Origin of the sequence: Brevundimonas sp. PWP3-1b1 (genome assembly GCF_049896065.1) — a bacterium.
Classification (GTDB): Bacteria; Pseudomonadota; Alphaproteobacteria; order Caulobacterales; family Caulobacteraceae; genus Brevundimonas; species Brevundimonas intermedia_B.
Window position 1 is genome coordinate 1,342,312 of the sequence record NZ_JAFCTO010000001.1, and the last position, 223,147, is coordinate 1,565,458.

The 223,147-nt window shown below is 65.8% G+C and carries 227 protein-coding genes, 8 tRNA genes and 1 other RNA gene (2 of these 236 running past the window's edge); 128 read left to right on the forward strand and 108 right to left on the reverse strand.

Going from position 1 to position 223,147, the window contains the following annotated elements:
* A protein-coding gene (locus ACP69V_RS06540) for an acyl-CoA dehydrogenase family protein (RefSeq protein WP_426023161.1) crosses the window boundary here: on the forward strand, positions 1 to 373 show its final stretch. It extends 746 nt beyond the left edge of the window; only the last 373 of its 1,119 coding nucleotides appear in the window; its start codon lies off the left edge, out of view; the stop codon is at positions 371 to 373.
* Positions 374 to 381: 8 nt separating this feature from the next.
* Here ACP69V_RS06540 and ACP69V_RS06545 read toward each other — a convergent pair whose 3' ends face one another.
* On the reverse strand, positions 382 to 1,701 hold the full coding sequence (locus ACP69V_RS06545) for an Hsp70 family protein (protein ID WP_426023162.1): 1,320 nt from the start codon (positions 1,699 to 1,701) through the stop codon (positions 382 to 384).
* A 96-nt stretch (positions 1,702 to 1,797) separates the two neighbouring features.
* Positions 1,798 to 1,873: transfer RNA gene (locus tag ACP69V_RS06550), tRNA-Lys, on the reverse strand.
* Between the two features lie 156 nt (positions 1,874 to 2,029).
* Here ACP69V_RS06550 and ACP69V_RS06555 point away from each other — a divergent pair.
* Together ACP69V_RS06555 and ACP69V_RS06560 are read left to right on the forward strand one after the other, a co-directional pair.
* Positions 2,030 to 3,442: an amino acid permease gene (locus ACP69V_RS06555; protein WP_426023163.1), complete on the forward strand. Its 1,413-nt coding sequence runs from the start codon at positions 2,030 to 2,032 to the stop codon at positions 3,440 to 3,442.
* Positions 3,442 to 3,795, forward strand: coding sequence for an Hpt domain-containing protein (locus tag ACP69V_RS06560; RefSeq protein ID WP_426023164.1), 354 nt, complete (start codon positions 3,442 to 3,444; stop codon positions 3,793 to 3,795). The genes ACP69V_RS06555 and ACP69V_RS06560 overlap by 1 nt, the downstream gene beginning before the upstream one ends.
* 275 nt (positions 3,796 to 4,070) lie before the next feature.
* On the opposite strand, the gene ACP69V_RS06565 is transcribed toward ACP69V_RS06560, so the two are convergent.
* Both ACP69V_RS06565 and ACP69V_RS06570 read right to left on the reverse strand, forming a co-directional pair.
* A complete protein-coding gene (locus ACP69V_RS06565; protein WP_426023165.1) occupies positions 4,071 to 4,403 on the reverse strand; it encodes a chorismate mutase in 333 nt (110 codons plus the stop codon).
* A 41-nt stretch (positions 4,404 to 4,444) separates the two neighbouring features.
* Positions 4,445 to 5,287, reverse strand: a complete 843-nt coding sequence (locus ACP69V_RS06570) for a ferredoxin--NADP reductase (RefSeq protein WP_426023166.1) — start codon at positions 5,285 to 5,287, stop codon at positions 4,445 to 4,447.
* A 109-nt stretch (positions 5,288 to 5,396) separates the two neighbouring features.
* Between ACP69V_RS06570 and ACP69V_RS06575 the strand changes: the two genes are divergently transcribed.
* The 6 genes from ACP69V_RS06575 (at position 5,397) to egtB (ending at position 13,585) form a co-directional block, all read left to right on the forward strand.
* Positions 5,397 to 7,646, forward strand: a complete 2,250-nt coding sequence (locus ACP69V_RS06575) for a DPP IV N-terminal domain-containing protein (RefSeq protein ID WP_426023167.1) — start codon at positions 5,397 to 5,399, stop codon at positions 7,644 to 7,646.
* Positions 7,580 to 9,088, forward strand: coding sequence for an amidase (locus ACP69V_RS06580; protein WP_426023168.1), 1,509 nt, complete (start codon positions 7,580 to 7,582; stop codon positions 9,086 to 9,088). The genes ACP69V_RS06575 and ACP69V_RS06580 overlap by 67 nt, the downstream gene beginning before the upstream one ends.
* Before the next feature lie 31 nt (positions 9,089 to 9,119).
* Complete coding sequence (locus ACP69V_RS06585) at positions 9,120 to 9,398, forward strand: SemiSWEET family sugar transporter (RefSeq protein WP_426023169.1); 279 nt, start codon at positions 9,120 to 9,122, stop codon at positions 9,396 to 9,398.
* A 274-nt stretch (positions 9,399 to 9,672) separates the two neighbouring features.
* Complete coding sequence (locus ACP69V_RS06590; RefSeq protein ID WP_135195860.1) at positions 9,673 to 9,978, forward strand: SCP2 sterol-binding domain-containing protein; 306 nt, start codon at positions 9,673 to 9,675, stop codon at positions 9,976 to 9,978.
* A gap of 104 nt (positions 9,979 to 10,082) precedes the next feature.
* Positions 10,083 to 11,294 (forward strand): acyl-CoA dehydrogenase family protein, encoded by a 1,212-nt coding sequence (locus ACP69V_RS06595; RefSeq protein WP_426023170.1) that lies wholly within the window; start codon positions 10,083 to 10,085, stop codon positions 11,292 to 11,294.
* 131 nt (positions 11,295 to 11,425) lie between these two features.
* Entirely contained in the window at positions 11,426 to 13,585 is a 2,160-nt protein-coding gene (egtB, locus tag ACP69V_RS06600; RefSeq protein ID WP_426023171.1) for an ergothioneine biosynthesis protein EgtB, read from the forward strand.
* Positions 13,586 to 13,685: 100 nt separating this feature from the next.
* Here egtB and ACP69V_RS06605 read toward each other — a convergent pair whose 3' ends face one another.
* Together ACP69V_RS06605 and ACP69V_RS06610 are read right to left on the reverse strand one after the other, a co-directional pair.
* Positions 13,686 to 13,907, reverse strand: coding sequence for a general stress protein (locus tag ACP69V_RS06605; RefSeq protein WP_426023172.1), 222 nt, complete (start codon positions 13,905 to 13,907; stop codon positions 13,686 to 13,688).
* Between the two features lie 116 nt (positions 13,908 to 14,023).
* Positions 14,024 to 14,185 carry a hypothetical protein gene (locus ACP69V_RS06610; RefSeq protein WP_426023173.1) on the reverse strand — a complete coding sequence of 54 codons (162 nt, stop codon included), beginning with the start codon at positions 14,183 to 14,185 and terminating at the stop codon, positions 14,024 to 14,026.
* A 101-nt stretch (positions 14,186 to 14,286) separates the two neighbouring features.
* Between ACP69V_RS06610 and ACP69V_RS06615 the strand changes: the two genes are divergently transcribed.
* Positions 14,287 to 14,580 (forward strand): hypothetical protein, encoded by a 294-nt coding sequence (locus ACP69V_RS06615; protein ID WP_346495334.1) that lies wholly within the window; start codon positions 14,287 to 14,289, stop codon positions 14,578 to 14,580.
* A 14-nt stretch (positions 14,581 to 14,594) separates the two neighbouring features.
* On the opposite strand, the gene ACP69V_RS06620 is transcribed toward ACP69V_RS06615, so the two are convergent.
* Positions 14,595 to 15,296, reverse strand: a complete 702-nt coding sequence (locus tag ACP69V_RS06620; RefSeq protein ID WP_426023174.1) for an MBL fold metallo-hydrolase — start codon at positions 15,294 to 15,296, stop codon at positions 14,595 to 14,597.
* Between the two features lie 204 nt (positions 15,297 to 15,500).
* On the opposite strand from ACP69V_RS06620, the gene tig reads away from it, so the two are divergent.
* From tig to ACP69V_RS06635, 3 genes are all read left to right on the forward strand, one after another.
* Positions 15,501 to 16,844 carry a trigger factor gene (gene tig, locus ACP69V_RS06625; RefSeq protein WP_426023175.1) on the forward strand — a complete coding sequence of 448 codons (1,344 nt, stop codon included), beginning with the start codon at positions 15,501 to 15,503 and terminating at the stop codon, positions 16,842 to 16,844.
* Between the two features lie 160 nt (positions 16,845 to 17,004).
* Entirely contained in the window at positions 17,005 to 17,652 is a 648-nt protein-coding gene (locus tag ACP69V_RS06630) for an ATP-dependent Clp protease proteolytic subunit (RefSeq protein ID WP_135195868.1), read from the forward strand.
* A 71-nt stretch (positions 17,653 to 17,723) separates the two neighbouring features.
* Positions 17,724 to 18,044, forward strand: a complete 321-nt coding sequence (locus tag ACP69V_RS06635; RefSeq protein ID WP_426023176.1) for a hypothetical protein — start codon at positions 17,724 to 17,726, stop codon at positions 18,042 to 18,044.
* A gap of 6 nt (positions 18,045 to 18,050) precedes the next feature.
* Here the strand turns inward: ACP69V_RS06635 and ACP69V_RS06640 are convergent, their stop codons facing one another.
* A complete protein-coding gene (locus ACP69V_RS06640) occupies positions 18,051 to 18,698 on the reverse strand; it encodes an HAD-IB family hydrolase (protein WP_426023177.1) in 648 nt (215 codons plus the stop codon).
* Between the two features lie 194 nt (positions 18,699 to 18,892).
* On the opposite strand from ACP69V_RS06640, the gene clpX reads away from it, so the two are divergent.
* Positions 18,893 to 20,161: an ATP-dependent Clp protease ATP-binding subunit ClpX gene (gene clpX, locus ACP69V_RS06645; protein ID WP_135195870.1), complete on the forward strand. Its 1,269-nt coding sequence runs from the start codon at positions 18,893 to 18,895 to the stop codon at positions 20,159 to 20,161.
* Between the two features lie 77 nt (positions 20,162 to 20,238).
* Here clpX and ACP69V_RS06650 read toward each other — a convergent pair whose 3' ends face one another.
* From ACP69V_RS06650 to ACP69V_RS06660, 3 genes are read right to left on the reverse strand one after another with little or no spacing between them, the layout of a single operon-like run.
* Positions 20,239 to 20,445: a hypothetical protein gene (locus ACP69V_RS06650; RefSeq protein ID WP_426023178.1), complete on the reverse strand. Its 207-nt coding sequence runs from the start codon at positions 20,443 to 20,445 to the stop codon at positions 20,239 to 20,241.
* A complete protein-coding gene (locus ACP69V_RS06655) occupies positions 20,442 to 20,588 on the reverse strand; it encodes a hypothetical protein (RefSeq protein ID WP_426023179.1) in 147 nt (48 codons plus the stop codon). The genes ACP69V_RS06650 and ACP69V_RS06655 overlap by 4 nt, the downstream gene beginning before the upstream one ends.
* Before the next feature lie 59 nt (positions 20,589 to 20,647).
* A complete protein-coding gene (locus tag ACP69V_RS06660; protein WP_255451491.1) occupies positions 20,648 to 20,776 on the reverse strand; it encodes a hypothetical protein in 129 nt (42 codons plus the stop codon).
* 281 nt (positions 20,777 to 21,057) lie between these two features.
* Here ACP69V_RS06660 and lon point away from each other — a divergent pair, with 281 nt between their 5' ends.
* The 3 genes from lon (at position 21,058) to ACP69V_RS06675 (ending at position 23,941) form a co-directional block, all read left to right on the forward strand.
* Positions 21,058 to 23,454, forward strand: a complete 2,397-nt coding sequence (gene lon / locus ACP69V_RS06665; protein ID WP_426023180.1) for an endopeptidase La — start codon at positions 21,058 to 21,060, stop codon at positions 23,452 to 23,454.
* Positions 23,455 to 23,555: 101 nt separating this feature from the next.
* A complete protein-coding gene (locus ACP69V_RS06670; RefSeq protein WP_426023181.1) occupies positions 23,556 to 23,831 on the forward strand; it encodes an HU family DNA-binding protein in 276 nt (91 codons plus the stop codon).
* Between the two features lie 33 nt (positions 23,832 to 23,864).
* Positions 23,865 to 23,941 (forward strand) — tRNA-Val (locus ACP69V_RS06675).
* Between the two features lie 59 nt (positions 23,942 to 24,000).
* On the opposite strand, the gene ACP69V_RS06680 is transcribed toward ACP69V_RS06675, so the two are convergent.
* On the reverse strand, positions 24,001 to 27,294 hold the full coding sequence (locus ACP69V_RS06680; RefSeq protein WP_426023182.1) for an autotransporter outer membrane beta-barrel domain-containing protein: 3,294 nt from the start codon (positions 27,292 to 27,294) through the stop codon (positions 24,001 to 24,003).
* Between the two features lie 311 nt (positions 27,295 to 27,605).
* Between ACP69V_RS06680 and ACP69V_RS06685 the strand changes: the two genes are divergently transcribed.
* Positions 27,606 to 28,856 (forward strand): glycosyltransferase, encoded by a 1,251-nt coding sequence (locus ACP69V_RS06685; protein WP_426023183.1) that lies wholly within the window; start codon positions 27,606 to 27,608, stop codon positions 28,854 to 28,856.
* A 96-nt stretch (positions 28,857 to 28,952) separates the two neighbouring features.
* On the opposite strand, the gene ACP69V_RS06690 is transcribed toward ACP69V_RS06685, so the two are convergent.
* The 3 genes from ACP69V_RS06690 to ACP69V_RS06700 form a co-directional block, all read right to left on the reverse strand.
* Positions 28,953 to 29,029 (reverse strand) — tRNA-Asp (locus tag ACP69V_RS06690).
* Between the two features lie 81 nt (positions 29,030 to 29,110).
* Positions 29,111 to 29,187 (reverse strand) — tRNA-Asp (locus ACP69V_RS06695).
* Positions 29,188 to 29,283: 96 nt separating this feature from the next.
* Positions 29,284 to 30,915, reverse strand: a complete 1,632-nt coding sequence (locus ACP69V_RS06700) for an AbgT family transporter (RefSeq protein WP_426023184.1) — start codon at positions 30,913 to 30,915, stop codon at positions 29,284 to 29,286.
* 205 nt (positions 30,916 to 31,120) lie between these two features.
* On the opposite strand from ACP69V_RS06700, the gene ACP69V_RS06705 reads away from it, so the two are divergent.
* The 26 genes from ACP69V_RS06705 (at position 31,121) to ACP69V_RS06830 (ending at position 54,803) form a co-directional block, all read left to right on the forward strand.
* On the forward strand, positions 31,121 to 31,498 hold the full coding sequence (locus tag ACP69V_RS06705; RefSeq protein ID WP_409715304.1) for an NADH-quinone oxidoreductase subunit A: 378 nt from the start codon (positions 31,121 to 31,123) through the stop codon (positions 31,496 to 31,498).
* Positions 31,468 to 32,097 (forward strand): NuoB/complex I 20 kDa subunit family protein, encoded by a 630-nt coding sequence (locus ACP69V_RS06710; protein WP_159851101.1) that lies wholly within the window; start codon positions 31,468 to 31,470, stop codon positions 32,095 to 32,097. The genes ACP69V_RS06705 and ACP69V_RS06710 overlap by 31 nt, the downstream gene beginning before the upstream one ends.
* Positions 32,094 to 32,723 carry an NADH-quinone oxidoreductase subunit C gene (locus ACP69V_RS06715; RefSeq protein ID WP_426023185.1) on the forward strand — a complete coding sequence of 210 codons (630 nt, stop codon included), beginning with the start codon at positions 32,094 to 32,096 and terminating at the stop codon, positions 32,721 to 32,723. The genes ACP69V_RS06710 and ACP69V_RS06715 overlap by 4 nt, the downstream gene beginning before the upstream one ends.
* An 83-nt stretch (positions 32,724 to 32,806) precedes the next feature.
* Entirely contained in the window at positions 32,807 to 33,985 is a 1,179-nt protein-coding gene (locus ACP69V_RS06720) for an NADH-quinone oxidoreductase subunit D (RefSeq protein WP_426024039.1), read from the forward strand.
* On the forward strand, positions 33,982 to 34,659 hold the full coding sequence (nuoE, locus tag ACP69V_RS06725; protein WP_426023186.1) for an NADH-quinone oxidoreductase subunit NuoE: 678 nt from the start codon (positions 33,982 to 33,984) through the stop codon (positions 34,657 to 34,659). Before ACP69V_RS06720 ends, nuoE begins: the two co-directional genes overlap by 4 nt.
* On the forward strand, positions 34,659 to 34,922 hold the full coding sequence (locus ACP69V_RS06730; RefSeq protein ID WP_426016662.1) for a hypothetical protein: 264 nt from the start codon (positions 34,659 to 34,661) through the stop codon (positions 34,920 to 34,922). Before nuoE ends, ACP69V_RS06730 begins: the two co-directional genes overlap by 1 nt.
* Before the next feature lie 5 nt (positions 34,923 to 34,927).
* Positions 34,928 to 36,241 carry an NADH-quinone oxidoreductase subunit NuoF gene (gene nuoF / locus ACP69V_RS06735; RefSeq protein ID WP_426023187.1) on the forward strand — a complete coding sequence of 438 codons (1,314 nt, stop codon included), beginning with the start codon at positions 34,928 to 34,930 and terminating at the stop codon, positions 36,239 to 36,241.
* A gap of 2 nt (positions 36,242 to 36,243) precedes the next feature.
* Positions 36,244 to 36,735 carry a hypothetical protein gene (locus ACP69V_RS06740; RefSeq protein WP_426023188.1) on the forward strand — a complete coding sequence of 164 codons (492 nt, stop codon included), beginning with the start codon at positions 36,244 to 36,246 and terminating at the stop codon, positions 36,733 to 36,735.
* On the forward strand, positions 36,735 to 38,780 hold the full coding sequence (gene nuoG, locus ACP69V_RS06745) for an NADH-quinone oxidoreductase subunit NuoG (protein WP_426023189.1): 2,046 nt from the start codon (positions 36,735 to 36,737) through the stop codon (positions 38,778 to 38,780). Before ACP69V_RS06740 ends, nuoG begins: the two co-directional genes overlap by 1 nt.
* Before the next feature lie 3 nt (positions 38,781 to 38,783).
* The gene (gene nuoH / locus ACP69V_RS06750; RefSeq protein ID WP_314121506.1) at positions 38,784 to 39,857 is read left to right on the forward strand and encodes an NADH-quinone oxidoreductase subunit NuoH; all 1,074 of its coding nucleotides are present in this window, start codon (positions 38,784 to 38,786) and stop codon (positions 39,855 to 39,857) included.
* On the forward strand, positions 39,857 to 40,048 hold the full coding sequence (locus tag ACP69V_RS06755; RefSeq protein WP_426023190.1) for a hypothetical protein: 192 nt from the start codon (positions 39,857 to 39,859) through the stop codon (positions 40,046 to 40,048). The genes nuoH and ACP69V_RS06755 overlap by 1 nt, the downstream gene beginning before the upstream one ends.
* Positions 40,048 to 40,539: an NADH-quinone oxidoreductase subunit NuoI gene (nuoI, locus tag ACP69V_RS06760; RefSeq protein ID WP_159851118.1), complete on the forward strand. Its 492-nt coding sequence runs from the start codon at positions 40,048 to 40,050 to the stop codon at positions 40,537 to 40,539. Before ACP69V_RS06755 ends, nuoI begins: the two co-directional genes overlap by 1 nt.
* A 74-nt stretch (positions 40,540 to 40,613) precedes the next feature.
* Positions 40,614 to 41,240, forward strand: coding sequence for an NADH-quinone oxidoreductase subunit J (locus ACP69V_RS06765; protein WP_135195886.1), 627 nt, complete (start codon positions 40,614 to 40,616; stop codon positions 41,238 to 41,240).
* Positions 41,240 to 41,548 carry an NADH-quinone oxidoreductase subunit NuoK gene (gene nuoK / locus ACP69V_RS06770; RefSeq protein WP_135195887.1) on the forward strand — a complete coding sequence of 103 codons (309 nt, stop codon included), beginning with the start codon at positions 41,240 to 41,242 and terminating at the stop codon, positions 41,546 to 41,548. The genes ACP69V_RS06765 and nuoK overlap by 1 nt, the downstream gene beginning before the upstream one ends.
* A gap of 2 nt (positions 41,549 to 41,550) precedes the next feature.
* Positions 41,551 to 43,668: an NADH-quinone oxidoreductase subunit L gene (nuoL, locus tag ACP69V_RS06775; RefSeq protein WP_426023191.1), complete on the forward strand. Its 2,118-nt coding sequence runs from the start codon at positions 41,551 to 41,553 to the stop codon at positions 43,666 to 43,668.
* Between the two features lie 4 nt (positions 43,669 to 43,672).
* Complete coding sequence (locus ACP69V_RS06780; protein WP_426023192.1) at positions 43,673 to 45,157, forward strand: NADH-quinone oxidoreductase subunit M; 1,485 nt, start codon at positions 43,673 to 43,675, stop codon at positions 45,155 to 45,157.
* A 7-nt stretch (positions 45,158 to 45,164) separates the two neighbouring features.
* Positions 45,165 to 46,607, forward strand: a complete 1,443-nt coding sequence (gene nuoN / locus ACP69V_RS06785) for an NADH-quinone oxidoreductase subunit NuoN (protein ID WP_426023193.1) — start codon at positions 45,165 to 45,167, stop codon at positions 46,605 to 46,607.
* Positions 46,608 to 46,611: 4 nt separating this feature from the next.
* Positions 46,612 to 47,361, forward strand: a complete 750-nt coding sequence (locus ACP69V_RS06790; RefSeq protein WP_426023194.1) for a biotin--[acetyl-CoA-carboxylase] ligase — start codon at positions 46,612 to 46,614, stop codon at positions 47,359 to 47,361.
* Positions 47,358 to 48,137, forward strand: coding sequence for a type III pantothenate kinase (locus ACP69V_RS06795; RefSeq protein ID WP_426019566.1), 780 nt, complete (start codon positions 47,358 to 47,360; stop codon positions 48,135 to 48,137). Before ACP69V_RS06790 ends, ACP69V_RS06795 begins: the two co-directional genes overlap by 4 nt.
* Positions 48,138 to 49,811, forward strand: coding sequence for a ribonuclease J (locus ACP69V_RS06800; protein WP_426023195.1), 1,674 nt, complete (start codon positions 48,138 to 48,140; stop codon positions 49,809 to 49,811).
* 54 nt (positions 49,812 to 49,865) lie between these two features.
* Entirely contained in the window at positions 49,866 to 50,774 is a 909-nt protein-coding gene (locus tag ACP69V_RS06805) for a hypothetical protein (RefSeq protein ID WP_426023196.1), read from the forward strand.
* A gap of 40 nt (positions 50,775 to 50,814) precedes the next feature.
* Complete coding sequence (locus tag ACP69V_RS06810) at positions 50,815 to 51,153, forward strand: DUF3088 family protein (RefSeq protein WP_426023197.1); 339 nt, start codon at positions 50,815 to 50,817, stop codon at positions 51,151 to 51,153.
* A gap of 9 nt (positions 51,154 to 51,162) precedes the next feature.
* Positions 51,163 to 51,429, forward strand: coding sequence for a DUF1467 family protein (locus ACP69V_RS06815; protein ID WP_426016683.1), 267 nt, complete (start codon positions 51,163 to 51,165; stop codon positions 51,427 to 51,429).
* Between the two features lie 77 nt (positions 51,430 to 51,506).
* The gene (gene proS / locus ACP69V_RS06820) at positions 51,507 to 52,823 is read left to right on the forward strand and encodes a proline--tRNA ligase (RefSeq protein WP_426023198.1); all 1,317 of its coding nucleotides are present in this window, start codon (positions 51,507 to 51,509) and stop codon (positions 52,821 to 52,823) included.
* Positions 52,820 to 54,106 (forward strand): lipoprotein-releasing ABC transporter permease subunit, encoded by a 1,287-nt coding sequence (locus ACP69V_RS06825; protein WP_426023199.1) that lies wholly within the window; start codon positions 52,820 to 52,822, stop codon positions 54,104 to 54,106. Before proS ends, ACP69V_RS06825 begins: the two co-directional genes overlap by 4 nt.
* Positions 54,099 to 54,803, forward strand: coding sequence for an ABC transporter ATP-binding protein (locus tag ACP69V_RS06830; protein WP_426023200.1), 705 nt, complete (start codon positions 54,099 to 54,101; stop codon positions 54,801 to 54,803). Before ACP69V_RS06825 ends, ACP69V_RS06830 begins: the two co-directional genes overlap by 8 nt.
* A gap of 2 nt (positions 54,804 to 54,805) precedes the next feature.
* Here ACP69V_RS06830 and msrA read toward each other — a convergent pair whose 3' ends face one another.
* Positions 54,806 to 55,432: a peptide-methionine (S)-S-oxide reductase MsrA gene (msrA, locus tag ACP69V_RS06835; RefSeq protein WP_426023201.1), complete on the reverse strand. Its 627-nt coding sequence runs from the start codon at positions 55,430 to 55,432 to the stop codon at positions 54,806 to 54,808.
* 392 nt (positions 55,433 to 55,824) lie between these two features.
* Between msrA and dnaE the strand changes: the two genes are divergently transcribed.
* The 18 genes from dnaE to ACP69V_RS06925 all read left to right on the forward strand — a co-directional run bounded on the left by dnaE (position 55,825) and on the right by ACP69V_RS06925 (position 76,093).
* Entirely contained in the window at positions 55,825 to 59,286 is a 3,462-nt protein-coding gene (dnaE, locus tag ACP69V_RS06840) for a DNA polymerase III subunit alpha (protein ID WP_426023202.1), read from the forward strand.
* 93 nt (positions 59,287 to 59,379) lie between these two features.
* Positions 59,380 to 59,976, forward strand: a complete 597-nt coding sequence (locus ACP69V_RS06845) for a DUF4142 domain-containing protein (RefSeq protein ID WP_426016694.1) — start codon at positions 59,380 to 59,382, stop codon at positions 59,974 to 59,976.
* 226 nt (positions 59,977 to 60,202) lie between these two features.
* Positions 60,203 to 61,111 carry a 30S ribosomal protein S2 gene (gene rpsB / locus ACP69V_RS06850; RefSeq protein WP_346495296.1) on the forward strand — a complete coding sequence of 303 codons (909 nt, stop codon included), beginning with the start codon at positions 60,203 to 60,205 and terminating at the stop codon, positions 61,109 to 61,111.
* A 112-nt stretch (positions 61,112 to 61,223) separates the two neighbouring features.
* Positions 61,224 to 62,165, forward strand: coding sequence for a translation elongation factor Ts (tsf, locus tag ACP69V_RS06855; protein ID WP_135195904.1), 942 nt, complete (start codon positions 61,224 to 61,226; stop codon positions 62,163 to 62,165).
* Positions 62,166 to 62,292: 127 nt separating this feature from the next.
* The gene (gene pyrH, locus ACP69V_RS06860) at positions 62,293 to 63,027 is read left to right on the forward strand and encodes a UMP kinase (RefSeq protein ID WP_135195905.1); all 735 of its coding nucleotides are present in this window, start codon (positions 62,293 to 62,295) and stop codon (positions 63,025 to 63,027) included.
* 39 nt (positions 63,028 to 63,066) lie between these two features.
* Positions 63,067 to 63,624: a ribosome recycling factor gene (gene frr / locus ACP69V_RS06865; protein WP_135195906.1), complete on the forward strand. Its 558-nt coding sequence runs from the start codon at positions 63,067 to 63,069 to the stop codon at positions 63,622 to 63,624.
* Between the two features lie 36 nt (positions 63,625 to 63,660).
* Positions 63,661 to 64,434, forward strand: a complete 774-nt coding sequence (gene uppS, locus ACP69V_RS06870) for a polyprenyl diphosphate synthase (protein WP_426023203.1) — start codon at positions 63,661 to 63,663, stop codon at positions 64,432 to 64,434.
* Positions 64,434 to 65,252 carry a phosphatidate cytidylyltransferase gene (locus tag ACP69V_RS06875; protein WP_135195908.1) on the forward strand — a complete coding sequence of 273 codons (819 nt, stop codon included), beginning with the start codon at positions 64,434 to 64,436 and terminating at the stop codon, positions 65,250 to 65,252. Before uppS ends, ACP69V_RS06875 begins: the two co-directional genes overlap by 1 nt.
* Positions 65,249 to 66,445: a 1-deoxy-D-xylulose-5-phosphate reductoisomerase gene (dxr, locus tag ACP69V_RS06880; RefSeq protein ID WP_426023204.1), complete on the forward strand. Its 1,197-nt coding sequence runs from the start codon at positions 65,249 to 65,251 to the stop codon at positions 66,443 to 66,445. The genes ACP69V_RS06875 and dxr overlap by 4 nt, the downstream gene beginning before the upstream one ends.
* A 27-nt stretch (positions 66,446 to 66,472) precedes the next feature.
* Positions 66,473 to 67,690: a M50 family metallopeptidase gene (locus ACP69V_RS06885; RefSeq protein WP_426023205.1), complete on the forward strand. Its 1,218-nt coding sequence runs from the start codon at positions 66,473 to 66,475 to the stop codon at positions 67,688 to 67,690.
* Positions 67,691 to 67,719: 29 nt separating this feature from the next.
* The gene (gene bamA / locus ACP69V_RS06890; protein WP_426023206.1) at positions 67,720 to 70,173 is read left to right on the forward strand and encodes an outer membrane protein assembly factor BamA; all 2,454 of its coding nucleotides are present in this window, start codon (positions 67,720 to 67,722) and stop codon (positions 70,171 to 70,173) included.
* 32 nt (positions 70,174 to 70,205) lie between these two features.
* Positions 70,206 to 70,808, forward strand: coding sequence for an OmpH family outer membrane protein (locus ACP69V_RS06895; RefSeq protein ID WP_346495289.1), 603 nt, complete (start codon positions 70,206 to 70,208; stop codon positions 70,806 to 70,808).
* A gap of 7 nt (positions 70,809 to 70,815) precedes the next feature.
* Positions 70,816 to 71,829, forward strand: a complete 1,014-nt coding sequence (lpxD, locus tag ACP69V_RS06900) for a UDP-3-O-(3-hydroxymyristoyl)glucosamine N-acyltransferase (protein ID WP_426023207.1) — start codon at positions 70,816 to 70,818, stop codon at positions 71,827 to 71,829.
* 2 nt (positions 71,830 to 71,831) lie between these two features.
* Positions 71,832 to 72,308 (forward strand): 3-hydroxyacyl-ACP dehydratase FabZ, encoded by a 477-nt coding sequence (fabZ, locus tag ACP69V_RS06905; RefSeq protein WP_292148992.1) that lies wholly within the window; start codon positions 71,832 to 71,834, stop codon positions 72,306 to 72,308.
* The gene (gene lpxA / locus ACP69V_RS06910; RefSeq protein ID WP_426023208.1) at positions 72,308 to 73,096 is read left to right on the forward strand and encodes an acyl-ACP--UDP-N-acetylglucosamine O-acyltransferase; all 789 of its coding nucleotides are present in this window, start codon (positions 72,308 to 72,310) and stop codon (positions 73,094 to 73,096) included. Before fabZ ends, lpxA begins: the two co-directional genes overlap by 1 nt.
* Entirely contained in the window at positions 73,093 to 73,932 is an 840-nt protein-coding gene (lpxI, locus tag ACP69V_RS06915; RefSeq protein WP_426023209.1) for a UDP-2,3-diacylglucosamine diphosphatase, read from the forward strand. Before lpxA ends, lpxI begins: the two co-directional genes overlap by 4 nt.
* Positions 73,929 to 75,098, forward strand: coding sequence for a lipid-A-disaccharide synthase (gene lpxB / locus ACP69V_RS06920; protein ID WP_426023210.1), 1,170 nt, complete (start codon positions 73,929 to 73,931; stop codon positions 75,096 to 75,098). The genes lpxI and lpxB overlap by 4 nt, the downstream gene beginning before the upstream one ends.
* Positions 75,099 to 75,100: 2 nt before the next feature.
* Positions 75,101 to 76,093 carry an FUSC family protein gene (locus ACP69V_RS06925; RefSeq protein WP_426023211.1) on the forward strand — a complete coding sequence of 331 codons (993 nt, stop codon included), beginning with the start codon at positions 75,101 to 75,103 and terminating at the stop codon, positions 76,091 to 76,093.
* Positions 76,094 to 76,158: 65 nt separating this feature from the next.
* Here ACP69V_RS06925 and gltA read toward each other — a convergent pair whose 3' ends face one another.
* On the reverse strand, positions 76,159 to 77,460 hold the full coding sequence (gene gltA / locus ACP69V_RS06930) for a citrate synthase (RefSeq protein WP_426023212.1): 1,302 nt from the start codon (positions 77,458 to 77,460) through the stop codon (positions 76,159 to 76,161).
* A gap of 66 nt (positions 77,461 to 77,526) precedes the next feature.
* Complete coding sequence (gene gltX, locus ACP69V_RS06935; protein WP_426023213.1) at positions 77,527 to 78,942, reverse strand: glutamate--tRNA ligase; 1,416 nt, start codon at positions 78,940 to 78,942, stop codon at positions 77,527 to 77,529.
* Positions 78,943 to 79,021: 79 nt separating this feature from the next.
* Here gltX and ACP69V_RS06940 point away from each other — a divergent pair, with 79 nt between their 5' ends.
* Positions 79,022 to 81,127 carry a ComEC/Rec2 family competence protein gene (locus ACP69V_RS06940; RefSeq protein WP_426023214.1) on the forward strand — a complete coding sequence of 702 codons (2,106 nt, stop codon included), beginning with the start codon at positions 79,022 to 79,024 and terminating at the stop codon, positions 81,125 to 81,127.
* On the opposite strand, the gene lexA is transcribed toward ACP69V_RS06940, so the two are convergent.
* From lexA to ACP69V_RS06960, 4 genes are all read right to left on the reverse strand, one after another.
* Complete coding sequence (gene lexA, locus ACP69V_RS06945) at positions 81,108 to 81,803, reverse strand: transcriptional repressor LexA (RefSeq protein WP_159851186.1); 696 nt, start codon at positions 81,801 to 81,803, stop codon at positions 81,108 to 81,110. The two genes, ACP69V_RS06940 and lexA, sit on opposite strands and share 20 nt — an antisense overlap.
* A 129-nt stretch (positions 81,804 to 81,932) precedes the next feature.
* Positions 81,933 to 82,727 (reverse strand): indole-3-glycerol phosphate synthase TrpC, encoded by a 795-nt coding sequence (trpC, locus tag ACP69V_RS06950; protein WP_426023215.1) that lies wholly within the window; start codon positions 82,725 to 82,727, stop codon positions 81,933 to 81,935.
* Positions 82,724 to 83,761: an anthranilate phosphoribosyltransferase gene (gene trpD, locus ACP69V_RS06955; RefSeq protein WP_426023216.1), complete on the reverse strand. Its 1,038-nt coding sequence runs from the start codon at positions 83,759 to 83,761 to the stop codon at positions 82,724 to 82,726. Before trpD ends, trpC begins: the two co-directional genes overlap by 4 nt.
* A gap of 2 nt (positions 83,762 to 83,763) precedes the next feature.
* Entirely contained in the window at positions 83,764 to 84,354 is a 591-nt protein-coding gene (locus ACP69V_RS06960; RefSeq protein ID WP_426023217.1) for an anthranilate synthase component II, read from the reverse strand.
* Between the two features lie 88 nt (positions 84,355 to 84,442).
* Between ACP69V_RS06960 and ACP69V_RS06965 the strand changes: the two genes are divergently transcribed.
* Positions 84,443 to 84,646: a peptidoglycan-binding protein gene (locus ACP69V_RS06965; protein WP_425983967.1), complete on the forward strand. Its 204-nt coding sequence runs from the start codon at positions 84,443 to 84,445 to the stop codon at positions 84,644 to 84,646.
* Here ACP69V_RS06965 and trpE read toward each other — a convergent pair.
* Entirely contained in the window at positions 84,643 to 86,160 is a 1,518-nt protein-coding gene (gene trpE / locus ACP69V_RS06970; RefSeq protein ID WP_426023218.1) for an anthranilate synthase component I, read from the reverse strand. The genes ACP69V_RS06965 and trpE overlap by 4 nt on opposite strands.
* Positions 86,157 to 88,064: a SurA N-terminal domain-containing protein gene (locus tag ACP69V_RS06975; RefSeq protein ID WP_426023219.1), complete on the reverse strand. Its 1,908-nt coding sequence runs from the start codon at positions 88,062 to 88,064 to the stop codon at positions 86,157 to 86,159. The genes trpE and ACP69V_RS06975 overlap by 4 nt, the downstream gene beginning before the upstream one ends.
* A 152-nt stretch (positions 88,065 to 88,216) precedes the next feature.
* Between ACP69V_RS06975 and tpiA the strand changes: the two genes are divergently transcribed.
* From tpiA to ACP69V_RS06995, 4 genes are all read left to right on the forward strand, one after another.
* Complete coding sequence (gene tpiA / locus ACP69V_RS06980) at positions 88,217 to 88,969, forward strand: triose-phosphate isomerase (RefSeq protein ID WP_426023220.1); 753 nt, start codon at positions 88,217 to 88,219, stop codon at positions 88,967 to 88,969.
* A 64-nt stretch (positions 88,970 to 89,033) separates the two neighbouring features.
* Complete coding sequence (gene secG / locus ACP69V_RS06985) at positions 89,034 to 89,462, forward strand: preprotein translocase subunit SecG (protein ID WP_426023221.1); 429 nt, start codon at positions 89,034 to 89,036, stop codon at positions 89,460 to 89,462.
* Positions 89,463 to 89,586: 124 nt separating this feature from the next.
* A complete protein-coding gene (locus tag ACP69V_RS06990) occupies positions 89,587 to 91,239 on the forward strand; it encodes a CTP synthase (RefSeq protein ID WP_426023222.1) in 1,653 nt (550 codons plus the stop codon).
* A gap of 96 nt (positions 91,240 to 91,335) precedes the next feature.
* Complete coding sequence (locus tag ACP69V_RS06995; protein WP_426023223.1) at positions 91,336 to 91,494, forward strand: hypothetical protein; 159 nt, start codon at positions 91,336 to 91,338, stop codon at positions 91,492 to 91,494.
* A 4-nt stretch (positions 91,495 to 91,498) separates the two neighbouring features.
* Here the strand turns inward: ACP69V_RS06995 and ACP69V_RS07000 are convergent, their stop codons facing one another.
* The 5 genes from ACP69V_RS07000 to ACP69V_RS07020 all read right to left on the reverse strand — a co-directional run bounded on the left by ACP69V_RS07000 (position 91,499) and on the right by ACP69V_RS07020 (position 97,932).
* Positions 91,499 to 92,863: a hypothetical protein gene (locus ACP69V_RS07000; protein ID WP_426023224.1), complete on the reverse strand. Its 1,365-nt coding sequence runs from the start codon at positions 92,861 to 92,863 to the stop codon at positions 91,499 to 91,501.
* Positions 92,864 to 92,919: 56 nt separating this feature from the next.
* The gene (locus ACP69V_RS07005) at positions 92,920 to 93,246 is read right to left on the reverse strand and encodes a hypothetical protein (protein ID WP_426023225.1); all 327 of its coding nucleotides are present in this window, start codon (positions 93,244 to 93,246) and stop codon (positions 92,920 to 92,922) included.
* A 39-nt stretch (positions 93,247 to 93,285) separates the two neighbouring features.
* Positions 93,286 to 93,852, reverse strand: a complete 567-nt coding sequence (locus ACP69V_RS07010) for a GNAT family N-acetyltransferase (RefSeq protein ID WP_426023226.1) — start codon at positions 93,850 to 93,852, stop codon at positions 93,286 to 93,288.
* The gene (locus ACP69V_RS07015) at positions 93,849 to 96,068 is read right to left on the reverse strand and encodes a S9 family peptidase (protein WP_426023227.1); all 2,220 of its coding nucleotides are present in this window, start codon (positions 96,066 to 96,068) and stop codon (positions 93,849 to 93,851) included. The genes ACP69V_RS07010 and ACP69V_RS07015 overlap by 4 nt, the downstream gene beginning before the upstream one ends.
* 79 nt (positions 96,069 to 96,147) lie before the next feature.
* Positions 96,148 to 97,932: an acyl-CoA dehydrogenase gene (locus ACP69V_RS07020; protein WP_426023228.1), complete on the reverse strand. Its 1,785-nt coding sequence runs from the start codon at positions 97,930 to 97,932 to the stop codon at positions 96,148 to 96,150.
* Positions 97,933 to 98,051: 119 nt separating this feature from the next.
* Here ACP69V_RS07020 and ACP69V_RS07025 point away from each other — a divergent pair, with 119 nt between their 5' ends.
* Together ACP69V_RS07025 and ACP69V_RS07030 are read left to right on the forward strand one after the other, a co-directional pair.
* Positions 98,052 to 98,603, forward strand: coding sequence for a cytochrome b (locus tag ACP69V_RS07025; RefSeq protein ID WP_346495265.1), 552 nt, complete (start codon positions 98,052 to 98,054; stop codon positions 98,601 to 98,603).
* Positions 98,600 to 99,517 carry an L-threonylcarbamoyladenylate synthase gene (locus ACP69V_RS07030; protein ID WP_426023229.1) on the forward strand — a complete coding sequence of 306 codons (918 nt, stop codon included), beginning with the start codon at positions 98,600 to 98,602 and terminating at the stop codon, positions 99,515 to 99,517. The genes ACP69V_RS07025 and ACP69V_RS07030 overlap by 4 nt, the downstream gene beginning before the upstream one ends.
* Here ACP69V_RS07030 and ACP69V_RS07035 read toward each other — a convergent pair.
* From ACP69V_RS07035 to metC, 7 genes are all read right to left on the reverse strand, one after another.
* On the reverse strand, positions 99,514 to 100,581 hold the full coding sequence (locus tag ACP69V_RS07035) for a patatin-like phospholipase family protein (RefSeq protein ID WP_426023230.1): 1,068 nt from the start codon (positions 100,579 to 100,581) through the stop codon (positions 99,514 to 99,516). The two genes, ACP69V_RS07030 and ACP69V_RS07035, sit on opposite strands and share 4 nt — an antisense overlap.
* A gap of 18 nt (positions 100,582 to 100,599) precedes the next feature.
* Positions 100,600 to 101,391: a 3-hydroxybutyrate dehydrogenase gene (locus tag ACP69V_RS07040; RefSeq protein WP_409718055.1), complete on the reverse strand. Its 792-nt coding sequence runs from the start codon at positions 101,389 to 101,391 to the stop codon at positions 100,600 to 100,602.
* Positions 101,392 to 101,500: 109 nt separating this feature from the next.
* Positions 101,501 to 102,271, reverse strand: coding sequence for a peroxide stress protein YaaA (yaaA, locus tag ACP69V_RS07045; protein ID WP_426023231.1), 771 nt, complete (start codon positions 102,269 to 102,271; stop codon positions 101,501 to 101,503).
* 112 nt (positions 102,272 to 102,383) lie between these two features.
* Positions 102,384 to 103,796 carry an FAD-binding oxidoreductase gene (locus ACP69V_RS07050; RefSeq protein WP_426023232.1) on the reverse strand — a complete coding sequence of 471 codons (1,413 nt, stop codon included), beginning with the start codon at positions 103,794 to 103,796 and terminating at the stop codon, positions 102,384 to 102,386.
* A gap of 48 nt (positions 103,797 to 103,844) precedes the next feature.
* On the reverse strand, positions 103,845 to 105,926 hold the full coding sequence (locus ACP69V_RS07055; protein ID WP_426023233.1) for a DNA topoisomerase IV subunit B: 2,082 nt from the start codon (positions 105,924 to 105,926) through the stop codon (positions 103,845 to 103,847).
* Positions 105,901 to 107,247: an O-antigen ligase family protein gene (locus ACP69V_RS07060; protein ID WP_426023234.1), complete on the reverse strand. Its 1,347-nt coding sequence runs from the start codon at positions 107,245 to 107,247 to the stop codon at positions 105,901 to 105,903. Before ACP69V_RS07060 ends, ACP69V_RS07055 begins: the two co-directional genes overlap by 26 nt.
* A gap of 23 nt (positions 107,248 to 107,270) precedes the next feature.
* Positions 107,271 to 108,449, reverse strand: a complete 1,179-nt coding sequence (gene metC, locus ACP69V_RS07065; protein ID WP_426023235.1) for a cystathionine beta-lyase — start codon at positions 108,447 to 108,449, stop codon at positions 107,271 to 107,273.
* Positions 108,450 to 108,529: 80 nt separating this feature from the next.
* Here metC and ACP69V_RS07070 point away from each other — a divergent pair, with 80 nt between their 5' ends.
* Entirely contained in the window at positions 108,530 to 109,621 is a 1,092-nt protein-coding gene (locus ACP69V_RS07070) for an amino acid ABC transporter substrate-binding protein (protein WP_426023236.1), read from the forward strand.
* 33 nt (positions 109,622 to 109,654) lie between these two features.
* Entirely contained in the window at positions 109,655 to 110,977 is a 1,323-nt protein-coding gene (locus tag ACP69V_RS07075; RefSeq protein WP_426023237.1) for a dicarboxylate/amino acid:cation symporter, read from the forward strand.
* Between the two features lie 3 nt (positions 110,978 to 110,980).
* On the opposite strand, the gene sseA is transcribed toward ACP69V_RS07075, so the two are convergent.
* Genes sseA through ACP69V_RS07090 form a run of 3 tightly spaced genes read right to left on the reverse strand, consistent with a single transcriptional unit; the run spans position 110,981 to position 114,495 of the window.
* Entirely contained in the window at positions 110,981 to 111,805 is an 825-nt protein-coding gene (gene sseA / locus ACP69V_RS07080; RefSeq protein ID WP_426023238.1) for a 3-mercaptopyruvate sulfurtransferase, read from the reverse strand.
* On the reverse strand, positions 111,802 to 113,022 hold the full coding sequence (locus ACP69V_RS07085; protein ID WP_426023239.1) for a class I SAM-dependent methyltransferase: 1,221 nt from the start codon (positions 113,020 to 113,022) through the stop codon (positions 111,802 to 111,804). Before ACP69V_RS07085 ends, sseA begins: the two co-directional genes overlap by 4 nt.
* An 18-nt stretch (positions 113,023 to 113,040) precedes the next feature.
* Positions 113,041 to 114,495, reverse strand: a complete 1,455-nt coding sequence (locus ACP69V_RS07090; protein WP_426023240.1) for a cryptochrome/photolyase family protein — start codon at positions 114,493 to 114,495, stop codon at positions 113,041 to 113,043.
* 112 nt (positions 114,496 to 114,607) lie between these two features.
* On the opposite strand from ACP69V_RS07090, the gene kdsA reads away from it, so the two are divergent.
* The 7 genes from kdsA (at position 114,608) to ACP69V_RS07125 (ending at position 122,028) form a co-directional block, all read left to right on the forward strand.
* Entirely contained in the window at positions 114,608 to 115,486 is an 879-nt protein-coding gene (kdsA, locus tag ACP69V_RS07095) for a 3-deoxy-8-phosphooctulonate synthase (protein WP_426023241.1), read from the forward strand.
* 18 nt (positions 115,487 to 115,504) lie between these two features.
* Positions 115,505 to 116,962, forward strand: a complete 1,458-nt coding sequence (rfaE2, locus tag ACP69V_RS07100) for a D-glycero-beta-D-manno-heptose 1-phosphate adenylyltransferase (RefSeq protein WP_426023242.1) — start codon at positions 115,505 to 115,507, stop codon at positions 116,960 to 116,962.
* Entirely contained in the window at positions 116,959 to 117,960 is a 1,002-nt protein-coding gene (rfaD, locus tag ACP69V_RS07105) for an ADP-glyceromanno-heptose 6-epimerase (protein ID WP_426023243.1), read from the forward strand. The genes rfaE2 and rfaD overlap by 4 nt, the downstream gene beginning before the upstream one ends.
* The gene (locus tag ACP69V_RS07110) at positions 117,960 to 119,051 is read left to right on the forward strand and encodes a DUF3089 domain-containing protein (protein WP_426023244.1); all 1,092 of its coding nucleotides are present in this window, start codon (positions 117,960 to 117,962) and stop codon (positions 119,049 to 119,051) included. The genes rfaD and ACP69V_RS07110 overlap by 1 nt, the downstream gene beginning before the upstream one ends.
* 76 nt (positions 119,052 to 119,127) lie before the next feature.
* Positions 119,128 to 120,123, forward strand: coding sequence for an SPFH domain-containing protein (locus ACP69V_RS07115; RefSeq protein WP_426023245.1), 996 nt, complete (start codon positions 119,128 to 119,130; stop codon positions 120,121 to 120,123).
* Between the two features lie 17 nt (positions 120,124 to 120,140).
* Positions 120,141 to 120,599, forward strand: coding sequence for an NfeD family protein (locus tag ACP69V_RS07120; RefSeq protein WP_135195951.1), 459 nt, complete (start codon positions 120,141 to 120,143; stop codon positions 120,597 to 120,599).
* A gap of 31 nt (positions 120,600 to 120,630) precedes the next feature.
* Complete coding sequence (locus tag ACP69V_RS07125; protein ID WP_426023246.1) at positions 120,631 to 122,028, forward strand: MFS transporter; 1,398 nt, start codon at positions 120,631 to 120,633, stop codon at positions 122,026 to 122,028.
* Here the strand turns inward: ACP69V_RS07125 and rnhA are convergent.
* A complete protein-coding gene (gene rnhA / locus ACP69V_RS07130; RefSeq protein ID WP_135195953.1) occupies positions 122,025 to 122,477 on the reverse strand; it encodes a ribonuclease HI in 453 nt (150 codons plus the stop codon). The genes ACP69V_RS07125 and rnhA overlap by 4 nt on opposite strands.
* A 393-nt stretch (positions 122,478 to 122,870) precedes the next feature.
* Between rnhA and tatA the strand changes: the two genes are divergently transcribed.
* The 4 genes from tatA to ACP69V_RS07150 all read left to right on the forward strand — a co-directional run bounded on the left by tatA (position 122,871) and on the right by ACP69V_RS07150 (position 125,691).
* Positions 122,871 to 123,089 (forward strand): twin-arginine translocase TatA/TatE family subunit, encoded by a 219-nt coding sequence (gene tatA, locus ACP69V_RS07135; RefSeq protein WP_426023247.1) that lies wholly within the window; start codon positions 122,871 to 122,873, stop codon positions 123,087 to 123,089.
* Between the two features lie 23 nt (positions 123,090 to 123,112).
* The gene (gene tatB, locus ACP69V_RS07140) at positions 123,113 to 123,688 is read left to right on the forward strand and encodes a Sec-independent protein translocase protein TatB (protein ID WP_426023248.1); all 576 of its coding nucleotides are present in this window, start codon (positions 123,113 to 123,115) and stop codon (positions 123,686 to 123,688) included.
* The gene (tatC, locus tag ACP69V_RS07145; RefSeq protein WP_426023249.1) at positions 123,685 to 124,575 is read left to right on the forward strand and encodes a twin-arginine translocase subunit TatC; all 891 of its coding nucleotides are present in this window, start codon (positions 123,685 to 123,687) and stop codon (positions 124,573 to 124,575) included. Before tatB ends, tatC begins: the two co-directional genes overlap by 4 nt.
* 66 nt (positions 124,576 to 124,641) lie before the next feature.
* The gene (locus ACP69V_RS07150) at positions 124,642 to 125,691 is read left to right on the forward strand and encodes a serine hydrolase domain-containing protein (RefSeq protein ID WP_426023250.1); all 1,050 of its coding nucleotides are present in this window, start codon (positions 124,642 to 124,644) and stop codon (positions 125,689 to 125,691) included.
* Positions 125,692 to 125,749: 58 nt separating this feature from the next.
* On the opposite strand, the gene glnA is transcribed toward ACP69V_RS07150, so the two are convergent.
* Together glnA and ACP69V_RS07160 are read right to left on the reverse strand one after the other, a co-directional pair.
* Positions 125,750 to 127,156, reverse strand: coding sequence for a type I glutamate--ammonia ligase (gene glnA, locus ACP69V_RS07155; protein WP_425983859.1), 1,407 nt, complete (start codon positions 127,154 to 127,156; stop codon positions 125,750 to 125,752).
* Positions 127,157 to 127,238: 82 nt separating this feature from the next.
* On the reverse strand, positions 127,239 to 127,577 hold the full coding sequence (locus ACP69V_RS07160) for a P-II family nitrogen regulator (protein ID WP_008261682.1): 339 nt from the start codon (positions 127,575 to 127,577) through the stop codon (positions 127,239 to 127,241).
* A 114-nt stretch (positions 127,578 to 127,691) separates the two neighbouring features.
* On the opposite strand from ACP69V_RS07160, the gene ACP69V_RS07165 reads away from it, so the two are divergent.
* The 11 genes from ACP69V_RS07165 (at position 127,692) to ACP69V_RS07215 (ending at position 139,096) form a co-directional block, all read left to right on the forward strand.
* Positions 127,692 to 128,513: an NAD(P)H-hydrate dehydratase gene (locus tag ACP69V_RS07165; RefSeq protein WP_426023251.1), complete on the forward strand. Its 822-nt coding sequence runs from the start codon at positions 127,692 to 127,694 to the stop codon at positions 128,511 to 128,513.
* A 49-nt stretch (positions 128,514 to 128,562) separates the two neighbouring features.
* Positions 128,563 to 129,636 carry a ribosome small subunit-dependent GTPase A gene (gene rsgA, locus ACP69V_RS07170; protein ID WP_426023252.1) on the forward strand — a complete coding sequence of 358 codons (1,074 nt, stop codon included), beginning with the start codon at positions 128,563 to 128,565 and terminating at the stop codon, positions 129,634 to 129,636.
* A gap of 111 nt (positions 129,637 to 129,747) precedes the next feature.
* Positions 129,748 to 130,089, forward strand: coding sequence for a hypothetical protein (locus ACP69V_RS07175; RefSeq protein ID WP_426023253.1), 342 nt, complete (start codon positions 129,748 to 129,750; stop codon positions 130,087 to 130,089).
* A 274-nt stretch (positions 130,090 to 130,363) separates the two neighbouring features.
* Positions 130,364 to 130,453, forward strand: a complete 90-nt coding sequence (locus tag ACP69V_RS07180; protein ID WP_105625212.1) for a potassium-transporting ATPase subunit F — start codon at positions 130,364 to 130,366, stop codon at positions 130,451 to 130,453.
* 18 nt (positions 130,454 to 130,471) lie between these two features.
* Positions 130,472 to 132,181: a potassium-transporting ATPase subunit KdpA gene (gene kdpA, locus ACP69V_RS07185; protein ID WP_426023254.1), complete on the forward strand. Its 1,710-nt coding sequence runs from the start codon at positions 130,472 to 130,474 to the stop codon at positions 132,179 to 132,181.
* Between the two features lie 18 nt (positions 132,182 to 132,199).
* Positions 132,200 to 134,266 carry a potassium-transporting ATPase subunit KdpB gene (gene kdpB / locus ACP69V_RS07190; RefSeq protein ID WP_426023255.1) on the forward strand — a complete coding sequence of 689 codons (2,067 nt, stop codon included), beginning with the start codon at positions 132,200 to 132,202 and terminating at the stop codon, positions 134,264 to 134,266.
* The gene (locus ACP69V_RS07195; RefSeq protein WP_426023256.1) at positions 134,266 to 134,421 is read left to right on the forward strand and encodes a hypothetical protein; all 156 of its coding nucleotides are present in this window, start codon (positions 134,266 to 134,268) and stop codon (positions 134,419 to 134,421) included. Before kdpB ends, ACP69V_RS07195 begins: the two co-directional genes overlap by 1 nt.
* Positions 134,414 to 135,130, forward strand: a complete 717-nt coding sequence (locus ACP69V_RS07200; RefSeq protein WP_426023257.1) for a TorF family putative porin — start codon at positions 134,414 to 134,416, stop codon at positions 135,128 to 135,130. The genes ACP69V_RS07195 and ACP69V_RS07200 overlap by 8 nt, the downstream gene beginning before the upstream one ends.
* A 10-nt stretch (positions 135,131 to 135,140) precedes the next feature.
* Positions 135,141 to 135,719: a K(+)-transporting ATPase subunit C gene (kdpC, locus tag ACP69V_RS07205; RefSeq protein WP_426023258.1), complete on the forward strand. Its 579-nt coding sequence runs from the start codon at positions 135,141 to 135,143 to the stop codon at positions 135,717 to 135,719.
* On the forward strand, positions 135,720 to 138,407 hold the full coding sequence (locus tag ACP69V_RS07210; protein ID WP_426023259.1) for a DUF4118 domain-containing protein: 2,688 nt from the start codon (positions 135,720 to 135,722) through the stop codon (positions 138,405 to 138,407).
* Complete coding sequence (locus ACP69V_RS07215; RefSeq protein WP_426023260.1) at positions 138,407 to 139,096, forward strand: response regulator; 690 nt, start codon at positions 138,407 to 138,409, stop codon at positions 139,094 to 139,096. The genes ACP69V_RS07210 and ACP69V_RS07215 overlap by 1 nt, the downstream gene beginning before the upstream one ends.
* Before the next feature lie 623 nt (positions 139,097 to 139,719).
* Here the strand turns inward: ACP69V_RS07215 and ACP69V_RS07220 are convergent.
* Positions 139,720 to 141,786 (reverse strand): TonB-dependent receptor plug domain-containing protein, encoded by a 2,067-nt coding sequence (locus tag ACP69V_RS07220; protein WP_426023261.1) that lies wholly within the window; start codon positions 141,784 to 141,786, stop codon positions 139,720 to 139,722.
* 178 nt (positions 141,787 to 141,964) lie between these two features.
* Here ACP69V_RS07220 and ACP69V_RS07225 point away from each other — a divergent pair, with 178 nt between their 5' ends.
* Positions 141,965 to 143,986 carry a winged helix-turn-helix domain-containing protein gene (locus ACP69V_RS07225; protein ID WP_426024040.1) on the forward strand — a complete coding sequence of 674 codons (2,022 nt, stop codon included), beginning with the start codon at positions 141,965 to 141,967 and terminating at the stop codon, positions 143,984 to 143,986.
* 105 nt (positions 143,987 to 144,091) lie between these two features.
* Here ACP69V_RS07225 and ACP69V_RS07230 read toward each other — a convergent pair whose 3' ends face one another.
* Positions 144,092 to 144,892: a DUF1365 domain-containing protein gene (locus ACP69V_RS07230; protein WP_426023262.1), complete on the reverse strand. Its 801-nt coding sequence runs from the start codon at positions 144,890 to 144,892 to the stop codon at positions 144,092 to 144,094.
* The gene (locus ACP69V_RS07235; protein WP_426023263.1) at positions 144,889 to 146,226 is read right to left on the reverse strand and encodes an NAD(P)/FAD-dependent oxidoreductase; all 1,338 of its coding nucleotides are present in this window, start codon (positions 146,224 to 146,226) and stop codon (positions 144,889 to 144,891) included. The genes ACP69V_RS07230 and ACP69V_RS07235 overlap by 4 nt, the downstream gene beginning before the upstream one ends.
* Positions 146,227 to 146,391: 165 nt before the next feature.
* On the opposite strand from ACP69V_RS07235, the gene ACP69V_RS07240 reads away from it, so the two are divergent.
* From ACP69V_RS07240 to ACP69V_RS07250, 3 genes are read left to right on the forward strand one after another with little or no spacing between them, the layout of a single operon-like run.
* The gene (locus tag ACP69V_RS07240) at positions 146,392 to 146,970 is read left to right on the forward strand and encodes a sigma-70 family RNA polymerase sigma factor (protein WP_135195963.1); all 579 of its coding nucleotides are present in this window, start codon (positions 146,392 to 146,394) and stop codon (positions 146,968 to 146,970) included.
* The gene (locus ACP69V_RS07245; protein ID WP_426023264.1) at positions 146,967 to 147,605 is read left to right on the forward strand and encodes a ChrR family anti-sigma-E factor; all 639 of its coding nucleotides are present in this window, start codon (positions 146,967 to 146,969) and stop codon (positions 147,603 to 147,605) included. Before ACP69V_RS07240 ends, ACP69V_RS07245 begins: the two co-directional genes overlap by 4 nt.
* Positions 147,602 to 148,405, forward strand: a complete 804-nt coding sequence (locus ACP69V_RS07250) for a DUF1295 domain-containing protein (RefSeq protein WP_426023265.1) — start codon at positions 147,602 to 147,604, stop codon at positions 148,403 to 148,405. Before ACP69V_RS07245 ends, ACP69V_RS07250 begins: the two co-directional genes overlap by 4 nt.
* Positions 148,406 to 148,412: 7 nt before the next feature.
* Here ACP69V_RS07250 and ACP69V_RS07255 read toward each other — a convergent pair whose 3' ends face one another.
* The 9 genes from ACP69V_RS07255 to ACP69V_RS07295 form a co-directional block, all read right to left on the reverse strand.
* A complete protein-coding gene (locus ACP69V_RS07255; RefSeq protein WP_426023266.1) occupies positions 148,413 to 149,369 on the reverse strand; it encodes a rhodanese-related sulfurtransferase in 957 nt (318 codons plus the stop codon).
* Between the two features lie 28 nt (positions 149,370 to 149,397).
* A tRNA-Arg gene (locus ACP69V_RS07260) sits at positions 149,398 to 149,474 on the reverse strand.
* A 19-nt stretch (positions 149,475 to 149,493) separates the two neighbouring features.
* Complete coding sequence (locus ACP69V_RS07265; protein WP_135195966.1) at positions 149,494 to 149,799, reverse strand: ETC complex I subunit; 306 nt, start codon at positions 149,797 to 149,799, stop codon at positions 149,494 to 149,496.
* Between the two features lie 77 nt (positions 149,800 to 149,876).
* Positions 149,877 to 149,953 (reverse strand) — tRNA-Pro (locus ACP69V_RS07270).
* 45 nt (positions 149,954 to 149,998) lie between these two features.
* A complete protein-coding gene (locus tag ACP69V_RS07275; RefSeq protein WP_426023267.1) occupies positions 149,999 to 150,478 on the reverse strand; it encodes a DUF192 domain-containing protein in 480 nt (159 codons plus the stop codon).
* Between the two features lie 21 nt (positions 150,479 to 150,499).
* Entirely contained in the window at positions 150,500 to 151,039 is a 540-nt protein-coding gene (locus ACP69V_RS07280) for a cold-shock protein (RefSeq protein WP_426023268.1), read from the reverse strand.
* A 222-nt stretch (positions 151,040 to 151,261) separates the two neighbouring features.
* Positions 151,262 to 151,336, reverse strand: a tRNA-Glu gene (locus ACP69V_RS07285).
* A gap of 77 nt (positions 151,337 to 151,413) precedes the next feature.
* The gene (gene recJ / locus ACP69V_RS07290; protein WP_426023269.1) at positions 151,414 to 153,225 is read right to left on the reverse strand and encodes a single-stranded-DNA-specific exonuclease RecJ; all 1,812 of its coding nucleotides are present in this window, start codon (positions 153,223 to 153,225) and stop codon (positions 151,414 to 151,416) included.
* 39 nt (positions 153,226 to 153,264) lie between these two features.
* Positions 153,265 to 153,714 (reverse strand): hypothetical protein, encoded by a 450-nt coding sequence (locus ACP69V_RS07295; protein WP_426023270.1) that lies wholly within the window; start codon positions 153,712 to 153,714, stop codon positions 153,265 to 153,267.
* A gap of 84 nt (positions 153,715 to 153,798) precedes the next feature.
* Between ACP69V_RS07295 and phaC the strand changes: the two genes are divergently transcribed.
* Positions 153,799 to 155,739: a class I poly(R)-hydroxyalkanoic acid synthase gene (gene phaC, locus ACP69V_RS07300; protein ID WP_426023271.1), complete on the forward strand. Its 1,941-nt coding sequence runs from the start codon at positions 153,799 to 153,801 to the stop codon at positions 155,737 to 155,739.
* Positions 155,736 to 156,113, forward strand: coding sequence for a hypothetical protein (locus tag ACP69V_RS07305; protein WP_135195970.1), 378 nt, complete (start codon positions 155,736 to 155,738; stop codon positions 156,111 to 156,113). The genes phaC and ACP69V_RS07305 overlap by 4 nt, the downstream gene beginning before the upstream one ends.
* Here ACP69V_RS07305 and msrB read toward each other — a convergent pair.
* The 4 genes from msrB to rplM all read right to left on the reverse strand — a co-directional run bounded on the left by msrB (position 156,110) and on the right by rplM (position 158,661).
* Positions 156,110 to 156,613 (reverse strand): peptide-methionine (R)-S-oxide reductase MsrB, encoded by a 504-nt coding sequence (gene msrB / locus ACP69V_RS07310; RefSeq protein WP_426023272.1) that lies wholly within the window; start codon positions 156,611 to 156,613, stop codon positions 156,110 to 156,112. The two genes, ACP69V_RS07305 and msrB, sit on opposite strands and share 4 nt — an antisense overlap.
* Positions 156,614 to 156,653: 40 nt before the next feature.
* The gene (gene argC / locus ACP69V_RS07315) at positions 156,654 to 157,589 is read right to left on the reverse strand and encodes an N-acetyl-gamma-glutamyl-phosphate reductase (RefSeq protein WP_426023273.1); all 936 of its coding nucleotides are present in this window, start codon (positions 157,587 to 157,589) and stop codon (positions 156,654 to 156,656) included.
* 101 nt (positions 157,590 to 157,690) lie between these two features.
* Positions 157,691 to 158,185 (reverse strand): 30S ribosomal protein S9, encoded by a 495-nt coding sequence (gene rpsI / locus ACP69V_RS07320; RefSeq protein WP_135195973.1) that lies wholly within the window; start codon positions 158,183 to 158,185, stop codon positions 157,691 to 157,693.
* Positions 158,186 to 158,187: 2 nt separating this feature from the next.
* The gene (gene rplM, locus ACP69V_RS07325; protein WP_135196089.1) at positions 158,188 to 158,661 is read right to left on the reverse strand and encodes a 50S ribosomal protein L13; all 474 of its coding nucleotides are present in this window, start codon (positions 158,659 to 158,661) and stop codon (positions 158,188 to 158,190) included.
* Positions 158,662 to 158,926: 265 nt separating this feature from the next.
* Between rplM and ACP69V_RS07330 the strand changes: the two genes are divergently transcribed.
* Complete coding sequence (locus tag ACP69V_RS07330) at positions 158,927 to 160,312, forward strand: alkaline phosphatase PhoX (RefSeq protein ID WP_426023274.1); 1,386 nt, start codon at positions 158,927 to 158,929, stop codon at positions 160,310 to 160,312.
* Here ACP69V_RS07330 and ACP69V_RS07335 read toward each other — a convergent pair.
* Positions 160,281 to 161,381 (reverse strand): COX15/CtaA family protein, encoded by a 1,101-nt coding sequence (locus ACP69V_RS07335; RefSeq protein ID WP_426023275.1) that lies wholly within the window; start codon positions 161,379 to 161,381, stop codon positions 160,281 to 160,283. The two genes, ACP69V_RS07330 and ACP69V_RS07335, sit on opposite strands and share 32 nt — an antisense overlap.
* A gap of 135 nt (positions 161,382 to 161,516) precedes the next feature.
* Here ACP69V_RS07335 and ACP69V_RS07340 point away from each other — a divergent pair, with 135 nt between their 5' ends.
* On the forward strand, positions 161,517 to 161,768 hold the full coding sequence (locus ACP69V_RS07340; RefSeq protein ID WP_426023276.1) for a transglycosylase: 252 nt from the start codon (positions 161,517 to 161,519) through the stop codon (positions 161,766 to 161,768).
* Positions 161,768 to 161,962, forward strand: a complete 195-nt coding sequence (locus tag ACP69V_RS07345) for a DUF2842 domain-containing protein (RefSeq protein WP_135195977.1) — start codon at positions 161,768 to 161,770, stop codon at positions 161,960 to 161,962. The genes ACP69V_RS07340 and ACP69V_RS07345 overlap by 1 nt, the downstream gene beginning before the upstream one ends.
* Positions 161,963 to 162,038: 76 nt before the next feature.
* Here the strand turns inward: ACP69V_RS07345 and ACP69V_RS07350 are convergent.
* The 7 genes from ACP69V_RS07350 to ACP69V_RS07380 all read right to left on the reverse strand — a co-directional run bounded on the left by ACP69V_RS07350 (position 162,039) and on the right by ACP69V_RS07380 (position 166,191).
* Positions 162,039 to 162,115, reverse strand: a tRNA-Pro gene (locus ACP69V_RS07350).
* A gap of 59 nt (positions 162,116 to 162,174) precedes the next feature.
* Positions 162,175 to 162,582, reverse strand: a complete 408-nt coding sequence (locus ACP69V_RS07355) for a MerR family transcriptional regulator (RefSeq protein WP_426023277.1) — start codon at positions 162,580 to 162,582, stop codon at positions 162,175 to 162,177.
* Between the two features lie 5 nt (positions 162,583 to 162,587).
* Positions 162,588 to 162,896 (reverse strand): integration host factor subunit alpha, encoded by a 309-nt coding sequence (locus ACP69V_RS07360; RefSeq protein ID WP_135196090.1) that lies wholly within the window; start codon positions 162,894 to 162,896, stop codon positions 162,588 to 162,590.
* 89 nt (positions 162,897 to 162,985) lie between these two features.
* Positions 162,986 to 163,963: a beta-ketoacyl-ACP synthase III gene (locus ACP69V_RS07365; protein ID WP_426023278.1), complete on the reverse strand. Its 978-nt coding sequence runs from the start codon at positions 163,961 to 163,963 to the stop codon at positions 162,986 to 162,988.
* Complete coding sequence (plsX, locus tag ACP69V_RS07370; RefSeq protein WP_426023279.1) at positions 163,960 to 165,036, reverse strand: phosphate acyltransferase PlsX; 1,077 nt, start codon at positions 165,034 to 165,036, stop codon at positions 163,960 to 163,962. Before plsX ends, ACP69V_RS07365 begins: the two co-directional genes overlap by 4 nt.
* A gap of 106 nt (positions 165,037 to 165,142) precedes the next feature.
* Positions 165,143 to 165,661 carry a YceD family protein gene (locus tag ACP69V_RS07375; RefSeq protein WP_426023280.1) on the reverse strand — a complete coding sequence of 173 codons (519 nt, stop codon included), beginning with the start codon at positions 165,659 to 165,661 and terminating at the stop codon, positions 165,143 to 165,145.
* Positions 165,662 to 165,666: 5 nt separating this feature from the next.
* Positions 165,667 to 166,191, reverse strand: a complete 525-nt coding sequence (locus ACP69V_RS07380; protein ID WP_426023281.1) for a ubiquinol-cytochrome C chaperone family protein — start codon at positions 166,189 to 166,191, stop codon at positions 165,667 to 165,669.
* A gap of 91 nt (positions 166,192 to 166,282) precedes the next feature.
* Between ACP69V_RS07380 and ACP69V_RS07385 the strand changes: the two genes are divergently transcribed.
* Positions 166,283 to 166,762, forward strand: coding sequence for an outer membrane protein assembly factor BamE (locus ACP69V_RS07385; RefSeq protein ID WP_409717904.1), 480 nt, complete (start codon positions 166,283 to 166,285; stop codon positions 166,760 to 166,762).
* Positions 166,763 to 166,835: 73 nt separating this feature from the next.
* Here ACP69V_RS07385 and ACP69V_RS07390 read toward each other — a convergent pair whose 3' ends face one another.
* From ACP69V_RS07390 to ACP69V_RS07450, 13 genes are all read right to left on the reverse strand, one after another.
* Positions 166,836 to 168,983 (reverse strand): sodium-translocating pyrophosphatase, encoded by a 2,148-nt coding sequence (locus ACP69V_RS07390; protein ID WP_426023282.1) that lies wholly within the window; start codon positions 168,981 to 168,983, stop codon positions 166,836 to 166,838.
* Between the two features lie 191 nt (positions 168,984 to 169,174).
* Complete coding sequence (locus ACP69V_RS07395) at positions 169,175 to 169,603, reverse strand: hypothetical protein (RefSeq protein ID WP_426023283.1); 429 nt, start codon at positions 169,601 to 169,603, stop codon at positions 169,175 to 169,177.
* 43 nt (positions 169,604 to 169,646) lie between these two features.
* The gene (gene thiL, locus ACP69V_RS07400; protein ID WP_426023284.1) at positions 169,647 to 170,636 is read right to left on the reverse strand and encodes a thiamine-phosphate kinase; all 990 of its coding nucleotides are present in this window, start codon (positions 170,634 to 170,636) and stop codon (positions 169,647 to 169,649) included.
* On the reverse strand, positions 170,636 to 171,160 hold the full coding sequence (nusB, locus tag ACP69V_RS07405; RefSeq protein ID WP_409717916.1) for a transcription antitermination factor NusB: 525 nt from the start codon (positions 171,158 to 171,160) through the stop codon (positions 170,636 to 170,638). The genes thiL and nusB overlap by 1 nt, the downstream gene beginning before the upstream one ends.
* Complete coding sequence (gene ribH / locus ACP69V_RS07410) at positions 171,157 to 171,618, reverse strand: 6,7-dimethyl-8-ribityllumazine synthase (protein WP_426023285.1); 462 nt, start codon at positions 171,616 to 171,618, stop codon at positions 171,157 to 171,159. The genes nusB and ribH overlap by 4 nt, the downstream gene beginning before the upstream one ends.
* Positions 171,615 to 172,748: a 3,4-dihydroxy-2-butanone-4-phosphate synthase gene (gene ribB / locus ACP69V_RS07415; RefSeq protein ID WP_426023286.1), complete on the reverse strand. Its 1,134-nt coding sequence runs from the start codon at positions 172,746 to 172,748 to the stop codon at positions 171,615 to 171,617. The genes ribH and ribB overlap by 4 nt, the downstream gene beginning before the upstream one ends.
* On the reverse strand, positions 172,749 to 173,339 hold the full coding sequence (locus ACP69V_RS07420) for a riboflavin synthase (RefSeq protein ID WP_426023287.1): 591 nt from the start codon (positions 173,337 to 173,339) through the stop codon (positions 172,749 to 172,751).
* Positions 173,340 to 173,407: 68 nt separating this feature from the next.
* Positions 173,408 to 174,028 (reverse strand): RibD family protein, encoded by a 621-nt coding sequence (locus ACP69V_RS07425; protein ID WP_426023288.1) that lies wholly within the window; start codon positions 174,026 to 174,028, stop codon positions 173,408 to 173,410.
* The gene (gene nrdR, locus ACP69V_RS07430) at positions 174,028 to 174,498 is read right to left on the reverse strand and encodes a transcriptional regulator NrdR (protein ID WP_426023289.1); all 471 of its coding nucleotides are present in this window, start codon (positions 174,496 to 174,498) and stop codon (positions 174,028 to 174,030) included. The genes ACP69V_RS07425 and nrdR overlap by 1 nt, the downstream gene beginning before the upstream one ends.
* Before the next feature lie 7 nt (positions 174,499 to 174,505).
* A complete protein-coding gene (gene glyA / locus ACP69V_RS07435) occupies positions 174,506 to 175,789 on the reverse strand; it encodes a serine hydroxymethyltransferase (RefSeq protein ID WP_426023290.1) in 1,284 nt (427 codons plus the stop codon).
* Between the two features lie 69 nt (positions 175,790 to 175,858).
* A complete protein-coding gene (locus ACP69V_RS07440) occupies positions 175,859 to 176,041 on the reverse strand; it encodes a DUF6898 family protein (protein ID WP_426023291.1) in 183 nt (60 codons plus the stop codon).
* A gap of 9 nt (positions 176,042 to 176,050) precedes the next feature.
* Positions 176,051 to 177,277 (reverse strand): 5-aminolevulinate synthase, encoded by a 1,227-nt coding sequence (hemA, locus tag ACP69V_RS07445; RefSeq protein ID WP_425983924.1) that lies wholly within the window; start codon positions 177,275 to 177,277, stop codon positions 176,051 to 176,053.
* A 131-nt stretch (positions 177,278 to 177,408) separates the two neighbouring features.
* Positions 177,409 to 178,212: a class I SAM-dependent methyltransferase gene (locus tag ACP69V_RS07450; RefSeq protein ID WP_426023292.1), complete on the reverse strand. Its 804-nt coding sequence runs from the start codon at positions 178,210 to 178,212 to the stop codon at positions 177,409 to 177,411.
* A 147-nt stretch (positions 178,213 to 178,359) separates the two neighbouring features.
* Between ACP69V_RS07450 and hemB the strand changes: the two genes are divergently transcribed.
* Positions 178,360 to 179,358: a porphobilinogen synthase gene (gene hemB, locus ACP69V_RS07455; RefSeq protein WP_426023293.1), complete on the forward strand. Its 999-nt coding sequence runs from the start codon at positions 178,360 to 178,362 to the stop codon at positions 179,356 to 179,358.
* Complete coding sequence (locus ACP69V_RS07460; RefSeq protein WP_426023294.1) at positions 179,358 to 179,849, forward strand: GNAT family N-acetyltransferase; 492 nt, start codon at positions 179,358 to 179,360, stop codon at positions 179,847 to 179,849. The genes hemB and ACP69V_RS07460 overlap by 1 nt, the downstream gene beginning before the upstream one ends.
* 3 nt (positions 179,850 to 179,852) lie before the next feature.
* Here ACP69V_RS07460 and ACP69V_RS07465 read toward each other — a convergent pair whose 3' ends face one another.
* A complete protein-coding gene (locus tag ACP69V_RS07465) occupies positions 179,853 to 180,713 on the reverse strand; it encodes an NAD(P)-dependent oxidoreductase (protein ID WP_426023295.1) in 861 nt (286 codons plus the stop codon).
* 115 nt (positions 180,714 to 180,828) lie between these two features.
* On the opposite strand from ACP69V_RS07465, the gene ACP69V_RS07470 reads away from it, so the two are divergent.
* From ACP69V_RS07470 to ACP69V_RS07495, 6 genes are all read left to right on the forward strand, one after another.
* Complete coding sequence (locus tag ACP69V_RS07470) at positions 180,829 to 181,728, forward strand: flagellar motor protein MotB (RefSeq protein WP_426023296.1); 900 nt, start codon at positions 180,829 to 180,831, stop codon at positions 181,726 to 181,728.
* A 114-nt stretch (positions 181,729 to 181,842) separates the two neighbouring features.
* Positions 181,843 to 182,580 carry an arginyltransferase gene (locus ACP69V_RS07475; RefSeq protein ID WP_426023297.1) on the forward strand — a complete coding sequence of 246 codons (738 nt, stop codon included), beginning with the start codon at positions 181,843 to 181,845 and terminating at the stop codon, positions 182,578 to 182,580.
* Positions 182,581 to 182,823: 243 nt separating this feature from the next.
* Entirely contained in the window at positions 182,824 to 183,681 is an 858-nt protein-coding gene (locus ACP69V_RS07480) for a thymidylate synthase (protein ID WP_426023298.1), read from the forward strand.
* Positions 183,682 to 183,695: 14 nt separating this feature from the next.
* Positions 183,696 to 183,980 (forward strand): phosphoribosyl-ATP pyrophosphohydrolase, encoded by a 285-nt coding sequence (locus ACP69V_RS07485; protein WP_426023299.1) that lies wholly within the window; start codon positions 183,696 to 183,698, stop codon positions 183,978 to 183,980.
* On the forward strand, positions 183,977 to 184,504 hold the full coding sequence (locus ACP69V_RS07490) for a dihydrofolate reductase (protein WP_426023300.1): 528 nt from the start codon (positions 183,977 to 183,979) through the stop codon (positions 184,502 to 184,504). Before ACP69V_RS07485 ends, ACP69V_RS07490 begins: the two co-directional genes overlap by 4 nt.
* A 9-nt stretch (positions 184,505 to 184,513) precedes the next feature.
* Positions 184,514 to 184,834 carry a YbjQ family protein gene (locus tag ACP69V_RS07495; RefSeq protein ID WP_159851431.1) on the forward strand — a complete coding sequence of 107 codons (321 nt, stop codon included), beginning with the start codon at positions 184,514 to 184,516 and terminating at the stop codon, positions 184,832 to 184,834.
* A 19-nt stretch (positions 184,835 to 184,853) separates the two neighbouring features.
* On the opposite strand, the gene ACP69V_RS07500 is transcribed toward ACP69V_RS07495, so the two are convergent.
* Entirely contained in the window at positions 184,854 to 185,951 is a 1,098-nt protein-coding gene (locus ACP69V_RS07500) for an NADH:flavin oxidoreductase (RefSeq protein ID WP_426023301.1), read from the reverse strand.
* Positions 185,952 to 186,025: 74 nt separating this feature from the next.
* Positions 186,026 to 187,093 carry an Mrp/NBP35 family ATP-binding protein gene (locus tag ACP69V_RS07505; RefSeq protein WP_426023302.1) on the reverse strand — a complete coding sequence of 356 codons (1,068 nt, stop codon included), beginning with the start codon at positions 187,091 to 187,093 and terminating at the stop codon, positions 186,026 to 186,028.
* A gap of 29 nt (positions 187,094 to 187,122) precedes the next feature.
* On the opposite strand from ACP69V_RS07505, the gene miaA reads away from it, so the two are divergent.
* The 3 genes from miaA to ACP69V_RS07520 all read left to right on the forward strand — a co-directional run bounded on the left by miaA (position 187,123) and on the right by ACP69V_RS07520 (position 188,997).
* On the forward strand, positions 187,123 to 188,040 hold the full coding sequence (gene miaA, locus ACP69V_RS07510; RefSeq protein ID WP_426024041.1) for a tRNA (adenosine(37)-N6)-dimethylallyltransferase MiaA: 918 nt from the start codon (positions 187,123 to 187,125) through the stop codon (positions 188,038 to 188,040).
* A 10-nt stretch (positions 188,041 to 188,050) separates the two neighbouring features.
* Positions 188,051 to 188,418: a transfer-messenger RNA gene (gene ssrA, locus ACP69V_RS07515) on the forward strand.
* A gap of 105 nt (positions 188,419 to 188,523) precedes the next feature.
* The gene (locus ACP69V_RS07520) at positions 188,524 to 188,997 is read left to right on the forward strand and encodes an SspB family protein (RefSeq protein ID WP_425983737.1); all 474 of its coding nucleotides are present in this window, start codon (positions 188,524 to 188,526) and stop codon (positions 188,995 to 188,997) included.
* Positions 188,998 to 189,003: 6 nt separating this feature from the next.
* Here ACP69V_RS07520 and ACP69V_RS07525 read toward each other — a convergent pair whose 3' ends face one another.
* Entirely contained in the window at positions 189,004 to 189,363 is a 360-nt protein-coding gene (locus ACP69V_RS07525) for a RusA family crossover junction endodeoxyribonuclease (RefSeq protein ID WP_346496818.1), read from the reverse strand.
* Between the two features lie 107 nt (positions 189,364 to 189,470).
* Between ACP69V_RS07525 and fumC the strand changes: the two genes are divergently transcribed.
* Positions 189,471 to 190,862, forward strand: a complete 1,392-nt coding sequence (fumC, locus tag ACP69V_RS07530) for a class II fumarate hydratase (RefSeq protein ID WP_426023303.1) — start codon at positions 189,471 to 189,473, stop codon at positions 190,860 to 190,862.
* 61 nt (positions 190,863 to 190,923) lie between these two features.
* Here the strand turns inward: fumC and ACP69V_RS07535 are convergent, their stop codons facing one another.
* Complete coding sequence (locus ACP69V_RS07535; protein ID WP_426023304.1) at positions 190,924 to 191,310, reverse strand: YccF domain-containing protein; 387 nt, start codon at positions 191,308 to 191,310, stop codon at positions 190,924 to 190,926.
* A gap of 101 nt (positions 191,311 to 191,411) precedes the next feature.
* Complete coding sequence (locus ACP69V_RS07540) at positions 191,412 to 191,651, reverse strand: DUF2171 domain-containing protein (RefSeq protein WP_425983728.1); 240 nt, start codon at positions 191,649 to 191,651, stop codon at positions 191,412 to 191,414.
* A 151-nt stretch (positions 191,652 to 191,802) separates the two neighbouring features.
* Between ACP69V_RS07540 and ACP69V_RS07545 the strand changes: the two genes are divergently transcribed.
* Together ACP69V_RS07545 and ACP69V_RS07550 are read left to right on the forward strand one after the other, a co-directional pair.
* Positions 191,803 to 193,050, forward strand: a complete 1,248-nt coding sequence (locus tag ACP69V_RS07545) for a patatin-like phospholipase family protein (RefSeq protein WP_426023305.1) — start codon at positions 191,803 to 191,805, stop codon at positions 193,048 to 193,050.
* 2 nt (positions 193,051 to 193,052) lie between these two features.
* The gene (locus tag ACP69V_RS07550) at positions 193,053 to 193,241 is read left to right on the forward strand and encodes a DUF4169 family protein (RefSeq protein ID WP_426023306.1); all 189 of its coding nucleotides are present in this window, start codon (positions 193,053 to 193,055) and stop codon (positions 193,239 to 193,241) included.
* Between the two features lie 4 nt (positions 193,242 to 193,245).
* On the opposite strand, the gene ACP69V_RS07555 is transcribed toward ACP69V_RS07550, so the two are convergent.
* On the reverse strand, positions 193,246 to 194,130 hold the full coding sequence (locus tag ACP69V_RS07555; protein ID WP_426023307.1) for a DMT family transporter: 885 nt from the start codon (positions 194,128 to 194,130) through the stop codon (positions 193,246 to 193,248).
* Between the two features lie 106 nt (positions 194,131 to 194,236).
* On the opposite strand from ACP69V_RS07555, the gene ACP69V_RS07560 reads away from it, so the two are divergent.
* The 6 genes from ACP69V_RS07560 (at position 194,237) to ACP69V_RS07585 (ending at position 198,512) form a co-directional block, all read left to right on the forward strand.
* A complete protein-coding gene (locus tag ACP69V_RS07560; protein ID WP_426023308.1) occupies positions 194,237 to 194,644 on the forward strand; it encodes a YbaY family lipoprotein in 408 nt (135 codons plus the stop codon).
* Positions 194,641 to 194,865 carry a ribbon-helix-helix domain-containing protein gene (locus ACP69V_RS07565; protein WP_135195521.1) on the forward strand — a complete coding sequence of 75 codons (225 nt, stop codon included), beginning with the start codon at positions 194,641 to 194,643 and terminating at the stop codon, positions 194,863 to 194,865. Before ACP69V_RS07560 ends, ACP69V_RS07565 begins: the two co-directional genes overlap by 4 nt.
* A gap of 24 nt (positions 194,866 to 194,889) precedes the next feature.
* Positions 194,890 to 195,609: an SIMPL domain-containing protein gene (locus tag ACP69V_RS07570; RefSeq protein WP_426023309.1), complete on the forward strand. Its 720-nt coding sequence runs from the start codon at positions 194,890 to 194,892 to the stop codon at positions 195,607 to 195,609.
* 31 nt (positions 195,610 to 195,640) lie between these two features.
* Positions 195,641 to 195,784 (forward strand): hypothetical protein, encoded by a 144-nt coding sequence (locus ACP69V_RS07575; RefSeq protein ID WP_426023310.1) that lies wholly within the window; start codon positions 195,641 to 195,643, stop codon positions 195,782 to 195,784.
* Between the two features lie 157 nt (positions 195,785 to 195,941).
* Entirely contained in the window at positions 195,942 to 198,296 is a 2,355-nt protein-coding gene (locus tag ACP69V_RS07580; RefSeq protein WP_426023311.1) for an ATP-dependent helicase, read from the forward strand.
* Between the two features lie 33 nt (positions 198,297 to 198,329).
* Positions 198,330 to 198,512, forward strand: a complete 183-nt coding sequence (locus ACP69V_RS07585; RefSeq protein WP_008259491.1) for a DUF3606 domain-containing protein — start codon at positions 198,330 to 198,332, stop codon at positions 198,510 to 198,512.
* A 61-nt stretch (positions 198,513 to 198,573) separates the two neighbouring features.
* Here ACP69V_RS07585 and lpdA read toward each other — a convergent pair whose 3' ends face one another.
* From lpdA to lipA, 13 genes are all read right to left on the reverse strand, one after another.
* Positions 198,574 to 199,980, reverse strand: a complete 1,407-nt coding sequence (gene lpdA, locus ACP69V_RS07590; protein ID WP_426023312.1) for a dihydrolipoyl dehydrogenase — start codon at positions 199,978 to 199,980, stop codon at positions 198,574 to 198,576.
* 2 nt (positions 199,981 to 199,982) lie between these two features.
* Positions 199,983 to 200,462 carry a glutathione peroxidase gene (locus ACP69V_RS07595; RefSeq protein WP_426023313.1) on the reverse strand — a complete coding sequence of 160 codons (480 nt, stop codon included), beginning with the start codon at positions 200,460 to 200,462 and terminating at the stop codon, positions 199,983 to 199,985.
* A gap of 15 nt (positions 200,463 to 200,477) precedes the next feature.
* A complete protein-coding gene (locus ACP69V_RS07600; RefSeq protein WP_426023314.1) occupies positions 200,478 to 201,776 on the reverse strand; it encodes a pyruvate dehydrogenase complex dihydrolipoamide acetyltransferase in 1,299 nt (432 codons plus the stop codon).
* Complete coding sequence (locus tag ACP69V_RS07605) at positions 201,773 to 203,152, reverse strand: pyruvate dehydrogenase complex E1 component subunit beta (RefSeq protein ID WP_426023315.1); 1,380 nt, start codon at positions 203,150 to 203,152, stop codon at positions 201,773 to 201,775. Before ACP69V_RS07605 ends, ACP69V_RS07600 begins: the two co-directional genes overlap by 4 nt.
* A gap of 3 nt (positions 203,153 to 203,155) precedes the next feature.
* Complete coding sequence (pdhA, locus tag ACP69V_RS07610) at positions 203,156 to 204,184, reverse strand: pyruvate dehydrogenase (acetyl-transferring) E1 component subunit alpha (protein ID WP_135195511.1); 1,029 nt, start codon at positions 204,182 to 204,184, stop codon at positions 203,156 to 203,158.
* A gap of 133 nt (positions 204,185 to 204,317) precedes the next feature.
* Positions 204,318 to 204,617 carry an FtsB family cell division protein gene (locus ACP69V_RS07615; protein WP_409716355.1) on the reverse strand — a complete coding sequence of 100 codons (300 nt, stop codon included), beginning with the start codon at positions 204,615 to 204,617 and terminating at the stop codon, positions 204,318 to 204,320.
* A gap of 137 nt (positions 204,618 to 204,754) precedes the next feature.
* Positions 204,755 to 206,032, reverse strand: a complete 1,278-nt coding sequence (gene eno / locus ACP69V_RS07620) for a phosphopyruvate hydratase (protein WP_426016937.1) — start codon at positions 206,030 to 206,032, stop codon at positions 204,755 to 204,757.
* An 89-nt stretch (positions 206,033 to 206,121) separates the two neighbouring features.
* Entirely contained in the window at positions 206,122 to 206,739 is a 618-nt protein-coding gene (locus ACP69V_RS07625; RefSeq protein WP_426023316.1) for a hypothetical protein, read from the reverse strand.
* Between the two features lie 109 nt (positions 206,740 to 206,848).
* Positions 206,849 to 207,031: a 50S ribosomal protein L32 gene (gene rpmF, locus ACP69V_RS07630; RefSeq protein WP_026108365.1), complete on the reverse strand. Its 183-nt coding sequence runs from the start codon at positions 207,029 to 207,031 to the stop codon at positions 206,849 to 206,851.
* 155 nt (positions 207,032 to 207,186) lie between these two features.
* Positions 207,187 to 207,738, reverse strand: coding sequence for a sugar O-acetyltransferase (locus tag ACP69V_RS07635; RefSeq protein WP_426023317.1), 552 nt, complete (start codon positions 207,736 to 207,738; stop codon positions 207,187 to 207,189).
* Entirely contained in the window at positions 207,735 to 208,850 is a 1,116-nt protein-coding gene (locus ACP69V_RS07640) for an NAD(P)/FAD-dependent oxidoreductase (RefSeq protein WP_426023318.1), read from the reverse strand. Before ACP69V_RS07640 ends, ACP69V_RS07635 begins: the two co-directional genes overlap by 4 nt.
* Positions 208,847 to 209,299 carry a type II toxin-antitoxin system RatA family toxin gene (locus ACP69V_RS07645; RefSeq protein WP_426023319.1) on the reverse strand — a complete coding sequence of 151 codons (453 nt, stop codon included), beginning with the start codon at positions 209,297 to 209,299 and terminating at the stop codon, positions 208,847 to 208,849. Before ACP69V_RS07645 ends, ACP69V_RS07640 begins: the two co-directional genes overlap by 4 nt.
* Positions 209,300 to 209,306: 7 nt before the next feature.
* Complete coding sequence (gene lipA / locus ACP69V_RS07650; RefSeq protein ID WP_346496864.1) at positions 209,307 to 210,269, reverse strand: lipoyl synthase; 963 nt, start codon at positions 210,267 to 210,269, stop codon at positions 209,307 to 209,309.
* 183 nt (positions 210,270 to 210,452) lie between these two features.
* Here lipA and ACP69V_RS07655 point away from each other — a divergent pair, with 183 nt between their 5' ends.
* Complete coding sequence (locus ACP69V_RS07655; RefSeq protein ID WP_426023320.1) at positions 210,453 to 212,006, forward strand: AMP-binding protein; 1,554 nt, start codon at positions 210,453 to 210,455, stop codon at positions 212,004 to 212,006.
* On the opposite strand, the gene ygiD is transcribed toward ACP69V_RS07655, so the two are convergent.
* From ygiD to ACP69V_RS07675, 4 genes are all read right to left on the reverse strand, one after another.
* Positions 212,007 to 212,765: a 4,5-DOPA dioxygenase extradiol gene (ygiD, locus tag ACP69V_RS07660; RefSeq protein WP_426023321.1), complete on the reverse strand. Its 759-nt coding sequence runs from the start codon at positions 212,763 to 212,765 to the stop codon at positions 212,007 to 212,009. It abuts the gene before it with no gap.
* Between the two features lie 4 nt (positions 212,766 to 212,769).
* On the reverse strand, positions 212,770 to 213,372 hold the full coding sequence (gene wrbA, locus ACP69V_RS07665) for an NAD(P)H:quinone oxidoreductase (RefSeq protein ID WP_426023322.1): 603 nt from the start codon (positions 213,370 to 213,372) through the stop codon (positions 212,770 to 212,772).
* A gap of 96 nt (positions 213,373 to 213,468) precedes the next feature.
* Positions 213,469 to 213,927: a hypothetical protein gene (locus tag ACP69V_RS07670; protein ID WP_426023323.1), complete on the reverse strand. Its 459-nt coding sequence runs from the start codon at positions 213,925 to 213,927 to the stop codon at positions 213,469 to 213,471.
* The gene (locus ACP69V_RS07675) at positions 213,903 to 214,718 is read right to left on the reverse strand and encodes a D-alanyl-D-alanine carboxypeptidase family protein (RefSeq protein ID WP_426023324.1); all 816 of its coding nucleotides are present in this window, start codon (positions 214,716 to 214,718) and stop codon (positions 213,903 to 213,905) included. The genes ACP69V_RS07670 and ACP69V_RS07675 overlap by 25 nt, the downstream gene beginning before the upstream one ends.
* 147 nt (positions 214,719 to 214,865) lie before the next feature.
* On the opposite strand from ACP69V_RS07675, the gene ACP69V_RS07680 reads away from it, so the two are divergent.
* Genes ACP69V_RS07680 through ACP69V_RS07690 form a run of 3 tightly spaced genes read left to right on the forward strand, consistent with a single transcriptional unit; the run spans position 214,866 to position 217,682 of the window.
* Entirely contained in the window at positions 214,866 to 216,227 is a 1,362-nt protein-coding gene (locus ACP69V_RS07680) for an MFS transporter (protein WP_426023325.1), read from the forward strand.
* Positions 216,224 to 217,018 carry a nucleoside triphosphate pyrophosphohydrolase gene (gene mazG / locus ACP69V_RS07685; RefSeq protein WP_426023326.1) on the forward strand — a complete coding sequence of 265 codons (795 nt, stop codon included), beginning with the start codon at positions 216,224 to 216,226 and terminating at the stop codon, positions 217,016 to 217,018. The genes ACP69V_RS07680 and mazG overlap by 4 nt, the downstream gene beginning before the upstream one ends.
* 7 nt (positions 217,019 to 217,025) lie before the next feature.
* Entirely contained in the window at positions 217,026 to 217,682 is a 657-nt protein-coding gene (locus tag ACP69V_RS07690; protein WP_426023327.1) for an HAD family hydrolase, read from the forward strand.
* A gap of 3 nt (positions 217,683 to 217,685) precedes the next feature.
* Here the strand turns inward: ACP69V_RS07690 and ACP69V_RS07695 are convergent, their stop codons facing one another.
* The 5 genes from ACP69V_RS07695 to ACP69V_RS07715 form a co-directional block, all read right to left on the reverse strand.
* Positions 217,686 to 219,323, reverse strand: a complete 1,638-nt coding sequence (locus ACP69V_RS07695; RefSeq protein ID WP_426023328.1) for a Na+/H+ antiporter — start codon at positions 219,321 to 219,323, stop codon at positions 217,686 to 217,688.
* Between the two features lie 6 nt (positions 219,324 to 219,329).
* On the reverse strand, positions 219,330 to 220,643 hold the full coding sequence (gene hflX, locus ACP69V_RS07700) for a GTPase HflX (protein WP_426023329.1): 1,314 nt from the start codon (positions 220,641 to 220,643) through the stop codon (positions 219,330 to 219,332).
* Positions 220,644 to 220,889 carry an RNA chaperone Hfq gene (hfq, locus tag ACP69V_RS07705; protein WP_003164861.1) on the reverse strand — a complete coding sequence of 82 codons (246 nt, stop codon included), beginning with the start codon at positions 220,887 to 220,889 and terminating at the stop codon, positions 220,644 to 220,646.
* A 101-nt stretch (positions 220,890 to 220,990) separates the two neighbouring features.
* A complete protein-coding gene (locus ACP69V_RS07710; RefSeq protein ID WP_426023330.1) occupies positions 220,991 to 221,851 on the reverse strand; it encodes a D-amino-acid transaminase in 861 nt (286 codons plus the stop codon).
* Positions 221,851 to 223,147, reverse strand: the 3' portion of a protein-coding gene (locus ACP69V_RS07715; RefSeq protein ID WP_426023331.1) for a sigma-54-dependent transcriptional regulator. It continues 110 nt past the right edge of the window; 1,297 of the gene's 1,407 nt are visible here — the last part of the coding sequence; its start codon lies beyond the right edge, outside the window; its stop codon occupies positions 221,851 to 221,853. The genes ACP69V_RS07710 and ACP69V_RS07715 overlap by 1 nt, the downstream gene beginning before the upstream one ends.

A 223,147-nucleotide genomic window follows, 5' to 3' on the forward strand; every position in this document is an offset into this window, starting at 1 on the left:
GTTCAAGACGACGCTGGACTACCTGCGGACCCGCAAACAGTTCGGCAAGCTGATCGGCGAGTTCCAGGCGCTGCAGCACCGGGCCGCGCACCTCTTCTCCGAGCTGGAGCTGGCGCGGGCGGCGACGATCGGCGCCCAGATCGCCATCGATGAGGGGCGCGAGGGGGCGTCTCTGGCGGCCTCCATCGCCAAGGCCAAGGCGGGCCGCGTCGCGGAGCTGGCGGTACAGGAGGCAGTCCAGATGCACGGCGGCGTCGGCATGACCGACGAATACGACGTGGGTCTGTTCATGAAGCGGGTGCGGGTGCTGAACGAACTGCTGGGCGACGCCGGTTTCCACGCCGAACGGGTGGCGCGGGCCCAAGGGTTCTAGGTTCGGTTCTAGGCTGCCTTCTCGCTCCACAAATCCAGATCCAGCTCGCGGCCGATCAGGGCCAGCCCGGCGGCGATGGATTCGAACTCGCCGCCGGTCTCGATCCGCTCGGAGCCGAAACGGCTCTGGAAGATGGCGCGCACGGCCGGCACGAAGGAGGTGCCGCCGGTCAGGAAGACCCGGTCGATGGCGTCGGGGCCCAGGCCGCTGCGGGCCATGGCCTCGTCCACGGCGCCTTCGATGGCGGCCAGTTCCGGCGCGATCCAGTGTTCGAAATCCGCGCGGGCGACCGGCTTTTCGATATGGACGCCGCCGGCCTGGAACAGGAAGGTGGCGGTCTCGTCGGCCGACAGGGCCATCTTCAGCGTGGAGACGGCGCGGTAGAGGTCATGGCCGTGGTTGTCGTCCAACACCTCGATCAGGCGTTCAATCTTCTCCGGCTCCAGCGCGGTGCGGGCCAGGGATCGGATGTCGCGCATGTCCCGCGACGCGCGCAGCAGGGCCAACTGGTCCCAGCGCGCGAAGGCGGAATAATACCGTTGGGGGATCGGCAGTTGCTTGCCGACCGAGCTGTAGAGGCCGCCCTTGCCCAGTTCGGGCGAAACCAGCTGGTCGATGATCCGATAGTCGAAGGCGTCGCCCGCCACACCCACGCCGGAACGCGCCAGAGGCGTCGAACGCAGGCCGTCATCCGTCCGCTCGAACCGGATGATGGAGAAGTCGCTGGTGCCGCCGCCGAAGTCGGCGACCAGAACCGTGGCGTCCTGCTTCAGCGTGCGCGCGAAATAGAAGGCCGCGCCCACCGGCTCGTGCGCATAGCGGATGTCGGTGAAGCCCAGCCGCTCGAACGCCGTCTGATAGCGCGACAGGGCCAGGGTCTCATCGGGATTACCGCCCGCGAAGGTGACGGGGCGGCCGACGATGACGGCGGGCGGGGTGTTCGCCAGTTCGTCGCCCGCATGGTGGCGCAGGCGCAGCAGGAAGGCGGCCAGCAGATCCTCAAACGCATAGCGACGGTTGTCGATACGGGTCTCGGTGAAGGCGGCGCTGGCGGCGAAGGTCTTGAACGACTGGATGAAGCGGGTCTCCAGCGGGTCCTCGACATAGGCGGCGATGGCCCAGGGACCGGCCTCGACGACGCGCTCGGGCGGCTGACCGTCCATGCCCTGATGGATCTGGAAGCTGAGCGCCGAGCGGAAGGTGGTGGTCTGGCCCTCGACCGCGTCGAAGGTCACCAATCGCGCGACGCCGTCCGCATCGGTCAGGGCGACGACCGTATTGGTCGTGCCGAAGTCGATGCCGATGGTCATCGGTGTCGTCGCCGTCATGGCCGGGCTCCAGGCAGGGGAGCCGGGTTCCTAACGTCAGCACGGCCAATAGCAAGAGCTAAGGCGTTGGAACCGGATTGTTGGAAGGAAAGACGATGGTGGGTGATGTAGGGTTCGAACCTACGACCCGCTGATTAAGAGTCAGCTGCTCTACCAACTGAGCTAATCACCCGACCGATCGTCTGCGTCTTCGGGGGCGAGAGGCCTTGCCGAAGGGCGCTCCTACTACCCAGCGGTTCGGGGGTTGGCAAGCGCTTTCGCAAACTTTCTGCGACGGGGTATGGTCCCCCGTGGAATCAGCCGCGGCGAGCGGCGGGGAGCGAGCTTCATGGCCTTCTGGAACCGGCGTCGATCAATCGATGTCATGATGGCGCCGCACGACGGGCCGCGGCTGAAGCCGACGCTGAGCTGGCCGCATCTGCTGGCCCTGGGCGTGGGCGCCATCGTCGGCACCGGCATACTGACGCTGATCGGCGTTGGGGCGGGGCTGGCGGGTCCGGCGGTGCTGATCAGCTTCGGCCTGGCGGGACTGGTCTGCGCCTGCGCGGCCCTGGCCTATGCCGAACTGTCGACGATGATGCCGACCGCGGGCAGCGCCTATACCTATTCCTATGCCGTGCTGGGCGAAATGATCGCTTGGGTCGTGGGGTGGAGCCTGATCCTGGAATATTCGCTGGTGGTCAGCGCCGTGGCGGTGGGCTGGTCGGGCTACGCCGTCGGTTTTCTGAGCGGGCTGGGGATCGACCTGCCCCTGGCGCTGGTGGCCGGGCCGCATGCGGGCGGGATCATCAACCTGCCGGCGGTGGCCATTATCGGGGTGGTGACGGGGCTGCTGCTGCTGGGCACCAAGGAGAGCGCGACGCTGAACGCCGTGCTGGTGCTGATCAAGATCGCGGCGCTGGTGGTGTTCGTGGCCATCGCCCTGCCGGCGTTCAAGCCGGAGCATTTCACGCCCTTCATGCCCAACGGCTTCGGCGCGCCCTTCGTCCAGACGGGGGTGATGGCGGCGGCGGCCATCATCTTCTTCGCCTTCTATGGGTTCGACGCCATCTCGACGGCGGCGGAGGAGACCAAGAAGCCCGAGCGCGACCTGGCCATCGGCATCGTCGGGTCCATGCTGATCTGCACAGCGCTGTACTTGGTCGTGGCGGCCGCCGCCATCGGCGCGCGTCCGGTGGCGAGCTTCGCCAGCAGCCCAGAGCCCCTGGCGCTGATTCTGCGTGAGATGGGGCAGGGGACGGCGGCCCAGTGGATCGCGGCGGCGGCGGTGATCGCCCTGCCGACTGTGCTTCTGGCCTTCCTGTTCGGCCAGAGCCGCATCTTCCTGGGCATGGCGCGCGACGGCCTGTTGCCGCGTCGTCTGGCCAAGGTGTCGAGCCGGGGCGTGCCTGCGGTGGTGACGGTGTTTACGGCCGTGGTAGTGGCGATCCTGGCGGGCCTGCTGCCTCTGGACGAACTGGCGTCGTTGGCGAACGCCGGGACGCTGGCGGCGTTTTGCTCGGTCGGAGTGTGCCTGATCGTGCTGCGCATCCGCGAGCCGGGTCGGCGGCGGGTGTTCAAGGCGCCGTTGTGGCCGCTGGTGGGCGCGGTCAGCGTCATCGGCTGCATCGTCTTCTTCCTGAGCCTGAAGCCGGTGACGCAGATCGGATTCCTGGTCTGGAACGTGGTCGGCGTAGCGATCTATCTGCGTTGGTCATCCAAGAACTCACGCCTGGCCAAGGGCGAGGAGACGGCGGCCTGATGGCGTTGCGCGATCTGACGGGCGCGGTCGATTTCGCCGTGCTGAACGGCATGACGGGCGGTGACGACGCCATCAACGAGGAGGTGCTGGGCCTGTTCGTCAACCAGGCCAGTCTGTGGTCCGTCATGCTGGACCCCAAGGCCGAGGGCTGGCGCGACGGGGTCCACACGATCCGGGGCGCGGCGGCGGGCATCGGGGCGCGCGATCTGGCCGCGATCTGCGCCGAGGCAGAAGGGGCGGACCAGACGTTGGCCGCGCCGGCGCTGGAGCGGGTCCGGGATGCGCTCCAAGCGGCGCTGGCGGATGTCGCAGCCTATCGGCACGCCTTGATGCTGCGGAGTCTCAAGGCATGAGGCCGTCGGGGCGGAAGTTGGACTCGGAAAAACAGTCCAAGTGTCCAAGTGAGTCCAACTTGAGCCGTCGCCCGAAATTGCACTGCGCTCCAAAAACGCGTGCAAAGTGTAAGAAAGTGCAATTTCGGCGGGCAAGACGCGCAGAGATTTCAAAGACCGGACGCCCATTATAAGGTGTGCGGAGCGAGCGGCAGGTCGATTGACGCTGCTGCGTCCGAAGATCTTGAAATTAAGCTGAATTTCCTACGCGAATAGGATGGCTGGCGTTTGGCGGCCTAGCTGCGCGTCCGGTCATAGGTCGCAAATTCGTGGGCGATGCAGCGGTCGATGAGCAGGCGCCAGACGGGTTCGGCGATGTCGGGCGACAGGTGGTGCGCTTCGGCCGCGACCAGGACTTTTGCAACCACGTCGTCGATGCGGGCCTGGTCGAAGACGGCGTCGCGGTCGGGCTTGATGCGGGCGGCGGCGTCCATGTAGCGCTGGCGCTCGGCCAGAAGGGCGACCAGGGCGCGGTCGAGGGCGTCAACGCCCTGGCGGACGTCGGCCATCGACTGGCATTCGGCGGGATCGACGCGGGGATCGACGGCGACAAGAGCAGGGTGGTGCATGGCGGTGGGGTTAGCGGGTCACGCCGCGCAAGCCAAGACCGTCAGCCGACGAAGGCGCGTTCCAGCACGTAGTCGGCGGGTTCGGCGTTGGAGCCTTCCTTTAGGCCATAGGTCTCCAGCAGTTCGCCGACTTCCTTGATCATGGCCATGGAGCCGCACAGCATGGCGCGGTCGCGGGCGGGGTCGAAGCCTTCGGGCAGGCCCAGGTCGCGGAAGAAGTCGCCGGACTTGATGCGGTCGGTGATCCGGCCCTTTTTCAGAAGACTGGGCGTTTCGAATTCTTCGCGCGTGACGGTGGGATAATAGGTCAGCTGCGCCTTCGCCTCGTCGCCGATCAGGGGGTCGTCGTGGATCTCGCGGGTGAAGAAGTCGCGATAGGCGAGGTCGGCGACGCTGCGGACCGTGTGGATCACATAGACATGGCCGAAGCGGGCATAGGTGTCGGGATCGCGCGCCACGCTCAGCCAGGGCGCCAGGCCGGTGCCCGTGCCGATCAGGAACAGTCGCTCGCCGCCGGTCAGGGCGTCGAGAACCAGGGTGCCGGTCGGCTTCTTGCCCATCAGGACGGTGTCGCCGGCGACGATCTTTTGCAGGCGCGAGGTCAGGGGGCCGTCGGCGACCTTGATGGAGAAGAACTCCAGCTCCTCGGCCCAGCAGGGGCTGGCGATGGAATAGGCGCGCAGGACGGGCTTGCCGCCATCTGCACCCGGCAGGCCGATCATCACGAACTCGCCCGAGCGGAAGCGGAAATCCTCGGGCCGTTTCACGCCGAAGCTGAACAGGCTGTCGGTCCAGTGGCGGACCCACAGAACCTCCAGTTCATTGAAGGGGCTGGCTTTGCCAGGAGCCTTGGTCGGAGCGGGGGAGAGGGCGGCGTCGGTCATGGTGCGGTCTCTCTAATCTGAGACCCGCTCGCAGGGAAGGAAAAGCCTTTCGTCAGACGGCGACTTTTCCTCGTGACGGCTTGCAGAAGGGCCGCTAGCGTCACCGACCATGCGCACAGTTCTTCTTGCTTCGACCATCCTCCTCTCGGCCGGTTCCGCACTCGCCCAGGAGACGCCCTCCAACATCCTGACGCCGGAACGGGTGTTCTCCAGCCCCAGTCTGAACGGGCCGGTGGCCAAGGGGGTCAGCCTGTCGCCGGACGGGCAACTGGTCGCCTTCCTGCGCTCGCGCGAGGACAATGTGGACGTCCAGGACCTGTGGGCCGCCCCGACCGGCGAGGGCGAAGCCTACAAGCTGATCGACGCCCGCGCCCTGGTGCCTGACGCCGGCGAACTGTCCGAGGCCGAGAAGGCGCGGCGTGAGCGGATGCGCATCAGCGCGCGCGGCGTGGTCGATTACTCATGGGACAAACAGGGCCGCTACATTCTGGCGCCGCTGGAAGGCGACATCTTCCTGGCCAGCCGGGGCGACGGCAAGGTCCGCCGCTTGACCGAAACCGCCGCCGACGAGATCGACGCCAAGGTCTCGCCAAAGGGCAATTACGTCTCATACGTCCGTGATCAGAACCTGGTGATCTATGACCTGGCCACCGGCCAGGAAACGTCGATCACGGATGACGGCGCCGGCCTGATCACCTGGGCCACGGCCGAGTTTATCGCCCAGGAAGAGATGGACCGCGACACCGGCTATTGGTGGAGCCCCGATGAACGCTACATCGCCCTGACCCGCGTGGACGAAAGCCCGGTGGACATCGTTCCTCGGTTCGAGATCACCGGCGCCGGCGCCACCATGGTCGAGCAGCGCTATCCCCGCGCCGGCCGCCCCAACGCCCTGGTCGAACTCTATGTCAGGGATCAGCAGACCGGCGCACGGGTCAAGGTGGACCTGGGGTCGAACACCGACATCTATCTGGGGCGGGTTGATTGGGCTGACGACGGCAAGACCCTGTATGTCCAGCGGCACTCGCGCGATCAGAAGACCCTGGACCTGCTCAGCGTCGATCCGGCCACCGGCGCCGCGCGCGTGATCCTCAGCCAGAAGGCCCAGGCCTGGGTCGATCTGAACAATGACTTCCATGTGCTGCCGGACGGCCGGTTCCTCTGGTCGAATGAGGACAGCGGCTGGCGCCACCTGTATCTGTACGACCGCAACGGGCGTCAGCTGCGGGCCATCACGCGGGGCGACTATCCGGTCAAACATCTCGACGGCGTCAACGCACAGACCGGCGAGGTCTATTTCACCGCCTCGATGCGCGACGGCAAGGAACTGCCGATCGAGCAGCAGATGTTCCGCGCCAGCCTGAACCGCACGGTCGATCCCGTGGCGGTGACCCCGGCCGGCGGTTGGTGGAACGTCTCGGTCAATGGGCCGGCGACGGCCTATGTCGGCAACTATTCCGATCCGAAGACCCCGCCCCAGTCGGCCCTGTACCGTATCGACGGCACGCGGATCCGCTGGATCGAAGAGAACAAACTCGACGCCGACCACGCCTTCGCCCCCTATGTCTCGCGCCTCCAGACGCCCGAGTTCGGCACGATCCAGAGCCACGGCGAAACCCTGGTCTGGCGCATGACCACGCCGCCCGACTTCGATCCGTCGAAGAAGTACCCGGTGGTGATGCAGGTTTATGGCGGCCCCGGCACCGGCGCGGGCGTGCAGAAGAGCTGGCAGCCCCTGACCAACCAACTGCTGACCGAGGCCGGCTATATCGTCTTCCGCGTCGACAACCGTGGCGAGGGCGACCGGTCGCAGGCCTTTGAAACCAGCATCTATCGCCGCCTGGGCATTCCTGCGGTCGAGGATCAGACACTGGCCGCCAAATGGCTGAAAACCCTGCCCTATGTCGATGCGGACCGGATCGCCATGATGGGCTGGAGCTTCGGCGGCTTCCTCAGCCTGCTGGCCGTGACCGAGCCCGAGGCCGGTCTGGCCTCGGCCCTCGCCGGCGCCGCGCCGACGGAATGGAGCCTGTACGACACCCATTATACCGAACGCTACATGTCCACGCCCCAGGACAATCCGGACGGCTACGCCGCCACCGACGTCCTGCCGCGCCTGGACGACCTGACCGGTCGTCTGCTGATCCTGCACGGCATGGCCGACGACAATGTCATCTTCGGCAACGCCACCCGCGTGATCGACGCCCTTCAGGCCAAGAGCACGCCCTTCGAGATGATGCTCTATCCCGGCCAAAGACACGGCGTCCGCGGCGAACCGAGGCAACTTCAGCAATGGCGAACCTATCTCGACTTCCTGGACCGCACGATCGGCAAGCGCGCGGAACTGGCCGCCGATTGATCCTGTCCGCTGCGGTCGCGCTGTCCCTGGCGGGATGCGCGGCCGGGGCGGGCGGTCAGGCGGGGGATTATCCGCCCGCATCGGCGGTGGTCGCGGCCGGCCGCCTGAACGACAGCGCCCACGCCGTCCTGCGCTGGAGCGATTCTTCGCCGACCAGCAGCGGCGAGTCCGCCGTGTCCGGCATGCCGATCCTGCTGAAGGACAATATCGAGACGGCGGACATGCCCACGACCGCCGGGTCTCTGGCTTTGGCGAACAATGCGCCGGGCCGCGACGCCGCTCTGGTCGGCCGGCTGCGGGCCGGGGGCGCGGTCATCGTCGGCAAGACCAATCTGTCGGAATGGGCCAACATCCGGTCGTCGGACTCGATCAGCGGCTGGAGCGCGGTCGGCGGCCAGACCCTGAACCCCTATGACCCCGACCGCACCCCGTGCGGCTCTTCTTCCGGCAGCGGCGCGGCGGTTGCCCTGGGGCTTACGCCCGCCGCCATCGGCACTGAGACCGACGGCTCGATCACCTGTCCCGCCTCGGTTAACGGGATCGTTGGATTCAAGCCCACGGTCGGCTTGGTCTCGCGCACCCACATCGTGCCGATCAGCCATTCCCAGGACACCGCAGGCCCGATGGCGGCGACCGTTCGCGACGCCGCGCGGGTGCTGACCGTCATCGCCGGTTCGGACCCTGCCGACGCCGCCACGGTCGAGGCGGATGTTCGCAAGACCGACTATGTCGCCGCCCTGGACGCTGGGTCGCTGCGCGGCGCGCGGATCGGGGTTATGCGCTTCCTCCGGGGCTATTCGCCCGAAACCCAGGCCGTGTTCGAACAGAACCTCCAGGCCCTGCGCGACGCCGGCGCCGTACTGGTCGACTTGCCGGAAGGCCCCGACGGCCGCACCCTGGGCGAGGCCGAGTTCAAGGTGCTGCTGTATGAGCTGAAGCACGATCTGAACGCGTATCTGGCCTCGACCGACCCGACCCAGGTCAGGGCACGCACCCTGGCTGACGTCATCGCCTTCAACGCCGCCGAACCGCGCGAGACCGTGCTTTTCGGCCAGGACATCTTCGAACAGGCTCAGGCCTTGGGCGGGCTGGACGACCCCGACTATATCGCCGCTCGCGCCACCTCGCTGCGACTGGCGGGGGATGAGGGGATCGATCGGCTGATGCGCGGCGAGAATCTGGTGGCCCTGATCGCACCCACGACCTCGCGCGCCTGGACCAATGATCCCAAGGACGACGACGACATGCAGGGCGCGGCCAGCCGTCTCGCCGCCGTCGCCGGCTATCCCCACCTGACCGTGCCGATGGGGTTTGATCGGGATATGCCCGTAGGCCTCAGCTTTATTGGGGGAAAATGGGATGACGCGCGCATCCTTTCGCTCGGTTACGCCTTCGAACAGGCGACGCAGGCGCGGCGGCCGCCGCCTGTCTCCCGGCCCTGACATCGGGCGGTCGCGGCCGCAGGGAATGCGCATGAGCGACCTGATCGCCAATATCGTCGGCTCGGCTGCTGCGGTCTGTTCCGTGACCAGTTTCGCGCCCCAGGCGATCAAGATTTGGAAGGAACGCGACGCCTCGTCGGTCAGTCTGAAGACCTATTCCCTGACCGTGACCTGTTTCGCCCTGTGGGTCGTCTATGGCGTCATGACCCAGGCCTGGCCGGTGACCATCGCCAACTCATGCGCCCTGTTCATGGCCTCGGGCGTGCTGGCGATGAAATGGCGCTTCCGTGACGGCGATCCCGACGCCTGACTGCCGGATTCTCCAGGTTTGATCCGGATCAAGGCGAGGCCGGGTCAGCGGCGCGAGGGTAGGGCAGAGGAGATTTTCCATGCCCCACGACGCCGTTCCCTTCGTCGCCGCCATCGTCGCGGCCTTCGTCTTCTTCATGGGCGCGCTGGGCCTGGCCAGCCTCTATTCGCGCTCGTCCTCCGACAAGTGACGACAGCTTTACCCGACGTGATCTTGGCGCCTCGTCCGATGCGGGCTACGGCAGGGGTCTCAACGTCCAAGGGAGACGCCCCCAATGCCTGATCTCGCACAAGTCACCGAACATATCCGCGGCGCCGTCGGCGACAATTCCGGTCTGGGCAAGACCGTGAAGCTCGACCTCGGCGACGAAGGTAAAATCTACATCGACGGCGCCTCGGTGCCGAACACCGTCACCAACGAAGACAAGCCCGCCGACGCCACCGTCTCGATGAAGTGGGACGACTTCATGGCCCTGTCGGAAGGCAAGCTGGACCCGATGATGGCCTTCATGCAGGGCAAGTTGAAGATCGCCGGCGACATGATGATCGCCCAGAAGCTGGCTCCGCTGCTGAAGCGCTGATGCCGGTCTGAACGACCATTTATGGCGGCGCGGCTCCTGATCGGGGCCGCGCCGTTTTCGTATCGAGCGCCCGGCAGAGGCGCGAAAGGGAAGAGGATAACGCCATGGACTTCAGACATTCCGATCGGGCCCTGGACTGGCACGCCCGGGTTCGCCGCTTCCTGGACGAACAGGTGATCCCGCGCGAGGCCGAATACTTCGCCCAAGTGCGCGAGGATTCGACCCGACAGCCGCCGGTCATGGAAGCGATGAAGGCCGCCGCGCGCGAGGCGGGCCTGTGGAACATGTTCTTGCCGGGTGAGCACGGCGCGGGGCTGACCAACCTCGACTATGCACCCCTAGCCGAGATGATGGGCGCCCATCTGTGGTCATCGGAGGTGTTCAACTGCAACGCCCCCGACACCGGCAATATGGAAGTCCTGCACATGTACGGCGACGCCGCCCAGCAGGACCGTTGGCTGAAGCCGTTGATGGCCGGCCAGATCCGCTCGGCCTTCCTGATGACCGAGCCCGAAGTGGCCTCGTCCGACGCCACCAATATCCAGACCCGGATCGAGCGCGACGGCGACCACTATGTCATCAACGGCCGCAAATGGTGGTCGACCAACATGGCGCACCCGAACGTCGCCATGACCATCGTCATGGGCAAGACAGACTTCGACGCCGCCACCCACGCCCAGCAGTCGCAGGTGATCGTGCCCGTGGACACGCCCGGCTTCCGCGTCGAGCGGATGCTGACGGTGTTCGGCTATGACGAACGCCCCATCGGCCACGCCGAGGTGGTGCTGGAGAACGTCCGTGTGCCGGTCGAAAACCTGATCGCCGGCGAGGGCCGGGGGTTCGAGATCGCGCAAGGGCGCCTCGGCCCCGGCCGTATCCACCACTGTATGCGGGTGATCGGCGCTGCCGAGCGAGCGCTGGAGCTGATGGTGACGCGCCTGCTGAACCGCACCGCCTTCAGGAAACAGCTGGCCGAACATTCGGTCTGGGAGCAGCGGGTCGCCGACGCGCGCACCAATATCGAGATGTGCCGCCTCTTGGTGCTGAAGGCCGCCTGGATGATGGACGAGGCGGGGGCCAAGAACGCCCGCTCCGAGATCGCCCAGATCAAGGTCGCCGCACCACGTATGGCGCTTCAGGTCATCGACGACGCCATCCAGGCGTTCGGCGGCGCCGGCGTCTCGGGCGACACGCCCCTGGCCGAACTCTACGCCACGGTGCGCACCCTGCGGATCGCCGATGGCCCGGACGAGGTGCACAATCGCACCATCGCCCGGCTGGAATACGCCAAGCATGGCGGCAGGCCGGTGCGTTGAATTCGCAGCCAGACCTACCAAATCCCTGACTACTCACCGGGGAACCCCGACCGTGGCGTGACGTTCGATCTGCTTGAACGACGCGACGCCCGGTCCGGGCAGCGGGGCTGGCGCGGGACGGAGCGGCTGACATGAATGCTCGATTCGAGCCCGATACGCGGGCGGCGTCGGACGTGGCGCGGTTCCGGAGTGTTCGGGCGGCGATGCCCGCCCTGGCCCAGGGACTGTCGGTTGAAGACCTGTCGGGGCAGTCCATGGCTGATTGCAGCCCCGGCAAATGGCACCTGGCCCATACCAGCTGGTTTTTCGAAGCGCTGATCCTGGCGTCCGACCCTGGTTATCGGCCTGTCGATCCGCGTTTCCAGCAACTGTTCAACTCCTACTATGAGGCGCTGGGCGAGCGGGTGCCGCGCGACCAGCGTGGGCTGATGACCCGCCCGTCGGTCGATGAGGTCCTGGCGTACCGCCGCGAGATCGACCGACGCATGGCCGCCTGGCTGGCGCAGGGGCCGTCGAGCGGGCTTGAGCGGTATCTGTTCGAACTGGGTCTGCATCACGACCAGCAGCATCAGGAACTGTTCCTGACGGATCTGTTGAACCTGATGTCGCGTTCGCCGCTCGACCCGGCCGCCTATGAGGTCGAACCGCGCGAGCGCCCGGTCGAGGCGAGGCGCGGCGGCGTGGTCGCGTTCGACGCGGGCTTGGTGTCGATCGGTCATGGCGGCGCCGGCTTCGCCTTCGACAACGAAGGCCCGGCGCACCGGGTCTGGCTGGAGCCGTTCGCCTTGGCCGCCGATCTGGTGACCAACGGCGACTGGATCCGGTTTGTCGAGGACGGGGGCTACACCCGCTCGGACCTGTGGCTTTCGGACGGCTGGGCGACGGTGAAGGCCCAGGGTTGGACCGCGCCGCTGTACTGGCGTTGCGACGGCGGCGACTGGACGGTCATGAGCCTGACCGGCCGCACCCCGGTCGATTCCGCCGCGCCTGTGCGCCATGTCAGCTTCTATGAGGCCGACGCCTATGCGCGCTGGGCCGGCAAACGATTGCCGTCCGAGGCGGAATGGGAACATGCGGCGACGACCGCGCCCGAGGGGTTTTCGAACCTGTCGGGCGAGGTCTGGCAGTGGACGTCCAGCGCCTATGCGCCTTACCCCGGCTTCCAGCCGACGTCCGGCACGGCCGCCGAATACAACGGCAAGTTCATGGCCAATCAGATGGTTCTGCGCGGCGGCGCCTTCGCCACGCCGTCCGATCATGCCCGCGTGACGTATCGGAACTTCTTCTACCCGCAACAGAGGTGGGCCTTCATGGGTCTGAGACTAGCCGAAGACGCCCCGCACGGGCACTCCGCGCCGACGGACGATGCGCAGACCGCAGGATTCCGGCACGACATGGTTGAGGGTCTGTCGCGCGATCAGAAGGCCGTGCCGCCCAAATGGTTCTATGACGCCGAGGGGTCGCGTCTGTTCGAAGAGATCACCGCCCTGCCGGAATACTATCCGACGCGGCAGGAGACGGCGCTGCTGCGCGACAGCGCGGCGGCCCTGACCGCCGATTTCGGGCCGGACGCCGTGCTGGTGGAGTTCGGATCGGGGGCCAGCGAGAAGACCCGCATCTTGCTGGACGCCGTGCCCGACCTGGGCGCCTATGTGCCGCTGGATATCAGCGAGACGGCGCTATTGGACGCCGCGACCCGCATTCGTGCGGATTATCCGAACCTGACGGTTCAACCGGTGCTGGGCGACTTCGAACATCTGGCGCCCTTACCGGACGATTTGCCGCGCGGGCGCCGTATCGGATTCTTCCCCGGCTCGACCATCGGCAATCTGCAACCGGACGAGGCCGAGCGTTTCCTAGCGGCGGCGCGACGCATGCTCGGGGAGGGGGCGCTGTTCATCCTGGGCGTCGATCTGGTCAAGGATCCGGCAATCCTGGTCGCCGCCTATGACGACAGCCAAGGCGTCACCGCCGCCTTCAACCGCAATCTGCTGGTTCGGGCGAATGCCGAACTGGACGCCGATTTCGATCTGGACGCCTTTACGCACCGGGCGGTGTGGAACCTCGAAGCGTCACGGATGGAAATGCATCTGCAAGCCATCACCCCGACGACGGTCCGCATCGGCGATCAGTCGTTCCGCTTCATGAGCGGCGAGACGATCCACACCGAAAGCTCACGCAAGTTCACGCCCGATACCGTCGAAGCCATGGCGAAGGCGTCCGGCTGGTCTGTTGTGCGCATCGACTTGTCGCCCGAACCCAGCGTCGCCCTGGCTTTGCTTAGGGCCTGAATCGGCCTTGGGTCGGCGCACAGCGCGACGCCCCAAAGCATAAAGAAAAAGGGCGGCGCGTCGATCGACGGGCCGCCCTATTTTTAGAGGTCTCAGCGGGTTATTCGCCGTCTGGGGCGTCCGCATCTTTCTTGGTTCCGTGCGACGCTTCTCCACCCTTGCGGCCGGCCTGTGCGGCGAGGCTGCGATCCTGGGAGAAGCTTCGTTTTTCGCTGGGGACGCTGGCGCCCCCTTTGCGCGCGATTTCGCGCTGACGTTCGGGATCCATGGAGGCGAAACCTCGCTTGGAAACGCCGGAGGGTCGTGTGGGCTGGCTGTCCATCGGGGTCCTTTCAGTGCTGCCGTTGCGCTTGCTGAAGTGAACCCTGTGACTCGGTGACGGTTCCGTTCGGAACCCTGTTTTACTGTCACACCCCTGAACGTCTTCGTGGTTTGACTTCAGGCAGCTCCATAAGGTCTGGAATCACCTTCGCCGCCGCCGTCGGGTTCCATCGGTGGAACTTCGTCAGGCGTGTCTGACGGCTGGATTTCCGGTTGAGGCGTGGTCTCGGGCTGGATTTCCGGCTGGGGTGTCGAGGGGGTGGGTTCGATGTATGTCATGATGATCTTCTCCTTGCCGGTAACCAACGCGACCCCGCCATGGACGTTCAAAGGAACCACTGGTCGCCCGGTCGGTTTGTTGTGCGAACCCGGAGATCGACATGACCAACACACCCATTACTTCGCCTTCGCCAGACGACATCGTTCTGGACGATGACGATCTTACGCAGCGTCTGGACCGTGAAGCCGACGCCATTCTTGCCGGCGGCGAACGCCGCACCTTCGGCGAAACCGCCTCCATTCGTCAGGCCGTGCGCGAAGACGTAGGTCTGGTGCGCGAAAAGATTTCGGGCCGCGTGCACCGCGTCCAGGAAGACATTCAGGACAGCCCGATGAAGGCGACCCTGTATGCGCTTGGCATTGGCGTGATCATCGGCATGATCCTGCGCCGCTGATCCAGGCGAGAGCTTTAGGCAGGCCCCGCCGGCTCACGCTGGATTGGGGCCTGCCGCATTGCGGCGTCCGAGACGAACGGATTGGTGCGGCGCTCCTCGCCAAAGGTCGAAATTGGCCCGTGGCCCGGCACGAAGGTCACGTCGTCGCCCAAGGGCCACAGCTTTTCGATCACCGAGCGGATCAAGGCCGGTGGATCACTCATCGGAAAGTCGGTGCGGCCGACAGATCCCTTGAACAACACGTCGCCGACCTGAGCTAAGCGGGCCGCGCGATTGAAGAAGATGACATGGCCCGGCGTATGGCCTGGGCAGTGGCGCACTTCCCAAGTCGTCTCGCCCAGCGACACCGTGTCGCCATCCTCCAACCAGCGATCAGGCGTGAATGGGCGGGCGTCGGGCAGGCCGTACATCCGGCCACTCTCGACGATTCGGTCGATCCAGAACTGATCGGCCTTCTGAGGGCCGGTGATCTGGACGCCGGTCTTCTCCTGCATGTCGGCCGCACCGCCTGCATGATCCAGATGGCCGTGGGTGATCCAGATCTGGTCTAGCGTCAGACCGCGCCGCTGAACCTCCCCCAGAATCGCATCTACCGAACCGCCCGGATCGATCACCGCGGCCTTGTTGGTGGCGGTGCACCAGACGGTGGTGCAGTTCTGCTGAAGCGGAGTGACGGGCGTGACGAAGACGCCGATGGGGGAGGCGGGCTGGCTCATGCGGACAACATAACCCTGCCTGATGCGCGAAACCACCGGCCGCGATCACGCCCGCGTTGACCTTTGGGGCCCTTCTCGACATAAGGGCGGGCTTCGAGGCGCCGCTCCTTCCCAAGACCTGGGGCAGGGCGGCCTTCTTGCTTTATCCATTCCGCGCCGGCCGTCCTTAAGGCCCATGCGCCACAGAGCGTCAGAATCCCGACCATGCAAGTCGTCGAAAAGTCGAACGAAGGCCTCAGCCGCGTGATCGCGGTGACCATTCCTGTTGCGGAGCTGAACGCCAAGCTCGAAGCCCGCGTCAAGGAAGTCGCCCCGCAGGTGAAGCTGAAGGGCTTCCGTCCGGGCAAGGTGCCGGTCGCTCACGTCAAGAAGACCTTCGGCCGTGAGTTCATGGGCGAGATCATCAACGCCGAGCTGAACGAATCCAGCCAGAAGGCTCTGGACGAGGCCAAGGTCCGTCCGGCTGCGCCTGCCGAGATGAAGCTGACTTCCGACATGGACAAGGTCATCAAGGGCGAGGAAGACCTGGCCTACGAGATGGCTCTGGAAGTCATGCCGGACTTCACCCCGGTCGATCCCAAGACCCTGAAGCTGGACCGCCCGACCTACGAAGCCTCGGACGCCGATCTGGACGAGGCCCTGACCGAGCTGGCTGGCCAAGCCAAGTCCTACGAGGACAAGAAGGGCAAGACCGTCAAGGCCGCCGAGGGTGACCAACTGACGATCGACTTCCTGGGCAAGCTGGACGGCGAACCCTTCGAAGGGGGCACGGCCGAGGATGCGGACCTGGTGATCGGCTCGGGCCGCTTCATCCCCGGCTTCGAAGAGCAGCTGACGGGCGCCAAGGTCGGTGAAGAGAAGACCATCGAGGTCACCTTCCCCGAGAACTATCAAGCCGCTCACCTGGCCGGCAAACTGGCCACCTTCGACGTCAAGGTGAAGGCCATCAAGGCTGAGGTCGAAGCCAAGGTCGACGAGGACTTCGCCAAGCGCATCGGTCTGGAATCGCTGGACAAGCTGAAGGAACTGCTGGGCCAGAACCTGAACCAGCAATACGCCGGCGCCGCCCGCTTCAAGCTGAAGCGTGCTCTGCTGGACCAACTGGACGAAGCCCACGACTTCCCGCTGCCGCCCAAGATGGTCGAGGCCGAGTTCGACGGCATCTGGCAACAGGTCGAGGCCGACAAGACCGCCGGCCGTCTGCCTGAAGAAGACGCCGCCAAGTCCGACGAGGACCTGAAGGCCGAATACCGCAAGATCGCCGAGCGCCGCGTGCGCCTGGGCCTGGTGCTGGCCGAGATCGGTCGCGCCAACAACGTCCAGGTAACGGACCAGGAGCTGAACGCCGCCATCCTGCAGGAAGCCCGCAACTATCCGGGCCAGGAACAGGCCGTCCTGAACTTCTACCGCCAGAACCCCAACGCCGCCGCCCAGATGCGCGCGCCGATCTACGAAGAGAAGGTCGTCGACCTGATCGTCGGCCAGGCCGAAGTGACCGACACGCCGATCACCAAGGAAGAGCTGCTGAAGGAAGACGAGGAGGGCTGATCGCCCTCGCTTCCAGATGATCCAAAGGCGGAGGTCGCAGGGCTTCCGCCTTTTTCATGTCTGGCCCCGACCTTGTAAGGCGGCCTTCATGACCGATATGCAGAGTAACAAGACGTGCGGTCTTTGAGTCGCGCGTCCCCAGCATTCCCGAGAAGGCTATATGCGCGATCCGATCGAACTGATGAACATGAACCTGGTCCCCATGGTCGTGGAGCAATCCAGCCGTGGCGAGCGCTCCTTCGACATCTTCTCGCGGCTGCTGCGCGAGCGGATCATCTTCCTGACGGGGCCGTTCGAGGACGGCATGGCGTCGCTGATCTGCGCCCAGCTGCTGTTCCTGGAGTCGGAGAACCCCAAGAAGGAAATCAGCATGTATATCAACAGCCCCGGCGGACAGGTGTCCTCGGCGCTCGCGATCTACGATACCATGCAATACATCAAGAGCCCGGTCTCGACCGTGGTCATGGGCATGGCGGCGTCGGCGGGCTCGCTGATCCTGACGGCCGGCGCCGCAGGCCAGCGGATCGCCCTGCCTAACGCGCGCATCATGGTTCACCAACCCTCGGGCGGGTTCCGTGGCCAGGCGTCGGATATCGAACTGCACGCCGCCGACATCCGCTACACCAAGAAGCGTCTGAATGAGATTTACGTCCACCACACCGGCCGGACGTACGAGGAAGTCGAAAAGACCCTGGACCGCGACCACTTCATGTCGGCCGAGGAAGCCAAGGCCTGGGGCATCGTGGACCACGTCTATGATCGCCGCGAGCAGGCCGATGCCGACGGCGTGAAGACGCCCGGCAACTAAGTCTTCCCGACAAACGACGAAAGGCGCGCCGATCGCGGCGCGCCTTTTTCATTTTGTGCTATCAGGCCGCCATGCAGTTCACACGAGATCCAAGCGGCACGGTCGAGGTCGACGGCGAAACCTACGTTTGGGAGCTTCGTCGCCAGCCCCAGCCCAAGGGCGGCAATGTCTGGGAGGGCATGGCCGTGTCCCTGCGCCATGTCGATTTCAAGCGTGAGGCCATCGTGCAGTTCCCGCCGCCGCTGCGACCCAACGGCCGGCCGGATGTCGAAAAGCAGCGGGTCAATGTCGATGCGGTGCGCACCGCCATCACCTCGGCGATCGCAGCGGGATGGGATCCGGCCTCGCGCGGCAAGGCCGTCGTGTTCGATGTGGACGCCGACGGCAACTGACGGCCCTCACGGCTTCTGGCGAAACACCCTGAAGCCTTGCTCCTGGGCCATGGCCAGCATTTCGTTATCGCCGGAGGTGTCGCCATAGGCGGCGACCAGCGTCATGTCGTCGCCATAGGCGGCCTTGAGCCGTCGCACCTTCTCTTCGGCCCGACAGTTCGGACCCGCAAAGGCGCCCGTGATTCGGTCGTCGCCATCGAACACCAACTCTGTGCCTAGCAAAGCTTCCGCGCCCAGCTTTCGGGCAAACGGCGCGACCGTGGTGGTGGGGGAGGCGGTCACGATCACGCGATGGGCACCGCGCTGGCCCCAGTCGTTCCAGACCGAAAGCGCATCGGGCCGCATGAATCTGGGCCAGACTTCCTGTGCGAACTGCTCGGCCTCGGCTTCCAGCGTCTGACGATCGACACCCTGCAGGAACTCCTTCACCGACGCCGCCTTGATCCGGCCCCGGTCGCGATCCCGCGCATAGGCCGCCACGGCGGGCGCCAGCTTGACCAGACCCAGCGCCCAGGCGCCGGGACCGACGCGCCAACGGAGGAATTCGGTGAAGCTGTCGCGAATCGTCAGTGTCCCATCGAAATCGAACGCGACAATGGGACGCTCCTTGGCCTTGGACTGGCGCAAATCCTGCACGATCCCCATGTCAGACATTCGCCTTGATCCCCGCCGACACTGATCCATCCACGCACTGCAACAATCCCTTGCCGCCTTCGGGGTTGTCGTCGCACGTGGGATGGGTAATTGTCATTTTTTGAAGACCTTCGCAGCCAGAGTACTGGCATCAATGTGAGGGAAGCGCGTTTCGGGCCATTTCGGTTCGCCCCGCGGGAGTGAGATAAGGGTCTATGACCAAAGCAGCCGGCTCAGACGCCAAAAGCACTCTGTACTGCTCGTTCTGCGGAAAGAGCCAGCACGAGGTCCGCAAACTGATTGCGGGCCCGACCGTCTTCATCTGCGATGAATGCGTCGAACTGTGCATGGACATCATCCGCGAAGAGCACAAGATCGGCTTCAAGAAGACGACCGACGGCGTTCCGACGCCCAAGGAGATCCGCGACGTCCTGGACGACTACGTCATCGGACAGAGCCACGCAAAGAAGGTGCTCTCGGTCGCCGTTCACAACCACTACAAGCGCCTGAACCACGCGACGAAGAACAACGACGTCGAACTGGCCAAGTCGAACATCATGCTGATCGGGCCGACCGGTTCGGGCAAGACGCTGCTGGCCCAGACGCTGGCGCGCATCATCGACGTGCCCTTCACCATGGCCGACGCCACGACCCTGACCGAAGCCGGTTATGTGGGCGAGGATGTCGAGAACATCATCCTGAAACTGCTCCAGGCCTCCGACTACAACGTCGAACGGGCCCAGCGCGGCATCGTCTACATCGATGAAATCGACAAGATTTCGCGCAAGTCGGACAATCCCTCGATCACCCGCGATGTCTCGGGCGAGGGCGTGCAGCAGGCCCTGCTGAAGATCATGGAAGGCACCGTCGCCTCCGTGCCTCCGCAAGGCGGCCGCAAGCATCCGCAGCAGGAGTTCTTGCAGGTCGACACCGCCAACATCCTGTTCATCGTCGGCGGCGCCTTCGCCGGCCTGGAGAAGGTGATCGCGGCGCGCGGGGCGGGCGCCTCGATCGGCTTCGGCGCCAAGGTCAAGGAAATCGACGAGCGTCGCACCGGCGACATCCTCAAGGGCGTCGAGCCCGACGACCTGATGCGGTTCGGCCTGATCCCCGAGTTCATCGGCCGTCTGCCCGTTCTGGCGACGCTGGAAGACCTGGACGAAGCGGCGCTGGTCACCATCCTGACAGAGCCGAAGAACGCGCTGGTCAAACAGTACAAGCGCCTGTTCGAGATGGAGAATGTCGAGCTGACCTTCACCGACGACGCGCTGATCGCCGTCGCCAAGAAGGCCATCACCCGCAAGACGGGCGCGCGCGGCCTGCGTTCGATCCTGGAAGGCATACTGCTGGAGACCATGTTCGAACTGCCGACCTTCGAAGGAGTCGAAGAGGTCGTGGTCAACGCCGAGGTTATCGAAGGCAAGGCTCAGCCCCTGCTGATCTATTCCGAAGTGTCGAAGAAAAAGGCCGACGGCGCCGCCTGATCGGGCCGCCGAAAGCGATAAAAGCGAAGGCCGGAGCGAGAGATCGCTCCGGCCTTTTTCGTTTCCTGTTCGAGGTGTCAGGTCGTCGGACGGATATCCGCCAGCACTAGGACGTGACCGGGATGCGCGTCCGCCTCGGCCCTGGCGCATTGAACGGCGCTTTTGGCGTCGGTGAAGACGCCCTCGAACAGACCGTCACTGGAGGTGACGCGCCAGCGGTCTCCGACAGGCTGGATCGTCAGCGTCTCGATGGCCGGCGGCGATGGGGGTGCAGCCGCGATCATTGCGTGCGCCTGTGCTGGTCGCGGTTCAGGCGGTCGGCCTCGGCCTGCAACCGCATGGCCAGGCGTTCGGCAGAGGCGCGGTCGGGCAGGGGGCGGGTCGTGGCCTGGTTGACCGCGACCGCCCAGCCGCTTGCGCGGGGCACCACCCTGTATCGTCGGGGTGGGACGGGGGCTGCGGCCCCGCCTTCGACATGGCCCTGCATCATCGCGACGGCCCCCGAGGAATCGGCGCGCCGAACAGGGCACCGATGAAGGTCATCGCCATCTGGACGGAGGTCGGCTTTGGGGCGGGGCGTTTCAGCGATTCCGCCAGCAGGTGTGAACGGCTCATGGGCTATCTCCTTGGGTATCAAGCAGACGCCAGAACCCCGTAAAGCCGCCATGTCGAAAGCGCCGCGCCGCATAATGCGGGCCTAAATCAGCGCGATCACGGGCCTTGCGACCACGCAGATGTGGGCGGTTCATCGGTCACGCTTGAACCGTGGGTCTTTCAAACCACATACTCATCCGAACGCCGTCGGAATCGACGGGCCGTCATGCGCCGGTCGGGCCTCTTGCCCGGCGGACCGTGGCGGCGGGCCGGAGATGATCAATGGCCCAGGAGTACGCATCATGACTGAACCAAAGATCCTGCCCGTCCTGCCGCTAAGAGACATCGTCGTCTTCCCGCACATGGTCGTGCCGCTCTTCGTGGGCCGCGAGAAGTCCGTGAAGGCGCTGGACGAAATCATGAAGGGTGAAAAGCAGATCCTGCTGGCGACCCAGAAGAACAGCGTCGACGACGATCCGTCGCCCGACGCCATCTATCCCATCGGCGTGCTGGCCACCGTGCTGCAACTTCTGAAACTGCCCGACGGCACGGTGAAGGTGCTGGTCGAGGGCAAGGGCCGTGCGCGCCTGACCCGCTTCACCGATCGCGAGGAGTATTTTGAGGCCGAGGCCGTCGAGATCGAGGACGAGCCGGGCGATGCCTCGCAGACGGAGGCCATGCTGCGCGCCGTCGTCGAGCAGTTCGAAAACTATGTGAAGCTGAACAAGAAGGTCCCGCCCGAGGCCCTCAGCTCCATCCCCCAGATCACCGACGCCTCCAAGCTGGCCGACTCGGTCGCCGCTCACCTGTCGGTGAAGATCGCCGACAAGCAGGGCCTGCTGGAAACTTTCGACGTGCCCAAGCGGCTGGAGAAGGTCTATGGCCTGATGGAGGGCGAGATCTCGGTCCTGCAGGTCGAGAAGAAAATCCGCTCGCGCGTGAAGCGCCAGATGGAGAAGACCCAGCGCGAATATTATCTGAACGAGCAGATGAAGGCGATCCAGCGCGAGCTGGGCGAGACCGACGACGCGCGCGACGAGATCATGGACCTGGAGAAGCGCATCCGTAAGACGCGCCTGTCCAAGGAAGCCCGCACCAAGGCCGAGGCCGAGGTCAAGAAGCTGCGCAACATGAGCCCGATGTCGGCCGAATCGACCGTGGTTCGCAACTATCTCGACTGGTTGCTGTCCGTGCCGTGGGGCAAGGCCAAGCAGAAGCCGATCGACCTGGTCAAGGCCGAGGAGATCCTTGAGGAGGACCATTTCGGCCTGGAGAAGGTCAAGGAACGGATCGTCGAATATCTGGCCGTCCAGGCCCGCACCGGCAGCCTGAAGGGGCCGATCCTTTGCCTCGTCGGCCCTCCCGGCGTCGGCAAGACCTCCCTGGCCAAGTCCATCGCCAAGGCGACCGGGCGTGAATATGTCCGCATGTCCCTGGGCGGCGTGCGTGACGAAAGCGAGATCCGCGGCCACCGCCGGACGTATATCGGCTCCATGCCCGGCAAGATCATCCAGTCGATGAAGAAGGCCAAGACCACCAACGCCTTCGTTCTGCTGGACGAGATCGACAAGCTGGGCTCCGACTGGCGCGGTGACCCGTCCTCGGCCCTGCTTGAGGTGCTGGACCCGGCCCAGAACTCGACCTTCGGCGACCACTATCTGGAGGTGGACTACGACCTGTCCCAGGTGATGTTCGTGACGACGGCGAACAGCCTGAACATGCCGCAGCCGCTGATGGACCGGATGGAGATCATCCGGGTCTCGGGCTACACCGAGGACGAGAAGGTCGAGATCGCCAAGCGCCACGTCCTGCCCAAGCAACTGACCGATCATGGTCTGAAGACGGACGAGCTGATCATTCCGGAAGACACGATCCGGGACCTGATCCGTTATTACACTCGTGAAGCTGGTGTTCGCTCGCTTGAGCGCGCCTTGGGCGGGCTGGCCCGCAAGGCCGTTCGAGAGATGGCCAAGACGGGCGCCAAGTCGATCACCGTGGATGACGCCAAGCTGGCCGAATACGCGGGCGTGAAGAAGTTCCGTTACGGCGAGACGGACGAGGAGGATCAGGTCGGCATCGTCACCGGCCTGGCCTGGACCGAGTTCGGCGGGGACATCCTGACCATCGAGGCGATCAAGATGCCGGGCCGCGGCCGCATGACCGTGACCGGCAATCTGAAGGAGGTGATGAAGGAGTCGATCTCCGCCGCCGCCTCCTATGTTCGATCTCGCGCGCTCGATTTCGGCGTCAAGCCGCCGGTGTTCGAGAAGACCGACATCCACGTCCACGTGCCGGACGGCGCCACGCCCAAGGACGGTCCGTCCGCCGGCGTCGCCATGACGGTGGCCATGGTCTCGGTCCTGACGGGCGTGCCGATCCGCAAGGACATCGCCATGACCGGCGAGATCACCCTGCGCGGCCGGGTCACCGCCATTGGCGGCCTGAAGGAGAAGCTGCTCGCGGCCCTGCGCTCCGGCGTCAAGACCGTGCTGATCCCGCAGGAGAACGAGAAGGACCTCGCCGATGTGCCGGACAACGTGAAGTCGGCGCTGGAGATCGTGCCGATCTCCACGGCGGACGAAGCGCTGAAATGGGCCTTGATTGGTCCCCTGACCCCGGTCGAATGGGACGAGGCGACGGATCCGCTGCCGGCGCCAGTGCCGTCTCTCGACGGGCCGCCGTCCGCCGTCAGCCACTAACGGCAAGTTGAATAGGGAGCGCCGCCGGTGAGCATGCCGGCGGCGTTTTCGTTTTTGACGCAACCGTCGATCTGACCTTTAGTGATTCGTTCGGAGGACAGATGACCAAAGCGGAACTGATCGGCCGAATGGCCAGCGCGGCGAACATCAGCCGGGACCAAGCCAAATCGGCGCTGGAGGCCTTTACCGACGGCGTGGCCGAAGCCTTGTCGGACGGTCGGGACGTCAAGCTGATCGGCTTCGGCAGCTTTGTGGCCGTGGAACGCAAGGCCGGGGTCGCCCGCAATCCTCGGACGGGGGCCACCGTGGCGCGCCCTGCATCCCGCACCGCGCGGTTTCGTGCTGGGGAAGGTTTGAAAAGCGCCTTGAACGGTTGAAGTCCAACGGGCATAAGCCCGGCTCTGCATTGAGGGCGGCTAGCTCAGCTGGTCAGAGCATCTCGTTTACACCGAGAGGGTCGGCGGTTCGAACCCGTCGCCGCCTACCAAACAAAAAGGCCGCCGGATCGCTCCGGCGGCCTTTCGTGTTTCTGGCGATAGCCGCCGATCAGAACCGGAAGCTGGCTCGAAGCAGCAGCGAATAACGCACGTAATCTTCGAGCAATTCCGCATCGCCGGTCAGCGAGATCATGCCCAGGTCGTTGCCGAAGTTCACGCGGAAGCCAAGGATCGGTCCGCCGCCTTCGATGGCGTCGGGCGACAGGATGAAGTCCGGGCCGCCGCTGGCGAAGCGGGCGATGGTCTCGCCGGCGTCCACCGAGATGTTCTGGCGATAGCCGATGCGCAGTTCGGGGCGCAGCCACTGGTTACGTCCGAAGCCGTAGCCGATGTTCATCGCCGCCACGGCCGAGAAGATGTGGCTGTCTCGCGAATCGATGTCCAGGTCGAAGCCGTCGCCGCCGCCCTGTTCGGTGCGCGCGCCCTCGGACAGGTGGAAATATTCGCCGTAGATTTCGGGGCGCACGTTCAGGCGACCGAAGTTACGCTCATACGACGCCCCGCCGGCGACCGCCGCCGTCCAGCCGTGCCAGTCCGAGGTGTTGTTCAGATAGACCCCGTCGGCGACCAGCGAACGGTCGGCGTTGAAGCTGGCATAACCGCCGGCCGCGCGGGCCCAGGTCGTCCAGTACTGGCCCTGTGCGCGCCAGTAGAGTCCCAGTTCCAGCAGATTGGCCGACAGGACTTCTTCGGCCTCGGCCTCGGGGTCCTTGATGTCGGAGGAGGTGAAGGCGGCCGAGATGCCGAAGGCGCCCAGGCTGGAGCCCTTTTCCACACCGCCTGCCACGCCGAAGCCTTCCGAACGGAAGCCATAGGTGTCGGTCTTGTCCTTGTCGGCGTAGAAATTGATCTCCTGCAGCCAGGCGCTGGTCTCGCCCGGCGCTGCTGCGGCGTTGCGACCCGTAAGCGCCCGCGTCACCGCATCGACCCCGGCCGACAGCGACATCAGCGGACCGCCGGAGTGGTCGGGCAGCATCTGCTCGTAGGCGTCGACGAAGCCGTCGCGCGAGGTCTGCGACAGGAAGAGGTTGCGAAGCGTCTCGTTGGACCCCAGCGCACCATAGACGGCGTCGTAGGCGGAGGCTTCGACCGGGATCAGGCCGGCTTCCGAAGCGGTGCGGCGGCGCGCATCGACGTAGACGGTGTTGCCCGCAACGCCGCCCTCGACCACGTAAAGGTAAGGCGAGTTTTCAGACAGCAAAGTCTGGTTGATCTGTCCCGTGGTCAGCGTGCCGGCCGTGATGACGTTAAACCGCTCTGGTCCGTCGAGCAGAGACGAGAAGCGGACGCCCAGGGTGGACCCCGTCGCCAGCGTAGCGTTGCCGCTGACGTTGAAACCGCCTGCGGTGTTGTTGGCCGGGTCCAGGTTGACCAGCAAGGTGCCTTCCGCGCCGATGTTCAGGTTGGAAATCGCCGTGGAGCCCGTCTGGGTGGCCGCCAGGATGCCCTTGGACACGTTGATATCGAGGAGGCCGTCGTTGTTCCGGATCGCTCCAGACACGACCGCGCCGCCGCTGATGTTCAGGCGGTCGGCGCCGGCGCCGAAATCGATGTCGCCATTGACGACGCCGTTCTCGATATTGAGCGTATCGGCGCCGGAACCCAGCTTGATTGCGCCCACGATGGCCGGTTCGGTGGCGTCAGGCACGCCGTCCTTGTCCGTATCGACCGCCGTGCTGCCCGAGGCGGCAGGAATGCCGTATTGGCGCAGGGTGACGCCCGTCGTGTTGGCGGACAGATCGATCGCCGTAACGGTTCCATCGACGGGTGTCGTGTCCGTGCTGTTAGCCGTCAACGAGCCGATGATCGACCCGGCGTTGTTGAGCTGGGTCAGCGAACCCGATTGATCGCGGATGACGGTGGCCGAGCCATGGTTGCCGCCGAACGAGGCCACGAGGTTGCCGGTGTTGGTCAGCGATCCGACGTTCGCGCCGGCGCCGATCAGAATGGCCGTGGCGTTCTCGGTCTTGCTGCCAGAGGCGACGGCCTGGATGGCGCCCGAGTTGTTGATCGTGGGAGCGGTGACGCCCGATCCGATCCACACGCCGGTGGCGTTGGCGTCTACGGCGGTCGATGAGATGCCGCCTTCGTTGCGGACGCCGCCGACCACATTGACGGCCTGGCCGCCCGTCACGCCGAGTTGAACCGCCCGGGATTCGACGCCGGAATAGAGGCCGGAACCAACGATGGTGCCGCGGTTGATCAGGCCATAGGCCGCGTCGCCCGTGCCGACGGCGCCCAGGGTGACGGCATTGGTCGTAGAGCCGATCAGCAGGGCCGGCGCGCCGCCCAGAGAGGTGATCGAGGCGGCGGTTTCGCTGGCGTCCGGGATGCCGTCGCCGTCACGATCGGTGTCGTCGCGGTTCTTGACGCCGTCGCCGTCATCGTCCTCGTCGCCGTTCTTGACGCCGTCCTTGTCGTCGTCGCCCTCAATGCCCGCGTCGGAATAGGCTAGGGCCTTGTCCAGCAGGACGCCGCCAGCGACGTTGGCGCCCACGCGCACGGCCGGCCCGCCCTGGAGCAGGTCATCCGCGTCCAGCTCATCGAGGAACAGGGTCGTGGCATTGTCGAAGGTGCCCGTCGTCGGACGCACGGGGGGAGGGGTCGTGTAGCGGTAGCCTGTGGCGACGACCGAGGAATGAATCTTCAGCGCGCCGCCGACGTCGCCCTCGATGGAGACGCCGGTCGCGTTGGCGCCGAGCGCCGAGATGGAGCCGGCGAGATCGACATTGCCTGAGACAGGGCCGGTTGTCCGGATTGCGGTGCTGTCATTGCCGGTGACACGCACCGTGCCCAGGCTTTGCAGCTTGCCGTTCACCGCAGATTCGACCGACAGGCCGTAGGAGTTGTTGCCTTCGACGGCGATCGCTCCGGTGCCTTCGATCAGGATGTTGCCGGTGAAGGGCGACGCGCCGGTCACTCGCACGCCATAGCGGTTGGTTCCGGTCGCGAAAGGACCGTCCAGGTCGCCGTCGCCGTCCGTATCCTTGATGTCGGCCGTTTCCTGCGTGTCGTTGACGGTGATGGTTCCACCGACGATGACCGAGCCGGTGTTGCCCCCGTTGACCAGGATGCCCGTCGAACCGTCGGCCGACTTGTCCATGGTGATCGAGCTGCCGCTGTCCAGATCGACCGTGTTGTTCGAGTTCAGCGTGACAGCCGCTCCCGTGCCAACGGCGACGCTGCCGCCGCTGGCGATGCGGATATTATCGGCGGCCGTGCCGGTCGCATTGGAGGTCTGGATCGGCGTCGTCCGGGCGGTCGAGATGACGATCTCGGCCTGAGCTCCGGCGGCGGCCATCAAGGGGGCGATCGCTACGGCGGTCGCGAGCAGAATACGCATTCGGTAGAAACCCCTGGTGGTCACGCATCACGGTACGGCCGATCCCTTAGCAGGGTCCGCGCCAGCCTTCCAAGTTTATCGAATTTGAGGCGAATACAAGGCCGCAGCAGTTTGCGGCCCTGCCTGTGAACGGACCCGTGTTCTGTGGTTTGCAAGCGTTGCGGGGGATACGGAGGGTTTTGCAACGCGTCGGTCTTGAGCTTTGCCGCGACGGGGTTTACGGCCGTCGCGAGGTCTAAAGGCCGCGTCCCGGCGACGCATCCAACGAACCCCTTCGGCGTTCGAGAGCCCAGACCAGGCGAGAACACCCCATGAGCATGACAGACCTCGACGTTCAGGAAAGCGAACTCCGACTGATTCCGGGGCTGGACGTCGAGGTCGCCGACACGCTGCGGGCCTTGAGGGCGGCGGCGATGGACGAGCGGCCGCGCCTGGTGGACACCACCATGCTGTATGCGCCGCGCTCTGGCGGGGTGAAACGCTACATCCTGTCCAAGAAGGCCTGGATCGAATCAAACCGGCCCGGCGTCAGCCATTCGCTGATCGTGCCCGGCGCCCGGCACAAGGCGCGCGCCGACGGCATCGTGCAACTGCGGGCGACCAAGCTGCCGTTCGGGGACGGCTATCGCTGGCCCAGCTCGGTCAAGCGCTGGAGCGCATGGGTGGCGGCGATGAAGCCGTCGATCATCGAGGCGGGCGATCCCTACACGCCGGGGCAGGGCGCCCTGGAGGCCGGTCAGCGGGTCGGATGCCCGGTCGTCGGCTTCTGCCACTCCGATCCGGCGGGTCTGGCGGCTCTGCACTTCGGCGAATGGGCCAAGAAGCCGGTCGAGAAGCGCTGGGCCAAACTGTTTTCACAGTTCGACAGGGTGGTGTCGCCCAGCCGTTTCATCGCGCGACGGCTGGAGGAGGCCGGCGTCAATAATATCGTCATCCGTCCCTTGGGCGTGGAGATCGACACCTTCCGGCCGGAACGCCGGGACCGCCAATGGCTGCTGAACAAGCTGGGCCTGGGCGATGACGCGCGATTGCTTTGCTTCGCCGGACGGCCAGCCAAGGAGAAGAACGTCGACGTGCTGATCGAGGCGGTCCAGAAGCTGGGCGCGCCCTATTATCTGGTGTTGGTCGGCGCGGGCGCCGGGATGCCGGAGGAAGATCGCGTGATCTCCATGCCGTATGAAAGCGATCCCAAGGCTGTCGCCAAGATCATCGCCAGCTGCGACGCCTTCGTTCACGCCAACGACAAGGAGCCGTTCGGCCTGATCGTGCTGGAGGCTATGGCGTGCGGGCGCCCCGTGGTGGGGGTCAACGCGGGCGGGGTCGCCGAGACGGTGGATGAGACCGTGGGCCAGTTGGCCGTAAGCGCCGACGCCGGGGATTATGCCGAGGCGGTCGAGGCCCTGTTCGCGCGCGACATCGAAGCCATCGGTCGGGCGGCGCGCGAGAAGGCGGTCAGCCAGTTCGCCTGGAACCGCGTGTTCGAGGACCTGTGCATGGTCTATGGCGAGCTGACGGGCGAGGCGGCCTTCGTGAACCCGGATACGGCGCTGCCGCTGCATTGACGGGGTCGTGCAGACGCACGGCGATCAGCGATCGAATGGGGCGCGTCTCCGGGATACGGGGCGCGCCACTTCTTTTTGCAATGTCTGGAAAAGAAGTGGCGCGAGTGACGGGGCTCGAACCCGCGACCTCCGGCGTGACAGGCCGGCACTCTAACCAACTGAGCTACACCCGCGTATCAGGTCGAAACTTTTGAGCTGTTTCGAAAGCTTTTTGGGAAGGCGGTGTGCGCCACTCTATCTATTGCTAGAGAGAGTGGCGCGAGTGACGGGGCTCGAACCCGCGACCTCCGGCGTGACAGGCCGGCACTCTAACCAACTGAGCTACACCCGCGTTTCCCGGCCGAAGCGGCTGTGCGCCCCGGCGAGGGGCGTCGTTTAGGCGGGCTGACACATCGCGTCAAGCGACCTTTTCGGAGAAACGCGACCCTCAACGCGACGGGGCTGTGGACGGCGTGACGATCGCCGCCTGGGGCGGGCTGTGCGGGCCCGCCAGGCCGCCGCTCGTCGGCTCCTGAGCGGCCACGGCCGGGGCGGGCGGCTCATAGTGGACGCCGACCCCTGGCCCCAGCGGCAGGTCGAAGGCGACCCAGGCCGCCACCATGGCCAGACCGGCAACCAGGAAGGCCCCTGCATAGGGCAGCATGGTCGCCATCAGCGATCCCAGGCCGAATCGCGGATCCCAGCGCTGGGCGAAGGTCAGGATCAGCGGGAAGTAGCTCATCAGGGGCGTGGCGATGTTGGTGACCGAATCGCCCATGCGATAGGCGGCCGTCGTCATCTCGGGGGAAATGCCCAGCAGCATGAACATGGGCACGACGATGGGAGCCAAGGCCGACCATTTGGCCGAGGCCGAGCCGATGAACAGATCAAAGAAGCATGAGACGAAGACGACGCAGATCAGCAGCAGCGGGGCGGGCAGGGCCAGGGTCTTAAGCCCGGCCGCGGCGTTCACCGCCAGGATCGGTCCCAGGCCCGACCAGTTGAACATGGCCACGAAATGGGCGGCGAAGAAGGCCAGCACGATATAGGGCGCCAGCTGGGCGATGCCGTCGCGCATCATCGTCACCATGTCGCGGTGCGACTTGATCGTGCCGGACCCTGCGCCATAGGCCCCGCCAGTGACGAAGAAGGTGATGGCGAAGAAGGCGACCAGGGACTTGTAGAGAGGATTGAACTTCTGCTCCGGATCGACCTCGGGATCGACGAACGGCGAGCCCGGCAGGAAGGTCAGCGTGGCCCACAGGGCGATCATGCCCAGAACCGCCAGGCCGGCGAACCGCAGGCCGCGTTTCTCGGCGGCGGTCAGGGGCTGTTTTTCCGACGCGTTGGGGGCGGCGACGCCCTCGGCCGGTTTCCAGACGCCCAGGCGTGGCTCGATCACGCGATCCGTCAGGAACCAAACGATGGGGGTGAAGACGAACACCACGCCCACGATGAAGAACCAGTTGCCGGCGATGTTCACCGAATAGGACGGGTCGATCAGTTGAGCGGCCGGCTCGGTGATGCCCAGGATCAGCGCATCGCTGGCCCCAGGAAACAGATTGCCGGCGTATCCGCCCGAGACGGCGGCGAAACCGGCGGCGAGGCCGGCCAGCGGATTGCGGCCCGCAGCGGCGAAGATCACGGCAGCCAAGGGAATGACGACCACATAGGACGCGTCCGACGCGTGGTGGGACACCATGCCGGTGACGACGACGATCGGCGTCAGTATGGCGCGCGGCGCGTTCAGCAGGGCGCCGCGAATAGCGGTAGCGAACAGGCCCGTCCGCTCGGCGACAGATGCGCCGTAGATGATGGTGATGACGATCCCCAGCGGCGGAAAGTCGGCCAGGGTGCGCGGCATGCCGATGATCAACTGGCCCAGGTTCTCAGGCGACAATAGGCTCTTGGCGACCAACTGATCGCCGGTCACCGGATTGACGGCGGACCACCCCAGGCCCGCGCCGATCATGCTGAGGACGATCAGTCCCCCGATCAGCCAAAGGAACAGGAAGACGGGATCGGGCAGGCGATTCCCGATCCGCTCCACAGCGTTCAGGGCGCGGCTGGCTGCGCTCATTCGGATGACTTTCGGTTACACGATCAGGCCCGCAATAGGGCTTTGCGGACGCCAGCCGCGCAAGCGTCAGGCCTGCGACATATGGCGCAGAAACTTGCGATCCATTCTCAATGAAAAGCCAATGTCCGCAGGGGTTTGAACGGCGACGTTCTTGGGTCTAAGAAGCGCCGAATCCCGCCTCTCCCCGGCGGACGAGGTTCTTCGAATGAACGCATTCCTTCTCGAATATCTTCCGGTGGTCATCTTCGCGGGCGTCGCCGGCCTGATCAGCATCCTGTTCATCGCGCTGCCGCTTCTGCTGGCGCCGAAGAATCCGGATTCCGAAAAGCTTTCGGCCTATGAGTGCGGGTTCAACGCCTTCGACGACGCGCGCATGAAGTTCGACATCCGCTTCTATCTGGTGTCGATCCTGTTCATCATCTTCGACCTGGAAGTCGCCTTCCTGTTCCCGTGGGCTGTGTCGATGTTCGACCTGTCGCACGGCGGCATGATCTTCGCCTTCTGGTCGATGATGGTCTTCCTGGGCGTGCTGACCATCGGCTTTATCTACGAGTGGAAGAAGGGAGCCCTGGAATGGGAGTAGTCGCCACTTCCACGCCGACGACCCTGGTCACGGCTTCCGGCGCGCCGCTGGTTCCGGCCGGCGCCGCCGCGCGCTCGACCGTCGAGGGCTATGACCCCAAGGTCCACGACAAGTTCTTCGAGGCCGTGAACATGGAACTTGGCGAGCGGGGCTATCTGGTCGCCGCCGCCGACGACGTGATCAACTGGGCGCGCACCGGCTCGCTGATGTGGATGACCTTCGGTCTGGCATGCTGCGCCGTCGAGATGATCCAGATGTCGATGCCGCGCTTCGACGTCGAGCGCTTCGGCATGGCGCCCCGCGCCAGTCCGCGCCAATCGGACCTGATGATCGTCGCAGGCACCCTGACCAACAAGATGGCCCCTGCCATCCGCAAGGTCTACGACCAGATGCCCGACCCGCGTTACGTCGTGTCGATGGGCAGCTGCGCCAACGGCGGCGGCTACTACCACTATAGTTACAGCGTCGTGCGCGGTTGCGACCGCGTCGTGCCGGTGGACGTCTATGTGCCCGGCTGCCCGCCGACGGCGGAGGCGCTGCTTTACGGCCTGCTGCAACTGCAGAAGAAGATCCGTCGCACGGGGACGATCGACCGATGACGTCTCTGGCTGTTCAAGCGCAACACGAAGCCGCCCTGACGCCGCTGGGCGCGGAGATGGTCGGCGCGCTGGGTGTCGAGGCGCAGATCGCATTCGGCGAGCTGACGCTGGTGGCGCCGCGCGAGCGGATCGTCGAGGTGCTGACGGCGCTGCGCGATCAGTTCGGCTTCCAGCAGCTGCTGGACCTCTGCGGCGTGGACTATCCGGATCGCAAGGAGCGGTTCGAGGTCGTCTATCACCTGCTGTCGATGACCCGGAACGCGCGCCTGCGCGTCAAGGTGTCGACCGACGAGACCCAGCCGGTGCCTTCGGTCATCTCGGCCTATCCGGCCGCCAACTGGTTCGAACGCGAAGCCTACGACATGTACGGCATGCTGTTCTCGGGCCACCCGGATATGCGTCGTCTGCTGACGGACTACGGCTTCGAGGGGCATCCGCTTCGCAAGGACTTCCCGATGACGGGCTATGTCGAGGTCCGCTACGACGAGGAACAGCGCCGCGTGGTCTATGAACCGGTCAAGCTGACCCAGGAATTCCGCACGTTCGACTTCCTGTCGCCCTGGGAAGGCGCTGAATACCCCGCACCGGTCCTGCCGGGCGACGAGAAGGCGGGAGGCCAGGCGTAATGGCTGACGGAAACCCTACCCTGCCGCTGGGCGTCGATGTGTTCGAGGATGAGCTCGACACGCGCACCGCCCATGCGCGCGACATGGAAGACCGCAAGTTCACCATCAACTTCGGCCCCCAACACCCGGCCGCGCACGGGGTGCTGCGCCTGGTGCTGGAGCTGGACGGCGAGATCGTCGAACGCGTCGATCCGCACATCGGCCTGCTGCACCGCGGCACCGAGAAGCTGATGGAGGCGCGCACCTATCTTCAGAACGTGCCCTATCTGGATCGCCTCGACTATGTCGCGCCGATGAACCAGGAGCACGCCTTCTGCCTGGCCATCGAGAAGCTGCTGGGCATCGAGGTGCCGTACCGGGCGCAGCTGATCCGCGTCCTGTATTCGGAAATCGGCCGCATCCTGTCGCACATGCTGAACGTGACGACCCAGGCCATGGACGTCGGCGCCCTGTCGCCGCCGCTCTGGGGCTTCGAGGAGCGCGAAAAGCTGATGGTGTTCTACGAGCGCGCCTGCGGCGCCCGTCTGCACGCCAACTATTTCCGTCCGGGCGGCGTCCACCAGGACCTGCCGATGGACCTGATGGACGACATCGGCCGCTGGTGCCACGAGTTCCCGCCAGCGCTGAAGGACATCGAAAGCCTGGTCACCGAGAATCGCATCTTCAAGCAACGCAACGTCGACATCGGCGTGGTGTCCAAGCAGCAGGCCCTGGAGTGGGGCTTCACCGGCGTGATGCTGCGTGGCTCGAACATCGCCTGGGACCTGCGCAAGTCGCAGCCCTACGAGTGCTATGCCGAGCTGGAGTTCGACGTCGTCGTCGGCAAGAACGGCGACTGCTGGGACCGCTATCTGGTGCGCATCGAAGAGATGAAGCAGTCGGTGCGGATCATGGAGCAGTGCATCCACAAGCTGCGCAACTGCCCCGGCGAGCCGGTGATGATCGAGGACAACAAGATCGTTCCCCCGCGTCGTGGCGAGATGAAGCGCTCGATGGAATCGCTGATCCATCACTTCAAGCTGTACACCGAGGGCTTCAAGACGCCTGAGGGCGAGGTCTACGCCTCGGTCGAAGCGCCCAAGGGCGAGTTCGGCATCTATCTGGTGTCGGACGGCACCAACAAACCCTATCGCGTGAAGATTTCGGCGCCGGGCTTCCGCTCGCTGCAGGCGATGGACTGGATGAACCGCGGCCACCAGTTGGCCGACGTGTCCGCCATCCTGGGCTCGCTCGACATCGTTTTCGGAGAAGTGGACCGATGAGCGTTCGTCGTCTCGCCAAGGAACAGCCGGCCTCGTTCGCCTTTACGGCCGACACGACAGCCAAGGCCGAATGGTGGATCAAGAAATACCCGGAAAGCCGTCGCCAGTCGGCGGTGATCCCGATCCTGTGGCTGGTGCAGAAGCAGGAGGGCTGGGTCTCCGAACCCGCCATCCGCGCCGTCGGCGAACTGCTGGGCATGCCCTTCATCCGGGTTCTGGAGGTCGCGACCTTCTACACCATGTTCATGCTGGAGCCGGTCGGCAAGACCGCCCTGATCCAGGTGTGCGGCACCACGCCCTGCATGCTGCGCGGCGCCAATGAGCTGATGAAGGTCTGCAAGGAAAAGATCGGTCCCAAGGATCATCTGTCCGCCGACGGCCGCTTCACCTGGCAGGAAGTCGAATGCCTGGGTGCCTGCTCGAACGCGCCGATGGCCCAGATCAACGACTACTATTTCGAAGACCTGACGCCCGAGACCATCGGCCAGATCATCGACGACTTCGCCGCCGGCAAGACGCCGAAGCCGGGCTCCTACGCCGGTCGCATTACGTCGGAACCGGCGGGCGGCGCCAAGACGCTGCTGGACGCCAAACTCTATGACGGGTCGGCCGCCAAGCCGATCAAGAAGCTGCCCAACAGCGACCCGGCGCCGGTCGAGAAGGCGCCGGCCTGATGGCGCCGCCTGATCTGAGCACCGACGAAGGCCGTGCGGCCTATCGCAAGGAACTGCGCAATGTCGGGCGTCCGCTGCGCGCGGGCGGACTGGCCATGGTCGTCGGCGCCGCCGTGCTGATCCTGATGTCGCGTCAGGGCGCGGTCGGGCCGTGGGCGGTCAATCTCTCCTACTTCATGCTGGCGGCGGGCTGGGTGATGGTCATTGCGGCCATCTGGATGCGCACTCGTCACCACAAGCGCCGTCTGGCGGAAGGACTCTGAGGGCCATGATCGGCATTCTCGAAGACAAGGATCGCATCTTCACCAACCTGTACGGCTTCCAGGACTGGACGCTGGACGGGGCGAAGAATCGCGGCGCCTGGAACGCCACCAAGGACATGCTGGACCTTGGGCGCGACTGGATCATCAACAACGTCAAGGCCTCGGGTCTGCGCGGCCGTGGCGGCGCGGGCTTCTCGACCGGCCTGAAGTGGTCGTTCATGCCCAAGGAAGTGAAGGATCGTCCTCACTACCTGGTCATCAACGCCGACGAATCCGAGCCCGCGACCTGCAAGGACCGCGAGATCATGCGTCATGATCCGCACCTGCTGATCGAAGGCGCGCTGATCGCCAGCTTCGCGATGCAGGCCCATGCCTGCTACATCTACCTGCGCGGCGAATATGTGCTGGAGCGCGAGCGGATGGAGGCCGCCGTCAAGCAGGCCTATGACGCCCGCCTGATCGGCGCGAACAACGTCCACGGCTGGGACTTCGACGTCTATATCCACCACGGCGCCGGCGCCTATATCTGCGGAGAAGAGACGGCCCTGCTGGAATCGCTGGAAGGCAAGAAGGGCCAGCCGCGCCTGAAGCCGCCGTTCCCGGCCGGCGCGGGTCTGTACGGCTGCCCGACCACGGTGAACAACGTCGAGTCGATCGCCGTCGTCGGCACCATCCTGCGTCGCGGCGCCGACTGGTTCGCCAGCTTCGGTCGTCCGAACAACACCGGCACCAAGCTGATGTCACTGTCGGGCCACATCAACACGCCCTGCGTCGTCGAAGAGGCCATGTCGATCCCGCTGCGTCAGCTGATCGAGGATCACGGCGGCGGCGTTCGCGGCGGCTGGGGCAATCTGAAAGCCATCATTCCGGGCGGCGCGTCCTGCCCGGTCATCACGCGCGAACAGGCCGAGACGGTTCTGATGGACTTTGATTCCATGCGCGAGGTTCGCTCGTCGCTGGGAACCGCCGGCGTGACCGTCATGGACGAGTCGACCGATATCGTGAAGGCGATCGCCCGCATCAGCTACTTCTTCAAGCACGAGAGCTGCGGCCAGTGCACGCCGTGCCGTGAAGGCACCGGCTGGATGTGGCGCGTGCTGGAGCGGATGGCCGTGGGCGAGGCCGATCCGTCGGAGATCGACCTGCTGCTGGACGTCGCCAGCCAGGTCGAAGGCCACACCATCTGCGCCTTGGGCGACGCCGCCGCCTGGCCTGTGCAGGGCCTGATCCGTCACTTCCGTCACGAGATCGAAGACCGCATCGCCAACTACCGCAGCCGCCGCGCGAACTTCGCCGGCCATGCGATCGCCGCGGAGTAGGAATGCGCCTTTCGCCCGCCATCGTGATCGGAGCCTTCGCTCTCGCCGCTTGCGGCGAGCGTGACGCTGCGCCCACGCCTGCGGAAAAGGTGTCGGCCGAGGTCAAGGCTTCGGACGCCGTGCAGACGGCGCCCAAGGTTCTGACCGTCGGCGAACTGCGCCGCGTGTGCCAGGCCGGTCTGGCCCAGGTGCATGGCCAAGAGCCTGCGGCAATCGCCGTCGACGGCGTCGAGAACGGCGTGGTCCATGCCTCGTGGCGCGCGCCGGTCGACGGCGGGCGGATGCGCGCCGACTGCCGTGTCGAAAACGATCTGATCGTGTGGAAACCGCTCGATCTGCCCGATGCAACGCTCGTTCGCTGGATGAACCAGTCGGGCGACCCGGTGATCCGTTACGTCATGGACGGCGACGCGATCACCATTACACAGACGCTCCCGGATGGGACCACGGAACAGGCCGAACTGGCCGTTCCCGCTGAAGAAGAGGCCCGCTGATGCCAGTCGCCAAGGTCAACGGCGTCGAAACCGAGTTCGAGCCCGGCATGACCGTGCTCCAGGTCGCCGAGCGCGCGGGGCAGGAGATTCCGCGCTTCTGCTACCACGAACGCCTGTCCATCGCCGGCAACTGCCGCATGTGCCTGGTCGAGGTGAAGCCCGGACCGCCGAAGCCGCAAGCGTCGTGCGCCCTGCCGGCCGCCGAAGGCCAGGAAATCTTCACCGACACGCCGATGGTCAAGAAGGCGCGCGAAGGGGTGATGGAGTTCCTGCTCATCAACCACCCGCTGGATTGCCCGATCTGCGACCAGGGCGGCGAGTGCGACCTGCAGGATCAGGCCATGGGCTATGGCCGCGACGGGTCTCGCTATGCCGAGAACAAGCGCGCGGTCGAAGAAAAGGTCATGGGTCCGACCATCAAGACCTTCATGACGCGCTGCATCCAGTGCACGCGTTGCGTCCGATTCATCACCGAAGTCGCCGGCGTGCCGGACATCGGCATGATCTCGCGCGGCGAGGACGCCGAGATCACGACCTATCTGGAGAAGTCGGTCGCCTCGGAACTGTCGGGCAACGTCAACGACCTGTGCCCGGTCGGCGCCCTGACGCACCGTCCGTGGCAGTACCACTATCGTCCGTGGGAACTGAAGAAGACCGAGACCATCGACGTCATGGACGCACTGGGTTCGAACATCCGCGCCGACTTCCGCGGCTCCGAAGTGATGCGCGTCCTGCCGCGCGTCAACGAGGGCATCAACGAGGAGTGGCTGTCGGACAAGAGCCGCTATGTCATCGATGGCCTGACGGCGCGTCGTCTGGATCGCCCGTGGATTCGCGAAAACGGCAAGCTGCGCGCCGCGTCCTGGAACGAGGCGCTGGACGCCGTCGCCGCCAAGCTGAAGGCCGCCCCGGCCGACCGTATCGGCGTGATCGCTGGCGACCTGCAGGACGCCGAGTCGATGAAGGCGACGCTGGACCTGTTCCGCGCGCTTGGCTCGAACAACACCGACTGCCGCCAGGACGGCGCCGCCCTGGGCTATGGTCCGCGCGAGGGCTGGCTGTTCAACACCGGCCTGGAAGGTATTGAAAAGGCTGACGCCATCCTGATCGTGGGCGTGAACCCGCGCATCGAGGCGCCGCTGCTGAACGCCCGTCTGCGCAAGAGCTGGATCAAGGGCGGGGTCGAGATCGGCGTCATCGGCGAACAGGCCGATCTGACCTTCGACTACGCCTATCTGGGCGCCGGTTCGCAGACCCTGGGCAAGCTGCCCAAGTCGGCGATGGATTTCCTGACCAAGGCCGAGCGTCCGGCGATCATCGTCGGATCCGGCGCGCTGAACGGGGAGGGCGGCCCGGCCGTCCTGAACGCCCTGGGCGCACTGGCCAAGAAGGTCGGCGTCGTGACCGACAGCTGGAATGGCTTCAACGTCCTGCACCACGCCGCATCGCGCGTCGCCGGTCTGGACATGGGCTTCGTGCCGGCTGACGGCGGCCTGAGCGTCGCCGAGATGATGAAGCCGGATGCGCTGGACGTGCTGTTCCTGCTGGGCGCGGACGAGGTCGATCCGACCGGTTCGAACGCCTTCCGCGTCTATCTGGGCAGCCACGGCGACCGGGGCGCTCACGGCGCCGACGTGATCCTGCCGGGCGCGGCCTATACCGAAAAGGCCGGCCTGTATGTGAATACCGAGGGCCGGGTGCAGATGGCCGAACGCGTCGTCTTCCCCAAGGGCGAGGCCAAGGAAGACTGGGCCATCATCCGCGCCTTGTCGGCCCGCGTCGATCAGACCCTGCCTTACGACACGCTGGAGCAGCTGCGCGCCAAGCTGATGGGCGATCATCCGACTTTCGGCCGGATCGACTATCTGCCCGCGCCGGCGGCGTTCGACGTGGCCAAGCTGGGCGCCAAGGGCGACCTGGGCGACCGGGTATTCGCCTCGGCGATCACCGACCCCTATCTTTCCAATCCGATAGCGCGCGCCAGCGCGACGATGGCCGAGCTGTCCGCCCTGCGGATCGCCCCGGTCGCAATGGCGGCGGAGTAAGCCATGGACCCCGTTTCCTTCTGGGCCACGCCTCTGGGCTGGACGCTGATCACCGTCGGTCAGGTCCTGCTGATCACGGTCGGCGTGCTGATCGCCGTCGCCTTCCTGCTGCTGGCCGACCGCAAGGTCTGGGCGGGAGTGCAGATGCGCAAGGGTCCGAACGTCGTCGGTCCCTTCGGCCTGCTTCAGTCCTTCGCCGACATGATCAAGTTCGTGCTGAAGGAGGTCGTGATCCCGGCCGGTGCGGACAAGGCGGTCTTCATCATCGCCCCGATCATCACCGTGATCCTGGCCTTCATGGCCTGGGCGGTCATTCCGTTCGCGCCCGGCTGGGTCGTGTCGGACCTGAACGTCGGCATCCTGTACATCTTCGCGGTGTCGTCGCTGGGCGTGTACGGCATCATCATGGGCGGCTGGGCTTCGAACTCGAAGTATCCGTTCCTGGGCTCGCTGCGTTCGGCGGCGCAGATGGTGTCCTATGAAGTCTCGTTGGGCCTGATCATCATCAATGTGATCCTGCTGGCCGGCACGATGAACCTGTCGGCCATCGTCGACAGCCAGAAGGGCATGTTCTGGAACTGGTACGGCTTCGGCGGTGGCGCCGACACCTGGCCGCTGGTCGTGATCCTGTTCCCGATGTCGATCATCTTCTTCATCTCGGCCCTGGCCGAGACCAACCGTCCGCCGTTCGACCTGCCCGAGGCCGAGTCCGAACTGGTCGCCGGTTATCAGGTCGAATACAGCTCGACCCCGTACCTGCTGTTCATGATGGGCGAATACGTCAACATCGTCTTCATGTCGGCGATGATCAGCCTGCTGTTCTTCGGCGGCTGGAACCCCGGCGTTCCGCAGGCCTGGATGGATGGGCTGCCGGCCTGGATCGCCTATACGATCTATCTGCTGACCTTCATGGCCAAAACCGTGTTCTGGTTCGTCTGCATCTCGATGGTGAAGGCCTTCGTGCCGCGCTATCGCTATGACCAACTGATGCGCCTGGGCTGGAAGATCTTCCTGCCGACCTCGCTGGTGGCGGTCGTGATCGTCTCGGCCTGGCGCGTCTTCGTGGTGGGGTCGTGATGAAGGGTCTTGTCATTGCTTTCGGCCTGCTGACCCTGACGGCCGCCTGCGCGCCCGACAATACGCGCATGCCCGAGTCGAGCTATCAGTGGCAGCAACGCCAGGACCGCATCGAACAGGACTGGCGCGCCAGCCAGACCGCTCCCCAGACCGCCCCCAAGACGTCGCCCGCCCCCAAGGATAAGCCCTGATGTTCACCCGTATCGTCCAGGCGACCAAGGGCGCGATGATGCTGGACGTCATCGGCGCCATCGGTCTGTCGCTGAAATATATGGCGCGGCCCAAGATGACCGTGAACTATCCGTTCGAGCGGAACCCGCAGTCACCGCGCTTCCGTGGCGAACACGTGCTGCGCCGCTACGCCAACGGCGAGGAACGCTGCATCGCCTGCAAGCTGTGCGAAGCCATCTGCCCGGCCCAGGCCATCACCATCGAGGCCGAACCGCGCGCCGACGGCAGCCGCCGCACGACCCGCTACGACATCGACATGGTCAAATGCATCTACTGCGGCCTGTGCCAGGAGGCCTGCCCGGTGGACGCCATCGTGGAGGGGCCCAACTCCGAATTCGCCGTCGAGACGCGCGAGGAGCTGCTCTACGACAAGCAACGCCTGCTCGATAACGGCGACCGCTGGGAACGGCAGATCGCCAAGAATCTGGAACTCGACGCGCCTTACCGCTAAGGCGCATCTCGCTTGAACGGGCCGACGATTCCAAAATGGGGTCGCGGCCGATACGAAAGGGGCTTCGTCCCGACATGCTGCAAGGCATAGCCTTCTATCTGCTGGCGGCGGTCGCCACGGTTTCCGGCCTTCTGGTCGTGACCGCGCGCAACCCCGTGCACAGCGTGCTGTGGTTGATCCTGGCCTTCTTCTCCTCGGCCGGTCTGTTCGTCCTGCTGGGCGCCGAGTTCCTGGCGATGCTGCTGGTCGTCGTCTATGTCGGCGCGGTCGCGGTGCTGTTCCTGTTCGTCGTCATGATGCTGGACGTGGACTTCCTGAAGCTGCGCGAAGGTTACGCGCGCTACCTGCCGCTGGGGGCGATCATCGCCGCCGTGCTGCTGGTGGAAATGATCATCGTCTCGGTCGCCGTGGTGCAGGGCGGCGCGGCGGCGGGCCTGCCGGCGCCGGGCGCGCCGGACGCCAGCGTCACCAATGTCGAGGCCATCGGTCGCGTGCTCTACACGGACTACGTCTACTTCTTCCAGGCGGCCGGGATCGTGCTGCTGATCGCGATGATCGGCGCCATCACCCTGACGCTGCGCCACAAGCCGAATATCAAACGCCAGAACCCCGGCGATCAGGTGAACCGTGACCGTCGCAAGTCGGTCGAGATCAAGCCTGCCGCGACGGGCGAGGGCGTCAGCGCCGAGGAGCTTCTCTGATGGACATCGGTCTGACCCACTATCTGACGGTCGCCGCGATCCTGTTCACCATCGGGGTGTTCGGCATCTTCGTGAACCGCAAGAACGTCATCATCATCCTGATGTCGATCGAGCTGATCCTGCTGGCGGTGAACATCAACTTCGTCGCCTTCTCGACCTATCTGAACGACATCAGCGGGCAGATCATGGCGATGTTCGTCCTGACCGTCGCCGCGGCCGAGGCCGCCGTCGGCCTGGCCATTCTGGTGACCTTCTTCCGTAACCGCGGCGACATCGCCGTCGACGACGCCTCCGTGATGAAGGGTTGAGCGTGACTTTCCATACCCTCGTCATTCTCGGGATCTTCGCCCCGCTGCTGGGCGCGGCCATCGCCGGCTTCTTCGGACGCCGGATCGGCAATATCCCGTCGCAGGCCGTCACGACCGGCCTGCTGTTCTTCTCGTGCGCCGTCGCCTGGACGGTGTTCGGGCAATGGACCTGGGGCCATATGGAGCCCTTCACCATTCGCCTGGCGCCCTTCATCAATGTCGGCGACTTCCAGTCGGCCTGGTCGATCCGCATCGACGCCCTGTCGGCGACCATGCTGATCGTGGTGACCAGCGTCTCGTCGCTGGTCCACCTGTATTCCTGGGGCTATATGGCCGAGGACGACAGCCGGCCGCGCTTCTTCGCCTATCTGTCGCTGTTCACCTTCATGATGCTGGCGCTGGTGACGGCCGCCGACTTCATGCAGATCTTCTTCGGCTGGGAAGGCGTGGGCCTGGCGTCCTATCTGCTGATCGGCTTCTGGTTCAAGAAGCCGACGGCCAGCGCCGCCGCCATCAAGGCCTTCGTCGTCAACCGCGTCGGCGACTTCGGCTTCGTGCTGGGGATCATGACGATCTTCTGGATGTACGGCACGATCGAGTTCGCCGAACTGTTCCCGATGATCGCCACCAAGGCGAACACGACGTGGGAGTTCCTGGGCGTCCAGTGGTCCGCCCTGGATCTGGCCGGCTTCCTGCTGTTCATCGGCGCCATGGGCAAGTCGGCCCAGTTCTTCCTGCACACCTGGTTGCCGGACGCGATGGAAGGCCCGACGCCCGTGTCGGCCCTGATCCATGCCGCCACCATGGTGACCGCGGGCGTCTACATGGTCTGCCTGCTGTCGCCGATCTATGAGTATGCGCCGGGCGCGTCGCAGATCATCGCCATCATCGGCGCGATCACGGCCCTGTTCGCCGCGACCGTCGGCCTGACCCAGAACGACATCAAGCGGGTCATCGCCTATTCGACCTGTTCGCAGCTGGGCTACATGTTCTTCGCGGCGGGCGTCGGCGCCTATCAGGCCGCCATGTTCCACCTGTTCACGCACGCCTTCTTCAAGGCCCTGCTGTTCCTCGGCGCCGGCTCGGTGATCCACGGCATGCACCACGAGCAGGACATGCGGAAGATGGGCGGACTGTGGAAGCTGCTGCCCGTCACCTATGCGGTGATGACCATCGGCACCATCGCCATCACCGGCCTGGGCATCCCCGGCGTCGGCGGCTTCGCCGGCTTCTATTCCAAGGATTCGATCATCGAGAGCGCCTACGCCTCGGCGGCCTCGGGTCACTCCGCCATCGGTCTGTTCGCCTTCTTCGTCGGCATCATCGCCGCCGGTCTGACGGCCTACTATTCGTGGCGCCTGGTCTTCATGACCTTCCACAACAAACCGGTGTGGAAGGAAGAGGGCGCGCACCACGCCGACGATCACGCCACGGACGCGCAACTGGAGACGCACTCCGAGCCGCTGCCCGACGCGGACGATCACGGCCCTACCGTCGCGCACGGCGCGCATGACGATCACGCTCACGACGACCACGGCCATCATGGCCCGCTGAAGCCGCATGAGAGCCCGTGGGTGATGCTGGTTCCGCTGATCCTGCTGTCGGTCGGCGCTGTCGCTGCGGGATTTGTCTTCGCGCCGCACTTCATCGGCCATCACGAGCACGAGTTCTGGCGCGGCGCGATCTTCACCGGAGAGAACAACCACGTCCTGCACGAAAGCCACGACGTCCCGACCTGGGTGAAATGGTCGCCGCTGATCCTGACCCTGATCGGCACGGCCTTCGCCTACTGGATCTACGTCGCTCGCGAAGGCATGGGCCGTCGCATGGCCGAGCGGGGAGGGTTCGTGTACAACTTCCTGTACAACAAGTGGTATTTCGACGAGCTGTACGACTTCGTCTTCGTGCGCGGCTTCAAGGCCATCGGCGACGCCTTCTGGAAGATCGTCGACGTGAAGATCATCGACGGTCTTGGCCCGAACGGCGCCGCCTGGGTGTCGCTGAAATCCGCCGGGTGGCTGTCGAAGTTCCAGTCCGGATTCGTCTATTATTATGCCTTCGTGATGCTGCTGGGGGTCGCCGGTCTGCTCACCTTCGCCATCCTCGCGTGGGGAGCCTGATCTCGTGCCCTACATCCTGAGCCTCGTTACATTCCTGCCCCTGATCGGGGCCCTGGCGCTCTTCGTCGCCCGGCTGACCTTCAAGTCGGCCGACGCCGCCGCTCCGGCCGCGCGTTGGATCGCTCTGGTCACGACCCTGGTCGCCCTGGCGGTTTCGGTCGTGCTGGTCGCCGGCTTCGATCCGGCGAACACCGGCTATCAGTTCGTGGAGATGGTCCCCTGGTTCGCCGGCGCCAGCTATCACCTGGGCGTCGACGGGATTTCGGTCCTGTTCGTTCTGCTGACGGCCTTCCTGATGCCGATCTGCATCCTGGCCAGCTGGAAGTCGATCGAGACGCGCGTCGTCGAATATATGATCGCCTTCCTGGTGCTGGAGACGCTGGTCATCGGCGTGTTCACGTCGCTGGACCTGTTCCTCTTCTACATTTTCTTCGAAGGCACGCTGGTGCCGATGTTCCTGATCATCGGCATCTGGGGCGGCGCCAACCGGATCTATGCGGCCTACAAGTTCTTCCTCTACACCCTGCTGGGGTCCGTCCTGATGCTGCTGGCGATGCTGTGGATGGCGCATGAGGCCGGCACCACCAGCATCCCCGAACTGAAGCAGTACGCCTTCGACCCGGCGGTTCAGCCGCTTCTCTGGCTGGCCTTCTTCGCCTCGTTCGCGGTCAAGATGCCGATGTGGCCGGTCCATACCTGGTTGCCCGACGCCCACGTCCAGGCGCCGACGGCGGGCTCGGTCATCCTGGCCGGCATCCTGCTGAAGCTGGGCGGTTACGGCTTCATCCTGTTCAACGTGCCGATGTTCCCGGTCGCGTCCGAGATGTTCCGTCCGCTGGTCTTCACCCTGTCGGTGATCGCCATCGTCTATACGTCGCTGGTCGCCTGGCGTCAGACGGACATCAAGAAGCTGATCGCCTATTCGTCCGTGGCCCACATGGGCTTCGTCACCCTGGGCATCTTCTCGGGCAATGACGTCGGCATGCAGGGCGCCATCTTCCAGATGATCAGCCACGGTCTGATCTCGGGCGCGCTGTTCCTGTGCGTCGGCGTGGTCTACGACCGGATGCACACTCGCGAGATCGCCTTCTACGGCGGCCTGACGTCGCGCATGCCCTGGTATGCGGCCATCTTCCTGATGTTCACCATGGCCAACGTCGGCCTGCCGGGCACGTCGGGCTTCGTCGGCGAAGTGCTGACCATGACGGGCGCCTATCAGGCCTCGACCTGGGCGGCTCTGGTGGCGGCCTCGGGTGTGATCTTCTCGGCGGTCTATGCGCTGACGCTTTACCGCGCGGTCATGTTCGGCGAGATCACCAATCCGAAGCTTGAGACCATCACCGACATCGACAAGCGCGAACTGCTGCTGTTCGTGCCCTTGATCATCGGCACCATCTGGCTGGGGGTCTATCCGGCCGCCGTCCTCGATTACACCGGGCCTGCCGTCGAGGCCCTGACCAGCGCCTATCGCGCCGCGATCGGCGGGTGAGACCATAATGCCTGATTTGTCCTCCGCCCTGCATCTCGCCGCCTCGGAAGTCACCCTTGCGGTCGGCGCCCTGGTCCTGCTGATGGTCGGCGCCTTCATCGGCGACAAGAGCGCCCGTCTGGTCTCGATCCTGTCGGTCCTGTTGCTGATCGCCGCATCGGTCATCGCCATCGTCGGCCCGTGGGGCGTGGCCTTCAACGGCGCCTATGTCGCCGATCCGCTGGCCATCTACGCCAAGAGCCTGATCTATCTGTCGGCCGCCGTGGCGGTCGTTCTCGGCGACGGCTGGATGAAGCGCACGCGCATCGCCAAGTTCGAATATCCGGTCCTGATCGTGCTGGCCTCGGTCGGCATGGGGATGATGGCGTCTTCGGGCGACCTGATCTCCATGTATGTGGGCATCGAGCTGCATTCGCTGGCCCTCTATGTGCTGGCTGCCTTCCACCGCAACGACGTCAAGGCATCGGAAGCGGGCCTGAAGTATTTCGTCCTGGGCGCCCTGTCGTCGGGCCTGCTGCTTTATGGCTCCAGCCTGATCTATGGCTTCGCCGGTTCGATGCGCTTCGAGGACATCGCCGCCTTCGCCCAGGACAACCCCGGTCCCGGCCTGGTCTTCGGCCTGGTATTCCTGATCTGCGGTCTGGCGTTCAAGGTTTCGGCCGCGCCGTTCCACATGTGGACGCCCGACGTCTATGAGGGCGCCCCGACGCCGGTCGTAGCCCTGTTCGCGACGGCCCCCAAGGTCGCCGCCATGGTCCTGATCGCCCGCGCGCTGGAGCACGGCTTCGGCGACGCCCACGCCCAATGGTCTCAGGTTCTGATCGCCATCTCGCTGATCAGCTTCGTCGTCGGCGCCTTCGGCGGCCTAGCGCAGAAAGACATCCAGCGTCTGCTGGCCTATTCGTCGATCGCCAACATCGGCTATGCGCTTCTGGGCATCGCAGCGGGCACGGCCGAGGGCCTGCAGGCCATGCTGATGTTCATGACCCTGTACGTCATCGACCAGTTGGGCTTCTTCGCCATCCTGCTCAGCCTGTCCAAGTCGGGCCGTCCGATCCGTCGCATCGCCGACCTCGCCGGTTTGAAGAAGGATCGTCCCCTGACGGCCGTGGCGCTGACCATCCTGTCGCTGTCGGTTTTGGGCATGCCGCCGTTCTCGGGCTTCTGGGGCAAGTACTATGTGTTCGGCGCCGCTGCGGACGCCGGCCTGTGGCCTGTCGCCGCCGCCGGTCTGGTCGCCTCTGTCGTCGCCGCCTTCTACTATCTGCGCATCCTCAAGCTGATGTGGTTCGATGCGCCCGTGGACGACATCGCGACGGATGCCGCCCCGGTCGAAGCCAAATGGATCGGGTGGGCCTGCGCCGCCTTCGCCTTCCCGCTGGTGATTGTCGGCCTGACCTGGCTGGAGCCGCTGACCAAGGTTGCGAGCGCCGGCTTCGGGAACGGGTAGGGCGTTGACGCCCGTCCCCCTGGTCATTCTCGACGAAGTCGATTCGACGCTGTCGGAAGCCCGACGGCTGGCTGAGGCCGGCGAAGTCGGCCCCAAGTGGATCATCGCCCGTCGTCAGACGGCGGGTCGGGGGCGTCGTGGACGAGGCTGGATCGACAAGCCGGGCAATCTGGCGGCAACCCTTCTCATCAGGGTTCATGCGACGCCGCGCGAGGCCGCTCAGGCGACCTTCATCGCCGCCCTGGCCGTCGCCGATCTGCTGGACGTCTTCGTCTCTCCGGCCCTGGTCTCGATCAAATGGCCGAATGACGTGTTGCTGGACAATCGCAAGGCGTGCGGCATTCTTGTCGAAAGCGGCGCGCATGCGTCAGGCGGGCTTTGGCTGGCCATCGGCATCGGCGTGAATCTGACCCATGCCCCTGAAGGCACGGAAAAAGCATCTGCGGCGATCGCAGAAAAACTGCGAGACGACCTCGCCTTCGCGCCGCCCATCGAGGCCGCCGCCGAGATTCTGGCTGAGACCTTCGCCGTCTGGTGGGGCCGTTGGCAGACGATGGGCTTCGAGCCGGTGCTGGACGCCTGGACCAGCCGCCTGACCGGGCTGAACGGCCCGTGCGTCGCTCGACTGGACAATGAAACCCTGGAAGGTTTGGCCGAGGGCGTTGAGCCGGACGGTGCGCTGCGCCTGCGTTTGGACGATGGTTCGGTGCGTTTGATCTCGGCTGGCGACGTCTTCTTCGGGAAGGCCGCCTGATGCTGCTGGCGATCGAGCAGGGCAATACCAATACGCTGTTCGCGGTTCACGACGGCTCGGATTGGATCGCGCAGTGGCGCGCCGCCACCGAGGCCAGCCGCACGGCCGACGAATACGCCGTCTGGCTGAACCAGTTGATGGTCATGAAGGGGCTGGAGTTCGACGCCCTGAGTGGCTGCATCATCTCCAGCGTCGTGCCGCAATCGATCTTCAACCTGCGCAATCTGGCGCGGCGCTATCTGAACATCGAACCCCTGGTGATCGGCGAGAATGCCGAACTGGGCATCGAGGTGCGGATCGCCAAGCCCAGCGAGGCCGGCGCCGACCGGCTGGTCAATGCGGTCGGGGCGTCGCTGATGTATCCCGGCGACCTGCTGCTGATCGACAGCGGCACGGCGACGACCTTCGACATCGTGTCCGCTGACGGCGCGTTCGAAGGCGGTCTGATCGCGCCCGGCATCAATCTGTCGCTTCAGGCGCTTCACGAGGCGGCGGCCAAACTGCCCCGCATCGCCATCCAGAAACCCGAACACGTCATCGGCAAGGGCACGGTCGAGGCCATGCAGTCCGGCGTCTTCTGGGGCTATATTTCGTTGATCGAAGGCCTGGTCCAGCGCATCAAGGCGGAGTGGGCGCGGCCCATGACCGTAATCGGCACCGGCGGCGTCGCCAGCCTGTTCGAAGGCGCGACCGACAGCATCGATCACTTCGATCCCGATTTAACTATTCGCGGCCTCCTCGAAATCTGGCGTCGTAACGCCCATTTGACTGATTGAATGAAAAAGCAAAACCAAGACGAACTCGTTTTCCTGCCTCTGGGCGGCTCCGACGAAGTCGGTATGAACCTCAACGCCTATGGCTTCGGCCCGGCGGACAATCGTGAATGGTTGATCGTCGATGTCGGCGTCACCTTCGGCGACCTGTCCACGCCCGGCGTGGACGTGATCGTGCCCGATCCCGCCTTCCTGGAAGGCGAGAACATCAAGGGCATCATGCTGACCCACGCGCACGAGGATCACATCGGCGCTCTCGGCTGGCTGTGGCCGCGCATCAAGGCGCCGGTCTACGCCACCCCCTTCACCGCCTATCTGATCAAGGACAAGCTGCGCGAGCGCGGTATCTTTGACGAGGTCCAGGTGATCGAGGTGCCGCTGGGCGGAACCGTCGATGTGGGCTCGTTCGGCGTGACCTTCGTTAACATGAGCCACTCCATCGCCGAGCCGAGCGGCCTGGCCATCGACACCCCATTGGGCATGGTGTTCCACACCGGCGACTGGAAGATCGACGACCAGCCGATCATCGGTGAGAAAACCGACGCCCCCGCCATCCGCGCCATGGGCGATGAAGGCGTGCTGGCCATGGTCTGCGACTCGACCAACGTTTTTGTGCCCGGCGTCGCCGGGTCCGAAGGCGATGTGGCCGTCGCCATCTCCAAACTGATCGGCAGCCTCAAGGGCCGGGTCGCTGTGGGCTGTTTCGCCTCCAACGTCGCCCGGATGGACAGCGTGATCCGCGCGGCCGAGGCCTGCGGACGCCGCGTGTGCCTGGCCGGTCGCTCGATGCACAAGATCACGGCGGCCGCCAAACACGTCGGCATGCTGCAGGACGTGAAACCCTTCCTGTCGGACGAAGAGGCCCGCGTCTGGCCGGCTGACCAGATCCTGTATCTGTGCACCGGCAGCCAGGGCGAGGCCCGTGCGGCATTGTCCCGCGTCGCCGACGGCACCCACCCGGTCGTCAAACTGGGTCTGGGCGATCACTGCATCTTCTCGTCGCGCCAGATCCCCGGCAACGAACTGGCCATCGGCAATCTGCAGGACCGTCTCGCGGACCGGGGCGTGCGCCTCTACACCGAGAAGGATCACCCCGGCATCCACGTCTCGGGCCACCCGTGCCGTGACGAACTGAAGCAGATGTACGACTGGGTCCGGCCGCAGATCGCCGTCCCGACCCACGGCGTGCGCCGCTTCTTGCTTGAACACGCCAACCTGGCCAAGGACATCGGCATCAAGGAGACCGTCACGCCGCGCAACGGCGACATGGTCCGCCTGGCGCCTGGCCCGGCCAAGATCATCGACGAGGTGCCGAGCGGCCGCCTGTACGTCGACGGCGGCATGCTGGTGACCGAACAGGGCGAGGCCCTGAAGGAGCGTCGCCACGCCTCGACCAACGGCGTGCTGATCGTCAGCTTCGCCTTGGACAAGCGCGGTCGCATCGCCAGCGACATCGACATCCGTAGCGTCGGCCTGCCCGGCGACACCGGCACGCCCCTGGGCGACGCACTGGACAAGCTGGCCGAGCGGGTCGAGCAGGTGATCAAGGGTCTGAAGGGCGACGCCCTGGACGACGAAATGGTCATCGAACAGGCTGTGGCTCGCGTACTGAAGAAGGCCAGCCAGCAGATCTGGGATCGCCGTCCCATCGTCGAGACCGTCGTCCTGCGGGTCTGATGCAACCTTGACCGTTCAGGCGCATTTCCTGCGCCTGAACGGTCGGGGGAACCCATGTCTGACAAACCCACCCGCGCGCGCCGCCTGCTGGAACGGGTGCGTCATGCCCGGCATCCGCTGCATGGCTGGCGGCGCTGGGCGGTGATCGCGGGGCAGGGGGTGGTCGGCTTCGTCGCCCTGTTCGCCGCCGTCAATCTGGTGCTCAGCCTGTCGACGTTTCGCGGCGAGGATCCGCTGTCCCGCACGGTGCACGAACTGCGCGTGCTGTGGTTCAGCTCGCCGGACGGGGCGCCCATGTCGCCCACGGCCTTTCCTACCGTCTATGGCCGCGACCTTGGACCGGCGCCCGACACCGTCGCCATCCACGCCTTCCTGGAGCGCGAGGCCGAGGACGGCGTCTTCCTGCTCGACCATGTGATGGTGGATCGGATCCTGAAGCTGAACGGCCGGATCGATGCGCGCAGCGTGCCGTCAGGCGTCTATGTCGGCGCCCACGCTCTGGGGCCGGACGATATGCCGCTGGTGCCGGTGACCAAGTTCCTGGCGCAATATCTGCTGTTTCCGCGCCACGCCTATATTCTGGTGGTGCCAGAGAGCGGGCCGGCCATCGCCTTTTCCGCCAGCCAGAACGCCAAGTTCGGTATCGACACCCACCCCGACCGCCTGTCCGCCGAGATCGCGCCGTTCGACCCGAACGCCTATGACTTCCCCAGTTCGGGCGAGGCGCTGCACGAGATGACCCGCATCACCAACGACCCCGCCCGCGTCGCCACGGCCGTCGAGATGCTGAAGGGCGCGCAGGCGCGACTGGCGGCCGAGGGGCTGACCTATGGTCTCTTGGCGCCGAACTCCAACACCGCTGTCGGCTGTGTGCTGCAGGGGTCGGGGGCGATCACCCAGCAGGCCAGATCGTCCATCCTGTTGGCCCTTCGCGCGCCGGGGTTCGGGGCGGAATGCGAATAGCGGTCGCGACAACCGGCTCAACTCGGATATATCCACGCGAATGGCCGAGCGACTCTTCCTGTTGAACCCCGACTGGCACGACGATCAGGGCGGACCGTGGTTTTGCCCGCCCGGCGCCTATATCGAGGGCGTGCTGGCCTTCTATCCTCGACTCCGCGACGCGCTGGAGGTCGTCTATCTCGACCACCCCCGTCCGCGTCAGCCGGTCATCGCCCAGGTCGGCGAGACGCATCAAAGCTGCCCCATCCTGATCCTGGACGACACGCTCGACTGGCCAGACGCACAGGTCAGCGAAACGACCGGGCGTCGCTTCCTTCAGGATCACGCCATCGCCCCCTATCTGGCCGCCCGCTACGGCGTCGGCCGGCCCCATCCCTAGAGGTCCGTCATGCCCATCGGCGTCTTCACCATGGTCGGCATCTACATCATCGCCTGGTGGACGGTGCTGTTCGCCGTGCTGCCTTTGGGCACGTCGCGCGAGACGCACGAGCCGCCGACCGACGGCACGCAATGGGGCGCGCCCACGACCCCGAACCTGAAGAAGAAGTTCCTGACCACCACCTGGGTCTCGGCCCTGGTGTGGGTGTTCGTCATGGTGCTGATCTTCACCGGCTGGCTGCCCTTGCCGAACTTCGCCAACGGCCCGGCCGTCTAAACCGCAACCCGGCCTAGCTTTCGCCCCGGTCCAGCGGCTAAAGCCTTGTTCCGTCTCTACGCCTAGGATTCCCCATCATGCGCCTGTCGCGCTTTTTCCTGCCCACGCTGAAGGAAGCCCCTTCGGACGCCCAGATCGTCTCGCACCAGCTGATGCTGCGCGCCGGCATGATCAAGCAGGAGGCCGCCGGCATCTACGCCTGGCTGCCGCTGGGCCTGCGGGTGCTGCGCAAGATCGAGCAGATCGTGCGCGAGGAGCAGCAGCGGGCCGGGGCGGTCGAACTGCTGATGCCGACGCTGCAACTGGCCGATCTGTGGCGCGAGAGTGGTCGCTACGACGCCTACGGCCCCGAGATGCTGCGCATCACCGACCGGCATGAGCGCGAGCTTCTGTACGGCCCGACCAACGAGGAGATGATCACCGACATCTTCCGCGCCTATGTGAAGTCCTACAAGTCGCTGCCGCTGAACCTGTTTCATATCCAGTGGAAGTTCCGCGACGAGCGCCGGCCCCGCTTCGGCGTCATGCGCGGTCGCGAGTTCCTGATGAAGGACGCCTATTCCTTCGACGTGGACGAGGCCTCGGCCCGCAAGGCCTACAACCGCATGTTCGTGGCCTATCTGAACACCTTCGCCCGCATGGGTCTGAAGGCCGTGCCGATGCGCGCCGACACCGGCCCCATCGGCGGCGACCTGAGCCACGAGTTCATCGTCCTGGCCGAGACGGGCGAGAGCGCGGTCTTCTGCGACAAGGCCCTGGTCGAAATGCCGGCGCCCGGCGCGGATGTGGACTGGGATGATCTCCAATCCATCGTCGATGAGCGCACCGCGCTTTACGCCGCGACCGAGGAAATGCACGACGAAGCCCAGTTCGAGACCCAGACCGCCGAAGGCGACCGCCTATCGGCGCGCGGCATCGAGGTCGGCCATATCTTCTATTTCGGCACGAAATATTCCGCCCCGATGAAGGCCAAGGTCGCCGGACCGGACGGTCAGGACGCCGAGGTCCACATGGGCAGCTACGGCGTCGGCGTCTCGCGCCTGCTGGGCGCCATCATCGAGGCCAGCCATGACGAGGGCGGCATCATCTGGCCGGACGCCGTGGCCCCGTTCGACGTGGTCGTGATCAATCTGCGCGCCAATGACGCCGCCGTCTCGGCCGCCTGCGAGGACGCGGTCGCCCAGTTGGAAAAGCTCGGCAAGGACGTGCTGTACGACGACACCGACGAACGTCCGGGCGGCAAGTTCGCCACCGCCGACCTGATCGGCGTGCCGTGGCAGCTGACCATCGGTCCCAAGGGCCTGGCCGACGGCGTGGTCGAGCTGAAGCGCCGCGCCACCGGTGAGAAGGTCTCCGTGCCGCTCGCCGAAGCCATCGAAAGGCTGACCGCTTGAGCCTGCCGTCCCGTCCTTCCGGCGCCTTCTCCTCGTGGGAGATCGGCCTGGCCCTCCGTTATCTCCGCGCCAAGCGCAAGGAGGGCGGCGTCGCCACCATCGCCGTGATCAGCTTCATCGGCATCATGCTGGCCGTCGCCGTCCTGATCAGCGTCATGAGCATCATGTCCGGCTTCCGCAGCGAGCTGCTGGGCCGGATGCTGGCCTTCAACGGGCATATGTATGTACAGGGCGCGGTCCTGACCTCGCCGGATCGCGAAGCCGCGCTCAAGCGGATCCAGGCCGTGCCGGGCGTCGCCAGCGCCAGCCCGCTGAACGAGGCGCAGAGCCTGATCCGCGTCGGCGGCTATACGACCGGCGCCATCGCCAAGGGCATCCGTCCCGAAGACCTGGCCAAGACCCAGTATGTGTTCGACAGCCTGACGCCGCAGGAGCGCGCCGGCTTCGGCAAGGGCCCATACGGCGGCGACCGCATCCTGGTCGGCGCTGCCCTGGCGACCTCGATGGGACTGCGCGTCGGTGATCCGGTCACCCTGTATTCGCCCACCGGCGCCGACAGCGCCTTTGGCAATCTGGGCGGGCTGGAGAAGACCTATTTCGTCGGCGGCTTGTTCCGCTCGGGCGCCGCCGACTACGACCGCGCCTTCATCTTCATGCCGCTGGAGCAACAGCAGCTTTTCTTCGGCAAGGAAGGCGTCTGGGACGCCATCGAGATCAAGGTCGATGACCCCGATCAGGTCGGCGCCCTGACCGCCGCCATCCGAGATGCGGCCGGCCCCGGCGCGGTCGTCAGCGACTGGCGCGAACGCCTCGCCGCCTTCTATGGCGCGCTGAAGGTCGAGCGGGTGGCCATGAGCATCATCCTGGGTCTGGTCGTCGCCATCGCCGCCATGAACATCATCTCCGGCATCGTCATGCTTGTGAAGAACAAGGGCCGCGACATAGCCATCCTGCGCACGATCGGGGCCAGTCCGTCGTCCATCCTGCGCGTCTTCTTCATGGCCGGCGCCATGATCGGCGTGGCGGGCACCATCGCGGGGTTGGTGTTGGGGCTGCTGTTCTGCTGGAACATCGGCTCGATCCAGCACTTCCTGGAGTTCGTGCTGCAGACCAAACTGTTCGATTCCGACGTCTATATGCTGGACGCCATTCCGGCCCTGGTCGATCCGGCCGACGTGGCCTGGGTGACCTTCTGGTCGCTGTTGATGAGCTGTATCGCCAGCCTGCCGCCGTCCTGGACCGCATCTCGCATCGATCCCGTGGAGGCGCTCCGCTATGAGTAAGGCTCCTATCCTGTCGGTGCGCGGCCTGACCCGCACCTATGACACCGCCCAGGGTGGCCTGACCGTGCTGAAAGGCGTCGATCTGGACGTGTTTCCGGGCGAACTGGTCGGGCTGATCGGCCCTTCGGGCTCGGGCAAATCGTCCCTGCTGCACGCCGCAGGCCTGTTGGAGAAACCGACCAGCGGCACGGTCGCCATCGACGGCGAACAGGTGGGAAATCTGGACGAGCGCGCCCGCACGCGCCTGCGTCTGGGCCGGATCGGCTTCGTCTATCAGTTCCACCATCTGCTGCCCGAGTTCGATGCGCGCGACAACGTCGCCCTGCCGATGCGGATCGCGGGGCTGCCACAGGACGAATCCCGAAAACGCGCCGAGGTCACCCTGACGGCCCTGGGCCTGGGCGAACGCCTGACGCACCAGCCGGCTCAGTTGTCAGGCGGGGAACAGCAACGGGTCGCCATAGGCCGGGCCCTGGCCAATGGCCCGCGTCTGCTGCTGGCCGATGAACCGACCGGCAATCTGGATCCGACCACCAGCCAGTCTGTGTTCGAAGCCCTGCGCGACCTGGCCAAGAACACAGGCGTCGCCGCCCTGATCGCCACCCACAATATGGAGCTGGCCGGCCATATGGACCGCGTCTTCGCCCTGAAGGACGGTCATCTGGAAGAGCGCGCAGCCCAGAGCCAGGCGTACTGAAATCAGCTGACGGCGGCGTCGCCCCAGATCGCCCTCAGGCGTTCGGGGCGGCGGCAACCGACCCGATAGGCCTGATAGCTGGCGGCGTGTCGCTTGGCGTAGTCCTGATGCTCCGCCCCCGCCGGCCAGAAGCGCTGAACGCCGACGACCGGCGTGGTGAAGCTCTTTCTCAAGATACGCATGGCCGCATCGCGTGAGGCGACGGCGTCTGCGCGCTGGGCGCCCGTGGCGAAAACGGCGGCCCGATAGGACGGCCCCTGATCGCAGAACTGACCGTTGGGATCGGTCGGATCGATGGTGCGCCAGTAGCGATCGACCAGGGCGCGATAGCTGACGACCTGCGGATCGAACGTGACCTGCACAGCTTCCATATGACCCGTGCGGCCTCGCACCACCTGTTCGTAGGTCGGATTGGCGGTATGGCCGCCGACGAAGCCGGACACCGCCGAACGCACGCCGGGCAGGTCGTCGAACGCCTTTTCCTCGGACCAGAAACAGCCGCCCGCGAAGATGGCCGTTTGAACCGCCGGCGTCGTCTGGGCCTCGGCCGGGCGGGGCAGGGGTGCGCCGAGCGCCAGCACCCCGATGGTCAGGGATGCGAGCGCGGCGAGCGTGGTGCGATTAGACATCGGTCGATCTCCCTTTCCACTCACTACGACGGCGTCGGTCGAATGGTTTCAAACACGATGGTTGACGAGAACAAAAAGCCAACATAGAACATTAGCGGAACATATCGGATTGGTGGGAGACAATGTCATGCCGCGTTTGATGAGAGATATGCTGTCGCTGGCGTCGTGCGGCGGCTTCGTGCTGATGGTCTGGACCGTAGCGATCAACGTCACCGGCGCCTGAGGTCAGACGAATTAGACGGATTAGACGGTGTTTTTGCCGATGACCGTCTGAAGTCAGTGATCCACAGCCCATCCGCCCGAGAGCGGGTTTACGATGGTTGATCGCCGCCCGATATGAGAGTCAGGGCGGACTAGGCCGCGAATGAGCGGGCCGGCAGTCGGAGAAGGCATTGAGCGAGCCGGTGAACAGTCAGGGTTTCGTCCATCTGCGGGTCCGCTCGGCCTATTCGCTGCTGGAGGGCGCGATCAAGGCCGCCAAGGTCGGTAAGCTGGCCGCCGATGCGGGCATGCCGGCTGTCGGGGTCGCAGATCGGGCCAATCTGTTCGGCGCGCTGGAGTTCAGCCAGACGGCCAAGGAGGCGGGCGTCCAGCCTCTCGTGGCGTGCGCCCTGCCGGTGTTCGGCATCGGCGGCCAGATCAAGGCCCGCTGGGCCAAGGTTCCGACCGTTGTTGTGGTGGCTCAGAATACGGCCGGGTGGCTGAACCTGTGTGCGCTGTCGTCGTCAGCCTATCTGGATGCGGGCGAGATGGCCGAGCCGGGCGTGTCCTGGGAACAGGTCGTCGCGCGTTCCGAAGGATTGATCCTGCTGTCCGGCGGCCCGGACGGCCCGGTCGATCCGCTGTTCGCACAAGGCAACAAGGCTGAAGGCGCCGCGACCCTGGCGACCATGAAGGCGGCCTTCGGCGACCGCTTCTACGTCGAGCTTCAACGCCACGGGCTCGATGACGAGAAGCGGGCCGAGCCGGGCCTTGTCGAATGGGCCTATGCCAACGACACGCCCTTGGTCGCCACCAACGACGTCTATTACGCCAAGGCGGCGCAGGCGAAGTCGCATGACGCTCTTCTGTGCATCGCCGACGGCGCCTTCACCGGCCAGGAGGATCGGCGCCGCATAACCGGTGAGCACTGGTTCAAGCCGGCCGCCGTCATGCGTGAACTGTTCGCCGACCTGCCCGAGGCCTGCGACAACACCATCGACATCGCGCGCCGTTGCGCCTTCCTGGTCAACACCCATGCGCCCATCCTGCCGCGGTTCGACACCGGGGCAGGGCGCTCCGAGGCCGACGAACTGGCGCATCAGGCGCGCGAGGGGCTGAAGGTCCGCCTGACCGAGGTCGCGCCGGCCTTTCCCGAGGCGGAATACTGGACGCGGCTGGAATGGGAGGTCGGGATCATCCAGCAGATGGGTTTCCCGGGCTACTTCCTCATCGTGGCGGACTTCATCAAATGGGCCAAGACCCACGGCATCCCCGTGGGGCCTGGGCGGGGCTCCGGGGCCGGCTCGCTGGTCGCCTGGTCCCTGACCATCACCGATCTCGACCCTTTGCGGTTCGGCCTGCTGTTCGAGCGGTTTCTGAACCCCGAGCGGGTCTCCATGCCCGACTTCGACATCGACTTCTGCCAGGAGCGGCGCGAGGAGGTGATCGACTATGTCCAGGACCGTTACGGCAAGGACCGGGTGGCCCAGATCATCACCTTCGGCACGCTTCAGGCGCGGGCCGTGCTGCGCGATGTGGGCCGTGTGCTGCAGATGCCGCTGGGTCAGGTGGACCGGCTCTGCAAGATGGTGCCGAACAACCCGGCCGCGCCCGTCACCCTGGCCCAGGCCATCGAGCTTGAGCCGCGCCTGAAGGAGGCGAGGGATGCCGAACCGGCGGTTCGCACCCTGCTGGAAACGGCGCTGGAGCTGGAGGGGCTGTACCGCAACGCCTCGACCCACGCCGCCGGCATCGTCATCGGCGACCGGCCGCTGACGGAGCTGGTGCCGCTGTATCAAGATCCGCGCTCCACCATCCCGGCGTCCCAGTTCAACATGAAATGGGTCGAACCGGCCGGCCTTGTGAAGTTCGACTTCCTGGGCCTGAAGACCCTGACCGTGCTGGACCGTGCGCGCGCCTATTTGGAACGGCGCGGCGCCGCGCGGGATTGGAATACCCTGCCGCTGGACGACGCGCGCACCTATGAGTTGATGGCCTCGGGCCAGACGGTCGGGGTGTTCCAGCTGGAATCCCAGGGCATGCGCGACACCCTGCGCAAGATGCGTTGCGGCTCCATCGAAGAGATCACCGCCCTGATCTCGCTTTATCGGCCGGGGCCGATGGAGATGATCGACACCTATATCGACCGCAAGTTCGGCCGGGCCGAGGTCGATTATCTGCACCCCAGCCTGAAGGAGGTGCTGACCGAGACCTACGGCGTCATCATCTACCAGGAACAGGTGATGAAGATCGCCCAGATCCTGGCGGGCTACAGCCTGGGCGAGGCCGACCTGCTGCGGCGCGCCATGGGCAAGAAGAAGAAGGAGGAGATGGACTTCCAGCGGGCGCGCTTCATTGCCGGCGCGCTGGAAAAGATTGTGCCCGAGGCTCAGTCCGGCTCCATCTTCGATCTGGTGGCCAAGTTCGCCGGCTACGGCTTCAACAAGTCGCACGCCGCCGCCTATGCGCTGATCTCCTTCCAGACGGGGTGGCTGAAGGCCAACCAGCCGGTGGAGTTCTTCGCCGCCTCGATGAGCCTGGACCTGTCGAACACCGACAAGCTGGCGGTCTTCTATCAGGACGCGCGACGGTTCGAGGTGCCGGTGCTTTCGCCCGATATCAACCGGTCGTCGGCCGACTTCGACGTGGCCTTCGACGACGATAAGGGGGCGGTGCTTTACGCCCTTGGCGCGATCCGCAACGTCGGCCTGGAGGCGATGAAACACGTCATTGAGGTACGCGAGACGGGCGGACGTTTCGCCGACATCTTCGACTTCCTGGAACGCGTCGATCCGCGCAGCGTCAACAAGCGTGCGCTGGAAGGCCTGGCCAAGGCCGGGGCCTTCGACAGCATCCATTCCAACCGTCGCCAACTGGTCGAACAGGCGGATGTGTTGATGGCGTATTGCCAGAGCGTGGCCGCCGAACGCGCCTCGTCGCAGGTCTCGCTATTCGGGGGGGATCAAGCGCACGCCGGCCGTCCGCGCCTGAAGACCGTCGAGCCCTGGGTCGGGCCGGAACGGCTTGATCACGAACTGTCGGCCGTCGGCTTCTATCTGTCCGGCCACCCGCTGGACGAGATGACCTCGGCCCTGAAGCGCAAGCGCGTCACCTTCGTCGCCGAGGCCATTCCCCTGGCCGAGGCCGGCCACGAGGCCTTCCAGATGGCCGGCGTCGTGCGTCGCAAACAGGAGCGGGCCAGCGCGCGCACGGGCGAGAAGTTCGCCTTCGTGACCTTCTCGGATCCGACGGGCGAGTTCGAATGCCTGTTCCCGCCCGAACAACTGCGCAAATGCCGCGAAGTGCTGGAGCCCGGCGCGTCGGTCATGGTGCGGGTCCGCGCCAAGTCGTCGGAAGGGGAGGTGCGCTTCTTCGGCGACGACGCCTCGCGCATGGACAACCTTCTGGACGATGCCAACATCGGTCTGCGCATCCACGTTTCGGCGCGCAGCGCGGACGCCGAAGCGCTGAAGGCGCGACTGGAACGCGCCCGCTCCGGCGCCATCGGCAAGGGTGGCGAAATTTCCCTGGTCGCCTCGCTGGAGGGCCGCCAGGAGGTCGAGGTCAAACTTCCCGGCCGCTACCGGCTGGACGGCGCCCTGCGCGGCGCGCTGAAGTCCGCGCCGGGCGTAGTGATGCTGGAGGACGCCTAGGTCGCGACAGGCTTTGGTATGGTCAAGCTATTGATATTTCGGAACCTCACGGGGGCGTGATGGGTTTGGTCAGTCCATAGGGAGACTGTTCCAATGAAATATCTCGCCATCGCCAGTGTCGCCTCGCTGGCCCTTCTCGCCGCCTGCAACCAGGGTGGCGACAGCGCCGCCCAGAACACCAGCGAAGCCGTCAACGCGACCCAGGACGCCACCTCCGGCGTCGTCGGCCAGACCTCGGCCATGACCATGGGCGCCAATACGGTCGACGGCTTCGTCACCGGCCTGGGCGCCAGCAACATGTATGAGCTTGAAGCCGCCAAGATCGCCGCCGCCAAATCGACCAACGCCGACGTCAAGGCCCTGGCCGCCATGATCACCAAGGATCACACGGCTGCGGGTGAGAAGCTTGGAACGGCCGCCGCTGCCGCTGCGCCCAACGTCGCCATCCCGACCGCTCTGGACGAGCGTCGCAAGGGTCTGATCGACAATCTGAACGCCGCCACGCCGGGCGATTTCGACAAGGTCTATCTGGACCAGCAGGTCGCCGCTCACAACGAGACCCTGACCCTGCTCAACGGCTTTGACGATAATACAGACGCCCCCGCGCTCGCGACCCTGGCTCGCGAACTGATCGCGCCCGTCACGGCCCATCGTGACCGCGCTCAGGCGCTGCTCGATGCGATGAACTAGCGAAAGCTGTCTATCGATCTTGGAAAGGCGGTCCCGAAAGGGCCGCCTTTCTTGCGTTGGGGAGGGCGACGCTTGCTATTGCGGCCCATCCGGCCTACACGGCCCCCGCATTTCGCAACGCGGGTGAGGCGCGTCTCGGGGAGAAATCCTGAGACGCACCATTCCGAGGGTCGTCAGATCTTTAATCCCCCGCGCCACGTTTGATCGGAAAAAGGACTGAACGATCATGGCTTTGCCAGAATTCTCGATGCGCACCCTGCTTGAAGCAGGCGCTCACTTCGGCCACCAGACGCACCGCTGGAACCCGAAGATGGACCGCTACATCTTCGGCTCGCGCTCGAACATCCACATCATCGACCTGTCGCAGACGATGCCGCTGTTCCACCAGGCTCTGGTGGCCGTGCGCGAAGTCGCCGCCAAGGGCGGCCGCGTCCTGTTCGTCGGCACCAAGCGTCAGGCCGCAGAGCCTGTCGCCGAAGCCGCCAAGCGCTGCGCCCAGTACTATATGAACAACCGTTGGCTCGGCGGCACGCTGACCAACTGGCGCACCGTCTCGGGCTCGATCGCCCGTCTGCGCGAACTGGAAGGCATTCTTGAGAACGGCGGCGAAGGCCGCGTCAAGAAGGAGTTGCTGAACCTGGAGCGTGAGAAGGACAAGCTGGAACTGTCGCTGGGCGGCATCAAGGATATGGGTTCGATTCCGGACATCATGTTCGTGATCGACACCAACAAGGAAGCGATCGCGATCCAGGAAGCCCGCAAGCTGAACATCCCGATCATCGCCATCCTGGACACCAACTCGGATCCGGACGGCATCACCTATCCGGTCCCCGGCAACGACGACGCCGCCCGCGCCATCCAGACCTATTGCGACCTGATCGCCGACGCCGTCCTGGACGGCCTGGCCGCCGGCGCTTCGGCCTCTGGCGTGGACCTGGGCGCTGCGATCAATCCGGAAGAGCCCATGCTGCGTGAAGCCTCGACCCCGGTCGAAGCCGACGCCGCTCCGGCCGGTACGGAAGCTGTCGCTGCCGAGCTGGAAGCCGCTGCTGAACCGGCCGTCGCCGATGAAGCCGCCAAGGCCGCCACTTCGGAAGCGAACGACGCCGTCGAAACCGAGAAGGCCGCAGTCTGAGACTGTCCTTGGCCTTCCCGCGTTAAGGTGAAGGCCGTGCGTTGAACTGACACACGGCCGGGCTAAGTCAGCCCGGCCGTTCCCACATACGAAATCCCCCAAGGAGAAGAACATGGCCGAGATCACTGCCGCCCTCGTGAAGGAACTTCGCGAGCGTTCGGGCGTCGGCATGATGGACTGCAAGAAGGCGCTGGTCGAAAACGACGGCAACATCGAAGCATCGATCGACTGGCTGCGCGCCAAGGGCCTGTCCAAGGCCGCCAAGAAGGCCGACCGCGTCGCCGCTGAAGGCCTGGTCGCCGTGGCGTCCAAGGAAGACGGCAAGGGCGAAGTCGCCGCCGCCATCGAGTTCAACGCGGAAACCGACTTCGTCGCCCGCAACGAACTGTTCCAGAACGCCGCCAAGTCGTTCGCCCAACTGGGTCTGGACCATCACTCGGTCGAAGCCCTGCACGGCGCCGAACTGGAAGCCGGCAAGACGGTCCAGGACGAAGTGACCAACATGATCGCCACTATCGGCGAGAACATGCAACTGCGCCGCGCCGCCCGCCTGTCGGTGTCGGAAGGCGTCGTCTCGACCTACGTCCACAACGCGGTTTCGCCCGGCGTGGGCCGTATCGGCGTGCTGGTCGCTCTGGAAGGCGAGGGCGACAAGACTGCGCTTCGCGAACTGGGCCGCAAGATCGCCATGCACGTTGCAGCAACCGCTCCGCTGTCCCTGAACACAGACGACCTTGACCCCGCCGCCATCGAGAAGGAACGCACCGTTCTGACCGAAAAGGCAAAGGAAGAAGGTCGCCCGGAAGCCATGATCGCCAAGATCGTGGAAGGCCAGATCAACAAGTTCCAGAAGGACGTGGTGCTGTCCAAGCAGCCGTTCGTCATGGATCCGGACGTGACCATCGAACAGCTGGTCGCCAACTCGGCCAAGGAACTGGGCTCCTCCAACCTGCATCTGGCCGGCTTCGTCCGCCTGGCGCTGGGTGAAGGCGTCGAGAAGGTCGAAGGCCCCGACTTCGCGTCGGAAGTCGCCTCCATGATGGGCGGCAACTAAGAAATCTTCCCCTCATTCGTGAGGGTTTTGTATCAGAAGGGCGCGTTCGGCTTTGATGGCCGGCGCGCCTTTCGTCTATAAGAAGTCGCCTGATTCAATGGCGCCGCAGTCAAACGGACCTTCCCGCATGCCCGACGCCACCTCGACCTTCCGCTACAAACGCGTCCTGCTGAAGGTTTCCGGCGAGGTGCTGATGGGCGATCAGTCGTTCGGCGTCGACATGAAGACGGTCGATGCGGTCGCCAAGGCCGTCGCGGACGTGGCGGCGGAAGGCGTCGAGATCTGCCTGGTGATCGGCGGCGGCAACATCTTCCGCGGCCTGTCCAAGGCGGCGGCGGGTATGGAGCGCTCACAGGCCGACTATATGGGCATGCTGGCGACCATCATGAACGCCCTGGCGATGCAATCGGCGCTGGAGAAGATCGGCGTCTCGACCCGCGTACAGAGCGCCATTCCCATGGCCGCCATCGCCGAGCCCTACATCCGTCGGCGCGCCCTGCGTCATCTGGAAAAGGGCCGTGTCGTGATCTTCGCCGCCGGCGTCGGCGCACCTTTCTTCACCACGGACTCGGGTGCGGCCCTGCGCGCCGCCGAAATGGGCTGCGACGCCTTGCTGAAGGGCACCAGCGTGGACGGCGTCTATACCGCCGACCCCAAGAAAGACCCGACCGCCACCCGCTATGAAACCCTGACCTATCAGGACGTCCTGGCCAAGGACCTGCGGGTCATGGATGCCTCGGCCATCGCCATGATGCGCGACACGGGCATCCCGATCGTGGTCTTCTCCATTCGGGAAGAAAACTCGCTGCGCCGGACCTTGACCGGCGAAGGCACGTTCACGGTCATTCAGGACGTCGCTTGAACGTCTGCGTGACCAGGAAAGACAAGAGAGACCAAGACCATGGCAAAGCCTGAACTGAAGACCTATCGCGACCGCATGGAGCGGTCGGTCACCGCCCTGAAGGAAGAGTTCAGCGGCCTGCGCACCGGACGCGCCAACGCCGGTCTGCTGGAGCCTGTGCGGGTCGAGGCCTATGGCTCGGCCTCGCCGCTGAGCGCCGTCGCCGCCATCAGCGTGCCCGAGCCGCGCATGATCAGCGTCAATGTCTGGGACAAGGGCATGGTCGTCGCCGTCGAAAAGGCGATCCGCAACGCCAACCTGGGCCTGAACCCCATCGTCGACGGCCAGACGCTGCGCATCCCCGTGCCGCCCCTGACCGAGGAACGCCGCAAGGATCTGGTCAAGCTGGCCGGCAAATACACCGAGCAGCAGAAGATTTCGGTCCGCAACGTCCGCCGCGACGCCAACGACGACCTGAAGAAGGCCGAGAAGGCCGGCGAGATCAGTCAGGACGAACAGAAGAAGATGGAGACCGAGGTCCAGAAGGAAACCGACGCGGCCATCAAGCGCATCGACGAGGCCTTGAAGACCAAGGAACAAGAGATCATGCAGGTCTAGGCGAAACGGCTTGGCCCTGAAGGGATCACACCACAGATGACGGCAGACAGCGCCGCGCCTTCAGGCCAAAGCCCAAAGGAACGGGGCCCGGATGGGCCGCGCCATGTCGCCATCATCATGGACGGCAACGGCCGCTGGGCGCAGGCGCGCGGCCTGCCGCGGGCGCTGGGCCACCGTGAGGGCGTGCAGGCGCTGAAGCGCACGATCCAGGCGGCGCCTGACCTGGGCATCGACTGTCTGACCGTGTTCGGCTTCTCGACCGAGAACTGGAGCCGACCGGAAGACGAGGTGTCGGACCTGATGGGGCTGGTGCGAACCTATGTCGCCAGCGATCTGTCGCGTCTGACCAAGGCGGGTGTGCGCCTGAAGATCCTGGGCCGTCGCGAAGGCTTGCCTGCAGACATCGCCGCCATCATCGAAAGAGCCGAAGCGCAGACGGCGCATAACGACCGCTTTCTGCTGCAGGTCGCCTTCAACTATGGCGGACGGGCCGATCTGGTGGACGCCGCCCGTCGCCACATGGAGCGGGTGCTGGCCGGCGAAACGGTCGAGCCGATCACCGAGGCGGTCCTGACCTCGGGGCTGGCGACGGCGGGTTCGCCGCCGCTGGACCTGATCGTCCGCACGTCCGGCGAGCAGCGCCTGTCGAACTTCCTGCTGTGGGAAGCCGCGTATGCGGAACTGGTGTTCCAGGACATCCTGTGGCCCGACTATGGACCCAAGGCGCTAGCCGAGGCGATCTCGACCTTCGGTCAACGTGATCGTCGCTATGGCGGCCGTGTGGTCGCGCCTGAGCGCGCGACGGCCTGATGGCGGTCAAGGGGCGTGACATTGCGTTGAGGGCCGCTTCCGCCGCCGTGCTGGCGCCGGCTGCTGTCGCTGCGACCTGGTTTGGAGGCGTTTGGTTCCTGGCGCTGGTCGTCGTCGCCGCCGTCGTTCTCGCTTTCGAATGGGGCGCAATGAGCGCGCCAAGAGCGCCGCGCCCGATCGGCTTGGCCGTCGCTCTTGCAGTCGTAGCCTCCGTTGTCAGCGCCTACTTCGGCGTCATGTCGGTGGCTTTTGTCACCCTGGTATTCGGCGCCGCGGCTGCAGGCCTGCTCGCCCGCAAGCGCGGACAACAGGCGGTCGATGCCGCCTACGGCGTGCTTTATCTCGGCTGGCCTTCAATCCTCCTAATCTGGCTACGGGACGGCGAGAGCCCGGTGGGTCTCCACTGGACGGCGCTGGTCTTCGCCGTGACCTGGTCGGCGGATATTCTGGCCTATCTGGCAGGGTCTACGTTCGGCGGCCCCAAGCTTTGGCCGCGCTATTCGCCCAACAAGACGTGGTCGGGCTTCATCGGCGGTATCCTGGCGGGGGCGGTGGCCGGCGCAGCCATGACGGCGTGGTTCGACATGGGCCGGCTGACCATATTCTGGGGTGCGATTCTGGGGCTGGCGGCGGCGCTGGCGACCATGGCCGGTGACCTGTGGGAATCGGGCCTGAAGCGTCGGTTTGGGGTCAAGGACGCGGGCAATACCATTCCCGGCCATGGCGGGCTGTTGGACCGAGTTGATGGCCTGATGTTCGCCGTCGTCGTGGTCGCGGCCGGACGGTTGATCGTCCTGTTGCTGGAGCGCGGCGCGTGATCCGGCGTCGCGTCACGGTCCTGGGCTCGACCGGCTCGGTCGGCGCCTCGACGCTGGACCTGATGGCTCAGGCCGAAGCGACGGGCACGGGCGCTTTCGAGGTCGAGGCGCTGACCGGCGGGGCGAACATCGCCAAATTGGCCGAACAGGCGCGGCGCTGGCGTCCGAAACTGGCGGTCACGGCCGATCCGGCGCGACTGGACGCGTTGCGAGACGCCTTGGCAGGAACGGACATCGCGGTCGCCGCCGGCGACGCCGCCATCGTCGAGGCTGCGACGCGGCCGGTCGATTGGATCATGGCTGCCATCGTGGGTGCGGCGGGACTGAAGTCAGCCTGGGCGGCGGCGGCCACCGGCGCGACCCTGGCGCTGGCCAACAAGGAAAGCCTGGTCTGCTGCGGTCCGGCCCTGATCGAGCGGGTCAAGCGGGCAGGGGGGCGGCTGATCCCGGTCGATTCCGAGCATTCGGCCATCTTTCAGGTCTTTCCCGCCGACGCCCCTGAAAGGGTGTCTAGGCTGATACTGACCGCATCGGGCGGGCCTTTTCGACAGACCCCGCGCGACCAGATGACCGGCATCACGCCCGAACAGGCGGTGGCGCATCCGAACTGGAGCATGGGGGCCAAGATTTCGGTCGATAGCGCCACCATGGCCAATAAGGGCCTGGAGATGATCGAGGCGGCCTATCTGTTCGATATGCCGCAGGACCGAATCGACGTGGTGGTGCACCCCGAATCGATCATCCACAGCCTTGTGGAATATGTGGATGGTTCGACGCTGGCCCAGATGGGGCCGCCGGATATGCGCACGCCCATCGCCTGCGCCCTGGCCTGGCCTGACCGGATCGCCTGGCCGGCGCCCAAGCTGGACCTTGCGGCTCTGGGGCGGCTGACGTTCGAGGCGCCCGATCTGGTGCGTTTCCCGGCCCTGGATCTGGCCCGTCAGGCTTTGAAGGCGGGAGGCGCGACGCCCGCTGTGTTCAATGCGGCGAATGAGGTCGCGGCCTTCGCATTTCTTGACCGGAAGCTGGCCTTTCTCAATATTGCCGCAGTCGTCGCCGAAACCCTTGAGCGTGCGACGAAAGCGGGGATGGCTTTCGGTTCTGGAGACGCCTGCGGCGCGGCCCTTTCGGTCGACGCCGAAACGCGTCGAATGGCTGAAACCGTCATCGCCGGTCTTGCGAACGCGGCCTGATAGCAGGCCAGGGGAGACGATTTTCGAATGCTGGGCGTCCTGGGTCAGGTCCTGATCTCAATCGCCTCGTTCCTGCTGGTGCTGACGTTCATCGTCACCATCCATGAACTGGGTCACTTCCTCGTCGCGCGCGCCTTTGGCGTGAAGGTGGATCGTTTCGCGGTCGGCTTCGGCAAGGCCGTGTTCAGCCGCACCGATCGCTACGGCATCGAATGGCGGCTGGGCTGGCTGCCGCTAGGCGGATATGTGAAGTTCTCGGGCGATCTGGACGCGTCCAGCGTGCCGGACAGGGCAGGGCTGGACGAGCTGCGCCAGCGTGTGGTCGCCGAGCGCGGGCCGGGCGCCGAGCGCGATTATTTCCACTTCAAGCCGGTGTGGCAGCGCGCGTTGATCGTCGCCGCCGGCCCCATCGCCAACTTCATCCTGGCCATCACCATCTTTGCGGTCGTCTTCATGGCCGTGGGCGTTTCGTTGCGCCCCGCCCGCGTGGCCCAGGTTCAGGCGGGATCGCCCGCAGCCGCCGCCGGCTTCCAGGTCGGCGACCTGATCACAGATGTGAACGGCAAGCCCATCAAGGACGGCAGCGCAGTGACGCGCACCGTCATGCTGTCCACCGGCGATCCCGTCCGCTTCACTGTCGAGCGTGCTGGGCAGCCCGTCGAACTGGTCGCGACGCCGGAGCGTCGCGAAGAGAACGATCCCATCGCCGGACGCGTCAAGGTCGGCCGCATCGGCCTGGGCCTTGGGTCATCGGCCGGCGATGTGCGCCATGTCCGCTATGGACCCGTCGGCGCCGTGGTCGAGGGCGTGCGCCAGACCGGCGACGTGATCGGCTCGACCCTGACCTATCTCGGACGTCTGGTGACCGGGCGCGAGTCGGGCGATCAGTTTAGCGGACCGGTTGGCATCGCCAAGGCGACAGGGTCGCTGACGACCGCTGCGGTCGAGGCCAATCCGGCTCCCGGCGCCATCGCCATCAACCTGATCCTGACCCTGACAACCTTGGCCGCCATACTTTCGATCGGAATCGGCTTTCTAAATCTCCTTCCCATCCCGATCCTCGACGGCGGGCATCTGCTTTTCTACGGCTATGAAGCCGTAGCCCGGCAGCCTGTGTCGGCGCGGTTCCAGGAGATGGGCTATCGTGCAGGCCTTGCGCTTTTGGCGGGATTTATGTTGTTCGCGACGTGGAACGACCTACAGAAGCTCAACCTCTTCCAATTCCTCGGCGGGCTCGTCTCGTGAGCCGACGCCAGCCCCCGATGGTTTCCTGAATGAATGACATGACCTCTCGCGCCGCCGTTCGATTGAGCGCCCGTTCCAGCCTGCTGGCTCTGGCCGTCGCCGCCGGCCTCGGTGCGCCTGCCTTGGCTCAGACTGCGCCTGCGACTGCCCCAGCCACGCCGGCCCCCGCGCCCGCTCAGACCGCGACAGCGCAAGCGCCCGTCGCCGGCGCCGAGCCGCGCGTCGAGATCGCTGCGCCGCAGACGATCACGATCAATCGCATCATCGTGCAGGGCGCACAGCGGATCGACCAGACGACGGTCCTGTCCTATCTGCCGATCCGGCCAGGCGACGCGGTGGACGCCTCGGTGCTGGACGTCGCCGTGCGCACCCTGTCGCGCACCGGCCTGTTCGCCGACGTTCAGCTGGGCATCCAGAACGGCGACCTGATCGTTCAGATCGTCGAGAACCCGATCATCAACCAGGTGGTGTTCGAGGGGAACAAGGCGCTTACTCAAGACAAGCTGACCAAGGAAGTCACCCTGGCGCCGCGCGGCATCTATACCCGCGCCAAGGTGCAGGAAGACGTCGGCGCCATCATCGAACTGTATCGTCTTCAAGGTCGGATTTCCGCAACCGTGACGCCCAAGCTGGTTCAGCTTGAGCAGAACCGCGTCGATGTGATCTTCGAGATCAACGAAGGCCCGCAGACCGGCATCAGCGCGATCAACGTCCTGGGCAACGACGCCTTTTCTGATCGCGACGTGCGCGGCGTGATGGTCACCGAGAAGTCCACGTGGTGGAAGTTCTTCTCCAACAACGACAACTACGACCCCAACCGCCTGGAATACGATCAGGAGCAGCTGCGGAAGTTCTACACCAACCGCGGCTTCTATGATTTCCGTGTCGTCTCCTCGGTCGCCGAGCTGCAGCCGGACGATCAGGCGTTTCAGCTGACGCTGACGTTGAATGAAGGCGACAAGTACAACTTCGGCGAGGTGAAGGTCGTCACCCAGAACGACCGTCTGAACGCAGACTTCCTGCAACGTCTGATCCCGCTCCGTTCGGGCGATCTGTACGAGAGCGACAAGATCGAGCAAGCGGTCGACGCCCTGACGTTCGCCGCCGGTTCGGCAGGTTACGCCTTCGTCGAGATCAACCCGACGTACAAGGCTAATCCCGACACGGACACGGTGGACGTGACCTTCAATGTGTCGGAAGGTCAGCGGGTCTACATCGACCGCATCAATGTGGTGGGCAACACCCGCACCATCGACCCGGTCATCCGTCGCGAACTGCTGCTGACCGAGGGCGACGCCTTCAACCGCGCCCTGATGGAGCGTTCGCGCAACAATCTGCGCGCGCTGGGCTTCTTCAAGGACGTGACGGTCGAGGAAACGCGCGGCAGCGCGCCGGATCGTTCGGTCATCAACGTCAACGTCCAGGAACAGCCCACAGGCGAACTGTCCGTCGGCGCGGGTTTCAGCTCGGTCGACAGCTTCACCGTCAACCTGGGCATTTCGGAGCGGAACTTCCGCGGACGTGGCCAGAACGTCGTGGCGCGTCTGGAATGGGGTTCGCTGCGCCAGCAGGTGGACTTCCGCTTCACCGAGCCCAAGTTCCTGGGCCGTGACCTGCGGGCTGGCTTCGACGTATTCCACTCGCGTTACGACCTCAGCGAATATTCCTCGTACGACTATCGCTCAACCGGCGCGGGTCTGCGCCTGTCCTATCCTCTGAACGGCAATATGCTGCTTAGCACCCGATACTTCCTGAAGTCGGACGAGATCATCGTGCCGACCGGCTATTGTGACGGCGCGGGTCAGGGTTCGTCGGCGCTGTGCGATCAGATCGGCAGCTATATAAACTCGTCGGCGGGGTACACGCTGCAGATGAACTACACCAACGACCCGATCCGCCCGACGCGCGGCTGGGCGGGGTCGTTGCGTCAGGATCTGGCGGGTCTGGGCGGCGACGTGAACTATGTGAAGACTGAGGCCGACGCCAGCTGGTACTACGGCTTTACGCCGGCCTGGGTCGTCAGCGTTCAGGGTTCGACCGGTTATGTCAGCGGCTGGAACGGCGATCCGATCCGCATCAACGACCGCTTTTTCAAGGGCGGCAACAGCTTCCGTGGTTTCGAGACGGCGGGTATGGGGCCGCGCGACCTGACCACGACCGACGCTCTGGGCGGCAACTTCTACGCCATCGGCACGGTCGAGCTGACCCTGCCGAACTATCTGCCCGAGCAGTACGGCATCAAGACTTCGCTGTTCGCCGATGTCGGTACGCTGGGCGTGCTGGATGACCGCTACAAGCTGACATCGACCGGCACGGTGAACACCAATATCGCCGACGAGCTGTCGCTGCGCGCGTCGGCCGGCATCAGCATTCACTGGAGATCGCCAATGGGGCCGATCCGCTTCGACATCTCCAAGGTGCTGTCCAAGGAAGACTACGACAAGACGGAATCCTTCCGCTTCTCGACCTCCACCCAGTTCTAATCGCGGCTTTTTCGACCGCACGAGGAAACCCTATGAAAGCTCTGATCATCGCGGCGACCGCCGCCGCTTCGCTTCTCGCCACCGCTGCTTCGGCGCAACAGGCGGCTCCCGCCAACCCCGGCCCGGTCATCCCCGGCGTCTGCGTCTATTACAACGCGCGTCTGCTGGCCCAGTCGTCGGCCGGTCAGGCTGTCGAAGCCCGCATGCAACAACTGGCTCAGGAAGTTCAGGGCGAACTGCAGCCGTACGCCACGCAAATCCAGACCGAAGCTCAGCAGCTGCAGACGTCGGGCGCCAGCCTGCCGGCCGATCAGCTGCAACAGCGCCGTCAGGCCCTGCAGCAGCGCGCGCAGGAAGCCCAGCAGCTGGAATCCACCCGTGAGAACGAGCTGCGCTACACCCTGGGCATGCAGCGTCAGGCCATCACCGAAGCCGTCTCGCCGATCCTGACCGCGCTGTATCAAGAAAAGGGCTGCGGCCTGCTGCTCGACCGCGAGAGCGTCTTCATGATGAACCCGGCCATGGACGTCACCGACCTGGCGATCCAGCGCCTGAACACCGCCCTGCCGACCCTGAGCTTCAACCGCATGCCGGTGCCGGCTCAGACGCAAGCGCAACCGGCAGCCGCCAACTAAGCCGCCGATGCCGGATCCTCGCTTCTTCGAAACCCTGTCGCCCCTCAGCGTCGCCGACCTGGCGGCGCAGATCGGCGGCGAGGTCGAGCGGGGCGGGGATCGCATGATCGCTTCCGTCGCGCCCCTGTCCTCTGCGGACAGGGGCGCGATCGCGTTTCTGGGCGACCGCAAGTTCGCCTCCGCCCTGGCGGCGACGAAAGCCGGCTGCGTGATCGTGCCGGCCGAGGCCAGGGACGCGGCGCCTGTAGACGCCGCCGTGATCGTTTCGCGAACGCCTCAGGCCGCCTGGGCCAAGGCGTCGCTTCTGCTGCACCGTGCTGTTACGCTCGATGCGGCGATCACGCCTGACGAAGCGGCCGAGGACGACAGCGTCGTGGTCGAACCGGGCGCGATCCTTGGCAAGGGTGTGCGCATCGGGCGCGGGTCACGCATCGGCGCCAACAGCGTCATTGCGCCCGGCGTGCAGATCGGCCGGGATTGCGTGATCGGCTCGAACGTCACCGTCGGCTTCGCCCTGATCGGCGACCGGGTGAAGCTGTACGCCGGCGCACGGATCGGCGAGGCGGGTTTCGGCGCCACCGGCACGGCCTCCGGCGCCATGGACATTCCCCAACTGGGTCGCGTCATCCTGCAAGACGGGGTGACGGTCGGCGCCAACTCCTGCATCGACCGTGGCGCCTATGACGACACGGTCATTGGCGAGAACACAAAGATCGATAATCTGGTCATGGTGGGCCACAACTGCGTCATCGGCCGCAACAATCTAATGGCCGCCAACACGGGCATTTCGGGCTCGGTGACCAGCGGCGACAACGTCATCTTCGGCGGCAAGGCGGGGATCGGCGACCACATCACCATCGGGGAGGGCGCACGTGTCGCGGCCGGGGCGGGGGTGCTGGCGAACATTCCGGCGGGCGAGACCTGGTCCGGTTATCCGGCCCGTCCGATCCGACAGTTCTTGCGCGAAACCATCTGGCTCGCCAAACAGGCCTCTTCAAAGAAGGCCCCGAAGGAATCATAGGGATGAGCGAAGACGGCAAGATCGATTACGCCGAGGTGATGCGGCGGCTGCCGCACCGCTATCCCTTCCTGCTGGTGGACAAGGCCGAGGCCTTTGTGCCCCGCACCTCCATCGTCGGCATCAAGAACGTCAGCCACAACGAGCCGTTCTTCCAGGGGCATTTCCCGATCGATCCGGTCATGCCCGGCGTGCTGATCGTCGAGGCCATGGCCCAGACCGGCGCCCTGCTGATGTCCAAGACCCTGGACGTCGCCGTGGCCGACAAGGTCATCATGTTCATGTCCATCGACGGGGTGCGGTTCAGGAAGCCGGCGCGGCCGGGCGACCAGCTGCGGATGGAGGTCAAGGTGATCAAGGCGCGCGGCGATGCCTACAAGTTCCGCGGCGAGACCTTCATCGACGGCAAGCTGGCGGCTGAGGCGGAGTTCATGGCCATGGTCGTGACGGTGCCTACTCCAGCGACAGAGCCTGCCGCCTGATGACCATCCACCCGACCGCCCTGATCGACGCCACGGCGACCCTGGCCGACGGGGTCCAGGTCGGGCCCTGGTGCACCATCGGGCCGAACGTGGTGCTGGCCGAGTGCGTGCGACTGGTCAGCCATGTGGTGGTTCAGCAGGATACGACCGTGGGCGCGGGGACGGTGATCCATCCGTTCGCCGTGATCGGCGGCGACCCGCAGCACAACGGCTACAAGGGCGAGTCGGTGCGGCTGGAGATCGGCGAGAACAACCTGATCCGCGAACACTGCACCTTCAACCGGGGCACGCCGCAGGGGACGGGCGTGACCGTCGTCGGCTCCAACAATCTGTTCATGACCGGCGCCCACATCGGCCACGACTGCGTGGTCGGGAACAATGTCGTCATGGCCAACAACGCCACCCTGGGCGGCCATGCTCATATCGGCGACAAGGTCTTCCTGGGCGGCCTATGCGCCGTCCACCAGAACGGGCGCGTGGGGCAGGGGGCGATCATCGGCGGTCTGGCCGCCGTGACGCGCGACGTCATCCCCTACGGGTCGGCCTGGGGCAATCATGCGCGGCTGCGTGGGCTGAACCTGATCGGGCTGAAGCGCAAAGGTTACGGCAAGGATCAGGTGCGCCGTCTGCTGGCGGCCTATCGCGACCTGTTCGAAGGCCCGGGCGAATTTGCGGGTCGGATCGACGGCGTGGCCCAGGCCTATGCCGACCTGCCCGAGATCATGGAGATCATCGCCTTCATCCGCGACGGCGGGCGGCGTCCGCTGTGTCTGCCGAACGCGGAATGACCGGTTCCGGCAAGCTGGGCTTGATCGCGGGCGGCGGCGACCTGCCGGCGGCGGTGGCGGCGCGGTGCGACGCCGAGGGGCGTCCGGTCTTCCTGATCCGCTTGGCCGGGTTCGCCGATCCCCATCTGGCGCGCTGGCCCGGCTCCGAGTTCGGCATGGCTCAGATCGGGGCGATCCTGAAGGCCCTGAAGGCCGAGCGCTGTACGACCGTCTGTCTGGCGGGCATCGTCAACCGACCCGACTTCAAGACGTTGAAGCCCGATTTCAAGGGCGCGACCCTGCTGCCTGGCATCGTGGCGGCGGCGTCCAAGGGCGACGACGCCCTGTTGCGCAAGATCCTGTCGGTGTTCGAGGCCGAAGGCTTCGCCGTCGAAGGCGCCGACGACATTCTGGGCGGAGAAATGCTGGCGGCCGGAGCCTTGGGCGCGGTTTCGCCCACGCCGGAGCAATTGGTTGACCTGAAGAAGGCGCTTCATGTCGCGGAAAAATCAGGCGAACTGGACATCGGGCAGGGCGCGGTCGTGTGTGACGGCCTTGTGCTGGCGGTCGAGGCGCAGGAGGGGACCGACGCCATGTTGAGCCGGGTCGCCGGGCTGCCGGCCGATCTGCGCGGCTCGGCCGGTGACCGCAAGGGCGCGCTGGGCAAGGCACCCAAGCCGATCCAGGACTTGCGGGTGGACATGCCGGTGATTGGCCCACGCACGGTCGAGATGGCGGCGGCGGCGGGTCTGGCCGGTATCGGCGGGGTGGCGGGACGGCTGATCCTGATCGACCGCGCGGCCATAATTGCTGCGGCCGACCGCCTGGGTCTGTTCGTCTGGGGCGAAGCGCGATGAGCCGCCCGTTGAAGATCATGCTGGTGGCGGCCGAGGCCTCGGGCGATGCGCTCGGCGCCGGCCTGGCCAAGGCGCTGAAGGCGCGGCTGGGTGTGGACGTCACTTTCGTCGGCGTCGGCGGTCCCCAGATGGCGGCCGAAGGTATCACGAGCCCGTTCGACATCGCCGAACTTTCGATCCTGGGCTGGATCGAGGGCCTGCGCGCCTATGGCAAGGTCAAGCGCCGCGTCGAGGAGACGGCGGCGCTGGCCGAGCGAGAAAAACCCGACGTCGTGGTCCTGATCGACAGCTGGGGCTTCACCATCCGGGTCGCCAAGGCCATCCGCGCGGCGCGGCCGGATGTGCCTCTGATAAAATACGTCGGGCCGCAGGTGTGGGCGTCCCGGCCGGGCCGGGCAAGGACGCTGGCGGCGGCGGTCGATCATCTGCTGGCGCTCTACGGCTTCGACGCCCCCTGGTTCGAGCGGGAAGGTCTGCCGACGACCGTGGTCGGCTCGTCCGCCCTGCATGTCGATATGGCCGGCGCCGACGGCGCAGCCTTCCGTGCGCGACGCGGCATCGCCGCCGACGCCAAGCTGCTGCTGGTGCTTCCGGGCAGCCGCCCCAGCGAAATCACGCGAATGACGCCGGTCTATGAGGCGGCGATCGGCAAGTTGAAGGCCATCGATCCAGCGCTGGAAATCGCCGTCGTCGCCGCCGGGACCGTGGCAAGGGATGTCGCGGGACGGGTCGCCGCCTGGCCGTTCCGGGCGCATCTGGTGGACGAGGCCGAGAAGTACGACGCCATGCGCGCCGCGACGGTCGCCCTGGCCACCAGCGGCACGGTCTCCACCGAACTGGCCCTGGCCGGCGCGCCCATGGTCATCGCCTACAAGATCGACGGGCTGAGCTATCAGTTGATGAAGCGGATGGTGACGGCGAAACACATCACCCTGTTCAACGTCGCCGCCGACGACCGGATCGCACCGGAGTTCATCCAGCACGAGGCGACGCCCGCCATCCTGGCGGCGGCGGTCGGTCGGTTGCTGTCCGATCCGGCCATGGCGGCCGAACAGGCGCAACGTCAGACAGCGGCCCTGGACTTGATGGGGCGCGGTGGAGCGGACCCGTCGGAGTTGGCGGCGGACGCCGTGTTGAAGGTCATCGCTGCAAAAGCACGGGGCTGACCGTGGCGCGGGCGCTCAGTCCCCGACGGGCCGCAGAAGTCCGGGCCGCGTTGCAGATGGCGGTCGGCGCCATGGCCGCCCTCTATCTCGCCACATGGCTGAACCTGCCGCACCCCTACTGGAGCGTGATCTCCGCCATCGTCGTCATCCAGGCCAGCGTCGGGGGCGGGGTGCTGACCGTCGCGCGGGATCGGGCCATCGGCACGGTGACGGGCGCGTTGGTCGGTGCGGTCTTCGCCTTCCTGCGTCCGCCCGGCATGGAAAGCATGGCCCTGAGCATCGCCGCATCCACGGCCTTGCTGGCGTTTTTCGGAGCCGGCCGCCCCTGGCTGAAGATCGCACCCGTGACGGCGACCATCGTCATCGCCGGCGGGACGGGCGCTGAAGGGCCGGCGTCGCTGGCTCTGGATCGGGTGATGGAAATCTTGGTCGGCAGCGGCGTGGGTGTGATGGCGATCCTGGCGCTGTTCCCCCGTCATGCCCATCAGTCGTTCAAGCTGCAGGCGCGCGAGGCGGCGGGCGAAGCGGCGGCGCTTTTGGCTTTGGTATCGAAGGGTGATCCGGCGGACGCGTCCGAGATCACCCGACGCCATGCCGATCTGAAACGACGGCTAGATGGGCTGGGTCAGGCGGCCAAGAACGTCATCGATCTGCCCGGGCCTCAACGTGAGACCGCTGACCGCGCCGCGCTCGCGCGCGCCTTCTGGCGGGTGCGCAGCGACATCGTGATTCTGGGGCGTGGTTTTCAGGCCGAAGGCGCAGGCGCGCGGCTGGATCCCTGGTCACAGGATGCGGCGCGTGCGGTGGAGCGGCTGGAAGCCCTTTCGCAGGGTAGGGCCGCCGCGCCGATGGGGCCGATCGACCAGAGCCTGGCTTTGTCCATCGCCGTCGAGGGCGACGACATGGCCTTGGGCGCCGCCGCCATCGGTGCGGCGCACATGCACCGCGACCTGGACGACCTAGCCGCGCGGTTCGTCGATCTGAAGCTGGTCTGAAGGCAAGAAAAAAACGCCGGGGATGGCTCCCCGGCGTTCTGCATTTTCAGGCGTGAAGCCGTCGATCAGCCGCGCTGTTCGATCGGCACGTAGTCGCGCTCGGTCGGGCCAGTGTAGAGCTGACGCGGGCGACCGATCTTCTGCGAAGGATCGGCCATCATTTCCTGCCACTGGGCGATCCAGCCCACGGTGCGGGCCAGGGCGAACAGGACGGTGAACATGCTGGTCGGGAAGCCCATCGCCGACAGGGTGATGCCTGAATAGAAGTCGACGTTCGGGAACAGCTTGCGCGAGGTGAAGTATTCGTCCGACAGGGCGACCTTCTCCAGCTCCTTGGCGACCTGGAACAGCGGGTCGTTCTCGCGGCCGGTGGCGGCCAGGACTTCATAGGCCGACTGCTGCATCACCTTGGCGCGCGGATCGTAGTTCTTGTACACGCGGTGGCCGAAGCCCATCAGCTTGTACTTACGGTCCTTCACGCCCTGGATGAACTCCGGGATCTTGTCCGGGGTGCCGATTTCCTTGAGCATGGTCAGCGCCTCTTCGTTGGCGCCGCCGTGCGACGGGCCCCACAGGCAGGCGATGCCGGCGGCGATACAGGCGAACGGATTGGCGCCCGACGAACCGGCCAGGCGGACGGTCGAGGTCGAGGCGTTCTGCTCGTGGTCGGCGTGCAGGGTGAAGATGCGGTCCATGGCGCGCACCAGGGCCGGATCGACGTGATACTCTTCGGCCGGCACGGCGAAGCACATGCGCAGGAAGTTTTCGGCGTACGACAGGTCGTTGCGCGGCGACACGAACGGCTGGCCGATATGGTATTTGTAGGCGCGGGCCGCGATCGTCGGCATCTTGGCGATCAGGCGGATGGCCGAGATGTCGCGCTGGACCGGATCATGGATGTCCAGACTGTCGTGATAGAAGGCCGACAGGGCGCCGACTGTGCCGACCATGATCGCCATCGGGTGGGCGTCGCGGCGGAAGCCCTCGAAGAAGCGGTCGAACTGGCTGTGCAGCATCGTGTGCATGGTGATGCTGTTTTCGAACTTCTCGAACTGCTCGGCCGTCGGCAGTTCGCCGTGCAGCAGCAGATGGCAGACCTCGACGAAGTTCGATTGCGAGGCCAGCTGGTCGATCGGATAGCCGCGGTGCAGCAGCACGCCGGCGTCGCCGTCGATATAGGTCAGGGCAGATTCGCACGCGGCCGTGGAGGTGAAGCCCGGGTCGAAGGTGAAGGCGCCCGTACCCGCATACATCTTGCGGATGTCGATGACGTCCGGGCCGGTGGAGCCCGAAAGGACCGGCAACTCGATGGTCTTGCCCTCGAAGGACAGGGTCGCCGAGCCGGCGGTGTTGGCTTGTTCAGTCATGAATGCCCCTTTGCATCATACGTCCAGGCGCGGGGAGGCGTCGGCCGCTTTTTGGTTTGTGGGTGATCACTTAGTCTGTTGCAGCGCATCATCCAAGCGCCCGAGACTTTCGTCGCGCCCAAGAGCCGACAAAGTTCGTGCAATATCAGGTGATGTTGACCCTGCGGTAAGGGCCGCGCGCATCGGCGGACCGATCTTGCCGAAGCCGACGCCCTCGGATTCGGCGAAGGCTTTGAGCTCGGCTTCCAGCGCGAAAACGTCCCAGGACTGGAAAAGGGCCAGCCGGTCACGCAGGCGACCGAGGCGCTCCAGCGTCTCACCGGTCAGCAGGACCAGTCCCTTGTCGTCGAGGGCCAGCGGGCGGGACTTCAGCACGAATGCGGTCTGCTCGGCCAGGTCCAGCACCGTCTTGGCGCGGTCCTTCACGAAGGGCATGGCGCGTTGAAGCCGTGCCTCGTCCGCCTCGGCGAGGATGTGTCCGCGCTGCAGATGCGCATCCAGGGTCAGCTTGGCCAGGCGTTCGTCGTCCGCAAGGCGCAGCCAGTGAGAGTTGACGTGAGCCAGCTTGTCGAAGTCCAGCCGGGCCGGAGCCTTGCCGATGCCGGCGAGATCGAACCATTCCACCGCCTGGGCGTCGCTGAACAGTTCGTCGTCACCGTGGGCCCAGCCCAGCCGGGCCAGGTAGTTGCGCATGGCCTCGGGCAGATAGCCCATCTCGGCATATTCATGCACTGCCTGGGCCCCGTGGCGTTTCGACAGCTTGGCGCCGTCCGGACCGTGGATCAGCGGGATGTGGGCGAAGGTCGGACGCGTCCAGCCCAGGGCGTCGTAGATCAGGCTCTGGCGGGCGGCGTTGTTCAGGTGATCGTCGCCGCGGATGACGTGGGTCACACCCATGTCGTGGTCATCGACCACCACGGCGAGGTTATAGGTCGGGGCGCCGTCCGAGCGCAGCAGCACCAGGTCGTCGAGATCTTCGGTGGACCAGCTGACCGAACCCTGGACCTCGTCGGCGACGGTGACTGTCGTCGCCTTGGGGCGGCGGAAGCGCACGACGTGGGGCAGGGCCAGGTCATCGACCGTGGGCTCGCGGTCGCGCCAAGGCGATTCGAAGGTGCGTTTCTCGGCCTTGGCTTCGTCGCGCAGACGGCCCGTGTCCTCGGCAGAGGTGAAGTCGCGGTAGGCGTGGCCCGTTTCGAGCAGTCGATCGACCACCTCGCGGTGGCGGTCGGCGCGGCTGTACTGGAACACCGGCTCTTCGTCGGCGAACAGCTCCAGCCAGCTCAGGCCGTCGAAGATGGCCTTCACCGCTTCATCGGTCGAGCGTTCGCGGTCGGTGTCCTCGACCCGGATCAGGAAACGCCCAGCGTGTCTCTTGGCGTACAGCCAGTTGAACAAAGCGGTTCTCGCCCCGCCGATATGCAGATAGCCTGTCGGCGAGGGGGCGAAGCGGGTGACGACAGTCGAGGAGGGTGAGGTCATAGGCGATGGGTCCGTAAGCGAGGCCCTTATACGCCCCGACGCGGCAAAGCCTACCCCCGCCGCGCGATTGCGCGCGTGGTTGGGCGGGGAGGTCGCGGCGCAGACGCTGCGATGGCGGTTGTGGGCGCCGGTCGCGTTCGGCGCCGGCGCCGCGGTCTATTTCGCCCTGCGGATCGAGCCGGGGTTGTGGCCTCTGTTGCTGGGCGCAGTCGTCGCCTTTTCAGCCTGGATCGCGGCGAGACGGCGGGGATGGGCGCGGCGTCTGACTTGGCCGCTGTTGATGCTGGCCTGCGTCGCCGGCGGTTTGGCGGCCGCCAAGGTCCGCACCGAAATGGTCGCCGCGCCAATCGCGCCCGCAATGAGCGAGCCGACCGTGATCGAGGCCTGGGTCGTGGACGTCGACAGTCCTGGCCAGAGGGGCGCGCGGATCGTGATTGCACCGGTCTGGGTACGGGGGCTTACGCCAGATCAAACGCCCGTGCGTTTGCGGGCGACGGTGCGAGGCGAACCGCCCAGACCAGGCGAGGCGATCCGTCTCTTCGGCATCCTCAATCCCCCACCGGCGCCGGCCAGCCCCGGCGCCTATGATTTCGGCCGCAACGCCTTTTTCCAGGGTATGGGCGGTGTGGCCTTCGCCCTGGGTGAGACGCGGTCGGCTGATCTCGCGCCGCCCCCATGGCGGCTTCGGTTGGCGATGGCCGTAAATGGCGCGCGTTATGCCTTGGCGGAGCGGATCGTGGCGCGCCTGGGCGAGCGGACTGGCGGAATCGCCGCCGCCATGACCACCAGCCACGAGACCTGGATCAGTCAGGAGGACATGGACGTCATGCGGGATTCGGGCCTGGCGCACATCCTGTCGGTGTCCGGGCTGCACATGGCCATTGTCGGCGGTTTCGTCTTCTTCGCCGTGCGTCTGAGCGTGGCGGCTTGGCCTTGGTTGGCCCTGAGGGTTCACGGCAAGAAGGTCGCGGCCGTGGCGGGACTGACGGCGGTGGGCGTCTATCTGGTGGTGTCGGGTGCGCCGCCCCCGGCCGAGCGAGCGGCCATCACCGCCTCCATCGCTTTCCTGGCCATCCTGCTGGATCGGCAGGCGGTGACGATGCACGGCCTGGCCGTCGCGGCCTTCATCGTCCTGGCCATCCAACCGGAAGCCATCGTCACGCCGGGCTTCCAGATGTCGTTCGCGGCGACCGCCGCCTTGGTCGCCCTGGTCGAGGCCTGGCCCAAGCGGACGCGAGAGATTTCCGCCCCGTGGCCGATTCTGGCGATCCAACGGTTCGGCGGCTGGTTGACGGCGGCCGTGGCGGCCAGCGTCGTGGCGGGGCTGACGACCGGGCCGTTCGCCATGCAGCATTTCAATCGCACGGCAATGTACGGGTTGCTGGCGAACCTGGGCACCTCGCCAGTCGCAGACTTCATCCTGATGCCGGCCCTGGCCATCGGCGCGGCGTTAGAGCCGCTGGGATTGGGCGGGCCTTTCCTGGCGGTTGCGGGATGGGGCGTCGATCTTATGCTGGCGATCGGAACCTGGACGGCGGGGCTGCCGGGGGCGGTGCGGACGGTGGCCAGTGCGCCGGACTATGTCCTGCCGATCGCCTTCCTGGGGGTGCTGTTCGTCTGTCTGTGGCAGGGACGACTGAGGTGGCTGGGCCTGCCGCTGGCGGCGGCCATTCTGGTCTGGCCGCGCGCGCCGACGCCGGATCTGTGGATCGGAGACGGGGGGACAAACGCCGCATTTCATCGCGAGAAGGAGGCGGTCGTCGTCAGGCCCGGCGTGCGGGAATTCGCCGTCGATCTCTGGTCACGACGGCGCGGCCTGACCATGACGGATCGGCCGGAGACGGGCTGGGCTTGCGAGCGCTTTTCTTGTCGGCCAGAGGCTGAGCAAGTCGGTCCTGTCGCGATCTGGTGGGGACGCAAGGCTCCCGGTCCGGCCCAGATGGAGGCCCTATGCCGCGCGGCGCCCGTCATCAGCGTGCGCGCGGTCCTCACATCGATTCCAAGCGCTTGTCAGGAACGCCTGGTGCTCGACGCCATCGATTTCGCCAGAGGCGGCGCGATCGAATTATGGCGTGTCAGTCCGTCTGAAACGGATCGATGGCGCGCCGTCTGGACGGCCGACGTGCGGGGCGACCGCCCCTGGGCACGCCAGCCGAACCCGGACGTCAGTGATAGCGGCGCATGAGGCCGACCAGCTTGCCCTGAACGGCGACCTGATCCGACCCGTAGATCTTGGTTTCGTAGTTGCGGTTGGCGGGCTCCAGCGCGATGGAGGCGCCCTTCTTGCGAAGCCGCTTCAGCGTCGCGTGTTCGCCTTCGACCAGCGCCACGACGATCTCGCCCGAGGAGGCGTTGTCCGTCGATTTGATGACCACCATGTCGCCGTTCAGAATGCCCGCCTCGATCATCGAATCGCCTTCGATCTCAAGCAGGTAGTGTTCGCCCGAGCCCAGCATGGATTCGGGAACCGGGTAGCGCGCCGTCTCGTGCTCGATGGCGTCGATCGGCGTGCCGGCGGCGATCTTGCCCATCAACGGCAGCTCGCGGGTGTCGTTGGCCGCAAGGGGCGCCAGTGCGCGGCCGCCGCCGCCTTCGATCACGTCAGGCTTGAACCCGGCCCGGCCGCGCGGCGCGCCGGCCGTGGCCTGCTCGGGCAGTTTGGTCACTTCCAGGGCGCGGGCGCGGTGGGCGAGGCGGCGGATGAAGCCGCGTTCCTCCAGCGCCGTGATCAGCCGGTGGATGCCCGACTTGGACGCAAGGTCCAGCGCCTCCTTCATCTCGTCGAACGAGGGAGAGACGCCCGTCTCCTGTATCCGTTCGTGGATGAACATCAGCAGTTCGTGCTGCTTGCGCGTGAGCATCGCCAGGCCCTCATGCGCCCGCCGACGAATCGGAACGGGCCGTGAACATTTGTCGATGTTCTGTAAGTGTTCCTTCCTAATGTCAACTTAACAGCGCCCTTGGGACGCCGCGTGACGCGAGGAAGGCGATCAGGCCGCCAGCAGTTGCCGCGTCGCCGCCTCGACATCGGCTTGTCGCATCAGGCTCTCGCCGACCAGAATGGCCTGGGCATGGGCGGCCGAGACGCGCTCGACGTCCTCAGGCGTGAAGATGCCGCTTTCGGCGACCAGCAGGGCGCGGACAGGGCTGAGCATCGAGAGGCGCTCGGTCACTTCCAGGTCGACCTCGAAGGTGCGCAGCGACCGATTATTGACCCCGACCAGATCGCCGCCCAGCGCACAGGCGCGGGCCATCTCTTCCTCGTCGTGCGTTTCGATCAGGGCGTCCATGCCGAAGCGCTCGGTTTCGGACAGCAGTTCCGCAGCCAGCCGATCATCGACCATGGCCAGGATGATCAGGATGCAGTCGGCGCCCAGGGCGCGGCTCTCAGCGACCTGCCAGGGATCGACCAGGAAATCCTTGCGCAGGCAGGGCAGGGCCACTGCCTCGCGGGCCTGGCCCAGATAGGCGTCATCGCCTTGGAAACTGGGTCCATCGGTCAAGACCGACAGGCATGCCGCGCCGCCCGCCTGATAAGCACGCGCCAGGGCCGGCGGGTCGAAGTCGGGACGGATCAGCCCCTTGGAGGGACTGGCCTTCTTGATTTCGGCGATCAGAGCCGGACGGCCGGTCTCTTCTACCACACGCTCTAGGGCGGCGCGGAAACCACGCGGAGCCGAAGCGGTGCGGGCCAGCGCCTCGATCGCGTCCTGTGAGGTCGCGGCCATGCGGGCGGCGACGTCTTGGCGCTTGTAGGCGGCGATATGGTCCAGAACGTCGGTCATGCGGGGTCTTGGCTTTCCAGCGGCGTGGAGGTGATGCGGGCCAGACGCTCCAGCGCCTGGGCAGCCCGGCCGTCGTCAATGGCGGCGGCGGCGAGGACAGCGCCTTGGGCAAGGTCGGTCGCCCGGTCCGATACCACGAGAGCGGCGGCGGCGTTCAGCAGCACGATGTCGCGGTAGGGACCGGCCGCGCCCGCCAGCAGGGCGCGCAGGGCGACGGCGTTCTCCTCGGCGTCGCCGCCTCGGATGTCTTCGATGGAGGCGCGGGGCAGGCCGGCGTCCTCGGGCGTGACTTGGAAACGGCGAACCGCGCCGTCCTTCCATTCCGCGACTTCGGTCGATCCAGCGGTCGCCAGTTCGTCCAGGCCCTGTCCGTGCACCGTCCAGGCCCGGGTCGTGCCAAGGCGGCCCAGCACCTCGGCCAAGGGCTCCAGCAGGCGGGGATCATAGACGCCCATGACTTGGCGCTTCGCAGACGCCGGGTTTGAAAGTGGCCCCAAAAGATTGAAAACGGTGCGGAAACCGATCTCGGCCCGGACGGGCCCGACATGGCGCATGGCCCCGTGGTAGGCGGGGGCGAACAGGAAGCAGATGCCGGCCTCGTCCAGCGCCTTCCTCTGCTGGGCCTGATCCGCCATCAGGTTCACGCCAAGGATCGACAGAACGTCGGAAGACCCTGATTTCGATGACATAGCTCGGTTGCCGTGCTTGGCGACCTTCAGGCCCGCGCCGGCCAGAACGAGGGCGGCGGCCGTGGAGATGTTGTAGGTGTGCTGACCGTCGCCGCCGGTGCCGCAGGTGTCGATCACCTCGTAGGGATGATCCAGCGTCAGCGCCGCCTCACGCATGGCGCCGGCGAAGGCGGCGATCTCATCCACCGTCTCGCCGCGCATCCGCATGGCGGTGACGGCGGCGGCGACTTGCGACGGGGTCGGCTCGCCGCGCAGGCAGGCGGCGAAGAAGTCGTGCGCCTGTTGCGATGTCAGGGGATGGCCCTCGACCAGTCGGGCGAGGATCGGCTTGAATCCGTCCCCCACCGTCAGGCGGCCGCGAGGCGCTTCACGCCGGCGATATCCAGGAAGTTGGCCAGCATGTCGTGACCGTGTTCGGTGGCGATGGATTCCGGATGGAACTGCACGCCGTGGATCGGGCGGGTGCGATGCTGCAGGCCCATGATCTCGCCATCGGCGGTCCAGGATGTGACCTCCAGACAGTCGGGCAGGCTCTCGCGCTTCACGGCCAGCGAATGATAGCGGGTGGCGATGAAGGGCGACGGCAGACCGGCGAAGACGCTCTTGCCCTCGTGCAGGATCGGCGAGGTCTTGCCGTGCATCAGCGTCTTGGCGCGGATCACGTCGCCGCCGAAGGCCTGGCCGATCGCCTGATGGCCCAGGCAGACGCCCAGGATCGGCATCGACGCCGGAGCGGTCTCGATCAGCGGCAAACAGATGCCCGCTTGATCCGGCGCACACGGGCCGGGCGAAAGCAGGACGGCAGCGGGGTTCAGCGCCCACGCCTCGTCCACTGTCAGGTCGTCGTTGCGCACCACATGCGTCGGCGCGCCCAACTCCGCGAGGTAGTGGACGAGGTTGTAGGTGAAGCTGTCGTAGTTATCGACGACGAGGATCATGGCTTGGCTTCTAGGCTCGACGGGCGTCCGCGCCAAGCGGGCGCGGCGGTAAAGCGCATTTTAACCCGACCCGGACATAAATGCGGCTGTGAAACTCGCCGCTGAAAAAGATATCGCCGCCAAGATCGCCGCCGCCAAGGCGAAGCTGGTCGTGGTCGAGACGAAGCCCAACCCGGTCGCCGCCCTCGGCGCCGCTGCATTCGCCGCGACGGCGGCCGTGCTGATGGCGGGCGTCGTCATCGTCGGCCCTGGCGTTCACTTCGACGATCCGACGATGACCGTTACGCGCTAACGATTGCCGGTGCGAAAGCGCCAGGCGTCGTCTGCGGCCCGCATCGGCGCGCGGGCCTTGTGCTTGGTTTCGGCGTATTCGGCCGCAGGATCGCTGTCGGCGACAACGCCGGCGCCGGCCTGGACGAAAATCCGGTCGTCGGCGAACAGGGCGGTGCGCAGGGTGATGCAGATGTCCGCCTCGCCGCCAGCCGAGATATAGCCGACGCCGCCGCCGTAACCGACGCCGCGCTTCTCGCTCTCCAACTCGTCGATGACCTCCATCGCCCGCACCTTGGGCGCGCCCGACAGTGTGCCGGCAGGAAGGGCCGCCAGCAGGGTGTCGACGGCGTCCAGCTTCGGATCAGCCTTGCCGCGCACGTTGGAGACGATGTGCATGACCTGGCTATAGCGTTCGACGACGAAGCTCTCGGTCACCTCGACCGTGCCGGGTGCGGCGACCCGACCGACATCGTTGCGGCCCAGGTCAAGCAGCATCAGATGTTCGGCGCGTTCCTTGGGATCGGCCAGCAGTTCGACTTCCAGCGCCTTGTCGGCCTCGGGCGTCGCGCCCCGCATGCGGGTGCCGGCAAGCGGGCGGATGGTGACCTCGCCGTCCTTCAGCCGAACCAGAATCTCGGGGCTGGAACCGGCCAGCTGGAAGCCCTCGAAGTTCAGATAGAACAGATAGGGCGAGGGGTTCTGGCGACGCAGGGAGCGGTAGAAGGCGAACGGATCCTCGGTCCAGGGCGCCGAAAACCGGTGGCTGAGCACGACCTGGAAGATGTCGCCCGCGCCGATGTAGTCCTTGGCCTTGGCGACCATTTCGCCGAACGCGGCTTCGTCCACGGGTGAGGTGAAGGTCGGCGCCGGCGTTTCCTGCGGCGCGGCGCGGACGGGCAGGGGCTCGCGCAGCGCGGTCTCGAACGCATCCAGTCGCGCCACGGCGGTGTCGAAGGCCTCGCGCGGGGCGATGCCGGCGTCGGGATAGGCGGCGGAGACCAGAACGATTTCGTGACGCACGGAATCAAAGATGGCGACCAGCGACGGCCGGGTCAGAACAGCGTCCGGCAGATCCAACGGATCGGGGTTGGGCGCGCCCAGCGGCTCCAACAGGCGCACCATGTCGTAGCCGAAGACGCCGAACAGGCCGGCGGCCATGGGCGGCAGGCCATCGGGCAGGTCGAACTTCGACGCGGCGATCAGGGCGCGCAGAGATTGCAGGGTGGGCAGGGCTTCAGCCGTGAACCGGCCCTCGGCGATGTCCGGCCCGCGCGACAGTTCCGCCGCGTTCGAACGACAGCGCCAGACGACGTCTGGGTCCAGCGTCAGGATCGAATACCGTCCCTTGACCGCACCGCCTTCTACCGATTCCAGCAGACATGCGTAGGGGCGGTGGCGACCCAGTTTCAGATAGGCCGAGACTGGCGTTTCCAGGTCGTCGATGATCCGGCGCACCAACACCTGCGGCCGACCGGCCGATAGGCCGGCGTCGAAGGCGGCGAAGTCGGCTTGCCCAGACGCAGCCTCGGTCATTGCGCCGGGGCTGCGGGCGTCGCGTCGGCCGACAGGCCCAGGGCCGAACGGGCCTGAACCGGGTCGTTCTTGGCCTTGGAGCGCTGGGCGCCGGCGGCGAAGGACGTCTCGACCATGGCCTGGACCAGTTCCTGCGTCAGGCGCGGACGAACCTGTTCTGCCAGCGGCCCTGCGACGGCGGGATTGGCGGCAAGGACATTGTCCACGCGACCGACGACGTAGGCGGTCTGCGACGCGGGTTGCGAGAAGGCCTGACCCTTGGACTGGCCGAACAGACCTTGCAGCACGCCCTGACCCAGCGAGTCCTGCGTCGCCTGGTTGCGGACGACGCCGGTGCGGACCGTCAAGGGCGCATTGACCGAGCGGGCGACGGCGGCGATGTCCTCGCCGTTGCGGACGCGGGTAGTCAGTTCTTCCGCCTTGGTCGAAAGACGACGCATCGTCTCGCGCTGTATCCATTGGGCCGTCAGGGGCTCGCGCACCTCGGCCAGGGTCGGCAGGGCCGACGGACGGATGTCGTTGACGCGCACGGCGAAATACTGGCCCTGGCCGGCGTCGATCACGTCGCTTTCGCCGCCCTTGGTCAGCCCCCAGGCCGTCTCGAAGATTTGCGGCGGGGCGTTCAGCGCCTCTCCGTTCGGCAGCTTGCCGTCGCGGGTGAAGGGCGGCAGATCGACCACGCGTCCGCCGGCATCGCGGGCGGCGTCGGCCAGGTTCTTGCCGGCCGTGCGAGCGGCTTCGTATTTCTCGACCTTGGCGTAGGTCTGGGTCTTCACGTCTTCGGCGCGCAGTTCCTGGACCAGTTCTTCACGTGCGCTCTCCAGCGTCGCAGGCGCTGCAGGCTGGATGGCGGTGACCTTGGCTACGGCGAAGCCTACGCCGGCCTGAACCGGGTCGGAAACCTGGTTGGCTTGCAGGCCGAAGACGGCGCCGGCCGTCGCGGCGTCGCCGATGGCCGACCGGGGCGTGGCGTCGAAGGTAGCGGGCGTGACGTTGTTGGCGCGACCGACGTCGGCCGGCGACTGGCCGGCGCGGAGGGCGGCGGCGATCTTCTGGGCCGTTTCGCGGTTGGGCGCCGTCAAGGTGACGAAGGTGCGGGTCTCGGGCTTGCCCAGAGTGTCCTTCTTGAACTCGAAACGCTCGCGGATGCGGTCGTCCGTGATCGGCGTCGCGGCCGAGGCTTCAGGCGTGAACAGGACGACGGACACCATGCGGAACTCCGGCGCACGCAGGCGCTCGGCGTTTTCCTGGATGAAGGCGTTCAGCTGGGCGTCGGTCGGGGCAGGGACCTGACCCGCCATTGCAGACGTGACCTCGAACCAGCGACCGTCGCGGCTTTCGAAGGCCGAGCCGGCCAGCAGCGCGCCATAGATGCGTGGCACGCGGGCGCCGGCGAAGACGGCGGCGCCGAAATGTTCGGTGACGTATTGGTCGCGCAGATCCTGTTCCAGCATGGCCGGGGTCAGGTTCTGCTGGGCCAGGGCGGCCTCATAGGCCTGTTGGTCGAACTGGCCGGTGACCGAGTTGAAGAAGGCCGGGATCTGGCGGATCTGCTTGACGATCAGTTCCTTGCCGGGACGGATGCCCGCCTTCCAGGCCCAGTTCAGGAAGCCCAGCTGCTGGGTCTGCTCGGTCAGGAATCGGGTGTGGATGTTCTCTGCGACCAATTCTTCGTTGGTCAAAGGACGGCCGACCTGCTGCTGCAGGCGTTCACGCACCTGATCGAAGGCCGTGCGGAACTCCACCTCGCTCATCGAACGGTCGCCCGCATCGATGACGTGCTTGGGACCCAGGTTCGAGAACACGTCCATCCGCGCGCCGACGATCACGAAACTGATCGCGATCAGGACAAGGAGGGCGGCCGCCCATTTGGATCGAGAGAAGGCGCGGAAGGCGGTGAGCATTCGAAAACCCGAGACTGGCCGAGATTGGGGCCGATGTTGGCGTCAGTGGTCGCGTATAGTCGGGCCGGGCACGCTGCTGCAAGGACGGCATCATGTTCGGATTGCGGCGGGGCCCCTTGGCTTCGGGGTTTTCGCCTTCTAGAGAGGCGGCCATGAAACAATCCGTGAAGTTGATCGTCGGCAATTGGAAGATGAACGGCTTGTCGGCCGCCCTGGCGCAGGCTGAATTGATAAGGGACGCCGTCAGCGCAGCGGGGCAGGGGCCCAGGGTCGTCCTGTGCCCGCCTGCCACCCTGATCGACCGGATGCGTGCGGCGCTGGCGGGCAGCGGCGTCGCCGTGGGCGGTCAGGACTGCCACGAGAAGCAGGTCGGCGCCTTCACCGGCTCGGTATCGGCGGAAATGCTGGCCGATGCGGGTGCGGCCGTCGTGATTCTTGGGCATTCGGAACGCCGCGCGGCCTTTGGCGAGACCGATGCCGACGTCGCCGCCAAGGTCGAGGCCGCCATCGCTGCGGGGCTGGAGCCCATCGTCTGCGTCGGCGAAACGCTGGAGCAACGCGAGGCGGGCGAGGCCATCGCTGTGGTTTCCGCACAGGTCGAGGGTTCCTTGCCGACGGGCCTGACCGAGCGCGACTTCGCCGTGGCCTATGAGCCGGTATGGGCCATCGGGACCGGTCTGACGCCGACGCTGCAACAGATCGCCGAGGTCCACGCCGCCATCCGTGCGGCCATGGTCAAGCGGTTGGGCGAGAGCGCGCGAACCGCGCCAATCCTGTACGGCGGCTCGGTGAAGCCCGAAAACGCCCGGGACATTCTGGCCACGCCGGAAGTCGGCGGCGCCCTGGTCGGCGGGGCGTCGCTGAAGGCCGAAGATTTCATGCCCATCGTCAAAGCGGCCGCCTGACGTTTGCTCCGGAACGGCTTCGATGATAGAGGCCGCCGCTTGATCGGCGCAGATCCGCGCCCACATGAATGACGCCATGCTCCAGACCATCCTGCTCGTCGCCATCATCATCATCGCCGTGTCCCTGACGGGCGTGGTGCTGCTTCAACGTTCCGAGGGCGGCGCCCTGGGGATGGGCGGCGGACCGTCGGGCTTCATGACGGCGCGCGGCGCAGGCAACCTTCTGACGAAGGTGACCTGGATCCTGGCCTTCCTGCTGTTCGGCCTGACCATCGTCCTGACCGTCGTCGGCAACATGGATCGCGCTTCGGTCTCGGTGATCGACGCCGACGCCGTCGGCTCGCTGGCCACCACGCCTCAGACGCAGCAGCAGGCGCCCGCTCAGCAACAGCCCGCCGCTCCGGCGCAGCCGACGGCTCCGTCGCTGGACGATCTGGAAGCCAGCCTGCCGTCGGCGACGACGGCGCCGCCGGCCCAGCAGCCCGCCCAGTAAGGGTCAGGCCAAAGACCCGACTTTCCGAAAGCGCGCCGCAGGGCGCGCTTTCTTCTTTTGATCAACAGTTCGATTCGCAGCGGGCGATGCGCCGTTCGCGAATCATGGAGTAAGGTGTCCGCCCATGGCTCGCTATGTGTTCATCACCGGCGGCGTGGTTTCCTCGCTAGGAAAAGGCCTCGCCTCCGCCGCTCTCGGCGCTCTTCTGCAGGCGCGCGGCTACAAGGTCCGCCTGCGCAAGCTCGACCCCTATCTGAACGTCGATCCGGGCACGATGAGCCCGTATCAGCACGGCGAGGTCTTCGTGACCGACGACGGCGCCGAGACCGACCTGGACCTGGGCCACTACGAGCGGTTCACCGGGGTGTCGGCGGCCAAGTCCGACAATATCACCACGGGCCGGATCTATTCGACCATCCTGGAGAAGGAACGGCGTGGCGACTATCTGGGCGCGACCGTGCAGGTCATTCCGCACGTCACCGACCAGATCAAATCCTTCTGCCTGACCCCGGCCCTGACCGACGAGGGCGAGGAGGTCGATTTCGTCTTGGTCGAGATCGGGGGCACGGTCGGCGACATCGAGGGTCTGCCCTTCTTCGAAGCCATTCGTCAGCTGGGGCAGGACCTGCCGCGCGGCCAGTCGTGCTTCGTCCACCTGACGCTGCTGCCCTTCATCAAGACCGCCGGCGAGATGAAGACCAAGCCGACCCAGCACTCGGTCAAGGAACTGCGCTCCATCGGCATTCAGCCGGATATCCTGCTGTGCCGTTGCGAGTTCCCGATCCCGGCCGAGGAGAAACGCAAGATCGGTCTGTTCTGCAATGTGCGCGAAAGCGGCGTCATCCAGGCGATGGACTCGGCCGACATCTACGCCGTGCCGCTGGATTACCACCGCGAAGGTCTGGACCGCGAAGTTCTGGCCCATTTCGGCATCGACGACGCGCCCGAGCCCGACCTGACGATGTGGCAGGAGATCGCGCGGCGCCGCCTGCAGCCGGACGGCGAAGTCACCATCGCCGTGGTCGGCAAATATACTGTTCTCAAGGACGCCTATAAGTCATTGATCGAAGCCCTCCATCACGGAGGGGTGGCCAATAACGTGAAGGTCAACATCGACTGGGTCGAGGCCGACACCTTCGAAGGCGACCCCGAGGCCTGCGAACAGCGGCTGCAGGGCGCCCACGCCGTTCTGGTGCCGGGCGGATTCGGCGAGCGCGGCTCGGAAGGCAAGATCGAAGCGGCGCGGTTCGCCCGAGAACGCAACATTCCCTATTTCGGCATCTGCTTCGGCATGCAGATGGCGGTGATCGAGGCGGCGCGGAACCTGGCCGGCTATCCCAAGGCCTCGTCCACCGAGTTCGGCCCGACCGCCGAGCCGGTCGTGGGCCTGATGACCGAATGGACCCAGGGCAATCAGCGCGTCCTGCGCCAGCAGGGCGGCGATCTGGGCGGGACCATGCGTCTGGGCGCCTATGACTCGACCCTGACGGCAGGATCCAAGATCGCGGAAATCTACGGTTCCACCGCCATCAGCGAGCGTCACCGCCACCGCTACGAGGTCAATATCAACTATCGCGAAGCGATCGAGCAAAAGGCCGGCCTGGTCTTCGCCGGCCTGTCGCCTGACGGCGTCCTGCCCGAGACGGTGGAGCGCCCTGACCATCCCTGGTTCATCGGCGTCCAGTATCACCCCGAGCTAAAGAGCCGGCCGTTCGCGCCTCACCCGCTGTTCGCCAGCTTCATCGGCGCTGCCGTGGTCCAGAGCCGCCTCGTCTGACGGAACGCTGTTCAGGGACTCCATCGGGTCCGCGTTTTGCAGTAGACTGCGCGGAATGGATCGAATTGGCACGATCCGAGATGCGGTGGGCCGTCGATGATCGGCGAGTTGCTCTATCACCTGCACAGGCATTTCCGCCTGGTGCTGATCGCCGGCGGGCTGGTGCTCATCGTCGGCGTGGCCCTGCTCGGCTACGAAGCCGTGCGGCAAATGGGCGACCCGTCGGCCCGCCCGGCCGATGCCGGACGGGCCTGAGCCGTCAGTCGATCTTCAGCCGCATGAAGATCATCGCCCCGTCGGGATCGCCGCCGTAAAGCGGCTCCAGCGCCGTCGGCACACGGTTCATCGCATAGAGGCCGCCGAGGCCGAACCGGACGTGTTCGGCGATCCGCCAGTCCCGCACCACGCCGACCGACGCCTTGCCGACCGTGTAGAGTGGACCGTGACCGCCGCCGACGCCGGGAACCAGTTCATCCGTCTCGATCCGTTCGGCGCGGGCGAAGACCGTCCAGCGGTCGTTCGGGTGGACGGCGGATTCCAGCAGCCAGCCGTCTTTCGATTCGTCGTGATCGTTGGTCTTGCGGCCCCAGGCCAGGGTCGAGGACCACCAGCCGGTCTCGCCCAGTCGCCGGGTATGGATGGCGCTGGCCGACCATTTGGTCTCGTCCTCGTCCGGCTCCAGCTGTTCCGGTGCGGAGACATCGGCGTAGGAGGCCTGGAGCGACCATTCGTCGGTCGGGTTCCAGGCGGCCCGCACGGACCAGCTGTCCAGCCGTGGCGAATCGATGCCCCAACGTTCCTCGTCCGGTTCGCGTCCCTTGAAGGCCGAGGTCTCGATCTTGAACCGATCACGCGCCCAGCCCAGGGTGGTCACGCCGAAGACGATATGGGTCGAGTCCAGCCAGTGATGGGTGATCGGCGCCTCGGGACTGTCCATCGCGCTCATCCGGTGCATGAAGGCGGGCGGACCGAAGGCGGGTTCGCCCGGCAGGCCGATGTAGCCATAGACGCTGTTCTTGTCGGACAGACGCTTCGAATAGCTGGCCGACAGTTCCATGAAGAGGTCGTGCGGATGCTGGCGATCGACCAGGGGACTGATCCCGTCCGCCGTCTCGCCCGCCGCCAGCAGCAGCGGATAGCCGGACTTGCCCATCAACGGGTCGGGGCTGAGCATGGCGCGCAGGTTCAGCGTCGAACCGTCGTTGAAGTCGCGCCGCGCCGAGGTCATCAACATCCCGGCGACGAAGGTCTTGTCGCCGCCGCGCGGGCCGGACTGGGTGTCATAGACCAGGTTGAGCATGGCATGGGTCATCACCATCCAGTCGCCCCGGACGGTATGGATGCCGCCATGTTCACCGGCGTCGGGTTGCCAGCCGGTGCCCGAGGCGTCGCGGCTCATGGGCCAGGGGCCATAGGGGCTGGTCATCGGATGATCCATGCTGGCGTGATCAACGGGCGTCGCATCTGACATCGGCATGGGCATGTCGTGGCCGGCGTGCGGGTCCGCCGACGGTGCGGTCGTGGTTGGTTGAGCGTGCTGGGAGTGATCCTGCGCCGCCGTAGCTTGAGCCAGGGCGAGCAAGGAAACGCCGGCGCAGGCGCTGGCGAGAATACGGATAGCCACTCAAGGCCTCCTTTAATGATCGTGACGGATTGCGCCCTCGTAAGGCGCGAGCGGTGTCAGACGATCAGGAGGCGGGGTGGGCCGGGTTCGGGCGACAGAAGCCGACCAGCGGGCATGTCGATCAGTCCGGCGGCGAGACGCGCGGGCGAGACCTTCAATCCGGACAGGGGCGCGGGGTCCAATGTCGGCGTCGCCACGCAGGCGACGCAGCAGATCATCGCCTTCATGGCCTTGGGGGCGTGACTGGGGGCCTCACCCGGCATGGGCTGGCCTGTTTCATGACAGGGCGCAGCGGCGGCAGGCGACGCGGACGCGCCGACCGTGCCGAGCGCCAGCACCGCCAGGGCGCTGATCAGCAGCAACAGGGATTGAAGGATCTTCACTGCGTCAGGATAGGCGTCGGGGCGATGCGTCGCAATGCGTCAACGGGTCGGCTTCTTGTCCACCAGCGGCAGGCCCGGGGCGTCGGGTGCGACCGCCCCCCCTTGGCCCAGCGCTCGCTGCATGAAGACGACATCGCGCCAGTCGTCATGCTTCCATCCTGCCGCCTTGAACACGCCGGCGTCGGTGAAGCCGCGCGTGCGATGCAGGGCGATGGACCCCGTGTTCTCGGAATCGCCGATCACCGCCACCATCTGACGAAGCCCCATCGCATCGCAGCGCGCGATCAGCACATCGAGCAGGGCGCCGGCGACGCCGCGTCCCCTGGCCCAGGGCGCCACATAGATCGAGTCCTCGACCATGTAACGATAGGCCTGACGGGTACGAAAAGGCCCGGCATAGGCGTAACCGGCCACTTCACCGTCGATCTCGACCACAAGTCGCGGCAGGCCCAGAGCTTCGACCCCGGCCAGCCGGGACGCCATTTCGATCTCGTCAGGCGCCTCCAGCTCGAAGGTGCCGCGACCATTGGCGACGCTCTCGGCATAGATGGCCGTTATCGCGGCGATGTCGTCGGGACGGGCGTCGCGAACCGTCGGTGCGCTCACGCCTTCTCCCAGCCCTTGTCGATGGCCCATACCGCGAAGGCGTAGTCGTGAGCGACCTCCTTCAAATAGTCGAACCGGCCGGCGGCGCCGCCGTGCCCCGCTTCCATATTGATCTTCAGCAGCACCGGCTTGCCCGAGGTCGTGGCGGGCCGCAGCTTGGCGACCCACTTCTCCGGCTCCCAATAGGTGACGCGCGGATCGGACAGGCCGCCTGTGGCCAGCACCGCCGGATAGGCCTTGGGCTCGACCTGATCATAGGGGCTGTAGCTCATCATGTAATCGTAGGCGGCCGGGTCTTCGATAGGATTGCCCCACTCTGGCCATTCCGGCGGCGTCAGCGGCAGGGAGGTGTCGCTCATGGTGTTGATCACATCGACGAACGGCACCTGGCCGATGATGCCGGCCCACAGGTCAGGACGCATGTTGTTGACCGCGCCCATCAGCAGGCCGCCGGCCGATCCGCCCTGGGCCACGATGTTTCCGGCCGCGGCGTATTTGCGACCGATCAGATGTTCGGCGGCGGCGATGAAGTCGGTGAAGGTGTTCTTCTTCGTCATCTTCCTCGCGTCGAGGAACCAGCCCCAGCCCTTGTCGGACCCGCCACGAATGTGGGCGATGGCGTAGATCCAGCCGCGATCCACCAGCGAAAGTCGGTTGGTCGAGAAGCTGGCGGGCATGGGGATGCCGTAGGAGCCGTAGCCGTAGAGCAGCAGGGGCGCGGAGCCATCCACCGGGGTGGATTTGCGGCGCAGCACAGTGACCGGCACCAACTGTCCGTCCGAGGCGGGGGCGTTCAGCCGATCGACCACATAGTCCGCGATATTGTGGCCCGATGGGATCTCCTGCGTCTTGCGCAGGGTCCGCTCGCGCGTCGCCATGTCGTAGTCGAAGGTCTGGGTCGGAGTTGACGGCGAGTTGTAGGCGTAGCGGGTGGTCGTCGTCTCGAACTCGGATGCGCCGGCCAGCGACAGGGCGAAGGCAGGTTCGTCGACGGCGATCTCGTGCTCCTCGCCGGCGCGGTCGCGAATGATGATGCGGGTGTTGGCGTCGGCGCGTTCCTGGCGCGCCAGGTGATCGTTCGTCAGGTCCAGGCCTTCGATGAAGCGACCGGGCGTGTGGGGGACGAGGTCGGTCCAGTTCGCCTTGGACGGCGTCGCCGTCGGGGCCTGGACGATCTTGAAGTCGATGGCTTCGTCGGCATTGGTGCGGATCACCCAGCGGTCGCCCCAGTGATCGGCGTCATAGCGAATGGCGACCACGCGCGGCTCCAGCACCACGGGTTCGGCCGTCGGCGTTGCGGCGGGGATGTAGCGGGCTTCCGACGTTTCCTGGTTCTGGATGCCGATGACGATGAACTGGTCGTCGGCCGTGCGTCCGACGCCGATGAACATGCCGTCGTCGGCCTCTTCATAGACCAGGGTGGTTTCGCCGCCGCGCGCCGCACGACGGAAGATCTTGTCGGGGCGGCCGTTGTCGTCGCGATTGGTCCAGAAGATCCACTGGCTGTCGGGCGAGAAGACGAAGTCGCCGGTGGCGCTGTCGATCACGTCGGGCAGGACCTCGCCGGTCGCCAGATCCTTGACGTAGATCTTGTGGACTTCCGAACCCTGCGCATCCTCTGAATAGGCGAACAGGGTATGATCCGGGCTGTGGCTCGCGGCCGAGACTTCCGAATAGGCCTTGCCCTTGGCCAGTTCGTTGGCGTCCAGCAGCAGTTGGGGCGTGGGGGCCATGACGAAGTTCTTTGTCACCGGCTGACCATCCGCCATCCATGTGCCCTGGCGCTCTACGCGCATGTAGCGCGGATGCTGATCGCCTGTCTGGTATTCGACGTAGTAGTTCCAGCCTCCGTCCGGCGCGGGGACGGAGCTGTCGTCTTCCTTGATGCGACCGCGCATCTCCGCAAACATCGTCTGCTGCAGAGGCAGGGTGGAGGCCATCATGGCCTCGCGATAGGCGTTCTCGGCCGTCAGATGCTCCTTGACCTCGGCCTTGATCAGGGTCGGGTCGCGCAGCACGGCCTGCCAGTTGTCGTCCTTCATCCACTGATAGTCGTCGGTCCTGGTGCGGCCCAGCTGCTCGATGACGACAGGGATTTTCTTGGCGACGGGCGGTTGAGGCATGGGAGATCCGGTGGACTGGCGAGCGAGCGCGGGGGAGGCCGAGGCGGCAAGCGCCGTCGCAGCGGTGGACATGATCAGTTGCCGACGATTCATCGGTCGCTCCCCTTGATAGCCGAAGGCGAAGTTTGGGCGCGGCGGGCGTCGAACGTCAAATGAAGAAACGCCCCAACGCCTAGCCCGCCAAGGCGTCCACCGTCATCCGTTGCAGCAATTCGCCCCCTTGGCCGATGGCCGCCAGTCGGCTGGAGACATGGCCCAGCAAATTGGCGGCATAGACTTCGTAGAGGTCCAGCTTGCCTTGCAGCCAGGCCGGATCGCCGTCCTGCGCATCCAGCTTCGCCTTGGCCGCCAGCGCGCCCTTGGCCAGCATCCAGCCGCCGACGACGTCGCCCAGCAGCTTCAGATAGGCGTCGGCCGCCGCCAGCACGTCGGCCGCTGCATTCGGATCGGCCTTCTGATCCAGCAACCAAAGGGTGGCGTCCTGAACCGCCTCGATGGCCGTCGCAAACCGTTCGACCGGCTTGCCGCTGTAAAGGGCGGCGAGATCGATCAGGGTGGCCTTCATGTCCGCAATCAGAGCCTTGGCCGATTCGCCGCCGTCCATCGACAACTTACGCCCGACCAGGTCCATCGCCTGGATGCCGTTGGTGCCCTCGTAGATCGGAGCGATGCGCGCGTCGCGATAGTATTGGGCCGCGCCGGTCTCCTCGATGAAGCCCATGCCGCCGTGGATCTGGATGCCCATCGAGGCGACCTCGCAGCCGACATCGGTGGACCAGGCCTTGGCGATGGGGGTGAACAGGTCCTCGCGGCCCTTCCAGCGTCGACGCTCCTCTTCGGTCCCGGCGTGTTTCGCCAGATCGGCGGCGACGCCTGTGGACAGACAGATGGCGCGGGCAGCCGAAATCTTGGCCTTCATCACGCTCAGCATGCGACGCACGTCGGGATGGTCGAAGATCGGGGCGTTGGCTTCGCCGGTCCAGACCGAACGGCCCTGACGGCGGTCCAGCGCATAGGCGAGGGCGTGCTGATACGCGCGTTCGGCGATGCCGACGCCCTCGACGCCGACGGCCAGGCGGGCGGCGTTCATCATCACGAACATATGGGCCAGGCCCTGGTTCGGCTGACCGACCAGTTCGGCGGTCGCGCCTTCATAGCTCATGACGCAGGTGGGGGAGGCGTGGATGCCCAGCTTGTGCTCGACCCCGACCGGGCGGAAGGCGTTGCGGTCCCCCAGGGCCCCGTCGTCATTGACCGCGAACTTGGGCGTAAGGAACAGGCTGATGCCCTTGGGGCCCTTGGGCGCATCGGGCAGACGGGCCAGCACCAGATGCACGATATTGTCGGTAGCGTCGTGATCGCCCCAGGTGATGTAGATCTTCTGGCCGTTCAGGGCGTAGGTGCCGTCGCCGTTTGGCGTCGCTGTAGTGATCAGAGAGCCCAGATCGGAGCCTGCGCCGGGCTCGGTCAGCACCATGGCCCCGGTCCATTCGCCGCTGACCAGCTTGGTCAGATATTTGGCCTTCTGCTCTTGGGTTCCGACCTGCTCCAGCGCCTCGATGGAGGCCAGGGACAGCATGGGGCAAAGGCCGAAGGCCATGTTGGCGGCATGGACGGTCTCGTAAGCCGCGAGTTCAAGCGCCTTGGGCAGGGCCTGACCGCCGGCTTCGGTCGAGGCGGACAGGCCGGTCCATCCCCCAGCCGCAAACTGGCGATAGGCGTCGGCGAAGCCCGGCGCGGCGGTGACCGAGCCGTTGGCGTAGGTCGAACCCTTCTGGTCGCCGATCCGGTTCAACGGCGCCAGCACCTCTTCCGAAAACTGGCCCGCCGCTTCCAGCACGGCCAAAGCGACATCGGCATCATAGTCGGGAAAGGCTCCGGTCGCCGCCACATCGGCCATGCCGGCCACCGCCTCCAGGGTGAAGGCCAGGTCTCGAACGGGGGCGCGGTAGGTCATGGGTTTCCTCAATCGTCGTTGCGGCCTAAGTGCCGCGTCGGGGCCGGTCGCTGCAAGCGTCTTGGCGACGCGCCCCATCTAGGTACAAGGTGACGTAGTGCCGTCACGGAAGGGAAGACATGGGCGAGCCCCGCAATCGATATTCGACCGTTTCCCTGCTGTTTCACTGGGGCATCGCCCTGGCCGTCCTGATCCAGGTGCTGCTGATCACGGCGCATGAGAATACGGAAGGGCCGATCTCCGGCCAGTTCGTGATGCTGCACAAGTCGCTGGGCCTGACGATCCTGACGTTGACCCTGGCGCGGATCGGCTGGCGTCTGGCCCATCCGGCCATCCCTCTGCCGTCCGGTCTGCCGCGGTGGCAGCGGATCGCGGCGCGCGTCAGCCATGTGTTGTTCTATCTGGCGCTGATCGTCATTCCCATGACCGGCTGGCTGGCGTCTTCGGCGGGCGGTAGAGCAATCGAATGGTTCGGCCTGTTTTCCTGGCCGCTGCTGCCCATCGGCGGCGGACGCGATGCGGCGCGCAGCCTGATGGGTCTGCATGAGCTGGTGGTGAAGGGCCTCTACGTCCTGATCGCCCTGCATGTTCTTGCGGCGCTGAAGCATCAGTTCATCGACCGGGACAATGTGCTGCACCGGATGATCCCGATCATCCCCCGCCGGCCGTGAGCGAGACCCCGGATCAGGCGGCGCAGGCGTTGGCGAACGGCGATCTGATCCTGATGCCGACCGAGACGGTCTATGGGCTCGGCGCCGATGCGGGCAATGCCCAGGCGGTCGCGGCTATCTTTGCCGCCAAGGGAAGACCTAGGTTCAACCCGCTTATTTCCCACGTCATCGATACGGATGCGGCGGCGGTCATCGGAGCATTCGGTCCGGCGGCACGTGCCCTGGCCGAGGCCTTCTGGCCGGGTCCGTTGACGCTGGTAACGCCGGTTCGGGACGCTACGCGCGTCTGCGATCTGGCGCGCGCCGGGTTGGACAGCGTGGCGATCCGCGTGCCCGCCCATCCGATGGCGAGGGAGGTGCTGGCCGCGTTCGGCGGTCCCGTCGTGGCGCCGTCGGCCAATCGCTCTGGCCGACCCAGCCCGACGACATTCGCCGATGCGGTGGACGAAACGGGCTTCGCGGTCGCCGCCGCCGTCGATGGCGGTTCTTGCCAAGTCGGCTTGGAGAGCACGGTCCTGTCTGTGCTGGACGGACGTGTCGCCCTGCTGCGGCCGGGCGCCGTCACCCGGGCCGAGATCGAGGCGCTCGTCGGCCCGCTGGCGGACAGCGGAGAAGGGCATCGGTCGCCTGGGCGGTTGGCTCTGCACTACGCGCCGGACGCTCCAGTCAGGATCGAGGCAGATGAGGCAAAGAGCGGCGAAGTCCTGCTGGGGTTCGGCCCCGGCGTTGGTGATCCGCGTTGGAGTTTGAGTTCGTCTGGCGACCTGCGAGAGGCGGCGGCCAATCTGTTTCGGCTGTTGCGCGAGGCGGACCGGACGCATCCAGTCGGAATCGCCATTTCGCCGATCCCGATGACCGGATTGGGCGAGGCCATCAATGATCGGCTGAGTCGAGCCGCAGGCTTCGTCGGTTAGCCGAACCGGGCCTGGAGATCGACGCTGGACTGACGGCCGACGCTGGGCAAGCAGGTCGTGAGCCAGTCGTCCGCGGCGGCGCGACCTCGCGCTTTCAGGTCGTTGAGGAAGCCCCATTCGGTATTGAACTTTGACCGCAGCGACAGGTCCGATAGCCAGCCGTCCGCTTCAATGGCGTGCAGGCGGACGTGGCGATAGGGGCCTGATCCGCCGCCCTTCAGCTGGCCTTGGGCGATCAGCTCGCCGGCCAGGGCGATGGCGCGCAGTTCGGCGACCAGCGGCGCGTTGAAGACGATCTCGTTCAGCCGATCCACGATGTCGCCGGCGCTGCGGGGCGTCTCGTCGCGCGCCAGGGGGTTCAGCGTCACCAGCAGCACGTCATCCGGTGTATCCTCGCCGGTCAGCGGCCAGAGCGGCGGATTGGTCAGATAGCCGCCGTCCCAATAGAGCTCGCCGTCGATCTCGACCGCCTGGAACAGATGGGGCAGGCAGGCGGAGGCCATCAGGACATCGGCATTGATCTCGTGCGTCTCGAAAAGCCGGGTCTTGCCTTGGCGGACGGCGGTGGCGGCGACGAACAGCCGAATGTCCGAGGCCTGGACCGCGCCGAAATCGACGGCCGCCTTCAGAACTCGATTTAGAGGATTGTGGTTCAGCGGATTGAATTCATAGGGGCTCATGGACATCGCCAGCGTTTCGCCGGCGCGCCAGAAGGGGTTGTCCTTGATCCAGTCGGGCGGCTGGGCGGCGTTCCACATGGCGCTGTCGCCAAAGACGTTTCGACCACCGGACTGGTTCACCTCGCGCCACAGCTTGTCCAGCGCCGCACGGGCGTCACCTATCGCGAGGCCGGACACAAGGGCCGCGCCGTTCATGGCCCCGGCCGAGACGCCGGACACCGCGCGGACATCCAGCCGGTCGTCTTTCAGCAGTCGGTCGAGCACGCCCCACTGAAAGGCGCCGTGCGCGCCGCCGCCCTGAAGCGCGAGACAGACGGGGCGACGGCCTGTGGGAGCGGGCAGATCTTCCGCCGGTTGGGCGGTCTTGCGTTTGAAGATCGCCATGGTCGCCCCAGTCTGAAATTATTGAGCGGTCCAACCGCCGTCGATGGAGAAGCTGGCGCCATTCGCCGAGGCGCCGAGATCACTGACCAGATAGAGGAATATCCCGGTCAGTTCGTCCGTGGTCACGAATCGTTTGGTCGGCTGTGCGGCCAGAATGACGTCGGTCAGCACCTGCTCCTCGGTCATGTTGCGGGTGCGGGCCTGGTCCGCGATCTGTTTCGTCACGATCGGCGTCTCGACGAAGCCGGGGCAGATGGCGTTGCAGGTGATGTTGTCCCGCGCCAGTTCCAGCGCCACCGTCTTGGTGAAGCCGATGACGCCATGCTTTGCGGCCACATAGGCGGACTTGAACGGACTGGCGACCAGCCCGTGGGCAGAGGCCATGTTGACGATCCGGCCGCGCCCTTGCGCCTTCATGATCGGGATCGCGGCGCGGGTGGCGTAGAAGGCCGAAGACAGGTTGATGGCGATGATCTTCTCCCACTGGTCGGTGGGGAATTTCTCGACCGATTCGACGTGCTGGATGCCGGCGTTGTTGACCAGGATATCCAGGCGGCCGAGTTCGCCCTGGGCGAAGGCGACCATGTCCGCGATCTCTTCGCCGCGCGTCATGTCGGCGGGGTGGTATCGGACGCGAACCCCGGACGAGGCCTCCAGGTCGGCGCGCGTGCGTTCGATCTCGGCCGGATCGCCCAGGCCGTTCAGGACGACGTCGCCGCCGCCCGCCGCCACGGCCCGCGCCAGGGCAAGGCCGATGCCTGAGGTCGATCCGGTCACGATCGCAACCTGGCCCTTCAAATCGCCGATCATGCGCAGCGCGGGCGTGTCGCCTTGGACGTCAGAGGATGTTTCGGGCCGTTGCGACATGGATCCGCCTTGGGTTCTTTTGCGGGAGACTAACGGCAGGACCGGGCAAGGATCAAGAATTTCCCGATCTGATGAATATCCAGTCGCTTTCGGTCGAGGCGTCCTTGTCGAACGTGTAGCCGCCGCGGTCGAAAGCCTTCAGGTCCGCCACCCGTTCCACGCGCTCGTCGATGGCGAAGCGGGCCATGGCGCCGCGCGCCTTCTTGGCGAAGAAGGAGACGATGCGGCTCTCGCCGTTCTTCTTTTCGCGGAACTGCGGCGTCACGACCGGCAGCTTCAGCGCCTTGGCGTCCACGGCGCCGAAATATTCCTGGCTGGCCAGATTCACCAGGGTGGGATCGGTCTGGCCTTCGGCGTCTTCGTTCAGTCGCTTGGAAATCCGCTCGCCCCAGAAGTCGTACAGGCTGGTCCCGCGCCGGGTCTTCAAGCGCGTGCCCATTTCCAGGCGGTAGGGCTGAATTCGGTCCAGCGGACGCAGTAGGCCATAGAAACCAGACAGGATGCGAAGATGGTCCTGGGCATAAGCCAATGACTTGGCGTCGAGTTCGCGCGCTTTCAGCCCCTCATAGACGTCGCCGGCAAAGGCGAAGGCGGCTTGGACGCCATCCATCGATTCAGAATCGAAAGCCTTGAATCGCGCGACGTTCAGGGTCGCCAGGTCGTCAGAAATCCCCATCAGGCGGCGAAGATCTGCCTTGGTCTGACGCCGTGCGGTCGTCGCCAGGCTAGCGGTATCCTCGACGAATCGACGTTCAGTGCCGGGAATCGCCGGATCGGCCTCGGTGAAGTCGAGCCGTTTGGCGGGAGAAAGGACGATCAGCAAGAGGCGGCTCCGTGGTGGCGGGGTTCACATAGGCCGCTTCGGCGACGATTTGAACCGGGTGCGATGCCCCACCTGGCCGACCTAGCAACCTCCGCAGTCGTATGGACGATGGCTAGAACAAAACCGCCGGGTTCATGATCCGTTTTGGGTCAATGGCGCGACGGATGTCGGCCATGGTTTCGATTTCAAGAGGCGATTTGTAGCGTTTGACCTCTTCGGTCTTCAGTCGGCCCAAACCGTGTTCGGCGGAGATGGAGCCGTCGTAAGTTCCGACAACATCGTGAACCACTTGCGAGCCTTCCTTCCAGCGCCCGATGAAGGCGGAAATGTCCTGCCCGACGCCGGGAATGATGTCGTAGTGCAGGTTGCCGTCGCCGACGTGGCCGAAGACCGAGATGCGGGCGCCGGGGTGGAAGCGGTCCACGGCGGCCGAGGCTTCGTCGATGAATTCGGCGATGCGGCTGATGGGGACGGAGACGTCGTGTTTCCAGCCGCCGCCCTCGGGCTTGAGCGCCGCCGAATGTTCCTCGCGCAGACGCCAGAAGGCGGCGCGCTGGGCGTCGTTCTGGGCGATGGCGGCGTCGGTTATCAGGCCTTGCTCGAAGGCGACTTCCAGTAGGGCCTCCATCTGGGCCTCGGCGCCGCCGGGCGTGCCCGAGGCGATCTCGATCAGGACGTACCAGTCGGGCGTCGAATCCAGCGGCTCGCGGGTGTCGGGGATGTTCTTGAGCACCAGCTCCATGCCCAGCCGCTTCATCAGTTCGAAAGCCTCGACCCCGCCGCCGGTCTCGGCCTTGGCGCGGGCGAGGAGTTCGACCGAGGCGGCGGCCGTCTCCAGGCCGACGACGGCGACGGCGCGCGAGCGCATGATGGGGAAGAGTTTCAGGGTGGCGGCGGTGACGACGCCCAATGTGCCCTCGGCGCCGATCAGCAGCTGTTTCAGGTCGTAGCCGGTGTTGTCCTTGCGCAGGCGCTTCAGGCCCCGGAAGATCTCGCCATTGGGCATGACGGCTTCGAGGCCCAGCACCAGGTCGCGCATCATGCCGTAGCGCAGAACCTGGGTGCCGCCGGCGTTGGTCGAGATGACGCCGCCGATTGTGGCTGAACCCTCGGCCGCGAGGCTGAGCGGGAAATAGCGGCCGGCCGCCGTGGCCGCCTGTTGCGCCTCCAGCAGCGTCAGGCCGGCCTCGACCGTCATGGCGTCGTCCAGCGGGGTTACGTCGCGGATGGCGCGCATCTTGCGGGTCGACAGCAGGACCTCGCCGAAGGAGATTTGGCCGCCGACCAGGCCGGTGCCGCCGCCCTGAGGCGTGATGGCGACGCCTTCGCGGGCGCAGATCGTGATAGCCTTCGCCGTTTCCTCGACCGAACGCGGGGTCAGAAGGATAGGCGTGTTACCGGTCCATCGATTGCGCCATTCCGTCAATGACGGCGCGATGACGTCGGGATCCTGGGTCCAGCCGCCTGGACCCAGCGCGGCCTTCAGTTCGTCCAAAACGTCGGGAGAGGGGGCGGGCGTCTGCATGCCCCCTTTTGTCAGGCGTCGTCGTTCGGTGGAAGGGCCGCGAGGGTCTCAGACGTCGAGTTCTTCTTTCACGAACTGCGCATTTTCCTGAATGAACTGGAAGCGGGCGTCGGCGCGCTTGCCCATGAGACGTTCGACCAGGTCCTCGATGTCGGTCTCGGCGTCGGGAACGGTGATCCTGGCCAGGGTGCGCTTCTTGGGGTCCATCGTGGTCTCTTTGAGCTGCGAGGCCATCATTTCGCCCAGGCCCTTGAACCGGCCGATCTCGGTCTTCTTGCCTTTGAAGACGGTGGCCAGCAGCTCGTCGCGGTGGGCGTCGTCGCGGGCGTATTCGCTCAGGGGGCCCGCCGAGATCCGGTAGAGCGGCGGCAGGGCCATGAAGACCCGGCCCTGACGGATGGTTTCGGGCATGACGCGGTAGAAGAAGGTGATCAGCAGGGCCGCGATGTGAGCGCCGTCCACGTCGGCGTCGGTCATGATGACGATCCGCTCGTAGCGCAGGTCGTCGATGTTGAAGCGGTTGCCGGGCTGAACCCCCATGGCCAGGGCCAGGTCTGACAGTTCGATATTCTGACGCAGCTTGTCCGCCGTAGCCGAGGCGACGTTCAGGATCTTGCCGCGCAGGGGCAGTATGGCCTGGGTAGTGCGGTCGCGCGCCTGTTTGGCCGAGCCGCCGGCCGAATCGCCTTCGACGATGAAGAGTTCGGTGCCCTGGGCCGATTGGCGGCTGCAGTCCGACAGCTTGCCCGGCAGGCGCAGCTTGCGGGTGGCGGCGGCGCGTTGGACCTCCTTGTCCTTGCGGCGGCGCAGACGGTCCTCGGCGCGGTCGATGACGAAGCCGAGCAGGGCGTTGGCCTGTTTGGGGCTCTCGGTCAGCCAGTGGTCCAGCGGGTCGCGCAGTAACTGCTCCACGATGCGCGTGCCCTCGGGCGAGGACAGGCGGTCCTTTGTCTGGCCCTGGAACTCGGGATTGCGGATGAAAACGCTGATCAGGGCGCCCGCGTTGGCGATGACGTCCTCGGCCGTGATGATGGCGGCGCGCTTCTCGTTGGTCAGTTCACCGTAGGATTTCAGACCCTTGACCAGAGCGGCGCGGAAACCGGCTTCGTGGGTGCCGCCGTCTGGGGTGGAGACGGTATTGCAGTAGGACTGGATGAAGCCGTCGGATTCGCCGAAACCGATGGGCGACCAGGTGACGGCCCATTCGAAGGCGCCGGCCTCGCCCTGACGCTCGGCGCGGCCGGCGAAGGTGGGGGTGACGGTGTCCAGTTCGCCGATCCTGTCCAACAGGGCGTCGGCCAGGCCGCCGGGGAAGTGCAGGCTGGCCTGGGTCGGGGTGGCGTCGGTGATGCGCTCGGGCGCGCAGGTCCACCGGATTTCCACGCCGCGGAAGAGATAGGCCTTGGAGCGGGCCATGCGGAACAGGCGCGCGGGCTTGAAGGCGGCGCCCATGCCGAAGATTTCGTCGTCGGGCTTGAATCGGATCAGTGTGCCGCGCTTCTTGGACGGGCCGATCTGCTGAATGGGGGCCAGGACGGCGCCGCGGCTGAACGCCTGCTTCCACTCGAAACCGTCGCGCCAGACGGTGACCTCGACGCTTTCGCTCAGCGCGTTGACGACCGAGACGCCGACGCCGTGCAAACCCCCTGAAGTTTCATAGGCCTTGCCCGAGAACTTTCCGCCTGAGTGGAGGACGGTCATGACCACTTCCAGCGCCGACTTGCCGGGGTGTTTGGGGTGGGGGTCGACCGGGATGCCGCGCCCGTCGTCGCGGACCGACAGATAGCCCTCGGCGTCCAGATCCACGGTGATCAGCTTGGCGTGTTTGGCCACCGCCTCGTCCATGGCGTTGTCCAGGACTTCGGCGAACAGGTGGTGCAGGGCGCGCTCGTCGGTGCCGCCGATATACATGCCGGGGCGTTTGCGCACGGGTTCCAGCCCCTCCAGCACCTCGATGGAGGAGGCGGAATAGGCGTTGGTGCTGCCGGCCGTCGGAGTGGCGGCTGCGATCGGGGCAGGGGACGGCGCAGGCGCGGGCGGCGCCTCGGGCGGTTTCACCGACACAGGTTTGGGAGGCTCGGGTTTGCGAGCTTCGGGTTCGTCGTCAAAAGCGAAGAGGTCGGCGGCCATTCACATAGTCTGAGGCGATTCGGGAGCGGGTCTGGTAGGCCCGTGAGGCCGGTCGAGCAAGCGGCGCGCGAACTGGGGCTGGATCGAAGGTCACGGCGCGGGCCATGATCGCAAGCATCAGGATCCACGGCAGGTTGGCGTGGGTCAGCAGGACGCTCTCCGACAGGCTCAGCGCGGTGAAGACGGTCAGATAGGCGATGCTCCAGTAACCTTCGCGCGCGCCCAGCCCGTTCAGCCGTGCGACGATCAGGATCGCCGAGATCGCCATGACGGCGCCGACCGCCACCGCGCCGGGCCAGCCCAGTTGCACCAGCAGGTCGATCCAGCCGTTGTGCGCCGACGGTACGGGCCACTGGGTCTCGATGCGGATTTCGCGAGCGGGAATGGAATCCACGCCCCAGAAGGCGCTGAAGCCGTAGCCGGTCCAGGGACGCTCGGCGACCTTTCGCATCAAGGCGTCCCAGATCAGGGTGCGGCCGGTCAGTGATGGGTCCTTGCCCAGGGCTTCCAGGATGGCGGCGGAATCGGAGTTCCACAGCCAGGTGGCCGCCGCCGCCGTGATAACGCCCAGCCAGATTCCGGCGACGGTGATCACCGCGCCGCCCTGTTTCAACGTCCACCAGCCGCCGACCATGCCCACGCCCAGTCCCCAGCAGAGCAGCGATGTCTTCGACTGGGTGGCGAGCACCAGAAGCGTTGTCAGGCCCAGGGTCAGCAGGCAGACCCAGAACCGGTTGTTGCGTCCGGCGATATGATCGGCGGCCAGGGTCGCTGCGGCCGAAACGGCGCCGACCACCATGACCAGCCCCATCTGGTTCTTCTCGTACCAGAGGCCGCGCCAAAGGCCGGCGTTGTCGAACTGGTGCACGCCCACCTGGGGATAGCCGAACACCATGAGAAGGCTGCCGACAGCCATCACCAGGCCGGTGTACATCAGGACGCGCGGTAGGGCGTCGTCGCGGAAGCGGGCGCCCAGATAGATGGCGAAGGCGCTATTGATGGCCATGGCGATCACCCGACGCTCGGTCACGCCAGGATCGATGGACCAGTATTTCGACACGAAACACAGTGCGACCAGGCCGAACATCATCAGCCAGGCCGGCCAGGCTCGAATGACCTTGTCGAAGCGAAACACGATCAGGCCGGCGATGACGGCATAGACGGGCAACCAGATGAACCGCAGGATCGGCGTCTCGACCTGGGTCGGCGCGATGACGGGGGCGATCAGGGCGCCGGTCAGCATGAAGACGACGAAACCGGCCGCCCACTGTTCCCACAGCGGCGGCGAATCATCCGGGGTCTGAACGGGCGGTTCGCGCACGGGCGCACAGTCCTTTGTGTCGCTTAAGGAACCGTGAGTGCAGCGGCGAAGGCGGCGAGACCCCGTTCCAGATCGGCGATCATGTCGGCGGGGTCTTCCAGACCGATATGGATGCGGATCAGTTCGCCCTCCAGCACCGGCGGATGGTCGCGATAGGCCATCTGATGGGTCTCATGGGTGATCAGGCTTTCGAACCCGCCCCAGGAATAGCCGAGACCGAACAGGCTGAGGGCGTTCAGGAGAGCCTCGCCCGCCGCCTTGTCGCCGCCCTTCATGACCACGCCCATCAGGGCCGCCGCGCCGGTGAAATCCCGCCGCCACAGGTCATGGCCGATCGAGCCAGGCAGGGGCGGGTAGAGGACGCGGGAAACCTCGGGCCGCGCTTGCAACCATTCCGCGACGGCCAGGCCCGACCTGGCCTGTTCCGCATAGCGCAGCGGCAGGGTTCGCAGGCCGCGCAGCGCCAGCCAGGCGTCGTCTGGCGACACATGCCACCCGAGATCCTCGATGGTGTCTCCGATGGCGCGCAGGCAGGCGGGATCGTTCGAGGCGATACTGCCCATCAGCACGTCGGAATGACCGCCGACATATTTGGTGACGGCCTGGACGCTGACATCCACCTCATGGGCCAGCGGGCGATAGGCCAGGCCGGCGGCCCAGGTGTTGTCGACCACAGTCATTACGCCGCGCGCACGGCAGGCCTGGGCCACGGCGGCGACATCGACCATTTCGAACGTCAAGGACGACGGCGACTCCATCAGCACCAGTCGCGTGCGGTCGCCCAAGGCGGCGACGATGGCGGACGCGTCGGCGTCGGCGGGAAGGAACCGGGTCGTGACGCCGCGTGCGGCCTGATAGCGGCTGAGGAAGCGGCGCGTCGGTCCATAGACGGCGTCCGTGGTGATCACCTCGTCGCCCGGTCGCAGCAGCGCCAGAAGCGGAACCGTGACGGCCGCGAGGCCGGACGGGACCAGAAAGGCGTCCTTCGCGCCCTCCAGATCGGCTAGAGCCCGTCGGAGATCGCGCGCCGCACTGGTTCCGCTGAGCCCATAGCTCGGGCCGCCCGTTTCGTCGCGCATGACGCCGGCGGTGTCGCTGAGCATGGTCGAAGCGCGCTCGATGGGCGGGTTGACGCCGCGACGGCCCTGACCTCGACGTGTGGCGGCGGCGATCAGGCGGGTGCGGTCCGAATGCGGCGACATGGCGTTTCCGATGGGTTGCGGATCGGGCCCTAAAGGCCTCTAAAGCCAGCGGGGCGCAAGCGGCGAGGGATTGGAACGCGATGCGGTGCTGGATGATCGGAGCGATGGCGGCGGTGCTGCTGACGGCCGCGTGCGGGCGGCAGGAGGCCGATTCGACGCCGGAGACGACCGATGTCGCACCCACCGCGACAACGCCCAGCGCCGTTCCCGAAAGCCCGACCCTGGCGGCGATCAAGCGGCGCGGCCGCCTGAACTGCGGCGTGCATCAGGGGCTGGTTGGGTTCGCCTATACTGATAATCGCGGTCAGTGGCGCGGGTTCGACGTGGACTTCTGTCGCGCCACGGCCGCTGCCGTGCTGGGCGATGCGAATGCCGTTCGGTTCGTGCCGCTGTCGGCGTCGGATCGATTCGCGGCGCTGAACGACGGCCGGATCGACGTGCTGTGGCGTAACTCGTCCTGGACCATGAGCCGCGACGCCGGCGAGGGGTTCGTCTTTGCCGGCATCAACTATTACGACGGTCAGGGCTTTCTGGTCCGGCGATCGCTGAACCTGAACAGCGCGACCGAGCTGAACGGCGCGCGGGTGTGCGTGCAGTCCGGCTCGACCTCTCAGGTCAACGCCGCCGACTATTTCCGGTCGCGTGGCATCGAGTATCGGCCTGTCGTCTTCGAAACCGAAGAGGCGGCGCGAGACGCCTATGGCCGCGAGGATTGCGACGCCTTTAGCGCCGACATCTCCGCCCTGGCGGCCGCCCGGACCGTTCTGACCAACCCCAACGAACATGTGATCCTGTCGGACGTGGCGTCCAAGGAGCCGCTGGGGCCGGTCGTCAAGGCGGGCGACGAACGTTGGGCCTCGACCGTTCGCTGGACCCTGAACGCCCTGATGCTGGCCGAGGAGCTGGGGGTGACAAAGGCCAGTGTGGAAGCGCAGTCCAAGGACGCGACAGACCCGCGCGTCCGGCGTCTGCTGGGCGCCGAGGGCGAGTTCGGACCCATGCTGGGGCTGTCGGAGACCTGGGCCAAGGACGCCGTCGGCGCGGTCGGCAATTACGGCGAGATCTTCGAACGGAATCTGGGGTCGCAATCGGCGCTCGACCTGGCGCGCGGTTTGAACGCACAATGGAACGCGCGCCCGGCCGGCTTGATCTATGGTCTGCCGATCCGATAAGCGCCGACGCTTGTATCGCTTCCTGGGGGATAGATGACCGAGACGAAACGTGGCGGCCTCGCGCTGCACTGGCTGATGCTGATCGGTTTCGCGGTGGGTCTGGGCGGCGGTCTCATCGTCAATCTGACGCTGGGCGCCGACACGGGCTGGGTGGTCTGGCTGACTGACAACGTCACAGGGCCGCTGGGTCAGATCTTCCTGCGCCTACTGTTCATGATGGTCATCCCCCTGCTGTTCTCGGCCCTGGTGGTCGGGGTGGCCGAGATGGGCGACCTCAGCTCGCTGGGGCGCGCCGGGATCAAGACCCTGTTTCTGACCATACTGGTGTCCAGCATCGCCGTGGTGATCGGCCTGGTCATGGTCAATGTGTTCCAGCCTGGACGGGGCGTCGATCCCGTGCTGGCGCAACAGTTGCTGGATCAGGGGCGCGACGGCGCCGCCGGCATCGTGAGCGGCGCGCCAGAGACGATCCAGCTGGGCGACTTCTTCCTGGAGCTGATCCCTTCGAACGTCTTCACGGCGGCGGCCGAGAACCAAATCCTGCCGGTGATGGTGTTCGCCCTGTTCTTCGGCATCGGCCTGGTCATGGCCAAGTCGCCTTCGACCGACCGGTTGCAGCAGGTCATCGAGGGCCTGTTCGAAGTCACGATGAAGCTGATCAACCTGTTCATCAAACTGGCCCCCATCGCCATCGCCTGCCTGATGTTCAACCTGGCGGCCCTGTTTGGATGGGACCTGCTGGTGCGGCTGGCGGCCTATGTGGGCGTCGCCGTGGGCGCAATGGCGATCCATATGTTCGTGGTCTATCCGCTGGTGATCTGGATCCTGGGCGGCCGGTCGCCCATCGCCTTCTTCAAGGGCGTGCGCGAGCCGATGGTGGTGGCCTTCTCGACCGCCTCGTCCAACGCCTCGCTGCCGGTGTCGCTGAAGGCGGCCGAGGAAGAGTTGAAACTGCCGCGCAAGATCGCCCGGTTCGTCCTGACGGTCGGCGCCACCGCCAACCAGAACGGCACGGCCCTGTTCGAGGGGGTGACGGTCCTGTTCCTGGCCCAGTTCTTCGGCGTCGATCTGACGATCACCCAGCAGGTCATCGTCATGCTGGTCTGCATCTTGGGCGGGATCGGCACGGCGGGCGTGCCGGCCGGTTCGCTGCCCGTCGTGGCGATGATCCTGGTGATGGTGAAGGTGCCGCCCGAAGGGATCGGCCTGATCCTGGGCGTGGATCGCTTCCTGGACATGTGCCGCACGACACTGAACGTCACCGGCGACCTGGTGCTGGCGACCGTGGTGTCACGTGGCGAAGAAGACGACGCTGTCGAAGCCGACGATGTCGTGCCTGTCGCGCCGCCGGCCTGAGGTTCAGCCTGTCTCGACCGGGGTGTCCTCGCGGGCGCCCCATTCAGACCAGGAGCCGTCGTATAGTTTTGACGGTCGGCCCAGCTCTGCCAGGCCCAGGGTCAGGATGGCGGCGGTGACGCCGGAGCCGCAGGTGGTGACGATGGGCCGGTCAATGTCCACGCCGGCCTCTGTGAAGGCCTGCTCTAGCGCCGAACCGCGCTTCATCGTGCCGTCCTCGTTCAGCAGGCGACCGTAGGGCAGGTTGAGCGCGCCCGGCATATGACCGCTGCGCACGCCCGGGCGGGGTTCGGCAGCCTGGCCATTGAATCGCGCAGCGCCACGCGCGTCGACGACCTGAACGCCTTTGGCCAAGGCGTCGCGGACGTCATCAATCGAGGCGACAGACTCGCCGGAATCTGCGGCTTCGAAGTGGGTCGCGACGGCTTCCGATCCGCCAGTCTGCACAGGGCGGCCCTGCACCAGCCAACGCGGGAGGCCGCCGTCCAGCACTTGGACGTACTTGGCGCCCATGGCCTTCAACATCCACCAGACGCGGGCCGCTGAGAACAGGCCGGCCGTGTCATAGATGACGATCCGATCCTCGTTGCCGATGCCGAGGGCGCCGACAGACGCCGCGAACGACTGCGGCGACGGCATCATGTGGGGCAGGGGGCTGTCGCGGTCCGACAAGGCGTCCAGATCGAAGAAGACGGCGCCGGGGATGTGGGCCTGCTCGAAATCAGAGTGGGCGTCCCTGCCGTCCAGATGCCAGCTGCCGTCCACGATGCACAGGCCGGGTTCGCCGAGGCGGGCGGCGAGATCTTCGGTGGAAATCAGAAAGCTCATGGTCGGGACAGGGCCAGTTGGATGACGTCGGTGCGGCCGGAGCGGAAGCCGGCCTCGCAATAGGCGAGATAGAAGCGCCATAGCCGCCGGAAGCGCTCGTCGAAACCGGGAATCCTGCTGATTTCGGACCAACTCGCCTGGAAGCGCTCATCCCAGCGTTTCAGGGTGGAGGCGTAGTCGAGACCGAACCGCTCGACGGCCTGCCATGACAGGCCCGCCGCCGAGGTGACGGGCGCCAGTCGTTCCTCCGACGGCAGCATTCCGCCAGGGAAGACGTACTTTTGGATGAAGTCGGTGCGGGCGTTGTATTCCTCAAACAGGGCGTCCTGGATGGTGATGATCTGCAGCCCCGCGACGCCGCCCGGCTTGAGGACATCGTGGACCTTTTCGAAATAGGCGGGCCAGTATTCCTTGCCCACCGCCTCGAACATCTCGATGGAGGCGACGCGGTCGAACTGGCCTTGGACGTCGCGGTAATCGACCAGCTCGATCCTGGCTTTGTCGGCCAGCCCCGCATTGAACAGCCTTTGCCGGGCGAAGTCGTGCTGCTCTTTCGAAATCGTGATGCCGGTGACGTTCGCGCCGATCTCGCGCGCCGCGAATTCGGCGAAACCGCCCCAGCCGCAGCCGATTTCCAGCACCGACATGCCGGGTTTCAGATCCATCATCCGGGCCAGGCTGGCGTATTTCTCGCGCTGCCCGGTCTCCAGCGTCTCGTCCTCGCGACGAAAACGCGCCGACGAATAAGTCATCGAGGCGTCCAGCCAGTTCAGATAGAAGACGTTGCCCAGGTCATAGTGGGCGTGGATGTTCTTCTTGGAACCCGTGCGGCTGTTGCGGTTGCTGCGATGCGCCAGCCAGTTGACGGCCATCATCAGCCAGTTGCCGTCGAACAGGCGGCGAATATGGTCGTAGTTGTCGACCAGGGTCTCCAGCAGGGCGGCCAGATGCGGGCTGTCCCATTCGCCGGCCATATAGCCTTCTGCAAACCCGATGTCGCCGGCGGCCAGGACGCGTCGTGCGAAGCCATAATCCTTGACGTGCATCACGCCGCTGGCGCCCGGCTGTTCGCCTTCCAGCACATGGGCCTCGCCATTCGGCAGATGGACGGTCAGGCGTCCGTAGGTCCAGTTGGAGGCGAGCAGGCGCAGCAGCATCGCAAAGACGCGAGGCGTCCGTGCGGCGGCGGCCTCCAAGTCGGTCGTGGCGAGACTCATGATGAACCTTTCTGCGCGTCAATCACGGTCGGTCGTGTCGTCCCCGCGTCCCGACACCGTCTTGAGGGCGTCGAGGGCGCGGGCGCGAGCCTGGCCATGATCCAAAATGGGGTGGGGATAGTCTTTGCCAAGCCTGACGCCGGCGTCGCGCAGCACCTCGGCCGGAGCGGTCCAGGGGGCCTGGAGCCAGCGGTCGGGCAGGGCGCGCAGTTCGGGAACCCAACGCCGGACATAGCCGCCCTTGGCGTCGAACTTCTCGCCCTGGGCGATGGGATTGAAGATGCGGAAATACGGGGCGGCGTCGGCCCCGGACCCCGCGACCCACTGCCAGTTCTGCACATTACTGGCCAGATCGGCGTCGACCAGCGTGTCCCAGAACCAGGCCTCGCCCTCGCGCCAGTCGATCAGCAGATGTTTGACCAGGAAGGAGGCGACCACCATCCGCACGCGATTGTGCATCCAGCCGGTCGCCCAGAGTTGGCGCATGCCGGCATCGACCAGAGGATAGCCGGTGCGGCCGCGCTTCCAGGCCTCCAGCCCCTTGGGATCGTCACGCCAGGGCATGGCGTCGTATTCGGGGCGAAATGCGCGCTCGGGCATGGCCGGGAAATGGTGGAGCAGGTGGGCGGAAAAATCGCGCCAGCCGATCTCGGCGACGAACTTCTCGGCTTCGGCGGCGGCGACCTTGCCTGCTGCGGCCGCGTCACGCGCGCGTTCGATAGTGCGCCATGGATTGATCTCGCCCCAATGCAGGTGCGGCGACAATCGGCTGGTCGCGGGACGGTCGGGGTGGTCGCGGCCGACGGCGTAGGTCTTGAGTCCACCCGACAAAAAGTCGGAAAGGGCGGCCGAAGCGCCGTCTTCGCCCGGCGTCCAGTCGAAGCCCTTGGACCAGTCCGGTTCGGTCGGATGCAGTTTCCAGTCGTCGGTCGACTCGCTCTGGACGGCGGTCGGGGTGTCGATCGCGCGAGGGCCGGTCGTGTGGGCGGGCGGTTCGCCCTTGGCCAACAGCGCCTTCAGGAACGGCGTGAAGACCTTATAGGGGCCGCCCGTGCCGTTCAGCACCGCGCCGGGCCGGCAAAGCAGCGATCCGTTGAAGCCGCGGCAATCGACGGCGTCGGCTTTCAGCGCATGGGCGATCTCGGCGTCGCGTTCGAACGCCTGCGGTTCGAAAAGCCGGTTCATGAAGACGGCGTCGGCATTGGTCTCTTGGATCAGCTTCTGAAGTTGCGACAGCGAATCGCCGCTCCGCAAAATCAACCGCGAACCCCGGGTTTGAAGCGACGCGTCGAGCGCCCGGAGCGACTTGTCGAGCCACCACAGCGACGCAGCGCCGGTCTGGCGATCCGGATTTCGATCCAGGATGAAGACCGGCAAGATCGGCCGTCCCGTCTCGGCGGCATGGTTCAGGGCGGGGTTGTCGTGCAGGCGCAGGTCGCGGCGGAACCAGAGGATGACAGGCTTGGTGGCCACGCGGGCGAACTCCGTGATAACTTGCACTCAACCGTTCAGAGCGCCACCTGATGGCCCAATAGCTGCGGCAGACGCCGCCTCTACAACACTCGAACTTCGAAAGAGCCGCCTCGTGAGCCGACCCAACGCTGTCATTACGTTGTCCGAAGGTCTTCGGACGCCTGTCGTCATCGGCGGCGGCGCCAAAATCGCCTTTATCGCCGGTCCCTGCCAGATGGAAAGCCGTCAGCACGCGTTGGAGACGGCCCATGCGCTGAAGGAAATCGGCGAACGGCTGAACGTCGGCATCATCTACAAGACCAGTTTCGACAAGGCGAACCGCACCAGCGCCAGCGCCGCGCGTGGTATCGGCCTGAAGGAAGCCATGCCCATCTTCGCCGAAATCCGTGAAGTGACCGGCCTGCCGACCCTGACCGACGTCCACTCCGAGGCCCAGTGCGGCCCGGTGGGCGAGGTGGTCGACGTGCTGCAGATCCCGGCCTTCCTGAGCCGCCAAACCGACCTGTTGCTGGCCGCCGCGGCGACCGGCAAGGCAATCAACATCAAGAAGGGTCAGTTCCTGGCCCCCTGGGACATGAAGAACGTCATCGCCAAGGTGGTCGGCGCCGGCAATCCCAACGTCATGGCCTGCGAGCGGGGCGCCAGCTTCGGCTACAACACTCTGGTCAGCGACATGCGCGCCCTGCCGGTGCTGCGCGAGATCGGCTGCCCCGTCGTGTTCGACGCGACCCACAGCGTCCAACAGCCGGGCGGGCAGGGCACGTCTTCTGGCGGCCAGCGCGAGTTCGTGCCGGTTCTGGCGCGCGCCGCCGTCTCGGTCGGCGTGGACGCCGTATTCGTGGAAACCCACCCGGACCCGGACAATGCCCCGTCGGATGGCCCGAACATGGTGCCGCTGGACCAGTTCGAGGCCCTGGCCGCGCAACTGATCGCCTTCGACGACCTGGCCATCAAGATCGGGGCCAAGGCGCCGGTGGCGCAGGCCGCCTGAATCCTCTAGGTCGGGCGCATGTCTGACACCCTGGACCTGGGCGCCCTGCAAAGCCTGCTGGAGCGCGTGTGCGGCCTGAAGATCGCCTGCGTCGGCGACCTGATGCTGGACCGCTATGTCTATGGCGAAGTCAGCCGCATCTCGCCCGAGGCGCCGATCCCGGTGCTGCGCGCGACCCGCACCGTTGCCATGCCCGGCGGCGTCGGCAATGTGGCGCGCAATATCGCGGCGCTGGGCGGTGTCGCCCGTTTGGGCGCCGTTGTCGGGGATGATGCGGCCGGCGCTGAGCTGACCGCTCTGATCGCCGCCGAGCCCCGCATCGAGGACGCCCTGGCTCGTCCCGCCGAGGCGGCGACCATCGTCAAGACGCGTTTCGTTTCGGGGGGGCAGCAGCTGTTGCGGCTGGATGACGAAACGGCTCCCGTTCAGATCGACAATTCTAACGCTTTTACAGGCGCGTCTGTCTATCTTCTGTCTGACTATGCCAAGGGCGTCGTCGGCGACGCACTGATCGCCTCTGCGCTGGCCGGGGCTCAAGCGTCGGGCGCGCCAGTCGTGGTCGATCCCAAGGGGCGCGACTTCGCCCGCTATGGAGCGGTCGATGTGATCAAGCCCAACGCCTCTGAATTGGCCGGGGCGACGGGTCTGCCGGTAGGGACAGACGCCGAAGTCGAGGCGGCGCTGGACGCCTTGCTGGCCGCCACGACCGCAAAGGCCGTGATCGTCACGCGCGCGGGCAAGGGGATGAGCCTGGCCCGTCGCGGGGAACCGGTGAAGCATTTCCCAGGCCGGGCGCGCGAGGTGTTCGACGTTTCGGGCGCCGGGGACACCTGTCTGGCGGCCATCGGCCTGGCCCTTGGCGCGGGGGCATCGCTGGAGACGGCGGTCGAGTTCGCCATCCTGGCCTCGGGCGTAGTGGTCGCAAAGGCCGGGACGGCCGTGGTCACGCCAGCCGAACTTATCGAGGCCGAGCTGAGCCAGCATGCGACGGCCGCCGTCGCCAAGGTGACGCCGCTGGACGAACTGGCGGCCGAGGTCGAGGCCTGGCGGCGTCAGGGGCTGAAGGTCGGTTTCACCAACGGCTGTTTCGACATTTTGCACCGGGGCCATGTCGCCTATCTGGCCCAGGCGCGCAGCTGGTGCGACCGGCTGGTGGTGGCGTTGAACACCGACGCCTCGGTCAAGCTGCTGAAGGGCGAGGGACGGCCGGTCAACGATCTGGACAGTCGGGCGGTCGTCATCGGTGGCCTGGCCAGCGTTGATCGCGTGACCAGTTTCGACGATCCGACGCCGGTCGCCTTGATCGAACGGCTGAGACCCGATGTGCTGATCAAGGGCTCGGACTATACCCGCGAGGGCGTGGTCGGCGGCGATCTGGTCGAGAGCTGGGGCGGCGAGGTCAAGCTGGCGGATTTCAAGGACGGGTTCTCCACCACGCGGACGATCGAGAAGATGACCACAGGATCCCAGCAATGACGCCTCGCATGATCGTCGTCACCGGCGGCGCCGGCTTCATCGGCTCCAACATCGTGGCGCGACTGACGGCCGAGACGGCCTATGACGTCGTGGTTTGCGACCGGCTGGAAACCGCCGACTTGGCCAAGTGGAAGAACGTCGCCAAACATGCCATCGCCGACTTCTGGTCGCCCGAGGAACTGTTCGAACAGCTGGAGCGCCACGCCGAACGGATTGAGGCCGTGGTGCATATGGGCGCCATCTCCTCCACGACCGAGCCGGACGCCGACCTGATCCTGCGCACCAACTTCACCCTGTCGCGCGACCTGTGGGACTGGTGCACGATCCGCGACGTGCGGATGATCTACGCGTCCTCGGCAGCCACCTATGGCGACGGCGACGCCGGCTTCAACGACGACGATGATGCGGAGTCGCTGTCGAAGCTTCGGCCGCTAAACGCCTATGGTTATTCGAAGATGTTGTTTGATCAGCACGCCGTTCGTCAGTCGGACCGAGGCCAGGCACCGCGCCAGTGGGCCGGTTTGAAATTCTTCAACGTCTATGGGCCGAACGAGGGCCACAAGGGCGGAATGAAGTCGGTCGTGGCTCAGATCTGGCCCAAGGTCGAGGCGGGCGAGACGGTCAGCCTGTTCCGGTCGCACAATCCCAACTTTCGCGATGGAGGCCAGCTGCGTGACTTCGTCTATGTCGACGACGTCGTCGATATCATCGAGTTCCTGCTGCAGTCGCCGGAGGTGTCCGGCATCTTCAACGCCGGGTCCGGTCAGGCGCGGTCGTTCGACGATCTGGCCAAGGCCACCTTCGCCGCCGCCGGGAAGGAAGCCTCCATCCAGTATGTCGACATGCCCGAGGTGATCCGCGACCGGTACCAGTATTTCACCGAAGCCCGGATGGACCGGATTCGGGCCGCCGGTTTCGAGGGCCAGTCCACGCCGCTGGAAGAGGGCGTGCGGCGTTACGTGCAGGACTTCCTGTCCACCGCTGATCCGTATCGCTGATGCGCCGGCTGACCTTCAGGCAATGGGTCGGCTATGCGGGGTTCGCCGCCGTCCTGATCCTGACCGCCGCCGTGGCGGTCTGGAGCGGGGATATCCTGCGGGCGGGCCTGGACCCCCAAGTGCCGTTCCAGACCTACAAGCCGCCGCCCGCGCCGGATTATCGGTCTGCCTCGTCCTGGGCGTTGATGGACGAAGGCGCGCCTGATCGGGCGTCGGTCTTCTTCGTCATGCCGACCACTTTCGACGGTGGCGCGGAGTGGAACGGACCGATCGATGATGCACGGGCGAACGCCTATCTGCGCCGCGTCGTCCTGCCGAACTACGCCTCGCCGTTCGCCCGGGAGGGCAAGGTCAGCGCGCCGCTCTATCGCCAGGCCAGCCTCTATACCCGGCTGACCCTGCGCGATGATGCGCGTGAGGCGCGGGCCTTCGCCTATGAGGATGTTAGGGCGGCCTTCACCCTGTGGCTTCGCAATCATCCGACCGGACCGATCGTGATCGCGGGGGTGGAGCAGGGCGGCGAACTGTCGGCGCTGCTGGTGCGTGACGCGCTCAGCACCGATCCGAAGCTCAAGGACCGGCTGGTGGCGGCCTATCTGATCGAGACCCTGGTAAGTCGCGAGATGTTCCAGCAGAGGGTCACGCCCTGCGACGCGTCGGACGAGACAGGCTGTATCGTCGCCTGGTCGTCGGTCGAGGACGGGGACGAACCGGCGGCGCGGCGCAAGCTGCGGCGGGCGCTGGACTGGAATGACCGGGGCGAGTTGGTTGGACTGACGACCCCGCCGATCTGCGTCAATCCGGTAACCGGCTCGACACAACAGTCGCGCGCCGAGGCCCGCCAGCATAGCGGAGCGACCAACGCGACGGGGCTGGAGTGGGGCGCGCGTCCGGCCCTGACCGGACGACTGATTTCGACCGAATGTCGTGGCGGACTGCTGTGGCACAGTGCGCCCGATGCGGACTTCCTGACCGCCGGCGGAAGCTGGGCGGATCGGCGCAAGATCGTGCCCTACAACCTGTTCTATGGCGACATCGAGCGTGACGTCAGCGTCCGGCTGGCGGCATGGCGGGCCAAGCGCGGCCTTTAGCGTCGATCAGTTCGTCCGGTTTCTATGGCGCCGCTCGCGTCCAGCGCGTAGGCTCGACGTCTCAGGGAGGATCTGAATGGACGTCACCACCATATTCGCCGGCGTAGTGCTGCTGCTGGCTATCGTGCTCTTGATCAGTGTCATCAAGATCGTGCCGCAAGGGCGTGAATACACGGTCGAACGTTTCGGAAAATACACCAAGACGCTGAGCCCCGGCATCGGCTTTCTGACCCCGTTCGTGGAGCGGGTCGGCCGTCGCATGAACATGATGGAGCAGGTGCTGGACGTCCCGACCCAGGAGGTCATCACCAAGGATAACGCCATGGTGAAGGTCGATGCGATCGTGTTCATCCAGGTGATGAACGCGTCGGCGGGCGCTTACCGGGTCGAAAACCTTCCGTACGCCATCACCCAGCTCTGCATGACGAACCTGCGAACGGTCGTCGGTTCGATGGAACTGGACGAGGTTCTTTTTCAACGCGACTCGATCAACACGCGGTTGCTGACGGTCATCGACGCTGCGACTGAACCTTGGGGCGTCAAGGTCAACAGGATCGAGATCAAGGACCTCACCCCGCCCGTAGACATCACGAACGCCATGGCTCGCCAGATGAAGGCAGAGCGTGAAAAGCGCGCAATCATCACTGAAGCCGAGGGCGAAAAACAGTCTGCCATCGCGCGCGCCGAAGGCGCCAAACAGGCCGCCATTCTTCAGGCCGAAGGCCGCAAGGAAGCCGCTTTCCGCGACGCAGAGGCTCGCGAACGCGAAGCCCAGGCTGAGGCGAAAGCCACCGCAATGGTGTCGGAAGCCATTGCGCGAGGCGATGTGAACGCCATCAACTACTTCATCGCCCAGAAGTATGTCGAAGCCTTCGCCGAACTGGCGCGCAGCCCGCAGCAGCGGACCGTCATCGTGCCTGCCGAAATGGGCGCCCTGGTCGGCACCATCGCCGGCATCGGCGAGATGGTCGGCCTGGCCAAGGAGCAGAACTCCGGCGGCGCTTCGACACCGCCGGTCCGTCCCGCACCCCCGCGTCGCCCTGCAGGCGGCGCAGTCCCACCCTCGGCCTGATCGTAGGAGGCTGAACGATGCTGTCGCTCGCTGATCTCTATGTCGCCCAGCCGTTCTGGATCTGGCTGGCCGTCGGGGTTCTGCTGCTGGCGGTCGAGGCGATGTTCTCGACCGAATGGCTGTTGTGGCCCGCCGTTTCGGCCGGCGTCGTCGCGGTGATGACGGCGGCAGGCGTGCGGCTGGGTCTGCCGGGCGAGGTCGCCGTCTTCGCCGTTCTGACGGTCATCGCTACGCTTCTGTCTCGTCGACTGATCTCCAAGGCCAATCCTGCCGGTCCCGACATCAATGACCGCGACAGCCGCCTGATCGGCCAAAGGGCGCGAGTGGTCGAAGCCTTCGTGTCTGGGCGCGGTCGTGTCTTCATCTCGGGCGCCGAATGGCCGGCCGAGATCGAGGGTGAACCGCCGGTGGAAGGGCAGGATGTGGTGGTGATGCGGATCACGGGATCTTTGCTGACGGTTCAGTCGCCCGTCTGAAACGACGCGATCTAAGAGGCGTTCGTCAGGAATGAAAGCCAGCCAGAACGCAGCCCCGGACGGCCTGCCCACGCCCCGACGGTATTGGGCCATTGCGTCCATCGGCCTGGGGATCACCCTGGCGGTCCTGGATGGGGCCATCGCCAACGTCGCCCTGCCGTCCATCGCGCAGGATTTGCAGGCATCGTCGGCGGCCTCGATCTGGATCGTCAACGCCTATCAGATCGCCATCGTCGTCGCCCTGCTGCCTCTCGCGTCGCTGGGCGAGATCGTCGGCTATCGCCGGGTATCGCAGGCTGGGCTGGCCGTCTTCACCCTGGCGTCCATCGCCTGCGTCTTCGCCAACTCCATCGAGGCGCTCAGCTTTGCACGCGTGATCCAGGGTTTCGGCGCAGCAGGCATCATGAGCGTCAACGGCGCCTTGGTGCGCTTCACCTATCCACAGAGCCTGCTGGGCCGTGCGGTCGGCATCAACGCCGTGATCGTATCCTTGGCCGCAGCGGCCGGGCCGACCATCGCCAGCGCGATCCTCTCCGTCGGACACTGGCGCTGGCTCTTTGCGCTGAACGTGCCGATCGGGCTGCTGGCCGTGTCGCTCGCGGGGTTCACCCTGCCGCATAATCTGTTGCAGAAGCGAAAGTTGAACTGGACGGGGGCCGCGCTGAACGCCGCGGCGTTCGGGCTGGTCATCACGGGCTTGCAGGCGCTGGCGCATGGCGAAGCGGCCGTGCTGGGCTTCGGCCTGACGGGCGCAGGTCTGGCGGCGGGCGTCTTGCTGATTCGCCACGAGCGGTCGAGGGCGTCGCCCTTGATCCCGCTGGACCTGTTGGCGCGGCCGATGTTCAGCCTGTCGGTGGCGACGTCGATCATTTCCTTCACGGCGCAGATGATGGCCTTCGTGGCCTTGCCCTTCTTTCTTCAGGGGTCGTTGCGGCTGACGGCGGTCGAGACGGGCCTGCTGATGACGCCCTGGCCCCTGGCGACGATGATCGCTGCGCCTCTGGCCGGCTACCTGTCGGATCGATATTCGGCGGGCATTCTGGGCGCGATTGGCCTGAGCGTCTTCGCCTGCGGCCTGATGGCGCTGAGCTTCCTAAATGCCGATTCGACGTACTTCGACGTCGTCTGGCGAATGGCGGTATGTGGCGCAGGATTCGGCTTCTTCCAGTCGCCCAACAATCGCGCCCTGTTGTCGGAGGCGCCCAGGGAGAGAGCCGGCGCGGCGGGAGGCACGCTGGGCATGGCGCGGGTCCTGGGGCAGTCGCTGGGCGCGGTCGTGGTCGCCTTCCTGCTGTCGGCCGCGCCGATCGGCGGGGTTGGGCACGGGTTTCAGATCGCGGCTGTCACGGCCCTGTTCGGCGCGGTCATGAGTGGATCGCGCGTGCGGCGCCGTCCGGCCGAGCCGGAAAAGGAAGTCGAGGCGGTCTAGCGCCGCTTCAGATCGGCGACGCCGCGATTCGCCAGCTGGTCCGCGCGCTCGTTCAGCTCATGGCCCGCATGCCCCTTCACCCAGCGCCATTTCACGTCGTGACGCAGGCGGGCGGCATCCAGGCGCTGCCACAGGTCGGCGTTCTTGACCGGTTTCTTGTCGGCGGTCAGCCACCCGCGCGCCTTCCAGCCGCGCATCCATTCGGTGATTCCCTGCATGACGTATTTGCTGTCGGTATGCAGTTCGACCTTGCAGGGTCGCTTCAGCGCCTCCAGCGCCATGATGGCGGCCATCAGCTCCATGCGGTTGTTGGTTGTGTTGGCTTCGCCGCCCCACAATTCCTTTTCGTGACCGCCGCCTGTCTGGAGCAGGGCGCCCCAGCCGCCGGGGCCGGGATTGCCCTTGCAGGCGCCGTCGGTGTGGATGATGACGTGATCGGAGGGACTCATGGTCGCGCAGACCTACAGCGTCCCTTGGCGTGGGGCCATCATTCGCTAGGGTGAACGAAACGAAGAGGATCGAAAATGGGCGCGATGAGCATCTGGCACTGGGCTATAGTGCTGTTTGTCTTATGGCCATTTGCCGCCGCAATCACGGTCATTCCTGTGTGGCGGATTCTTCGGCACCTCGGGCTTCCTGGATGGCCGAGTCTGTTGAGCGTGATCCCATTCGTGAGCTTGATCGGACTTTGGATCATGGCTTTTAGCGATTGGCCGCGACAAAGCGCACAAGCTGACGGCAGATAGGTCTGTAGGCTTTGCGCCCGGACATCACTCGGCCTATATGCGCGGTAACTAATAGTGGATGGGGTCAATCATTGGCCCCTGCGAGGAGATAGAGTTATGGGCGCTTTCGGTCCTACACACTGGATTCTAGTCGCCATCGTCGTACTCGTGCTGTTTGGCGGTCGTGGAAAACTCTCAGGCCTGATGGGCGACGCCGCAAAGGGCATCCGCGCCTTCAAGGACGGCCTGAAGGACGACGACAAGAAGGACGGCCCGCACGACGGCGTCAGCTCGCTGCCGCGCACCGAGGCGGAAAAGGAAGAGCTGAAGCGCTAGTCGTCGTCTGTAAGGGCTGACGCATGGGCGGGCTCGGCCCCGGTATCGGGGGTTTCGAATTAGTGGTGATCGGTCTGGTGGCCCTGCTTGTGGTGGGGCCGAAGGATCTGCCTATGCTGATGCGTCGCGTCGGCCAGATGGTCGCCAAGGCGCGCGCCATGGCCAACGAGTTCCGCAGCAGTTTCGACGAGATGGCGCGCCAATCCGAGCTGGACGACCTGCGCAAGGAGGTCGAGGCGCTGCGGACGGGGCAGGGGGGCATGTATCCCCTGGGCGCCGAGGCGGACGCCGCCTTCAAGGACATCAACGCGGGACTGACGGGGCCGACACCCACGGCAGCACTGCCTGCGCCCGAGCCGGAGGTTCCCATCATGACGCCGGCCGCCGACGAATGGCCGGATACGCCGACGCCCGTCGAGCCCGTCGTGGAGACGAAGCCCAAACGGGCAGTTGCGAAGGCGAAGCCGGCGACGACGGCTAAGCCCTCGACGACCAAACCGCGCGCACCGGCCAAGCCTAAGGCTGCAATCCCGGCCGCCAAGACAAGGCCTGCCACCGCCAAGCCCAAGACTCCGCGCAAGAAGGCCGCTGACCTGTGACGTCTCCTGATCGTGACGAGGCCGAGATCGAGGCGTCGCGCGCGCCCTTGATGGATCACCTGATCGAGCTGCGCGGGCGGCTGCTGATCTGCGTCGTGGCCTTCTTCCTGGCGTTCATCCTGTGCTTCGCCTTCGCGAATCAGATCCAGATCGCCCTGATAAAACCCTATCAGGCGGCGGTCGCGGTCCATGCGGCGGCCATGGCCAGCGGCGGTCACGCCAACCCCATCGAACTGATCGCAGTGATGACGGGGTTGAAGCCCTATCCGCCCGGCAGCGCGGCCGTCGTTCAGCTGATCGCGACGGCGCCGCTGGAGCAGCTGTTCACCAAGATGAAGATCGCGGCCTTCGGCGCCGCTGTCCTGACCTTCCCCGTCATGGCATGGCAGATGTACCGCTTCGTAGCGCCCGGCCTGTATCGCAATGAACGCGGCGCCTTCCTGCCGTTCCTGATCGCGGCGCCGGTCATGTTCTGCCTAGGCGGCGCGCTCGTTTATTACGTCATGCTGCCGTTCGTGATGCTCTTTTCCTTGAGTCAGCAGGTGGCCAGCGACGGCATTTCCGTGGCCCAGACGACCAAGATTTCCGACTATCTCAGCCTGGTGACCTCGCTGTTGCTGGCGTTCGGCCTGTGTTTCCAGTTGCCGGTCGTCACGACCCTGCTGGGCTTGGCCGGGCTGATCAATTCCACGGTCATGGCCGCGGGCCGCCGCTACGCCATCGTCGCCGTGGTGGTCGTCGCCGCCGTGGTCACGCCGCCGGATCCGATCAGCCAGCTGATGTTGGCGATCCCGCTGGTGATTCTCTACGAGGTGTCGATCTGGTGCGTGCGGCTGATCGAACTGCGCCGAAAGAAGGCCGACGACCTGGAAGCCGAGGCGGCCTGACGTTCGCCATAAGCGTCGAGTCGTCGCAGGGGGAAACCAGCGTCCCCTTGATCGATTAGATCGGCGATGAACCGTCGAACCCTGATCGCCGCCGGACTGGCCTTGCCGTTCAGCTATGGCTGTAGCGAAGCCGCCGAGATCCCGCCGCCCGTTGCTCGCACCCAAGGCCTGGCTGCCGGACTGATGGCCCAGGCCGAGACTGCCGGCGCGGCCCTGCCCAAACTTCAAGCGATGATCGTGGCCCGTGACGGCCAACGTCTTTTCGAACAGGTGTTTCGAGGGCCGTCGCTGGAAACGCCTGTCAACGTCAAGTCCGCGTCCAAGTCCGTGATCGCCGCCCTTGGCGGCATCGCCATCAGCCAGGGACTGTTCTCCGGCGTCGATCAGCCGATCTCGACCTTCCTGTCCGACAGTTTCCCGAGCGATCCCGATCCGCGCCTAAGCCAGGTAACCATCGGCGACCTGCTGTCGATGCAGGCGGGACTGGGGTCCACGTCGGGCGCGGACTACGGCGCCTGGGTGTCGAGCCGAAACTGGGTGCGCCACGCCTTGGCCCGCCCGTTCGAGGCCGATCCCGGCGGACGAATGGTCTATTCGACAGGCACGTCCCACCTGACGTCCGCCTGTCTGACGCGGGCCAGCGGGCGTTCGACCCTGGCCTTGACGCGGGAATGGCTGGGCGACCCCCTGGAGATCGAAGTGCCGACCTGGCCGGCCGATCCGCAAGGCATCTATTTCGGCGGCAACGACATGCGGCTGTCGCCGCTGGCGCTGCTGAAGTTCGGGGAGTTGTACCGCAACGACGGTCTGCACGATGGTCGGCGCATCTTGCCCGAGGGCTGGGTCCAGCAGTCCTGGCGGGGCAGGGGTACGTCGCGCTGGAGCGGCAATCCCTATGGTTACGGCTGGTGGATCCGGCGCTCCGGCCGCCATGAGGTCTTCTTCGCCTGGGGCTATGGCGGCCAGATGGTGTTCGTGGTGCCGGACCTGAGGCTTACGGTCGTGATGACGTCGGACCCGACGCCGACAGCGACCCGAGACGGCCATGTTGACGCGCTGCACGCCCTACTGGACCAAAGCCTGATCCCCGCTGCGGAACAGGGCGCCGCCGCCTGAATTGACAAGGGCGCCGACGGTTTCCCGCCGACGCCCCGATCTGCGGCCGATCTGACGATCAGCAGCTATAGTACATGTCGAATTCGACCGGGTGCGGGTGCAGTTGCAGACGCATCACCTCTTCCATCTTCAGCTCGATGTAGCTGTCGATGAAGTCGTCATCCATGACGCCGCCCTTCTTGAGGAAGGCACGGTCCTTGTCGAGGTTTTCCAGGGCTTCACGCAGCGAGCCGCAGACCTCGGGGATCGAGCCGCGCTCTTCCGGCGGCAGGTCGTAGAGGTTCTTGTCGGCGGGCGCGCCCGGATCGATGCGGTTCTCGATGCCGTCCAGACCGGCCATCAGCAGGGCCACGAAGGTCAGATAGGGGTTGCCCATCGGGTCGGGGAAGCGAGCTTCCAGACGTTTGGCCTTCGGCGACGAAACGTGCGGGATGCGGATCGAGGCCGAACGGTTGCGGGCCGAATAGGCCAGTTTCACCGGGGCTTCATAGCCCGGCACCAGACGCTTGTAGCTGTTGGTGGTCGAGTTGGCGAAGGCGTTGATGGCCTTGGCGTGCTTGATGATGCCGCCGATGTACCACAGGCATTCCTGCGACAGGCCGGCGTACTGGTCGCCGGCGAACTGGGGCTTGCCGTCCTTCCAGATCGACATGTGGACGTGCATGCCTGAGCCGTTGTCCGCGAACATGGGCTTGGCCATGAAGGTCGCCGACTTGCCATAGGCGGCGGCGACGTTGTGGATCACGTACTTATACAGCTGCAGCCGGTCGGCCATGGTCAGCAGGTCCGAGAACTTCAGACCCAGCTCGTGCTGGGCCGGGGCCACCTCGTGGTGGTGCTTCTCGGGCTGAAGGCCCAGGTCACGCATGACGCCCAGCATTTCGCCGCGCAAATCCTGGCCCGAATCGACCGGGTTGACCGGGAAATAGCCGCCCTTGGCGCCAGGACGGTGGCCCATATTGCCTTCGGTGTATTCGGCGTTGGTGTTGGCCGGCAGTTCGATCGAGTCATACGAATACGACGTGTTGTGCGGCTGGGTCGACCAGCGCACGTCGTCGAAGATGAAGAACTCGGCTTCCGGGCCGAAATAGACCACGTCGCCCACGCCCGACGATTGCACGTAAGACAGCGCCTTCTTGGCCATCGAGCGGCTGTCGCGGTTGTACGGCTCGTTGGTGTCGGGATTCAGCACGTCGCAGAACAGGAACATCGTCTTCTGCTGGTAGAACGGGTCGATATAGGCCGTGGTCAGGTCCGGCTTCAGCAGCATGTCGGACTCGTTGATGGCCTTCCAGCCCGCGATGGACGAGCCGTCGAACATCGTGCCTTCGTTCAGGAAGTCCTCGTCGACCAGGTCGACGTCGAAGGTGACGTGCTGCAGACGGCCGCGCGTGTCGGTGAAGCGGACGTCCACATACTGGACCTCCTCATCCTTGATCTCTTTGAGGATCTTGCTGGCGCTCATTCTCGGAAGTCCTGTTTCTAGGCGTTTGGGGAGGAAACCGGTCAGCGACCCAAGGGCCGAGGGCCGGGGAGGGTGGTCGAGCTTAGACGGCCTGGGCTCCGGTCTCGCCGGTGCGGATACGGATCACCTCGGCGACGTCGGACACGAAGATCTTGCCGTCGCCGATCTTGCCCGTGCGGGCCGAGGTCTGGATGGCCTCGACGACGGCTGGCGCGAGGTCGTCGGCGACGACCACCTCGATCTTGATCTTGGGCAGGAAGTCGATGACGTATTCGGCGCCGCGATACAGTTCGGAATGACCCTTCTGGCGGCCATATCCCTTGGCCTCCAGCACAGTCATGCCTTGCACGCCCACGTCCTGGAGCGCCTCTTTGACGTCATCCAGCTTGAAAGGCTTGATGATGGCTTCGATTTTCTTCATGGCGACCCCTGAGCGGCGCACGGAATGCAGCGGCGCTCGGGCCCAAATGGGACACAGCAAGGGCGTTCAAAGCAAGCGATTTTCGCAGAAAAGCCACGGATAATCGGAACGCGGATGATAGAAACCAACGACCCGGCGATCTGGCGCAATTTTCTGCCTTGGCCGAGCGCGGAAACGCACAAGCATACGCGGGGCCGATTGGCTGTCGTGTCGGGAAAGGCCCATCAGACCGGCGCTGCACGGCTTGCGGCGCACGCTGGCCTTCGAATGGGCGCCGGTGTCGTGCGAATCCTGTGCCCGCCAGACGCCGTCGCCGTCATCGCGCCCGCCGTCCAGGCGATCATGCTGACGCCCTTCTCTTCACCTGAAGCCTTGGGTCGTGAAGCCGCCGGAAGCGACGCCGTCGTGATCGGACCGGCCGCTGGACTGGAAGACGCCACGATCGCCAATATCCAGGCCTTGGCGTTGAGCGGCGCTGTTCTGGTGATCGACGCCGATGGGCTGTCGGTCTTCAAGGGCCGGAACGCCGAACTGTTCGCCGTTCTGGACCGCGACGACATCCTGACGCCGCACGAGGGCGAGTTCGATCGGCTGTTCCCGGGCCTGCTGGCCCAGGGGCACGAGGCCGCCGCCATTGAAGCCTCACGCCTAGCCCAGGCGACCATCGTCCTGAAAGGCGCCCAGACGATCATCGCATCGCCGGACGGCCGCATTCGCCGTAATGAAAACGGCTCGGCTTGGCTGGCGACGGCAGGAACCGGCGATGTTTTGGCCGGCATGATCGGCGGCCTTGCGGCTCAGCGCATGGACAGTTTCGACGCCGCCTGTGCTGCCGTCTGGATCCACTCCGATGCGGCGGAGCGTTTTGGCCCAGGCCTGATCTCGGACGATTTGAGCGAAATCATTCCGAAGTCGTTGGCGGCGTTGAAGAAGTGATAGGGTGCGAACGCCTTCCGACGCCGCAGCCAACAGGGATGCCCTTGGTTTGATCGAACACTATGGATGGTCCGCCTCCCTGGCGGAGACCTTCGAGCCTCACGCGCAGGCCGGCCACACGTCGGGACGCGTCATACTCCAGCAGCGCGACGGCTATGTCGTCGCGACGGAAGACGGCGACGTGCGCGCCAAGGTCTCGGGCCGGCTGCGGCATGAGGCCAAGGAGATCGGTCATCCCGCCGTCGGCGACTGGGTCGCCCTGTCGCCCAGCGAAAAGGAGCGCACGGCCACCATCCACGCCATCCTGCCCCGCCGCACCGCCTTCGTCCGCCGCGCAGCCGACAGTATGCGCAAGCTGCAGATTCTCGCCGCCAACGTCGATGTGGCCTTCATCGTCACCTCCCTGAACGCCGATCTCAATCTTCGCCGGATCCAGCGCTATCTGGCGGCGGCGTGGGAGAGCGGGGCACGGCCCGTCGTGGTGCTCACGAAATCGGACTTGTGCGACGATCCGCAAGCCCAGGCCGCCAGCGTCGTCGCCCTGGACCCCGGCTGCCCGGTGCTGATGGTCTCGGCTCGCCAAGGCCAGGGGCTCGACGCCCTGCTGGCCCAGGTGGGGAGGGGAGAGACCTGCGTGCTGATCGGCTCGTCCGGCGTGGGCAAGTCCACCTTGGTCAACGCCTTCCTGGACGAAGATCGTATGGCGACGCAGGCCATTCGCGAGAACGACGACCAGGGGCGTCACACCACCAGCCACCGGCAACTCGTCCTGCTTCCCAACGGCCGGCTGATCCTCGATACGCCAGGCATCCGCGAGGTCGGCCTGGTCGATGCCGAAGCGGGGGTGAGCGCGGTTTTCGAAGACATTGAGGGCCTGATCCCGAACTGCCGGTTCACCAACTGCAGCCACGGCAGCGAGCCTGGGTGCGCCGTGCAGATCGCGCTTCAGGGCGGGACGCTCGATCCTGATCGGTGGGCGCATTTCCAGAAGCTGACGCTCGAGACGACGGCGGCGGAGCACAAGCAAGAGCGGGCGGCGAAGGCTGTCGAGCGCCGACGACTCGGCGCGCTCCAGAAAGTTTACCGCGCGACGAAAAGGAATGACCGGGGCGCCGTCGACTGATCGGGCGAGGGCCGGGAGAGGCCTTCCTCAAGATCGTGAGGCTTGGACGAATTATGGCCTTTCCAGCAGGCAAACAGGCTAGTTGAGAGATTCAAACTGAGAGAGTTCAAAATGTCCGCGTACACCATCGTAACCACCAGCGCCGTTCAGGGTGGCGACACCGCCGAGGTCAACACGCTGACGGACGACTTCTCCAACGACAGCGAGGCGCTGGGCTACGCGCGTCGCATGGCCGATGAGATGATCGAAATGGCCAGTCAGCTTCTGCTGGATTTCGACTACAGCAATGTCGGTGTCTACGACGGCGATTTGATCGATGAGGACATCACGCCTGACCATACATCGTTGATCGGTGTATGGGTTCTCGACGAAGACGGCTCCGCCTTCGTGTCCGCAGAAGAATTCCGAGAGGGATCGACTGAAGTCGAATCTGTGAGCGCTTCTGAAGCTTAAGACTCCAATTCGCTGGATTCCATAGGACTGATGAGTCCTGATTCATTGGGATCCAGGCCACTGCACCTTGCGGCGACCTCGCGTCGCTAAACGCAGGTTTTATGAATCCTTTAGGCGCAAGGCCGGAACTCACATCGCGCCGTTACGGCCGCCCATGATCTCTTCACGCTTCACTTGAGCTTGAGGAGGCCGACTTGGCCGATGTGATCTTTCTGGCGTTGGGGGCAGGGGCGTTCGCCGCCTTCGCCGCCTTGGCCGCTGCGTTGAAACGGGTATGACGATGATCGCCATGCTCTGGGGGGCGGGGGCGCTGGTCGTCGCCGTCTATATGGTCGCGGCGCTGCTGCGGCCCGAGCGGTTCTGAAGAACCGGGACGGAATTCATGAACATTCAAGGATGGGGCGAGATCGCCCTGACCCTTGGGCTGGCCGTAATGCTCGGCTGGCCCATCGGCATTTATATGTCGCGCGTCTGGAATGGCGAACGGACCTGGCTGGACCCGGTGCTGAAACCGGTGGAGGCCGTCTTCTACGGCGCGGCCGGCGTCGATCCGAAACGCAGCCAGGGGTGGCTGGGCTATGCCGGCGCCCTGTTGGCCTTCAACCTGGCGGGCTTCGTCCTGCTGTATGCCATCCTGCGTTTGCAGGGCGTGCTGCCGCTTAATCCGCAAGGCTTCGTCGGCGTGTCGCCGCACCTGGCCTTCAACACCGCCGTCAGCTTCGTCACCAACACCAACTGGCAGAGCTATGGCGGCGAGACGACCCTGTCGACCTTCACCCAGATGGTCGGTCTGACGGTGCAGAACTTCGTCTCGGCCGCGACCGGCGCGACCATCGCGGCGGCCCTGGCGCGGGCCTTCGTCGCCAATCGCGGCGAGGGCGTCGGCAACTTCTGGGCCGACCTGACGCGCACCACCCTCTATGTGCTGCTGCCCGCCGCCCTGATCCTGGCCGTGGCCTTGTCCAGTCTCGGCATCGTCCAGAGCCTGGCCGCCAACGTCCATGCGACCGGCGTCGAGGGCGGATCGCAGACCCTGCCGCTGTTCCCGGCGGCCAGCCAGGTCGCCATCAAACAACTGGGCATCAACGGCGGCGGCGTCTTCAACGTCAATGGCGCCCATCCGTTCGAAAACCCGAATGCGATCACCAACCTGCTGACCGCCGTGGCGATCAACGTCATGGGCTGGGCCGCCTTCTTCGCCTTCGGCCGCACGGCCCTGGCGGGACGCGACATCAAGGCCCTGGCGACGGCGGCCCTGATCCTGCTGACCGTATCCAGCGCCGCCATGTATGCGATCGAGACCCAGCGGGCCCCGTCCCTGGTCGCGGCCCAGGTGGACGCGTCGGTGAACATGGAAGGCAAGGAGGTCCGCTTCGGCGCGCCCGCCTCGACCGTCTGGTCGGTCGTGACGACCGGCGCCTCGAACGGTTCGGTCAACTCGATGCACGCCAGCTATATGCCGCTGGGCGGGGCGTTGCAGATGTTCCTGATGCAGTTGGGCGAGATCTTGCCCGGCGGCGTCGGTTCGGGCATCGCCATCATGGTGGTCATGGCCCTGCTGTCGGTCTTCGTCGCCGGTCTGATGGTCGGACGGACGCCGGAATATCTGGGCAAGAAGATCGAGGCGCGCGAGATCCAGTTCGCCATGATCGCGGTGCTGATCCTGCCGCTTTCGGTGCTGGGATTCTCGGCGATCTCCGCCGTCTTCCCGACGGCGCTGGCGGGCCTGCTGAACAAGGGGCCGCACGGTCTGTCTGAGATCCTGTACGCCTACACCTCGGCGGCGGCGAACAACGGCTCGGCCTTTGCGGGCCTGACCGCCAACGCGCCCTGGTGGAACACGACCCTGGGGCTGGGGATGCTGTTCGGGCGGTTCATTCCGGCCGTCGCCGTCCTGGCCATCGCCGGCAGCCTGGTCGTCAAGCCCAAGCTGGCGCCCAGCCCCGGCACCCTGCCCACCGACAACGGCCTGTTCATCGGCCTGCTGATCGGCGTGATCCTCATCCTCGGCGGTCTGCAGTTCCTGCCCGCCCTAGCCCTGGGACCGATCGTCGAGCACTTCCAGGTGGTCGCCGCGGTCGCCGGCGCCTGATCCCCCGGACATAGAGACATGACACAAATCACACTGGATCCACGCGGAGGCGGTCGCTCGACCCCCATCGCGGGCGGTCTGTCGGGGGCGATGATCGGACGCGCCGTCGGCGAGGCCTTCGTCAAGCTGAACCCGGTCAAGCTGATCCGGAACCCGGTCATCTTCACCACCTGGATCGTGGCGCTTCTGTCCACCATCTCGGCGGCGGCGGCCATCGCGAGCGGTCAATCGGCGGGCTTTGCGGTGCAGCTGGCGCTGTGGCTGTGGGCCACGGTCCTGTTCGCCAATATCGCCGAAAGCATCGCCGAAGGGCGGGGCAAGGCGGCCGCCGACAGCCTTCGCGCCACTCGCGTCACGACCAAGGCCAAGCTGATCGTCGATCCCAAGACCGGCACGGTGGTTCCGACCAACGCCTCCGAGCTTGAGGTCGGGTCGATCATCCTGGTCGAGGCCGGCGACGTGATCGCCTCGGACGGCGAGATCATCGAGGGCGTGGCCTCGGTCAACGAGGCCGCCATCACCGGCGAAAGCGCCCCGGTGATCCGCGAAAGCGGCGGCGACCGTTCGGCCGTGACCGGCGGCACCACCGTCGTCTCCGACTGGATCAAGGTGCGCATCACCGCCAAGCCGGGCTCGACCTTCCTCGACCGCATGATCGCCATGGTCGAGGGCGCGGATCGTCGCAAGACGCCGAACGAACTGGCCCTGGCCGTGCTGCTGGCCGGTCTGACCCTGATCTTCCTGATCGCGGTCGTGACCCTGGTCGGTCTTGGCGCCTATTCGGGCGTCGATCTGGATCCCATCGTTTTGGGCGCCCTGTTCATCACCCTGATCCCGACGACGATCGGCGGCCTGATGTCTGCGGTCGGCATCGCCGGCATGGACCGGTTGCTGAAGGTGAACGTGTTGGCCACCTCGGGCCGTGCGGTGGAGGCGGCAGGCGACGTCGACACCCTGCTGCTCGACAAGACCGGCACCATCACCTTCGGCAACCGCATGGCGACCGAAGTCATCCCGGTCCCCGGCGTGCGTCCGGAAGCCGCCTTGGCCGCCGCCGTCATGGCGTCCCTGGCCGACGAGACGCCCGAGGGCCGCTCCATCGTCGAACTGGGCCGCAACGCGGGCGTCTCGGTCGATCAACCGACCGGCGCCGTCGCCATTCCCTTTACTGCGGTCACGCGTCAGTCGGGCCTGGACGTCGGCAAGGATAGCTGGCGCAAGGGCGCCGTCGATGCGGTGCTGAAAGACCTGAACCTGACCGACGGTTCGGCCCCGGCCGAGTTCCGTCAGGCCGTGGACCGGATCGCCCGCTCGGGCGGCACGCCCCTGGCCGTGACCCAGAACGGCGTCCTGGTCGGCGTCATCCACCTGAAGGATGTGGTCAAGCCGGGCGTGAAGGCGCGCTTCGCCGATCTGCGCCGGATGGGTCTGCGCACCGTCATGATCACCGGCGACAACCCGGTCACGGCGGCGGCGATCGCTTCGGAAGCCGGGGTGGACGACTACCTCGCCGAGGCCACGCCCGAGGACAAGATGCGCCTCATCAAGGCCGAACAGGCCAAGGGCCGTCTGGTCGCCATGTGCGGCGACGGCGCCAACGACGCCCCTGCGCTTGCGCAAGCGGATGTCGGCGTTGCCATGCAGACCGGCGCCCAGGCCGCCCGCGAGGCCGGCAACATGGTCGATCTCGACAGCGACCCCACCAAGGTCATCGAGATCGTCGAGGTCGGCAAGCAACTGCTGATCACGCGCGGCGCCCTGACGACCTTCTCGGTCGCCAACGACGTGGCCAAGTATTTCGCCATCATCCCGGCGATGTTCGTGGTCTCCCTGCCGGCCCTGGGTGCGCTGAACGTCATGCATCTGCACAGCCCGCAGAGCGCCATCCTGTCGGCGGTGATCTTCAACGCCCTGGTCATCGTCGCCCTGATCCCGCTGGCGCTGAAGGGCGTCAAATACCGGGCCATCGGCGCGGGCGCCCTCCTGGGTCGCAACCTGCTGATCTACGGCCTGGGCGGCCTGATCGCCCCGTTCGTCGGCATCAAGTTGATCGACGTCGTCATCTCCGGACTGGGGCTGGCCTGATGGCTCAGGAGATCGCCCGTATCCTCAACCTGGTCGTCGCGATGCTGATCATCGCCGCCGTCTGGGCGGTGGCGACGATGCGGATCTCCGAGCCGCCCAAGGTCCACGCGTCCCACGCCATCACTCGTATCCAGAATGAAAAATCAAATGCGTAATCGTCTCTCCAAAGCCTCCGGTCGCAACGACGCCTGGTTCGCCGCCGCCTGCATCCTGGGCATCGCCGGCCTGGGCCTGTGCAGCGAGGCCAAGGCCCAGGACGTCTCGGCAAACGTCGCCCTGACCTCCGACTATGTCTTCCGCGGCGTCAGCCAGACCCAGGAAAACCCCGCCCTCTCGGCCGGCGTCGATTTGACGAAGAACGGCTTCTACGCCGGCGCCTGGGCCTCCAATGTCGATTTCGGCGACGACACCGACGCCGAGATCGATCTCTACGCCGGCTATCGGCCCGAGGTCGCGGGCTATGCCCTCGACTTCGGCGTCGTCAGCTATGTCTACGCCGGTCAGCCGGACGGCGCGGACTATGACTATGTCGAGCTGAAAGCGGCGGCCTCTCGCGCCGTCGGCCCCGCCACCCTCGGCGCGGCTATCTATTATTCGCCCGACTTCTTCGGCGCATCCGAAGACGAGGCGACCTACGCCGAGGTCAACGGCGCCGTCAGCCCTGCCGACAAATGGACCGTCTCGGGCGCCGTCGGCCGTCAGTGGGTGTCGTCGGACCTCGACTACACCACCTGGAACCTGGGCGCGGCCTATCAGCTGACCAGCAATCTGGCGCTGGACCTGCGCTATCACGACACCGATCAACACGACTTTGGCGACATCTACGGCGCGCGCGCCGTGGCGACGCTGAAGGCGACCTTCTGAGGCGACGACCATGGTCAATCAACTTCGCCCGGCCCTCGTGATGATGGCCCTGTTCACCCTGCTGCTGGGGCTGGCCTATCCGCTGGCCATCACCGGCGTCTCGCAGGTCGTCTTCCCCGCCCAGGCCAACGGCAGCCTGGTGCGAAACGCGGGCGGCCAGGTGGTCGGCTCGGCCCTGATCGGCCAGCCGTTCGCGGGCGCGACCTATCTGCACCCCCGGCCTTCGGCGGCGGGCGACGGCTATGACGCCGCCGCCTCGTCCGGCTCCAACATGGGCCCGCTGAACCCGGATCTGGCCGCGCGCGTCGCCGAAACGGCCCAGACCATCCGCACCGAGGACGGTCCGGGCGTCATTCCCGCCGATGCGGTGACGGCCTCGGCCTCGGGCCTCGACCCGGACGTGTCTCCGGCCTACGCTCGCCTACAGGCCGCGCGGATCGCCCGCGCCAGGGGCGTCTCCGTGCAGCAGGTCCAGAGCATCATCAACGGTCAGACCAAGGGAGCCCTGCTTGGCTTCATCGGCCAGCCGCGCGTCAATGTGCTGCTGACCAACCGCGCGCTCGACGCCCGCTTCGGCGCGGAGAGCTGATTGCCCGAGACGGAGCCTGAAACGCCCGCGACTTCAGCCGTTCCGCGCCGCAAGCGCGGGCGGCTGAAGGTGTTTCTGGGCATGTCGCCCGGCGTGGGCAAGACCTACGAAATGCTGCGCGCCGCGCGCCGTCGAAAAGCCGAAGGGCTGGACGTCGTCGTGGGCGTGGTCGAGACCCACGGCCGAAAGGAGACGATGAGCCTGCTGCGCGGGCTGGACGTCATGCCGCGCGCGCCCATCGACCACCGTGGCCGCTCGCTGATGGAGTTCGACCTCGACGGCGCCCTGGCGCGGCGACCCGAACTGCTGCTGGTCGACGAATACGCCCACTCCAATGCGCCGGGTTCGCGCCATCCGAAACGGTGGCAGGACGTGGAGGAATTGCGCGACGCCGGAATCGATATTTGGACGACGCTGAACATCCAGCATCTGGAGAGCCTGTCCGACGTCATCCTGCGCATCACCGGCGTGCGCCAGCGCGAGGCCGTGCCCGACAGCGCCCTGAGCGAGGCCGACGACATCGAGGTCGTGGACATCACGCCCGAGGACCTGCGGGCGCGTCTCGCCGAGGGCAAGGTCTATGTGCCCGAGACGGCGCGGGTGGCGTCCGAGAACTTCTTCAAGATCGAGAACCTGACGGCCCTGCGCGAACTGGCTCTGCGCCGGGCAGCCCAGACCGTGGACGACCAGCTGTTGTCCCGCCTGCGCGAGCGGGGCGTATCGGGACCCTGGGCGGCGAACGAGCGGATCCTGGTCCTGGTCGGCGGCGACGCCATGACCGCCTCTCTGGTTCGAACCGGCCGGCGCATGTCGGACATGATGATGGACGCCCCCTGGTCGGTGGCCCACGTCGAACGGCCCAGCGGATCGCGCGCCGACGCCCGCTCGGCGGGCCGCCTGTCCGAGGCCTTCAAGCTGGCCGAACAGTTAGGCGGACGGCCCGTGACGATCAGCGGCGACGATGTGGTGCGCGCCGTGCTGGACCACGCCCACCGCAACAACGTCACCCAGATCGTCATCGGCAAGACGCGCGGCGGGCGGTTCGCCGAATGGACCGGACGGGCGCTGGCGACTGAGCTTCTACGCGAGGCCCAGGGCGTCGCCGTCCACGTCGTGACCGAGGGCGACCTGACCGCGCCTGAACCGGCGACGAAGCCGGGCTTGCGGGCGGCGTTGGACTGGCGCGGCTATCCGGCGGGCGCGGCCTTCGTCCTGGCGGCGACGGGCGCCGCCCTGTTGCTGGACACGCGGTTCGAGCGGGTCGATCTGGGCGTCATCTATCTGGCGGCGGTGGTGGCGGCGGGGGTGCTGAACGGGCTGCGGCCTGCGCTGGCGGCGGCGACCCTGGCTTTCCTGACTTACAACTTCCTCTTCCTTCAGCCGCGCTACAGCTTCCTGATCGGCTCGCCAACGGACGTCCTGACGCTGATCGTCTTCTGGGGCGTGGCCCTGGGCACGGGCGCTTTAGCCGGACGGGTGCGCGAGCAGGCGAGGGCGGCCCAGCGTCGCGCCTCCGCCGTCTCGGCCCTGCTGGCGGCCAGCCAGACCCTGTCGGCGGCGGAAGACCGCGCCACCACGGCCCGCAGCCTGGCCGAACAGGCCTCCGCCGCCGCCGGCGCCGCGGCGGTCGTTCTGCTGCCCCACGACGACGACATCGCCCTGACGGCCGCCAGCCCCGAGGGCGTGACCCTGGCCGCCGACGCCATGGCCGCCGCCCGCTGGGCCTGGACCCACGGCGAGGTCGCGGGCCACGGCACCGGCACCCTGCCGCAGACCCACTGGCGGTTTCAGCCCCTGCAGGGCGTGCGCGGCCGGGCCGGCGTCGCGGGCATCGACGCCTCGGCTGTGGCGGCGGGCTCGGACGAGGAGCGGCTGGCCATGGCCTTGCTGGACCAGGGCGCGGTGGCGCTGGAGCGGGCCGATCTGGCCGGCCAGGCGCTGGAGACCGAGACCCTGCGCCGCGCCGACCGTTTCCGCGCCGCCCTGATGAACTCGGTCAGCCACGATCTGCGCACGCCCCTGTCCACCGTCCTGGGCTCGGCGACCACCCTGATCGACTATGGCGCGACGCTGAAGCCCGAGGTCCGCGACGACCTGCTGCTCAGCATCCGCGAGGAGGCCGAACGCCTGTCGCGCTATGTCGGCGACCTGTTGGACATGACCCGGCTGGAGGGCGGGGGGCTGAACGTCCGCACCGACTGGACCGATGTGCGCGACATCCTGAACGCGGCCGCCGACCGGGTGTCGCGCCGCCTGGGCCGGCGCCGCATCACCCGCGACTTCCCGGCCCAGCTCAGCATGGTCGAGGCCGATCCGGGCCTGTTGGAACAGGCCGTGGTCAACATCCTGGAAAACGCCATCGCCTACAGTCCCGACGACACCACCATCGAACTGGCGGCCTATGAGGATCGCGGCTCCGTCGTCATCTCCATCGAGGACGAGGGGCGCGGCATTCCCACCGCCGAGCTGGAACGGGTGTTCGACAAGTTCCGCCGCATGGAGGAATCGACCGACCGCGCAAAAGGCGCCGGCCTGGGCCTGGCCATCGCCAAGGGCTTCGTCGAGGCCATGCGCGGCCGCATCGCCGCCGCCAGCCCGATTCAGGACGGCCCCGACGGGAGCAAACTCGGCACCCGCATCCTGATCAGCCTGCCCAAATCCATCGCCACCCACCCGGATCTGCTGTGATGTCCGCCGTTCGCCCCCAGGTTCTGGTCATCGACGACGAACCGCAGATCCACCGCTTCCTGGCCCCCGCCCTGGACGCCGCCGGTTATGAACCCCGCCGCGCCGACAGCGGTCAGGAGGGCCTGCGCGCCATCGCCCTGTGGAGCCCCGATGCGGTGGTTCTGGACCTGGGTCTGCCCGACATGGACGGCAAGGACGTGCTGACGCGGGCGCGGGAGTTCCATCAGGGGCCGATCATCATCCTGTCCGCGCGCGACCGCGAGGCCGAGAAGATCACGGCCCTGGACCTGGGCGCCAACGACTATGTGGAGAAGCCGTTCGGCGTCGGCGAACTGCTGGCCCGCATCCGGGCGGGCCTGCGCCAGGGCGCCCTGACGCCGGTCGCGGGCGGCGTGGTCACGGCGGGTGAGGTGATCATCGATCTGGACCGCCGCATCGTCACCCGCGCGGGCGAGCGGTTGAAGCTGCGGCCCAAGGAATACGACGTCCTGGCCTATCTGGCGCGCAACGCCGGCAAGGTGCTGGGACACGTCGATCTGCTCAAGACCGTCTGGGGCGCCGGCCATGCCGATGACGTCCAGTATCTGCGGGTCGTCATGGGCCAGTTGCGGCACAAGCTGGAGGTGGACCCCGCTCAGCCGGTTTTGCTCGTGACTGAGCCAGGGGTGGGATATCGACTGGTTTTATAGCTGACTGGACACTTGGGCGTTACTCCTGGAAGGCCGGACATTGGAATGGAAAACGACGAAATCAGCCATAGACGTTAGTGCCTTCAGCGACTGCTCGGACAACGTGCTGCGGGATGCGGCCAAAATTCCGCGATCTCAGAAATTGGCATTGAGCCGTGTATATTGAACTCGTATTCCAAGCAGCCAGATCTGGCTGAAAAGCGCGAAGGCCGAGGCTTAAATTACATCGACGAAACTGGAACCGAAATCTGGCGAACCTGCGGACAAGATGTTGGAATGGCTGGAGTCTCAGAACCCTATCGTGAGCGACGACCTGAGGCCCCGAGCCAAGCGCGAACGACGAAGCCTAGTCGAACACCCATTCAGCACCATCAAAGCCTTAGATGTGCCACCCCAACTTCTTGGTGAGGAACCTGCCCACGTAAAAACCGAGGAGCCGTTCTGCGCTCCTTCTCCAACTCCGCCGCGCGGTCGCTCAGCACGTTTTTACACGACCTCGACTCATAGCGGCGGTTGGAACGGTCCGCTTTCCGGCACACGTGGTCGCTGCCGTCAGCGCTCGCCCGCCTAAGTCGGTATCGCCGGCACGCCGCCCGCGTCTTTCAGAAAGAGGGCGTTCCCAATCAAAACGTTTTGCGAAGACGCAGCGAATAGTAGGTGCGCGGATCGACATTGCGGGTTTCGACATAGTCGATCGGCCGGGTCAGACGGTCGCCGTAGGCGATGCGCATCTGGTAAAAGTCGTCCCAGACGTTGATCTGGGCGCGCAGCGACAGTGTCGGGGTCGGCTTGTACTCCACCCAGCCCACGAGATAATCGTGGCCGCGCCACGAGAAGCGCAGGTCGGGACCGTAGTTCGTCTCGCCCAGCAGCGGGCTCCAGGAGGCGTTCCACTGCAGGTTCCATGACGTGATGTCCTGGGCGACGACGATGGTCGCATTGGACTTGCGCAGGTCCGAAATCGGGCGGATCTCGCCGGTGGTCGGATCGGTGACCTCGCTGTGGTTCCAGGTGTTGCTGGCGCTGATCCGGCCGCCGCTGAAACCGAACCGGTCCAGCGGCGCCTGGATGTTCACCGTCAACTGGTCCAGCGTGCCGTCGCCTATGTTGCCGGTGGCCGACAGGCCGTCCTCCAACGGGATGACGTCGATCGCGTCGCTGATCTCATCGTGGCGTAGAACGACGCTCACGACGCCATCGCCCCAGAAGCGGCTTTCGTAGCCCAGTTCGCTGATCCAGCGCTGTTCGGGCGCCAGGTTGAGGTTGCCGCCCAGGACGTTCTCGTTCTGCAACTGGGCCGAGGCGGCGAAGTGGTTGAAGTCCAACTGCCCGACTTCCCGCTCGAACCGGACGTTAAACTGGTTGTTCGGGATCGGCGTCCAGGTGGCCACCAGACGTGGCTTGATGAACGACAGATCCTTCTCCAGATCCGCATCGCCGGACTGGCTGAGGGTCGACTGCTCCACGCGCAGCCCGCCCTCGACGGACAGGTTGTCGCGCACGCGCCAAGTTCCCTTGCCAAACAGTTCGCCGCGCGTTTCCTCGACCAGGACCGAGGCGGAGGGAAGAGGGACGGGAACGCCGCCGCTGCTGAGGGCCTGTTCGGTCTCCAGCATATTGTAGGCCAACTCGCCTCCGGCTTCGAAGCTCAGGCTTGGCGAATGCTCGTAGCGTAACAGGCTGCGCAGTATGGTCTCGGCGCTCTCGCTTTCGGTGGAGAAGCGTTGCTCGGGGCTGGCGACGTTGTTCAGCCGGGTCCGCGAGAGGGAGACGGATTCTTCGGCGTCGAAAGTGTGGATGAAACGGGTCTCGGAGGTCAGGCGGCTGTCTATGGACCGGGTGAAGACCGCGCCGAACTCGCCGAAGGCGCCGTCCTCCTCGTACGTGGTCTCGCGCCGCACGGTGGACGCCGTCTGCAGGTTCACGTTATTGAAGTCGTTGACGCCATAGCGGGCGGTCAGGTCGATCTTTCCGCCCAGGAACGGGCTCGCATAGTTGACCCGCAACGTGGTTTCGCCGCCCTCCTGGTCCCTGAAATAGGTCTCGTCGCGCAGAAGGTCGCCTGCGCCGCTGCGGCGAATGACGGGGCCAATGCCGCTGGAGTCGTTGTCTATGATACCGTCCGAAAGCGTGAAGCCCCAGGTGCGGTCGCCGTCCCTGGCGGAGAACTGCCACGAGCCGCCGTAGGAGTTCTGCCCGCCCTCGTACAGGATGGCGTCGCTGGTGACGATCGTCTGGCGGCTGGACTGGTCACGGGTGATCACGTTCACGACGACCGGGAAGCCCTGCATGTCGATGCCGGGCGCGCCGCCACGGACCAATTCGATCCGTTTGACCTGAGCGACCAGGATGCGCTCCAGCACGTCGGAGCCGGCGTCGTTCTTGGAGGCCGGGCGAGACCCATTGATCAGGATGTTGCCGACAGAGCCCTGAAAGCCGCGGCTGCCGTCGCCGTCGATGACGCTGAATCCCGGGACCCGGCTGACCATGTCCAGGGCCGTGACCGGCTGCTGGCTGGCGAAGAAGTCCGGCGTGAAGACCAGGACGCCCCGCTGGCTGGTCTGGTCCTGTGACGCGATCTGAGCCGCCGTCTGAGGATCAAGCGGCGGCGCGGTCTGGGCCAGCGCCGGGGCGCCGAACGCCACAGACAGCGGGGTCAGGGCGAGCAGTCGGACGGGGTGGATACGCATCGGCGGGGGCCCTTCAAGGTGGCTGGTAATGTCCGAGGCGATAGACGAGACTGGCGGCCTGGGAGCGAGGGCGGGGGCCCGATCTTGAACCGATGATTTTCCGATGAACGACCTGTCAGCTCTGCTTCTCAGGCCGATCGACCTGGTGGCTGAACCGCCGTTCGACCTCGGGTCGGGCATGGTTCATCCCGCCTCTCTGGAGGTGGTCTGGCCCGATGGAGGCTGCAAACTGGAACCCCGCGTGATGCAGGTCCTGGTCGCGCTCAACCGCCGGCGCGGCTCGCCGCTCAGTCGGGAGGACCTGTCCCGGCTTTGCTGGGAGGGACGGGTCGTCGGCGACGACGCCCTGGTGCGATGCATCGTCAAGCTGAGGAAGGTCTTCCAACGCGATCCGGCCGTGGAGATCGGCAGCATCCCCAAGGTCGGCTATCGCCTGCGCCTTCTGCCGGTCGCGGCGGCTGCGGCATCATCCGCGCCCAAGCCCATGCCCATGCCCATGCTTCGCCCAAGCTGGAGGTCGCCGCGGTGGATACTGTCGGGCGCCGCCGTTGCAATCGCGGCGCTGGGCGTCGGCGCGTTCGTCGTCATGCAGCCGCCCGGCGCGCTCGCCGCAGAAGACGTGCGCCCCCTGACCTCCGAATCCGGCGTCGAGACACACCCGGCGCTTTCACCGGACGGGCGCATGATCGCATACGCCGGCGGCGGCGGATATGGGGCTCAAAGGGACATCTTCCTGCGCGGGGTTGCAGACGGCACGCCGATCCGGATGACCAACACCCCCGAGGACGAGATGGCGCCGACCTGGTCGCCGGACGGCCGGAGCATTGCTTTCGTGCGCCGGGTGACGGATGCGCCCTGCGAGATTTTGGTCGCACCCGTTCCCCAGGGCGAGCCGCGTGTGGTGGGGCGTTGCGCCCTGGAAGCGATGACACGCCTGGCCTGGACACGGGACGGCGAACTGCTGCTTTCGGACCGGCCGACGCGTAACGCCTTGCGCCGCATCCGGGCCCTGAATCCAGAAACCGGCCAGATGCGGGATGTCACTTCGCCGCCCGCAGACAGTCTGGGCGACAGCGACCCGGTCGTCACTCATCGCGGCGATCGTCTGGTGTTCAGGCGCGCCTTCTCCCACGGGGTGGGCGATCTCTACATCGTCAAGGTTTCGGGAGCCGACCAACGGGCGCTGACCCGCGACGGCTCGAAGGCGGTGGGCTACGCCTTCACTGCAGATGATCGGAGCCTCGTATTCTCCACCAGGCGGGGAGGCGACTCCGGCCTTTGGTCGGTGAATGTCGAGCGCCCGGCCACACCCGTTCGTCTCAGCTTGGGGCTGCTCGATTTCGGACGCCTGTCCGCCGACGAACACGGCCTGCTGGCGGTCGAAGCCGGCGATTACCGCTCCAATCTGTTCGCCTGGCGGGCTGGCGCCGCGCCCGTCGCCCTTACGGACGGCAACACCAGCGACTGGGACCCGGACTTGTCGTTGACAGGCCAGCTGGTTTTCATCTCGGACCAGACCGGCGAACCCGAGGTCTGGGTCAGACGGGGCGAGGGCGCGTCGACGCGAGTGACCGACCTCAAGGGCAGCAATGTGTTCTCGCCCCGTTGGTCGCCGGATGGCCGGAGCCTCGCATTCATCGCCGCACGAGATCGCCGCACCGACGTCTATGTCATCAACGCCGACGGCTCCGGCCTTCGGAGGGTTACATCGGATGGCGCAGCGCGCGGAGATTTGGCTTGGGAAGTCAACGGCAACCTCGTCGTCCCGACATTCAGGGGCGCTGTATGGCAGGTCGAACGGATCGACCCGCAGGGACGGATCTTGGTGGTTCCGAACACCACAGGGGTGCAGATCATCAAGAGCGCCGGTGTCAGAGGCCTTTACGCGGTAAAGGGCGATGACGACCGTCTCTGGCGTCTTGGAGAGGAGGGCGCCGGTCCCGTCTCAACGCTAATCCGCGTCAGCCACGATGCGGTTTGGGCTCCGACACGCGACGGCGTATACCAGTTGGCTGGCGTCCCAGGCGGTGAAATCGTTCTGCGACTGACCGCTTGGGACGGCGCGGTTCGCGATGTGCAGTCGCTTGGGACGGTTGGTTTGAGGCACAGTCTGGCCGTCTCGCCGACGCAGGACATCGTTGCTGCGAGAGTGGTTCGCGATGAGACGGACCTCAGGGCTATTCGGTTGGCGCGCCGATAAAGTCGAAGGGCCGTTTTCTAGCTAGGCGGGAATGTCCGCGCTGGCTTGATAGATCGAACGAATTTCGCATAATATATCTTAGGCGAACAGTCTTATATGCGCGGCTTAGCGCCCCAGCCGGCTGCTTTGCGCCCGCTTTTGGATCGTCACCGGCGTCTTCGCGCGCGGCGGCTGTCGCGTCAGGCTGACGCCCTTTAGCCAGAGCTTGAGCGCCTCGTAATGGATGGCGGCGACCACCTTGAAGGTCATGAGCGGGAACGCCGCTGTGGCTGCCGCGATCTGGGGGTCGTCGAGTCTCTGGCGTTCAGCCGCCATGGACGCCGTGATCAGCACGCCCTCGGCGTCCAGGCCGTCGATCGTCATGTCGAGCCGTTCGCCTGGCGCGTGACCGCGGAACCGATAGTCCATCTCCATCCCCATGAAGGGCGAGACATATAACGCCTTGGCTGCGCCCTGTCGGATCAGGCCGGGCCTCTGGTCTTCGGGTGGCACGGGAATGACGTAGGCGTGACGGATGCCGAACGTGCTGGTCACTTCGTACACCATCGCCGCCAGCCGGCCGTCGGCGTGGTGGCAATAGTAGAGGCTGATCGGATTGAAGACGTAGCCGAGCACGCGCGGCATGGTCAGCAGACGGATGGGGCCGCCGTCGAGGTCGATGTCCGCAAGGTGCATCCACGCCTCGACCTGAGGCCGCAAGGCGCCGGAGCCGTCCCCATAGTCGGCGTCGTGAAAGGACAGCAGGTTGAAGCGATTGCGGGAAAACAGCCGCAGGCCTCTATCCAGATCGTCGATCTCGGCCAGGTCCAGCAGCAGCCAGAAGACGCGATAATTCAGCTGGTGCGTCTTGGGACGCAGGCGTCGGTGCATGACCCGGCCACGATAGAGGGCCGAGGCTTGGGTCACGCGGCCTGCTCGAATACCGGGGTCGGCAGCGGCGACAGATGGATACGGCCGCTCTCGTTCTGGACCGACCACGGGCGACGGACGCCGCCGAGTTGTTCGGCGACCGCCAGACCGGATTGCAGGCCGTCCTCATGGAAGCCCGCGCCGAAGTGGGCGCCGCAGAACCAAACGCCCCCCTGCCCCTGCAGGCTCCACAGCGCTTTCTGGGCCTGGATGGCGGCGGGATCGAAGACGGGGTGTTCGTACAGTTCGCTACGCAACAGGGTGTCTGCGCGCGGCGGGCGCGGCGGGTTCAAGGTCACGAACAGGTTGTCGCCTGGCAGGCCCTGAAGCTTGTTCATCCAATAGGTCACGCACAGCCCGTCGTCGGCCCCGATATAGTTCCAGCTGGCCCAGGCGCGACGACGGCGCGGCATCAGGGTGGCGTCCGTATGCAGGACCGTCAGGTTGCGGCTGTAGCGGAAGGCGCCCAGCAGGGCTTTTTCCTTGGCCGTGGGTTCGGCCAGCATGGCCAGGGCCTGATCGGCGTGGGCGCCGATCACCACCTGGTCGAAACGCTCGACGCCCCCCTGGCTGTCATGCACGAAGACGCCCTCCTCCGTGCGTCGCACCGATGTCACGCCGCGATCCAGGCGCACGTCGTCAATGGCGCGGGCCAGGTGTTCGACATAGACGCGGCTGCCGCCCTCGACAGTACGCCACAGGGGACGGCCCACCAGTTTCAGCAGGCCGTGATTGCCGCAGAAGCGGATGAAGGACTCGGCCGGATAGTCCATCAGCGTGTGCGCGGGGGACGACCAGATGGCGGCGGCCATGGGCAGCAGATGGTCGTCGCGGAACGCCTCGCTGAAACCCTCGCGCTTCAGATAGTCGCCCAGGGTCAACGACGGATCGGACATGCCGGCCAGATCCTTGGGCGCATCGCGATAGAAGCGCAGGATCTCGCTCAGCATCGACCAGAATCGGGGCCGAAGGGCATTGCGACGCTGGGCGAAAAGGCCGGGCGCCGCATATTCGAACCGGCCGTCGTCCAGAGAGACGGCGAACGACATGTCGGTGGCGCGGGTCGCGATTCCTAGGTGTTCGAAGAGCGCGATCAGGTTGGGATAGGTCGCGTCATTGAAGCAGATGAAACCGGTATCGACGGCGATGTCGCCTGACGGCACCCCCGCCGTAACGGTGTTGGAATGCCCGCCCAGCCGGTCGGCCTTTTCATAGATCGTCACCTGATGCCGCTGGGACAGAAGCCAGGCCGACGAAAGGGCCGCGACGCCGGAGCCGATGACGGCGATCTTCAGGCGATCGGCAGCAGGATTCGCGGGCGACAGGGACATGGAAACTCCAAATACACGCCCGCTGGCGCAAGCCTAGGCATGAACGGATTACGGGTCGCCGTCATGATCGGATCGCGATTGATCCAGACATTTCCGCCAGGCGTATTAGGGTCCATGCATGTCGAGACACTGCCCTTCACGTCGAATCCATGCCGGTCCCCGCGCATGAAGACACTCGACAATCCTTCAGACCCCCTCCTCCATGATCGGCTGATCGAGGCGATTGCGCTGCGTCGCGACCGGGAGGCCTTTGCGGCCCTGTTCGCCTATTTCGCGCCGCGCCTGAAAGCATGGCTGATCAAGTCAGGGGCGACGCCCGGCGCCGCCGAAGATTTCGCCCAGGACGCAATGCTGACCGTATGGCGCAAGGCCGACCTGTTCGACTCCTCAAAGGCCCGCGCCGCGACCTGGATCTTCACCATCGCCCGCAATCGTCGCCTCGACATGTTGCGCCGCGATGCGCGTCCCCTGCCGACGCCGGAGATCGAACTGGCGGGCGAGGATGTGCGCCGCCCCGACGAACTGCTGTCGATGTCGCAGGACGCGGACCGGGTTCGTGACGCCCTGTCTCGACTCAGCCCCGATCATGTCGAGGTCCTGCGCCTCGCCTTCTTCATGGACAGTTCCCATTCCGAAATCGCCAAACACCTCGACCTGCCGCTCGGCACCGTCAAATCCCGTATTCGTAACGCCATGACCAAGCTCCGCCTGATCCTCGCCCCGTCCGAGGAGGCCGCGCGATGAACCCGCAACGCAATCCTTCCGAAGAACGGCTGCTTGCCTATGCCGCCGGGACGCTCAGCCCGCCCGAAGCGGTCGTGATGGCCGCGCATCTTGCGATGCGGCCGGCGAACGACGCCTGGGTGCGTGATCTTCAGGCCGTAGGCGGCGAATTTCTCGACGAGGCCGCGCCGTCGGCCCTGTCGCAGGATGCGCTCGCCCTGGCCATGGCGCGAATCGAGACGGACGCAGGCGAGGTGAAGGCTCTGGCTCCGTTGAATGATATGCCCGAACTGCCCGAGCCGCTGCGGCGCTATGCGCTCAGCCCCTGGCGCTGGGTAGGGCCGGGCATGCGGGTGCGCGATGTGCATGCGCCACGCGACGGAGATTGTCGCGTGATCCTGCTGAAGATCGAATCAGGCCGGGAGACGCCGAAACACACGCACGGCGGCATCGAATTGACCTGCGTCATCTCCGGCGCCTATGCGACGGAGACAGAGCGATTCGACGTGGGCGACTTCGAAGAGGCCGATCCGGAAGTGCTGCACCAGCCGCGCGTCGTATCGGACGAGGCCTGCCTTTGCGTCGTGGCGCTGGATGGCCAGATCCAGCTGGACGGCTGGATAGGCAAGCTGATTCAGCCGTTCGTTCGCCTGTGACCGGCTTGGGGGCTCTGTGGGGCGTTGCTGCCCTGTTTCTCGTCATCGTGATGTCGGCGGCGTGGCTGGTGCAGAAGCGCACAGGCCAAGGCGGCTGGGCGGACGCCTTCTGGTCGCTGGGCCTGGGCGCGGCCGGCGTTGGCGTGGCGCTGTTTCCAATCGACGGCGCGCCTCCATCCTTGCGGCAATATCTGGCGGCCCTGCTGATCGGTCTGTGGGGGCTGCGGTTAGGCGCACACATCGCCGCGCGCGCCGCCCATGAGGGCGAAGACGCCCGTTATGCCCGGTTGCGCCAGGATTGGGGCGCCGGGTTTCAGGCCAAGATGTACGGCTTCCTGATGCTGCAGGCTGGGGCGGCCGCCTTCCTGGCGCTCAGCGTCATGGCGGCCGCGCGCAATCCGACGCCTGGACTGACCCTGCAGGACGGTCTGGCGACGCTTGTCTTCGTAGGCGCGCTCATCGGCGAGGCCATATCGGACCGTCAATTGGCGGCTTTCAAACGCAATCCCGCTAATAAGGGTGGGGTCTGCGATGTCGGCCTGTGGGCCTGGTCGCGTCATCCGAATTATTTCTTCGAATGGCTGGGCTGGTGCGCCTGGCCCCTGCTCGCCATCAATTTGAGCGGCGAATGGCCGTGGGGCTGGCTGGCGCTGACGGGTCCGGCCTATATGTATTGGCTGCTGACCCAGGTGTCCGGCGTGCCCTTGCTGGAAGAGCATATGCGGCGCTCGCGACCAAAGGCGTTTGACGCCTATGCCGCCCGCACCAGCGCCTTCTTCCCTCGCCCGCCCCGTCACTGAACCGACCTCAATCCTTAGGGGCGGCCCCGAGGTGAACGTCGCCGCGTTTGCGCGCGATTTCCATCTGCCTGTGGCGCTCGGCATAGCGTTCTCGCTGCGCGTCGTCTCGCGTGTCGTGGCAACGCTCGCAGCAGACGCCCTCGACGTAATGGGGCGAGGCGCGACCGGCATCGTCCACTGGCAAACGACACCCCCTGCAAAGCGTGTGCGACCCTTGGGTCAACCCGTGCCCGACCGAGACCCGTTCGTCGAAGACGAAGCATTCGCCGCGCCATAGGCTTTCATCCTCATCCACCGTCTCAAGGTAGCGCAGGATGCCGCCTTCCAGATGGTGGACGTTTTTGACGCCTTCCGCCTTCAGGAAGGCCGTCGATTTTTCACAGCGGATGCCGCCGGTGCAGTACATGGCCACCCGCTTTGCGCCGGTCTGCTCAAGCAGGGCGCGGCCTTCGGTTCGGAACCAGTCGGGAAAGTCGCGGAAGCTGCGGGTGTTGGGCTGGATCGCCCCCTCGAAAGCGCCGATCTCGCCCTCGTAATCGTTGCGCGTGTCGATGACCAAGGTCTCCGGATCGGCGATCAGCGCGTTCCAGTTCGTCGGCGCCACATAGACGCCCGCCTGTTGGGCCGGGTCCAGGTCTGGCTGGCCCATGGTGACGATCTCGCGTTTGACGCGCACCTTCATACGGTGAAACGGCAAGGCGTCGGTCCAGGCGTATTTGAGCTCCAGCGTCTCGAACCCGGGCATGGCGTGGATAGCAGACAGCACGGCCTCGACGGCCGGCTCCGACCCGGCGATGGTGCCGTTCAGCCCCTCGGGCGCGACCAAAAGCGTCCCCCTCACCTCCCCGGCGTCGCAAACGACCTGAAGCGCATCGCGGACGCCAGCAGGATCGGTGACCGGTGCAAAACGATAAAGCGCCGCGACCCGGACGGCATGTTTGGGCGAGGTCTGAAGGTCGGTCATGGATCAGGCCCCTCGAAGGCGCCAGGGATGGCGCGCCCAGCAGGACTCGAACCTGCAACATCCCGCTTAGAAGGCGGGTGCTCTATCCGGTTGAGCTATGGGCGCTCTTGCAAGACGTCAGGCGTCAGTGCGTCCAGGACTGCTTGCGGTTGGTGGCGAAGTTGTCGGCATAGGCCTTGATAATCATCGGCGGATCGTTCGGCTCGTGCAGGCGGAAGGCGATGCCGTGGCGCTCGGCGTATTCGACCGCCTCTTCCTTCGATTCGAAGGTCAGGCGGACCTGACCGTTCATATCGCTGGAGCTGGTCCAGCCCATCAGCGGATCGATGGTGCGTGCCGAGGCCGGTTCGAATTCCAGACGCCAGTCGCGGCTCTTGGCCTTGCCCGACTGCATCGCGGTTTTGGCCGGGCGGTAAATGCGAGCCAGCATGGCGAAATCCTCAGTGACGGCGGGGCCTCTGGCCCTGCCATAACGCGCGCTGAACTTATGATCCAGCGGCCTTCCGTTGGTCGGGGCGAGAGGATTCGAACCTCCGACCCTCTGGTCCCAAACCAGATGCGCTACCAGGCTGCGCTACACCCCGGACCGAACGGAGCGCTCTATTGGCACTTCACGACGCGATCCGCAATCAAGGCTTGAAATAAGGATGTAAAACTTTGTCCCCGGGCTTGGCGTTTATCTCTGCCGCCCGCCCGGCGCGCAATTCCAGCACGCCGTTGGCGGCGCCGTTCGATGGAATGGGCGCCTCCGAGAAGGGCGTGGCGTGCGAAGCGATGGAGACGATTCGGCCTTGAGGGTCGATGTAGAGGATGTCCAGGGAACTGGGCGTGTTGCGCATCCAGAAGCTCTGCTCGCGCGGCGCTTCGCCCGGCCATTGGAAGAGCATACCGCGGTCGTCTTCCAGCGGCGGACGGAACATCAGGCCGCGCTGCCGCTCGGGCTCTTCATCGGCGATCTCAACCCAGAACGGGTGTTCACCGGACGTGGTGACGACCGCCAGCTTCTGCAGCGGTTCACCATTGGGACCGAGCGGCGTCTTGGCGGCGCAGCCGGCGACGGCGAGCATAAGCATGCCCGCCATCAAAAAACGTCTCGTCGCCTCGATCATACGCCTCTCCTGGGCGCCGGATCAGTCGCCCGTTCTGATGTCCGCGACCACCAGGCCTTTCGGGCCGTTGGCGAATCGCACCCGCACCGCATCGCCGGGAATCAGATCTTCCAGGCCGCAGCGCCGCAGGGTCTCTATATGGACGAAGATATCGCCAGGTTCGCGATCACGCACGACGAATCCGTAGCCCTTGGTGCGATTGAACCATTTGACCAGGGCCGTCTCCAGCTCCTCATCGGACTCAACGGCCGGGCGCGGCGCAATTGCAGCAGCGGGGCGACGCGCGACCTGGACCGCTTCACCCTCCCCCAGGTCGTGAATTTCGATCGTCTGCCAGCCCTTCGAGCGTTTGACGCAGTCGCAGGTAATGGGCGCGCCCTCGTCGGCGGCGTCGCGGCCAAGGTCGCGCAGGCTGCTGATGTGCAGCAGGATGTCTCGCATTTCCGTAAGGGCGGGATCGTCCGGGACGATAAATCCATAGCCCTTCGTCGCATCGAACCATTTGACGCGCCCAGTGACGCGAACGGTCTGCGCCGTTTCCGTCTCGCTATATTCAGACACTTAAGAACCCCCGTCCGCGCCTCCAGCGGACTCGTCTTTATGTTTAACACTGTTCCGTGAAAGTTTGAAAAGCGGAAAATGCACGCTTGGGGTGAAGCATGTGTCTGGAACACGAGAAAAATGCAGACGCGCCACGATCAGTGGCTGCGCTTCTACGTCGTCTGAAATGTAAGGCGTTTCTGCTGACGGGAGCCTTGGGGCTCTACCATGGACCTGCCCGCGTGGCAGTCCCTAGGGGAGTCGAACCCCTCTTTTCAGGTTGAAAACCTGACGTCCTAACCGATAGACGAAGGGACCGCTGCGCGGGAGAGCCGGCGATATAGCCGCGCCCTCGGGGCGGTGCAAGCTTGGATTTCGAGTTTTTTGGGCCGCCGTCAGATCATTCGAGGGTCGGCGACATCCTCGATCTCGAACTGCACGCCCCTGCGGCCGTTCCAGTCGTCGGCCTTCAGCCGCCCGACGATGTTCAACCCGCCCTGTCCCGACAGCAAGGCCTGGCCAGACGGTAGATCGGCGCACCGCCAGGCGATGGCCTTCACCGAGGCGCCGTCCGCGCCGACCAGGCGACAACGGACATGACCGCCGTTCATCGCCACGGGTTCGCGCGCCTGAACGCCGGTCAAGGCAAAGCTCGGCTCGGGGTTGGCGGGACCGAAGGGCGCCAACTGCTCGAACGATTCGAACAGTTCGCGCGTCGCCGCGCCGGGATCGATCAGGGCGTCGATCTCCAGCACGTCCTGCGCCACAGCCTCGACCCGTTCGGAGGCCAGCCGCTCGTTCAGGAACGCCTTCAATTCCGCGACACGCGCGCTGTCCATCGTCAGGCCTGCGGCCATGGCGTGACCACCCCCCGCCATCAGGATGCCGCTCTCCCAAGCCGCCTGGATCGCGCGGCCCAGGTTCATGCCGGGCTGGGATCGTCCCGAGCCCTTGCCCAGGCCTGTGACTGGATCGACGCCGATGACGATGACCGGCTTGCGCCAGCGTTCGCGCAGGCGGCCAGCGACGATGCCGACGACGCCGGGGTGCCAGTCCTCGCCCGCGACCACGACGACAGCGGTATTGTCGGCATGAGCCCCGGTCGCCTCGACACGGCGGACGGCGGCGTCGGTGACGGACCGCTCGACATCGCGGCGCGACAGGTTCAGCGCATCCAGTTCGATCGCCAGCGCCTCGGCCTCGGCCGGATCATCGGTGGACAATAGCCGCGCCCCCAGGTCTGACCGCCCGATACGACCGCCGGCGTTGATCCGGGGCCCCAGGATAAAGCCCGCATGATTGCTCTTTGCAGGACCCGGTTCCGCCCCTGCCGCCGCCAGCAGGGCGCGCAGACCCGGATTGCGCCAGTCGCTCATGACCTTGAGTCCCAGCCCGGTCAGAGCCCGATTGAAACCGGTCAACCCCGTGACGTCGCAAATGGCGCCCAGCGCCGCCAGATCCAGCCACTGGCGAATGTCCGGCTCCGGCCGATCCGCGAAAAGGCCGCGCCGACGTCCCTCGCGGTTCAGGGCCGCCAGCAGCACGAACACCACCCCCGCCGCCGCCAGATTGCCCTGACCGGAGGTGCAGCCCGGTCTGTTCGGGTTGACGACCGCCAAGGCCGTCGGCGGTTCGCTGCGCATCAAATGGTGGTCGATGACGACGACATTGAGGGCGATAGCGGCGGCATGAGCCAGCGCCTCGTTCGCCGCCGCGCCGCAGTCCACCGTGATCACCAGATCGGCGCCCGAGGCCTTCAGCGTGTCGAACGCCTTGGCGCTAGGGCCATAGCCTTCCGTCAGCCGGTCGGGCACGTAGATCGACAGCTCATGGCCCATCGCCCGGAACCAGCGCACCAGAAGCGCCGCACTGGACGCCCCGTCCACATCATAGTCGGCGAAGACGTGGATGTTCGCCTTGGCCTGCAGGGCGTTCAGAATCGCATCGGCCGCCGCATCCATGTCCATGAAGCTGGAGGGATCGGGAAAAAGAGCGCGCAGGGTCGGGGTCAGGAAATCGGCCCCCTGATCCGCCGATACGCCACGCGACGCCAGGGCGCGGGCCAGAAGCTCGTCCAGCCCGAGGCCCTGCATGTGGGCGCGGGTCGTCGCCGCATCCGCAGGTCGCTGACGCCAGGCGCGCCCTGAGAGAGACCGGGACACGCCCAGAAATGCATTCAGTGTCTTTGCGCCGCCGTCATCCGCCATCAGCACATCATCGCGGGATTCTACATCCCCGGCGACCGGTCATTGCGTCGGGCGGCGATCGAGCGGCGGCGGCGCCTTGGCGCGATCGCGCAGGCTTTGGGCGAAAGCTTCGATGTCCGCCTGGGTGCGGGCGGCGTCGGGCGAAACCGGCACGGACTGGACCGCAGCCGCCGTCTCGGCGGCGAGAGCCTCGGGATCGGTCAGGGTCCAGTCGATACGCGCGATCTCGCTGTTCAGCGTCGCGCTGTCATTCTGCAGGCGCTGAGCATTGGCCGCGACCTGTGCAACGGGCGGCAGGTCGGTGGGCGCGGCCGGAAAATCCTCCCAGCGGGGATAGTGGCGATTGGCGTCGACCAGTTCCTGAACACGCGGCGCCAACGGCGAGACGGGCTCGGTCTTGGACGCAGAACCGCCGACGCAGCCGGCCAGCGGCGCTGAGATCGCGACTGCAGCGATCAGGATCATCTTTTTCGAGTTCAGCGCGTTCATTTCCTGGCTGGTCTTATGCCATCATCGCCACGCGCGGAAGGGCGGATGAACCGGCCTCCGATGCAGGAAGCGCGAAGGACGATCATGGCCAAGCTCCCTAAGACGCCGACAGACGCCGCCGAACGCCCGGCGCGCAAGGCCGGACGCCCTACTTCGGCCAAGCCCCGCCCCCCGCGCCAGCCAAAGCTGAAACCGAACGAAACGCAGGACGCGCCGGCTGAAACCGTCGCCGAGGCCGCGCCCGAACCGACCTTCCCCGGCGCCGCACAGGCCGAGATGATCGAGACTCTGTCGATGAACCTGGCCAAGGCGGCCATGATGGCTCAGAGCGCGATTGCAGAAGCCGCCCTGACCCAGGCCGACCGCCCAGCCGCCTTGTCACCTGATCCGTTCAATGTCGCGCCAGCCATGACTTCGGTCATGACTAGCCTGGCCGCACAGCCCGACAAGATGATGCAGGCGCAGGCCGACCTGTTCGGTCGCTATATGCAGTTGTGGTCTTCCACAGCGCGCCAAGCGGCGGGCGAGACGCCCGACCCCGCCCCGAACGACAAGCGGTTCAAGGACCCGGCCTGGTCCGAAAACCCGATGTTCGACATGATGCGCCGTTCCTATTTGCTGACGGCGGACTGGATGAATGGCCTGATCGCGGGCGTGGAGGATGTCGATCCGACGCTGAAACGCCGCGCCCAGTTCTTCACGCGTCTTCTTACCGACGCCTTCTCGCCGTCGAACTTCCTGGCGTCCAATCCCGTCGCCCTGAAAGCGTTGGCCGAGACCAGCGGCGAATCGCTGGTGAAGGGGATGCAGAACTTTGCCGCCGACCTGGAACGCGGCGGCGGGTCGCTGCGCATCAGCCAGGCAGACTATGGCAAGTTCGTCGTCGGCGAGAACGTCGCCACCGCACCGGGCCAGGTCGTCTGGCGCGACGAGCTGTTCGAACTGATCCAGTATGCGCCGACGACCGAGACCCAGCACGAGATCCCGCTGCTGATCTTCCCGCCGTGGATCAACAAATTCTACATCATGGACCTGCAGCCGACGAACTCGCTGATCCGCTGGCTGTCGGCCCAGGGCTTTACGGTGTTCGTCTGTTCCTGGGTCAATCCGGACAAGGACAAGGCCGGTTTCGGCTTCGACCAGTATCTGGAAAAAGGCATCTATCGCGCGGTCGAGAAGACGCTGGAACAGGCGGGCGCGAAGCAGTTGAACGCCGTCGGCTACTGCATCGGGGGCACCCTGCTGGGCGCCGGCCTCGCGCACATGGCGGCCAAGGGCGACACACGGGTCGCCGCCGCCACCTTCTTCGCCGCCCAGCACGACTTCGCCGAGGCGGGCGATCTACTGCTCTTCACCGACGAACACTGGATCGCCGAGATCGAGCGTCAGATGGATGCGGCCGGCGGCGTCCTGCCCGGCGCAGCCATGGCCGAGACCTTCAACGCCCTGCGCTCCAATGACCTGATCTGGTCCTTCTTCATCAGCAACTATCTGCTGGGCAAGGATCCGCCGGCCTTCGACCTGCTGTTCTGGAACGCCGACCAGACGCGGATGCCCAAGACGCTGCATCTGGACTATCTGCGCCAGATGTATGGGGCCAACGCCTTGGCCCAGGGCGCGTTCGAGATCGGCGGGCTGACGGCGGACCTGTCGAAGGTCTCGATCCCGCTCTATTTCCAGGCCAGCCGCGAGGATCACATCGCGCCGATGAACTCGGTCTATCGCTCCGCCAAACTGTTCGGGGGCAAGGACGTCACCTTCACCCTGGCGGGATCGGGCCATATCGCCGGCGTCATCAACGCCCCTGCGGCCAGAAAATACCAGCACTGGACCAATGCCGCCCTGCCCACGACCCTGGCCGAATGGCAGGCCGACGCGGTAGAGCATCCTGGCAGCTGGTGGGAGCATTGGTCCGCATGGTTGGCAAAGCGTGCTGGAAAGCAACTCCCCGCCCGCGATCCTGAAAAGGGGCCGCTCAAGCCCATCGAGCCGGCCCCCGGCAGCTATGTGAAAGTGAAGTCTTGAACCGTATCGAACCCAACGCCCTGCTCGCGATCAGCACGGGGGTGGCGCTGATCCTGCTGATCATGACGGCCAGCGTCTTCGGCGAGACCGGAAATACGGTGAAATACATCATCTCGGCCGTGATCTGCTCGGCCGCCTTCGTCCTGCTGAACGGGCGTATGGCCAAGGCTATGAAGCGCCCGGCGGTTCAGCCGATGATCCACCCCGACACGCCCGGCACGGCGGTCTGGGCCGGACTGTTCCCTCTGATCGTCATCGGCATGGCGTGCGCGCCGGTCTTCTTTGCGGGTCACGATTATGGGCTGCTGGTGATCATCGCCTCAGTCATCTTCGGCCTGACCGTCGATTCCGCCATTCGGGCGCGGCGCGGCTAGGCCGCGACGAACTTCAGCGCCACGCCGTTGTTGCAGTAGCGCAGGCCCGTCGGACGAGGGCCGTCCTCGAACACATGTCCCTGATGCCCCAGGCAGCGGGCGCAGTGATATTCCGTGCGTAGAATCCCGATGGCCAGGTCGCCCTTGCGGCCGATGTTGGCGGCGATCACGTCATAGAAGCTGGGCCAGCCGGTGTGGGAATCGAACTTCCACTGCGACCGAAACAGCGGCAGGTCGCAGCCCTTGCAGACGAAGTTTCCGCGCCCGTGCTGGTCGTTCAAGGGACTGGAATAGGGCCGCTCCGTCCCCTCGTGCCGCATGACGCGCCATGAGGCGTCACCCAATCGCCGTCGCCAGTCGGCGTCGGAGACGCGGCGATAGGGCGAGGTCGCATACTGCCCCTCCCCCGCCTCGGAGGGTTCGGGAGAACAGGCGGACAGGGCAAGCGCGCCGGCGCCCATCAGAAGGCCCCGGCGATGCACGATCAGGGACTGGGTCATGCCCTTCATACGACGGGCGCGGCGAAATGGTTTCAGCCGCTCAGATCAGGCTGGTCGTCTCGTCCAGACCCAGCATGATGTTGAGGTTCTGCACCGCCGCGCCTGACGCGCCCTTGCCCAGATTGTCGAGCAGGGCCACCAGTCGCGCCTGTTCCCCATTGCGGTCGCCGAAGACGTGCAGACGCAGGCGGTTGGTGCCGTTCAGGCCTTCGGGCTCCAGACCCGACATGGCCTCGGTTTCTTCCAGATCGGCGACCTCGACGAAATGCTGTCCGTCATAGGCTTCGACCAGTGCGCCGTGGAGGCGTTCGACCGATGGCGTCTCCGGCAGGGCGGCCAGATGCAGCGGAACCTCCACCAGCATGCCCTGCCGATAGTTTCCAACCGCTGGCGCGAACAGGACGTCGCGGCTCAATCCCGTGTGTTTCGTCATCTCCGGCACATGCTTGTGCTTCAGCGTTAGACCGTAGGCGCGATAAGCGGTCGCGGCGCCTGATGCTTCGAACTCGGCGATCATGGCCTTGCCGCCCCCGGAATAGCCCGACACTGCATTGACCGTGACCGGATAGGTCGTAGGCACCAGCCCCGCCTTCACCAGCGGTCGCATCAGGCCGATGAAGCCTGTGGAATAGCAGCCGGGATTCGACACGAACGACGACCGCGCGATCAGATCACGCTGACCTGCGTCCATCTCGGGGAAGCCATAGGCCCAGCCTGGCGCAACCCGATAGGCCGTCGAGGCGTCGATCACCTTGACCGACGGGTTCTCGATCATCGCCACAGCTTCCCGCGCCGCATCGTCGGGCAGGCAAAGGATCACAGCGTCGGCGGTGTTTAAGGCCTCGCGCCGCGCCTCCACATCGCGACGACGCTCGCCCAGCAGGATCAATTCCAGATCCGGGCGCGCCTCCAGCCGCTCGCGGATCTCCAGCCCCGTGGTGCCGGCCTCGCCGTCGATGAAGATGGTATGGGTCATAGGCTGCTCCTGACCGTCCTGCCTTGCGGGAGGAGATAGACAAGAAAAAGGGCGCTCCGGGTCTCCCCGAAGCGCCCCAAATCCAAACCGCGTGAACGCGATTAGCGCTTCGAGAACTGGAAGGAACGGCGAGCCTTGGCGCGGCCGTACTTCTTGCGCTCGACGACGCGGCTGTCGCGGGTCAGGAAGCCGTGCGGCTTCAGGACCTTGCGCAGTTCCGGCTCAAAGTGCGTCAGGGCGTGCGACAGGCCGTGGCGGATGGCGCCGGCTTGGCCCGACAGACCAGAACCTTCGACGGTGCAGATCACGTCATATTGCGTGGCGCGGTCCGAAACAGTCAGCGGCTGGGCGATCATCATGCGCAGCACGGGACGAGCGAAATATTGCTCCTGGTCCTTGCCGTTGACGGTGATCTTGCCGGTGCCGGGCTTCACCCAGACGCGGGCGATCGCGTTCTTGCGCTTGCCGGTCGAATAGGCGCGGCCCTGGGCGTCCAGCTTCTGGACATAGACGGGGGCGTCGTTTTCGACCGAGGAGCTCAGGCCCTTCAGGGCGTCGAAGCCGGTGGCGGCGGTGTCTTGCGTCGCGTCAGTCATGCTCAGGCGCTCCGGGTGTTCTTGGGCGACGCCGACTTGAAGTCGATCGTTTCCGGTTGCTGGGCTTCGTGTTCGTGTGCGCCGCCGGCGAACAGACGCAGGTGCGTCATCTGCTTGCGGGCCAGCGGGCTTTCTTTCGGCAGCATGCGCTCGACGGCCTTCTCAAGCACGCGCTCGGGGAAGCGGCCGCCCAGGACCTTCTCGGGGGTCGTCGACTTGACGCCGCCCGGGTGGCCGGTGTGGCGATAATAGACCTTGTCGGTCGACTTCTTGCCGGTGAACACGACCTTGTCGACGTTGGTCACGACGACATAGTCGCCGCAATCGACGTGCGGGGTGTAGTCGCCGCGGTGCTTGCCGCGCAGACGGTTGGCGATGAAGGTCGCGAGGCGGCCCACCACGACGCCTTCGGCGTCGATGTGGATCCACTTCTTCTCGACCTCGGCCGGCTTCAACGAAGCCGTAGTGCTCTTCAGCATTGAGAGGGTTCCTGGAGACGAAAATCGGGTCCGGCCCCTGAAGGAACCGAATGAAGGCGCGCTGATACAGGAGACGATTGGTCGCGTCAACGCACGCAAACGCAACGTATTCACCCTACCGCATTGTTTTAACGTAATTTTCTAAATACGGTATTAAAATACCCGGTCCCGCGACGCCATTTGCCGTTATGAAATAACAAAAATCGTCATCAAACCATGATCATTCCGAGGCATCGGGGGGCGACACCTTCGGAGCCTTCTCATGATCCTTCACCGTCGCGGCCTGATCGCCTCCAGCGCCGCCGCCGCCTTCGCCGGTCTGGCGCGCCACGCCTCCGCCCAGGCCGCGGGGGAGGAAACCTACGTCAACGAGGTCCAAGGCTATGGCCCGCTGGTGCGCGACACGAACCGGCTGCTCGACCTGCCCGAGGGCTTTTCCTACCAGGTCGTGGCCCAGAGCGGCGACACCATGGCCGACGGCCTGTTCGCGCCGGGGCAACCCGACGGCATGGCCTGTTTCCCGCTCGAAGGCTCGCGCGTCGCCCTGGTGATCAACCACGAGCTCAAGGGCTCGTCCGGCCTGCACCGCAACCTCGGCCCCGGCGGTCTGCGAGAGGAGCGGCTCGGCCTGCTGGACACCGCCAAGGCCTATGACACCTACAAGGACGGCCGCCCCCTGCCCGGCGGCTGTTCCACCATCATCTACGATCTGGCGACCCGACAGATGGTCAGCCAGCATTTGACCCTGGCCGGCACCTCGACCAACTGCTGCGGCGGTCCGACGCCCTGGGGCAGTTGGCTGACCTGCGAGGAAACGCTGGAGACGCCGGCCGACGCCGATGTGACCAAGAACCATGGCTGGGTGTTCGAGGTGCCGGCGACGGCGACTGGCTTGGTCGATCCCGTGCCGCTGAAGGCCATGGGGCGTTTCGACCACGAGGCCATCTGCATCGATCCCCGCACGGGCATGGTCTATCTGACCGAAGACGACAACACCGGCCTGTTCTACCGCTTCATCCCCAAGGTCCCGGGCAAGCTGGCCGAGGGCGGGCGGCTTCAGGCCATGGCCTGGAAAGGCGTGCCCGCCGCCGACACCCGCAACCAGGACGTCCGCACCTGGGCCGTCGGCGACTGGCGCGAGATCGAGTGGATCGACATGGACGATGTCGAATCCCCCAACGGCGACCTGGCCAAACGCGGCCATGCGGCCGGCGCGGCCCTGGTGGCGCGCGGCGAAGGCGTCTGGTGGGGCGACGACGAGATGTATTTCACCGCCACCTCGGGCGGACCGATCCGGCGCGGCCAGGTCATGCGGCTGGTTCCCGGCCTGAACGGCGCGGCCGACCGGCTGCAGTTGTTCGTGGAAAGCACGGACCTGAAGACCATGAACATGGCCGACAACATCACCATCGCGCCGTGGGGCCACCTGATCCTGTGCGAGGACAACTATTCCACCGACGTCCGCAACCACCTGAAGGGCGTCACCCCGGACGGCAAGGTCTATACGATCGGACGCAATGTCTTCACCGGCAATTCCGAGTTCGCCGGCGCCTGCTTCTCGCCGGATGGCGAGGTGCTGTTCGTCAACATCATGTATCCGGGCATGACCCTGGCGATCAGAGGCCCATGGTCCTCGGTCCGGACATGAAGATCCGGGGCTGAGCCCTCAGCACCAGCCATAGGTTCGCCGTCGCCACAGCCAGGACGACGGCGGCGCCGCCCTGATGCAGGACACCCAGCCACACCGGCACGGCGTGCATCAGGGTGACGATCCCCAGCAGGGCCTGGAACCAGACCACGCCCGCCAGAACGAAGGCGGCCAAGCCCATCCCCTCGGCCACACGCCAGCGCCAGGCCTGGAAGGCGTAGATGCTGACCGCGATCAGCAACCCATAGGCCACCAGCCGGTGATTGAACTGCGTCAGGGCCTGATCGTGCAGGAAGGCGCTTGCGCCCAGGCTCCAGTCGGCGGGGGGCAACACCGCCCCGTTCATCAAAGGCCAGTCGGTATAGACAAGCCCTGCGTGCCCGCCCGCGACCAAGGCGCCCAGCAGGCACTGCACGAAGACCGCGCCCAACACGAAACCGGCGCCCCGCGCCCAACACGACGGCGGCCGTCCGTGGTCCTCGCCGTGCCACGCCTCCAGCGCTGTCCAGATCAGGGCCGCGAACAGGATGAAGGCCAGGCCCAGGTGGGTCGCCAGCCGCTCAGGCGCGACGCTGACCCGCTCCGACAGGCCGCTGGACACCATCCACCAGCCGATCAGCCCTTGCAGACCGCCCAGGACCAGCAGCACGACGCAGCGCCAGATCAGCCGGTCCGGCATGGCCCACTGGCGGAACAGCGAGCGCGGCGGCGCCACACGGCACAGCAGGAAGAAGGCCAGCGGCAGGGCGAACACCATGCCGATCAGACGGCCGATCAGCCGGTGCAGCCATTCCCACCAGAAGATGCCCTGAAACTCGCCCAGGCTCATGCCGGCGTTGATCTGGGCGTACTGGGGGATCTGTTTGTACTTGTCGAAGGCCTCGGCCCACTGGGCGTCGTTCAGCGGCGGGATCGCGCCCATGATGGGCTGCCATTCCGTGATCGACAGACCCGATCCAGTCAGGCGGGTAATGCCCCCGACCACAACCATCAGGAAGACGATGGCCGCCGTGGCGAACAGCCACACGGCGACGGCGCGATTGCGATCTGGATTTCCGAAACGGTTCATTCGACGCCCGACACTGACCCGGATATGGTGTCGCGCTCGACGATGACCAAATCGCGACCGGTGCGGTATGCCCGCCTGGAGCGCCAAGATCGAGTCGGATTGAGTTAACGGCGATGACGCCGCAGGAGATCAGGGTTGCAATACGCCGATATCGCCGCCGCCGTTGTGGGCGGCCTGCTGCTGGCCTGGATCGCTGACCTTCTGACGGGCCGACGCGGCTTCGGCGGCACCAGCCTGGTGTCCGGCGTCGGCCTGGCCTGTGGCTGGTTCCTGGCCGTGCGCGTCTTCGCCATCAGCACCATGGACAGCTGGGTCTGGGTGCCGTGGGCCCTGATCGGATCGGGCTTCTGCCTGATCGCCTTCTTCCTGTTCAGGAACAAGCGCTGATGCACCCGCGACTGCGTCGCTTCGTCGCCGCGATCGGCGTGCTGGCCTTCCTGATCTTCTGGGTCTGGGGCCTGATCGCCCTGCGCGGCATGTTGCCTGCGTCGCAGTGGATCGATTTCCTGTTCTTCGGCATCGGCGGCACCGCCTGGGGCCTGCCGCTCATTCCATTGCTGAAGTGGGCCGAGCGCGGCTGAAGGCCAACTTGGGCCCAGAAAAGGCGATGGGGCCGCCCGTAAGGACGACCCCACCATCATCATTCTTTTGCAAGAATGGTCGGAGCGACAGGATTCGAACCTGCGACCCCTTGACCCCCAGTCAAGTGCGCTACCAGGCTGCGCCACGCTCCGAAGGCGCTCCCTATAGACGGGGGGATCGTCGTCCGCAAACGCTAAAACGACTTTTCCACCTACCTTGAAAGAACGGCGTCCAGACGGGCCTTCGCCTGCTCCAGATCGGCGAGAACCTGCTGCAAATTCGAGGTTTCGAGCCGCCCTATGTCGGACTTGGCGGAACTGATCGCGACATCGCCGTCCTCGATCAGGGCGGCGGCTTCGGCCCCGATCAGCTTTTTCAGCCCCTGTTCCGTGTGCAGACGCTGGACGCCGCGAATCGTCAGGCCGTCATCGTGCAGCAGCCGCTTGACCGCCTTGAGCACAGCGATGTCCTGAGGACGATAGAATCGCCGCCCGCCTGCCCGTTTTACCGGCGTGACGAAGGCGAACTTGGTTTCCCAGAAGCGCAGCACATGCTGGGGCGCGCCGACCTCTTCGGCCGCTTCGGAAATCGTGCGAAAGGCGTCGGCGCTCTTGGCCACGCGCGTCAGTCCTCGACGACGGCGTCGTGAACCCGGCTCTTCATGATCTGCGAGGCGCGGAAGCTGATGACCCGGCGCGGATTGATCGCCGCCGGTTCGCCGGTCTTGGGATTGCGGCCCATTCGGGCGCGTTTCTCGCGAACCTGGAAGACGCCGAAGCCGGACAGCTTCACCGTCTCGCCGCGTTCCAACGATTCGACGATCAATTCGAGGGTGCGCTCGACCAGGCTTGAGCACTCCTGACGCGACAGGCCGACCTCATTGTGTACGGCTTCGCACAGGTCAGCGCGCGTCACGGTCTGTTGGCCTGCCATCATATCCCCGCTCATGCGATCCGCTCGCATTCATAGGGCCGCAAAGGCCCCGAAAAATCAATGCCTATGGCCGATTTAAAGTCGCCACCTCAAAGCCGTAGGGCGCAGGCGCCCCAGGTCAGGCCGCCGCCCATGGCTTCCAACAGGACCATATCGCCCTTCTTGATCCGACCGTCCTGGATCGCGGCGTCCAGCGCCAGCGGAATGGAGGCGGCCGAGGTGTTGGCATGGGTCGCGACGGTCGAGATGACCTTGTTCTCGTCCAGACCCAGCCGGTCGCCGACGCCCTTGATGATGCGCTGATTGGCCTGATGGGGCACGAACCAGTCCACGTCCGCAATCTCGATGTTCGCGGCGGCGCAGGCGGCGGTGATGCCCTCGGCGATATTCACCACGGCATGGCGGAACACCTGGTTGCCGGCCATGCGCAGATGACCGACGGTTCCGGTCGTCGACGGGCCGCCATCGACATACAGCAGATCGGTCTTGGAGCCGTCGGCGCGCAACGCAAAGCCCAACATGCCCTGATCGTCCGACGTCCCCTGCCCTTCGCGCGGTTCCAGCACCACGGCGCCGGCGCCGTCACCGAACAGAACGCAGGTGGTCCGGTCGGTCCAGTCCATCAGCTTCGTCATTTCTTCGGCCCCGATCACCAGGGCGCATTTCGACAGACCGCGCGCCACGAAACCGTCGGCGACGCTCAAGGCATAGACGAAACCGGAGCAGACAGCCTGAACATCAAAGGCGATACCGACACCGGCGCCCAGCTTGGCCTGAACGATCGAGGCGACGGCGGGGAAGGTCATGTCCGGCGTGGTGGTGGCCACGATGATCAGATCGACATCTGTCGCCGTCTTGCCCGCATCGGCCAGCGCCTTCTTTGCGGCTTCGACCGCCAGGTCGCTGGTTGGCTGGTCGTCGCGCGCCTTGTGGCGCTGTTTGATGCCGGTGCGCTCCTGGATCCATTCGTCGGACGTATCGACGAACTTGGCCAGGTCGGCGTTGGTGACGATCTGTTCCGGCAGATAGGAACCGACGCCGGTCACGGCGCTGCGGGTGACGCTCACTGGAGGGGTTCTCCCACGGATGCGGCGGGCTTGGCGGCATGATCGAACACCGCGTCCAGCTTGCCCAGGTTGTCCCCCACCTTGCTCATATAGTCGCTGCGGGCCAGATCGACAGCGATGCGGATCGCATTGCCGAAACCCTTGGCGTCGGCGCCGCCGTGGCTCTTGACCACGATGCCGTTCAGACCCAGCAGAGGCCCGCCGTTGATGGTGCTGGGATCGATCTTCTGACGCATCTTCTTCAGCGCCGGCATGGCGATAACCGCACCCAGCTTGGATTGCAGGTTCGAAGTCAGGGCCTCTTTCAGCAGGGCCGAGATATAGCGCGCTGTGCCTTCTGCGGTCTTCAGCGCGATATTGCCGGTGAAGCCGTCGGTGACGACCACGTCGACCGTGCCCTTGGCGATGTCGTCGCCCTCGACGAAGCCGTGATAGTTCAGGTCGAACGGGCCGTCGCGCAGGATGGCGTGCGCCTCCTTGACCTGCTCGTTGCCCTTCATGTCCTCGGACCCGACGTTCAGCAGGCCGATCGTCGGGCGCGCAATGCCGCGCACCGCGGACTGGAAGGCCTCGCCCATAATGGCGAACTCAACCAGTTGTTCGGCGTCGCTGCCGATATTGGCGCCGACGTCCAGAACCGCCGTATGGCCTTTGAAGGTCGGCCAACTGGCGACGATGGCCGGCCGCTCCAGCCCCGGCGCGGACATGCGCAGAATCAGTTTCGAGATCGCCATCAGGGCGCCGGTGTTGCCGGCCGAAACGACGCCACCTGCCTGTCCCGTCTTCACCGCCTCGATGGCGTTCCACAGGCTGGAGCCCTTGCCGCGCCGCATGGCCTGGGCCGGCTTCTCGTCCATGGCCACGACCTTGTCGGTATGGCGGATTTCGCAGATGTCCGCCGCTAGGCCGCATTTCGCCAGTTCGGGCGCGATCTTGGCCTCGTCGCCATGCAGAAGGAAGCGAACGCCCTCGCCGTCATTTGCGCGGATGTAGCTTCGGATGCCGGGGACGACGACGGATGGCCCGTGATCGCCGCCCATGGCGTCAAGCGAGATCGTAACTGGGGCTGGCAAATGGACCTCGTTTGGGCGCGTCGTCTTGTCGCGCGACGCTTGGCAGTATGCGCTGGACGATAGCGCCGAAGCCGGGGGATGCAACCACCCGGCCCCTGCGTCAACCTCAGCCTTTATCGTCCTGAGATTTAAGCGCCTTCAAGGCGGCGAAGGGTGAAATCTCGCCCGGCTCCTCCGGTTGCACGAATTCCGCGCCCGGCTTGCGCGGGAAAGGATCCAGCGACAGCAGCAGTTGTTCGACGGCGTACTGACCCAGGTCGATCTTGCCGTCCTCGATCACATCGGCGTCTTCCTCGTCCAGCGTGACCTCGATTTCCTCAGTCTCCTGAGGCTTGGCCTGAACCAGCTGGATCGAAAAGCGGCGATCCACATCGACCGGCAAAGGCTCCAGCGTCAGGCCGCAGGACTGAACGGCATGGGCCGTGATGCGCCCTTTCAGGGTCCACTCGCTGGTGGACGGGGTCGGTTTCACGTCGAAATCCACCACGAAGTCTTCAAGGCCCTGCAGATCCAAAGCGCGGGCGATTCGCTTGCGCGTGTCCGCATCCGGTTCGAGCTTCCGGTTCAATCCGGCCCCGATCTGATTGACCCGCACCGTCTCGCTGTAGGGGAGCGTCACGCTCATCTGCCTCAAACTTCCGCCCAGGCCGGCGTCGCCAGCACCTTGTTGAAATCCTGCGCCGCCAGAGCCGCGCGTGTGGTCAGCGCATAGCGCGCCAGCGCCTCTGCGTGCATCGCCTGCGGCTCCGCATAGACGTTCTTCGCCATCGCCTCCGCCAGAGCGACGGCGTCGCCGGCGCGCAACGGCTGCTCGTAGGCGTTCATCCGCCCATACAGAGCCTCGCCCAGTTTGCGCATCTTCTTGCCGACGGCGACGTCGCCGACGCCTTCCTCGCGCAGGGCATGATCCAGCGCGGAGACATAGACGTCGAACACAGCCTGGGCCGCATCCTGGCCCTGGGCCGTATTCTCGTCGCGCAGCCGCAGCACCAAAAGCAGCACGTGCAACGTATAAAGCTCGAATCGGGCGTCGATACGGTCGGCGACGCCCAACCGCGTGTAGAAGGCTGGATTACGCGCCTGGCTGACGGCCTTGGCGTACAGATCGTCGCCGATACGAACGCCGGGTCGCGGCTTGAACAGGTTTTTGAACATGGGTTTCAACGGCCCCTTTTCCGCCGCGCCGTTGAACTAGGACGCAGGTCCGTCTAGGTCAAAGACCTTGTTCTCTCGCAGGCGCCCGACCATGTCCCGTTTCGTCCCGCTTTTCGTCGCCGTTTCGCTGGCCGGCCTGTCCGCCGCCTGCGCTCCGACCATCGGCTCCAACGGCTTCCAGGCCATCGACGCCAAGCCGCAAGACGTGGTCGCCGGCACGGACACCAAGGAAACGGTCCTGGCCAAGCTGGGCTCGCCCTCGACCACCTCGACCTTCGAGCCCGATCAGGTCTGGTACTACATCAGCCAGACGACCGAGAAATACACCTACAACCTGCCCAAGGTCTCCACCCGCACGGTGACGGAGATCACCTTCGTTCCTCAGGGGGACCAGGTGGCGTCGGTGCGCACACTGGGCCTGACGGACGGCGAGCAGATCGCCATGAACCGCAACGAGACGCCGACGCGCGGTCGCGAGCTGACGGTGCTTGAACAGTTGCTGGGCAACGTCGGCCGCGGCCAACTGCCCCGCACCGACGAAGACACGCCGGGTCAGCGTCGCCCCGACTAAGGCGACCTTCTTCCCAAACAAAGACGCCCCGGAGATCGCTCTCCGGGGCATTTTCGTATCGCAGTCTGACGACCTAGCCGATATTGCCGCTCGCCAGCACCGCCAGCAGAAGCAGGGCGACGATGTTGGTGATCTTGATCATCGGGTTCACCGCCGGACCGGAGGTGTCCTTGTAGGGATCGCCGACCGTATCGCCGGTCACGGCCGCCTTGTGGGCTTCTGAACCCTTGCCGTGGACGACGCCGTTCTTGTCGGTGAAACCTTCCTCGATCACCTTCTTGGCGTTGTCCCAGGCGCCGCCGCCCGAGGTCATCGAAATGGCGACGAACAGGCCGGTTACGATCACCCCCATCAGCATGGCGCCCAGGGCCGCAAAGGCGTTGGCCTTATCCGAGATGCCCAGGATGGCGACGAAAAGGACGATGGGCGACAGCACCGGCAACAGCGACGGCACGATCATCTCGCGGATCGCCGCCTTGGTCAGGATGTCGACCGCCCGGCCGTATTCCGGCTTCACCTCATAGGTCATGATGCCAGGGTTCTCACGAAACTGGCGCCGCACCTCGGCGACAACCGCCTCGGCTGCGCGACCCACCGCCATCATCGACATGCCGCCGAACAGGAAGGGCAGCAGCCCCCCGAACAGCAGGCCGACAACGACATACGGGTTGGTCAGGTCGAAGGCGATCGGCCCCATATTGGCGAAGAACGGATAGTCCGCCGGATTGGCCGAGAAATACTGCAGGTCCGACGTATAGGCCGCGAACAGCACCAGCGCGCCGAGGCCCGCCGAACCGATGGCGTATCCCTTGGTCACGGCCTTGGTCGTGTTGCCCACGGCGTCCAGCGCATCTGTCGAATGACGCACGTCGCTGGGCAGGCCCGCCATCTCGGCGATGCCCCCGGCGTTGTCGGTCACCGGCCCGAAGGCGTCCAGCGCGACGATCATCCCCGCCACGCCCAGCATGGTTGTGGTGGCGATGGCGATGCCGAACAGACCCGCCAACTGGAAGCTGGCGACGATGCCGACGATGATCGTCAACGCCGGAAGCGCCGTGGATTCCAGCGACACGGCCAGACCCTGGATGACATTGGTCCCATGACCCGACACTGAGGCGTTTGCCACAGACTGCACAGGCCGGAAGTTCGAACCGGTGTAGTATTCGGTCACCACCACGATCGCCGCCGTCACCGCCAGACCGACCATGCCGGACCAGAACAAGGCCATCGGCTGGATTTCCAGACCGCTGGCCGTCACGATCGGCCCCGTCACCATCTGGTTTATCACCCACCAGACTGCGCCGATGGACAGGACGCCAGTCACGATCAGGCCCTGATACAGCGCCCCCATGATGTTCTGGCTCTTGCCCAGCCGCACGAAGAAGCTGCCGATGATGGATGTGACGATGCACACCGCACAGATCGCCAGCGGCAGGACCATCATCACCCCGACATAGGGCTGATCCCTGAAGAAGATCGCCGCCAGCACCATGGTCGCGACTGTCGTCACCGCATAGGTCTCGAACAAGTCCGCCGCCATGCCGGCGCAGTCGCCGACGTTGTCGCCCACATTGTCGGCGATAGTCGCGGCGTTGCGAGGATCGTCCTCGGGAATCCCCGCCTCGACCTTGCCCACCATGTCGCCGCCCACGTCGGCGCCCTTGGTGAAGATTCCCCCGCCCAACCGCGCGAAGATCGAGATCAGAGAGGCGCCGAAGCCCAGCGCCACCAGCCCGTCGATCACCTCGCGGCTGGTCGAAGCCAGGCCCAGATGATGGGTCAGCACGATATAGTAGCCGGACACGCCAATCAGGGCCCCGCCCGCCACGAACATGCCGGTGATGGCGCCCGAGCGGAACGCCAGGTTCAGCCCCTTGGACAGGCTTTCGGACGCGGCCTGCGCCGTGCGCACATTGGCCCGCACCGAAATCAGCATGCCCGCGTAACCGGCCGCGCCGGACAGGACCGCGCCGATCAGGAAGCCGAGGGCGGCGTAGACGCCGATCAGGAAATAGGCGGCGATCAGGATCACGACCCCGACCATGCCGATGGTCAGATATTGCCGCTTCAGATAGGCGGAGGCGCCTTCCTGGATGGCGGCGGCGATCTCTCGCATCTTGTCGTTGCCGGTGCTCGCCTTCATCAGCACGGCGGTCTGAGCGGCGCCATACAGCACCGCCAGCACACCGGCCGCGAAGACCAGCGTAAGTGAGTTCGTCATTGGCGTTTCCATGCCCTTGCAAACAGGCGCGCAGGCCTTGGCGCGGTCGGGCGTTATCGCCTCTGTCCGCCTTCCGGTCCCCCCGCACGCGGCGGACGCGTCAGTGCGTCCCTTGGGATTTGCAGGGGGAGCGTGTCATGGGCGTCGAAGTGACGCAACCGTGATCGCTGACGTCTCTGCTGACGGCGCCGTCAGCGCGTGGTCGGCATGCCTGTGCGCCGTCTCGGGTTCTGGGCGATCACCTCGACGCGCCGAACCGATCCAGGGCCGGAGATCGTGTTCGCGGCCGAGACCAGGGCGGCAGACAGGGCGCGTTCGTCCAGGCGGGTCCAGTCGCCGGGCACGGTGAAGGGCCTCTTGTGCGCGGCCCGGACCAGGGCGTCGCGGAAGAAGGCTTCCTTGGGCCGCATCTGTTCGACGGTCTTGCCCGCCCCCAGTTCCAGCCGCAGCGACACGAACACATAGTTCCGCAGCCGCCCGCCCTCGATCACAGGCAGGCCGAGGCCGGCGATGCCGAGCGCGGGGGATGCGGCCGGGGCGTCGCTGGATGCGGCGGCGCGCGTGGCGGCGGCGGCCGTCAGGGCGGCGGTTCCGGCGGCGATCAGCGTTCTGCGGTCCATCAGGTCAAGATGACCGACGGGCGTTAGGATTCCCTTGCCGACTTCAGCCGTGGGTCCAGCCGCTGCGTACCATTTTGATGGGCTTGCCGTCATAGGTCACGGTCAGACCTGATCCGGCCGTGACCTCGCCGATACGGGTCAGACGCAGCAGGCGGCGTTCCGCCTCGCGACGAAGGGTTTCCTCGTGCCGCGGGTGGGCCGTGAAGGCGATCTCGTAATCGTCGCCGCCGCTGGCCAAGTCTTCCAGCGACAACTGCGGATCGACCCGGTCGTCGAACCAGGCCTGGGCCGCCGCCGACAGCGGTAGGACGTTCAGGTTCAGCGTCACCCCCGCACGACTCGCCCTGGACACATGGGCCAGGTCCGCCGCCAGCCCGTCCGACACGTCGATCGCGGCCGTCGCCAGCTCCCGCACCACGTCGGCGAAGTCCAAACGGGGCGTCGGGGTGCGGTAGTGGCTCGTCAGCGCGTCGATCCGCTCGGCCTCCAGCGACAGTTCACCCCGCGCGGCCCGCAGGCCCAACAGGCCGTCGCCGATCACGCCGGTGACGAACACCAGGTCTCCGACCTGGGCGCCCGCGCGAGAAACGGTCTTGCCCGTCGTCGCCCAACCCATGGCCGTCAGCGAAAAGGACGCCGGCCCGGACGTCCTGACCGTGTCGCCGCCCAGCAGATGCACGCCGAACTTCGCCTGATCCTCTGCGAGCCCCGCCGCAAAGGCCTCGCGCTCGGGCCAGCCGCAGCGTTCGGACCAGAAGCAGGCCAGCAGATAGCCGAACGGTTCTGCGCCCTTGGCCGCGAGGTCGGACAGGTTCACCCGCAGCAGCTTCCTGGCCACCATATCCAGCGGGTCGTCGGGCAGGAAATGCACCCCCTCGACCATCGCGTCCTTGGTCAGGACCAGATCGTAGCCGGGGCGCGAGGGCAGCACCGCCACGTCGTCGGCAAGTCCCCTGCCCCATTCGGGATGGGCCAGGGGCCGCAGCAGCCTCTCGATCGTCTCGAACTCGCCCGCGACGTCGAGCGCCGGCATTATTTGCGCGTGTCTCTGGACACGCCGTCCAGAGCTGCATTGACGAAGCGCGCCTCGGAATCGTCGAAGAAGGCCTTGGCCAGTTCGACGTATTCGTCGATCACGACCTCGCGCGGCGTCTCGGGATGTTTGATCAGCTCCCAGGCGCCAGAGCGCAGCAGGGCGCGCAGGGTGGCGTCGAGCCGCTCCAGCTTCCAGTTGGAGGCCAGGCGCGCCTTGATGGCCGCGTCGATGTCGCGTTGGCTTTCGATCACGCCGCGCACGATGTCGGCGAAATAGGCCTCGTCGGCCTCGGCGAGCGCTTCGCCCTCGATATCGGTGTCGAAGCGGAAGTTCGAGAATTCGGTGATCACCGTCTCCACACCCTCGCCTGCCAGCTCCATCTGATACAGGGCCTGGACGGCGGCGAGGCGCGACACGGTGCGGGCGCGGCGCTGTTTCGAGCTCAGATTCGGCTCGGCGCGCTGCTTTTCGGCTTCGGCGAGTTGTTCGAGGACGGCTTTGACGCTGTTCGGTTCAGTCATGCGCCGACGCCATGACGCAACCGCTTCTTCAATGCAATGAGGTCGAGGCAGGCCTTGGCCGCGCCGCCGCCCTTATCCCCTTCCGAAAGACGGGCCCGATACCAGGCCTGGTCCTCGTCTTCGGTCGTCAGGATGCCGTTGCCGATGATCACGCCCTTGACGCCCAAAGTCATGATGCCGGCCGCCGACTGGTCCGAGACGATCTCGAAATGATAGGTCTCGCCCCGGATGATCGTGCCCAGGGCGACATAGCCGTCATAGCGAGGCGCGGTCGGGAAACGCCCGGCTTCCTCGGCCAGGGCGATGGCCGGCGGCACTTCAAGTGCGCCGGGCACGGTGATGACGTCAAAGTCCACGCCCCGCGCCTTCAGCGTCTCCTTGGCGCCTTCCAGCAGGGCGTCGGCCAAGTCGTCGTAGAAACGCGCCTCGACGATCAGAATGCGGGGTTCGTCAGTCACGCCTTGTCTTCTCCATCCATGTCGCGCCAGCCGACGATGCGCAGGCCATAGCCCTCAAGCGCCGTCGGTTCGGGTCGCGTCGAACTCATCACGATCATGTCCTTGACGCCCAAGTCCAGCAGGATCTGCGCCCCCACGCCATAGGCGCGAAGCGACCGGTCCATAGCCGCCGGCTTGTCCACGCCCGCCAACCGTTCAGCCAGCGAGGTCAGCGACGGATCACGCAGGAAGACGACGACGCCAGGGCCGTCGTGATCGGTGATCTGCTTCAGGGCGGTCGGCACATAGTCCTGGCGCGCCTCGACATGGCCCAGCAGGTCGCAGGCGAAGTCCACCTGGTGCATCCGCACCAGTGTCGGCTTGGTCGGGTCGATCCGACCCTTGACCAAGGCGACGTGCTCGGCGCCCTCGATAGTGTTCTTGTAGAGCATCAGCCGGAACGGGCCGCCGTGAACGCTTTCGAACGGCGTATCCATGATCCGCTCGACGAACCGCTCGGTGCGGCGGCGATAGGCGATCAGGTCGGCGATGGTGCCGATCTTCAGACCGTGCAACTGAGCGAAGGCGACGAGGTCGGGCATCCGCGCCATCTCGCCGTCGTCCTTGATGATCTCGCAGATCACACCTGCCGGGGTCAGGCCCGCCATGCGGCTGATGTCCACCGCCGCCTCGGTATGGCCGGCGCGAACCAGCACGCCGCCGTCGCGGGCGACCAGCGGGAAGATGTGCCCGGGCGAGACGATGTCATCCATGCCCTTGGACGAATCGGTCGCCACATGGATGGTGCGTGAACGGTCGGCGGCAGAGATACCGGTCGTGACCCCGTCCTTGGCCTCGATCGAGACGGTGAAGGCGGTCTTCATGCTCTCGCGGTTGTCGGCGGCCATCGGCGGCAGGCGCAGCTGATTAGCGCGCTCGGTCGTGATGGCCAGACAGACCAGGCCGCGCGCCTGTCGGATCATGAAGTTGATCTGGTCGGGGGTCGCGAACTGGGCGGGGATGATGATGTCCCCCTCGTTCTCGCGGTCCTCGGCGTCCACCAGGATGTAGGGGCGCCCGTTGCGGGCGTCCTCCAGAATGTCCTCGATGGGACTGATCGGGCTGTCGTTCATGTTTGCGGCCAATTGCATTCAGGCGGTCTCCTGCCACCGCGCGAGGTAACGCGCCAGCATGTCGATCTCCAGATTGACCGGATCACCGACCTTCAGACGACCCAGGGTCGTCACCTCCCACGTATGCGGGATGATGTTCAGCGAGAATATCTGCCCCTCGACGGCGTTCACCGTCAGGGACACCCCATCGACCGTGATCGATCCCTTGGCGGCGATATAGCGATGCAGGGGCGCGGGCGCCTCGACCTCGACCCGGTGCGATCCGCCTTCGGGCGTGATCGAGACGACGCGGCCCAGGCCGTCGACATGGCCCGACACCACATGGCCGCCCATCTCGTCGCCCAGTTTGGCGGCGCGCTCCAGATTGACGCCGTCGCCGGCTTTCCAGGCGCCCAGGGTGGTCTTCGACAGGGTTTCGTTCGACACTTCCACGGCGAACCAGTCCGGCCCCTTCTCCGTCACCGTCAGGCAGCAGCCCGCATGGCTGATCGAGGCGCCCAGGTCGATGCCGTCGGTGTCCCAGACGGTTTCGATCTCATAACGGCGGTCGCGATCGGTCTCGCGGACCTCGCGGACACGGCCGATGTCGGTGACGATGCCGGTGAACATTGGACGCTGGCCCCTTTCGGACCCGAAAAACACAGTCTGAATAGTCTAATCGTCTGAAATCGACCGCGTCAGAGACGCGCGTAGCGTTCCCACAGGTCGTCCCCGACAGGCTCGACGCCCAGGCGACGGAACTTGGGGGCGTCGGCCAGCTTTGCAAGAGCCAGGGACGCCACGCAGGACCTGCCGTCGCCGCCCAGCAGGATGGGGGCTCGGAACCATTCCAACGCATCCACGAAGCCGGCGCGCAGGAAAGACGCGGCGACCTGCCCCCCGCCTTCGATCAGCACCGACTTGGCGCCCGCCGCCTTCAAAGCTTGCAGAACCGCCGGGATCGCCGGCCGCCCGTCGTCTGCCTCGACCCGTTTAACTTTGGCCGCACCGACCGGGTGTGGCTCGGCGACGGTCAGGATCAGGGTGTTCTCACGCGCCAGTTTCGCCGTCTGCGGCGTCCGCAAGCGACTGTCCAGCACGACCCGAAGCGGCTGGTCCACGCTGCGCCCCGGCAGGCGCGCGGTCAGTTCGGGGTCGTCGTGCAAAACCGTCTCGACGCCGACCAGGATGGCGTCATGCGCGGCGCGCAGGCGGTGGCCCTCCAGCCGCGCCGCCTCGCCGGTGATCCACTGGCTTTCGCCCCAGGCCGTGGCGATGCGCCCATCCAGCGAGGTCGCCAGTTTCAGGGTGACCCGCATCAGGCCTTGCCGGACGGTTCGTCGAACCCTTCGTCGCCCAGGAATTTGGCGAAGTCGCCCGTATGGCGGAAGTCCTTGTAGACCGAGGCGTAACGGACATAGGCCACCTCATCCACGCCCTTCAGCGCCTTCATGATGAAGTCGCCGACCGTGCTGGACTGGATTTCGGTTTCGCCGAGGCTTTCCAGCTGACGGACAATGCGGTTGACCATCTGCTCGACCTGATCGGCCTGGACCGGGCGTTTGCGCAGGGCCACGCCCAGCGACCGTTCCAGCTTGTCGCGTTCGAACGGCGTGCGTCGCCCATTGCGCTTCAGGATCACCAGTTCGCGCAGTTGCACCCGCTCGAAGGTGGTGAAACGCCCATTGCAGTGGGGGCAGGACCGACGGCGTCGGATGGCCGAGCCGTCGTCCGACGGCCGGCTGTCCTTCACCTGAGTATCCTGATGACCGCAAAAAGGGCACTTCATCAGTAGTTTATCCGTAGATCGGGAAGCGGTTCGTCAACTCGCGAACCTGGGCCGCCACGCCTGCGACCACGGCCGGATCGGCTTCGTCGCCGCCGTTCATCGACGAGACGACATCGGCGATCCAGTGACCGATCTGCTTGAACTCGTCCTCGCCGAAGCCGCGCGTGGTGCCGGCCGGCGTGCCCAGGCGAACGCCCGAGGTGACGGTGAAGGGCGCGGTGTCGAACGGCACGCCGTTCTTGTTGCAGGTCATCAGCGCCTTCTCGAGCTCGTGCTCGGTCGCCTTGCCGGTCACGCCCTTGGGCCGCAGATCGACCAGGGCCAGGTGGCTGTCGGTGCCGCCCGAGACGATGGCCAGGCCGCGTTCAATGAGCACGCCGGACAGGGCCTGGGCGTTCTTGACCACCTGCTGAGCGTACAGTTTGAACTCGGGCTGCAGCGCCTCGCCGAAGGCCACGGCCTTCGCAGCGATCACATGCTCCAGCGGTCCGCCCTGCAGGCCGGGGAAGACGGCCGAGTTGATCTTCTTGCCCAGGTCGACGTCGTTGGACAGGATCATGCCGCCGCGCGGACCACGCAGGGTCTTGTGCGTCGTGGTGGTCACGACGTGGGCGTGGGGGATCGGATCGGGATAGGCGCCGCCCGCGATCAGGCCCGCGTAGTGGGCCATGTCCACCATCAGATAGGCGCCGACGCTGTCGGCGATCTCGCGGAACCGCTTGAAGTCGATGTGGCGGCTGTAAGCCGAGGCGCCGGCCAGGATCAGCTTGGGTTTCTCACGCTCGGCCATTTCGGCGACGTGGTCGTAGTCGATCAGGTGGGTGTCTTCACTGACCTTGTAGGTCACAGGACGGAACCACTTGCCCGACTGATTCGCGGGCGAGCCGTGCGTCAGGTGACCGCCGCAGGCCAGATCCATGCCCAGGAAGGTGTCGCCGGGTTGCAGCAGGGTGAAGAAGACCGCCTGGTTGGCCTGGGCGCCCGAGTGAGGCTGCACGTTGGCGAAGGCGGCGCCGAACAGCTTTTTCGCCCGTTCGCGCGCCAGATCCTCGGTGATATCGACGAACTCGCAGCCGCCGTAGTAGCGACGACCGGGATAGCCTTCCGCGTATTTGTTCGTCAGCACAGAGCCTTGCGCGTCCAGCACCGCCTGGGAGACGATGTTCTCGGAGGCGATCAGCTCGATCTGCTCCTTCTGGCGACCCAGTTCGCCCTGAATGCCCTTGAAGACATCCGGATCGGCGTCAGCGAGCGTCTTGGTGAAATAGGCGTCGTGGGTGAAGGCCGTCACGCTGGAATCCCCGAAAATCAGAAGGCCGCCTATCTAGTCCCCACAGTGCCCGACCACAACATCTTGTGGTCAGCCTGACGCCAAAGCCCGCCTCAGCTTGGCGATCGCCACCCGCTCGACGGACTTCGGCTCGTTGACCGGCCCCATGGCGCTGACCTCGCGCCCCGTGGCGACGTGGATAGCCGAGCATTTGACGTAGGTCCCGTTACGGGTGAACTCGACGATCACCTCGCCGAGATCTTCGTCCGCCATCGCCGAGCCTCAGGCCGCGACGGGCCGGCGCGCCACGTTGCAGTGGGCGAACAGCTTGTCCATCGCCTGGACCAGGTGATCCATCATGGCGTCGGTGTGGTTCGGCGAGGGGGTGAAGCGCAGTCGCTCGGTCCCCTTGGGCACGGTCGGATAGTTGATCGGCTGAACATAGACGCCGTATTCGTCCAGCAGCATGTCCGAGATCATCTTGCAGTGGATCGGATCGCCGACGTGCACCGGCACGATGTGGCTCTCGCTTTCCATCACGGGGATGCCGGCCGCCGCGAAACGCGACTTCAGCGTCGCGGCGCGTTCCTGGTGCTGGACGCGCAGTTCGGGATGGGCCTTCAGGTGCCGCACGGAGGCCAGCGCCCCCGCCGTCAATGCAGGCGGCAGCGAGGTGGTGAAGATGAAGCCCGAGGCCCAGCTGCGCACGGCGTCGATGATCATGGCGTCGGCGGCGATATAGCCGCCCATCACGCCGATGGCCTTGCCCAGGGTGCATTCGATGATGTCGATCTGGTCCAGCACGCCGTCGCGCTCGGCGACGCCCGCGCCGGTTTCGCCGTACAGGCCGACAGCATGGACTTCGTCCAGATAGGTCAGGGCGCCGTATTTCTTCGCCAGGGCGATGGTGCCCGCCAGGTCGGCGATGTCGCCGTCCATCGAATAGACGCTCTCGAAGGCGATGAGCTTGGGCGCCTCGGCCGGCGCTGCGGCCAGCAGGGCCTCCAGATGCGCCAGGTCGTTGTGCATGAAGACATGACGCTCGCCCCCGCCGTGCCGAATGCCGGCGATCATCGAGGCGTGGTTCAGCGAATCGGAGAAAGTGATCAGGCCGGGCAGGATTTTCTGCAGCGTCGACAGGGTCGCCTCGTTGCCGACATAGCCCGAGGTGAAGAGAAGCGCCGCTTCCTTCTGGTGCCAGTCGGCCAGTTCGGCCTCAAGATCGACGGCCGAACGGGTCGTGCCGGAAATGTTGCGCGTGCCGCCGGCGCCTGCGCCGACCGCATCGATTTCCTCATGCATGGCGTCCAGCACGACAGGATGCTGGCCCATGCCCAGATAGTCGTTGGAGCACCAGATCACAACGTCCTGCTGGGTTCCGTCGTCGCGACGACGCACCGCCAGCGGGAACTGTCCGCGCACGCGTTTCAGATCGGCGAAGACGCGGTAACGTCCCTCGCTGCGAACCTGCTCCACGGAGCTTTTAAAGGCGGCCTTATAGTCGAACAAACTACGCGTTCTTTCGCTTATGGCGATGTCTTTGCGTTATTTGCTCCCCCGGCGCGGGCTTGTCCATGCGCCCCACATGGACAAAACGACCCAAACCCTTAATTGATAACGGTTCTCAGTATCGCGCCGTGTCAGCCCGGCTTGCGGAAGCGATAGACGAACTGATCGGTCTTGCCGCGAATCTTCTCGTCGAAGACGTTCAGGCTGTGGTCGTCGGCTGGATTTGCAACGGCCGTGCTCTCGCCCTCGTAGACGAAGCCCGCCGCCTCGACCTCGCGCTTCAGATAGTCGCCTTCGATCCGGTGCAGGGTCTGGACGGCCGAGATGCCCGTGCCGGGCGCCGCTTCATGGTCGATCAGGATGTAGCGACCGCCGGGCTTCAGCGCCGCGAACACGGCCGCATTCATTTTCGCCACGTCGGTGTTGAAGCCGGGGATGTGGAAGTCGTGGTATTCCTGGCTCATGAAGATCATGTCCAGCGGCTCGGCGTAGGTCATCGAGTCCAGCAGGCCGTTGACCCGCGTCACGTTCGAATAGGCGGCGACCAGCGCATCAGCTCCCGCATTCTCGCGCGCCATCGTCCGCTCGGGCACGAACGCATAGACCCGGCCGGTCGGCCCGACCACGTCAGAGAACAGCCGAGTGAAATAGCCGGCGCCGGGACGGATGTCGGCGACCTTGTCGCCCGGCGCGACCTCGGCGAAGGCCAGGATGTCCGCCGGATGACGCAGCGGATCGCGGGCCACTTCTTCGGCCGGACGCTTCGGATCGGCGACCGCATCGGTATAGAGCGAGACATAGGACGGCGACGCCATGGCGGCGTTGTCGCTCGCGACCACAGTCCGTTCCCCACCGTCCGACGACACGATGATGCAGGCCGAAAGGCCCGTCGCCAGAGCCAGAACCGCCGCGCCGGCCGCCAATCGCTTGATCATCGTCGTCTCCCAGGATTTTCGGCGATAGGCTCGCATTTCGCCGATCCGCGCAAGCCGTCATCACGCACGAAACGATCCGACGCATCACGCGATTTGCGCCCCGGTCGCTGCGGCGCTAGTCCGACGCCAAGTTTCGAAGGTTTCGTCATGCTTCCCTATCAGCCCGCCCCCTTCCCGCTCGCCCGTCCGCGTCGCCTGCGGTCCAGCCCGTGGGTGCGGCGCCTGGTGGCGGAAACGACGCTGACGCCGGCCGATCTGATCTGGCCGCTGATCGTCCACGACGGCGCCGAGGATCGTGTTCCCGTCGCCTCCATGCCCGGCGTTTTCCGCCTGTCGCCCAGGGAAGCCGCCAAGGCCGCCGTCGAGGCCCGCGACCTGGGCATTCCGATGATCGCCCTATTCCCCAATGTCGATGGCGCCATCAAGGACGCGGTCGGCACGGGCGCGACCGATCCGGACGGCCTGATCCCAGACTGCATCAAGGCCATCAAGGACGCCGCGCCCGAAATCGGCCTCATGACCGACGTGGCGCTGGACTGCTACACCGACCACGGCCACGACGGCGTCATGGAGGGCGACCGGATCGTCAACGACGCCTCTCTCGATCGCCTTGCCGAACAGGCCTTCATCCACGCCCACGCCGGCGCCGACGTGGTCGCCCCGTCCGACATGATGGACGGCCGCATCCAGGCGGTGCGCGAGGCGCTGGAGGCCAACGGCTTTTCCGACACCCTGATCCTGTCCTACGCCGCCAAGTTCGCCTCGGCCTTCTACGGCCCCTACCGCGACGCCGTCGGATCGTCGGCCATGCTGAAGGGCGACAAGAAGACCTATCAGATGGACTACGCCAACTCCGACGAAGCCGTGAGGGAGGTCGCCATGGACCTGTCGGAAGGCGCCGATGCGGTGATGGTCAAGCCGGGCATGCCCTATCTCGACATCGTGCGACGCGTGTCCGAGACCTTCCGCGTTCCGACCTTCGCCTATCAGGTGTCGGGCGAGTATTCGATGATGCAGGCCTCCATCGCCAACGGCTGGCTGGATCAGGACCGCGCGATCCTTGAGACGCTGCACGGGTTCAAGCGCGCCGGCTGTGCGGGCGTGCTTACCTATTTCGCGCCCCAGGCCGCTCGGCTGCTGGGCTGATGGTCGTCGAGATTCGGCCGATCACCGACGCCGACTGGCCCGATCTTTGGCCGATCATCGAGGCCGTCACACGCGCAGGCGAGACCTATACCTATCCGCTGAACATGACCGAGGCGCAGGCTCGCGCGATGTGGATGCCGCCTGCGCCCGGCGGAACCCTGATCGCGATCGAGGACGGCTTGGTGCTGGGCGCCGCCAAGATCATCCCGAACCAGCAAGGAAACGGCGCCCACGTCGCCAACGGCAGCTTCATGGTCGGCGCTGGCGCACGCGGTCGAGGCGTGGCCCGCAGCCTGGGCGAGGCCGCGCTGGCCTTCGCCCGCAACGCCGGCTTCAAGTCGATGCAGTTCAATGCGGTCGTCGAGACCAACACCGTCGCCGTCGGCCTGTGGAAAAAGCTGGGCTTCGAGATCGTCGGCACGGTCCCCGAGGCCTTCGATCACCCGGTCCACGGCCTGGTCGGCCTGCACGTCATGCACCGCAAACTTTAGGCGTCAGTCCCGCGATTGCAGCCGCGCCGCCAGGCTGGACGTATCCCAGCGGTTTCCACCCATGGCCTGGACCTCGGCATAGAACTGATCGACCAGGGCGGTCAGGCTGAGGCGCGCGCCATTCGATCGCGCCTCGTCCAGAACCAGGCCCAGGTCCTTGCGCATCCAGTCGACGGCGAAGCCGAACTCGAACTCGCCCTTGGCCGCCGTCTTCCAGCGGTTGTCCATCTGCCAGCTTTGCGCCGCGCCCTTCGACACGGCCTCATAGGCGGCGTCGGTGTCCAGGCCCGCGACCTGGGCGAAATGCACGGCCTCGGCCAAGCCTTGAACCACGCCGGCGATGGCGATCTGGTTGACCATCTTGGTCAGTTGGCCCGATCCGGCCGGTCCCATATGTTTGATCGCCTTCGAATAGGCTTTCAGCGCCGGCTCCGCCGTCGCCAGGGCGGCGGCGTCTCCGCCGGCCATGACGCTGAGCTGCCCGTTTTCGGCGCCGGCCTGACCGCCAGACACCGGCGCATCGACGAACTGCCGCCCCTGCCCCTGCGCCATATCCGCCATTTCGCGCGCCACCTTGGCCGAGGTCGTGGTGTGGTCCACGATGACGGCGCCCTGGGCCAGATGCGGCAAGGCCTCGGTCACCACGTTGCGCACGTCGTCATCATTGCCGACGCACAGGATGAGCAGTTCGACGCCCGCCGCCGCCTCCGCCACCGTCGTCGCCGCCTTGGCCCCCGTCGTCGCCGCCCAGGCCTGGGCCTTCGCCATCGTGCGATTGAAGCCGGTCACGTCGTGGCCCGCCTCGACCAGATGACGCGCCATTGGGGCGCCCATGACGCCCAGGCCGGCGAATGCGATCTTCATGACAGGCTCCTTGATCTCGCAGCCGGACTAGGCCGGGTCGCACCGCTGTTCAAGGTCAACGCCCGGTTAACCTCACATGTGCCAGAATAGACCACCACAAGTCTGGGGTGCGTCCATGTCCGTGAGCGATCGTCCGATCCTCATCAAGAAGGTCAAGAAGGTCACGGCCGGCGGCCACCATGGCGGCGCGTGGAAGGTGGCCTATGCGGACTTCGTGACCGCGATGATGGCCTTCTTCCTGCTGATGTGGCTGATCAACACGACCGACCCCGAGCAAAAGCGCGGCATCGCCGAATATTTCGCGCCAGCCAGCGTGTCCGAGACAACCTCGGGCTCCGGCGGCATTCTGGGCGGGACTGCCCTGGGCGACGATGGGCCCAAGAGCTCGGGCTCGCAGTCGGTGATCGAACAACTGGCGCCCGAGGCGCCCGCCGACGCCACCACGGCCGGCCCCAGCTCCAACCTGTCGTCGGCCAGCGACTCGGCGCTCCAAGCCGAGATCGAACGCCGTGAGGCCGAACAGTTCGCCAGCGCCGCCGAATCCTTGCGTCAGGCCATGCAGTCGATGCCGGAACTGGCCGAGCTGTCGAAACAGCTGATCGTAGACCAGACGCCCGAGGGCCTGCGCATCCAGCTGGTCGATCAGGAAGGCCGCTCGATGTTCGACAACAACTCGGCCCGACCGAACGCGCGGGCTCAGGTGCTGCTGCGCGCCGTGTCCAAGGTCATCAACCAGTTGCCCAATCGGATCTCCATCACCGGCCACACCAGCGCCACTGCCGGCTCCAACCGCGCCAGCGCGCCTGCGGACTGGAGCCTGTCGTCGGAACGCGCCAACGGCTCGCGCCTGGTGCTTCAGGGTGCAGGCGTCGATCCTGATCGGGTCTATTCGGTGGCGGGCAAGGCGGGATCCGATCCCCTCTATCCCGACGATCCCACCCTGGCCGGAAATCGCCGCATCGCCATCGTCCTGCTGCGCGAGGCGCCCGTCCTACCGATGGACACCTCTCTGTGACCCCGCTCGGCTGCGACGCGAACACGCTTGCAGCCCGACCACGAATGACGCCAAATCGCGCGATGGGCGTTGACCTGTCGCAATATTGGCAAGATCGGATGCGGACCTGAGGCCGTGACCCAGCACGTACCGACCCGCCAGCTCCGGTTCTTCATGACCTCCGTCGCGCCCTGCCCCTATCTGCCGGGCAAGATCGAGCGGAAGGTCTTCGCCAATCTGCCGTTCTCCGACGGCGCCCACGTCAACGACGAACTGACCATCGCTGGCTTTCGCCGCAGCCAGAACATCGCCTATCGCCCTGCTTGCGAGGCCTGCGACGCCTGCGTGTCCGTGCGTCTGCCCGTGCCGGAGTTCGCTTTCAGCCGTTCGCAACGCAAGGTGCTGGCCCGCAACGAAGACCTATCGCGCAGCCTGGTCGAGGCCGAGGCCACGACTGAACAGTTCCAGCTTTTGCGCCGCTATCTGACCACCCGCCATCCGACCGGCGGCATGAGCGACATGGGCTGGCTCGACTATGTCGCCATGGTCGAGGACACGGCCGTCCGCACCCATCTGATCGAATACCGCCTGCCCTCGACAGACGGCGGCCCCGGCGATCTGGTCGCCGTCACCCTGACCGACCTGCTCAAGGACGGGCTGTCGATGGTCTACAGCTTCTACGACCCGACCATGGAGCGTCGCAGCCTGGGCCGGTTCGCTATCCTCGATCACATCCGTCAGGCCGCGCTGGTAGGTCTGCCCTTCGTCTATCTGGGCTATTGGGTCCAAGGCTCGGCCAAGATGGACTACAAGGCCGACTTCCGCCCGATGGAAACCTTGGGCAAGCTCGGTTGGTCGCGTCGGGAAGGCTAGGGCTAATCGACATTCAGGGGTTCTCCGCGAAGCATCAACCCTTCGTCGAAACGGTAATCTCTAATCACACTCCGGGCGAAGGCCCGGTGTTCCGCTGAGCTCTCCATCACCTTCGCAGCGAAAGCGCGAGACCGGTAGCCCCTGCCCGACCGATTCGATTCCTGTGGACGCTCGCCAGACGACGCCCGTTTTCCAGGTCACGAATCACCTTTTCTGAGTCACCTTCGCCCCATGACCGTCCAGATGATCCATGCCACGCTTCGGGCCGACGTCCAGGCACGCATCGCCGCCGCGCCCGCCGATCATCCCGAGCGGCAATATCTGAACCTGCTGCGCGATATCCTCGATAATGGCGTGCGTCGTGACGATCGCACCGGCACGGGCACCCTGGGCGTTTTCGGACGTCAGATGCGGTTCGACCTGTCCAAGGGTTTCCCGGTCCTGACGACCAAGAAGCTGCACCTGCGCTCGATCATCGTCGAACTGCTGTGGTTCCTGCGCGGCGAGACCAATATCGGCTGGCTGAAGGAAAATGGCGTCCGCATCTGGGACGATTGGGCCGACGCCGACGGCGAGCTGGGGCCAGTCTATGGCAAGCAGTGGCGCTCCTGGACCGCGCCGGACGGCCGCGTCATCGACCAGATCGAGAAACTGGTCCACGGCCTGAAGACCAACCCCAACAGCCGCCGCCACATCGTCACCGCCTGGAACCCGGCCGACGTCGACGACATGGCCCTGCCGCCCTGCCACTGCCTGTTCCAGTTCTTCGTCGCCGATGGAAAACTGAGCTGCCAACTGTATCAGCGCAGCGCCGACGTCTTCCTGGGCGTGCCGTTCAACATCGCCTCCTACGCCCTGCTGACCATGATGCTGGCTCAGGTCGTGGGGCTGGAGCCCGGCGACTTCGTCCACACCTTCGGCGACGCCCACCTGTATCTCAACCACTTGGAACAGGCCGAGCTTCAGCTGACCCGCGAGCCCCTGCCCCTGCCGGTCATGCACATCGCCCCCAAGACCGACCTGTTCGCCTTCGAGCTGTCCGACTTCACGCTCGAAGGTTACGAAGCCTGGCCGCACATCAAGGCGGCCGTGGCCGTCTGATGGACCTTAAAGGGTTGCAGGCAGACGTCCTACGCATCTCAGACATCTACGCGGCCGAACACGACATCGACCGCGACCGGGATTGGGCGCTGCTGAAACTTCAGGAAGAGCTGGGCGAACTGACGGCCGAGCATCTGCGCCTGACCGGCCGCGCGCGGGGCATGCCCGACGCCCGGGCGCTGGGCGACGAGGCGGCGGATGTGATGGGAATGCTGCTGATCTATTGCGCCCGTTCGGGTATCGACCTGGAAGAGGCCATGCAGCGCAAATGGCTCAAATGGCTGGAGCCGAAAGCATGACCGTTCCCCTGATCGCCCTGGTCGTCGCGCGCGGACGCAACGGCGTCATCGGCCGCGACGGCGACCTGCCCTGGCGGCTGCGCTCGGACCTGCAGCGGTTCAAGGCCATCACCGTGGGCAAGCCCTGCCTGATGGGCCGCAAGACCTGGGAGAGCCTGCCGCTCAAACCCCTGCCCGGCCGGCTCAACATGGTGCTGACGCGGGACGAATCCTACGAAGCCGACGGCATGTCCAAGGGCGCCCTGGTCTGCGCCACCCTGGACGAAGCCATCGAGATCGGGCGCGAGACGGCCGAAGAGGACGGCGTGGACGAGATCTGCGTCATCGGCGGCACGGCCCTGTTTGAGGCCGCCCTGCCCCGCGCCAAACGCCTCTACATCACCGAGGTCGAGGCCTCGCCCGACGGCGACGCGGTCTTCCCGGCGTTCGACGAAACGGCCTGGGTCGAGGTATCGTCGGAATCCCATCCGGCAGGCGAGAAGGACGATCACGCCTTCACCTTCCGCGTGCTGGAACGCCGCTAGGAGAGACAGATGTACGTCACGACCACCAACGACCTGCCCGGCTTTCGCGTCACCCGCCATATCGGCCTGGTGCGCGGTGTGACGGTGCGCTCCCGCAACGCCATTTCCGACGCCATCGGCGGGGTCCAGTCCATGCTGGGCGGCCGGGTCGGCGCCTATGTGAAACTGGCCGAGGCCGGGCGTCAGGAAGCCTATGACGAACTGGTCAAACATGCCGAAGCGCACGGCGCCAACGCGATTCTGGCTGTCCGCTATGACGCCACCGAGATCATGCCGGGCGTGACCGAGGTGCTGTGCTACGGCACGGGCGTGATCGTCGAGCCGGCCTGAACCGGCTCGACGTCTCAGGTCAGGACAGGGTCATCAGGTCTGCGCGTTCGAAGTTGCGCAGTTCGTCAGATCGGCCGTCGCGGATCTTCTGCACCCAGCGCGGATCGGCCAGCAGGGCGCGGCCGACGGCGACCAGATCGAACTCCTCGTTCTCCAGACGACGCAGCAGGCCGTCCAGCGATGCGGGCTTGGAACCCTCGCCGCCGAAGGCCGCGATGAACTCGCCGTCCAAGCCGACCGAGCCGACGGTGATGGTCGGCTTGCCCATCAGCTTCTTGGTCCAGCCGGCGAAGTTCAGGTCCGAACCCTCGAACTCCGGCTCCCAGAAGCGGCGCTGCGAACAGTGGAAGACGTCGACCCCGGCGTCCGACAGCGGCGTCAGCCATTCGACCATCTGGTCCGGCGTCTCGGCGATGCGGGCGGCGAAATCCTGCTGCTTCCATTGCGACAGGCGCAGGATGACGGGAATGTCGTCGCCCACGCCTTCGCGAACCGCCTTGACCACCTCGGCGCCAAAGCGGGCGCGGTCGGCGATGGTCGGACCGCCCCAGCGGTCCTCACGCGCATTGACGCCGCTCCAGAAGAACTGGTCGATCAGATAGCCATGGGCGCCGTGGATCTCGACGGCGTCGAACCCGAGCTCGCGAGCGGCGCGGGCCGACTTGCCGAAGGCGGCGATGGTGTCGGCCACGTCCTCCTCGGTCATCGGCTCAAACTTGGTCTTGCCGGGCGCCGTCATGCCGGACGGGCTGTCCACCTTGCCCAGCGGGGTCCAGTCCTCGCCCTGTCCCCGTGCGGAGCCGACGTGCCAGATCTGCGGCGCGATCAGCCCCCCGGCGGCATGGACCTCGTCCACGACCGTCTTCCACTGCGGCAGGGCGTCTCCGTGAAAGACCGGAACATTGGCGTCGTTTCGCGCCGCCGGACGTTCGACGACCGTCCCCTCGGTCACGATCAGGCCGACCCCGCCCTCGGCCCTGCGGCGATAATAGCCGGCGACATCGGACGTCGGGATGCCGTTGGGGGAGAATGACCGCGTCATGGGCGCCATGACGATGCGGTTGGGCAGGGTCAGGCCCTTGACGGTGAAGGGACGGAACAGGGCGTCGACGCTCATCGGAACTCCTTGCGAATGGCAAGAGCCAAGGTGGCGAATAGAGTTGCGTTTGAAAACCCCGTCCTGAGCTTTTTCTACAGGCCCAGCGCCGCCGCGACCTGACCGGCGATGGCGGCGAACTGGGCGGCGATCTGGCCTGACGGATCCGACGCCACGGGCGGTTGGCCGGCGTCGCCACCCTCTCGCAACGCAGCGTCCAGAGGCAGGTCGCCCAGGAAAGGGATCGACAGACGTTCGGCCTCGGCCTTGGCTCCACCCTGGCCGAAGATCGGCCCGCTCATATTCTCGATCAGGCCCAGCGTCGGCACATTGACGCGCTGGAACAGGGTATGGGCCCGCCGGGCGTCGGCCAAGGCCACCTCCTGCGGCGTCGAGACGATGACAGCCCCATCCAGCGGCGTCTTCTGGATCAGGGTCAGTTGCACGTCGCCGGTGCCGGGCGGCAGATCGACCACCAGCACGTCCAGCGGCGCCTCGGCCGTGCCCCAGCGGGTCTGGGTCAGCATCTGGGTGATGGCCTGGGACGCCATCGGCCCGCGCCAGATCATGGCGTCGTCCATCTTGGTCAGCAGGCCGACCGACATGGCCTTCAATCCATGGGCCACGTGCGGGACGATGGCCCCGTCCTCATAGGCCGGCTGGCCGCTGATCCCCAGCATGGTCGGCAGCGACGGCCCATAGACGTCGGCGTCAAGGATGCCGACGGACAGACCCCGCGCCGAGAGCGCCACGGCCAGATTGACGGCGACCGTGGACTTGCCCACCCCGCCCTTTCCGCTGGCGACGGCCAGAACACGGCGGACATGGGCCGGGCGATCGGTCGGAACCGGCGCCTTGGCCCGCCCCTGATCGACCGCCGCCTTGGACAGACCGGCGGTGCGCGGCGCGGCGGCCGGCTTGGTCTCGGCGGTCAGGATGACGGAGACGCGCGCCATTCCGGGCAGCGCCTTCAGCGCCGCCTCCGCCGTATCGCGAACGGGGGCATAGGCGGCGGCCTGGCTGCGATCGACTTCCAGCGCGAAACCCGCCCGGTCGTCGGCCACCACCAGCCCCTGAACCAGACCGGCGGCGACCAGCCCCTGGCCGGAAACCGGATCAATGATCGCGTCCAGGGCGGCGATGACGGCGGTGCGTTCGACCAAGGCGGTCTCCAGAAGACTTGCAGGCGATGATGCGCGCGTTCTATCGCCCTCGAACCCGTCCCGCGAGCCACCATTTGTCCCAGCCGTCCTCAATCACCCTGATCGCCGGCCCGACCGCATCGGGCAAGTCGGCGCTCGCGCTGAAGATGGCGCGTGAAACCGGCGCCGTGATCATCAATGCGGACAGCCAGCAGCTTTACGCCGACCTGCGCATCCTGACGGCGCGGCCGTCCGTTGAGGACGAGGCTCAGGCCGATCATTGCCTTTACGGCGTCGCCGACGCGGCCGACGTCTGGTCGGTCGGGCGCTGGAGCCGTGCGGCTTTGGACATACTCGACGAACTTCGCGCGGATGGACGTTCGGCGATCCTCGTCGGAGGCACCGGCCTGTACTTCATGAGCCTCACTCGGGGCTTGGCGGACATTCCCCCCGTCCCCCTGGCGACGCGTGACGCAGTCGAGGCGGAATATGCGATCGAGGGCGAGGCTGCCTTCCGTGCGCGACTGGCCCAAGCCGATCCCGACGCTGCGCGCGCCATCGAACGGGGCGACCGGCAAAGATTGGTGCGGGCCATGAGCGTCTTCTCCGCCAGCGGCCGATCGCTCAGCGATTGGAAGGCCGATACGAAACCCCTGCTGCCATACGGGTCTTGGACTGGGCGGGTCGTCGAGCCTGACCGGCAGCGCCTCTATCAGAACTGTGACGCTCGCGTGGACCTGATGCTTGAACAGGGAGCGCTGGATGAGGTCGCCGCCTTGGCCGCGCGCGGTCTATCCGACAGCCTGCCCGCCATGAAAGCCGTCGGCGTGCGCGAACTGGCTGACTATCTGACTGGAGCACTCACGCGGGATGACGCCGTCGCCGCTTTGAAACAGGCCACGCGGAACTACGCCAAACGCCAGTTGACCTGGTTTCGTCAACAGACGCCGGACTGGCCGCGCGTCTGACTTGAAAGCGGCGCTTGGAATGCATCCAGTCAGCGCCTATATTGATCCTGTCCGGTTTCGGCCGGACTATAGCGATAAACGCGCTTGTAATAAGCGGACCGGACCCGGGTGCGATTCCCGGCGGCTCCACCAACTTTCTCCCCGCGTTATCGGCGGAGGCAGCATGGGGCCGACTAGCATCGACGGACGTGTAAAGAGGATTGCTTTCGCTCGTCCTGGCCCACCGTATCGGGCCATTTTCTAACTGCGAACGATAACTTCGCTGGAGAAGTCGCTCTCGCCGCGTAATGCGGTTCGGGTGATTTCGAATCTTAAGTCCTAGGGGTTCAGATCCTTGGGCGGGGCCTGTCGGGAGCCTGGCAACAGAATCCCGGCGCTTTTCCAAATCATCGGTATGGCGACAAATCGGTTCGCTTAACCCTCAAGGCATCTTTCGCCATCGCATCCGCACGTCTATCAGTCGCGCTCTATTGCGAGGTGACGATGAGCGACCAGGCCCCTCCGGTCGATGAGATGCATTACGAGCAGCTGGCGCAAGAGGCGCTGCGCGGCGTCATGCGCGCTGCGCTGGAACGGGTGCTGGCCGAAGGCCTGCCCGGCGCGCATCACTTCTACATCACCTTCAAGACTCGCGCCGTCGGCGTCAGCGTCGCGCCCGACATCCTGGCGAAATACCCGGAAGAGATGACGGTCGTTCTGCAGCACCAGTACGACGATCTGCGCGTCGAGCCCGAACGCTTCTCGGTCAAGCTGCGTTTCGGCGGCATGCCCAAGAGCCTGGTCATCCCCTATTCGGCAGTCACGCGGTTCTACGACCCCAGCGTCCAGTTCCTGCTGCAGTTCGAGGATCCGCAGCTTCTGGAAGAGGTCGAGGAAGAGCCGATCCCGCCGCAGGACACCGACCCATCCTCGGAAGGTCCCAAGGTCGTCTCGCTGGACCAGTTCCGCAAAAAATAGCCGCCTTCAGTCCCGTCGCGGATAGGAGCGGATCGTGATCCGCTCTCTTTCGCCTTCGCGCCGTTCGACCAGCAAACGTGCGACCTGGGCGTCGTCATGGAACAGATAGCCCTTGATGGAATCAAGCAGGGCCTTGGCCAGGTTGTCCAGATCCATCCACGGCGGCTCGCCGACATGCTCCATGCGTATCTCGACGACATGGTCGCCCCAGGACGGCCGTGCGGCGCGCCATTCCTTGCGCATGAACTCATAGACCAGCGGCTTGTAGTATTTGGCCTGGGTCGTCAGGCCGTCGATGACGATCTCGACGGCGTCGCCATCCTCGCGCGCCCGGACTTTGCCGGTCCCGATCCAGCCGGCGGTCATGCGACGCCTGCCGATCTGAGGATGTCTGCGCTCTTCTTGCCCTGCATGGCTCTCGTGCTACACCGCCGCGCAACCCATCGCCACGCCTGAGAGACGAGATTCCGCGCATGAGCAACGTCCGTACCGAAACCGACACCTTCGGCCCCATCGAAGTCGCCGCTGATCGCTACTGGGGCGCCCAGGCGCAGCGGTCGCTGGGCAACTTCAAGATCGGTTGGGAGAAGCAGCCCCTGCCGGTCGTGCGCGCCCTGGGCATCGTCAAGCGCGCCGCCGCCGAGACCAACCGCGACCTGGGCAAGCTCGATCCGGCCCTGGCCGACGCCATCGTCAAGGCCGCCAACGAGGTCATCGAAGGCAGGCTGAACGACCACTTCCCCCTGGTCGTCTGGCAGACGGGGTCGGGCACCCAGTCGAACATGAACGCCAATGAGGTGATCTCGAACCGCGCCATCGAGATCCTGGGCGGCGAGATGGGCTCCAAGAAGCCGGTCCACCCCAACGACCACGTCAATATGAGCCAGTCGTCAAACGACACCTATCCGACGGCCATGCACGTGGCCTGCGCGGAACAGGTGGTCAACGACCTAATCCCGGCCCTGAAGCATCTGCACGCCGCCCTGGACGCCAAGGCCAAGGCCTGGGCTCACATCATCAAGATCGGCCGCACCCACACCCAAGACGCCACCCCCCTGACCCTGGGCCAGGAGTTCGGCGGCTATGCGCAACAGGTCGCCAACGGCATCGAGCGGATCGAACAGACCCTGCCCAAGCTGATGGAACTGGCCCAGGGCGGCACCGCCGTCGGCACCGGCCTGAACGCCCCCGTCGGCTTTGCGGAAAAGGTCGCGGCCCAGATCGCCGAGATCACCGGCCTGCCCTTCACCACGGCGCCGAACAAGTTCGAAGCCCTGGCCGCCCACGACGCCATGGTCTTCAGCCACGGCGCGATCAACACCGTCGCCGCCTCCCTGTTCAAGATCGCCAACGACATCCGCTTCCTGGGGTCCGGCCCGCGTTCGGGCCTGGGCGAACTGGCCCTGCCGGAGAACGAGCCGGGCTCATCGATCATGCCGGGTAAGGTCAATCCGACCCAGTGCGAAGCCCTGACCCAGGTCTGCGTCCAGGTGTTCGGCAACAACGCCGCCCTGACCTTCGCCGGCTCCCAGGGGCATTTCGAACTGAACGTCTATAACCCCGTCATGGCCTACAACTTCCTGCAGTCGGTGCGTCTGGTCGCCGACGCGGCCATCAGCTTCACCGACAACTGCGTCGTCGGCATCGAGGCCCGCGAGGACAATATCGCCCGCGGCCTGAACAACTCGCTGATGCTGGTCACGGCCCTGAACGGCAAGCTGGGCTACGATACCTGCGCCAAGATCGCCAAGATCGCGCACAAAAACGGCACCACCCTGCGCGAAGAGGCTGTCGGCGGCGGTTATCTGACCGACGCCGAGTTCGACGAGGCGGTGCGCCCCGAGAAGATGATCTCGCCGGGCTGACGCCAGCCGAAGCGAAGGTTCAAACGCCGACGTCCAGCGACGTCGGCGTTTTTGGTTGGCGTCAGGCCTTGTCGCGGACCGTGCGGCCGACGGGCGCCAGCGCCAGCTTGGCCAGTTCCCGATCCTTCAGGGCGAAGGGAATGCCGATGATGGAGACGAACTCCACGACGGCGATCAGCAGATGCGTCAGGGCGATGTACCAGCCGGCGACGACGAACCAGACGATGTTCAGCACGACGCCCAGGCAGCCCGCCACCGGATGCGCGTCCTGCCACACGACCTCGCGGCCGAAAGGCCAGAACGAATAGCTGGCGATGCGCCACGCCGCGAAAGTCCACGGCAGACCGACGACGGTCAGCGCCAGAATCGCTCCACCGAACAACCACAGCAGGCCTGACAGCCAGCCGCCGAGCACGAACCACAGAATCTTCAGGATCAGGCGGATCAAGGTCGAAGCTCCAGCGCCGCCTCATGCGACGCATCCCAGATAGCGATAAGGCCCCGCTTGTGCAGCGGGGCCTTAGATGAATTCGCGTTAAGTCGCCGTGATCAGTGCGGCTTTTCCGACCAGCGCGCCTTGGCGTCTTCCTGGGTCAGGTTCAGGTGGACGTGCTTGTCATCGACCTTCTCGACCCAGCTGACCGGGATCAGGTGGTGTTTGAAGCCGCCGGCGAAATCCAGCTTTGCCAGCTCGATCTGGTCGCCCAGGACGTGATCCACACGCCCCACATGGCCGCCGTCCGAGCCTACGACTTCGAGATGTTCCTTGATGAGCGAAACGTCGACCATGTCTGTCTCCAACAGTTCGGTTTGTCCTGCCGGTGAGAACACGCGGCGTCAGGCCGGGTTTCAAACGGCGACGCTTGTTCTGTGATGTGATGACAGGAGACGGCCCGAAGCGGTAGAAAGCGTTTCTCGACACAGGGCTGGAAACAAGCGCATGCGGCGGATCGGATCGGGCCTGTTCGGCATCGTCATGGCCTTGGCGCTGACCGCGTGCGGCACCCTGGATCGGCCAACCGGGCCGCTCAGGATCACCGACGGCACGCTGGTCAAGGCCGAGGATCCTCGTATCCGCGCCAACGACAGTGCGAGACTGCAGGCCTTCACCCGAGAAATCGGCGAACGGTTGCGGCCCGATCATCCGACCTCGATCCTGGCCCTGTCCGGCGGCGGAGCTAACGGGGCGTATGGGGCCGGGCTGCTTGTCGGCTGGACCGAGCATGGGGATCGTCCGGTGTTCGACGTGGTGACCGGCGTCAGCACCGGCGCCCTCGCCGCCCCCTTCGCCTTCCTGGGCTCGGAATGGGATGACGAGCTTCAGCACGCCTACACCAGCGGCGGAGCGAACAATCTGCTGAGCTGGCGCAGTTTCGCCGCCTTCCTGAACCCCAGCCTGTTCTCGTCGCAGGCGCTGCGGAACCTGGTGGACGAGAACGTCACTCCCGAACTGATGCAGGCCGTCGCGCGCGAGAACGCCAAGGGCCGTCGCCTCCTGGTCGCCACGACGGACCTGGACAGCGAAGAGACCGTCATCTGGGACATGGGTCTGCTGGCCGCCCAGGGTGACGACAACGCCCGAGAACTGTTCAAGGAGGTTCTGGTCGCGTCCGCCAGCATTCCCGGCGTCTTTCCGCCCGTGCTGATCGCAGGGCTTCAGGACGACGACAAGGTCGTGCTGGAAATGCACGTCGACGGGGGGGTCAACACGCCCTTCCTCGCCATACCCGAGGACCTGATGCTCTGGACCCGGCCCGAGGACGAGGGGCGTGTCGGCGCCCTCTATGTCATCGTCAACGGTCAGGTCGGTCGCAACGACGGCGTCACGCCCGGCCGTCTGTCCGGCATCCTGGCGCGGACCTATGACAGCATGAGCAAGTCGTCGCTGCGCATCCATCTGGCGGTGACGGCGGCTTTCGCGCGGCGCAACGGCCTGGACATGGCCCTGTCGGCCATTCCCGACAATGTCGCCGCCTCAAGCCTGAAGTTCGACCAGGAGACCATGACGGCCATGTTCGAACTGGGTCGTCAGCGCGGGCTCGGCCCCGACGCCTGGACCCGGCTGGGCGAGCGTCCGGCGAACCAGCCCTTCATCCCCCAGACGACTATCTCGGACTCGCAGGTGCCGGCCGTGCTGGCGCCGCCGCCCACGCCGGCAGAAACGCCGGCAGAGCCGCCGAAGACCTGATCATGGGCGAGATCGTCAATCTGAACCGGGCGCGAAAGACGCGGGCCAAGGCCGAGAACAAGGCCCACGCCGCCGCCAATCGCGTCGCCCACGGTCGAACCAAGGCCGACAAGACGCTGACCGCTCTGGAACGTCATCGGGCAGACAAGCTGCTGGACGGTCAGAAGCGCGATCCGAAGTCGGACGACTGACGCCTCAGGTCTTGGGCGCACGGATCAGCATCACCTGCCCCGCCAGCACCAGCGCCAGTCCGATCAGTGCGCTCCAGCCGAAGCGCGCGCCCTCGAAGATCACCGACACCAGCATGGCGATGGGCGGCGTCAGGGCCGAGATGTAGCTGGCCAGGGCATAGCCACGCTGACGCGCGATGGTGAAATACAGGCCGAACGCGATCACCGACCCGAACAGCGACAGATAGAGCAACGACAGCACATAGTGCGGCGTCGGCTCGATCCGCCACGTCACGCCGGTCGCCACGCCATACAGCGCCAACATGGCCGTGCCATAGGCCATGGCCCAGGACGTGGCGGCCATCACCGGTGCGCCGGCCTGCTGTCCCTTCCAGGCGAACCAGTTGCCGAACGCCGACGCCAGGACGGCGGTCAGGGCGAAGACGACCCCCAGCCCCGGATTGAGGCCTGCGCCGGCCGCCGTGATCTGACCGTACGACAGCACGCCTACGCCCATGACGCCCAGAGCCGCGCCGATCCACGCGGCGGGCGCCGCCTTCTGTCCGCCCATAAGCCGGAACAGGATCAGGTTGACGAAGGCCAGGGCGGCGAAGATGACTGCGACCACAGCCGACGCCACCTGCCCCTCCGCCGCATAGACGAAGCCATAGCTGACTGCGAAGACGAAGGCGCCCTGCCCGATCGCGGCCAAATGCTGGGCGCGGGTCAGGCGCAAAGGCCGTCGCGTCACCGCGCAGAAGGCGAACAGCACCGCCGACGCCAGGCCGAACCGCCAGACGATGGACACGATCGAATCGACTGGCCCCAGTTGCAGGGTGATCGCATACCAGGTCGTGCCCCAGATCAGGGCGCAGATGGCGATGGCGGCGATCGTGAAAGGGCGGCTCAAGGTCGATCTCCGGCGGCGAACAGCCCGCTTATCATCGCAAAGCCGGCGGCGCCGCTCACGTCTTGCACCGGAGTGTGACACACTGTGTCCCACAAAGGAGATCGTCATGCGAAACGCCCCCCTGATCCTGCCCGCCGCCCTGGTGATGGCCGCCTGTGCGACCGCACCGGAAATGACGACGGGAACGACCGTCGTGAACGTGACCGCCACCTATCGCGAGCGGATCATGCTGCCGCCCGGCCATGTCCTGACGGTCAAGGTCGAGGATGTCAGCCTGGCCGACGCCCCGGCCCAGGTGCTGGCCGAGGCCAGCGAGCCGCTGACCGGTGGACCACCCTATCGCGTCACCCTGGGCTTCCCGACGTCTCAGATCGATCCGCGTCACACCTATGCCGCGCGGGCCGAAATCCGCGACGCGGCCGGCGCTCTGGTCTTCGTCACAGACACCCGCCACGCCATTCTAACCAATGGCGCACCGGCTTCGGCCGAGATCGTGTTGAAGTCCGCGCGTTGAGCAGCCTGAGCAAACGCTCGGTCGCCCTGGCGGGTCATGCGACCTCTGTCGCGCTGGAACCCGAGTTCTGGGCCGTGCTGGACCGGATCGCCGCCGCGCGCGAGCTCAGCAAGGCTCAGCTTCTGGCCGAGATCGACGCCAATCGCGGCCGCCGCCCCCTCGCCTCCGCCTGTCGCCTGCTGGCCCTGGACTGGGTGGCGGATCATGGACGACAGGCGTAGCGTCAGCCGAATGGAGACCGCGTCATGACCGACAATCGTCTGATCCCCGCCGCCGTCGTAGGCGGCCTTTTGGCCCTGGGTTTCATCGGGGCCGGCGCCCTGATCGGTCAGGGCGTCATCCATGCGCGTGCAGGCGACCGCACGGTGACGGTGCGTGGCCTGTCCGAACGCAATGTGAAGGCCGACCTCGCCGTCCTGCCGCTGCGCTTCACGGCCTCGGGCGATGTCCTGTCGGAAGTGCAGACCAAGATCGACGGCGATCTGGCCTTGGTGCGACGGTTCCTGGCGGCCCAGGGTTATCCGACCCAGGCCATCGAGCTAGGCCGGCTGGAGGTCGCCGACACCCGCTCACGAGAATACGCCGCCCAGAACGGCGGGCCACGCTTCATCCTGGCCCAGACGGTGATCGTGCGGACCAATGACGTGGCGCGGGTTCAGTCCACGACGCGGTCCCTGAACGACTTGGTCCGTCAGGATGTGGTGCTGCAGGACTTCCAAGGGCCATCCTACATCTTCACCAAGCTGAACGATGTCCGCCCGCAGATGATCGCCGAGGGCACGGCGGCGGCTCGCACCGGCGCGGAACAGTTCGCCAAGGACAGCGGCACGCCGCTGGGGCCGATCCGTCAGGCCACCCAGGGCTCCTTCGAAATCCTGCCGCGTGATGGCGCAGGCGGCGACGAGGCCGCCTCGATCGACAAGAAGGTCAGGGTCGTCACGACCATCACCTATAGCCTGAAGTAGTCTCGCGAGAGACTGCATCGGCGGATTGCGGTTGCCCGATGAATTCGACTTCGGCATGGGGGTCTTGGCCCATTTCGACCAGGGCGACCCATACCGCCATGATCACGAACATCCCAGCCATGCCCAGAGCGAAGGCCAGCCACCCGGCTTTCTTGCCCTGCGGTTTGCCGCCTGACGCCGCCTTCCTCGTGTCAGTATTTCGCTGCATCGCACCTAGGAACCTGCCGTCGCCCTGCCGGTTCCGAGGTTTCATTGTGGCGTCGGCCCTGACATTGCCGCGCGGTCCCCTTATGTTCCGGTTTCGAATCTGATTGACGGATATTTCTGCGCCTGTGACCGATCTCCCCGCCCCCCGCATTTCCGACCTGGCGCGAGCCCGCGCGCCCGAGGGCGAGGCGCCGCGTGACTATCTGAAGGGGCTGAACCCCGAGCAGCGTGAAGCGGTCGAGACGACGGAGGGGCCCGTGCTGGTTCTGGCCGGCGCCGGCACCGGCAAGACCCGGGTCCTGACCACCCGTCTGGCGCACATCCTCGCCACCGGCCGGGCCAAGCCCTGGGAACTGCTGGCCGTCACCTTCACCAACAAGGCCGCACGCGAGATGCGCGAGCGGATCACCCATCTGATCGGCCCTTCGGCCGAAGGCTTACGGTGGCTGGGCACCTTCCACTCCATCGCCGCCCAGATCCTGCGTCGCCACGCCGAACTTGTCGGGCTGAAATCAAGCTTCACCATCCTGGACACCGACGACCAGGAACGGGTGCTGAAACAGCTGCTAGAAGCCGCCAACATCGACACCAAACGCTGGACGCCCAAGTCGCTGAGCGGCCTGATCGACCACTGGAAGAACCGCGGCTGGACGCCAGAGAAGCTGCCGCCCGGCGAGGACTTCGCCAACGGCAAGGGCCAGGGCCTGTACGCCGCCTATCAGGCGCGTCTGCGCAGCCTGAACGCCTGCGACTTCGGCGACCTGCTGCTGCACAACATCACCATCCTGTCCAAACACGCGGATCTGGCGGACGAATACCGCCGCCGCTTCCGCTACATCCTGGTCGACGAATATCAGGACACGAACGTCGCCCAATATCTGTGGCTGCGGCTGTTGACGGCCTCGACCGGCAATGTCTGCTGCGTGGGCGACGACGACCAGTCGATCTACGGCTGGCGCGGGGCCGAGGTGGACAACATCCTGCGCTTCGAACGCGACTTCCCCGGCGCCAAGATCGTCAAGCTGGAGCGCAACTATCGCTCGACCAGCCATATCCTGGGCGCGGCCTCAGGCCTGATCGCCGCCAACCGCGACCGGCTGGGCAAGACCCTGTGGACCGAGGACGACAGCGGCGACAAGGTGCGGGTGCGCGGCGTCTGGGACGGCGAGGCCGAGGCCCGTCTGATCGCCGACGAGATCGAGACCGCGCGTCGCCCCCACGCCGGCGAGCCGGGGCTGAAATACAAGGACATGGCCATCCTGGTCCGCGCCTCGTTCCAGATGCGGGCCTTCGAGGAACGGCTGGTCATGCTGGCCATCCCCTATGCGGTCATCGGCGGCCCGCGCTTCTTCGAACGGGCCGAAATCCGCGACGCCCACGCCTATATGCGGCTGATCCAGTCCGAGGACGACGATCTGGCCTTCGAGCGGATCGTCAATGTGCCCAAGCGCGGCATCGGCGACACCAGCGTACAGAAGATCCTGCAACTGGCCCGTCAGCACGACCTGTCCGCCCTGACGGCCGTGCGCGGCCTGATCAACACCGACGAGCTTCAGGCCCGCACCCGCACCGCCCTGTCCAACTTCGTGCGCGACATCGACCGCTGGCGCACCCTGTCCGAGACCACGCCCCACTGGCAGGTCATGGAGACCGTGCTGGAGGAGAGCGGCTACACCGACATGCAGAAGGCCGACCGCACCAGCGGTCAGACGCGGTTGGACAACCTGAAGGAACTGACCCAGTCGATGCAGCAGTTCGAGACGCTGCAGGCCTATCTGGAGCACGTCTCCCTGGTCATGGACCTGGAACGCGCCAACAGCGACGATCCGAACGGCGACGGGGCGGTCCAGATCATGACCCTTCACGGCGCCAAGGGGCTGGAGTTCCCCTTGGTCTTCCTGCCCGGCTGGGAGGAAGGCGTCTTCCCCAGCCAGCGCAGCATCGACGAAAAGGGCGAAAAGGGCCTCGAGGAGGAACGCCGCCTGGCCTATGTCGGCGTCACCCGCGCCAAGCAGGACGCGCGGATCAGCTTCGCCGCCAACCGTCTGGTCTATGGCCGCTGGACCTCGCAACTGCCCAGCCGCTTCGTCGACGAACTGCCCATCGCCCACGTCGATCCGCAATCCGACACCGGCTACTACGGCGCCTCGACCGGAATGAAGGAGGCCAAGAGTCGCTGGGACGAGGCGCCCAGCTTCGGCAGCGGCTATTCCTCCCCCGGCTGGAAACGCGCCCAATCCTTCACCGCCGCCCAGACGCCGAACAAGATTCCGGCCCGCAAGGCCGTGATCGAAGGCGACGGCCGCCTGATCGCCACCGCCGATCCCAAGTCCGGCTCCGGCTGGAAAAAGGGCGAACGCGTCTTCCACCAGAAGTTCGGCTACGGGAACGTGCGCGTCATCGAGGGCAACAAGCTGCTGGTCGAGTTTGAAAAGGCTGGCGAGAAGCGGGTGATCGACAGCTTTGTCGAGAAAGCCTAACCCGACCATCTATCGCAACAGACGGAGCCGACCATGGCGGGCCTCAAGGACAAGCGCGGCTTCATCGACAAGGACCGCATCGACCTGTCCGAACGGCAGTCGGTCGAATACTGGATGAAGCGCTGGGGTGTGACCCGCGACCAGATCACCGCCGCCCACCGCAAGGTCGGCCGCATGACCAAGGACATTGCAGCGGAGTTGGGCAAGAAGCGCTGACGCCTCGCCCCCTGTATGAAAAACGGCCCCGGAACGCTCCGGGGCCGTTTCAGTCTCTGGTTCAGATGTGGATCACGCGCCCGTATGCGTCCAGCGCCGCCTCGTGCATGGCTTCCGACATGGTCGGGTGCGGATAGACGATGCCGTGGATGTCTTCTTCCGTCGCCTCCATGGTGATGGCGGTGACATAGCCCTGGATCATCTCGGTCACTTCGTGGCCGATCATGTGGGCGCCGATCAGGGCGCCGGTCTTGGCGTCGAAGATCACCTTGACGAAGCCGTCGGTGTCGCCCGAGGCGATGGCCTTGCCGTTCACGCGGAACGGGAAGCGGCCGATCTTGACCTCGCGCTTCTCGGCGCGGGCGGCCTGTTCGGTGACGCCGACGGAGGCGACCTGCGGCTGGGCGTAGGTGCAGCCGGCGATGGGCGAATGGACGTTGGGCGTCTTGAAGCCGGCGATATGTTCGGCGGCGTGGATGCCTTCGTGCGAGGCCTTGTGCGCCAGCCAGGGCGCGCCGGCGCAGTCGCCGATGGCGTACAGGCCCTTGACGTTGGTCTGGCAGTGGCCGTCGATCTTGACGTGGCCGCGATCCATTTCCAGACCCAGGGCCTCCAGGCCGATGCCGTCGGTATTGGCGGTGATGCCGACGGCCGAGATGCAGACCTCGGCCTCCAGGGTCTCGGCCTTGCCGCCGATTTCGACGGCGACCTTCACGCCCTTGGCGTCCTTGCTCACCTTGGTGACCTTGGCGCCTAGCTTGAATTTCATGCCGCGTTTTTCGAACGACTTCTGGGCGGCCTTGGAGACCTCCTCGTCCTCGACCGGCATGATGCGATCCACGGCCTCGACCACGGTCACGTCGCAGCCCAGGGCGCGATAGAAGCTGCCGAACTCGATGCCGATGGCGCCCGAACCGATCACGACGATGGATTTGGGCATGAATTTCGGCGCCATGGCCTCGCGGTAGGCCCAGATCCGGTCGCCGTCGGCTTCCAGCCCGATCTGCGGCAGGGCGCGGGCGCGGGCGCCGACGGCCAGCATCACCGACTTGGCCTCCACGGTGCGCGAACCGCCCGCCTTCAGATCGACGAGGACCTTGGGCGCGGCGGCGCCCTTCTCCAGCTTAGCCGAACCTTCGATCACCTCGATCTTGTTCTTCTTCATCAGGAAGCCGACGCCCTGATTCAGCTGTTTGGCCACCCCGCGCGAGCGCTGGATGATGGCGTCGAAGTCGAACGACGCGCCGGACGCCGACAGGCCGTATTCCTTCAGATGGCTCAGGCTCTCGAACTTCTCGCCGGACTTCAGCAGGGCCTTGGTCGGGATACAGCCCCAGTTCAGGCAGATGCCGCCCAGGTTTTCGCGCTCGATGATCGCGACCTTGAGGCCCAGTTGGCTGGCGCGGATGGCCGCGACGTAACCGCCGGGGCCCGAGCCGATAACGACGAGATCGAATTCAGCAGCCATGATCAGATCAACTTCTCGATGTCGGCCTTGATGGCCTCGGGTTCTGTCTGCGGGGCGTAGCGGGCGACCACCCTGCCCTCGCGGTCGGTCAGGAACTTGGTGAAGTTCCACTTGATGGCCTTGGAGCCTAGGAAGCCGCGCTTTTGTTCGGTCAGCCAGGCATAGAGCGGATGCCGGTTCGGCCCGTTGACCTCCACCTTGTCGAACAGGGGGAAGGTCACGTCGAAACTGGTGGCGCAGAAGGCGGCGATCTCCGCCGCCCTGCCCGGCTCCTGCTCGCCGAACTGGTTGCAGGGAAAGCCCAGCACCTCGAACGGCCGGTCGGCGAACGTCCGGTGCAGCGTCTCCAGCCCGGCGTATTGGCCGGTGAAGCCGCACTTGGACGCCGTGTTGACGATCAGCAGCGCCTGACCGCGAAAACGATCCAGCGAAACCTCCGTGCCGTCGATGGCGCGGGCGGAGAAGTCATAGACCGAGGTCATGACCTCGCCCTCCCCTTACGCCAGCATCGCGACGGGATCTTCGATCAGCGGCTTGAACGCCTGCAGGAAGCGGGCCCCGGTCGCGCCGTCCACCACGCGGTGATCGCAGGTCAGGGTCACCGTCATGACCGTGGCCGCAACGACCTGGCCGTTCTTGACGACCGCGCGCTGCTCGCCCGCGCCCACGCTCATGATGCAGCCCTGGGGCTCGTTGATGATCGAGGTGAACTGCTTGATGCCGAACATGCCCAGGTTGGACACCGAGAAGGTACCGCCCTGGAACTCTTCCGGCTTCAGCTTGCGTTCGCGGGCGCGCTTGGCCAGGTCCTTGGACTCAGTTGCGATCTGCGCCAGGCCCTTGGTTTCGGCCTTCTTGATGATCGGGGTGATCAGACCGCCGTCGATCGCCACAGCCATGGAGACGTCGGCGTTATGGTGCATGGCGATGCCTTCGGGGGTGTAGGAGGCGTTCGCCTCCGGCACCATCTTCAAGGCCAGTGCGGCGGCCTTGATGACGAAGTCGTTGACCGAGACCTTGATCCCCTGCGGCTCCAGCATCTTGTTCACCTTGGCGCGAACGGCCATCAGCTGGTCGATCTCGACGTCAATGAACAGCGGGAAGTGCGGCACGTTCTGGATGCTGTCGACCATGCGACGCGCCACCGCCTTCTTCATCCCATCCAGCGGGATGAGGTCGTAGCTGCCGTCGGGGATACCCACCTGGGCCAGCGACTGAGCCTTGCGCGGTTCAATGCCCGAGGTCGCGGCGGCGGCGGTCGGGGCGGCCGCAGGCTTGGCGGCGCCAGCGGAGACGCCTTCGACGTCACGCTTGACGATACGGCCGTGCGGCCCGGTGCCCTTTATCGACTTCAGATCGACGCCGTTCTGGGCGGCGATGCGACGCGCCAGAGGCGACGAGAATATGCGCTCGCCGTTATCCGATTTTGGGGCGGCGGAAGCTGGAGCGGCAGAAGCAGCAGCCTTGGGCGCTTCAGCGGCGGGAGCGGCTTCGGCCTTCGGCGTTTCCTCGGTCTTGAAGGCGGGCTTTTCCTCAGCCTTGGGCGCGGCGGCAGCGCCCTCGTCTTTCAGGCGCGCGATGGGCGTATTGACCTTCACGCCTTCCGTGCCTTCGGCGACCAGGATATCGGTGATCTCGCCCTCATCGACGGCCTCGACTTCCATCGTGGCCTTGTCAGTTTCGATCTCGGCGATCACATCGCCGGCCGAGACGACGTCTCCGACCTTGACGTGCCACTTGGCCAGAACGCCCTCTTCCATAGTGGGAGACAGGGCTGGCATCAGGATATCGGTCATGCCATCACCTGCTTCACGGCCGCGATGATTTTGTCCACGCCCGGCAGCGAAAGCACTTCCAAGTTGGCGGCGTAAGGCAGCGGCACGTCTTCCTGGTGCACCCGCAACGGCGGGGCGTCCAGATAGTCGAAAGCGTGTTCGATGACGCGAGCCACGACCTCAGCGCCGACGCCCATCGGACCCCAGCCTTCTTCGGCCGAGACCAGACGGCTGGTCTTCTTGACGCTCTCGACGATGGTGTCGGTGTCCAGCGGACGCAGGGTGCGCAGATCGACGACCTCGCACTCGATGCCCTCTTCCGCCAGCTTCTCGGCGGCCTGGAGGGCGAATCCGACCATGCGGCTGTGGGCCGTGATGGTCACGTCCTTGCCCTCGCGGCGGACCTTGGCCTTGCCGATCGGCAGGACATAATCCTCGACGTCCGGCACGTCGAACTCCAGGCCGTACATCATCTCGTGTTCGAGGAAGACGACGGGATTCGGGTCGCGGATGGCGGCTTTGAGCAGGCCCTTGGCGTCGGCTGCATCATAGGGCGCAATCACCTTCAGGCCCGGCACCTGGGCGTACCAGGCGGAATAGTCCTGGCTGTGCTGGGCGCCGACGCGCGAGGCGGCGCCGTTCGGACCGCGGAAGACGATAGGCGCACGGATCTGACCGCCCGACATGTACAGGGTCTTGGCGGCCGAATTGATGATGTGGTCGATCGCCTGCATGGCGAAGTTGAACGTCATGAACTCGACGATCGGCTTCAGGCCCGACATGGCGGCGCCGACGCCCAGGCCGGCGAAGCCGTGCTCGGTGATCGGGGTGTCGACGACGCGCTGGTCGCCGAACTCCTGCAGCAGGTCGCGGCTGACCTTGTAGGCGCCCTGGTACTGGGCGACTTCCTCGCCGATCAGGAAGACGCGATCGTCACGACGCATCTCTTCGGCCATGGCGTCGCGCAGGGCGTCGCGCACAGTCGTCTTGACCAGTTTGGCGTCGGCCGGGATTTCCGGATCGCGCAGCTCGACCTTGGGAGTCGAGGTCTGGGCCGGAGCCTTTTCGGGATCGCCCGTCTTGCCTTCGGCCGTAGCCTTGGGCGCATCGGCCTGAGCCTTGTCGGATTCAGCCTTGGGCGCCGGCGCGGCTGCGCCGTCTTCGCCAGCCAGACGCGCGATGGGCGTATTGACCTTCACGTTCTCGGAGCCTTCGGCGACCAGGATTTCCAGCACTTCGCCTTCATCCACGGCCTCGACTTCCATCGTGGCCTTGTCGGTCTCGATCTCGGCGATCACCTGGCCGGCCGACACCGTGTCGCCTGCCTTGATGTGCCATTTGGTCAGCGTGCCCTCTTCCATCGTGGGGGACAGCGCCGGCATCAGAATGTCGGTCACGGATCAGGCCTCCACGTAGACGTCGGTGTAGAGCTCGGACGGATCGGGTTCCGGGCTCTCTTGGGCGAATTGAACAGCTTCGGCGACGATCGCCTTGATTTCGGTGTCGATGGCCTTGAGCTCGTCCTCGGTCGCATTGGCGGCCGACAGCAGCATCTTCAGGTGATCGATCGGGTCACGGGTCTTTTTGACCTCGTCCACCTCTTCCTTGGTCCGGTATTTCGCCGGGTCGGACATCGAGTGACCGCGATAGCGATATGTCTTTACTTCCAGAATGAAGGGACCGCCGCCTTCGCGGGCGCGCTTCACCGCGCGGGCGGTGGCGTCACGCACGGCCAGCACGTCCATGCCGTCGACCTGTTCGCCCGGAATGCCGAAGCTGGCCCCGCGCTGATACAGTTCTGTGGTCGAGGACGAGCGTTCGATGCTCGTGCCCATGGCGTACTGGTTGTTCTCGATAATGTAGATGGCCGGCAGCTTCCACAGCTGGGCCATGTTGAAGCTCTCGTAAACCTGACCCTGGTTCGAGGCGCCGTCGCCGAAATAGACGAAGGCCACCGAATCGTCGCCGCGGTATTTGCCGGCGAAGGCCAGTCCCGTGCCCAGCGCCACCTGGGCGCCGACGATGCCGTGGCCGCCATAGAAGCCGGTTGGCACGTCGAACATGTGCATCGAACCGCCCTTGCCCTTGGACGAGCCGCCGCTACGGCCGGTCAGCTCGGCCATGACTTCCTTGGGATCCATGCCAGCGGCCAGCATGTGGCCGTGGTCACGGTAGCCGGTGATGATCTTGTCATGGCCCTGTTTGACGCTCTCCTGAACGCCGACGGCCACGGCTTCCTGGCCGATGTACAGGTGGCAGAAGCCCCCGATCAGACCCATGCCGTAGAGCTGGCCTGCACGCTCTTCGAAGCGACGGATCAGGACCATCTCGCGATAGAAGCGAAGCAGGTCCTCCTTGGACGCCGTCGGCGTGTTGGGCAGTTTGTCAGGCGAAGTCGTCTGAGCGGATTTGGCTGGGGCTTTCGCCATCCGGTATCTCCCGGCTAGGCGTCGAGAACCGACGCCTTCTTATCGTTACGGAAAGGGGCTTTAGCAGCCTTCCTTCCCGGAACGCAAAGGGGTGGGAGCCGCCCTGTAACAATAGTTCAAGTGGCGAGGGTTTTCACCCTTGAACGGCGGGGCCCTGCACGCGGATCACATAGTCGCGGGGGTCCGAGAAGCCCAAGACGGCGCGCGCGCGCTCTTCCAGAAGATCACGGGACAGACTGTCGGTGCGCAGATAGCGAACGCGCGTCTCAAGGTCGCGACGCTGTTCGGTCAGATGCGCCAATTGGTCCTCGCGTTGCCCCAGCAGGGCATCGCGGGAAGAGCCGCTCAACAAGCCGCGCTCGCCTGTCAGCGCTTGCACCCCAAGATAGGCAAGCAACAACAACAGGGCGAAGGACAGGCGGTAAGGTTTCATCCGTTCGGGCACTTAAAACGCTCCTTCTGAGCGCGAAAACACAGTTCATAGACTGTGCTCGAAAATGCCTAACGAAATGTAGCTTGACCGTAAGATAATCGGCGGAGAACGCTGATTCTCCGCCGACAATTCAGTTCTTACTTCAGCAGCATGCCGTCGCCGAAATAGATGCCCTGGTCCCCCAGCATCTCTTCGATGCGCAGCAGCTGATTGTATTTCGCCACCCGGTCCGAACGCGCCAGCGAGCCGGTCTTGATCTGCCCGCAGTTGGTGGCGACGGCCAGGTCGGCGATGGTGTAGTCCTCAGTCTCGCCCGAGCGGTGGCTCATCACGGCGGTGTAGCCGGCGCGGTGGGCCATATCGACGGCGTCCAGCGTCTCGGACAGAGTGCCGATCTGGTTGACCTTGATCAGGATCGAGTTGGCCAGACCTTCGCCGATGCCGGCGGCCAGACGCGCCGGGTTGGTCACGAACAGGTCGTCGCCGACCAGTTGAACCCTGTCGCCCAGGCGTTCGGTCAGCAGGCGCCAGCCGTCGAAGTCGTCCTCGGCCATGCCGTCCTCGATCGAGACGATCGGGAAACGCTCGCACAGATCGACCAGATAGGCGGCCATACCGTCAGAATCGACGGTCTTGCCCTCGCCGGTCATGATGTATTTGCCGTCCTTGAAGAACTCGGTCGAGGCGACGTCCAGGCCCAGATGGAAGTCTTCACCGGCCAGATAACCGGCCGCCTGCCCCGCCTTGGTGATGAAGCTGAGCGCTTCGTCGGCCGAGGCCAGGTTCGGGGCGAAGCCGCCCTCGTCGCCGACGTTGGTGTTGTGACCGGCGTCCTTCAGCTGCTTCTTCAGCGCGTGGAAGATTTCGGCGCCCATGCGCACGGCGTCCGAGAAGGTCTCGGCGCCGGTCGGCAAGATCATGAACTCCTGGATGTCGATCGGATTGTCGGCGTGTGCGCCGCCGTTGATGATGTTCATCATCGGGGTCGGCAGGACACGGGCCGAAACGCCGCCGAGGTAGCGATACAGTTCCTGATTGGCCGACAGGGCGCTGGCCTTGGCAACGGCCAGCGACACGCCAAGGATGGCGTTGGCGCCGAGACGCGCCTTGTTGGGCGTGCCGTCCAGATCGATCATCGCCTCGTCGATGCGGCGCTGCTGCTCGGCGTCCATGCCGGACAGGGCGTCGAAGATCTCGCCGTTGACGGCGTCGACCGCCTTCTGCACGCCCTTGCCGCCCCACATATCCTTGTCGCCGTCGCGCAGTTCGACGGCTTCGTGCGCACCGGTCGAGGCGCCCGAAGGGACGGCGGCGCGGCCGAATGAGCCGTCTTCCAGCGTGACATCGACTTCCACCGTCGGATTGCCCCGGCTGTCGAGGATCTGGCGGGCGACGATGTCGGCGATGTCGGTCATGGCTCGGCTCTTTGGCTCAAGGGGCAAGGGAGGTTCGACGGTTTAGCCGCCTCCCCGCAAAACGCCAATGCCGACATCGGCACCTGGCGTCAGGAACAGCCCTCGACCAGTTGTATCGACGGGTCGCCGGCGTGAACCATCATCACCTTGCCGTCGCTGCCGATTTCGTAGCGCACGCCGCGTGCCGCCGGATCGGTGACATAGGACGTCGAGCCGCCACGCGACCAGACGAACAGATCTTCGGCCGGCGCATCCTGATATTTGTGCGGCTGGGCGAAGAGGGCGCCGCCGTAAGCCTGTTTGATCGCCATGGCGGCGTCGCCTACGCCGAAACCGCGATCGGTCTTGGTCGTCGCACCGCGCGCCAGAGTGATTCGCGTCAGGACGCCGTTCTGGATCATGACTCGCACGTCCGCCGGCGCATTGGCCGGATGGAACTCGTCGCAGGTCTCCGGATCGGCGCCGCCGACGGCGTTCGGCTGAGAATCATCGCCCCAGGCCGTCACCAGTTCGGCGCGCGTCATGCCGATTCGCACAGGACCCAGCCCTTCGGCCGTCAGGGCGTTGGGGTCTGCAGCAGGCGCCGCGGGCGTCTCCACAGCCGGCGCAGCGGTCACTGGAGCCGGAGCGGCGGGCTGTTCCTGGCGATCACAGGCGGCGAGCGTCAGCAGCGCGCAGGCGCTGACGGCGGTGAAACGAATCATCATGCGGCATCTCCAATGGAAGCTTCACCGCATTGAACGCACGAAAACGGCGCGCGGGTCACCGCGCGCCGTTAAAATCGTCATCCGGCCGTAGCCGGGCGCCGGTAGAAGACTAGTCTTCTTTCGGCGTGATGACCTGGCGACCGCGATAGGTGCCGGTCTTCAGGTCGATGTGGTGCGGGCGCTTCAGCTCGCCGGTGTCCTTGTCCTCGACATAGACGTTCGAGGTCAGGGCGTCGTGGGCGCGGCGCATGTTGCGACGCGAGGGGGATACTTTCCGCTTCGGAACGGCCATGTCCGTCTCAATCTTCTAAGTCGGGCGCCGCCCAGAGCCGAAGCCTGATCAAGCGCGAAAACGATAGCGGCGGCCCTGAACCCTTCAAAGGAAGAACGGGGGACCGCCACGCGAGGCGCGGCTTATGCATGAACCCCGCGACGATTTCAAGGCGTTTAAGCAGGCGTGAGGCGACGCACGATCTTCGCCGGATTTCCGACCACCACGACATTCGACGGCACATCCCTGGTCACCACCGAACCGGCCCCGATCACCGATCGATCCCCGACGGTGACGCCGGCTAGAACGATGGCGCCGCCGCCGATCCACACGTCGTCGCCGATGACGATGGGCCGCGCCGTCTCCTCGCCGCGACGCGCAACGGCGTCCAGCGGATGCTCCGGCGTCAGAAGCTGCACGCCAGGCCCCGCCTGGAAGTTGTCGCCGATGCGGATTTCGGCGCAGTCCAGAAATACGCAGTTGGCGTTGGCGAAGGCTCGCGCGCCCAGGTGGATGTTGACGCCGTAGTCACAGAAGAAGCCCGGCATGATCACCGCCTTGCCGTCGGCGGCGTTCACCAGCTCATTGACCAGGGCGCCGCGCCGCTCGCGATCCGGCTCGGCATTGATGGCGACGGTCAGGCCGACCGCGCGGGCGCGACCGGCCCGCAAGTCCTGATCGCCCGGATCATAGGGCAGGCCCGCCAGCATCTTCTCGCGTTCGGTCATGCGGTCTCCGTCAGGGCGGCGGCCACAGCCTCGCCTATGGCCAGGGAGCTGGTCAGGCCGGGGCTCTCGATGCCGAACAGCGCCATCAGGCCGTCGATGCCGTGATGCTCATGTCCGTGCAGTTGAAAGTCCGGTTGCGGCTCTCCCGGTCCATGCAGCTTGGGCCGGATGCCGGCATAGTCGGGCGTCAGGGCGGCGTCTGGCAGGCCGGGCCAGAAACGGCGGATATAGGCGGCGAACACCTCGGCCTTGGCCGGATCGACCGAATAATCCTCGGTCTCGACATAGGCCAGGTCGGGACCGAACACGGCCTGCCCGCCCAGATCCTTGCGATAATGGGTGCCCAGGGCGCCGGGGATGGGCGGCGGATAGATCAATCTGTCGAACGGCGCCTTGCCGACCAGACGGAAATAGGTTCCCTTGCCGAAATGGCCCGCCGGAATGTCGCTGGCCGGATAGCCGTCGATGGCCGCCGCCACGGCTTGCGCCGACAGGCCGGGCGCCGTGACCAAAAAGCGGCTGGTGATCTCCATCGCCCCCTCCCCGCCCACGCGAATGCGAAACCCGCCGCCTGGCAGAGGCTCAGCGCCTTCGAACGGCGCCGAAACCACGACCGAGCCGCCCGCATCCTCGATTTCGCCCTGCAGGGCCAGCATATAGCCGTGACTGTCGAACAGGCCGCTCTCGGGCGACAGGATGGCGGCGTGGGCGTTCAGATCGGGCTCCAGCGCCCGCGCCTGGGCGCCGGTCAGATGCTCCAGCCCCTCGACACCATTCGCCGTCGCCTGTTCGAAGATGGCTTCGATCCGCTCGACCTCGTCTTCTTGCGTCGCCACGACCAGCTTGCCGCATTTGCGATGATCGATCTTGCGGCTGGCCAGGAAGTCATAAAGCGCCCGCCGCCCCTCGACGCAGAAGCGCGCCTTCAGCGATCCCGTCGGATAATAGAGGCCGCCGTGAATCACCTCGGAATTGCGCGACGAGACGCCCTGGCCGATGTGGCCTTCCTTCTCCAGCACCAGCACCGTCAGGCCACGTTTCGACAACGCCCGACCGCAGGCCAGGCCAACGGCCCCGGCGCCCACGACGGTCGCGTCGAAATCGAAACTCATGGCCTGGAGTATCTCCGCTTCGCCTCAGCCTCGAAACAGCCGATCAGCTTTTCAACCGCCCGGTCGAAATTGGCCGACAGCATCAGATCCAGCATCTTCGATTTAAAGGCGAAGTCGATCATGAACTCCAGCCGTGCGCCGTCGGGATGGGGGAAAAACTCCCACCGATTCTTCAGATGCTTGAACGGGCCGCGCAGCAGGCCGACCTCGACCTTGGGCGCGTTCCGGTCATGCCGGACCCAGGTCGAGAACCGCTCCTTCAGGAAGGAGAAGCCCACACCGGCTTCCGCGTCCAGCACGGTGACGCCCTCGCCTTCGGCCCGCTCGTTCCAGACGCGCATCGACGTGACCCACGGCACGAAGTCGGGATAGGCGCCCACGTCGGCGACCAGATCGGCAAGCTGTTCGGGCGCATAGGGAAGGATGCGCGTAACGCGGTGGACGGCCATTCGGGGCTTAGCGACGCAGCTGCGCCTCGCGCGCCGCCTTCAGCCGGGCGAAATCGTCTCCGGCGTGGTGCGACGAACGCGTCAGCGGGGACGAGGACACCATCAGGAAGCCCTTGGCCCGGGCGATCGCCTCATAGGCCTTGAACTCTTCCGGCGTGACGAAACGGTCGATGGCGGCGTGTTTGCGCGTCGGCTGCAGATATTGGCCGATGGTGATGAAATCGACGCCGGCGGACCGCATGTCGTCCATCACCTGCATGACCTCTTCCTTGGTCTCGCCCAGGCCGACCATGATGCCGGACTTGGTGAACTGCTCCGGGTCACGCTCCTTGACCATCTGCAACAGGCGCAGGCTGTGGAAGTAGCGAGCGCCGGGCCGGATCTTAAGATACAGGCGCGGCACGGTTTCAAGGTTGTGATTGAAGACGTCAGGCTTGGCGTCGATCATCACGGCGGCCGCCCCGTCCTTGCGCAGGAAGTCGGGCGTCAGGATTTCGATGGTCGTGCCCGGCGCCTGGATGCGGATCTGGCGCACCACCTCGGCGAAGTGGGCGGCGCCGCCGTCCGACACGTCGTCGCGATCGACCGAAGTGATCACCACGTGGTTCAGGCCCATCTGCTGGACCGCCAGACCGACCTTGCCGGCCTCTTCCGGGTCCAGCGGCTGGGGCAGGCCCGTCTTGACGTTGCAGAAGGCGCAGGCCCGCGTGCAGGTGTCGCCCATGATCATCAGGGTGGCGTGCTTCTGGCTCCAGCACTCGCCGATGTTCGGGCAGGCCGCCTCTTCACAGACCGTCACAAGCCCCTTGGAGCGCACGATCTCCTTGGTCGCATTGTACTGACCCGAGCCGGGCGCCTTGACCCTCAGCCAGTCTGGCTTTTTCAGAACGACCGACTCGGGCCGGTTCTGCTTTTCGGGGTGACGCAGCTCGGAAGGCTTGCGCTGAAGGGTGTCGATCAGGGTGACCATTCCCGGTATTTCGGACTTTGAAGGCGTTAAGGCAAGGCACACCGGGTAACAGACTTGCCGCAGGCGTGATCGCGCCTCGGAACTCACGCGACGTTACGCATCTTTTCAAGAGGACACGGCGTCATTAATGACAGTCGCCCGAACAACAGAGAGGGCCTTCCGCGCCCTCCGTAGGAGACGCGCTTGCGCCAGGCCCTGGATTCCTCGCTTTACGACTCGTCCCTGATCGACGCCCTGATCGATGCGCGGGCGCGGTTCGGCGACAAGGAAATCCTGGAGGATCAGGATCGCCACCCCCTCACCTACACCGGCCTGATCCGCGCGGCCTTCGTGCTGGGCCGCAAGATCGCGCAAATGACAGATCTGGGCGAGCGGGTCGCCATCCTGCTGCCGTCGTCCATGGGTGTCGTCGTCACCTTCTTTGGTTTGCACGCCCACGGCCGCGTGCCTGTGATGCTGAACTTCACCGCCGGCGAGGCCAATCTGAAGGCCGCGATCAAGGCCTCAGGCGTCAAGAAGGTGCTGACCGCCCGGCGCTTCATCGAACAGGCCAAGCTGGACGACCTGATCGCGGACCTGAAGACGGTGGCCGAGGTCGTCTGGCTGGACGACGTTCGCAAGACCATCGGTCTGGCCGACAAGCTGTACGGCCTCGCCGCCGGCGCCGCGCCCAAGCGGTTCCGCGTCAAGACCGACCCGGACGCGCCGGGCGTGGTCCTGTTCACCTCCGGCAGTTTCGGCACGCCCAAGGGCGTCGTGCTGAGCCAGAAGAACCTCGTCGCCAACGCCCGCCAGGTGGCGGCCCATATCGACCTGCTGCCGGAATGGGTGATGTTTAATCCCCTGCCGACCTTCCACTGTTTCGGCCTGACCGGCGGGGTCATCCTGCCCCTGCTGCAAGGGTTGAAGGCGTTCCAGTATCCGTCCCCCCTGCACGCCAAACAGATCACCGACCTGTTGCCCCAGGTGAACGCCTCGATCCTGTTCGCCACCGACACCTTCCTGAACCAGTACGGCCGCGTCGCCGAGCCGAACGACTTCTCGACGCTGAAGTTCGTGGTTGCCGGCGCCGAGAAGGTGCGCCCCGAAACCCGCGCCCTGTTCGACGAAAAGTTCGGCGGCGTCGTACTGCTGGAAGGCTATGGCGCGACCGAGGCCTCGCCGGTCATCGCCGTCAACCACCCCGACCGCAACGCGCCTGGCACCGTGGGTCAAGTCCTGCCCGGCATCGATTGGACGCTTGAGCCGGTCGAGGGCATCGACGCGGGCGGCCGGCTCATGCTGCGCGGCCCCAACGTCATGAGCGGCTACGTCACGTCGGCCGAACCCCTGACCTGGGATCCGATCGGCGATGACTGGCTGGACACCGGCGACATCGTCGATGTCGATGACGAGGGCTATGTCACCATCAAGGGCCGCGCCAAACGCTTCGCCAAGATCGGCGGCGAAATGGTCTCCCTGACCGCCGTCGAAGGCATCGCCGGCGCCGTCTGGCCGGAACAGCGTCACGCAGTCGTCTCCATCCCCGACAGCCGTAAGGGCGAGAAGCTGGTCCTGGTCACCGACCACGCCGAGGCCGAAGTCGCCCCCTTGGCCGAATGGGCCCGCACCAACGGCGCGCCCGAACTGATCGTGCCCAAGAAGATCGTCAAGGTCGCCGAGGTCCCGGTTTTGGGCACCGGCAAGACGGACTATGTGTCGATCCAGAAGATGGTCGAGGCCGAAAAGTCGGCCTGATCAGCCGATCCTGACGCCGGTCATCGAGATCGAGCCGCCGTCGATGCGGTCGTTGAAGAAGCTGACCGTCTCGCCCGGCTCCTGCTGGGCGGCGACATAGAGCACCGGCAGATAGTGTTCGTCGGTCGGCACGCTCAGCTGGGCGTCCTCGGCCAGGCCGACCCAGTCGATCAGGGCGTCGTGGTCGCCCTTTTCGAACGCTGTCTTCACCGCCTCATTGAACCCGGTCGCCCAGCCATAGGGTTCGGCGCCATCCTCTCGTTTCCACGTCCGCAGATTGTGGACGAAGTCGCCCGAGCCGGCGATGACGATCCCCTCGTCCCGCAGCGGCCGCAGGGCCTTGGCCAGTTCGTAGTGCTGGCGCGCCGTCAGTTCGCGGTTCAGGGACAGCTGCACCACCGGCACATCGGCGTCCGGCCACACATGGCACAGCACCGACCAGGTCCCGTGGTCCAAACCCCATTGCTGCGTCTGCACCGCACCGGTCAGTTCCGCGACCCGCGCCGCCAGTTCGGGCGACCCGGGCGCGGGATATTGCATCTCGTGAAGTTCACGCGGGAAGTTACCGAAATCATGAATGGTTTCGGGCCGGTCCTGCGCGGTGACGCCCAGCCCGCGCGTCTCCCAGTGGGCGGAGATCATCACCACCCCCTTGGGCTTGCCTATGGCCTCGCCCAGCGCGCGCCACGCAGCCCCGTAGGGACCACCAAGCGCGTTCATGGGCGAACCGTGACCGAAGAAGACGGCGGGCTGGCGCATGAGATCAGCCGTGCAGCTTCTTGGCCAGTTCGGCGATATGCTTGCCTTGGAACCTGGCGCCACCCAGTTCGATCTCGCTGGGCTGACGCGAACCGTCGCCGCCAGTGATGGTCGTCGCACCATAGGGCGAACCGCCCTCGACCGAGTCCAGCGTCATCATCGCCTGATACGAGTAAGGCAAGCCCACGACCGGCATCCCGTGGTGCATGAAGAAGTTGTGCAGACCCTGGAAGGTGGTTTCCTGGCCGCCGTGCTGGGTCGCGGTGGCGGTGAAGGCGCCGCCGATCTTGCCGATCAGGGCGCCGCTGAACCAAAGGCCGCCGGCCTGATCCAGGAAGGCGCGCATCTGCGACGCGGCCGAGCCGAAGCGGGTGCCGGCGCCGATGATGACGGCGTCATAGTCCTTCAGGTCGTCGATCTTGGCGATCGGCGCCTTCTGGTCGAGCTTGTAATGCGAGGCCTTGGCCAGCTCTTCCGGCACGGTTTCCGGCACGCGCTTGATGTCCACCACCGCCCCTTCGACCTCGCGCGCGCCCGCGGCGACGGCTTCGGCCATGGTTTCGAGGTGGCCATAGGTCGAATGATAGAGAACGAGGATCTTGGGCATTGGGGAGGCTCCGTTGAATGACCGGCCGTCATTCGCAACAACGACCGTTGCTAACTTGGCGTGTCCCTTCGGCCCATGCAAGCCCCCGGCATGGTTTCAACGCACGAAAGGACAGACCGCATCATAGAAGGCCGCGCTGCCCGGCGCCCTGCCACCACGCATCCGATGGAAGCGATGTTCCATCACCATCGCCTGCTGCTCGATGTTCAGCCCATCCCAACGGCAGTCCGGGTCGGCGGAATAGGCATAGGCGGCCGCATCGTCGCCCGCCTTCAACTTGGCGAACAACAGGTTCACCCCCTGCTGCGCCTGCCAGACATGGGTCAGCTCATGCACCAGCACGCCCTGCAGATGCAGCGAGGCCGAGGCGAAGTCCCCGACCATCGCCCTGTGCGGCCAGACGATCCAGTCGCGCCCGAACCAGCGCCCGGCGACAAAGGCGCGCCGGAACGGCCAGCCGATCAGCCGCACGGTCTCCAGGCGCAAGGCCGCCCCGAACGCCTCGCGCCCCAGGGCCGCCTCACCGTCTGTCAGGGCGCGAACGAAGGATCCCACGGCCGTACATACTCCCAATGCCAGGGTTCATAGACGTAAGGAGCGAACCCGAACCGTCCAGCGTTCGCCACCAGCCAACGATAGGTCGCAGACCGCGCCATATGTTCGCGGCTGACCGGCGAGGTGGAATCGACGCCCTGCCCCGGCGCCTGGCCGACATACAGATCGACCGCCGTCCCGGTTCGATGCGGTGAACAGACGGCGCGGCGCAATCCGTCGCAATTGCCCTGCTGGGCGCAGCGTGCCGCGTCCGCCTCCGGATCGCGAAAGCCGGAGAATATCTGCAACAGCTCGGGATTGGACGCGACCTCGGGAACCTCGGCGCGGGCGGCGGCCACCAGTCGGCGATAGGCGTCCAGCACGTCGCGCCGCAACAGGCGCGTCAGACGGTCCGCATGTTCCTCGGACGCGACCAGATAACCCAGCTGGTTGATCGGCGGCGGCTCGGGACAGGCCCCGCCGACCCGCGCCATCACGAACGGCCGCCGCTCCTGCCATAGCCCCCTGAACACCTGAAACGTCGCGGCGTCGAACAGGCCTGTGGGCGCCAGGCCGTGGGTCTGTTGGAACCCCGCCAGTTGCGACGCGAAGATCGGCGTGCCGGGGCCGCAGGCCGTATGCAGCTCGTGCTGAATCAGCGGCAGATAGGCCTGCCACCCCCATTCCGCCGCCCCGAACGGCGCCCACTCCATCCCATAGGCCGAGGCCGCATTCGCCAGTCCCTGCGCCTGCCAACCGTCGGCATTGGTGTGGCAGGGGCCAGCCGCACGCGCGCCGCCAGCGAAGACCAACGCAAAGCAAAGGGACAGGAACGCAAAAAGGCTTCGCCACATGGCGCACAGGAAGCCTCAAGCCGGTCGATCTCACAAGTGCATGCTTCGCCGATCGCTGGCATGGTGGCGCGCGGCCGACTCGCGCCGCGCCTTTCGGACCGACGCATGACCACCGCCGCGCCGACCGCGCCCCGCCGCTCCAATGCGGTGCTCGCCGCCTTTTCAGGCCCATGCCTGCCGCTGGCGGGCTTCGGCGTGGCCTTGCCCGTCACCCTGCCTGAGTTCTACGCCACCCATGTGGGTCTGGAGCTGGGCGTCGTCGCCGCCGTCTTCATGGCGGTGCGCCTGATCGACATCGTCTTCGACCCCTTCATCGGCTGGGGCATGGACAAGACCAGGACGCGCCTTGGCCGCTATCGCCCGTGGATGGCGCTCTCGACGCCGATCCTGATGCTGTCGGCCTTCATGATGTTCGTCGTGGTCCAGCCGGGCGCCGGGCCGGCCTATCTGTTCGGCTGGCTGCTGGTCCTCTATCTCGGCTTCTCGATCGGCACCCTGGGTCAGCTCGGCTGGGCCGCCGTGCTCGCCCCGCAATATGACCAGCGCAGCCGGGTCTATGGCTGGTGGCAGGTCTTCAACATCATCGGCGTTATTCTAATCCTGGTCCTGCCGACCGTGGTGGTCCAAACCGGCATCGGGACCTATGCCGACGGCGTGCGGATCATGGGCTGGGCCATCCTGATCGCCCTGCCCCTGACCATAGGCCTGGCCATGGTCGCCGTGCCCGAGCCCGTCAATGCGGGTGACCAGCCCCACGGCGGCGCCGGCGCCTATCTGGCCCTGTTGAAGATGCCGACGGTCAGGAAGCTGCTGATCGCAGACCTGCTGCTGGGCGTCGCGCCCGGCATCACCGGGTCTCTGCTGTTCTTCTTCTTTGGCCAGATCAAGGGCTACGACCACAGCCAGGCCGGCCTGTTCATGCTGTTCTACTTCGTCGCGGGCCTGTGCGGCGCGCCGATCTGGGCCTGGCTGGCCACCCGCATCGGCAAGGACAAGGCCTTGGCGGTCGCCAGCCTGATCTTCGCCGGCCTCTACATCGCCGCCACCCTGGTGCCCGGCGGAAACTTCATGCTGACGGCGGCGGCCATGTTCATCGCCGGCCTGCCCTATGCCGCCGGCCTGTTCCTGTTGCGGGCCATGATGGCGGATGCGGGTGACGAGGTGCGTCTGGAGACCGGCGTGGACCGGACCGGCCTGATGTTCTCGGTCCTGTCGGCGACGACCAAGATCGGCCATGTCGTGGCCCTGATCCCCTACCTGATCCTGCAAGGCGTGGGCTTCCGGGCGGTGCCGGGCCCGGCCGGCAACAGTGAGTTCTCCCTGCTGACGCTCCAGATTCTGTTCATCCTGGTCCCCGGCCTGCTGCTGGCCGCCGCCGCCTGGGTCCTGAAGGGCTATCCCCTGACGCCCCAGCGCCATGACGAGATCCGTCTCGCCCTGGAAGCCCGTGACGGAGCCCGGACTTGAAACCCATCGACCGCCTGCTGGGCATAATGCAGACCCTGCGCGACCCGGACGGCGGCTGCCCCTGGGACGTGGAGCAGACCTTCGCCACCATCGCCCCCTATACGATCGAGGAGGCCTACGAGGTCGCCGACGCCATCGAGCGCAACGACCTGAACGAGCTGAAGGGCGAGCTTGGCGACCTGCTGTTCCAGGTCATCTTCCACGCCCGCATGGCTGAAGAACAGGGCCTGTTCGCCTTCGACGACGTGGTCACGGCCATCGCCGACAAGCTGGAGCGCCGCCATCCCCACGTCTTCGGAGACGAGGCTCAACGGTCTTCAAAAGAACAGACCGTCGCCTGGGAAGCCATCAAGGCCGCCGAACGCAAGGATCGCAAGAAGCCCGGCGTGCTCGACGACGTCCCCGTCGGCCTGCCCGCCCTGACCCGCGCCGCCAAACTGACCAAGCGCGCCGGCCGCGTCGGCTTCGACTGGCCCTCGACCGACGAGGTGTTCGACAAGCTGGCGGAGGAAGTCGCGGAACTGCGCGTGGAGATCGCCGCCGGCGACATGGCCAAGGCGCGCGAGGAGATGGGCGATCTGCTGTTCGTCGTCGCCAACCTGGCCCGCAAGCTGGATGTCGAGCCCGAGGACGCCCTGCGCGCCACCAACGCCAAGTTCGTGCGCCGCTTCGGCTTCATCGAGGCGGAACTGGCCAAGGACGGCCGAACCCCCGACCAGTCCACGCTGGAAGAGATGGACCGCCTCTGGGACGCCGCAAAGATCGCCGAGAAGGCCGGTCCCGCGAACTGAGCCGCCCATGACCTACGACCTGATCATCTTCGACTACGACGGCGTCGTGGCCGACAGCGAGGTGCTGAACAGCACCGTCATGGCCGAACAACTGACCGCCATCGGCCTGCCCACCAGCCTGGACGATGTCCTGGCCGCCTATACCGGCAAACGCTGGCGCGACAACCGGCCAGCGGTCGAGGCCGCGCTGGGCCGAGCCTGCCCCGACGACTTTCACACCACCTGGTTCGCGACCTGCCGCCAGCGCGCACCGATCCATCTGAAGCCCGTGCCGGGCATGCTCGACTTCGTCGGCGCCCGCCCCGAGGCGCGCTGCATCGCCTCGTCCAGCGGCCCCGACTGGATCGGCGTCGGCCTGGACCTGTTCGGCCTGACCGACCATTTCGACGGCGCCGTATTTACCGGCCTGGTGGTCGAGCGCGGCAAGCCGCACCCGGACATCTTCCTGCACGCCGCCGAAAACATGGGCGTCGATCCGTCCCGCGTTCTGGTGATCGAGGACAGCGAGGCGGGCGTCACCGCAGGGGTTGCGGCGGGCATGACCGTGGTCGGCTTGACCGCCGGCGGCCATATCCGCGACGGACATGCCGAGCGTCTGCTGGCCCGCGGCGCCCACCATATCGCCGACAGCTACGCGGCGGTCGCAGCCTTTATGGACCGCTGACGCCTACAGATACCGCAGCTCCTGCAGATCCACTTCTCGGATCATCTTCTTCGCCGTCACCTCGTCCAGTTGCCTGACGCGCGCCAGACGAACCAGTTCGTCACGCTCGGCCGCCAGTCCCGCCAGCCACAGCCGCCGCTCCACATGATCGATCTTGCGCGCCAGGACCGCGTCGTCCTCGTCCGAGCGCGTGTGGGTCTCGATCCGCTGGCGATAGATTTCCATGATCCGGCTGGCGATATCGGAATAGAGGTCCGGGTTCGGCTTGCCCTCGGCCATGGCGTGCGACACGTCTTCGATGGCGCGCAGGGCGGCCGAGGCGGCGGCCACACGACCGCGATCCTCCTCGCGCTCGTGCGAGGGCTCAGGCGGCAATTCCACACCTTTCAACAGGCGTGGCAGGGCGAAGGTGGCGACCAGCAGCGACACGATGATCACCCCCGCCGCCAGGAAGATCGCCAGGCTGCGCGACGGCATCGGCGATCCATCCGCCAGCACGAACGGCAAAGTCAGAATACCGGCCAAGGTGATCGCACCACGCACGCCCGCCAACGACATCACCATCGTCAGCCGCAAGCCGACCTTGGCCGGCGGCTCGCGATGGCGGCGACGGAACAGCGTCAGCTTCAGCGAGGTCCAGACCCAGACGAAGCGCAGCGTCGCCAAGGCGGCGACGATGCTGAACACATAGACGGCCAGCCACCAGACCTCCGGCCGGCTGGTGCCCGCCACCACCTCGGCCGCGCGCGACATGATCGACGGCATCTGCTCGCCCAGGATCACGAAGATGATGCCGTTGGCGACGAACTGAACCGTGTCCCAAACCACGCCCCGCCGGATGCGCGTCACGGCCATAGACTGACCGGCGAACAGACTGCGTTCGGTAAAGCTCATGGTCACGCCGGCCGCCACCGCCGCCAGAATACCCGAGGCATTCAGTTCTTCCGCCACCAGATAGGCCGCGAAGGGGATCAGCAGGCTGACCAAAATTTGCGCGCCGACATCCTCGCCCCACCGCTGACTGACGAAGCCTTTCGCATAGCTGATCCCCATCGTGACCAGCACGCCGACCGCCACCCCGACCAGGGCCAGCCAGGCGAATGTCCCGATGGCGCTGCCGATGGAGAAGGCGCCCGTGGTCGCCGCGATCACCGCGATCCGCATACAGGTTAGGCCGGTCGCGTCGTTCAGCATCGACTCGCCTTCCAGGATGTGCATCAGCCGCTTGGGGATCGGCGCGCGCGAGGCGATGGCCTGGACCGCGATGGGATCGGTCGGCGACAGGATGGCGGCCAGGGCGAAGGCCACGGGCAGCGGCATCTCGGGGATCATCCACCAGATCATGAAGCCCAGGCCGACAACGGTGAACAGCACCAGCCCCAGGGCAAGTTCCAGGATCACCGCCCGGTCACGGAACAGGGCTTCCTTGGGAATGCGCCATCCGTCGAGGAACAGCAGTGGCGGCAGGAACAGCAGGAAGAAGATGTCGGGTTCGAGATCGACCGTCTTGCCAGTCGCCAGAACGATTATGGCCCCCAGGCCGATTTGCACCAACGGCAGGGCGATGCGCGTGATCCGCGCGACCGAGCCCGACACCACTACGGCCAAAAGCAGAAGCAGGACGGTTTCGATCAGATGCATGGAATGTCAGTCGGCCAGGTCGGGATACAGGCGTTCGAATCGCCCCAGCGCCGCAGGGTGCAGTCGCACCGTGACCTCAGTGCGGCCAAGCTCGTCCGTATTGCGTGAAATCACACGGCCATGTTCATATAGCCAGGCCATGGCCTCGCCGTGCTCAGGCTCCAGGGTCAACTGTGTCTCGGGGTCGTCGTCGATCAGGCCCGCGATGATCTGGCGAAGGGGTTCGATTCCCTCGCCCGTCCAGGCCGACACGGCGACCGCCTCGCCCTCTTTGGCCAGACGTTCGGCCTGGCCCAGAACGGCCTCGCGCGCCTCGTCGTCCAGCAGGTCGATCTTGTTCCAGACCTCCAGCACCCGACGGGTCTTGCCCTCCGGCGTCTCGATCTGTTTCAGCACCGCCTCGACGTCCTTGGCCTGGGCGTCGCTGTCGGCTGAGGCGATGTCGCGGACGTGCAGGATCAGGTCGGCCTCGCCCACCTCTTCCAGGGTTGCGCGGAAGCTCTCGACCAGTTCGTGCGGCAGGTCGGAGATGAAGCCGACGGTGTCCGCCACGATGGCCGGGCGGCCCTGCGGCAGGCGGATGGTGCGCTGGGTGGTGTCCAGCGTCGCGAACAGCAGGTCCTTGGCGAAGACCTCGGAGCCCGTCAGCCGGTTGAACAGCGTCGACTTGCCGGCGTTGGTGTAGCCGACGAGGGCGATGGTCGGGAATGGAGCCTTCTGGCGCTGTTTGCGGTGCAGGCCGCGCGTGCGGCGCACGTCCTCCAGCTCGGCCTTCAGCTTGACAATTCGGTCGGCGATCAGGCGGCGGTCGAGCTCGATCTGGGTTTCGCCGGGACCGCCGGTCGAGCCGGTGCCGCCGCGTTGCCGCTCAAGGTGGGTCCAGGTCCGCACCAATCGCGACTTCTCATAGTCCAGACGCGCCAGTTCGACCTGCAACCGGCCTTCCTTGGTTCGCGCACGGCGTCCGAAGATTTCAAGGATCAGGCCGGTGCGGTCGATGACCTTCACCTCCCATTCCTTCTCCAGGTTGCGTTGCTGCACCGGCGTCAGGGCGTCGTCGATGATGACCGCCTCTGCGTCCGCGGCGCGAACCAGGGCGGCCAGTTCTTCGACCTTGCCGCTTCCAAACAGGGTGGCAGGCGTGGTTCCACGCAGTCGCACGATCTCTTCGGCACGCACGTCAAGGTCCAGCGCGCGGGCGAGGCCCACGGCTTCCTCAAGTCGCTCGCTCGCCAGCCGAGGGCTGTCCGAGCGTCGGTCGGGATGGATGACGACCGCCCGGATCAGCGGAACGGAATGGTCGATCAGTTTTTGGGTCAATCAATCTTCTTCGGCGTCGGGCTCGTACAGTTGCACGGGCGCGGACGGCATGATGGTGGAGATGGCGTGCTTGTACACCAGTTGTGACTGGCCATCGCGGCGCAACAGCACACAGAAGTTGTCGAACCAGGTCACGATGCCCTGCAGCTTGACCCCATTGACCAGGAAGATGGTCAGCGGCGTCTTGGTCTTGCGGACCGAGTTGAGGAAGGTGTCCTGAAGGTTCTGACGTTTGTCTTGCGACATGGCAGGTTTTTCCTGTTCTTCGTTGTTCGTCGCCGTGGGAGCGGCGTGGCCGGTGCGACCGGCTTCGACAATAACCGCCGCCTCCCCGCTCGGGCAACGCCCTAAATGGCGTCTCGGCGCGCCTGATCAAGATAGACCTCACGCAGGCGGGTCGCGATCGGCCCAGGCTTGCCGTCGCCGATCTTCACGCCGTCCAGCGAAACCAGCGGCATGACGAAGGAACTGGCGGCGGTGACGAACACCTCGCGCGCCCGCTTGGCCTCCTCGACCGAGAAGGGGCGCTCGTCCAGCTCGATGTCCTCGGCCTCGATCAGTTTCAGGATCGCCTCGCGCGTGACGCCGCGCAGGATGTTGGCCTGCGTATCGCGTGTCCGCAGCCTGCCGTCCTCGTCGACGATCCAAGCGTTGGTGGAAGATCCCTCGGTGATCAGACCCATCTCGTCAAACATCAGGCACTCATAAGCGCCGCGTTCGCGCGCCGCCTGTTTGGCCAGCACGTTCGGCAACAGGCCCACCGTCTTGATGTCGCAACGTCCCCAGCGGATGTCGGGTCGGGTCACGCCGGCCGCGCCCTTGGCCGCCATCGCCTCACCTTTGGCCAGGTCCAGACGTTTCGCCGTGACGATGACGCTGGGCGCGACGTCCGCCGGAAAGGCATGATCCCGCGACGCCGTTCCGCGCGTGACCTGCAGATAGACCAGCCCATCGCGGACCCGGTTGCGCCGGATGGTCTCGCGCAGCACCACGCCCAACGACGCCGCGCTCATGGGGATGTCGATCTTCAGCGCGTTCAGGCTGCGGTGCAGGCGGGTCATATGGCCTTCAAAATCGGCCAGCCTGCCGTCGAACACCGACCAGACCTCATAGACGCCGTCCGCGAACTGGAAGCCCCGGTCCTCGATATGCACCACGGCCTCGCCGTGCGCGCTGTAGGCGCCGTTCACATAGGCGACGCGGGACATCAGGCCGGCTCTTCCTCTTCGCCGCCGCGCGCGGGCGAAACGCCCAGCGACTTGAGCTTTCTATGCAGCGCCGACCGCTCCATGCCGATGAAGGCGGCGGTGCGCGAAATATTGCCCCCGAACCGCATGATCTGCGCCGCCAGATATTCGCGCTCGAACACCTCGCGCGCCTCCCTCAAAGGCAGCGCGATTGTGCGCTCGCCACCCAGCGACGACGGCCCGCCGTTCGAGGTCGCCACCTCCTGCGGCAGCATGTCGGCGGTGATCGTCTCGGCCGGATCGCCGGTCGCCAGGATCAGCAGCCGTTCGATATTGTTGCGCAACTGGCGGATATTGCCCGGCCAGGGATGGACCTGCAGCACCGCCACTGCGTCGTCGCCGACGATCCGCTTGGGCAGACCCTGCGAGGCGCTGATCGTCTCGACGAAATATTCGACCAGTTCGGTGATGTCCTCGCGCCGTTCCGACAGGGCCGGCACGCGGATCGGCACCACATTCAAACGATGGAACAGGTCCTCGCGGAACCGTCCCTCGGCGATTTCCGCCTTCAGGTCGCGTGAAGTGGAGGTGACGACCCGAACATCGACCTGTACGTCCTGCTCGCCGCCGACCCGACGGAACCGCTGATCGACCAGAACCCGCAAAATGCGGCTCTGGCTCTCGCGCGGCATGTCGCTGATCTCATCCAGATACAGCGTGCCGTTGTGGGCGCGTTCGAACACGCCGATCTTGCGCGGGCGGCCGTCCTGGCCCTCTTCGCCGAACAGTTCGAGATCCAGCCGTTCGGGCGTCATACCCGCAGCCGAGATGGCGACGAACTCGGCCCGGGCGCGGGGGCTGCCCTCGTGGATCTGGCGCGCGACCAGTTCCTTACCCGACCCGGCCGGTCCGGAAATCAGGACCCGGCTGTTGGCCTGGGCCACCTTGGCGATGGTGCTGCGCAGCGCCTGAGCCGCCTGCGACCGGCCGATCAGGCCCGACGGCGTCATGGTCTGCACGCGCAGTCGACGGTTCTCGCGCCTCAGGGTCGCCGCCTCGATGGCCCTCTCGACCACGACCACCAGCCGGTCCGACTTGAACGGCTTTTCGATGAAGTCATAGGCCCCGCGCTTCAGCGCCGTCACCGCCGTTTCGATATTGCCGTGGCCCGAGATCATCACCACCGGCAGGTCGGGATCCAGTTCCTTGACCACTTCCAGCAGCTCCAGCCCGTCCAGCCCCCCGCCCTGCATCCAGATGTCCAGGATCGCCAGCGACGGCTTTCTGGCCCGGATCGCGGCCAGGGCCTCGTCGGAG

Coding starts and splice junctions, on each gene's coding strand:
- ACP69V_RS07245 (WP_426023264.1), top strand. CDS start 146,967: ATGAACCCGCAACGCAATCCTTCCGAAGAACGGCTGCTTGCCTATGCC.
- ACP69V_RS06995 (WP_426023223.1), top strand. CDS start 91,336: ATGATCGGCGAGTTGCTCTATCACCTGCACAGGCATTTCCGCCTGGTG.
- ACP69V_RS07495 (WP_159851431.1), top strand. CDS start 184,514: ATGTACGTCACGACCACCAACGACCTGCCCGGCTTTCGCGTCACCCGC.
- ACP69V_RS07070 (WP_426023236.1), top strand. CDS start 108,530: ATGCGGTGCTGGATGATCGGAGCGATGGCGGCGGTGCTGCTGACGGCC.
- ACP69V_RS07545 (WP_426023305.1), top strand. CDS start 191,803: ATGCGGCGGATCGGATCGGGCCTGTTCGGCATCGTCATGGCCTTGGCG.
- ACP69V_RS07360 (WP_135196090.1), bottom strand. CDS start 162,896: ATGGCAGGCCAACAGACCGTGACGCGCGCTGACCTGTGCGAAGCCGTA.
- ACP69V_RS07120 (WP_135195951.1), top strand. CDS start 120,141: ATGCTGTCGCTCGCTGATCTCTATGTCGCCCAGCCGTTCTGGATCTGG.
- tig (WP_426023175.1), top strand. CDS start 15,501: ATGCAAGTCGTCGAAAAGTCGAACGAAGGCCTCAGCCGCGTGATCGCG.
- gltX (WP_426023213.1), bottom strand. CDS start 78,942: ATGACCTCACCCTCCTCGACTGTCGTCACCCGCTTCGCCCCCTCGCCG.
- ACP69V_RS07380 (WP_426023281.1), bottom strand. CDS start 166,191: ATGTTCAAAAACCTGTTCAAGCCGCGACCCGGCGTTCGTATCGGCGAC.
- hfq (WP_003164861.1), bottom strand. CDS start 220,889: ATGTCGCAAGACAAACGTCAGAACCTTCAGGACACCTTCCTCAACTCG.
- msrB (WP_426023272.1), bottom strand. CDS start 156,613: ATGACCCAGTCCCTGATCGTGCATCGCCGGGGCCTTCTGATGGGCGCC.
- ACP69V_RS06960 (WP_426023217.1), bottom strand. CDS start 84,354: ATGATCCTCGTCGTCGATAACTACGACAGCTTCACCTACAACCTCGTC.
- metC (WP_426023235.1), bottom strand. CDS start 108,449: ATGTCGCCGCATTCGGACCGCACCCGCCTGATCGCCGCCGCCACACGT.
- gltA (WP_426023212.1), bottom strand. CDS start 77,460: ATGACTGAACAAGCCAACACCGCCGGCTCGGCGACCCTGTCCTTCGAG.
- ACP69V_RS07680 (WP_426023325.1), top strand. CDS start 214,866: ATGACCACCGCCGCGCCGACCGCGCCCCGCCGCTCCAATGCGGTGCTC.
- ACP69V_RS07055 (WP_426023233.1), bottom strand. CDS start 105,926: ATGGCCGCCGACCTCTTCGCTTTTGACGACGAACCCGAAGCTCGCAAA.
- ACP69V_RS07040 (WP_409718055.1), bottom strand. CDS start 101,391: ATGATCGGCGATTTGAAGGGCCAGGTTGCGATCGTGACCGGATCGACC.
- ACP69V_RS07395 (WP_426023283.1), bottom strand. CDS start 169,603: ATGGACCGCAGAACGCTGATCGCCGCCGGAACCGCCGCCCTGACGGCC.
- ACP69V_RS06740 (WP_426023188.1), top strand. CDS start 36,244: ATGCGCCTTTCGCCCGCCATCGTGATCGGAGCCTTCGCTCTCGCCGCT.
- ACP69V_RS06875 (WP_135195908.1), top strand. CDS start 64,434: ATGGCGGTCAAGGGGCGTGACATTGCGTTGAGGGCCGCTTCCGCCGCC.
- ACP69V_RS07465 (WP_426023295.1), bottom strand. CDS start 180,713: ATGAAGATCGCATTCGCCGGCCTGGGCGTCATGGGCGCCCCAATGGCG.
- ACP69V_RS06700 (WP_426023184.1), bottom strand. CDS start 30,915: ATGAGCGCAGCCAGCCGCGCCCTGAACGCTGTGGAGCGGATCGGGAAT.
- rfaD (WP_426023243.1), top strand. CDS start 116,959: ATGACGCCTCGCATGATCGTCGTCACCGGCGGCGCCGGCTTCATCGGC.
- ACP69V_RS07615 (WP_409716355.1), bottom strand. CDS start 204,617: ATGAAACCTTACCGCCTGTCCTTCGCCCTGTTGTTGTTGCTTGCCTAT.
- nuoF (WP_426023187.1), top strand. CDS start 34,928: ATGATCGGCATTCTCGAAGACAAGGATCGCATCTTCACCAACCTGTAC.
- ACP69V_RS07335 (WP_426023275.1), bottom strand. CDS start 161,381: ATGAACCGTTTCGGAAATCCAGATCGCAATCGCGCCGTCGCCGTGTGG.
- pdhA (WP_135195511.1), bottom strand. CDS start 204,184: ATGGCGAAAGCCCCAGCCAAATCCGCTCAGACGACTTCGCCTGACAAA.
- ACP69V_RS07385 (WP_409717904.1), top strand. CDS start 166,283: ATGTCCCGTTTCGTCCCGCTTTTCGTCGCCGTTTCGCTGGCCGGCCTG.
- ACP69V_RS07585 (WP_008259491.1), top strand. CDS start 198,330: ATGGCGGGCCTCAAGGACAAGCGCGGCTTCATCGACAAGGACCGCATC.
- ACP69V_RS06615 (WP_346495334.1), top strand. CDS start 14,287: ATGACCAACACACCCATTACTTCGCCTTCGCCAGACGACATCGTTCTG.
- ACP69V_RS07625 (WP_426023316.1), bottom strand. CDS start 206,739: ATGATGATTCGTTTCACCGCCGTCAGCGCCTGCGCGCTGCTGACGCTC.
- ACP69V_RS07560 (WP_426023308.1), top strand. CDS start 194,237: ATGCGAAACGCCCCCCTGATCCTGCCCGCCGCCCTGGTGATGGCCGCC.
- ACP69V_RS06730 (WP_426016662.1), top strand. CDS start 34,659: ATGGCGCCGCCTGATCTGAGCACCGACGAAGGCCGTGCGGCCTATCGC.
- secG (WP_426023221.1), top strand. CDS start 89,034: ATGAATGACGCCATGCTCCAGACCATCCTGCTCGTCGCCATCATCATC.
- ACP69V_RS07520 (WP_425983737.1), top strand. CDS start 188,524: ATGAGCGACCAGGCCCCTCCGGTCGATGAGATGCATTACGAGCAGCTG.
- ACP69V_RS07375 (WP_426023280.1), bottom strand. CDS start 165,661: ATGAGCGTGACGCTCCCCTACAGCGAGACGGTGCGGGTCAATCAGATC.
- ACP69V_RS07075 (WP_426023237.1), top strand. CDS start 109,655: ATGACCGAGACGAAACGTGGCGGCCTCGCGCTGCACTGGCTGATGCTG.
- ACP69V_RS07275 (WP_426023267.1), bottom strand. CDS start 150,478: ATGATCGAGGCGACGAGACGTTTTTTGATGGCGGGCATGCTTATGCTC.
- ACP69V_RS07240 (WP_135195963.1), top strand. CDS start 146,392: ATGAAGACACTCGACAATCCTTCAGACCCCCTCCTCCATGATCGGCTG.
- ACP69V_RS06595 (WP_426023170.1), top strand. CDS start 10,083: ATGGACTTCAGACATTCCGATCGGGCCCTGGACTGGCACGCCCGGGTT.
- ACP69V_RS07425 (WP_426023288.1), bottom strand. CDS start 174,028: ATGCGGGTCACCCTGAAACTGGCGACCTCGCTGGATGGGCGCATCGCC.
- nuoE (WP_426023186.1), top strand. CDS start 33,982: ATGAGCGTTCGTCGTCTCGCCAAGGAACAGCCGGCCTCGTTCGCCTTT.
- ACP69V_RS06885 (WP_426023205.1), top strand. CDS start 66,473: ATGCTGGGCGTCCTGGGTCAGGTCCTGATCTCAATCGCCTCGTTCCTG.
- ACP69V_RS07600 (WP_426023314.1), bottom strand. CDS start 201,776: ATGACCGATATCCTGATGCCAGCCCTGTCTCCCACTATGGAAGAGGGC.
- ACP69V_RS06830 (WP_426023200.1), top strand. CDS start 54,099: ATGAGTAAGGCTCCTATCCTGTCGGTGCGCGGCCTGACCCGCACCTAT.
- ACP69V_RS06635 (WP_426023176.1), top strand. CDS start 17,724: ATGCAGTTCACACGAGATCCAAGCGGCACGGTCGAGGTCGACGGCGAA.
- sseA (WP_426023238.1), bottom strand. CDS start 111,805: ATGAGCTTTCTGATTTCCACCGAAGATCTCGCCGCCCGCCTCGGCGAA.
- tatB (WP_426023248.1), top strand. CDS start 123,113: ATGGGCGGGCTCGGCCCCGGTATCGGGGGTTTCGAATTAGTGGTGATC.
- nuoK (WP_135195887.1), top strand. CDS start 41,240: ATGGACATCGGTCTGACCCACTATCTGACGGTCGCCGCGATCCTGTTC.
- ACP69V_RS07460 (WP_426023294.1), top strand. CDS start 179,358: ATGGTCGTCGAGATTCGGCCGATCACCGACGCCGACTGGCCCGATCTT.
- ACP69V_RS07695 (WP_426023328.1), bottom strand. CDS start 219,323: ATGCATCTGATCGAAACCGTCCTGCTTCTGCTTTTGGCCGTAGTGGTG.
- ACP69V_RS06560 (WP_426023164.1), top strand. CDS start 3,442: ATGGCGTTGCGCGATCTGACGGGCGCGGTCGATTTCGCCGTGCTGAAC.
- frr (WP_135195906.1), top strand. CDS start 63,067: ATGGCAAAGCCTGAACTGAAGACCTATCGCGACCGCATGGAGCGGTCG.
- ACP69V_RS06810 (WP_426023197.1), top strand. CDS start 50,815: ATGGCCGAGCGACTCTTCCTGTTGAACCCCGACTGGCACGACGATCAG.
- lon (WP_426023180.1), top strand. CDS start 21,058: ATGACTGAACCAAAGATCCTGCCCGTCCTGCCGCTAAGAGACATCGTC.
- bamA (WP_426023206.1), top strand. CDS start 67,720: ATGAATGACATGACCTCTCGCGCCGCCGTTCGATTGAGCGCCCGTTCC.
- ACP69V_RS07570 (WP_426023309.1), top strand. CDS start 194,890: ATGACCGACAATCGTCTGATCCCCGCCGCCGTCGTAGGCGGCCTTTTG.
- kdpA (WP_426023254.1), top strand. CDS start 130,472: ATGAACATTCAAGGATGGGGCGAGATCGCCCTGACCCTTGGGCTGGCC.
- ACP69V_RS07500 (WP_426023301.1), bottom strand. CDS start 185,951: ATGAGCGTCGACGCCCTGTTCCGTCCCTTCACCGTCAAGGGCCTGACC.
- ACP69V_RS07440 (WP_426023291.1), bottom strand. CDS start 176,041: ATGGCGGACGAAGATCTCGGCGAGGTGATCGTCGAGTTCACCCGTAAC.
- lpxD (WP_426023207.1), top strand. CDS start 70,816: ATGCCGGATCCTCGCTTCTTCGAAACCCTGTCGCCCCTCAGCGTCGCC.
- ACP69V_RS07265 (WP_135195966.1), bottom strand. CDS start 149,799: ATGCTGGCTCGCATTTACCGCCCGGCCAAAACCGCGATGCAGTCGGGC.
- hemB (WP_426023293.1), top strand. CDS start 178,360: ATGCTTCCCTATCAGCCCGCCCCCTTCCCGCTCGCCCGTCCGCGTCGC.
- argC (WP_426023273.1), bottom strand. CDS start 157,589: ATGACCCATACCATCTTCATCGACGGCGAGGCCGGCACCACGGGGCTG.
- ACP69V_RS07525 (WP_346496818.1), bottom strand. CDS start 189,363: ATGACCGCCGGCTGGATCGGGACCGGCAAAGTCCGGGCGCGCGAGGAT.
- ACP69V_RS06755 (WP_426023190.1), top strand. CDS start 39,857: ATGAAGGGTCTTGTCATTGCTTTCGGCCTGCTGACCCTGACGGCCGCC.
- ACP69V_RS06590 (WP_135195860.1), top strand. CDS start 9,673: ATGCCTGATCTCGCACAAGTCACCGAACATATCCGCGGCGCCGTCGGC.
- ACP69V_RS06975 (WP_426023219.1), bottom strand. CDS start 88,064: ATGCTCACCGCCTTCCGCGCCTTCTCTCGATCCAAATGGGCGGCCGCC.
- ACP69V_RS07115 (WP_426023245.1), top strand. CDS start 119,128: ATGGACGTCACCACCATATTCGCCGGCGTAGTGCTGCTGCTGGCTATC.
- ACP69V_RS07200 (WP_426023257.1), top strand. CDS start 134,414: ATGCGTAATCGTCTCTCCAAAGCCTCCGGTCGCAACGACGCCTGGTTC.
- ACP69V_RS07220 (WP_426023261.1), bottom strand. CDS start 141,786: ATGCGTATCCACCCCGTCCGACTGCTCGCCCTGACCCCGCTGTCTGTG.
- ACP69V_RS07480 (WP_426023298.1), top strand. CDS start 182,824: ATGATCCATGCCACGCTTCGGGCCGACGTCCAGGCACGCATCGCCGCC.
- ACP69V_RS07225 (WP_426024040.1), top strand. CDS start 141,965: ATGGTTCATCCCGCCTCTCTGGAGGTGGTCTGGCCCGATGGAGGCTGC.
- ACP69V_RS07150 (WP_426023250.1), top strand. CDS start 124,642: ATGAACCGTCGAACCCTGATCGCCGCCGGACTGGCCTTGCCGTTCAGC.
- ACP69V_RS06805 (WP_426023196.1), top strand. CDS start 49,866: ATGTCTGACAAACCCACCCGCGCGCGCCGCCTGCTGGAACGGGTGCGT.
- ACP69V_RS07180 (WP_105625212.1), top strand. CDS start 130,364: ATGACGATGATCGCCATGCTCTGGGGGGCGGGGGCGCTGGTCGTCGCC.
- ACP69V_RS07165 (WP_426023251.1), top strand. CDS start 127,692: ATGATAGAAACCAACGACCCGGCGATCTGGCGCAATTTTCTGCCTTGG.
- nuoN (WP_426023193.1), top strand. CDS start 45,165: ATGCCTGATTTGTCCTCCGCCCTGCATCTCGCCGCCTCGGAAGTCACC.
- ACP69V_RS07195 (WP_426023256.1), top strand. CDS start 134,266: ATGGCTCAGGAGATCGCCCGTATCCTCAACCTGGTCGTCGCGATGCTG.
- ACP69V_RS07635 (WP_426023317.1), bottom strand. CDS start 207,738: ATGACCGAACGCGAGAAGATGCTGGCGGGCCTGCCCTATGATCCGGGC.
- ACP69V_RS07330 (WP_426023274.1), top strand. CDS start 158,927: ATGATCCTTCACCGTCGCGGCCTGATCGCCTCCAGCGCCGCCGCCGCC.
- nuoG (WP_426023189.1), top strand. CDS start 36,735: ATGCCAGTCGCCAAGGTCAACGGCGTCGAAACCGAGTTCGAGCCCGGC.
- uppS (WP_426023203.1), top strand. CDS start 63,661: ATGACGGCAGACAGCGCCGCGCCTTCAGGCCAAAGCCCAAAGGAACGG.
- rpmF (WP_026108365.1), bottom strand. CDS start 207,031: ATGGCCGTTCCGAAGCGGAAAGTATCCCCCTCGCGTCGCAACATGCGC.
- ACP69V_RS07175 (WP_426023253.1), top strand. CDS start 129,748: ATGTCCGCGTACACCATCGTAACCACCAGCGCCGTTCAGGGTGGCGAC.
- rpsB (WP_346495296.1), top strand. CDS start 60,203: ATGGCTTTGCCAGAATTCTCGATGCGCACCCTGCTTGAAGCAGGCGCT.
- lpxA (WP_426023208.1), top strand. CDS start 72,308: ATGACCATCCACCCGACCGCCCTGATCGACGCCACGGCGACCCTGGCC.
- fumC (WP_426023303.1), top strand. CDS start 189,471: ATGAGCAACGTCCGTACCGAAACCGACACCTTCGGCCCCATCGAAGTC.
- ACP69V_RS07450 (WP_426023292.1), bottom strand. CDS start 178,212: ATGATCAAGCGATTGGCGGCCGGCGCGGCGGTTCTGGCTCTGGCGACG.
- ACP69V_RS06585 (WP_426023169.1), top strand. CDS start 9,120: ATGAGCGACCTGATCGCCAATATCGTCGGCTCGGCTGCTGCGGTCTGT.
- fabZ (WP_292148992.1), top strand. CDS start 71,832: ATGAGCGAAGACGGCAAGATCGATTACGCCGAGGTGATGCGGCGGCTG.
- lpdA (WP_426023312.1), bottom strand. CDS start 199,980: ATGGCTGCTGAATTCGATCTCGTCGTTATCGGCTCGGGCCCCGGCGGT.
- trpE (WP_426023218.1), bottom strand. CDS start 86,160: ATGACCGAGGCTGCGTCTGGGCAAGCCGACTTCGCCGCCTTCGACGCC.
- kdpB (WP_426023255.1), top strand. CDS start 132,200: ATGACACAAATCACACTGGATCCACGCGGAGGCGGTCGCTCGACCCCC.
- kdpC (WP_426023258.1), top strand. CDS start 135,141: ATGGTCAATCAACTTCGCCCGGCCCTCGTGATGATGGCCCTGTTCACC.
- ACP69V_RS06630 (WP_135195868.1), top strand. CDS start 17,005: ATGCGCGATCCGATCGAACTGATGAACATGAACCTGGTCCCCATGGTC.
- ACP69V_RS06685 (WP_426023183.1), top strand. CDS start 27,606: ATGAGCATGACAGACCTCGACGTTCAGGAAAGCGAACTCCGACTGATT.
- ACP69V_RS06715 (WP_426023185.1), top strand. CDS start 32,094: ATGACGTCTCTGGCTGTTCAAGCGCAACACGAAGCCGCCCTGACGCCG.
- nuoH (WP_314121506.1), top strand. CDS start 38,784: ATGGACCCCGTTTCCTTCTGGGCCACGCCTCTGGGCTGGACGCTGATC.
- nuoI (WP_159851118.1), top strand. CDS start 40,048: ATGTTCACCCGTATCGTCCAGGCGACCAAGGGCGCGATGATGCTGGAC.
- ACP69V_RS06670 (WP_426023181.1), top strand. CDS start 23,556: ATGACCAAAGCGGAACTGATCGGCCGAATGGCCAGCGCGGCGAACATC.
- ACP69V_RS07215 (WP_426023260.1), top strand. CDS start 138,407: ATGTCCGCCGTTCGCCCCCAGGTTCTGGTCATCGACGACGAACCGCAG.
- rfaE2 (WP_426023242.1), top strand. CDS start 115,505: ATGTCTGACACCCTGGACCTGGGCGCCCTGCAAAGCCTGCTGGAGCGC.
- ACP69V_RS06660 (WP_255451491.1), bottom strand. CDS start 20,776: ATGAGCCGTTCACACCTGCTGGCGGAATCGCTGAAACGCCCCGCCCCA.
- ACP69V_RS06765 (WP_135195886.1), top strand. CDS start 40,614: ATGCTGCAAGGCATAGCCTTCTATCTGCTGGCGGCGGTCGCCACGGTT.
- ygiD (WP_426023321.1), bottom strand. CDS start 212,765: ATGCGCCAGCCCGCCGTCTTCTTCGGTCACGGTTCGCCCATGAACGCG.
- thiL (WP_426023284.1), bottom strand. CDS start 170,636: ATGCCGGCGCTCGACGTCGCGGGCGAGTTCGAGACGATCGAGAGGCTG.
- ACP69V_RS07710 (WP_426023330.1), bottom strand. CDS start 221,851: ATGTCCCGCGTCGCCTATGTGAACGGCGCCTACAGCGCGCACGGCGAG.
- ACP69V_RS06610 (WP_426023173.1), bottom strand. CDS start 14,185: ATGACATACATCGAACCCACCCCCTCGACACCCCAGCCGGAAATCCAG.
- ACP69V_RS07035 (WP_426023230.1), bottom strand. CDS start 100,581: ATGGCGATCTTCAAACGCAAGACCGCCCAACCGGCGGAAGATCTGCCC.
- ACP69V_RS07235 (WP_426023263.1), bottom strand. CDS start 146,226: ATGTCCCTGTCGCCCGCGAATCCTGCTGCCGATCGCCTGAAGATCGCC.
- clpX (WP_135195870.1), top strand. CDS start 18,893: ATGACCAAAGCAGCCGGCTCAGACGCCAAAAGCACTCTGTACTGCTCG.
- ACP69V_RS06680 (WP_426023182.1), bottom strand. CDS start 27,294: ATGCGTATTCTGCTCGCGACCGCCGTAGCGATCGCCCCCTTGATGGCC.
- egtB (WP_426023171.1), top strand. CDS start 11,426: ATGAATGCTCGATTCGAGCCCGATACGCGGGCGGCGTCGGACGTGGCG.
- trpC (WP_426023215.1), bottom strand. CDS start 82,727: ATGACCGACGTTCTGGACCATATCGCCGCCTACAAGCGCCAAGACGTC.
- ACP69V_RS06605 (WP_426023172.1), bottom strand. CDS start 13,907: ATGGACAGCCAGCCCACACGACCCTCCGGCGTTTCCAAGCGAGGTTTC.
- ACP69V_RS06565 (WP_426023165.1), bottom strand. CDS start 4,403: ATGCACCACCCTGCTCTTGTCGCCGTCGATCCCCGCGTCGATCCCGCC.
- ACP69V_RS07420 (WP_426023287.1), bottom strand. CDS start 173,339: ATGTTCACCGGCATCGTCACCGACATCGGCCGTGTCCGCGAGGTCCGC.
- ACP69V_RS06705 (WP_409715304.1), top strand. CDS start 31,121: ATGAACGCATTCCTTCTCGAATATCTTCCGGTGGTCATCTTCGCGGGC.
- miaA (WP_426024041.1), top strand. CDS start 187,123: ATGCGCGCGTTCTATCGCCCTCGAACCCGTCCCGCGAGCCACCATTTG.
- pyrH (WP_135195905.1), top strand. CDS start 62,293: ATGCCCGACGCCACCTCGACCTTCCGCTACAAACGCGTCCTGCTGAAG.
- ACP69V_RS06720 (WP_426024039.1), top strand. CDS start 32,807: ATGGAAGACCGCAAGTTCACCATCAACTTCGGCCCCCAACACCCGGCC.
- ACP69V_RS07390 (WP_426023282.1), bottom strand. CDS start 168,983: ATGACGAACTCACTTACGCTGGTCTTCGCGGCCGGTGTGCTGGCGGTG.
- ACP69V_RS07125 (WP_426023246.1), top strand. CDS start 120,631: ATGAAAGCCAGCCAGAACGCAGCCCCGGACGGCCTGCCCACGCCCCGA.
- lpxI (WP_426023209.1), top strand. CDS start 73,093: ATGACCGGTTCCGGCAAGCTGGGCTTGATCGCGGGCGGCGGCGACCTG.
- ACP69V_RS07015 (WP_426023227.1), bottom strand. CDS start 96,068: ATGAATCGTCGGCAACTGATCATGTCCACCGCTGCGACGGCGCTTGCC.
- lexA (WP_159851186.1), bottom strand. CDS start 81,803: ATGCTCACGCGCAAGCAGCACGAACTGCTGATGTTCATCCACGAACGG.
- ACP69V_RS07540 (WP_425983728.1), bottom strand. CDS start 191,651: ATGGTCGACGTTTCGCTCATCAAGGAACATCTCGAAGTCGTAGGCTCG.
- ACP69V_RS07645 (WP_426023319.1), bottom strand. CDS start 209,299: ATGGCCGTCCACCGCGTTACGCGCATCCTTCCCTATGCGCCCGAACAG.
- ACP69V_RS07640 (WP_426023318.1), bottom strand. CDS start 208,850: ATGAGTTTCGATTTCGACGCGACCGTCGTGGGCGCCGGGGCCGTTGGC.
- tpiA (WP_426023220.1), top strand. CDS start 88,217: ATGAAACAATCCGTGAAGTTGATCGTCGGCAATTGGAAGATGAACGGC.
- ACP69V_RS06555 (WP_426023163.1), top strand. CDS start 2,030: ATGGCCTTCTGGAACCGGCGTCGATCAATCGATGTCATGATGGCGCCG.
- ACP69V_RS06650 (WP_426023178.1), bottom strand. CDS start 20,445: ATGATCGCGGCTGCACCCCCATCGCCGCCGGCCATCGAGACGCTGACG.
- phaC (WP_426023271.1), top strand. CDS start 153,799: ATGGCCAAGCTCCCTAAGACGCCGACAGACGCCGCCGAACGCCCGGCG.
- proS (WP_426023198.1), top strand. CDS start 51,507: ATGCGCCTGTCGCGCTTTTTCCTGCCCACGCTGAAGGAAGCCCCTTCG.
- ACP69V_RS07690 (WP_426023327.1), top strand. CDS start 217,026: ATGACCTACGACCTGATCATCTTCGACTACGACGGCGTCGTGGCCGAC.
- ACP69V_RS07345 (WP_135195977.1), top strand. CDS start 161,768: ATGCACCCGCGACTGCGTCGCTTCGTCGCCGCGATCGGCGTGCTGGCC.
- lpxB (WP_426023210.1), top strand. CDS start 73,929: ATGAGCCGCCCGTTGAAGATCATGCTGGTGGCGGCCGAGGCCTCGGGC.
- ACP69V_RS07160 (WP_008261682.1), bottom strand. CDS start 127,577: ATGAAGAAAATCGAAGCCATCATCAAGCCTTTCAAGCTGGATGACGTC.
- wrbA (WP_426023322.1), bottom strand. CDS start 213,372: ATGCCCAAGATCCTCGTTCTCTATCATTCGACCTATGGCCACCTCGAA.
- ACP69V_RS07050 (WP_426023232.1), bottom strand. CDS start 103,796: ATGCAGACGCCCGCCCCCTCTCCCGACGTTTTGGACGAACTGAAGGCC.
- ACP69V_RS07025 (WP_346495265.1), top strand. CDS start 98,052: ATGGGCGAGCCCCGCAATCGATATTCGACCGTTTCCCTGCTGTTTCAC.
- msrA (WP_426023201.1), bottom strand. CDS start 55,432: ATGTCTAATCGCACCACGCTCGCCGCGCTCGCATCCCTGACCATCGGG.
- recJ (WP_426023269.1), bottom strand. CDS start 153,225: ATGGCGGATGACGGCGGCGCAAAGACACTGAATGCATTTCTGGGCGTG.
- ACP69V_RS07255 (WP_426023266.1), bottom strand. CDS start 149,369: ATGACCGACCTTCAGACCTCGCCCAAACATGCCGTCCGGGTCGCGGCG.
- rnhA (WP_135195953.1), bottom strand. CDS start 122,477: ATGAGTCCCTCCGATCACGTCATCATCCACACCGACGGCGCCTGCAAG.
- ACP69V_RS07020 (WP_426023228.1), bottom strand. CDS start 97,932: ATGACCTACCGCGCCCCCGTTCGAGACCTGGCCTTCACCCTGGAGGCG.
- ACP69V_RS07470 (WP_426023296.1), top strand. CDS start 180,829: ATGTCCGTGAGCGATCGTCCGATCCTCATCAAGAAGGTCAAGAAGGTC.
- rpsI (WP_135195973.1), bottom strand. CDS start 158,185: ATGACTGACGCGACGCAAGACACCGCCGCCACCGGCTTCGACGCCCTG.
- ACP69V_RS07085 (WP_426023239.1), bottom strand. CDS start 113,022: ATGAGTCTCGCCACGACCGACTTGGAGGCCGCCGCCGCACGGACGCCT.
- ACP69V_RS06895 (WP_346495289.1), top strand. CDS start 70,206: ATGAAAGCTCTGATCATCGCGGCGACCGCCGCCGCTTCGCTTCTCGCC.
- ACP69V_RS06990 (WP_426023222.1), top strand. CDS start 89,587: ATGGCTCGCTATGTGTTCATCACCGGCGGCGTGGTTTCCTCGCTAGGA.
- eno (WP_426016937.1), bottom strand. CDS start 206,032: ATGACCGACATCGCCGACATCGTCGCCCGCCAGATCCTCGACAGCCGG.
- ACP69V_RS06580 (WP_426023168.1), top strand. CDS start 7,580: ATGGCGAACCTATCTCGACTTCCTGGACCGCACGATCGGCAAGCGCGC.
- ACP69V_RS06570 (WP_426023166.1), bottom strand. CDS start 5,287: ATGACCGACGCCGCCCTCTCCCCCGCTCCGACCAAGGCTCCTGGCAAA.
- ribB (WP_426023286.1), bottom strand. CDS start 172,748: ATGCAATTGGCCGCAAACATGAACGACAGCCCGATCAGTCCCATCGAG.
- ACP69V_RS07595 (WP_426023313.1), bottom strand. CDS start 200,462: ATGACCTCGGTCTATGACTTCTCCGCCCGCGCCATCGACGGCACGGAG.
- ACP69V_RS06845 (WP_426016694.1), top strand. CDS start 59,380: ATGAAATATCTCGCCATCGCCAGTGTCGCCTCGCTGGCCCTTCTCGCC.
- nusB (WP_409717916.1), bottom strand. CDS start 171,160: ATGACTGAACCGAACAGCGTCAAAGCCGTCCTCGAACAACTCGCCGAA.
- ACP69V_RS06545 (WP_426023162.1), bottom strand. CDS start 1,701: ATGACGGCGACGACACCGATGACCATCGGCATCGACTTCGGCACGACC.
- ACP69V_RS06640 (WP_426023177.1), bottom strand. CDS start 18,698: ATGTCTGACATGGGGATCGTGCAGGATTTGCGCCAGTCCAAGGCCAAG.
- ACP69V_RS07295 (WP_426023270.1), bottom strand. CDS start 153,714: ATGAACGCGCTGAACTCGAAAAAGATGATCCTGATCGCTGCAGTCGCG.
- ACP69V_RS07110 (WP_426023244.1), top strand. CDS start 117,960: ATGCGCCGGCTGACCTTCAGGCAATGGGTCGGCTATGCGGGGTTCGCC.
- lipA (WP_346496864.1), bottom strand. CDS start 210,269: ATGGTCACCCTGATCGACACCCTTCAGCGCAAGCCTTCCGAGCTGCGT.
- glnA (WP_425983859.1), bottom strand. CDS start 127,156: ATGAGCGCCAGCAAGATCCTCAAAGAGATCAAGGATGAGGAGGTCCAG.
- tatA (WP_426023247.1), top strand. CDS start 122,871: ATGGGCGCTTTCGGTCCTACACACTGGATTCTAGTCGCCATCGTCGTA.
- ACP69V_RS06800 (WP_426023195.1), top strand. CDS start 48,138: ATGAAAAAGCAAAACCAAGACGAACTCGTTTTCCTGCCTCTGGGCGGC.
- ACP69V_RS07550 (WP_426023306.1), top strand. CDS start 193,053: ATGGGCGAGATCGTCAATCTGAACCGGGCGCGAAAGACGCGGGCCAAG.
- ACP69V_RS07490 (WP_426023300.1), top strand. CDS start 183,977: ATGACCGTTCCCCTGATCGCCCTGGTCGTCGCGCGCGGACGCAACGGC.
- ACP69V_RS06620 (WP_426023174.1), bottom strand. CDS start 15,296: ATGAGCCAGCCCGCCTCCCCCATCGGCGTCTTCGTCACGCCCGTCACT.
- tsf (WP_135195904.1), top strand. CDS start 61,224: ATGGCCGAGATCACTGCCGCCCTCGTGAAGGAACTTCGCGAGCGTTCG.
- nrdR (WP_426023289.1), bottom strand. CDS start 174,498: ATGAAGTGCCCTTTTTGCGGTCATCAGGATACTCAGGTGAAGGACAGC.
- ACP69V_RS06815 (WP_426016683.1), top strand. CDS start 51,163: ATGCCCATCGGCGTCTTCACCATGGTCGGCATCTACATCATCGCCTGG.
- ACP69V_RS06575 (WP_426023167.1), top strand. CDS start 5,397: ATGCGCACAGTTCTTCTTGCTTCGACCATCCTCCTCTCGGCCGGTTCC.